General features: G+C 63.9%; 220 protein-coding genes, 2 tRNA genes, 2 pseudogenes and 1 riboswitch (2 of these 225 running past the window's edge). Of the genes and pseudogenes, 111 read left to right on the plus strand and 113 right to left on the minus strand.

Translation table 11 applies throughout. The annotated features are described in order from the left end of the window. Positions 1-751 carry the 3' end of an iron ABC transporter permease gene (locus EOD29_RS15185; RefSeq protein ID WP_127247108.1) on the plus strand. The gene continues 821 nt to the left of window position 1, outside the view, so 751 of the gene's 1,572 nt are visible here — the last part of the coding sequence; its start codon lies off the left edge, out of view; it ends in the stop codon at positions 749-751. Next, a complete protein-coding gene (locus EOD29_RS15190) occupies positions 748-1,830 on the plus strand; it encodes an ABC transporter ATP-binding protein (protein ID WP_067319100.1) in 1,083 nt (360 codons plus the stop codon). Before EOD29_RS15185 ends, EOD29_RS15190 begins: the two co-directional genes overlap by 4 nt. 7 nt (positions 1,831-1,837) lie before the next feature. On the opposite strand, the gene EOD29_RS15195 is transcribed toward EOD29_RS15190, so the two are convergent. The 4 genes from EOD29_RS15195 to ugpB form a co-directional block, all read right to left on the minus strand. Continuing rightward, positions 1,838-2,920, minus strand: coding sequence for a sn-glycerol-3-phosphate import ATP-binding protein UgpC (locus EOD29_RS15195; RefSeq protein ID WP_127247109.1), 1,083 nt, complete (start codon positions 2,918-2,920; stop codon positions 1,838-1,840). A gap of 6 nt (positions 2,921-2,926) precedes the next feature. Further along, on the minus strand, positions 2,927-3,775 hold the full coding sequence (gene ugpE, locus EOD29_RS15200; protein ID WP_067319104.1) for a sn-glycerol-3-phosphate ABC transporter permease UgpE: 849 nt from the start codon (positions 3,773-3,775) through the stop codon (positions 2,927-2,929). Positions 3,776-3,783: 8 nt separating this feature from the next. Next, a complete protein-coding gene (ugpA, locus tag EOD29_RS15205) occupies positions 3,784-4,668 on the minus strand; it encodes a sn-glycerol-3-phosphate ABC transporter permease UgpA (protein WP_067319653.1) in 885 nt (294 codons plus the stop codon). Between the two features lie 70 nt (positions 4,669-4,738). Further along, positions 4,739-6,049 carry a sn-glycerol-3-phosphate ABC transporter substrate-binding protein UgpB gene (gene ugpB, locus EOD29_RS15210; protein WP_066990210.1) on the minus strand — a complete coding sequence of 437 codons (1,311 nt, stop codon included), beginning with the start codon at positions 6,047-6,049 and terminating at the stop codon, positions 4,739-4,741. 327 nt (positions 6,050-6,376) lie between these two features. Between ugpB and EOD29_RS15215 the strand changes: the two genes are divergently transcribed. Then, positions 6,377-8,803 carry an EAL domain-containing protein gene (locus EOD29_RS15215; protein ID WP_127247110.1) on the plus strand — a complete coding sequence of 809 codons (2,427 nt, stop codon included), beginning with the start codon at positions 6,377-6,379 and terminating at the stop codon, positions 8,801-8,803. Here EOD29_RS15215 and EOD29_RS15220 read toward each other — a convergent pair. After that, entirely contained in the window at positions 8,795-9,484 is a 690-nt protein-coding gene (locus tag EOD29_RS15220; RefSeq protein WP_067319108.1) for a TlpA disulfide reductase family protein, read from the minus strand. The genes EOD29_RS15215 and EOD29_RS15220 overlap by 9 nt on opposite strands. Positions 9,485-9,520: 36 nt before the next feature. Here EOD29_RS15220 and argH point away from each other — a divergent pair, with 36 nt between their 5' ends. From argH to EOD29_RS15260, 8 genes are all read left to right on the plus strand, one after another. Continuing rightward, the gene (gene argH, locus EOD29_RS15225) at positions 9,521-10,921 is read left to right on the plus strand and encodes an argininosuccinate lyase (RefSeq protein ID WP_127247111.1); all 1,401 of its coding nucleotides are present in this window, start codon (positions 9,521-9,523) and stop codon (positions 10,919-10,921) included. Positions 10,922-10,932: 11 nt separating this feature from the next. Continuing rightward, positions 10,933-11,196, plus strand: a complete 264-nt coding sequence (locus EOD29_RS15230) for a hypothetical protein (protein ID WP_095823972.1) — start codon at positions 10,933-10,935, stop codon at positions 11,194-11,196. Positions 11,197-11,289: 93 nt separating this feature from the next. Continuing rightward, a complete protein-coding gene (locus EOD29_RS15235) occupies positions 11,290-11,496 on the plus strand; it encodes a lipoprotein (protein WP_066990222.1) in 207 nt (68 codons plus the stop codon). A gap of 52 nt (positions 11,497-11,548) precedes the next feature. Then, positions 11,549-12,817 (plus strand): diaminopimelate decarboxylase, encoded by a 1,269-nt coding sequence (gene lysA / locus EOD29_RS15240; RefSeq protein WP_127247112.1) that lies wholly within the window; start codon positions 11,549-11,551, stop codon positions 12,815-12,817. A 34-nt stretch (positions 12,818-12,851) separates the two neighbouring features. Further along, entirely contained in the window at positions 12,852-13,793 is a 942-nt protein-coding gene (locus EOD29_RS15245; protein ID WP_127247113.1) for a threonine/serine dehydratase, read from the plus strand. Positions 13,794-13,906: 113 nt separating this feature from the next. Then, entirely contained in the window at positions 13,907-16,504 is a 2,598-nt protein-coding gene (locus tag EOD29_RS15250; RefSeq protein WP_127247114.1) for a TIGR02302 family protein, read from the plus strand. A gap of 23 nt (positions 16,505-16,527) precedes the next feature. Continuing rightward, positions 16,528-16,893 carry a glyoxalase superfamily protein gene (locus EOD29_RS15255; RefSeq protein WP_127215622.1) on the plus strand — a complete coding sequence of 122 codons (366 nt, stop codon included), beginning with the start codon at positions 16,528-16,530 and terminating at the stop codon, positions 16,891-16,893. 76 nt (positions 16,894-16,969) lie between these two features. Further along, positions 16,970-17,572: a 2-hydroxychromene-2-carboxylate isomerase gene (locus EOD29_RS15260; protein WP_127215623.1), complete on the plus strand. Its 603-nt coding sequence runs from the start codon at positions 16,970-16,972 to the stop codon at positions 17,570-17,572. 17 nt (positions 17,573-17,589) lie between these two features. On the opposite strand, the gene EOD29_RS15265 is transcribed toward EOD29_RS15260, so the two are convergent. Then, positions 17,590-18,474 (minus strand): LysR substrate-binding domain-containing protein, encoded by an 885-nt coding sequence (locus tag EOD29_RS15265; protein WP_127247115.1) that lies wholly within the window; start codon positions 18,472-18,474, stop codon positions 17,590-17,592. 189 nt (positions 18,475-18,663) lie between these two features. Between EOD29_RS15265 and EOD29_RS15270 the strand changes: the two genes are divergently transcribed. Beyond that, a complete protein-coding gene (locus tag EOD29_RS15270) occupies positions 18,664-19,614 on the plus strand; it encodes a DMT family transporter (RefSeq protein WP_127247116.1) in 951 nt (316 codons plus the stop codon). A 4-nt stretch (positions 19,615-19,618) separates the two neighbouring features. On the opposite strand, the gene EOD29_RS15275 is transcribed toward EOD29_RS15270, so the two are convergent. The 3 genes from EOD29_RS15275 to EOD29_RS15285 form a co-directional block, all read right to left on the minus strand. After that, positions 19,619-19,990 carry a response regulator gene (locus EOD29_RS15275; protein ID WP_067319126.1) on the minus strand — a complete coding sequence of 124 codons (372 nt, stop codon included), beginning with the start codon at positions 19,988-19,990 and terminating at the stop codon, positions 19,619-19,621. Positions 19,991-20,066: 76 nt separating this feature from the next. After that, positions 20,067-20,609, minus strand: coding sequence for a hypoxanthine phosphoribosyltransferase (hpt, locus tag EOD29_RS15280; protein ID WP_067319657.1), 543 nt, complete (start codon positions 20,607-20,609; stop codon positions 20,067-20,069). Between the two features lie 178 nt (positions 20,610-20,787). Next, a complete protein-coding gene (locus EOD29_RS15285) occupies positions 20,788-21,429 on the minus strand; it encodes a hypothetical protein (RefSeq protein ID WP_067319128.1) in 642 nt (213 codons plus the stop codon). 181 nt (positions 21,430-21,610) lie between these two features. On the opposite strand from EOD29_RS15285, the gene ftsE reads away from it, so the two are divergent. The 3 genes from ftsE to EOD29_RS15300 all read left to right on the plus strand — a co-directional run bounded on the left by ftsE (position 21,611) and on the right by EOD29_RS15300 (position 24,165). After that, positions 21,611-22,270 carry a cell division ATP-binding protein FtsE gene (gene ftsE / locus EOD29_RS15290; RefSeq protein WP_127247117.1) on the plus strand — a complete coding sequence of 220 codons (660 nt, stop codon included), beginning with the start codon at positions 21,611-21,613 and terminating at the stop codon, positions 22,268-22,270. Then, on the plus strand, positions 22,263-23,252 hold the full coding sequence (locus tag EOD29_RS15295) for an ABC transporter permease (protein WP_127247118.1): 990 nt from the start codon (positions 22,263-22,265) through the stop codon (positions 23,250-23,252). Before ftsE ends, EOD29_RS15295 begins: the two co-directional genes overlap by 8 nt. Before the next feature lie 184 nt (positions 23,253-23,436). Continuing rightward, the gene (locus tag EOD29_RS15300; RefSeq protein ID WP_127247119.1) at positions 23,437-24,165 is read left to right on the plus strand and encodes a YdcF family protein; all 729 of its coding nucleotides are present in this window, start codon (positions 23,437-23,439) and stop codon (positions 24,163-24,165) included. Here the strand turns inward: EOD29_RS15300 and EOD29_RS15305 are convergent. Then, on the minus strand, positions 24,162-24,782 hold the full coding sequence (locus tag EOD29_RS15305) for a pyridoxamine 5'-phosphate oxidase family protein (protein WP_095823981.1): 621 nt from the start codon (positions 24,780-24,782) through the stop codon (positions 24,162-24,164). The genes EOD29_RS15300 and EOD29_RS15305 overlap by 4 nt on opposite strands. Positions 24,783-24,884: 102 nt before the next feature. On the opposite strand from EOD29_RS15305, the gene EOD29_RS15310 reads away from it, so the two are divergent. Further along, the gene (locus EOD29_RS15310; RefSeq protein WP_127247120.1) at positions 24,885-25,787 is read left to right on the plus strand and encodes a LysR family transcriptional regulator; all 903 of its coding nucleotides are present in this window, start codon (positions 24,885-24,887) and stop codon (positions 25,785-25,787) included. 81 nt (positions 25,788-25,868) lie between these two features. After that, complete coding sequence (locus EOD29_RS15315) at positions 25,869-26,663, plus strand: 1-acyl-sn-glycerol-3-phosphate acyltransferase (RefSeq protein ID WP_095779346.1); 795 nt, start codon at positions 25,869-25,871, stop codon at positions 26,661-26,663. A gap of 7 nt (positions 26,664-26,670) precedes the next feature. On the opposite strand, the gene EOD29_RS15320 is transcribed toward EOD29_RS15315, so the two are convergent. The 3 genes from EOD29_RS15320 to EOD29_RS15330 form a co-directional block, all read right to left on the minus strand. Continuing rightward, positions 26,671-27,291 carry a LysE family translocator gene (locus EOD29_RS15320; protein WP_127247121.1) on the minus strand — a complete coding sequence of 207 codons (621 nt, stop codon included), beginning with the start codon at positions 27,289-27,291 and terminating at the stop codon, positions 26,671-26,673. A 143-nt stretch (positions 27,292-27,434) separates the two neighbouring features. Continuing rightward, positions 27,435-28,382 carry an aldo/keto reductase gene (locus EOD29_RS15325; RefSeq protein WP_127247122.1) on the minus strand — a complete coding sequence of 316 codons (948 nt, stop codon included), beginning with the start codon at positions 28,380-28,382 and terminating at the stop codon, positions 27,435-27,437. A 118-nt stretch (positions 28,383-28,500) separates the two neighbouring features. Continuing rightward, a complete protein-coding gene (locus tag EOD29_RS15330; RefSeq protein ID WP_066990269.1) occupies positions 28,501-29,031 on the minus strand; it encodes a gamma-glutamylcyclotransferase in 531 nt (176 codons plus the stop codon). 125 nt (positions 29,032-29,156) lie between these two features. Here EOD29_RS15330 and EOD29_RS15335 point away from each other — a divergent pair, with 125 nt between their 5' ends. Together EOD29_RS15335 and EOD29_RS15340 are read left to right on the plus strand one after the other, a co-directional pair. Further along, complete coding sequence (locus EOD29_RS15335) at positions 29,157-30,155, plus strand: DUF2125 domain-containing protein (protein WP_127247123.1); 999 nt, start codon at positions 29,157-29,159, stop codon at positions 30,153-30,155. 7 nt (positions 30,156-30,162) lie between these two features. Then, complete coding sequence (locus tag EOD29_RS15340; RefSeq protein ID WP_127247124.1) at positions 30,163-31,110, plus strand: sugar kinase; 948 nt, start codon at positions 30,163-30,165, stop codon at positions 31,108-31,110. Here the strand turns inward: EOD29_RS15340 and EOD29_RS15345 are convergent. Further along, entirely contained in the window at positions 31,107-32,045 is a 939-nt protein-coding gene (locus EOD29_RS15345) for a prephenate/arogenate dehydrogenase family protein (protein ID WP_176477584.1), read from the minus strand. The genes EOD29_RS15340 and EOD29_RS15345 overlap by 4 nt on opposite strands. A gap of 6 nt (positions 32,046-32,051) precedes the next feature. Beyond that, positions 32,052-33,155 carry a histidinol-phosphate transaminase gene (gene hisC, locus EOD29_RS15350; protein WP_095799890.1) on the minus strand — a complete coding sequence of 368 codons (1,104 nt, stop codon included), beginning with the start codon at positions 33,153-33,155 and terminating at the stop codon, positions 32,052-32,054. A gap of 136 nt (positions 33,156-33,291) precedes the next feature. Then, positions 33,292-33,369, plus strand: a riboswitch (SAM riboswitch). A gap of 90 nt (positions 33,370-33,459) precedes the next feature. On the opposite strand from hisC, the gene EOD29_RS15355 reads away from it, so the two are divergent. The 5 genes from EOD29_RS15355 (at position 33,460) to EOD29_RS15375 (ending at position 38,341) form a co-directional block, all read left to right on the plus strand. Next, positions 33,460-34,629 (plus strand): homoserine O-acetyltransferase, encoded by a 1,170-nt coding sequence (locus EOD29_RS15355; RefSeq protein ID WP_095782441.1) that lies wholly within the window; start codon positions 33,460-33,462, stop codon positions 34,627-34,629. Between the two features lie 88 nt (positions 34,630-34,717). Next, complete coding sequence (gene metW, locus EOD29_RS15360; protein WP_066990286.1) at positions 34,718-35,332, plus strand: methionine biosynthesis protein MetW; 615 nt, start codon at positions 34,718-34,720, stop codon at positions 35,330-35,332. Continuing rightward, positions 35,281-36,099: a Stf0 family sulfotransferase gene (locus EOD29_RS15365; RefSeq protein ID WP_127247125.1), complete on the plus strand. Its 819-nt coding sequence runs from the start codon at positions 35,281-35,283 to the stop codon at positions 36,097-36,099. Before metW ends, EOD29_RS15365 begins: the two co-directional genes overlap by 52 nt. 115 nt (positions 36,100-36,214) lie before the next feature. Then, entirely contained in the window at positions 36,215-37,204 is a 990-nt protein-coding gene (locus EOD29_RS15370; protein ID WP_127247126.1) for a glycosyltransferase, read from the plus strand. A 201-nt stretch (positions 37,205-37,405) separates the two neighbouring features. Then, the gene (locus EOD29_RS15375; protein WP_095779337.1) at positions 37,406-38,341 is read left to right on the plus strand and encodes a glycosyltransferase family A protein; all 936 of its coding nucleotides are present in this window, start codon (positions 37,406-37,408) and stop codon (positions 38,339-38,341) included. A 43-nt stretch (positions 38,342-38,384) separates the two neighbouring features. On the opposite strand, the gene EOD29_RS15380 is transcribed toward EOD29_RS15375, so the two are convergent. From EOD29_RS15380 to EOD29_RS15390, 3 genes are all read right to left on the minus strand, one after another. Then, positions 38,385-39,182 (minus strand): DUF1194 domain-containing protein, encoded by a 798-nt coding sequence (locus EOD29_RS15380; RefSeq protein ID WP_127247127.1) that lies wholly within the window; start codon positions 39,180-39,182, stop codon positions 38,385-38,387. A gap of 51 nt (positions 39,183-39,233) precedes the next feature. After that, complete coding sequence (locus EOD29_RS15385; RefSeq protein ID WP_127247128.1) at positions 39,234-41,045, minus strand: ABC transporter ATP-binding protein/permease; 1,812 nt, start codon at positions 41,043-41,045, stop codon at positions 39,234-39,236. A gap of 118 nt (positions 41,046-41,163) precedes the next feature. After that, on the minus strand, positions 41,164-41,934 hold the full coding sequence (locus EOD29_RS15390; RefSeq protein ID WP_095824183.1) for a methyltransferase domain-containing protein: 771 nt from the start codon (positions 41,932-41,934) through the stop codon (positions 41,164-41,166). A 99-nt stretch (positions 41,935-42,033) separates the two neighbouring features. On the opposite strand from EOD29_RS15390, the gene gloB reads away from it, so the two are divergent. Beyond that, on the plus strand, positions 42,034-42,801 hold the full coding sequence (gene gloB / locus EOD29_RS15395; protein WP_127247259.1) for a hydroxyacylglutathione hydrolase: 768 nt from the start codon (positions 42,034-42,036) through the stop codon (positions 42,799-42,801). 10 nt (positions 42,802-42,811) lie between these two features. Further along, positions 42,812-43,243: a cupin domain-containing protein gene (locus tag EOD29_RS15400; protein WP_127247129.1), complete on the plus strand. Its 432-nt coding sequence runs from the start codon at positions 42,812-42,814 to the stop codon at positions 43,241-43,243. Here EOD29_RS15400 and EOD29_RS15405 read toward each other — a convergent pair. Together EOD29_RS15405 and EOD29_RS15410 are read right to left on the minus strand one after the other, a co-directional pair. Beyond that, positions 43,240-43,911, minus strand: a complete 672-nt coding sequence (locus EOD29_RS15405; RefSeq protein ID WP_127247130.1) for a lysoplasmalogenase — start codon at positions 43,909-43,911, stop codon at positions 43,240-43,242. The genes EOD29_RS15400 and EOD29_RS15405 overlap by 4 nt on opposite strands. Before the next feature lie 143 nt (positions 43,912-44,054). After that, positions 44,055-44,846 carry a DUF3108 domain-containing protein gene (locus tag EOD29_RS15410; protein WP_127247131.1) on the minus strand — a complete coding sequence of 264 codons (792 nt, stop codon included), beginning with the start codon at positions 44,844-44,846 and terminating at the stop codon, positions 44,055-44,057. Positions 44,847-45,100: 254 nt separating this feature from the next. Here EOD29_RS15410 and rpmB point away from each other — a divergent pair, with 254 nt between their 5' ends. The 3 genes from rpmB to EOD29_RS15425 all read left to right on the plus strand — a co-directional run bounded on the left by rpmB (position 45,101) and on the right by EOD29_RS15425 (position 48,051). Beyond that, the gene (gene rpmB, locus EOD29_RS15415) at positions 45,101-45,397 is read left to right on the plus strand and encodes a 50S ribosomal protein L28 (protein WP_066990317.1); all 297 of its coding nucleotides are present in this window, start codon (positions 45,101-45,103) and stop codon (positions 45,395-45,397) included. Positions 45,398-45,508: 111 nt separating this feature from the next. Beyond that, a complete protein-coding gene (locus EOD29_RS15420) occupies positions 45,509-46,186 on the plus strand; it encodes a queuosine precursor transporter (protein ID WP_127247132.1) in 678 nt (225 codons plus the stop codon). A gap of 86 nt (positions 46,187-46,272) precedes the next feature. Then, positions 46,273-48,051 carry a GtrA family protein gene (locus EOD29_RS15425; RefSeq protein ID WP_127247133.1) on the plus strand — a complete coding sequence of 593 codons (1,779 nt, stop codon included), beginning with the start codon at positions 46,273-46,275 and terminating at the stop codon, positions 48,049-48,051. Between the two features lie 67 nt (positions 48,052-48,118). Here EOD29_RS15425 and EOD29_RS15430 read toward each other — a convergent pair whose 3' ends face one another. The 4 genes from EOD29_RS15430 to EOD29_RS15445 all read right to left on the minus strand — a co-directional run bounded on the left by EOD29_RS15430 (position 48,119) and on the right by EOD29_RS15445 (position 52,813). Further along, the gene (locus EOD29_RS15430) at positions 48,119-49,141 is read right to left on the minus strand and encodes an esterase-like activity of phytase family protein (RefSeq protein WP_127247134.1); all 1,023 of its coding nucleotides are present in this window, start codon (positions 49,139-49,141) and stop codon (positions 48,119-48,121) included. Then, positions 49,138-51,036 carry a cobaltochelatase subunit CobT gene (gene cobT, locus EOD29_RS15435; protein ID WP_127247135.1) on the minus strand — a complete coding sequence of 633 codons (1,899 nt, stop codon included), beginning with the start codon at positions 51,034-51,036 and terminating at the stop codon, positions 49,138-49,140. The genes EOD29_RS15430 and cobT overlap by 4 nt, the downstream gene beginning before the upstream one ends. A 53-nt stretch (positions 51,037-51,089) precedes the next feature. Further along, a complete protein-coding gene (cobS, locus tag EOD29_RS15440) occupies positions 51,090-52,076 on the minus strand; it encodes a cobaltochelatase subunit CobS (protein ID WP_066990333.1) in 987 nt (328 codons plus the stop codon). A 122-nt stretch (positions 52,077-52,198) separates the two neighbouring features. Further along, positions 52,199-52,813, minus strand: coding sequence for a J domain-containing protein (locus EOD29_RS15445; RefSeq protein WP_066990335.1), 615 nt, complete (start codon positions 52,811-52,813; stop codon positions 52,199-52,201). Positions 52,814-52,958: 145 nt separating this feature from the next. On the opposite strand from EOD29_RS15445, the gene EOD29_RS15450 reads away from it, so the two are divergent. After that, positions 52,959-53,261, plus strand: coding sequence for a BolA family protein (locus tag EOD29_RS15450; protein WP_066990338.1), 303 nt, complete (start codon positions 52,959-52,961; stop codon positions 53,259-53,261). Between the two features lie 21 nt (positions 53,262-53,282). Here the strand turns inward: EOD29_RS15450 and EOD29_RS15455 are convergent. After that, a pseudogene (locus EOD29_RS15455) lies at positions 53,283-54,836 on the minus strand (acetolactate synthase large subunit). 1,020 nt (positions 54,837-55,856) lie between these two features. On the opposite strand from EOD29_RS15455, the gene EOD29_RS15460 reads away from it, so the two are divergent. The 3 genes from EOD29_RS15460 to EOD29_RS15470 are packed head-to-tail and all read left to right on the plus strand — an operon-like array spanning position 55,857 to position 60,709. Continuing rightward, the gene (locus tag EOD29_RS15460) at positions 55,857-57,806 is read left to right on the plus strand and encodes a PrkA family serine protein kinase (protein ID WP_066990342.1); all 1,950 of its coding nucleotides are present in this window, start codon (positions 55,857-55,859) and stop codon (positions 57,804-57,806) included. A 20-nt stretch (positions 57,807-57,826) separates the two neighbouring features. Further along, entirely contained in the window at positions 57,827-59,137 is a 1,311-nt protein-coding gene (locus EOD29_RS15465) for a YeaH/YhbH family protein (protein ID WP_066990345.1), read from the plus strand. Positions 59,138-59,164: 27 nt separating this feature from the next. After that, positions 59,165-60,709: a SpoVR family protein gene (locus tag EOD29_RS15470; protein ID WP_066990347.1), complete on the plus strand. Its 1,545-nt coding sequence runs from the start codon at positions 59,165-59,167 to the stop codon at positions 60,707-60,709. A gap of 53 nt (positions 60,710-60,762) precedes the next feature. Here EOD29_RS15470 and EOD29_RS15475 read toward each other — a convergent pair whose 3' ends face one another. From EOD29_RS15475 to EOD29_RS15485, 3 genes are read right to left on the minus strand one after another with little or no spacing between them, the layout of a single operon-like run. Beyond that, on the minus strand, positions 60,763-61,653 hold the full coding sequence (locus EOD29_RS15475) for a transporter associated domain-containing protein (RefSeq protein ID WP_067319184.1): 891 nt from the start codon (positions 61,651-61,653) through the stop codon (positions 60,763-60,765). Beyond that, positions 61,650-62,771, minus strand: coding sequence for a 3-dehydroquinate synthase (gene aroB / locus EOD29_RS15480; protein ID WP_127247136.1), 1,122 nt, complete (start codon positions 62,769-62,771; stop codon positions 61,650-61,652). The genes EOD29_RS15475 and aroB overlap by 4 nt, the downstream gene beginning before the upstream one ends. Beyond that, positions 62,768-63,382: a shikimate kinase gene (locus EOD29_RS15485; RefSeq protein ID WP_127217381.1), complete on the minus strand. Its 615-nt coding sequence runs from the start codon at positions 63,380-63,382 to the stop codon at positions 62,768-62,770. The genes aroB and EOD29_RS15485 overlap by 4 nt, the downstream gene beginning before the upstream one ends. 206 nt (positions 63,383-63,588) lie before the next feature. On the opposite strand from EOD29_RS15485, the gene EOD29_RS15490 reads away from it, so the two are divergent. From EOD29_RS15490 to EOD29_RS15510, 5 genes are all read left to right on the plus strand, one after another. After that, positions 63,589-63,741 (plus strand): histidine kinase, encoded by a 153-nt coding sequence (locus EOD29_RS15490; protein ID WP_066990358.1) that lies wholly within the window; start codon positions 63,589-63,591, stop codon positions 63,739-63,741. A gap of 9 nt (positions 63,742-63,750) precedes the next feature. Further along, entirely contained in the window at positions 63,751-64,665 is a 915-nt protein-coding gene (locus tag EOD29_RS15495) for a site-specific tyrosine recombinase XerD (protein WP_127247137.1), read from the plus strand. Between the two features lie 99 nt (positions 64,666-64,764). Continuing rightward, positions 64,765-65,715, plus strand: a complete 951-nt coding sequence (locus tag EOD29_RS15500; protein WP_067319192.1) for an acetyl-CoA carboxylase carboxyltransferase subunit alpha — start codon at positions 64,765-64,767, stop codon at positions 65,713-65,715. A gap of 300 nt (positions 65,716-66,015) precedes the next feature. After that, entirely contained in the window at positions 66,016-67,335 is a 1,320-nt protein-coding gene (locus EOD29_RS15505; protein WP_127247138.1) for a murein L,D-transpeptidase family protein, read from the plus strand. A 12-nt stretch (positions 67,336-67,347) separates the two neighbouring features. Next, a complete protein-coding gene (locus tag EOD29_RS15510; protein ID WP_066990371.1) occupies positions 67,348-67,587 on the plus strand; it encodes a sulfurtransferase TusA family protein in 240 nt (79 codons plus the stop codon). Between the two features lie 19 nt (positions 67,588-67,606). On the opposite strand, the gene EOD29_RS15515 is transcribed toward EOD29_RS15510, so the two are convergent. Both EOD29_RS15515 and EOD29_RS15520 read right to left on the minus strand, forming a co-directional pair. Then, positions 67,607-68,719: a GTP-binding protein gene (locus EOD29_RS15515; protein WP_127247139.1), complete on the minus strand. Its 1,113-nt coding sequence runs from the start codon at positions 68,717-68,719 to the stop codon at positions 67,607-67,609. Continuing rightward, complete coding sequence (locus EOD29_RS15520; RefSeq protein WP_095779385.1) at positions 68,716-69,888, minus strand: D-alanyl-D-alanine carboxypeptidase family protein; 1,173 nt, start codon at positions 69,886-69,888, stop codon at positions 68,716-68,718. The genes EOD29_RS15515 and EOD29_RS15520 overlap by 4 nt, the downstream gene beginning before the upstream one ends. Positions 69,889-70,103: 215 nt before the next feature. On the opposite strand from EOD29_RS15520, the gene EOD29_RS15525 reads away from it, so the two are divergent. Next, complete coding sequence (locus EOD29_RS15525; RefSeq protein WP_127241630.1) at positions 70,104-71,267, plus strand: M20 aminoacylase family protein; 1,164 nt, start codon at positions 70,104-70,106, stop codon at positions 71,265-71,267. A gap of 99 nt (positions 71,268-71,366) precedes the next feature. Next, positions 71,367-71,443, plus strand: a tRNA-Arg gene (locus tag EOD29_RS15530). Between the two features lie 134 nt (positions 71,444-71,577). Here EOD29_RS15530 and ugpC read toward each other — a convergent pair. The 10 genes from ugpC to EOD29_RS15580 form a co-directional block, all read right to left on the minus strand. Next, positions 71,578-72,636, minus strand: coding sequence for a sn-glycerol-3-phosphate ABC transporter ATP-binding protein UgpC (gene ugpC, locus EOD29_RS15535; RefSeq protein ID WP_066990385.1), 1,059 nt, complete (start codon positions 72,634-72,636; stop codon positions 71,578-71,580). A 36-nt stretch (positions 72,637-72,672) separates the two neighbouring features. Then, positions 72,673-73,494, minus strand: coding sequence for a carbohydrate ABC transporter permease (locus EOD29_RS15540; RefSeq protein WP_127247140.1), 822 nt, complete (start codon positions 73,492-73,494; stop codon positions 72,673-72,675). Further along, positions 73,495-74,433 carry a sugar ABC transporter permease gene (locus EOD29_RS15545; RefSeq protein WP_095799868.1) on the minus strand — a complete coding sequence of 313 codons (939 nt, stop codon included), beginning with the start codon at positions 74,431-74,433 and terminating at the stop codon, positions 73,495-73,497. Then, on the minus strand, positions 74,433-75,770 hold the full coding sequence (locus EOD29_RS15550) for a sugar ABC transporter substrate-binding protein (RefSeq protein WP_127247141.1): 1,338 nt from the start codon (positions 75,768-75,770) through the stop codon (positions 74,433-74,435). The genes EOD29_RS15545 and EOD29_RS15550 overlap by 1 nt, the downstream gene beginning before the upstream one ends. Before the next feature lie 61 nt (positions 75,771-75,831). Further along, positions 75,832-76,491, minus strand: coding sequence for a GntR family transcriptional regulator (locus tag EOD29_RS15555; protein ID WP_127247142.1), 660 nt, complete (start codon positions 76,489-76,491; stop codon positions 75,832-75,834). Positions 76,492-76,513: 22 nt separating this feature from the next. Further along, positions 76,514-77,398 carry a dihydrodipicolinate synthase family protein gene (locus tag EOD29_RS15560; protein ID WP_127247143.1) on the minus strand — a complete coding sequence of 295 codons (885 nt, stop codon included), beginning with the start codon at positions 77,396-77,398 and terminating at the stop codon, positions 76,514-76,516. A 100-nt stretch (positions 77,399-77,498) separates the two neighbouring features. Further along, complete coding sequence (chrA, locus tag EOD29_RS15565; protein ID WP_127247144.1) at positions 77,499-78,887, minus strand: chromate efflux transporter; 1,389 nt, start codon at positions 78,885-78,887, stop codon at positions 77,499-77,501. Then, a complete protein-coding gene (locus EOD29_RS15570) occupies positions 78,884-79,702 on the minus strand; it encodes a sulfurtransferase/chromate resistance protein (RefSeq protein WP_095799864.1) in 819 nt (272 codons plus the stop codon). Before EOD29_RS15570 ends, chrA begins: the two co-directional genes overlap by 4 nt. Before the next feature lie 165 nt (positions 79,703-79,867). After that, positions 79,868-80,656, minus strand: coding sequence for a 3-hydroxybutyrate dehydrogenase (locus EOD29_RS15575; RefSeq protein ID WP_095799863.1), 789 nt, complete (start codon positions 80,654-80,656; stop codon positions 79,868-79,870). A 171-nt stretch (positions 80,657-80,827) separates the two neighbouring features. Continuing rightward, positions 80,828-81,361, minus strand: coding sequence for a TetR/AcrR family transcriptional regulator (locus EOD29_RS15580; RefSeq protein ID WP_127247145.1), 534 nt, complete (start codon positions 81,359-81,361; stop codon positions 80,828-80,830). 140 nt (positions 81,362-81,501) lie between these two features. Between EOD29_RS15580 and EOD29_RS15585 the strand changes: the two genes are divergently transcribed. Both EOD29_RS15585 and EOD29_RS15590 read left to right on the plus strand, forming a co-directional pair. Beyond that, positions 81,502-82,803, plus strand: a complete 1,302-nt coding sequence (locus EOD29_RS15585; protein WP_095824013.1) for an efflux RND transporter periplasmic adaptor subunit — start codon at positions 81,502-81,504, stop codon at positions 82,801-82,803. Beyond that, a complete protein-coding gene (locus EOD29_RS15590) occupies positions 82,800-85,883 on the plus strand; it encodes an efflux RND transporter permease subunit (protein ID WP_127241069.1) in 3,084 nt (1,027 codons plus the stop codon). Before EOD29_RS15585 ends, EOD29_RS15590 begins: the two co-directional genes overlap by 4 nt. Before the next feature lie 199 nt (positions 85,884-86,082). Here the strand turns inward: EOD29_RS15590 and EOD29_RS15595 are convergent, their stop codons facing one another. Continuing rightward, complete coding sequence (locus EOD29_RS15595; protein ID WP_066990426.1) at positions 86,083-86,535, minus strand: L,D-transpeptidase; 453 nt, start codon at positions 86,533-86,535, stop codon at positions 86,083-86,085. A 397-nt stretch (positions 86,536-86,932) separates the two neighbouring features. Between EOD29_RS15595 and EOD29_RS15600 the strand changes: the two genes are divergently transcribed. Then, positions 86,933-87,154, plus strand: a complete 222-nt coding sequence (locus tag EOD29_RS15600; protein ID WP_066990429.1) for a hypothetical protein — start codon at positions 86,933-86,935, stop codon at positions 87,152-87,154. A 33-nt stretch (positions 87,155-87,187) separates the two neighbouring features. Beyond that, positions 87,188-87,352, plus strand: a complete 165-nt coding sequence (locus EOD29_RS15605) for a hypothetical protein (protein WP_082953640.1) — start codon at positions 87,188-87,190, stop codon at positions 87,350-87,352. An 80-nt stretch (positions 87,353-87,432) separates the two neighbouring features. Here EOD29_RS15605 and EOD29_RS15610 read toward each other — a convergent pair whose 3' ends face one another. Further along, on the minus strand, positions 87,433-88,134 hold the full coding sequence (locus tag EOD29_RS15610) for a response regulator transcription factor (RefSeq protein WP_066990432.1): 702 nt from the start codon (positions 88,132-88,134) through the stop codon (positions 87,433-87,435). A gap of 93 nt (positions 88,135-88,227) precedes the next feature. Between EOD29_RS15610 and EOD29_RS15615 the strand changes: the two genes are divergently transcribed. Continuing rightward, a complete protein-coding gene (locus tag EOD29_RS15615; RefSeq protein WP_067319230.1) occupies positions 88,228-88,956 on the plus strand; it encodes a response regulator transcription factor in 729 nt (242 codons plus the stop codon). Between the two features lie 146 nt (positions 88,957-89,102). Continuing rightward, positions 89,103-91,202 carry an ATP-binding protein gene (locus EOD29_RS15620; RefSeq protein ID WP_164763769.1) on the plus strand — a complete coding sequence of 700 codons (2,100 nt, stop codon included), beginning with the start codon at positions 89,103-89,105 and terminating at the stop codon, positions 91,200-91,202. 112 nt (positions 91,203-91,314) lie between these two features. Here EOD29_RS15620 and EOD29_RS15625 read toward each other — a convergent pair whose 3' ends face one another. After that, positions 91,315-91,725 carry a hypothetical protein gene (locus EOD29_RS15625; protein WP_095799859.1) on the minus strand — a complete coding sequence of 137 codons (411 nt, stop codon included), beginning with the start codon at positions 91,723-91,725 and terminating at the stop codon, positions 91,315-91,317. A 421-nt stretch (positions 91,726-92,146) separates the two neighbouring features. Here EOD29_RS15625 and EOD29_RS15630 point away from each other — a divergent pair, with 421 nt between their 5' ends. Then, the gene (locus EOD29_RS15630) at positions 92,147-93,349 is read left to right on the plus strand and encodes an aromatic ring-hydroxylating dioxygenase subunit alpha (protein WP_066990508.1); all 1,203 of its coding nucleotides are present in this window, start codon (positions 92,147-92,149) and stop codon (positions 93,347-93,349) included. A 180-nt stretch (positions 93,350-93,529) separates the two neighbouring features. Here EOD29_RS15630 and EOD29_RS15635 read toward each other — a convergent pair whose 3' ends face one another. Continuing rightward, complete coding sequence (locus tag EOD29_RS15635) at positions 93,530-94,948, minus strand: aminotransferase (RefSeq protein ID WP_127247147.1); 1,419 nt, start codon at positions 94,946-94,948, stop codon at positions 93,530-93,532. 290 nt (positions 94,949-95,238) lie between these two features. Here EOD29_RS15635 and EOD29_RS15640 point away from each other — a divergent pair, with 290 nt between their 5' ends. Genes EOD29_RS15640 through EOD29_RS15650 form a run of 3 tightly spaced genes read left to right on the plus strand, consistent with a single transcriptional unit; the run spans position 95,239 to position 98,085 of the window. Beyond that, positions 95,239-96,156 (plus strand): ABC transporter permease, encoded by a 918-nt coding sequence (locus EOD29_RS15640; RefSeq protein WP_127247148.1) that lies wholly within the window; start codon positions 95,239-95,241, stop codon positions 96,154-96,156. Continuing rightward, positions 96,153-96,974: an ABC transporter permease gene (locus EOD29_RS15645; RefSeq protein WP_127247149.1), complete on the plus strand. Its 822-nt coding sequence runs from the start codon at positions 96,153-96,155 to the stop codon at positions 96,972-96,974. Before EOD29_RS15640 ends, EOD29_RS15645 begins: the two co-directional genes overlap by 4 nt. 37 nt (positions 96,975-97,011) lie before the next feature. Next, entirely contained in the window at positions 97,012-98,085 is a 1,074-nt protein-coding gene (locus tag EOD29_RS15650) for an ABC transporter ATP-binding protein (protein WP_127247261.1), read from the plus strand. Here EOD29_RS15650 and EOD29_RS15655 read toward each other — a convergent pair. From EOD29_RS15655 to EOD29_RS15670, 4 genes are all read right to left on the minus strand, one after another. Beyond that, complete coding sequence (locus EOD29_RS15655) at positions 98,049-99,359, minus strand: flavin monoamine oxidase family protein (RefSeq protein WP_245475352.1); 1,311 nt, start codon at positions 99,357-99,359, stop codon at positions 98,049-98,051. The two genes, EOD29_RS15650 and EOD29_RS15655, sit on opposite strands and share 37 nt — an antisense overlap. Then, entirely contained in the window at positions 99,356-100,438 is a 1,083-nt protein-coding gene (locus tag EOD29_RS15660) for an ABC transporter substrate-binding protein (RefSeq protein WP_127247151.1), read from the minus strand. Before EOD29_RS15660 ends, EOD29_RS15655 begins: the two co-directional genes overlap by 4 nt. 65 nt (positions 100,439-100,503) lie before the next feature. Further along, a complete protein-coding gene (betI, locus tag EOD29_RS15665) occupies positions 100,504-101,190 on the minus strand; it encodes a transcriptional regulator BetI (protein ID WP_095824018.1) in 687 nt (228 codons plus the stop codon). Positions 101,191-101,196: 6 nt separating this feature from the next. Beyond that, positions 101,197-101,991, minus strand: coding sequence for a class I SAM-dependent methyltransferase (locus EOD29_RS15670; RefSeq protein WP_127247152.1), 795 nt, complete (start codon positions 101,989-101,991; stop codon positions 101,197-101,199). A gap of 212 nt (positions 101,992-102,203) precedes the next feature. Here EOD29_RS15670 and EOD29_RS15675 point away from each other — a divergent pair, with 212 nt between their 5' ends. The 4 genes from EOD29_RS15675 to EOD29_RS15690 are packed head-to-tail and all read left to right on the plus strand — an operon-like array spanning position 102,204 to position 106,916. Beyond that, on the plus strand, positions 102,204-103,823 hold the full coding sequence (locus EOD29_RS15675; RefSeq protein WP_127247153.1) for an NAD(P)/FAD-dependent oxidoreductase: 1,620 nt from the start codon (positions 102,204-102,206) through the stop codon (positions 103,821-103,823). After that, positions 103,810-105,384, plus strand: a complete 1,575-nt coding sequence (locus tag EOD29_RS15680) for an NAD(P)/FAD-dependent oxidoreductase (RefSeq protein ID WP_127247154.1) — start codon at positions 103,810-103,812, stop codon at positions 105,382-105,384. Before EOD29_RS15675 ends, EOD29_RS15680 begins: the two co-directional genes overlap by 14 nt. 43 nt (positions 105,385-105,427) lie before the next feature. Continuing rightward, positions 105,428-106,657 (plus strand): aminomethyltransferase family protein, encoded by a 1,230-nt coding sequence (locus EOD29_RS15685; protein ID WP_127247262.1) that lies wholly within the window; start codon positions 105,428-105,430, stop codon positions 106,655-106,657. A gap of 1 nt (position 106,658) precedes the next feature. Continuing rightward, positions 106,659-106,916 carry a hypothetical protein gene (locus EOD29_RS15690; RefSeq protein ID WP_095831049.1) on the plus strand — a complete coding sequence of 86 codons (258 nt, stop codon included), beginning with the start codon at positions 106,659-106,661 and terminating at the stop codon, positions 106,914-106,916. Positions 106,917-107,013: 97 nt separating this feature from the next. Here EOD29_RS15690 and EOD29_RS15695 read toward each other — a convergent pair whose 3' ends face one another. The 4 genes from EOD29_RS15695 to EOD29_RS15710 all read right to left on the minus strand — a co-directional run bounded on the left by EOD29_RS15695 (position 107,014) and on the right by EOD29_RS15710 (position 110,211). Beyond that, complete coding sequence (locus EOD29_RS15695) at positions 107,014-108,072, minus strand: dipeptidase (protein WP_127247155.1); 1,059 nt, start codon at positions 108,070-108,072, stop codon at positions 107,014-107,016. A gap of 274 nt (positions 108,073-108,346) precedes the next feature. Next, on the minus strand, positions 108,347-108,643 hold the full coding sequence (locus EOD29_RS15700; RefSeq protein WP_127247156.1) for a GNAT family N-acetyltransferase: 297 nt from the start codon (positions 108,641-108,643) through the stop codon (positions 108,347-108,349). Then, positions 108,636-109,274 carry an alpha/beta hydrolase gene (locus EOD29_RS15705; RefSeq protein WP_127247157.1) on the minus strand — a complete coding sequence of 213 codons (639 nt, stop codon included), beginning with the start codon at positions 109,272-109,274 and terminating at the stop codon, positions 108,636-108,638. The genes EOD29_RS15700 and EOD29_RS15705 overlap by 8 nt, the downstream gene beginning before the upstream one ends. 4 nt (positions 109,275-109,278) lie before the next feature. Next, a complete protein-coding gene (locus tag EOD29_RS15710) occupies positions 109,279-110,211 on the minus strand; it encodes a VOC family protein (protein ID WP_127247158.1) in 933 nt (310 codons plus the stop codon). 218 nt (positions 110,212-110,429) lie between these two features. Between EOD29_RS15710 and EOD29_RS15715 the strand changes: the two are divergent. Then, positions 110,430-112,003: pseudogene (locus EOD29_RS15715) on the plus strand (alkaline phosphatase family protein). A 43-nt stretch (positions 112,004-112,046) separates the two neighbouring features. On the opposite strand, the gene EOD29_RS15720 reads toward EOD29_RS15715, so the two are convergent. Continuing rightward, on the minus strand, positions 112,047-113,435 hold the full coding sequence (locus tag EOD29_RS15720) for a PRC-barrel domain-containing protein (RefSeq protein WP_127247159.1): 1,389 nt from the start codon (positions 113,433-113,435) through the stop codon (positions 112,047-112,049). Positions 113,436-113,674: 239 nt separating this feature from the next. Here EOD29_RS15720 and EOD29_RS15725 point away from each other — a divergent pair, with 239 nt between their 5' ends. Further along, positions 113,675-114,595 (plus strand): diacylglycerol kinase family protein, encoded by a 921-nt coding sequence (locus EOD29_RS15725; protein ID WP_127247160.1) that lies wholly within the window; start codon positions 113,675-113,677, stop codon positions 114,593-114,595. A 20-nt stretch (positions 114,596-114,615) separates the two neighbouring features. Here EOD29_RS15725 and EOD29_RS15730 read toward each other — a convergent pair whose 3' ends face one another. The 4 genes from EOD29_RS15730 to EOD29_RS15745 form a co-directional block, all read right to left on the minus strand. Further along, positions 114,616-114,831 (minus strand): hypothetical protein, encoded by a 216-nt coding sequence (locus tag EOD29_RS15730; protein ID WP_067002134.1) that lies wholly within the window; start codon positions 114,829-114,831, stop codon positions 114,616-114,618. A gap of 120 nt (positions 114,832-114,951) precedes the next feature. Then, a complete protein-coding gene (locus tag EOD29_RS15735; protein WP_095782492.1) occupies positions 114,952-115,416 on the minus strand; it encodes a phage holin family protein in 465 nt (154 codons plus the stop codon). A gap of 10 nt (positions 115,417-115,426) precedes the next feature. Beyond that, a complete protein-coding gene (locus EOD29_RS15740; RefSeq protein ID WP_095778215.1) occupies positions 115,427-115,753 on the minus strand; it encodes a DUF883 family protein in 327 nt (108 codons plus the stop codon). Between the two features lie 77 nt (positions 115,754-115,830). Beyond that, positions 115,831-116,568 (minus strand): Crp/Fnr family transcriptional regulator, encoded by a 738-nt coding sequence (locus tag EOD29_RS15745; protein WP_127247263.1) that lies wholly within the window; start codon positions 116,566-116,568, stop codon positions 115,831-115,833. A gap of 198 nt (positions 116,569-116,766) precedes the next feature. On the opposite strand from EOD29_RS15745, the gene EOD29_RS15750 reads away from it, so the two are divergent. Beyond that, a complete protein-coding gene (locus EOD29_RS15750; protein WP_336618911.1) occupies positions 116,767-117,111 on the plus strand; it encodes a response regulator in 345 nt (114 codons plus the stop codon). Between the two features lie 31 nt (positions 117,112-117,142). Here EOD29_RS15750 and EOD29_RS15755 read toward each other — a convergent pair whose 3' ends face one another. Continuing rightward, on the minus strand, positions 117,143-117,694 hold the full coding sequence (locus EOD29_RS15755) for an RNA polymerase sigma factor (protein ID WP_040973662.1): 552 nt from the start codon (positions 117,692-117,694) through the stop codon (positions 117,143-117,145). 3 nt (positions 117,695-117,697) lie between these two features. Beyond that, a complete protein-coding gene (locus EOD29_RS15760) occupies positions 117,698-117,901 on the minus strand; it encodes a NepR family anti-sigma factor (RefSeq protein WP_067002232.1) in 204 nt (67 codons plus the stop codon). A 222-nt stretch (positions 117,902-118,123) separates the two neighbouring features. Between EOD29_RS15760 and EOD29_RS15765 the strand changes: the two genes are divergently transcribed. The 6 genes from EOD29_RS15765 (at position 118,124) to EOD29_RS15785 (ending at position 121,624) form a co-directional block, all read left to right on the plus strand. Beyond that, a complete protein-coding gene (locus tag EOD29_RS15765; RefSeq protein ID WP_067002122.1) occupies positions 118,124-118,918 on the plus strand; it encodes a response regulator in 795 nt (264 codons plus the stop codon). Between the two features lie 165 nt (positions 118,919-119,083). Then, positions 119,084-119,248: a DUF1328 domain-containing protein gene (locus EOD29_RS15770; RefSeq protein WP_067002119.1), complete on the plus strand. Its 165-nt coding sequence runs from the start codon at positions 119,084-119,086 to the stop codon at positions 119,246-119,248. A gap of 180 nt (positions 119,249-119,428) precedes the next feature. After that, positions 119,429-120,460, plus strand: a complete 1,032-nt coding sequence (locus EOD29_RS15775; protein WP_127247161.1) for a sensor histidine kinase — start codon at positions 119,429-119,431, stop codon at positions 120,458-120,460. Positions 120,461-120,684: 224 nt separating this feature from the next. Further along, positions 120,685-120,855, plus strand: a complete 171-nt coding sequence (locus EOD29_RS35960; RefSeq protein WP_164747034.1) for a hypothetical protein — start codon at positions 120,685-120,687, stop codon at positions 120,853-120,855. Positions 120,856-120,971: 116 nt separating this feature from the next. Then, complete coding sequence (locus tag EOD29_RS15780; protein WP_127242101.1) at positions 120,972-121,274, plus strand: hypothetical protein; 303 nt, start codon at positions 120,972-120,974, stop codon at positions 121,272-121,274. A 104-nt stretch (positions 121,275-121,378) separates the two neighbouring features. Beyond that, a complete protein-coding gene (locus tag EOD29_RS15785) occupies positions 121,379-121,624 on the plus strand; it encodes a YMGG-like glycine zipper-containing protein (protein ID WP_067002111.1) in 246 nt (81 codons plus the stop codon). An 83-nt stretch (positions 121,625-121,707) separates the two neighbouring features. Here the strand turns inward: EOD29_RS15785 and EOD29_RS15790 are convergent, their stop codons facing one another. The 4 genes from EOD29_RS15790 to xylF form a co-directional block, all read right to left on the minus strand. Further along, positions 121,708-123,333, minus strand: coding sequence for a CHASE domain-containing protein (locus EOD29_RS15790; protein ID WP_127247162.1), 1,626 nt, complete (start codon positions 123,331-123,333; stop codon positions 121,708-121,710). Positions 123,334-123,464: 131 nt separating this feature from the next. Next, positions 123,465-124,265 (minus strand): ATP-binding cassette domain-containing protein, encoded by an 801-nt coding sequence (locus EOD29_RS15795; RefSeq protein ID WP_067002105.1) that lies wholly within the window; start codon positions 124,263-124,265, stop codon positions 123,465-123,467. A 13-nt stretch (positions 124,266-124,278) separates the two neighbouring features. Continuing rightward, on the minus strand, positions 124,279-125,643 hold the full coding sequence (locus EOD29_RS15800; protein ID WP_127247163.1) for a sugar ABC transporter permease: 1,365 nt from the start codon (positions 125,641-125,643) through the stop codon (positions 124,279-124,281). 237 nt (positions 125,644-125,880) lie between these two features. Then, complete coding sequence (gene xylF, locus EOD29_RS15805) at positions 125,881-126,921, minus strand: D-xylose ABC transporter substrate-binding protein (protein ID WP_127247164.1); 1,041 nt, start codon at positions 126,919-126,921, stop codon at positions 125,881-125,883. 349 nt (positions 126,922-127,270) lie between these two features. Between xylF and EOD29_RS15810 the strand changes: the two genes are divergently transcribed. Next, positions 127,271-128,506, plus strand: a complete 1,236-nt coding sequence (locus EOD29_RS15810) for an ROK family transcriptional regulator (protein ID WP_127247165.1) — start codon at positions 127,271-127,273, stop codon at positions 128,504-128,506. Positions 128,507-128,822: 316 nt separating this feature from the next. On the opposite strand, the gene phoB is transcribed toward EOD29_RS15810, so the two are convergent. The 7 genes from phoB to EOD29_RS15845 form a co-directional block, all read right to left on the minus strand. Further along, complete coding sequence (gene phoB, locus EOD29_RS15815) at positions 128,823-129,512, minus strand: phosphate regulon transcriptional regulator PhoB (protein ID WP_127247166.1); 690 nt, start codon at positions 129,510-129,512, stop codon at positions 128,823-128,825. Positions 129,513-129,531: 19 nt separating this feature from the next. Continuing rightward, positions 129,532-130,236 (minus strand): phosphate signaling complex protein PhoU, encoded by a 705-nt coding sequence (gene phoU, locus EOD29_RS15820; protein ID WP_095799839.1) that lies wholly within the window; start codon positions 130,234-130,236, stop codon positions 129,532-129,534. A 20-nt stretch (positions 130,237-130,256) separates the two neighbouring features. Then, entirely contained in the window at positions 130,257-131,060 is an 804-nt protein-coding gene (gene pstB / locus EOD29_RS15825; protein WP_281059217.1) for a phosphate ABC transporter ATP-binding protein PstB, read from the minus strand. Next, entirely contained in the window at positions 131,057-131,908 is an 852-nt protein-coding gene (gene pstA / locus EOD29_RS15830) for a phosphate ABC transporter permease PstA (protein ID WP_127215255.1), read from the minus strand. Before pstA ends, pstB begins: the two co-directional genes overlap by 4 nt. 3 nt (positions 131,909-131,911) lie before the next feature. Further along, positions 131,912-132,898 carry a phosphate ABC transporter permease subunit PstC gene (pstC, locus tag EOD29_RS15835; RefSeq protein WP_095824035.1) on the minus strand — a complete coding sequence of 329 codons (987 nt, stop codon included), beginning with the start codon at positions 132,896-132,898 and terminating at the stop codon, positions 131,912-131,914. Positions 132,899-132,960: 62 nt separating this feature from the next. Further along, positions 132,961-134,019 (minus strand): phosphate ABC transporter substrate-binding protein PstS, encoded by a 1,059-nt coding sequence (gene pstS, locus EOD29_RS15840; protein ID WP_095799836.1) that lies wholly within the window; start codon positions 134,017-134,019, stop codon positions 132,961-132,963. A 519-nt stretch (positions 134,020-134,538) separates the two neighbouring features. Beyond that, entirely contained in the window at positions 134,539-137,916 is a 3,378-nt protein-coding gene (locus tag EOD29_RS15845) for a response regulator (RefSeq protein ID WP_245475353.1), read from the minus strand. Positions 137,917-138,556: 640 nt separating this feature from the next. Between EOD29_RS15845 and EOD29_RS15855 the strand changes: the two genes are divergently transcribed. Then, a complete protein-coding gene (locus tag EOD29_RS15855; RefSeq protein WP_067319298.1) occupies positions 138,557-138,778 on the plus strand; it encodes a hypothetical protein in 222 nt (73 codons plus the stop codon). 87 nt (positions 138,779-138,865) lie between these two features. On the opposite strand, the gene EOD29_RS15860 is transcribed toward EOD29_RS15855, so the two are convergent. The 3 genes from EOD29_RS15860 to EOD29_RS15870 all read right to left on the minus strand — a co-directional run bounded on the left by EOD29_RS15860 (position 138,866) and on the right by EOD29_RS15870 (position 141,016). Continuing rightward, a complete protein-coding gene (locus EOD29_RS15860) occupies positions 138,866-139,255 on the minus strand; it encodes a hypothetical protein (protein ID WP_067002225.1) in 390 nt (129 codons plus the stop codon). A 255-nt stretch (positions 139,256-139,510) separates the two neighbouring features. After that, on the minus strand, positions 139,511-140,413 hold the full coding sequence (locus EOD29_RS15865; RefSeq protein WP_127247167.1) for a glutathione S-transferase family protein: 903 nt from the start codon (positions 140,411-140,413) through the stop codon (positions 139,511-139,513). A 21-nt stretch (positions 140,414-140,434) separates the two neighbouring features. Further along, positions 140,435-141,016, minus strand: coding sequence for a VOC family protein (locus EOD29_RS15870; protein ID WP_067319302.1), 582 nt, complete (start codon positions 141,014-141,016; stop codon positions 140,435-140,437). A 307-nt stretch (positions 141,017-141,323) separates the two neighbouring features. On the opposite strand from EOD29_RS15870, the gene EOD29_RS15875 reads away from it, so the two are divergent. After that, positions 141,324-141,725, plus strand: coding sequence for a hypothetical protein (locus tag EOD29_RS15875; RefSeq protein ID WP_127247168.1), 402 nt, complete (start codon positions 141,324-141,326; stop codon positions 141,723-141,725). Positions 141,726-141,790: 65 nt separating this feature from the next. Here the strand turns inward: EOD29_RS15875 and EOD29_RS15880 are convergent, their stop codons facing one another. The 3 genes from EOD29_RS15880 to EOD29_RS15890 form a co-directional block, all read right to left on the minus strand. Next, on the minus strand, positions 141,791-141,973 hold the full coding sequence (locus EOD29_RS15880) for a hypothetical protein (RefSeq protein WP_127247169.1): 183 nt from the start codon (positions 141,971-141,973) through the stop codon (positions 141,791-141,793). Positions 141,974-142,175: 202 nt separating this feature from the next. Further along, on the minus strand, positions 142,176-142,778 hold the full coding sequence (locus EOD29_RS15885) for a hypothetical protein (RefSeq protein WP_067002074.1): 603 nt from the start codon (positions 142,776-142,778) through the stop codon (positions 142,176-142,178). A gap of 20 nt (positions 142,779-142,798) precedes the next feature. Next, positions 142,799-143,557: a DUF4142 domain-containing protein gene (locus tag EOD29_RS15890; RefSeq protein ID WP_095828391.1), complete on the minus strand. Its 759-nt coding sequence runs from the start codon at positions 143,555-143,557 to the stop codon at positions 142,799-142,801. A 415-nt stretch (positions 143,558-143,972) separates the two neighbouring features. Here EOD29_RS15890 and EOD29_RS15895 point away from each other — a divergent pair, with 415 nt between their 5' ends. Beyond that, positions 143,973-144,425 (plus strand): YidB family protein, encoded by a 453-nt coding sequence (locus EOD29_RS15895; RefSeq protein WP_067319306.1) that lies wholly within the window; start codon positions 143,973-143,975, stop codon positions 144,423-144,425. Positions 144,426-145,036: 611 nt separating this feature from the next. After that, positions 145,037-145,324, plus strand: a complete 288-nt coding sequence (locus tag EOD29_RS15900; protein WP_245307357.1) for a hypothetical protein — start codon at positions 145,037-145,039, stop codon at positions 145,322-145,324. A gap of 358 nt (positions 145,325-145,682) precedes the next feature. On the opposite strand, the gene EOD29_RS15905 is transcribed toward EOD29_RS15900, so the two are convergent. The 4 genes from EOD29_RS15905 to EOD29_RS15920 form a co-directional block, all read right to left on the minus strand. Then, positions 145,683-146,165, minus strand: a complete 483-nt coding sequence (locus tag EOD29_RS15905; RefSeq protein WP_127215032.1) for a pyridoxamine 5'-phosphate oxidase family protein — start codon at positions 146,163-146,165, stop codon at positions 145,683-145,685. Positions 146,166-146,321: 156 nt separating this feature from the next. Continuing rightward, a tRNA-Glu gene (locus EOD29_RS15910) sits at positions 146,322-146,396 on the minus strand. An 85-nt stretch (positions 146,397-146,481) separates the two neighbouring features. Next, positions 146,482-146,895 (minus strand): VOC family protein, encoded by a 414-nt coding sequence (locus tag EOD29_RS15915; protein WP_067002062.1) that lies wholly within the window; start codon positions 146,893-146,895, stop codon positions 146,482-146,484. Next, positions 146,892-147,275, minus strand: a complete 384-nt coding sequence (locus EOD29_RS15920; protein ID WP_067002059.1) for a fimbrial protein — start codon at positions 147,273-147,275, stop codon at positions 146,892-146,894. The genes EOD29_RS15915 and EOD29_RS15920 overlap by 4 nt, the downstream gene beginning before the upstream one ends. A gap of 114 nt (positions 147,276-147,389) precedes the next feature. On the opposite strand from EOD29_RS15920, the gene EOD29_RS15925 reads away from it, so the two are divergent. Together EOD29_RS15925 and rpoH are read left to right on the plus strand one after the other, a co-directional pair. Further along, positions 147,390-148,382, plus strand: a complete 993-nt coding sequence (locus EOD29_RS15925; RefSeq protein ID WP_245475354.1) for an RluA family pseudouridine synthase — start codon at positions 147,390-147,392, stop codon at positions 148,380-148,382. Between the two features lie 210 nt (positions 148,383-148,592). Then, complete coding sequence (gene rpoH, locus EOD29_RS15930; protein ID WP_067002056.1) at positions 148,593-149,504, plus strand: RNA polymerase sigma factor RpoH; 912 nt, start codon at positions 148,593-148,595, stop codon at positions 149,502-149,504. A 276-nt stretch (positions 149,505-149,780) separates the two neighbouring features. On the opposite strand, the gene EOD29_RS15935 is transcribed toward rpoH, so the two are convergent. The 3 genes from EOD29_RS15935 to EOD29_RS15945 form a co-directional block, all read right to left on the minus strand. Beyond that, entirely contained in the window at positions 149,781-150,440 is a 660-nt protein-coding gene (locus EOD29_RS15935) for a peroxiredoxin (RefSeq protein WP_067319311.1), read from the minus strand. A 190-nt stretch (positions 150,441-150,630) separates the two neighbouring features. Further along, positions 150,631-150,996, minus strand: coding sequence for a cell division protein ZapA (locus tag EOD29_RS15940; protein ID WP_067002048.1), 366 nt, complete (start codon positions 150,994-150,996; stop codon positions 150,631-150,633). A gap of 4 nt (positions 150,997-151,000) precedes the next feature. Continuing rightward, entirely contained in the window at positions 151,001-151,273 is a 273-nt protein-coding gene (locus tag EOD29_RS15945; protein ID WP_040973690.1) for a DUF4164 domain-containing protein, read from the minus strand. Positions 151,274-151,533: 260 nt separating this feature from the next. Between EOD29_RS15945 and tkt the strand changes: the two genes are divergently transcribed. The 5 genes from tkt to EOD29_RS15970 all read left to right on the plus strand — a co-directional run bounded on the left by tkt (position 151,534) and on the right by EOD29_RS15970 (position 159,245). Beyond that, positions 151,534-153,525, plus strand: a complete 1,992-nt coding sequence (gene tkt, locus EOD29_RS15950) for a transketolase (protein ID WP_127247171.1) — start codon at positions 151,534-151,536, stop codon at positions 153,523-153,525. 200 nt (positions 153,526-153,725) lie between these two features. Further along, positions 153,726-154,736, plus strand: coding sequence for a type I glyceraldehyde-3-phosphate dehydrogenase (gap, locus tag EOD29_RS15955; protein ID WP_127247172.1), 1,011 nt, complete (start codon positions 153,726-153,728; stop codon positions 154,734-154,736). Between the two features lie 168 nt (positions 154,737-154,904). Beyond that, positions 154,905-156,794: a potassium/proton antiporter gene (locus EOD29_RS15960; protein WP_095799825.1), complete on the plus strand. Its 1,890-nt coding sequence runs from the start codon at positions 154,905-154,907 to the stop codon at positions 156,792-156,794. A 104-nt stretch (positions 156,795-156,898) separates the two neighbouring features. Further along, complete coding sequence (locus tag EOD29_RS15965) at positions 156,899-158,095, plus strand: phosphoglycerate kinase (protein WP_127247173.1); 1,197 nt, start codon at positions 156,899-156,901, stop codon at positions 158,093-158,095. A 124-nt stretch (positions 158,096-158,219) separates the two neighbouring features. Then, complete coding sequence (locus EOD29_RS15970) at positions 158,220-159,245, plus strand: class I fructose-bisphosphate aldolase (RefSeq protein ID WP_127247174.1); 1,026 nt, start codon at positions 158,220-158,222, stop codon at positions 159,243-159,245. A 239-nt stretch (positions 159,246-159,484) separates the two neighbouring features. On the opposite strand, the gene EOD29_RS15975 is transcribed toward EOD29_RS15970, so the two are convergent. Continuing rightward, positions 159,485-159,664, minus strand: a complete 180-nt coding sequence (locus EOD29_RS15975; protein ID WP_067002035.1) for a hypothetical protein — start codon at positions 159,662-159,664, stop codon at positions 159,485-159,487. Positions 159,665-159,849: 185 nt separating this feature from the next. Between EOD29_RS15975 and EOD29_RS15980 the strand changes: the two genes are divergently transcribed. Further along, the gene (locus tag EOD29_RS15980) at positions 159,850-160,014 is read left to right on the plus strand and encodes a hypothetical protein (protein WP_082953649.1); all 165 of its coding nucleotides are present in this window, start codon (positions 159,850-159,852) and stop codon (positions 160,012-160,014) included. 222 nt (positions 160,015-160,236) lie between these two features. Continuing rightward, positions 160,237-160,956 carry a YafY family protein gene (locus EOD29_RS15985; protein WP_059189944.1) on the plus strand — a complete coding sequence of 240 codons (720 nt, stop codon included), beginning with the start codon at positions 160,237-160,239 and terminating at the stop codon, positions 160,954-160,956. Between the two features lie 65 nt (positions 160,957-161,021). Here the strand turns inward: EOD29_RS15985 and EOD29_RS15990 are convergent, their stop codons facing one another. The 3 genes from EOD29_RS15990 to EOD29_RS16000 all read right to left on the minus strand — a co-directional run bounded on the left by EOD29_RS15990 (position 161,022) and on the right by EOD29_RS16000 (position 163,426). Next, on the minus strand, positions 161,022-161,723 hold the full coding sequence (locus tag EOD29_RS15990; protein WP_067319324.1) for a DUF1013 domain-containing protein: 702 nt from the start codon (positions 161,721-161,723) through the stop codon (positions 161,022-161,024). 255 nt (positions 161,724-161,978) lie between these two features. Further along, positions 161,979-162,119 carry a DUF1127 domain-containing protein gene (locus EOD29_RS15995; RefSeq protein ID WP_095778147.1) on the minus strand — a complete coding sequence of 47 codons (141 nt, stop codon included), beginning with the start codon at positions 162,117-162,119 and terminating at the stop codon, positions 161,979-161,981. 296 nt (positions 162,120-162,415) lie between these two features. Further along, positions 162,416-163,426: an NAD(P)H-quinone oxidoreductase gene (locus EOD29_RS16000; protein ID WP_127247175.1), complete on the minus strand. Its 1,011-nt coding sequence runs from the start codon at positions 163,424-163,426 to the stop codon at positions 162,416-162,418. 109 nt (positions 163,427-163,535) lie between these two features. On the opposite strand from EOD29_RS16000, the gene EOD29_RS16005 reads away from it, so the two are divergent. The 3 genes from EOD29_RS16005 (at position 163,536) to EOD29_RS16015 (ending at position 165,387) form a co-directional block, all read left to right on the plus strand. Continuing rightward, positions 163,536-163,730, plus strand: a complete 195-nt coding sequence (locus EOD29_RS16005) for a DUF1192 domain-containing protein (RefSeq protein ID WP_067002029.1) — start codon at positions 163,536-163,538, stop codon at positions 163,728-163,730. 102 nt (positions 163,731-163,832) lie between these two features. Next, positions 163,833-165,080, plus strand: coding sequence for an MFS transporter (locus EOD29_RS16010; RefSeq protein WP_067002026.1), 1,248 nt, complete (start codon positions 163,833-163,835; stop codon positions 165,078-165,080). 31 nt (positions 165,081-165,111) lie between these two features. Beyond that, positions 165,112-165,387 carry a metalloregulator ArsR/SmtB family transcription factor gene (locus EOD29_RS16015; RefSeq protein WP_067319326.1) on the plus strand — a complete coding sequence of 92 codons (276 nt, stop codon included), beginning with the start codon at positions 165,112-165,114 and terminating at the stop codon, positions 165,385-165,387. A gap of 23 nt (positions 165,388-165,410) precedes the next feature. Here EOD29_RS16015 and EOD29_RS16020 read toward each other — a convergent pair whose 3' ends face one another. From EOD29_RS16020 to EOD29_RS16035, 4 genes are all read right to left on the minus strand, one after another. Continuing rightward, complete coding sequence (locus EOD29_RS16020; RefSeq protein WP_127247176.1) at positions 165,411-165,875, minus strand: SRPBCC family protein; 465 nt, start codon at positions 165,873-165,875, stop codon at positions 165,411-165,413. 11 nt (positions 165,876-165,886) lie between these two features. After that, entirely contained in the window at positions 165,887-166,222 is a 336-nt protein-coding gene (locus EOD29_RS16025) for a metalloregulator ArsR/SmtB family transcription factor (protein ID WP_127247177.1), read from the minus strand. Positions 166,223-166,227: 5 nt separating this feature from the next. Then, positions 166,228-166,884, minus strand: a complete 657-nt coding sequence (locus tag EOD29_RS16030; RefSeq protein ID WP_127247178.1) for a glutathione S-transferase family protein — start codon at positions 166,882-166,884, stop codon at positions 166,228-166,230. A 91-nt stretch (positions 166,885-166,975) separates the two neighbouring features. After that, positions 166,976-167,800: an alpha/beta hydrolase gene (locus EOD29_RS16035; RefSeq protein ID WP_127247179.1), complete on the minus strand. Its 825-nt coding sequence runs from the start codon at positions 167,798-167,800 to the stop codon at positions 166,976-166,978. A gap of 97 nt (positions 167,801-167,897) precedes the next feature. Here EOD29_RS16035 and EOD29_RS16040 point away from each other — a divergent pair, with 97 nt between their 5' ends. Beyond that, positions 167,898-168,419 carry a helix-turn-helix domain-containing protein gene (locus tag EOD29_RS16040; RefSeq protein ID WP_127247180.1) on the plus strand — a complete coding sequence of 174 codons (522 nt, stop codon included), beginning with the start codon at positions 167,898-167,900 and terminating at the stop codon, positions 168,417-168,419. 34 nt (positions 168,420-168,453) lie between these two features. Here EOD29_RS16040 and EOD29_RS16045 read toward each other — a convergent pair whose 3' ends face one another. The 3 genes from EOD29_RS16045 to EOD29_RS16055 all read right to left on the minus strand — a co-directional run bounded on the left by EOD29_RS16045 (position 168,454) and on the right by EOD29_RS16055 (position 170,159). Continuing rightward, entirely contained in the window at positions 168,454-168,855 is a 402-nt protein-coding gene (locus EOD29_RS16045; RefSeq protein WP_095782517.1) for a hypothetical protein, read from the minus strand. 260 nt (positions 168,856-169,115) lie between these two features. Beyond that, positions 169,116-169,298 (minus strand): 50S ribosomal protein L32, encoded by a 183-nt coding sequence (gene rpmF / locus EOD29_RS16050; RefSeq protein ID WP_006203806.1) that lies wholly within the window; start codon positions 169,296-169,298, stop codon positions 169,116-169,118. 153 nt (positions 169,299-169,451) lie between these two features. Next, a complete protein-coding gene (locus EOD29_RS16055) occupies positions 169,452-170,159 on the minus strand; it encodes a transglycosylase domain-containing protein (protein WP_127247266.1) in 708 nt (235 codons plus the stop codon). Positions 170,160-170,288: 129 nt separating this feature from the next. On the opposite strand from EOD29_RS16055, the gene EOD29_RS16060 reads away from it, so the two are divergent. Beyond that, the gene (locus tag EOD29_RS16060) at positions 170,289-171,206 is read left to right on the plus strand and encodes a polyprenyl synthetase family protein (RefSeq protein WP_095799817.1); all 918 of its coding nucleotides are present in this window, start codon (positions 170,289-170,291) and stop codon (positions 171,204-171,206) included. Positions 171,207-171,243: 37 nt separating this feature from the next. Here EOD29_RS16060 and EOD29_RS16065 read toward each other — a convergent pair whose 3' ends face one another. After that, positions 171,244-172,167 carry an SMP-30/gluconolactonase/LRE family protein gene (locus tag EOD29_RS16065; RefSeq protein WP_127247181.1) on the minus strand — a complete coding sequence of 308 codons (924 nt, stop codon included), beginning with the start codon at positions 172,165-172,167 and terminating at the stop codon, positions 171,244-171,246. Positions 172,168-172,300: 133 nt separating this feature from the next. On the opposite strand from EOD29_RS16065, the gene EOD29_RS16070 reads away from it, so the two are divergent. Genes EOD29_RS16070 through EOD29_RS16080 form a run of 3 tightly spaced genes read left to right on the plus strand, consistent with a single transcriptional unit; the run spans position 172,301 to position 175,997 of the window. Then, positions 172,301-173,794 (plus strand): sugar ABC transporter ATP-binding protein, encoded by a 1,494-nt coding sequence (locus tag EOD29_RS16070; RefSeq protein ID WP_095799815.1) that lies wholly within the window; start codon positions 172,301-172,303, stop codon positions 173,792-173,794. 9 nt (positions 173,795-173,803) lie between these two features. Continuing rightward, positions 173,804-174,886, plus strand: a complete 1,083-nt coding sequence (locus EOD29_RS16075; RefSeq protein ID WP_095799814.1) for an ABC transporter permease — start codon at positions 173,804-173,806, stop codon at positions 174,884-174,886. A gap of 13 nt (positions 174,887-174,899) precedes the next feature. Then, a complete protein-coding gene (locus EOD29_RS16080) occupies positions 174,900-175,997 on the plus strand; it encodes a substrate-binding domain-containing protein (protein WP_127247182.1) in 1,098 nt (365 codons plus the stop codon). 66 nt (positions 175,998-176,063) lie between these two features. Here the strand turns inward: EOD29_RS16080 and EOD29_RS16085 are convergent, their stop codons facing one another. The 3 genes from EOD29_RS16085 to EOD29_RS16095 form a co-directional block, all read right to left on the minus strand. After that, complete coding sequence (locus tag EOD29_RS16085; RefSeq protein ID WP_082953666.1) at positions 176,064-177,056, minus strand: LacI family DNA-binding transcriptional regulator; 993 nt, start codon at positions 177,054-177,056, stop codon at positions 176,064-176,066. A 75-nt stretch (positions 177,057-177,131) separates the two neighbouring features. After that, positions 177,132-178,166 carry an L-idonate 5-dehydrogenase gene (locus EOD29_RS16090; RefSeq protein WP_127247183.1) on the minus strand — a complete coding sequence of 345 codons (1,035 nt, stop codon included), beginning with the start codon at positions 178,164-178,166 and terminating at the stop codon, positions 177,132-177,134. Between the two features lie 61 nt (positions 178,167-178,227). After that, positions 178,228-179,175, minus strand: coding sequence for a 2-hydroxyacid dehydrogenase (locus EOD29_RS16095; RefSeq protein ID WP_127247184.1), 948 nt, complete (start codon positions 179,173-179,175; stop codon positions 178,228-178,230). Between the two features lie 78 nt (positions 179,176-179,253). Here EOD29_RS16095 and EOD29_RS16100 point away from each other — a divergent pair, with 78 nt between their 5' ends. From EOD29_RS16100 to EOD29_RS16120, 5 genes are all read left to right on the plus strand, one after another. After that, a complete protein-coding gene (locus EOD29_RS16100; protein ID WP_127247185.1) occupies positions 179,254-180,009 on the plus strand; it encodes an SDR family oxidoreductase in 756 nt (251 codons plus the stop codon). Beyond that, positions 179,978-180,514, plus strand: coding sequence for a gluconokinase (locus EOD29_RS16105; protein WP_095799811.1), 537 nt, complete (start codon positions 179,978-179,980; stop codon positions 180,512-180,514). The genes EOD29_RS16100 and EOD29_RS16105 overlap by 32 nt, the downstream gene beginning before the upstream one ends. Then, positions 180,511-181,398 (plus strand): NAD(P)-dependent oxidoreductase, encoded by an 888-nt coding sequence (locus EOD29_RS16110; protein ID WP_127247186.1) that lies wholly within the window; start codon positions 180,511-180,513, stop codon positions 181,396-181,398. Before EOD29_RS16105 ends, EOD29_RS16110 begins: the two co-directional genes overlap by 4 nt. Beyond that, positions 181,395-181,736 carry a hypothetical protein gene (locus tag EOD29_RS16115; RefSeq protein WP_127241079.1) on the plus strand — a complete coding sequence of 114 codons (342 nt, stop codon included), beginning with the start codon at positions 181,395-181,397 and terminating at the stop codon, positions 181,734-181,736. The genes EOD29_RS16110 and EOD29_RS16115 overlap by 4 nt, the downstream gene beginning before the upstream one ends. 125 nt (positions 181,737-181,861) lie before the next feature. Continuing rightward, positions 181,862-184,192 carry a response regulator gene (locus EOD29_RS16120; RefSeq protein ID WP_127247187.1) on the plus strand — a complete coding sequence of 777 codons (2,331 nt, stop codon included), beginning with the start codon at positions 181,862-181,864 and terminating at the stop codon, positions 184,190-184,192. Between the two features lies 1 nt (position 184,193). Here the strand turns inward: EOD29_RS16120 and EOD29_RS16125 are convergent, their stop codons facing one another. The 3 genes from EOD29_RS16125 to EOD29_RS16135 form a co-directional block, all read right to left on the minus strand. Further along, on the minus strand, positions 184,194-185,054 hold the full coding sequence (locus EOD29_RS16125) for a lytic transglycosylase domain-containing protein (protein ID WP_095799807.1): 861 nt from the start codon (positions 185,052-185,054) through the stop codon (positions 184,194-184,196). 3 nt (positions 185,055-185,057) lie between these two features. After that, a complete protein-coding gene (gene ispG / locus EOD29_RS16130) occupies positions 185,058-186,308 on the minus strand; it encodes a flavodoxin-dependent (E)-4-hydroxy-3-methylbut-2-enyl-diphosphate synthase (protein ID WP_127215242.1) in 1,251 nt (416 codons plus the stop codon). 254 nt (positions 186,309-186,562) lie between these two features. Next, positions 186,563-186,742 (minus strand): YdcH family protein, encoded by a 180-nt coding sequence (locus tag EOD29_RS16135; protein ID WP_040998838.1) that lies wholly within the window; start codon positions 186,740-186,742, stop codon positions 186,563-186,565. Positions 186,743-186,976: 234 nt separating this feature from the next. On the opposite strand from EOD29_RS16135, the gene EOD29_RS16140 reads away from it, so the two are divergent. Continuing rightward, entirely contained in the window at positions 186,977-187,180 is a 204-nt protein-coding gene (locus tag EOD29_RS16140) for a DUF465 domain-containing protein (RefSeq protein WP_067001951.1), read from the plus strand. A 24-nt stretch (positions 187,181-187,204) separates the two neighbouring features. Here the strand turns inward: EOD29_RS16140 and EOD29_RS16145 are convergent, their stop codons facing one another. After that, on the minus strand, positions 187,205-188,005 hold the full coding sequence (locus tag EOD29_RS16145) for an IclR family transcriptional regulator (RefSeq protein ID WP_127247188.1): 801 nt from the start codon (positions 188,003-188,005) through the stop codon (positions 187,205-187,207). A gap of 163 nt (positions 188,006-188,168) precedes the next feature. On the opposite strand from EOD29_RS16145, the gene EOD29_RS16150 reads away from it, so the two are divergent. The 8 genes from EOD29_RS16150 (at position 188,169) to EOD29_RS16185 (ending at position 194,621) form a co-directional block, all read left to right on the plus strand. Beyond that, positions 188,169-188,999, plus strand: a complete 831-nt coding sequence (locus EOD29_RS16150; protein WP_206520471.1) for a transporter substrate-binding domain-containing protein — start codon at positions 188,169-188,171, stop codon at positions 188,997-188,999. A 123-nt stretch (positions 189,000-189,122) separates the two neighbouring features. Continuing rightward, positions 189,123-189,788, plus strand: coding sequence for an amino acid ABC transporter permease (locus EOD29_RS16155; protein WP_067319366.1), 666 nt, complete (start codon positions 189,123-189,125; stop codon positions 189,786-189,788). Next, entirely contained in the window at positions 189,788-190,438 is a 651-nt protein-coding gene (locus tag EOD29_RS16160) for an amino acid ABC transporter permease (RefSeq protein ID WP_067001941.1), read from the plus strand. The genes EOD29_RS16155 and EOD29_RS16160 overlap by 1 nt, the downstream gene beginning before the upstream one ends. A 4-nt stretch (positions 190,439-190,442) precedes the next feature. After that, positions 190,443-191,237 (plus strand): amino acid ABC transporter ATP-binding protein, encoded by a 795-nt coding sequence (locus EOD29_RS16165; RefSeq protein ID WP_067319368.1) that lies wholly within the window; start codon positions 190,443-190,445, stop codon positions 191,235-191,237. 37 nt (positions 191,238-191,274) lie between these two features. Then, the gene (locus tag EOD29_RS16170; protein ID WP_067001934.1) at positions 191,275-191,736 is read left to right on the plus strand and encodes a RidA family protein; all 462 of its coding nucleotides are present in this window, start codon (positions 191,275-191,277) and stop codon (positions 191,734-191,736) included. Positions 191,737-191,753: 17 nt separating this feature from the next. After that, positions 191,754-192,959, plus strand: coding sequence for an aminotransferase class V-fold PLP-dependent enzyme (locus EOD29_RS16175; protein WP_127247190.1), 1,206 nt, complete (start codon positions 191,754-191,756; stop codon positions 192,957-192,959). A 91-nt stretch (positions 192,960-193,050) separates the two neighbouring features. Further along, entirely contained in the window at positions 193,051-193,548 is a 498-nt protein-coding gene (purE, locus tag EOD29_RS16180) for a 5-(carboxyamino)imidazole ribonucleotide mutase (protein ID WP_095778130.1), read from the plus strand. Next, a complete protein-coding gene (locus EOD29_RS16185; protein ID WP_127247191.1) occupies positions 193,545-194,621 on the plus strand; it encodes a 5-(carboxyamino)imidazole ribonucleotide synthase in 1,077 nt (358 codons plus the stop codon). The genes purE and EOD29_RS16185 overlap by 4 nt, the downstream gene beginning before the upstream one ends. A 6-nt stretch (positions 194,622-194,627) precedes the next feature. On the opposite strand, the gene EOD29_RS16190 is transcribed toward EOD29_RS16185, so the two are convergent. Beyond that, positions 194,628-195,044, minus strand: a complete 417-nt coding sequence (locus tag EOD29_RS16190) for a lysozyme inhibitor LprI family protein (protein WP_067319373.1) — start codon at positions 195,042-195,044, stop codon at positions 194,628-194,630. Between the two features lie 335 nt (positions 195,045-195,379). Here EOD29_RS16190 and ykgO point away from each other — a divergent pair, with 335 nt between their 5' ends. The 3 genes from ykgO to EOD29_RS16205 all read left to right on the plus strand — a co-directional run bounded on the left by ykgO (position 195,380) and on the right by EOD29_RS16205 (position 197,567). Continuing rightward, positions 195,380-195,505: a type B 50S ribosomal protein L36 gene (gene ykgO, locus EOD29_RS16195; RefSeq protein ID WP_040974291.1), complete on the plus strand. Its 126-nt coding sequence runs from the start codon at positions 195,380-195,382 to the stop codon at positions 195,503-195,505. Between the two features lie 109 nt (positions 195,506-195,614). Beyond that, positions 195,615-196,232, plus strand: a complete 618-nt coding sequence (locus EOD29_RS16200; protein WP_067001924.1) for a hypothetical protein — start codon at positions 195,615-195,617, stop codon at positions 196,230-196,232. 276 nt (positions 196,233-196,508) lie between these two features. Beyond that, positions 196,509-197,567 (plus strand): alpha/beta hydrolase, encoded by a 1,059-nt coding sequence (locus EOD29_RS16205; RefSeq protein ID WP_127247192.1) that lies wholly within the window; start codon positions 196,509-196,511, stop codon positions 197,565-197,567. A 151-nt stretch (positions 197,568-197,718) separates the two neighbouring features. Here EOD29_RS16205 and pyk read toward each other — a convergent pair whose 3' ends face one another. Further along, the gene (gene pyk, locus EOD29_RS16210; RefSeq protein ID WP_067319379.1) at positions 197,719-199,146 is read right to left on the minus strand and encodes a pyruvate kinase; all 1,428 of its coding nucleotides are present in this window, start codon (positions 199,144-199,146) and stop codon (positions 197,719-197,721) included. After that, positions 199,143-199,661 (minus strand): DUF1036 domain-containing protein, encoded by a 519-nt coding sequence (locus EOD29_RS16215; protein ID WP_170950279.1) that lies wholly within the window; start codon positions 199,659-199,661, stop codon positions 199,143-199,145. The genes pyk and EOD29_RS16215 overlap by 4 nt, the downstream gene beginning before the upstream one ends. 214 nt (positions 199,662-199,875) lie before the next feature. Between EOD29_RS16215 and EOD29_RS16220 the strand changes: the two genes are divergently transcribed. The 3 genes from EOD29_RS16220 (at position 199,876) to EOD29_RS16230 (ending at position 202,422) form a co-directional block, all read left to right on the plus strand. Next, complete coding sequence (locus EOD29_RS16220) at positions 199,876-200,673, plus strand: N-formylglutamate amidohydrolase (RefSeq protein ID WP_095799796.1); 798 nt, start codon at positions 199,876-199,878, stop codon at positions 200,671-200,673. A gap of 29 nt (positions 200,674-200,702) precedes the next feature. Beyond that, positions 200,703-201,011, plus strand: coding sequence for a DUF1244 domain-containing protein (locus EOD29_RS16225; protein WP_067319384.1), 309 nt, complete (start codon positions 200,703-200,705; stop codon positions 201,009-201,011). 229 nt (positions 201,012-201,240) lie between these two features. Further along, a complete protein-coding gene (locus tag EOD29_RS16230) occupies positions 201,241-202,422 on the plus strand; it encodes an MFS transporter (protein ID WP_127247193.1) in 1,182 nt (393 codons plus the stop codon). Here EOD29_RS16230 and EOD29_RS16235 read toward each other — a convergent pair. Next, on the minus strand, positions 202,380-203,294 hold the full coding sequence (locus tag EOD29_RS16235) for a LysR family transcriptional regulator (protein ID WP_127247194.1): 915 nt from the start codon (positions 203,292-203,294) through the stop codon (positions 202,380-202,382). The two genes, EOD29_RS16230 and EOD29_RS16235, sit on opposite strands and share 43 nt — an antisense overlap. Before the next feature lie 96 nt (positions 203,295-203,390). On the opposite strand from EOD29_RS16235, the gene EOD29_RS16240 reads away from it, so the two are divergent. Then, the gene (locus EOD29_RS16240; RefSeq protein WP_127247195.1) at positions 203,391-204,347 is read left to right on the plus strand and encodes an SDR family oxidoreductase; all 957 of its coding nucleotides are present in this window, start codon (positions 203,391-203,393) and stop codon (positions 204,345-204,347) included. Positions 204,348-204,411: 64 nt separating this feature from the next. Here the strand turns inward: EOD29_RS16240 and EOD29_RS16245 are convergent, their stop codons facing one another. From EOD29_RS16245 to EOD29_RS16255, 3 genes are all read right to left on the minus strand, one after another. Next, positions 204,412-204,570 carry a DUF3309 family protein gene (locus EOD29_RS16245; protein ID WP_040991775.1) on the minus strand — a complete coding sequence of 53 codons (159 nt, stop codon included), beginning with the start codon at positions 204,568-204,570 and terminating at the stop codon, positions 204,412-204,414. Positions 204,571-204,669: 99 nt separating this feature from the next. Next, positions 204,670-207,846, minus strand: a complete 3,177-nt coding sequence (locus EOD29_RS16250) for an efflux RND transporter permease subunit (RefSeq protein WP_127247196.1) — start codon at positions 207,844-207,846, stop codon at positions 204,670-204,672. Between the two features lie 74 nt (positions 207,847-207,920). After that, positions 207,921-209,093: an efflux RND transporter periplasmic adaptor subunit gene (locus EOD29_RS16255; protein ID WP_095824193.1), complete on the minus strand. Its 1,173-nt coding sequence runs from the start codon at positions 209,091-209,093 to the stop codon at positions 207,921-207,923. A gap of 22 nt (positions 209,094-209,115) precedes the next feature. Between EOD29_RS16255 and EOD29_RS37870 the strand changes: the two genes are divergently transcribed. Continuing rightward, complete coding sequence (locus tag EOD29_RS37870; protein ID WP_275955525.1) at positions 209,116-209,250, plus strand: hypothetical protein; 135 nt, start codon at positions 209,116-209,118, stop codon at positions 209,248-209,250. A gap of 211 nt (positions 209,251-209,461) precedes the next feature. Here the strand turns inward: EOD29_RS37870 and EOD29_RS16260 are convergent, their stop codons facing one another. The 3 genes from EOD29_RS16260 to EOD29_RS16270 form a co-directional block, all read right to left on the minus strand. Further along, complete coding sequence (locus tag EOD29_RS16260) at positions 209,462-210,883, minus strand: coniferyl aldehyde dehydrogenase (RefSeq protein WP_127247197.1); 1,422 nt, start codon at positions 210,881-210,883, stop codon at positions 209,462-209,464. A 118-nt stretch (positions 210,884-211,001) separates the two neighbouring features. Then, on the minus strand, positions 211,002-212,132 hold the full coding sequence (locus tag EOD29_RS16265) for a patatin-like phospholipase family protein (protein WP_127216389.1): 1,131 nt from the start codon (positions 212,130-212,132) through the stop codon (positions 211,002-211,004). Between the two features lie 201 nt (positions 212,133-212,333). After that, positions 212,334-213,419, minus strand: a complete 1,086-nt coding sequence (locus tag EOD29_RS16270; RefSeq protein WP_127247198.1) for a citrate synthase/methylcitrate synthase — start codon at positions 213,417-213,419, stop codon at positions 212,334-212,336. A gap of 93 nt (positions 213,420-213,512) precedes the next feature. On the opposite strand from EOD29_RS16270, the gene EOD29_RS16275 reads away from it, so the two are divergent. Next, positions 213,513-214,664 (plus strand): citrate/2-methylcitrate synthase, encoded by a 1,152-nt coding sequence (locus EOD29_RS16275; protein ID WP_127247199.1) that lies wholly within the window; start codon positions 213,513-213,515, stop codon positions 214,662-214,664. A gap of 3 nt (positions 214,665-214,667) precedes the next feature. On the opposite strand, the gene phaR is transcribed toward EOD29_RS16275, so the two are convergent. Next, positions 214,668-215,261, minus strand: a complete 594-nt coding sequence (phaR, locus tag EOD29_RS16280; protein WP_067319402.1) for a polyhydroxyalkanoate synthesis repressor PhaR — start codon at positions 215,259-215,261, stop codon at positions 214,668-214,670. Positions 215,262-215,561: 300 nt separating this feature from the next. Here phaR and EOD29_RS16285 point away from each other — a divergent pair, with 300 nt between their 5' ends. From EOD29_RS16285 to EOD29_RS16295, 3 genes are all read left to right on the plus strand, one after another. Beyond that, positions 215,562-216,749, plus strand: coding sequence for an acetyl-CoA C-acetyltransferase (locus tag EOD29_RS16285; protein ID WP_067319404.1), 1,188 nt, complete (start codon positions 215,562-215,564; stop codon positions 216,747-216,749). A 133-nt stretch (positions 216,750-216,882) separates the two neighbouring features. Continuing rightward, positions 216,883-217,605: a beta-ketoacyl-ACP reductase gene (locus tag EOD29_RS16290; RefSeq protein ID WP_067319406.1), complete on the plus strand. Its 723-nt coding sequence runs from the start codon at positions 216,883-216,885 to the stop codon at positions 217,603-217,605. A gap of 747 nt (positions 217,606-218,352) precedes the next feature. After that, on the plus strand, positions 218,353-219,591 hold the 5' portion of the coding sequence (locus EOD29_RS16295; protein ID WP_127247200.1) for a helicase-related protein. The gene runs 2,181 nt beyond the window's last position; only the first 1,239 of its 3,420 coding nucleotides appear in the window; the start codon lies at positions 218,353-218,355; its stop codon lies off the right edge, out of view.

Raw genomic sequence — 219,591 nt, forward strand, 5'->3', positions numbered from 1 at the left:
CGCCCTCGGCCGCGCCACGCTGCCTTGCTTGCTGCTGCCCGCCGGGACTGCGCTGCTCACGCTCGGCGTGCCCTTTGTGACCGTCGGCCGCTGGCTGCTTGCCGGTGGCGCCGACGTCTGGCGTTGGGACGAGATCAGCCTGGCGCTCGGCCAGACGCTGGTCCTCGCCGTCGCCGGCGCGCTGCTTGCCACGGTCGCCGCAATGCCCATGGCCTGGATCTCGATCCGTGCGCCCGGCCGCTTGCAGCGCCTGCTCGAGAGCTGCAACTACATCGTCGGCTCGCTGCCGGGTGTGGTCGTCGCGCTGGCGCTGGTGACCATCACCGTACGCATCGCCTTGCCGCTCTATCAGACGCTCTTCACCATCCTTTTCGGCTATGCGCTGATGTTCCTGCCGCGCGCGCTGGTCAGCCTGCGCGCCTCGATCGCCCAGGCGCCGGTGGAACTCGAACGCGCGGCTTCGAGCCTCGGCCGCCCGCCGCTCAGGGCGCTATGGTCGACCACGATCCGGCTGTCGGCGCCGGGCGCGGCGGCCGGGATGGCGATGGTGGCACTCGGCATCACCAATGAATTGACCGCCACGCAGATGCTGGCGCCGAACGGCACCCGCACCCTTGCGATGGCGTTCTGGTCCTACAGCGGCGAGATCGACTACGCCTCGGCCGCCCCTTACGCCTTGATCATGGTGGCGATGTCGCTGCCCATGACCTGGGTGCTCTACGTCCAGTCAAAGCGGATGGCCGGCCGATGAGCTTCCTCGAGCTCCGCGACGTAGCAAAACATTATGGCCCGGTGGCAGCACTTGCCGGCGTCGACCTCACCGTCGAAAGCGGCAGCCGCACCGCGATCGTCGGACCCTCCGGCTGCGGCAAGACCACCTTGCTGAGGCTGATCGCCGGCTTCGAGGCGCCAGACCGCGGCCGCATCGCGCTCGACGGCAAGCTGCTCGCCAATGGCGGGGCCGCGGTGCCGGCGCATCGCCGCGGCATCGGCGTGGTGGCGCAGGACGGCGCCCTCTTCCCGCATCTCACCATCGCCGACAATATCGGCTTCGGCATGCCCCGAAGCGCCGAGAAGCGCGCCGAGCACATTGTCGAGCTCGCCTATATCGTCGGGCTTGACAAGGCGATCCTGAAGCGCCGTCCGCACGAGCTTTCCGGCGGCCAGCAGCAGCGTGTCGCGCTTGCCCGTGCCATGGCGATGAAACCCCGGCTGATGCTGCTCGACGAGCCGTTCTCGGCGCTCGACACCGGCCTCCGGGCCTCGATGCGCAAGGCTGTGGCCGAGCTTCTGGAGGATGCGGGCATCACCACCATCCTGGTCACCCACGATCAGGCCGAGGCGCTGTCCTTCGCCAGCCAGGTGGCCGTCATGCGCGACGGCTTGTTCTCGCAAGTCGGCACGCCGCGCGAGCTCTACTTCCAGCCCAGGGACAGGATGGTTGCCGAGTTCCTCGGCGACGCCATCATCGTGCCGGCCAAGATCGCCGACGGCTTTGCCATATCGCCGCTCGGCCGCATCGCGGTCGACATCACCGAGCGGCGCGACGTCGCCCGTATCATGCTCAGGCCCGAGCAGGTGGTGCTTAAACGAACCTCCCGCGAAGGCATGTCGGGGACGCCGGACATGCTGTTCGGCGAGGTGACGGACTCCGAATTCGCCGGCTCGGTCTGCACCATCGCCGTGCGGCTGCTCAATAGCCCGGATCCGCCGGATGCGGCCGCGATCGGCAACACACCGCTCGTCCTGCGCAAGACCGGCATGGACGTGCCGGAGGTCGGCGAGATCGTGCGCCTCACGGTGACCGGCAAGGCGCATGTGTTTGCCTGAAGCTGAGTCAAGAGGAGGGGCTTACGCTGCCGAGGCGCCTGCCGCCCCGATCGAACCAGTGCAACTTCTCGGCTGTGGCGGTGATGCGCAACTTGTCGCCGGGCTTTGCCGCCGTGCGGCCGCCGACCCGTACCACGATATTATTGCCGGCAGCCGAGCAGTGCAGGAAGGTTTCCGCGCCGACCGGCTCCACGGCCTCGACCGTTGCGGGCAGCATCAGCGCCCCGGATCGGTCCTCGGCATCGGCGACGAGTTCGGCGTCCTCGGGCCTGAAGCCTAGCATTGCCGCCTGCCCGCCGGGCGGGGCAAGCCCAAGCAACTTTCCTTCCAGCTCAGTTGCAGAACTTTCTGTGCTCAGTGAGAGCAGGTTCATCGGCGGCGCGCCAATGAAGGACGCGACGAATGTCGAGGCCGGCTTCTCGTAAATGTCGAGAGGAGCGCCGATCTGCTCGACCAGCCCCGCATTCATGACGACAAGCATGTCGGCTAGCGTCATCGCCTCGAGCTGGTCGTGGGTGACATAGACCGAAGTGACGCCGAGCCTGCGCTGCAGGCTCTTGATCTCGACCCGCATCTGGCCGCGCAGCTTGGCGTCGAGGTTGGAGAGCGGTTCGTCGAACAGGAAGACTTTCGGATTGCGCACGATCGCCCGGCCCATGGCGACGCGCTGTCGCTGGCCGCCGGAAAGCTCGCGAGGGCGCCGGTCGAGCAGTCCCGACAATTCCAGCACCTTGGCAGTTGAACGCACTCTGCTGTCGATCTCGGCTTTCGGCGTGCCGCGATTACGCAGGCCATAGGCCATGTTGTCGTAGACCTTCATATGCGGGTAGAGCGCGTAATTCTGGAAGACCATGGCAATGTCGCGTTCGGTCGGACCGACGGCATTGACGATCTTGCCGTCGATCGCAACCGTTCCGGACGAGATGGTCTCGAGTCCGGCGATCATCCTGAGCAACGTCGATTTGCCGCAGCCGGAGGGACCGACCAGCACGCAAAGCTGCTTGTCCGGAATGGCGATCGAAACGCCTTTCACGGCCTCGACGCCGCCGGCATAGACCTTCCTCACATCATTGAGATCAACCGTCGCCATCGCTCCTCACTTCTCGGATTCGACCAGGCCGCGCACGAACCAGCGCTGCATCAGCACCACGACAAGGATCGGCGGCACGATGGCCAGCATCGCGGTGACCATCACAAGGTGCCACTGGGTATCGGCATCGGCGAAAGAAACCATCTTCTTCAGCGCGATGACGATGGTGTTCATGTCGTTGCTGTTGGTGACCAGCAGCGGCCACAGATATTGCGTCCAGCCATAGATGAAAAGGATGACGAACAGCGCCGCGATGTTGGTGCGCGACAGCGGCAGGAGTATATCGAAGAAGAAGCGCCACGGCCCGGCGCCATCGACGCGCGCCGCCTCGATGAGCTCGCCCGGGATGGTCATGAAGAACTGTCTGAACAACAGCGTGGCCGTGGCCGAGGCGATCAGCGGGATGATCAGACCGGCATAGGTGTCGATCATGCCGAGGTCGACCATCACCTTGTAGGTCGGCAGGATGCGGACCTCGACGGGCAGCATCAGAGTGATGAAGATCAGCCAGAAGAAGGTCATGCGCAGCGGGAAACGAAAGAACACGATGGCATAGGCCGATAGGATCGAGATGAAGATCTTCCCGACCGCGACGCCGAGCGCCATGACCGTCGTGTTGAGAAGAAGCCTGCCGACGCTGACGCCGCCGATGCGCCCGACACCGCCGAACAGGGCCTCGCTGTAATTGTTCCAGAGTTGGTCACCGGGCAGCAGCGGCAGGGGCGGCTTGAGGATCGTCTGCAGCGTCTGTGTCGAGGCCACGAATGTGTAGTAGATGGGAAATGCAACGATCAAAATGCCGAGAATGAGAGCGGCATGGGCGATCAGGACACGCAACGGGGACTGGCCGATCATCGCTTGCCTCAGCCGTAGTGGACCTTGCGTTCCACATAGCGGAACTGGATGGCGGTGAGCGCGATGACGATGACCATCAGGATCACCGACTGCGCCGCCGAGTCGCCGAGGATCAGGTTGACGAAGCCGTCATTGTAGACCTTGTAGACCAACGTCTCGGTGGTCTTGCCCGGTCCGCCGCCGGTGACGGCATGGACGATGCCGAACGTGTCGAACAGGGCATAGACAGTGTTGACGACCAGCAGGAAGAAGGTCGTCGGCGCGAGCAGCGGGAAGATGATGGTCCAGAAACGCTTGGTCTCGCGAGCGCCGTCCATCGCCGCCGCCTCGATCAGCGTCTTCGGCACCGCCTGCAGCCCGGCGACGAAGAACAGGAAATTGTAGCTGATCTGCTTCCATGCTGCGGCGGAAACCAAAAGGATCATGGCGTGACTGCCGTTGAGCAACGGATCCCAGGCTATGCCGAGACTTCTCAGCACGTAGGATAGCGAGCCGATCGAAGGGTTGAACAGGAACAGCCACAACATGCCGGCGATCGCCGGCGCCACCGCATAGGGCCAGATCATCAGTGTGCGGTAGAGCGCTTTCCCGCGCACCACTTTTTCCGCCATTACGGCAAGCAGCAACGCCACTGCCATCGCCACGATTGCGGTCGCAAGCGAAAATACCACCGTTACCTTGATCGAGTTGAGATAGGCCGGATCGGCAAGCACTTTGCGGAAATTGGCAAACCAGACGAACTTGCTCTTCAGCCCGAATGGATCCTGCCTGAGCATGGACTGGTAGAGCGCCTGCCCGGCCGGCCAATAGAAGAAAACCAGTGTTATGGCGAGTTGCGGCGCCACAAGCAGGTAAGGCAGGACTTTGTTGGGGAAAACGACGCGCGGGGTCAGCTTGGTTTCCTCGTCAAGCAAGGATCGCCCGCGCCGATCCGCGCGGGCGACGTTTCATCCTCGGCCAGGTTTAGTTGCCCAACGCGTCCTTGATCGCCGCGTTGCCGCGCGAGACGGCATTGTCGAGCGCCTGCTGGGCCGTTTCCTGGCCGGCCAGCATCTTCTCGAACTCCTCGTTCTGGATATCGCGCACCTGAGGCAGGTTGGGCAGGCGCACACCCTTCGAATTTTCGGTCGGCGCCTTGCCGGTCATCTGCAGGATCGGTGTCTCGCGGCCCGGGTTCTTGTCGTAGAAGCCGGACTTCTTGGTCGCCTCATAGGCTGCCAGCGTCACCGGCAAGTAGCCCGACTTCTGGTGCAGATATTCCTGCACCTCGGTCTTGGAGAGATAGGCGAAGAAGGCCGCGACGCCCTTGTACTCCGCATCGGATTTGCCGCTGAAAACCCAGAGGCTTGCGCCGCCGGGGGTCGTGTTCTGCGGCGCACCCTTGGCATCGCTGTCATACGGCAGTTGGCCGATGCCGTAGTTCATACCCGACTTGACGATATCGCCGAGCCCGCCCGACGACTCGGTAAAGATGCCGCATTCTCCGGCGAGGAAGATCTGCTTGGCTTCGGAGGTTCGCCCGCCATATTTGAAAGTGCCATCCTTGGCGAGGTCAGCCAGCGCCTGAAAGTGGTTGACGAAAATCGGCGCATTGATCTTGAGCTCGACGTCGCCGCCGGCCAGTCCGTTCTGCTGGGTCGCCCAGGAAACATTATTCCAGGCGGCAAAATTTTCCAGATGGATCCAAGTCAGCCAGGTCGAGGTGTAGCCGCAAGGGGCCGCGCCGCTCGCCTTGATCTTCTTCGCCGCTTCCCAGACCTCGTTCCAGGTCTTAGGCGGGTTGTTCACGTCGAGGCCGGCCTTCTGAAAGATGTCCTTGTTGTAGTAGAGGATCGGCGAGGAGGAATTGTAAGGGAAAGACAACATGGTGCCGTCCGGCTTCGAATAGTAGCCGACAATGCCGGGCAGATACTGGCTCTTATCGAACGTCATCCCCGCGCCCGTCAAAACTTCGGCCACGGGTTTGATCGCGCTCTCGGCCGCCATCATGACGCCGGTGCCGACATCGAACACCTGGATGATGTCCGGCGCCTGGCCGGCGCGGAACGCGGCGATGCCTGCATTCAGCGTCTCGGGATAGGTGCCCTTGAAGACCGGAACGATCTGGTAGTCGCTTTGGCTGGCGTTGAAGTCCTTCGAGATCTTGTCGACGACTTCCGCATTGGCGCCCGTCATCGCATGCCACCAGCTGATCTGCGTGACAGCGAAAGCGGACGTGGTGGAAAGCAGGGTCAAGGTAGCGGCAACACCTGCCGCGAAGCCGAAGAGCTTCATGTTTTCATCTCCCGTTGTGATTGGCGAAAGGGGGGCTTCCGCAGAACCAGTATGTGTTGCGCATGACAATCGGACAACGGTTTTGTTATGCGTCGATGAACATCATCTGATCCTAAATTAACGTGCATCGGTCACGGCCGGGCAGATTGCTTGCCGGCTTAGGATTTGAGCGACTCCAACCATCGTATTGCGACAGCCGGCCCAACCTTATCCGTCCTTTACAACCTGAGGCACACGCGTCGGTTGCAGGTCCACTAATCGATTCTTCAGCCGTCGGGCCTTAAGCAATCTTAACTTGATTGATGCGGGAAGATCAGGTGGGGCCAAATGTTGACCGTCTATAATTGCATCGTGCACGAGCACGATCTGAGGTTGGTCGCACTTGCGGCGCTCATCTGCGGAATTTCCTCTTTCTCGGCGGTCAATCTTCTTCGCCATGTCGAGCAATCGACCAGTCGAAATCGCTACGCATGGCTGTTGATTGCAGCCACGGCGACCGGATTCGGTATCTGGGCGACGCATTTCGTCGCCATGATCGCCTTCACGCCGGGAATACCCAACGCCTATAACGCGGAGCTTTCCGCGCTTTCGCTGGCCGCCTCCGTAGTTCTGACAGCGGCCGGAATGTGGATCGCCACCATCCGCGGCGGCATTGATCACTATCTTGTCGGCGGCGCCGTGCTCGGCGTCGGCATCGCCGTGATGCACTATACCGGCATGGCGGCGTTCGAGGTCCAGGGCAGGATCGTCTGGAACGAGCTGCTCGTCGCTCTTTCGCTGGCGGCGGGCGTCACGCTTGCCGCGCTTTCGCTGCTCGTCGTGCTTTGCCGCCCGTCGACGCTTACGACGATCGCTGCCGCCGTCTTGCTCACACTGGCCATCTGCACACTGCATTTTATCGCCATGGCGGCGGTCTCGATCTATCCGGACTCCTCGATAGAGATCTCAAAATTCACCATCGCGCCGATGTCGCAAGCCTTTGCCGCTGCGGCGGCAAGCCTGGTCATTCTGGTGCTCTCGGCCGCGGCGCTCCGCATCGACCTGCGGTTCCGCCGGCATCAGGCGGAAGCGCAGCGCATGCACGGCCTGGCCAACGCGGCGGTCGAGGGGCTGATCGTTTGCGACGGCAGCCGCATCGTCAGCGCCAACGACAGCATCGCGGCGCTGAGCGGCATCGCGCCCGGCACGCTGAACGTGATGCCGCTCAGCGACCTCTTCGGCGAACGCGTTGCCTCAGCCATCGCCGGCGGCAGCGGTCAGGCGCAGGAAGCCGAGCTGCGCAGCCAGGACGGCACTCGCATTCCGGTCGAGCTGATCGCCCGCAGCATCGACTATTGCGGCAAGCCTCACGACGTCGTCGCCGTCCGCGACATGCGCGAGCGCAAGAAGGCCGAGCAGGAGATCCTTCGCCTGGCGCATTTCGATCCGCTGACCGGGCTTGCCAATCGCCGCAGCTTCACCAGCCGGCTCGAGGCCGAGATCGCCACGGCGAGCGGCAAGGACGGGCAGCTCGCGCTGATGCTTCTCGATCTCGACCGCTTCAAGGAGGTCAACGACCTCTTCGGTCATGCGGCCGGCGATGCAGTGCTGCAGAGGGTGGCGCAATGCGCTTCGGGCGTGCTCCGCCATGGGCAGATGCTCGCCCGCCTCGGCGGCGACGAGTTCGCCATCATCGCGCCGAACCTTCCCGACCCGCAGGCCGCAGGCCGCATCGCCGAGGCGGTGCTTTCCAAGCTGCGCCAAGAGAGCCAACTGTCGCCCGGCGGCGAGCTGGTGTCGGCCAGCATCGGCATTGCTCTTTTCCCGCTGGACGCCGACGAGCAGGCGGCGCTGGTAAGCCATGCCGACACCGCGCTCTACCGCGCCAAGGCCGAGGGCAAGGACACTTATCGCTATTTCGAGGCTTCGATGGGCGCCGAGACGCGCGACAGGCGCGCCATGGAGCACGATCTGCGCCAGGCGGTTGCGCGCGGCGAGTTCCGGTTGGTCTATCAGCCGCAAAAGGAGATCAGCAGCGGCAAGATGATCGGTTTCGAGGCCTTGATCCGCTGGCATCATCCGGAGCGCGGCAACATCCCGCCGTCGGTCTTCATCCCGGTCGCGGAAGACAGCGGCACTATCGCCCAGATCGGCGAATGGGTGCTGGCGACGGCCTGCGAGGAAGCCGTGCGCTGGAAAAATCCGCTGACCATCGCCGTCAATGTCTCGGCGGTGCAGCTCCACAACCCGAATTTCAGCCGCAAAGTACACGAGATCCTGCTGCGTTCGGGACTTCCAGCCGGACGGCTGGAGCTTGAAGTGACCGAGACGGCGCTTATCAAGGATATGCCGCGGGCGCTGGCGACCCTGCGGCAGGTCAAGGCGCTTGGTATTCGCGTCGCGATGGACGATTTTGGAACCGGCTATTCATCGCTTTCCAATCTCCGCGCTTTCCCTTTCGACAAGATCAAGATCGACGGCTCCTTCATCAAGTCGGTCGACAGGAATGGTCAGGTCGCGGCCATCGTGCGCGCCGTGCTGGGGCTGGGGCGCGGCCTGGGCCTGCCTGTTCTGGCCGAAGGCGTCGAAACGCTGGACGAATTGCGCTTCCTCGATGCCGAGGACTGCGAGATCGGCCAAGGATACTATCTCGGCAGGCCAAGCCCGATCGAAACCTTCAGCGAGCTGACCGGCGTGCCGGCGGCGATGGATGCTGTCGAGGCCCGCGGCGGCCGCATCCTCATGCTCGAGCCCGCCGCCGCGCGCTCAGCTTGACGGACCGAGCGCGGCTTCCACCAGTCGCTTGGCGTCGGGACTCGACCATTCCGCCGGTCCGTTCATATGTGCGATCAGGCAGCCTTCGCCGTCGATCAGCATCGTCACCGGCAGGCCAAGCGCCAGCCCGCGCGTCTTGGCCTCGTTGAACAGGCCCATTGTCGCATCCCGGTAGTAGCCGAGCGTCTCGATGCCGATCTCCTTCAGGAACTTTTTCGGCTTGGCGTCATCGCCGGTGTCGACATTGACCGCGACGACCTCGAAAGTGTTGCCGCCTTTTTCCTTCTGCAACGCATCGAGCGCCGGCATTTCGGCGCGGCAGGGCGCGCACCATGTCGCCCACAGATTGAGCAGCACCGTCTTGCCGGCATGGCCGGCGATCGTCGTCGGCTTGCCGTCGGGTCCGTTGAAGGCGAGTCCCTTCAGCGATTGCGGCGGATCCGCCGGCTGCAGTGCCGCGACCTGACCGACCGCCTTTGCCGCAACCTGCTTGGCCCGTTCGGCCTTCGCCTTGCAAGCGACGTCGTCCTTGCCGGTGCTGGCCGCGGCAACCTGATCCGGCGCGTTGTTGCCAGAACCGCTCTCGCTGACATATACCGCGACCGCGCCGGCCAGCACGCCCGCTACAAGCGCGGCGAGGATGAGGCGCGGGGCCGGGAAGAATTTATTGCCGTCTGCCATTTTCTTAAAAACTGCTCCGGAGCACGGGTTATAGCGATGAGCGACAAGAAGGCTAGCAACCAGATGTGGGGCGGACGTTTTGCCTCGGGTCCGGCCGCGATCATGGAAGCGATCAACGCATCGATCGCCTTCGACCGCAAACTCTACGCGCAGGACATCCGCGGCTCGATCGCCCACAGCGAGATGTTGGCTGAAACGGGCATTATTTCGGCCGCCGATCAAGAAAAAATCGCTCACGGCCTGAACACGATCCTGAAAGAGATCGAGGCCGGGAAATTCGAATTCTCGACCAAGCTCGAAGACATCCATATGAATGTCGAGGCGCGTCTGGCCGATCTGATCGGGTCGGCTGCCGGCCGCCTGCATACCGCCCGCTCGCGCAACGATCAGGTGGCGGTCGATCTGAAACTCTGGGTCAAGGAGGAATGCCAGCGCATAGCCCATGCGCTGAAGGACCTCATCGGCGCCTTTCTCGAGCGCGCCGAGGAGCACGCCGCGACGGTAATGCCCGGCTTCACCCATATGCAGGCCGCGCAGCCGGTGACCTTCGGTCATCATTGCATGGCTTATGTCGAGATGTTCGGCCGCGATCTGTCACGTGTCCGCGACGCCATCGAGCGCATGGACGAAAGCCCGCTGGGCGCCGCCGCGCTGGCCGGCACGAGCTTTTCCATCGACCGCCATATGTCGGCGAAGGCGCTCGGCTTCCGCGAGCCGATGCGCAATTCCCTCGACAGCGTGTCGGACCGCGACTTCGCGCTCGAATTCCTCTCGATCGCCGCGATCTGCGGCACGCATCTGTCGCGGCTGGCCGAAGAGATCATCATCTGGTCGACGCCGCAATTCGGCTTCATCCGGCTATCGGATTCATTCTCCACCGGCTCCTCGATCATGCCGCAGAAGAAGAACCCCGACGCCGCCGAATTGGTGCGCGGCAAGACCGGCCGCATCAACGGCCATTTGGTCGGCTTGCTGACGGTGATGAAGGGCATGCCGCTGACCTATGGCAAGGACATGCAGGAGGACAAGGAATCGGTTTTCGACGTAGCCGAAACGCTCGACCTGATGCTGGCGGCGACCACCGGCATGGTGCGCGACATGACCGTGAACACGGCCGCCATGAAGAAGGCCGCCGGCGCCGGTCACGCCACCGCCACCGACCTCGCCGACTGGCTGGTGCGCAATCTCGGCCTGCCCTTCCGCGAGGCCCATCACGTCACCGGCCGCGCCGTGGCCCTTGCCGAGGAGAAGAAGGTCGGGCTGGAAAAGCTCTCGTTGGAGGACCTGCGCTCGATCCATCCCGGCATCACCGACGACATCTTCTCGGTGCTCGCCGTGCAGAATTCGGTGAAGAGCCGCGTAAGCTTCGGCGGCACCGCTCCGTCGGAAGTGAGGAAGCAAATCCGCTACTGGAAAAAGCGCTTGGCCAAGGCGTGAAAGGCTGATTGATGCAAACTGACAAGATTTTAGAACGCTACAGCCACCAGAAATCCAACCTGAGCCTGGCTCTTCTTTCCGACGAGGACGGTGGGGAGCCAACGATCCTCATACAAGGTTCAAAGCGAGCGCTGCACCTTCTCGCAGAACTTCTCCTTGCAGTCGCTGATGAGAAAGCCAACGACGGCTTCGGGATGGGACCAAGAAGCGCCGGAAGTTTCCATTTTTCCGCCACGTCCGAGTTTGGCGTTTATGTCCGTCGGCTGGACGAATAACGAATTCTTGGGGCTTGATTTTGCCGGGATGCAATGCGCCGAAAACTCGGCTAAAAGCGCGGCTGGACAAAACAGTTTCGAACGGATGGATCGATGACCCGAGGCAGGATTTTGGTGACGCTCGCGCTGCTGGCGGCGGTTGTCACCGTCACGGCCTGCGGCAGGAGAGGCGGCCTCGATACGCCTTACGAGGCTGCCGTGCAGGCGCGCAAGGATGCGGAGCGAGCCAAACAGCCGCTGCCGCCCGAGCCTGAGAAACCGGTCAAGGACAAGAAGTTCATTCTCGACCCCTTGCTCTAGAGCCGAGGAGATCATCCGATCTCATCGCGCTCCAATTTTCGGACCTCTCCCCGTGAACCATTTCGACTACCGCGACGGCGTTCTCTACGCCGAGGATGTGGCAATCCCCGATATCGCCGCCAGCGTCGGCACGCCGTTTTACTGCTATTCGACCGCGACCCTGACCAGGCATTTCCGCGTCTTCAAGGAAGCTTTTGCCGGTCTCGACGCGCTGGTCTGCTACGCCATGAAGGCGAATTCCAACCAGGCCGTGCTGAAGACCTTGGCAAGACAAGGCGCCGGCGCCGACGTGGTGTCGGAAGGTGAACTGCGGCGCGCCTTGGCCGCCGGCATCCCCGCGAGCAAGATCCTGTTTTCCGGCGTCGGCAAGACCGCGCGGGAAATGGACTTCGCCCTCAATGCCGGCATCCTCTGCTTCAACGTCGAGTCCGAACCCGAACTCGAACTGCTGTCGGCGCGCGCCACAGCGCTCGGCAAGGTGGCACCCGTCTCGCTGCGCATCAACCCGGACGTCGACGCCAGGACCCACAAGAAGATCTCCACCGGCAAGGCCGAGAACAAGTTCGGCATCCCGTGGCAGCGGGCGCGCCAGGTCTATGCCCGCGCGGCGGAGCTGCCGGGCATCAAGGTCACCGGCATCGACACCCATATCGGCAGCCAGATCACCGAGTTGCAGCCTTTCGACGACGCTTTCGCGCTGCTGGTGGAACTGGTCGGCGTGCTGCGCGCCGACGGGCATTCAATCGAGCATGTCGATCTCGGCGGCGGCCTCGGCATTCCGTACCGCGTCGACAACAGCCCGCCGCCCTTGCCCGACGCCTATGCCGAGATCGTCAGGAAGCATGTCACCCGGCTCGGCCTGAAGGTGATGTTCGAGCCTGGCCGGCTGATCGTCGGCAATGCCGGCATCCTGGTCTCGGAAGTGATCTATGTGAAGGAAGGCGACGCCAAGAACTTCCTCGTCGTCGACGCCGCCATGAACGACCTGATCCGGCCGACGCTCTACGATGCCTTCCACGACATCAAGCCGGTGGTGCAGCCGCCGGCCACCACGCCGCGCATGACGGTCGATATCGTCGGGCCGGTCTGCGAGACAGGCGATTTCCTCGGCCTCGACCGCGACCTCCCCAGGCTGAATCCTGGCGACCTCATCGCCGTCGCCACCGCTGGAGCTTACGGCGCCGTGCAGGCCGGCACCTACAACACCCGGCTCCTGGTGCCGGAAGTGCTGGTCGACGGCGACCGTTTTCACGTCGTGCGGCCGCGCCAGACCCATGAGGAGCTGATCGGGCTGGATTCATTGCCGGAGTGGCTGAAATAGAAGCACGAGGGTCCCGCGCTCAAAGGAGCAAGCCATGCTGGAGACTGGAGCTATCACGCGCGATCGCATCGCCGCGGTGGAACCGCGCATCCGCCCGTTCGTCCGCCACACGCCGGTAATGCGCGTCGACATGGCTGACTTCGGCCGGCCGGCCTTTCCGGTCGATCTGAAGCTCGAATGTCTGCAGCATTCCGGCTCGTTCAAGGCGCGCGGCGCATTCACCAACCTGCTCGAGCGGCAGGTGCCCGCAGCGGGTGTGGTCGCCGCCTCCGGCGGCAATCATGGCGCCGCCGTCGCCTATGCCGCCATGAAGCTCGGGCACAGGGCCACCATCTTCGTGCCCGAGGTCAGCCCGCCGGCAAAGCTCGAGCGCATCCGCAGCTATGGCGCCGAGCTGGTGGTCGGCGGTGCGCGCTATGCCGAGGCGCTGGCTGCCAGCGAGGATTTTGCCGAACGAACCGGCGCCCTGCGGATCCACGCCTTCAACCAGGAAGAGACGCTAATCGGCCAAGGCACTCTCGGGCTCGAGATCGAAGCCGATCTGCCGCAGATCGACACACTGCTTGTCGCGGTCGGCGGCGGCGGCCTGATCGGCGGCATCGCCGCCTGGTTCGCTGGCCGCATCCGCATCATCGCCATCGAGCCCGAGGGCGCGCCGACGCTTCACCGCGCCTTCGAAGCCGGCAAGCCGGTCGATGCACCGGCCGAGGGCATCGCCGCCGATTCGCTGGCGCCGAAGCGCGTCGGCGAAATGATGTTCCCGATCGCGAAAGCTTTCGTCGAGCGCTCGATCCTGGTCAGCGACGACGACATCGTGGCGGCGCAGAAAGCGCTCTGGGACCGGGCGCGAATCATCGCCGAGCCGGGCGGGGCCGCTGCCTTTGCCGCGATGCTTTCCGGCCGCTACGCGCCGGCTCCCGGCGAGCGCGTGGCCGTCCTGGTCTGTGGTTCCAATACGAATCCCGCGAATTTCTGATCGTAAAGGCGGCGAACCCGTCACAGATTTTGGAACCCGCCTCGCCTTCGCCGTGTTTGGTGTTATCCTCTGCTCATAAGGTCCGGGCGATCCTGCCCGGGCAGGAAGGGCCGATGACGGAACGACCCATTTCCAGCGACGAACGCGGTCTGGCCGGGCGCCTTGCCTTGACCCGGCTGGCGACGCGGGCCTCGATGATCTTCGAGCGCGGCTGGCCGTTGCTGTTGCCGCTGGCGGTGGTCGCCGGCCTGTTCCTCAGTGTCTCGTGGCTGGGCTTGTTCCAGCGCCTGCCGGATCTGGCGCGGATCGGCCTCCTGATCCTCTTCTCCATCTCGGCGCTCGCCGCGCTCTTTGCGCTGCGCCTCTTCCGCATTCCTTCCGCCGCCGAGGTCGACCGACGCATCGAGGCAGCGAACGAGCTGCTGCACAGCCCCGTGCAGGTGCAGACCGACCGCCCGAGCGGCGCGGACAGCCTCTTCTCGCAGGCGCTGTGGCGCGAGCACCAGAAGCGCATGGCCGAGCGGCTCTCCGACCTGGGCGCCGACAGGCCGCGCACAAGCGTGCCGGATTACGACCGCTGGGGCCTGCGGGCTGTGGTGGGGCTGCTGTTCGTCACCGCTTTTGCCTTCTCCTTCGGACCTTTCGGCGGCAGGATCAGCGACGGCTTCGTCGCCAGCGCCGCGCGCGATAGCGTGCCGCCCCGCATCGATGCCTGGGTGACGCCGCCTTCCTATACCGGCAAGCCGCCGCTGTTCTTGACCGCCGACGTCAACCAGGCCGCGCAGGTCTTCAGCGTCCCTGAGGGCAGCGACGTCTCGCTGCGCGTCACTGGCGGAACCGGCGAAGAAACGCTGAGCTATGCCGACGCGAACGGCAATGATCGCGCCATCGAACCGGTTGCGCCGAAGGGCGCCACGCCAGCCGCGGCACAGCCGGGGTCCCCAGCCGGGCTCAAAGTGCGCCAGTTCTCCGGCAAGCTGAACACCAACGGCACGCTGCGGCTCAAGTCCGGCGAGGACGATCTCGGCCACTGGGCCTTCGCCATCATCCCGGACAAACCGCCGACGATCCGTTTCGTCGGCGAGCCCAAGCGTGCCGTCAATGGCGCCATCGAGCTCAACTACCAGATCGACGACGACTATGGAGCGGCCTCCGCCAAGGCCGTCTTGGAGCTGTCTGAGCCGCCGCCCGCCAATGCGCATCCGCTCTATGGCCCGCCCGACATGCCGCTGACGCTGCCGCGCCGCGGCGGCAAGGCGAACGCCGCTAAGACGACCAAGGATCTGACCGAGCATGTCTGGGCCGGCAGCACCATCAAGCTGACGCTCACCGCCACCGACGATGCCGGCCATACCGCCACCAGTGAGACCAAGACGCTGGTGATGCCGGAGCGGCCCTTCTCCAATCCCCTGGCCCGCGCGGTGATCGAGCAGCGCCGCCTGTTGGCGCTCGACGCCAACGCCAAGCCGCGCGTGCTCGACCTGATGGACGCGATCACCCTGCGCCCGGAGGATACTTTCGACAACATGTCGCATTACCTCGCGATCATGAGCGCCAGGAGCCGGCTGAAGCTTGCCGAGAACGACGACCAGCTGCGCAACGAGGTGGCTTATCTGTGGGAGATCGCGCTCGGCATCGAGGAAGGCAATCTGTCGGCCGCCGAGCGTCGGCTGCGCCAGGCGCAGCAGGCGCTACAGGACGCCATCAAAAACGGCGCCAGCGACGAAGAGCTCGAAAAGGCGATGAAGGAACTTCGCGAGGCGATGAACCAGTTCCTGCAGGAATTCGCCCAGCGCGCCCAGCAGAACCCGAACGCGCCGCAGATGCAGCAGAACGGTCGGGAACTGCGCCAGAGCGACATCAACCGGATGATGGACGAGATCGAGAATCTCGCCAAATCCGGCGACCGAGACCGGGCCCAGCAGTTGTTGTCGGAACTGCAGGACATGATGAACAACCTGCAGGCCGGCCGCCAGCAGCAGGCCGGCCTGCAGGACAGCGAGATGCGCCAGCAGATGGACAAGCTGGGCGAGATCATGCGGCGCCAGCAGGAGATGATGAACGATACCTTCCGCCTCGATCAGATGCAGCGCGGCGATCGCCAGCGCGGTGCAAATCGCGACGAGCAGCTGGGCGAGGATGGCGAGCAGTCGCAGGATGGGCAGAAGCCCGGTGATGACCGCGACCCGCTCGGCCGGCCGAAGCAAATGACGCCGCAGGAATTCGCGGATGCGCTGAAGCAGCTGCAGGAAGGTCAGGGCCAGTTGCAGAGCGAGCTCGACAAGCTGAAGAAGGGCCTCGAAGGCATGGGCATGCAGCCCAATGAGGGCTTTGGCGAGGCCGGCAAATCCATGGGCGATGCCGAGCAGGCGCTGGGCGAAGGCGAAGGCGACCAGGCGGTCGGCCACCAGGGCCGCGCGCTGGAGGCGCTGCGCCGCGGCGCCAAGGAGATGATGAAGCAGATGCAGGCCATGCAGGGCGACCAGGGCGGCAGCGAACAGGGCGGACGTCGGCAGGACGCCGACCGCGACCCGCTTGGCCGGCCGCGCGCCACGAAGGGCCCCGACGACGGCAACTCCGTCAAGGTGCCCGACGAGATCGACGTGCAGCGCGCCCGCCAGATCCTCGAAGCGATCCGCAAGCGCCTCGGCAACGCGCTCAGCCCGGACATCGAGCGCAGCTACCTCGAACGCCTGCTCGAACTGAAATAGCGCCCACACCGGTCACCGCCGACATGCCGAAGCTTGGAACCGTCACGCCGATCCTGCGCATGTTCGATACCGTCAAGGCGCGAGAGTTCTATCTCAACTTCCTCGGTTTCGAGGTCCGCTTCGAGCATCGCTTCGACGACAACGCGCCGCTCTATATGGGCGTCGCCCGCGACGGCTGCGAGCTGCATTTGAGCGAGCATCATGGCGACGGCTCGCCCGGTGCCAATATACGCATCGAAGCGACCGGCATCATTGAGCTGCATCGCGAGTTCAAGGCCAAGAACTACCGCTTCAACAGGCCGAGCCTCGAGACGACGCCTTGGCAGACGAAGGAGGTCACGGTGATCGATCCGTTCGGCAATCGCCTGACCTTTTTCGAAAGAGACTGAGCCGCAGGTCGCTCTCGCCACACGCATTGCAGGCCGCGCTGCCTGCCGGTATCGTCATCGTCAAGGGAGACTGGCGATGATCGACTTCTGGTTCTCCATCGGCAGCACCTACACCTATCTTTCGGTGATGCGTCTCGCCGAGGTTGCGGCTGAGACCGGCATCGAGTTCCGCTGGCGACCCTTCAATGTGCGCGCCATCATGATCGAGATGGACAACATTCCCTTTGCCAAGAAGCCGGCGAAGGCCGCTTATATGTGGCGCGACATCGAGCGCCGAGCGGCGATGTACAGGATGGTGCCGAAACTGCCGGCCCCCTACCCGCTGGCCGAGCTCGAACGCGCCAATCGCGTGGCTCTCATCGCGGCGCGCGAGGGCTGGTGCGAAGCCTATGCCCGGGAAACGTACCGGCGCTGGTTTGAAATGGGTGAGCCGGCTGGTAGCGAGCCAAACATTTCGGCTAGCATCGAGAAAGCCGGACAGAAAGCAGAGCCGGTTCTTCGGCGGGCCGACAGCGATGACGCCAAGGCCGAGCTCGCGGCCGCGACGGAGCAGGCCAAGGCGCTCGGCATCTTCGGCTCGCCGAGCTTCGTCTTCGACGGCGAATTGTTCTGGGGCGACGATCGCCTTGAGGATGCCATGCGATGGCTCAAGCAGATGGAGAGCGGACCGCCGGATTGAGCGGACCGTTTCGTACGTCAAAGACTGGCTGTTGCCTGTGCCTGCCTGGTCAGCATGAAAGCCTCGCGGATCGCGTTTTCCATCCCGTCGATCGCTTCGCCCGTCGCCAGCGGATTGCGGTGAAGCACCACATTCGAGGAATCGATGTCGCCGAAGCCGTCGGCGGCGGTCAGTTCGCGGCAATCGGGCGGGATGTTGCTGCGCGAGATCGGTGCGATCGCCAGGCCAGAAGTGACCGCCAGCGTCAGGCCGCCATTGGTGTCGCTGGTGTAGGCGACGCGGTAGTCGAGGCCGCGCTGCTGCAGCGACTTGATCGCGAAGTCCCGACACCAGCCATTGCGGCTGTAAAGCGCGATCGGCACCGGCCGTTCCTCATGCATGTGATGCAGCGTTGACGTCACCCATACCGTGGGATCGTGCATCAGCACATCGCCGCCGGAAAAACCTTCCCACTCGAACACCACCGCAAGGTCGAGTTCGCCGGCCGCAAGCGCCCTCACCTGCGAGTCGGAATGCGCGTAACGCACCGTGACCTCCACGCGCGGGTGGCGTTTGGCGAATTCGCCAAGTGCCCGCGACAAGGTTGACCGCCCGTATTCGGCAGGAATGCCGATGCGCACTAGCCCGCCGAGCGGCGGCGCGACCAGCGATGCCGCCGTCTCGTCGAGCAGCGAGACGATGCGGCGGGCGTTGGTGATGAGCTCGCCGCCGCGGCGTGTCAGCGCCACCCCGCGAGAGCCGCGCTCGAACAGGCTGTCGCCCACCATGTCTTCCAGCTTTTTCATCTGCATGGACACCGCCGACTGGGTGCGTCCGGCCTTTTCCGCCGCCTTGGTGAAATTGCCGGTCTCGGCCACCGCCACGAAGGTGCGCAGGAGGTCGCTGTCGAGGGTGGGCTTCATCGATGCCGCCATAAGAAATTTTGATTGCTGGTATCATTCCAATTCGTTTGCAACATGTCAAACGTCGCAGGATAGTTGCTCTACCCATTGGATATGCGGCCGTGAGATTCGGCAGCGGACCAATTCGAAGAGTCCTCACTCGTGCCCGCTGCCCGAAACGGTGGCGGGCTCTTTTTCACTGGAACGAACATGCAGAACCGGATGGTGCTTGGCATTTTGAGCCTCTGCCTCGGCGTTCTTGTCTTTTCGTTGCAGGACCCGCTGGTGAAGGCGGTTTCGGGCAGCTATCCGGTGACGGAAGTGATGGCGATCCGCGCCCTCGTGGCGCTGCCGATCCTGGTCGTTATCGTCCAGGCCGATGTCGGCCTGACAGCCTTGCTGTCGAAACGAGCGGGCATGCTGACGCTGCGCGGCTTCATCCAATTCAGCTCCTACACCGTCTACTATCTGGCGATTGCCGCCCTCTCGCTGGCCGACGCGATAGCGCTCTATTTCATGGCGCCGCTCTTCATCATGTTGCTTGCCGGACCTTATCTCGGCGAGCACGTCTCCGGGCGGACGCTGACGACGGTGCTGATCGGCCTGGTGGGCGTGGTCGTGATGTTGCGTCCGGGCGCCGGATTGTTCGACTGGGCGGCACTGCTGTCGCTCGGCTCGGCATTCCTCTACGGGTTCTCGCAGCTGATGGCGCGCCGGATCGGCGAGACCGAATCCTCGACGGTGATGGCCTTCTACCAGAACGGCGCCTATCTCACCGGCGCTGTGGCGGTCGCCGCGGTGTTTCATCTTGCCGGCATCACCCATGCGGGCCACCCGAGCCTCGACTTCCTGGTGCGGCCCTGGGTCTGGCCGGCGCTGCCGGACTTCCTGAAGATGGCGGCCTGCGGCTTCGTTGCCTCCGCCGGCATGATCTTGCTGTCGCAGGCCTACCGGATGGCGCCCGCCAACCAGGTCGCAACCTTCGAATACACGGGCATCCTCTGGTCGCCGCTGTGGGGCTTCCTGTTTTTCGCCGAGGTCCCGCGGTCAACGACGGTGCTGGGCGCGGCGCTGATCATCGGCGCCGGTCTGGTTGCACTGAACGGTGAGCGCCGACGCGGCGCAGCACCTGCAATCGCAGCGACCGGCGATGCCGTCTGAACGATCAAGCGAAGCAGCTTAATGCCCGTCCGACGCGGGCGCGTATTTCGGCAAGCGTGAACGGCTTCTGCACGACGTCGAGGATGATGCCGTTCAATTCCTCGGCGCGCTCGCGCTGGTCGGCATAGCCGGTCATCAGCATGATCTTCATGGCCGGAAACTGTTTTGCCGCCGCGGTCGCCATCTCGATGCCGTCCATCTCCGGCATGCGGATATCGGATACCACGAGATCGTAGCTGCCGCGCTGCTGGCGGATCAGGGTGAGCCCCTGCGCGCCATCGGCGGCGATGGTGACACTGTGCCCATCACGCTCCAGCGCGCGGGCAGCGAGGGTGCGGACGGATTCATCGTCCTCGACGATCAAAAGCTTTGCCATGCCGAGATAGATGCCGCCGAAACGTTGACGTTTTCTGAAAATTTGAAACGTCTATGCGGCCTCTTTCGGCGCGACCTTACTTGTCGCCTTTCACGACCCCGACAAACGGCAATTCCCGGAAAGCATGCGCGACGTCCATGCCGTAGCCGACGACGAAATAATCGGGGCAGTCGAAGCCGACATAATCGGCGTTGAGCGTGGTCTGGCGGCGCATGCGCTTGTCGAGCAGCACCGCGATGGCGCAGCTCCTGGCGCCGCGCGACAGCATCAGGTCGCGGGTGAAGGAAAGCGTCTTGCCGGATTCGAGGATGTCGTCGATCAAAAGAACGTCGCGGCCGGCGACCTCGTTGTCGATGTCGCGCAGCACCTTGACCTCGCCGCTTGTGGTGCCGGCGCCGTAGCTGGAGATGAAGATGAATTCGACCTCGGGCGACAGGCCGACGTCGTGCATGGCGCGGATAAGATCGGCGGCAAAGACGAACGAGCCTTTCAGGATCGATATCACAAGCAGGTCGTGATAGTCGCGCCCGGCGATTTCCTTGGCGAGCTCGAGATTGCGCCGGGCGATCGCCGACGCCGAAAACAGGACCTCGATGTCCTTGCCGCGTACAACTGGCATAGCTTTTTCCTTCAGAATCGCCTGCAACGCCGGAAGGGCTAGGTTCATCAATATTCAGGTCAGGCCGAACCCAAAATAGCGGGTTCCGAGAACCGGTGCAGAGCGTACTCAAGCACGTGAGCACCTAAGCGCAGGAAACCACTAATTGCAGGCCGGCATCACCTGAATATCGATGCACTTACCCGGCGAAGGTGACCGATACGGCCTTCACGCCGTTTCTAGGGACATCGAACCGGCTGGAAAAGCCGAATCTTTCGCCGGGCGCCAGCGAGCGGTTGGATGTCCCCAACCTGTAGCGGATGACATTGCTGGCATTGTCGGTGACGCGGATCTCGAGCGGCGGCAGCGACTCCGCCCGTACGCCGTCATTGGCGGCCTCGCCGTCGATGAACAGGATAGGCTTCAGCCCCGAGGCATCGATTCGCGACGTCACACCGGAAATGCTGAGCGCGCTTGCCGGCTGCGCAGCCGCCCAGAAGGGGCTCTGACGCACCAGGGCATGTCCGCCCGACACCCAGAAAGCCACGAGTGCGGCGCCCACTCCGGCGGCCCAGAAGATTGGACCGCCACGCGAGGCCGGCCGCGCCGGCGCAGCCTCCGGTTTGCGCAGCATGCCCATGCCAGCGATGGATGGCGTCGAGGGCGCTTGCGGCGGCAACGGCGCCGCAATCGGTTCCGAACGGGCGGCGAATCGCGGCAGCACCACATAGTCGGCATCGACGACATCGGTGTCGAGGATGACGCGCTCCGGCGCGGCCTTTGTCGCCGTGCCGGTCATGATTTCGCCGGAAACAGAGCGCGCGGTTCTATCCTCAGCCATTACGGCCCCAGTGCAATCTTCGTTGCTTTTGGGTAAACGCAAATGGTTAACGCTTCCCCACCGGAACTGCTGTGAAACGTCGAAAGCGCGCAGAAATTAACCAACGATTAACCATGCCGGCCGATGGTCTTGGCAGAGAACAGGCTGGCGGGATGCCGCCTAAGGTTTCAGGTCGCCGAACGTGATCCGCTTCGAAAATGTCGGCCTCCGCTATGGCATGGGTCCGGAGATCCTCCGCGACATTTCCCTGCACATTCCGGAGCGCTCCTTTCAGTTCCTGAGCGGCCCCTCGGGCGCCGGCAAGACCACCTTGCTGCGCCTGCTTTTCATGTCGCTGAAGCCGACGCGCGGCCTGATCACCATTTTCGGCAAGGATCGTTCGCGCATCTCGCGCGGCGAGTTGCCGCTGCTCAGGCGCCGCATCGGCGTGGTGTTCCAGGATTTCCGCCTGCTTGACCACATGACCACTTACGAGAACGTGGCGCTGCCGTTGCGCGTGCGCGGGCGCGAGGAGGGGAGCTATCGCACCGACGTCACCGAACTCCTGAAATGGGTTGGCCTCGGGGAGCGCATGCATGTGCTGCCGCCGGTGCTGTCGGGCGGCGAGAAGCAGCGTGCTGCGATCGCTCGCGCGCTGATCGAGCAGCCGGAGATCCTGCTTGCCGACGAGCCGACCGGCAACGTCGATCCGCCGCTGGCGCGCCGGCTGCTGAGGCTCTTTATCGAGCTCAACCGGCTCGGCACCGCCGTGGTGATCGCAACCCACGACCTCGGCCTGATGGAGCAGGTCGATGCGCGGCGCATGATTCTGGCCGGCGGAAGGCTGGACGTCTATGACTGAACTTCCGGCCGATCACCTGCACGAGGAAGCCGTCGAGACGCCGGCTATCGTTCGCCGTGTCCAGCGCAAGATGGCGCCGATCGTGCCGGCGCACAACATCGCCGGCCGGGCCCTGGTGCTGGTCATCGCCATCATGACCTTCCTGTCCTGCCTGACCTTCGGCGCCGTGACGCTGGTGCGCGACACCGCCTCGGTCTGGGAGAACCAGATCTCGCGCGAGGCGACGATCCAGATCAAGCCCGTCGAGGGCCTCGACATGGAAGCAGCCCTCGCGCAGGCCTCTGAGATCGCCAGCGAGTTCCCGGGTGTGAAGGGTACGAGGATCGTCGACCGCGATGCGACGGCGCGCCTTTTGGAGCCGTGGCTGGGCACCGGCCTCAACATTGATGAACTGCCGGTGCCGCGCCTCATCGTCGTCACCATCGACGAGGCCAATCCGCCCGACTTCGCGGCCATGCGCGCCGCGATCACGCCCAAGCTGCCGAGCGCCGCGCTCGACGACCATCGCACCTGGGTCGACCGGCTGGTCGCCATGGCGCATACGACAGTGACGATCGGCTTTGCCGTTTTGGCGCTGATATTATCGGCGACGGTGCTGACGGTGGTGTTCGCCACGCGCGGCGCCATGGCCGGCAACGGCCACATCATCGAGGTCCTGCATTTTGTCGGCGCCGAGGCCCGCTTCATCGCGCGCGAATTCCGTTGGCATTTCCTGGTCACCGGCATGAAAGGCGCCGCCGCCGGAGGTGCCGCCGCTATCATGGTCTTCATCGTCTTTTCCTGGTGGTCGTCGCGCAACATGGCGACGCCTGAGGCCGACCAGGCGACCGCGCTGTTCGGCAATTTCGCGATCGGCTCCACCGGCTATCTCGGCGTCGCCCTGATGGTGCTGGTGATCGGCGCGCTGACCGCTGCCACCTCGCATGCCACGGTCGTCGCCTATCTCAGCGAGATCGACATCCGGCAGCCGGAGGCGGTCTGATCATGACGCGTAGCCAAGGGTGGCGCGAATGCAAGAGGTGGCAAGTTGGGTTTCCAATGCGATCCGGACTCCACAAGTGCATGATCACGCAAGGGAAACTGCCGTAACGCAATGTGCGCCGTGCTATCTATGAAAGGCGACGTTTCAGAGTTAACCATTGGATGTTTTCAGGATTAACCTGGGGATGATGGACGCGCGGGACTCGATCGGAACGGCTGGACGGATGCCAGCGGCGCTTACGCGGGGTGCTGCGTCTGCAAGAACCGGTCGTCTCAGATTTGCGCTTCGTCTCTGCGGTTTCTTCGTGCTTGCCCTGCTGGCGCTTTTCGCCGGCGGCTTCGGCTGGTTTGCCGACAAGGTCAGCAACATGACGACGCCGGTCAATCCGGCCAGGGCCGACGCAATCATCGTGCTCACCGGGGGCCAGTCGCGACTCGACGCCGCCATGGATCTGCTGGCATCAGGCAAGGGCGAGCGGCTCTTGATCAGCGGTGTTCACCCCACCGCCAGCCGCCGCCAATTGCAAGCGGCAATGGGCGGCGACAAGCAGCTGTTCTCCTGCTGCGTCGACATCGACCGCGCCGCGCTCGACACGATCGGCAATGCCGAGGAGAGCGCCAAATGGGTGGAAAGCCACGCCTATGGCAGCATCATCGTCGTGACCAACAACTACCACATGCCGCGCAGCCTGCTCGAGATGCGCCGGCTGCTGCATGGCGCGCGGCTTGAGCCCTATCCGGTGGTCAACAACAAGCTCGGCAATGGCAGCTGGCTGACCAAGCCGGAAGCGCTGCGCGTGCTGCTCACCGAATACAGCAAATATGTGTTGGCGCTGGCGCGCGGCATCGTCCCGCTTCGGCCGACCACCGAGGGCGTCACGCTCGCCGAAGCCTCTACGGTGAGCAAGAACTAAGCTTCGCCAGACGCGCTGTTGCGCAGGCGTGCGATCTCCTGCTCCAGACCGGCAATGCGTCTATCCCGCTCGGCAAGCGCCGCGGCCACATCCGCCGCTTCGAAGCGCTGCGGAATATGCTGCGGGCAATTTGCATCCCAGGCCGTGACGCTGAACAGGATCGCCTGCTCCGGCCGCGCCTTGTAGTTGGCCGGCATCAGCCTCGCCGTCAGCTCCGCATCGTCCTCGACGACGCGCGCTGTGCCCCAGATCTTGATGCGCTGCCGAAGCATGTAGTCGATCAGGAACAGGAAGGCCTGGGCATTGTCCGCAAGATTGCCCTGGGTGATGAACTGCCGGTTCCCCGAGAAATCGGCAAAGCCGATCGTTTGCTCGTCCAGCACCTTCAGGAAGCCGGCTGGCCCGCCGCGATGCTGAACATAGGGTTGACCTCCGCCATTGGCTGTCGCCAGGAACACACTGGTCTGCGCCTCGACGAAGGCGGCGAGGTCGGGCGTGATCGTCGCTCGCCAGCCGCCGCGCTCCTCGACCCGCGCATAAGATGCGCGCGAGCCCTTGCGGGACTGGATGGCCTTGACCGTAGGGGTAAAGGCGACGTCGCTAGTGAAGGCGTCCATGGCGGCTGTCCTCTGCCAAAGTGGAACGACATGTAGCCCCTTCCGAAATCCGGAGGTAGAAGGCATAGTTGCAATCCATCCTTCCACATTTCGGAAGAATAAATGGACCGCCTCGACGCCATGTCCTTGTTCGTAGCCACGGTGGAGGCCGGCAGCCTTTCCGCCGTCGCGCGACACGCCGGCGTACCGCTCGCCACCGTCAGCCGCAAGCTCTCCGAACTGGAGAGGCACCTCAAGACGCGTCTGCTCAACCGGTCGACGCGGCGCCTCACCTTGACGGACGCTGGTCGTTCCTATCTCGCCGCCTGCCGCCGTATCCTCGATGAGGTGGGCGAAGCCGAACGAGCCGCCGCTGGCGAATATTTGAGCCCGACCGGCGAGCTGGTGATCACTGCGCCGGTCGTCTTCGGCCGCCTGCATGTGCTGCCGGTCGTCACAGATTTTCTGGCCGCCTATCCCGACGTCGACATCCGCCTGACGCTGTCCGATCGGATCACGCAACTGATCGAGGAGCATATCGATCTTGCCGTGCGCATCGGCGAGCTGCCGGATTCGGCCATGGTCGCAGCGCCCGTCGGCCAGATCCGCCGCATCGTCTGCGCCAGCCCGGCATATCTTGCGAAGCATGGCACGCCGTTCGAACCGCGCGACCTTTCAGGCCACAACTGCATCACCTTCGAAGGGCTTGCCTCTCCCGCGACGTGGAGCTTCGGCACCGACAAGAGCGAAACCGTGGTTCCGGTCCGCTCGCGGCTGCAGCTCAACACCGCCGAGGCAGCAATCGATGCGGCGATCGCCGGCCTCGGCCTGACGAGGGTGCTCTCCTATCAGGCGGACGCCGCGGTGCGCGCCGGCGCGCTTCATGTCGTGCTCGAGCCGTTCGAGCCGCCGCCATGGCCGGTCAATCTCCTGCATGCCGGTCAGGGCCTGCTGCCGGTGAAGCTGCGCGCCTTCCTCGATTTCGCGGCGCCCCGCCTGAAGGAGCGGCTGGCGCGCTCGCTGTGATGCGCCCCACCGTCGCGCCGTTTCCTTTTTGCCCGCGCTTGGTGTAACCAACGCTCACTTCCACACCGGGCCCTTTCCCGCATGCTCATTATCCGCTCGCTGGCGTTCAACCTAGCCTTCTATCTCAGCCTGGTCGTTCAGATGATCTTCTGGACGCCCTTCTATTTCCTGTCGCCCCGCCACCGCGCCTGGTTCGTGCCGAAATTCTGGTCGCGCACCTCGATGTGGCTTTACGACAAGATCGCCGGCACCAGGAGCGAAATCACGGGCGCCGAGAACCTGCCTGAGGGGTCCTTCATCCTGGCGCCGAAGCATCAGTCGTTCTGGGACGCGATCGCCTTTTTTCCTTATCTCGACGACGCCTTGTATATCCTGAAGCGGGAACTGACCTGGATCCCCTTCTTCGGCTGGTACATCATGAAGATGCGCATGATCCCGGTCGACCGCGGCAGCCGCTCCAAGGCGCTGAAAGCGGTCGTTGCCGCGACAAGGCAGGAGATGGCGCGCAACCCGCGTCAGCTTATCATCTACCCGGAAGGCACTCGTCGCCCACCGGGCGCCGAGCCGTCCTACAAATACGGCATCGTCGAGCTCTATACCCAGCTGGGCGTTCCCGTGGTGCCGGTCGCCCATGTCGCCGGCCTCTACTGGCCGCGCCGCAAGTTCATGCGTTATCCGGGCACCATAAAGGCCCGTTTCCTGCCGCCGATTCCTCCGGGGCTCGACAAGGAGGAGTTCATGCAGCGGCTGATCGGCGAGACCGAGACCGCCTGCGACGAGCTGCTGGTCGAGGCCTCGCGCGCGCCGAACCCGCCGCCGATGCCGCCGACGGCGGTGAAGCGGCTGGCGGAGCTCGGCGCTGCGGCGAAGGCCTGAGCTCCCCTTACGGCAGCCCCGCCAGTGCAGTCGTCAGCACCAGCGTCGCCGCGAAGACGAGATTGATGATCCGCGACGCCAATGGATCGCGCAGCAGCCTCGCGAAAATCGTCCCAGCGAGAAGCCAGAGCACATGAATGGCGACGATCATCGCTGCCAGCACCAAAAGCTTGGTCGAAATCCCGAGCCCGTCGACCGTGGATGAAGCTCCCGCGAAGACCGCGCCGATCGCCACATAGGCTTTCGGGTTGGCGACGGCGAGCATGAAGCCGCCGAAGAAGGTGGGACGCGCCGCCGCATTGCCGCCTTGGGCAAGCGGCGGCGCTGTCGCGATCCTGAAGGCAAGGTAGAGGATGTAGAGGGCCGAAGCGACAGTCAGCAACGGCGCCAGCCCCGGCACCGAGGCGAGCATGCCGAATATCCCGGCGGCCACAACCAGGAGCACGGCCGTCGTTCCAAGCACGATGCCGGACGTATAACCCAGCGAAGGCCGCAGCCCGAAAGCGGCGCCGACGGCGGTGACGCTGATCGTCGCCGGACCTGGGCTACCCATGACAACGGTCGCCGCCATGACCAGCGCCAGCACCTGCTGCCAGGGCTGCGCTTCGGACAAAACTTCTCCGACCATGCCGAACCTCAATTCCTGCCGCGATCGGGTAGGAATTGTCGCGAGGCTATCTGCAAGGTCTTGGACGATCGTGCGGGGGACCTGCTGCACTAACGCATGTTGGATCCAGGTAGGGCCGGCATCCGCCTGAATATCGACACGCCTTAAGCGCTGGCGCGATCGAGCGCTGCGATGTCGTCGGCGGAAAGCTTGAGCGATGCGGCGCGGATCAGGCTTTCCATCTGTGCGGGCGTCGTGGCGCTGGCAATCGGCGCGGTGATGCCCGGCCGCGCCATGATCCAGGCGAGCGCCACTTCGGCCTGCTTGGCCGAATGGCGCCCGGCCGCGGCATCGAGCGCGGAGAGAATGCGCATGCCGCGTTCGTTGAGATACTCGGCCACGTCTTCGCCACGCTCGCTCCGGCCAAGGTCGGCCTTGCTGCGGTATTTCCCGCTGAGGAACCCCTTGGCCAGGCCGAAATAGGTGATGACGCCGAGGCTTTCCGCCTTGCACAGGTCGAGCAGCGGGCCGTCCAGCGAAGAGCGATCGTACAGATTGTATTCGGGCTGCAGAACCTCGTAACGCGGCAGGCCCCGCAGGCTGGCGACATCCAGGGCCGCGCGCAATTGCCCCGCATCGAGATTGGAGCAGCCCGGATAGCGGATCTTGCCCTTCTCGAGCAGGCGCTGATAGGCGCCGAGCGTTTCCTCGTAAGGCGTGGCCGGGTCCGGCCAGTGCGACAGATAGAGGTCGATGACGTCGGTCTGCAGCCGCTTGAGCGATTGGTCGACCGCCTTTTCGATATAGGCTGCGGAGAGGTCCCGCCTGCCCTGTCCCATGTCGGAGCCGACCTTGGTGATGACGACGATGCTGTCCCGGTTGCCGCGGCTCTTCATCCAGTTGCCGATGATGGTTTCGGATTCGCCGCCTTTGTTGCCCGGCGCCCAGCGCGAATAGGCGTCCGCCGTGTCGACTGCGTTGAAGCCGGCCTCGGCAAAGCGGTCGAGCAGGTCGAACGAGGTCTTCTCGTCGGCGGTCCAGCCGAAGACGCTGCCTCCAAGGACCAGCGGCGCGATGAAAAGGTCGGTGCGACCGAGACGGCGTTTCTGCAAGACTGATCTCCGTGATGCTGGGAAGGGCCTGGGTGCCCAGAGGATGGATTGCGGCTAAGCTAGGTCGTGCCTTGCCCAGGTCAAAGGCATGGTTTTGCTTTTTGATCGGGCCAGATCTTCACGAAGGCGCGACCTGCCGCCCCACCTCTTCCAGCCAGTGGTCGCGGATGCCGAGCGCCCTCAGATGCTCCACCGTGCTCAGGACATAGTCTTCGTTCCTGCCCGATTGGCCCACGGCGCCGCGCACGACTTTTGCCGCATGGTCGGCGTCGAGCCCGCCGGCATATTGCTCATGCGCGCGGTCGACGATGTAGGCGACCGCTTCGACCGTTCCGCCTTGTCCCGCCCCATCCAGCCGGACATCGAGAGTGCGTTCGAGATAGACGCTGGTCACCAGCTCGCGCTCGCGCAGATAGGAAAGCACTTCGTCTCGCAAATCGCCGGGCACGCGGAAGGCGAGCCCGACGCAGGAGCCGCCGCGGTCGAGGCCGAGCACCAGGCCCGGCCGCTCACGCGTACCGCGATGGACGAAGGAATAGACGCAGAGCGACCGGCGGAAGCCGTAAAGACGGGCGCGCCGCGTCTCGACATGTGCGAAACCGGGCCGCCAGATCAGCGACCCGTAGCCAAAAACCCAAAAATCGCCCATATCGCCAAGCCTGATTGCATTCGAGTGACGACACCACACCGGTAAGGTGCTTCTTCTGTCCCCGCTTGTCGTGCGTAAGAACAACCACCCGCTCGCCGCATGAGCGGGTTAACGAGAGCCGCAGCATGACGTCAAGTGACGAGCGATCGCGCAAACCTCGCCGCCGGCTGTTCTGGCTTGCGGCGTTCATCTTGGTGCTGTTCGCGCTCTACAGCGGCGGATGGTTCTATCTCGCCGGCAAGGTCAAGACCGAGGCCGAGCGGGCCGTGGCCGAGCTTGGAGGCAAGGGCATCAAGGCCGACTGCGCCAATCTCACGGTCAGCGGTTATCCACTGGACTTCACGGTCGCCTGCGACAGCCTGGCCTATCAGGACGATGCCAGGAATGTAGCGGCCTCGACCGGCGATATGAACGTCGTCGCTCGCATCACCCAGCCTCTGTCGCCCGTGGCGAACCTGCGCGGACCGTTGCGGACTGTGGCGCCGGGCATGCCGCCGCTTTGGCTCGACTGGGACAAGCTGCACGCCACGGTCAAGCTGTCATGGCCGCTTCCGCGCCGCATTTCGCTTCAGGCGGAAGGCTTGTCTGGACAGACCGATCCGGCCGACGACACCGATCCCGTGCAGCTGTTCAGCGCCGGCCAGGCGGCCGGCCAGCTGCAGCCGAACGGCCAGGACCTCGTCTATACCGGCAGCTTTGGCGACCTGAAGATCGACGCGGAAGCTGTCGGCGGACGCGTGCTGCCGGAACTCGACGGCGCCGGCGAAGCGACAGTGAAGAACGGCGTCGGGCTGATTAAGGCGCCGCCGAAAAGCCTGCGCGGCCAGTCGGTCGACATCGCAAGCCTCGACGTGTCATCGGGCACGGCGCGCGTAACCGTATCCGGGCCGATCTCGATCGACGCCGACGGCCTGATCGATGCAAATCTGTCGATCAAGCTAAAGGACCCAAAGGCCGTAGCGGCGATCCTCGCCGGCGCCATTCCCGAGCACAAGAGCGAGATCGAGCAGGGTTTTGCCGGCATTGCCATGCTCGGCAACCAACCGTCCATGCCGCTCAAGATCGTGAAGGGCAAGGCTTCGCTTGGCTTCATCCCGCTCGGCAAGATCAAGCCGGTCGATTGAGACTGCGATGGCCGGACCGATCAAACTGCTCAGCGTCGGCGCGTTCACCCTCGACACGATCCTGCGTCTCGAGACGCTGCCCGCGCATCAGGGCAAGTTCATCGCCAGCGACGGTGTCCAGATCGCCTCCGGCATGGCGACGAGTGCGGCGTGCGCCGCGCATCGCCTCGGCGCCGATGTGTCGCTTTGGGCGAGCGCGGGAGACGATGCGGTCGGCGACCGGCTGATCGCCGAGATCGAGGCGGAAGGCGTCGATTGCAGCTTGGTCCGCCGCGTCGCCGGCGCGCGCTCGGCGCTGGCCGCGATCCTGGTGGACGCCCATGGCGAGCGCATCATCGTGCCCTTCTATGACAGCAGGGCGCAAGCCGATCCCGACACGCTGCCGCTTGCCGAACTTTCCGCCTTCGACGCCGTGCTGGTGGACGTCCGCTGGCCGGGCGCCGCTGCACTTGCCTTGGCGGCCACGCGGGACGCCGGCCGTCCGGCGATCCTCGACGCCGACACCGCGCCGGTCGACGTGCTCGAGCGGCTTTTGCCGTTGGCCTCGCACATCGTCGCCTCGGAGCCGGCGGCGCGGATCGTCTGCGGCCATGCGCTCGATCCGGAAAGCGCATGCGCCGATCTCGCCTCGCGCACCGACGCCTTCGTCGCGGTGACGGGCGGCGCTGCCGGAACCTGGTGGCATGATCGGGGAACCGGTCGCGTCCGGCATGTCGAGGCGCCGAAGGTCAAGGCGGTCGACACGCTCGCCGCCGGCGACGTCTTCCACGGCGCCTTCGCCGTCGGCCTTGCCGAAGCCATGCCGCCCGAGCAGGCGCTGCGCTTTGCCAGCGCCGCCGCCGCGCTTAAATGCCTGCGCTTCGGCGGCCGGCTCGGCGCTCCGGACAGAGCCGAGACAATGGCCATGATGGCGGCGCACTGGCCCGCATCGGGACAGATCGAGCAGAAGGCCTAGGGCTTGGCCCCCGGGTGCTCCACGGCCTGACGGCCGAAATCCGGCACATCGATATCCTGGCCGGCCTCAATGATCGAGCGGCGGATGGCGCGCGTGCGGGTGAACAGGTCGAACAGCTTTTCGCCGTCGCCCCAGCGGATCGCTCGCTGCAACGAGGCCAGATCCTCCGAGAAGCGCGCCAGCATTTCCAGGATCGCGTCCTTGTTGTGCAGGCACACGTCCCGCCACATGGTCGGGTCGGAAGCGGCCAGTCGGGTAAAGTCGCGAAAACCGGAAGCGGAGTATTTGATGACTTCCGTCTTGGTCACCGATTCCAGGTCGTCGGCGGTGCCGACGATGTTGTAGGCGATGATATGCGGCAGATGCGAGACGATGGCCAAGGTCATGTCGTGATGCTGCGGGTCCATCGTGTCGATGTTGGAGCCGCAGCGCCGCCAGAATTCGGAGAGCTTTTCCAGCGCCTCCGGATCCGTGCCCGGCAGCGGCGTGAAGATGCACCAGCGGTTGTCGAAGAGATCGGCGAAGCCGGCATCCGGCCCGGACTTTTCCGTGCCCGCCAGCGGGTGCCCGGGGATGAAATGCACACCGACGGGCACATGCGGCTGCATTTGCGCGATCACCGAAGCTTTGGTCGAGCCGACATCGGTGAGGATCGCGCCTTTCTTCAGCGCCGGCGCGATCTCGGCCGCGACCTCGCCGGACGAGCCGACCGGAACCGAGACGATGACGAGATCCGCGTCGCGCACCGCGTCTTCGGCCTCGGTCGTGTAGGAATCGCCGAGACCCAGTTCCTCGGCGCGCTTGAGCGTCGATTGGCTGCGCGTCGCGACAGCGATGTGGCGCGCCAGGCCTTCCCGGCGGATGACGCGGGCCAGCGACGAACCGATCAGGCCGATGCCGACCAGCGCTATTCTTCCGAACATCGGTGCTGTCATGGTGCTTCAGCTTTTCAGAAATGTCTTGAGCGCCTCGACGACGCCGCGATTGGCCTCCTCGATGCCGATGCTCATGCGCAGCGCGTTGGGAAAGCCGTAGCCGGTGACGCGCCGCAGGATGTAGCCGCGCGCGCTGAGATAGTCGTCCGCGGCCGCTGCCGAATGCTTTTTGTTGTCGGGGAAGTGGATCAGCAGGAAATTGCCGACGCTGGGCGTCACGCGCAGCCCGAGCCCGGTCAGCTCCTCGCTGACCCAGGCAAGCCACTTCTCGTTATGCGCCACGCTGCGCTCGACATGGGCGCGGTCGCGGATGGCCGCGATGCCGGCCTCGATCGCGGTTGCATTGACGTTGAAGGGCCCGCGCACCCGGTTGATGGCATCGACGATATGCGCCGGTCCGTACATCCAGCCGATGCGTGCGCCGCCGAGGCCGAGCTTGGAGAAGGTGCGGGTCATGACCACGTTCTCCGAGCTCCCGGCCAGCTCGATGCCGGCTTCATAGTCGTTGCGCCGCACATATTCGGCATAGGCCGCGTCGAGCACCAGGAGCACGCTCTTGGGCAGTCCGGCATGCAGCCGGCGCACCTCCTGGAACGGCACATAAGTGCCGGTCGGATTGTTGGGGTTGGCGAGGAACACGATCCGCGTCGCCGGCGTCACCGCGGCGAGGATTGCGTCGATGTCGGCGCGCTCGTCCGTCTCCTTGACCGCCACCGGCTTGGCGCCGGCGGCTTGGATATAGATCTTGTAAACCATGAAGGCGTGTTCGGTGAACACGGCCTCGTCTCCCGGCGCGAGATAGGTCTGCGCCAGCAGCCCCAGGATCTCGTCGGAGCCATTGGAGCAGACGATGTTTGCCGGATTGAGGCCGTGCACATCGGCGATCGCCTCGCGCAGCCGGCGGGCGGAGCCGTCGGGATAAACGTCCAATTTGGCAGCCACCTCCCGGGCGGCCTCGATCGCCTTCGGCGAGGGCCCGAGCGGATTCTCATTGGACGACAGCTTGTAGACCTTCGTCACGCCGGCCGGCGCGGTGCTTTTTCCCGGCACATAGGCCTCGATGTCCATGATGCCCGCGCGGGGCGTCGGACGTGGCTGATCCTGCTTCATGTCACAAATCCGTCGAGAGGCCCTGGTTCGAGGCCGCAGCGGAAATACAGGCGGTGGCCCCGAATGTCGAGGGGCCGGCGCGCTCGCGCGTAGGCAGACCGTTGACGAAGCGCGGCGCTGGCCCTAGAAGAACAGCCGGATCTCCCGTGGTGATTTGGCCGGTCGGCTTGCAGCCACGTTAAACAATTCGCTAAAGGGCCGTTTGCAACCTGTAACCGGCTTTGCGAAGGCAGGCCGGTTTTTTGTTGTCCGTTGCCGGCCGGACGCCGTATCGCGAGATCGATGCGACTGGATGGGGAATGCAATGGCCGCTCAGCGCGCTCCAAGGACCAACCACGAGGCCGACCAACCGTCGAGCCCGGTGTTGCAGTTCGGTCCCGACAAGCCGCTAAAACTCGATGCGGGCACCGTGCTGTCGCCGTTCCAGGTCGCTTACCAGACCTACGGCGCCCTCAACGACGCCCGCTCCAACGCCATCCTCGTCTGCCACGCGCTGACCGGCGACCAGCATGTCGCCAGCACCAACCCGGTGACCGGCAAGCCGGGCTGGTGGGAGGTGCTGATCGGCCCCGGCAGGATCATCGACACCAGCCGCTTTTTTGTCATTTGCGCCAACGTCATCGGCGGCTGCCTCGGCTCCACCGGCCCGGCCTCGACCGATCCGGCGACAGGCAGGCCCTATGGGCTCGACCTGCCGATCATCACCATCCGCGACATGGTGCGGGCGCAGCTGATGCTGGTCGATCATTTCGGCATCGAGAAGCTGTTCTGCGTGCTCGGCGGCTCGATGGGCGGCATGCAGGTGCTGCAATGGGCCGCAAGCTACCCGGAACGCGTCTTCTCCGCGTTGCCGATCGCCACCGGCGCCCGCCATTCCTCGCAGAACATCGCCTTCCACGAGGTCGGGCGGCAGGCTGTCATGGCCGATCCGGACTGGCACGGCGGCAAATATCTCGATTTCGGCAGGCGGCCGGAAAAGGGGCTCGCCGTGGCGCGCATGGCCGCGCACATCACTTACCTCTCGGAAGCAGCGCTGCACCGCAAGTTCGGCCGCAACCTGCAGGATCGCGAGGCGCTGACCTTCGGCTTCGACGCCGATTTCCAGATCGAAAGCTATCTGCGCCATCAGGGCATGACCTTCGTCGACCGTTTCGACGCCAACTCCTACCTCTATCTGACCCGCGCTATGGACTATTTCGACCTCGCCGCCGACCACGGCGGACGGCTGGCCGATGCCTTCGCGGGCACTAAGACACGCTTCTGTCTCGTGTCGTTCACAAGCGACTGGCTGTTTCCGACCGAGGAAAGCCGCTCGATCGTGCATGCATTGAACGCCGCCGGCGCGTCCGTCTCCTTCGTCGAGATCGAGACCGACCGCGGCCACGACGCTTTCCTGCTCGACGAACCGGAATTGTTCGCGGCCATCAACGGCTTCATAGCCTCGGCGGCGCGCGCAAGGGGGCTCAGCCTATGAGTGGCGCGCGATCTCTGTGTCCTGGCCGCATTTCTGAGGCGCCGAGATTCCGACTGGCTGGAAATGCTCAAAGGCCGGAGGTGTGCCCATGAGCGTCAATCGCGCCCAGCGTGTCGACCTCGAAGTCGTCACCGATCTCATCCCGCCGCATTCGCGCGTGCTCGATGTCGGCTCCGGCGACGGCGTGCTTCTGGAGGTTCTGCAGGCGACCAAGCAGGTCGATGGCCGCGGCCTGGAGCTGTCGCAGCGCGGCGTCAACGAATGCGTGGCGCGCGGCCTTTCCGTCGTCCAGGGCGATGCCGACAAGGACCTCGAATTCTACCCCGACAAAGGTTTTGATTTCGTCGTCCTATCGCAAACGCTGCAGGCGACCCGCAACCCGAAACTTGTGCTCGACGAGCTGCTTCGGATCGGCAACCGCGCGATCGTCTCCTTCCCCAATTTCGGCCATTGGCGCGTGCGCTTCTCGCTGCTGATCAAGGGCAGGATGCCGGTCACCAAGGACCTGCCCTATTCCTGGTACGACACGCCGAACATCCACTTCTGCACCATTCGCGACTTCGTCAATCTGTGCGAAGAGCTCGGCGCGACGGTCGAGAAGGCGACCGCGCTCGACGCCAACGGCCAGAAGATCGGCCTGTCGATGCCCTGGTGGTTCTGGAACTTCTTCGGCCAGCAGGCGGTGTTCTTGCTGAAACGATGATCTCGCTCGATCTCTTTCGACGCCGGCCGGCCGTGGTTCAAATCCCGTCGGAAATTCTGTCGGAGATAAGCACAGGGATTCTTGTGTGCACTTCGCCGCGTACCGGCAGCAATCATCTTGCAGGACTGATGGCTTCCGCCGGGCTGGGCAATCCACTGGAGTGGTTTGGCGGGCGCCGGCTGCTCGAACAGCCAGGCTATCCGCGCGATGCCAGAGGGCAGCTTCTGAGGGCGCTTACGGAAGGACGGTCCTCTTCCGGAATCTACGCGATCAAGCTTTTTGCGAGTCAATTCGCTCAAGTTGCCAAGAAGGTGAACCTCCCCGCCAGTCTTCCCAACCTTCACTATGTGCGCCTGACGCGCAGCGATTTGCTGGGTCAGGCGATCTCATGGGCGCGTGCGCGCCAAACCCGCAGATTCCGCTCTAGCGAGGTCAATCGCGCATCCCCACGCTATGACGGCGAGGCTATCGCCGAATCGCTCGAAAAGATTCTGATGGAAAATCTGGCCTGGGACGGGTGGTTCGCGAAAAACGGGCTGTCCTTTCTTGCGCTAACTTACGAGCAGGTCCAGCAAAACCCGAGAGGAAGCCTCGAGAAAATTGCCCAGTTGGCCGGGGTCGAGCCTGTCTGGGGAACGAATCTCGGATCAGGTCTCGAAATCCAGCGCGACGCGACCAATGACGAATGGAGAAAACGTTTCCTGTCTGAATATGCCGACCCGTCGAGCTTCCCGCACAGAAAAAAGCGCGGGTTCCTGAAGATCTAGAAAGAATCATGCGATTGAAGCGCAAACTTGCAAATAGAATGGCACCGAGAATCGTTTGACGGCATACCCCGCAGGGCTATAGCGACTGTACCGGCAAAACTGGTGGTGATTATCTATGGCTGAACACCCGATCTATTCGATCGTCATGGAGATGGAGAACGCCAAATCCATCGACTGGAACGAGATCGGCCTGGGGCTGAAGTCACTGGCGCGCGAAATCGCGGCTGTTTCCGCTACGGGTTTTGCAAGGCCAAAAGTTGTCGTGTCGCATGGCGGGCCCGATTCGGACGGCAGCGCGCTGCAAGCGAGCATTGAAGCTGAAGCGCCTGAATTGATGCAGGTTGCCGACCTGACAATCACAGCTTGCCCCGACGGTCGGTATTACGAACTCAAGAACAACGGCGTGCTTTTGACCGAAGGAGACATCGTTGTTTTCCTAGATTCGGACACGGTCCCTCAGCCAGGTTGGCTTTCAAATCTGCTGCAGCCGTTTCAACAGCCGCAAACCGTCTGCGTGAACGGCCATACCTATCTGTCCTATGACGACTTCTTCTCGAGAACCTTCGCCTTGATCTGGTTCTTCCCGATGGCCCGCGGAGATGAAAGATTCGCCTCGAAGCGGGCGATCAATGCCAACAATGTCGCCTTCCGGCGCCATTGGATCGTCAACCACCCTTTCCCGGCACATAACGGCTTCAAGGTGTCCTGCACGCTGCTGATGCACCAGCTTCGGCGCGAGGGCCACAAGATCGTCAACGTCGATGCGCGCGTTTACCACTACTCTCCGCGTGGCTGGCGGTTCTTCTATTGGCGCGCGTTGGTGACCGGCAGGGACGCCGACCGCAAGTTCGTCGCGCTTCATGCCCCCAGTCGCAGCCAGCGGATCGTCAAGTCGTTCAGTCGCTGGTGGACCATGTCGTGGCGCACGACGCGACGCGTGCTCAGCCACGCGCCGCAAACGGGTATGCCTCTTTGGCAGATCCCGTTTTCACTGGTGGTAGGCCTGGCTTTTTATACCCTGGCATTTCTTGGTCATTTCAGCCTCGCTGCCGGTCTCGTAAGCGACGAAATCGAAACCGTGCCTGACTATGTCGGGCATAGTTGAAGGATAAACCGCCGCGAAGTGTTGCTTTCAAACCGCATGACTTTGAGGAAACACGCTCTGAACTTGACCCCGATGCGACACCTCAGGTGACATAGGCGGCTCTTTTCTGTAGCGTTTGCCGAATCCATCCGGGGGCGGACATGGAGGCAGGTTGTGCGAGTATCTTACGGTCATCGTTTATCTGCCCATAACGAAAGTTAGATGCCGACTGCCTCCGACCCAGCTCCGCTGATCACCGTGATCACGCCGACGCACAACCGGCGAAGCCAGGTCGTGCGCGCGGTGGAAAGTGTTCTTGCCCAGACACTTACCCGCTTCGAGCACATTGTTGTCGACGACGGTTCGACCGACGGAACGGCCTTGGCGCTGGCCGAGATTCGCGATCCCAGACTGATCTATGTCGGCGCGAAATGGCGCGGCGCCAATGCCGCGCGCAACGCGGGCATCGAGCGCGCGCGGGCGCCGGTCGTGACCTTCCTTGATTCGGACGATGTGTATCTGCCGGACCGCCTGGACCGGACGCTGTCGCACTTCGACAGGAACCCCTCGCTCGAAGTGCTGATCAGTTCCTTCATCTCGGTCAAGGGCGGCCGCAGCACCAAATGCATCAATCGTCAGGCCTTGCTCGACAAGAGCAGGCTGCAGCGCGCCCTGGTCTCGCAGACGATCTTCATCGCTGGCTCGGCGATCACCGCCCGGCACGAATCGCTGCTTGCGATCGGCGGCTTTGACAGCGATATCACGCGCATGCAGGACCGCGAATTGCTGCTGCGTTTTGCCAACCGCAGCGGCGCCTTGCTGTCGGATGATATCGACTGGAAGAAATACAATTCGGAAAATTCGATCTCCGGCCGGCGCGACGGCTATGTCGAGGCCTACGCCAACCTGATCGGCAAACATCCTTATATTGCCGACCGCTATCCCGACGTGCCGCCCTATATGATCGCGCGGCAGATCATCGCCGACATATTGAAGGGGAGGCTGCCACAGGCCTTTTCGGGCTATCTCGCCAATCGGTCGTCAAAGGCGCTCGGCTACTCGCCGACCGAACTGCTGCGCGGCTATGTCGTCGGCCGGCGCTGGCGCCGCGATTGCTATGACGAGTTCCGCGCCAGATACGGCGCCAGAGCGGCCTGAGGCACAGCGCGGCGCTCTGGCCGAAACAGTGCAAATTGGGACCTCACCGATCCAGCTCCGGAAAATACGGATCGGAAAACCGCTGCCGCAGCCGTTCGCCAAGCAGGCAGTCGGTCGGCGCCTCCGCGTCGACGCGGATGCTTCCGGCGTCGCCGATCCCGCTCACCTCCTGGATCAGCTTGCGGCGGATAGCCGTCGAGAATTCCGACGCCGCATAGATCGGCAACACGAACGAACCGGGGCCGCCGGTGACGCAATCGGCATAGTAGCGGTCGAGACGAATGACGCTCGGCGACGGACTGATCAGGATCGGCAGGCCGTTGACCACGATGCCTTTGGCCAAAGCCGCATCACGGATCATCGCGACGGGCAGCCCGGCATTGTTGGGCCCGTCTCCCGATATGTCGATGACCCGGCGCGGCGCCGAGTAGCTGTTTTTCTCCAGAAGTCCGGCGCCGAATCCGAGAGCGCCTGAAATCGACGTGCCGCGAAAGCTCCGGAACGGACGACCCGCGATGGTGTCGGCGAAGGCGTTGGCGCTGTCCGCGCCGTCGATCACTTGCCAGCCGATCACGCCGTCGTCGCGCACGACGCCCGCCCATTCGAAATAGGCGAGCGCGATGCGGCCCCTCGGGCCCGAGCGCGCGGCGCTGATGAAGTCGGGATGGCGCAGCGCCTCGACATAGCCGGCGCGCTGCAGGGCGAACTCTTCTTCGTCCATCGATTGCGAGATGTCGACGGCCAGCACGAGTTCCACATCGACGGCAGTGCCTCCGATGGCAGGCATTGGCGCTGCCTCGGCGCAGGCAAGGCATGCAAGCAGGCTGAACAGCTTGAGCATGGCAGGCTCCACCACGCCGGGATTCTTCCCGGCGATCGCGGCGAAATAAAGCTATTTCTTGGCGCGCGCGGCAACAGGCGGGGGTTCGATCGCCCCGGCGCGGAGACGGGCCGGCTTCAGCGCCGATCCGCTGCTGTCCTTGACGATGGTGAGCGCGCGCGGGAAGAACTGGTTGTTGTGCAGACCGCGCCCGATATTGAGGATAGCGGCGTGCGGCAGTCTGGCCTGCAGCATCGCCAGCACGCGCCGAAGCGTGGCGCCGTCGAACGTATCCAGCGCTTCGTCGATGATCACCCATTTCGGCTTCCTCAGCGCCAGCCGGGCGAAGGCGAGTAGCCGCTGCTCATCGTCGGCCAGCTCATGCTCCCAGCGCGCCGAGCGGTCGAGCTGGAACGAGAGGCGCTCGAGGCCGACTTCACCGAGCACGGCGGAAATCTCGTCGTCGTCGATCTTGGTGCCTTCGGAATGGTTGAGCACGTCGCGCAGCGTGCCGAGCGGGAAATAGGGGGTGCGCGGCACGAAGAACGGTGTCTCTCCGGCCGGCATGCCAATGCGGCCGCCGCCCCATGGCCAGAGGCCGGCGATCGCGCGGAAGAACAGCGTCTTGCCGGCGCGCGGATCGCCGGTGATCATGACGCGCTCGCCGGCCTTTATCTCGACCTCCGTCTCCGCAAGCCTGGTGCAGCCGTCGGGCGAGGCGACTTCGAGCTTGTCGAATGTCAGTGTGCCATTTGCGTTTTCGCCGAACGCGATGCGCTTTTCCTTGGCATGCAGGATGTCCGTTTCGCCGAGCGCGATGCGAAAGTCGGCAACGCGCATCAGCGTTGCCCGCCAATCGGCGATGGCGCCGATGTTGTTGATGAACCAGCGCAGCGAGGAATTCACCTGGTTGAAGGCGCCGACGGCCATCATCAAACCGCCGAAGCTGATGTCGCCCGCGAAATAGACCGGTGCGGCGACCAGAATCGGCGCCACCACGGTGATCCAGCCATAGGCGTCGGTAACCCAGGACAGGTTGATCTGGGCGCTGTAGATGCGCCGCATGGCGTCGAGCACGCCGCCGAGGTCGAGCTCGAGCTGCCGCCTGGCGTCCGCCTCGCCATGGGCGAGCGCGATGGCGTCGACATTCTCGTTGACGCGGACCACGGAGGAGCGCAGCACGGCCTCGCGCGTGTAGCGATCGCTGTTGAAGCGGATCAGCGGCCGGCCTACCAGCCAGCTCAGCCAGGAGGCGATGCCGGCATAAAGGATCGCCGCCCAGACCATGTAGCCCGGTATTTCCAGCGAATGGCCGCCGACATGGAAGACGAAGCCGGAAGAGAGCTCCCACAGCACGCCGATGAAGGATACAAGCAGGATGAAGGATTGCAGCAGGCCGACGCCGAGATCGGTCGACAGGTCGGAGAGATGCCCCGCGTCCTGCTGCATGCGCTGATCGGGATTGACGCCGATCGCACCCGCATGGGTGAGCCGGAACGCACGCGCCGGCCGCATCCATTCATCGATCAGGTCGAGCGTCAGCGCCTCGCGCAACTTCAGCCGGATCGTCTGGTTGAGCCAGGTCTGGCCGACATTGAGCACCAGGAGGCTGCCGGCAATTGCGGCAAATACCATCAGCTGATGCAGGAAGCCCGGCAGGTCGCGCCGCGCCAGGGCATCATAGAAAGGCTGGTTCCAGCGATTGAGCAGCACTTGCCCGATCGAGGTCGCGACGATGACGCCGACAATGCCGATCGAGGCCCACAGGAGCCGCCTGCGCACCGGCGATGCCTTCAGCGCCAGCCTGATCGCCGCCAGCTGGTCTGAGAGGCGGCTCGTCTCGACTGAGAACGCGGCCTGTTCGATACTGGGCGTGTGGTCCATATGCGAGATCCCTGCTGCCAGGAACGGTCATTGGCGGCGATGCCGCACCCCGAACCCGCCTCTGAGATAGGGTGACGATTGCCGTATGACGCAAGGCTTGGCCCCGATCACGAACGCGTCATCCGCCCGCCCGCGGCACCGGGTCGTCGGCCCGACGTCCGAGCGTCGTTGCGCCCTGCGGCGAGAACACCGGCACGAAGACGCGGCGCGACGCGCGCTGCGCGACAGGCACGCCCTGGTAGAGCCGCTTCTGCGCCTCGACGACGATGACCCCGGAAAAGATCGGCCAGAGCCGCCGGCCGGCTCGCTCCAGCACGTTGTGGAACTGCATCATGGAGCGCCGCGGCGATGGCGGGAAGAACAGCGCGTCTGACCATGCGGCCGGCGTGAAATTGGCCTCGCGTAGCAATTCGGTGAGCTGGCCGCGCGAGAACGGCCGGCCGTTGCCGAAGGGCGTGTGCTCGAAACGCGCCCAGACGCCGCGCCGGTTGGGCACGACGATGACGACCCTGCCCGCCGGCGACAGCACGCGCCAGATCTCGTTCAGCGTCTCGCGCGGATTTTCGACATGTTCGAGCGAGTGGACGAGCAGCATGCGGTCGATGCAGGAATCGACCAGCGGCAGCTCCTCGTCGAAGACCAGCGCCGTCGCCGTCGGCCCCGTCGCCGGCCAGACCACCGCCCCTTGCGTCGCCGGCATGAAGGCAAAGACGCGCTCGGCATCGGCGCCGAACCGCTCCAGCCACGGCAGCGTGTAGCCGAGACCGACTAGGCGCTCGTTCGGAACGGGCGCCCATATCGACGACAGCGACATGGTGATCGCGCGCTCGGCGAGGCGCCCGAGCGTGGTCGAATAGAAGGACCGGAGATCGACGATATCGGAATGCATGCGCCGGACGGTAGCCGCGATATCCGGCGAGTTCAACAAAGGCGGATGACATCGGCGGCCGGGCGCCCTATGTCTGCGGCCATAACGGAGAGCGACGTGATGCCGGTCGAAATCGAACAGTTCATGTGCCGCACCGACAATTTCGGCGTTCTGGTGCATGACCCCAGAAGCGGGCAGACGGCGATCATCGATGCCCCGGAAGAAGCGCCGATCCTCGCCGCGATCAAGCGCACCGGCTGGACCCCGACGATGATCCTGACCACGCATCATCATGGCGACCATGTCGAGGCCAACCTGGCCCTGAAGGAGCGTTTCAAGCTCACCATCGTCGGACCGGAAGCGGAACAGGCGAAGATCCCCGGCATCGACGAGACGGTCAGCCAGGGTTCCGTCATGCGCCTCGGCGAGGAAAAGATCGAGGTCATCGAGACGCCCGGCCATACCGCCGGCCATGTCTCTTACCATTTGCCGGCCTCGAAAGTGGCCTTCACCGCCGACACGCTGTTTGCGCTGGGCTGCGGTCGGCTCTTCGAATGCAAGCCGCCGGTTATGCACGATTCGCTGAAGAAACTTGCCGCCCTTCCGGCCGAGACCGTCATCTATTGCGGCCACGAATACACATTGGCCAACGCGCGCTTCGCCCTGACCGTCGACCCCAGCAATTCAGCATTGAAAGAGCGCGCCGCCAGGATCGAGAAGCTGCGCGCCGACAATAAGCCGACCCTGCCGACGACGATCGGCGAGGAACTGTCGACCAATCCGTTCCTGCGCTGGCACGACCCGGCGATCCGCAGACATCTCGGCATGGAGAGGGCGAGCGATACGGACGTGTTCGCCGAGATCCGCAAGCGCAAGGATAACTTCTGAGCGCTCCTTTATGACCAGCGCCGCCGAAATCATCGCCGCGCTCGGCCTCGAGCCGCACCCCGAGGGCGGCTGGTATGCCGAGACGTTTCGCGACGCGGAGGGTGGCACGCGCGGCCATTCGACCGCGATCTATTTCCTTTTGGAGCAAGGCCAGCGTTCGGCCTGGCACCGGGTCAAGGACGCGGCCGAGGTCTGGCATTTCTATGCCGGCGCGCCGCTGGCTCTCGCCACGCACCAAGAAGGCTCCGGCACCGTCGTCGAACATCTATTGGGCGCGGCACTTTCCGCCGGCGAGCGGCCGCAGATCGTGGTCCCGGCCGGCTGTTGGCAGTCGGCGCGCAGCCTCGGCGGATGGACGCTGGTCGGCTGCACGGTGGCACCGGGCTTCGATTTCGCCGCCTTCGAGCTGGCCGAGCCGGACTGGCAGCCGAAAACAGCCTAGGCCAGCAGGAAACCAAGCGTGATCGCCAACTGGGCCGCATAATAGAGCACCCAGACCGCGTAGCGCATCCAGACGCGATGCGGCGAGCTCGCGGCCAGCAGGAAGCGCTCTGCCGCCAGCAGCCCGTCCGATATGATGAACAGCACGGCTCCGGCGATGACCCAGGGATGAAAGGTCGTGAGCGCCGAAACACCCATGGCGAGGATCGCCCCGGCATAGACGGCGACCGGAACGCGCAGGGCAGCTCCGACGCGCCGCCAAAGCGCGGCGAGCATCGTGATAACGAAAACCGCCAGCGCCAGCGCAATGGCGCCGCGACAGGACTCGGCGGTGAGCAGGCCGATTCCGCCACCGGCGTTCAGGAACAAGGCGACATAGGCGACATGTGCGGCAAGAAAGCTCGCCAGCCCTGCAAGAAAGGCTTTTTCACCGTCTTGGGAGAGGAACGCGTCGCCGGCGGCGCTGAGCGCCAGCGCTGCGACGAGCAGCGGCGGACTGCCCTGCATGACGGCGAGCGCCGCCAGCAAGGCCACGGCCAGCGTCTTGGCGGCGGAACGGGCGAGGCGTGGCGGCAGCTCGAGCGCAAGGACGTCAATCGCGGCGGCGGCGATCGAGAACAAAAGCGTCGCATTGGGATTGGCGTCGATGCCGCCCGGAAACGGCATCATGCGCGCGCTCCGCCGGTCGCCGGCTTGCGCAGCCCCGAGGCTTTGGTGAGCAGTGCAAACAGCGCCCACAGGGCGTCCGCCGAGAAACCGATCAGTGTTGCGCGCCCCATGCCCCATCCCCGGCGGCGCGCCGTGGCGCCTAACTATTCGGCTGCTTCGAACCGTCTTGCGCTGATGGTCAGCGGGCCGATCTGGGTCCCGACCGTGGCGCGGATCGGCGCATATACGCCGGATTGGCCGACGGGTGCAAATGTCACCATCATGCGGCTTTTGTTCTTCAGGAAGTCCAGCGCCTTGCGGCCCTTGCGATAGCCCGCCACCGGCTCGAAGCCCATCTTGCAGGTCACGGTGTCGCCCTTGTAGCCCGGCACCGAGATCGAGCCTTTCGAGGCATAGGTCAGCGACAGGTTGGCGCGCATCTCGCCATCGTAGAATTTGATGGTCCGCCCGCAGACCTTGTCCAGGCTGTCGGCATGGACGACGGTCGCGGCCATCGGATCGACCACCGATTTCAGGTCGCCGGAGCCGACCGGCACCCAATTCTTGGGATCGCGCTTGCCGGGCTCCGGAACGACCTTCGTCGAGGAGACGTCGCCATCGGCGAAGCGTATGTCGACCACCGATGCCTTCTTGCCGGAAGTATAGTCGGCCCGGAAGGCCCGCGGCCGCATCTGCTGGCCCGAAATCGTACCCTTCGACGAGATCGTGCCTTTCGTATCGTCGAACAGCTTGGCGATGCCGGCGGCCGAGACGGTGCCATTGATGGCATAGGTGTCGCCGTCGTAACGGCTGGAAAACGTCGCCCTGGCGACCGAAAGGCCCAGGAACGACACGGTGTATTCGCCCTTGAAGGACTGCGGCGAGGCAGCAGCGAAGGCGGTTGTAGGCACAGCGACGGCGAGCAGCGCGGCAAGGGCTTGGGATGGGCGAAGCATGGCGGCGGCAGGTCCTTGATACTGGCGGAAACGCAACGGTTCCAGCCTGGCAATCCCTTCGCGCAGGGCTTATACGACGAATTCCGGCCTTTATATGGAGCGAGCTTGGCCGCCGCGTAGGTGCCGGGAGCTTGACGTAGTGGCGAAATGCAACTATGGAACGCCAACTTTTCCAAAGGCCGCCTGACCGAGACCGCGCGCCGCCTGGCGCGGGCAGAATGGTTTGGCAGGTTTAGAACTGAAGGTTAGACAAGATGTCCCGCACCTGCGAGCTCACTGCCAAGGCAGTCCAGACCGGCCACAATGTGAGCCATGCCAACAACAAGACCAAGCGTCGCTTCCTGCCCAACCTGGTCAATGTGACGCTGATTTCCGAAGTGCTGAACCAGAACGTTCGCCTGCGCATTTCGGCCAACGCGCTGCGTTCGGTCGAGCATCGCGGCGGCCTCGACGCGTTCCTGGCCAAGGCCGACGCCAAGGAGCTGTCGCAGCGCGCTCGCCTGCTGAAGAAGCAGATCGCGAAAAAGCTCGCCGAGCAGTCGGCCGCCTAAAGCTCTCTTTTCAGGCGGGGGACGACCGCCTCGAGCACCGGCTCCAAACTGGTGCTCGGACAGTGAGCGCCGTCATGACGCTCGGCTGGTTCCATTACCCAGGATAAAAAAATGAACTTCCTTTCACGATACCTGCCTTTCGTGGCCGCCATGGCGCTTGTCGTCGTGGCGTCCAACATCCTTGTCCAGTTCCCGATGCAGGGCCAGATCGGCGGCCTGTCGCTGGCCGACCTGCTCACCTGGGGCGCCTTCACCTATCCTTTCTCCTTCCTGGTCACCGATCTTGCCAATCGTCGCTACGGCCCCGCTGTGGCGCGCAAAGTGGTCTTCGTCGGCTTCATGACGGCGGTCGTCTGCTCGATCCTCGTTCCGCCCTTCCTGTTCCGCCACGGTCTGATCGCGTTCGAGACCGCCGCTGACCGGCTGGTGCGAATCGCGGCCGCGTCCGGCGCCGCCTTCGTCGCCGCACAACTGCTCGACGTGACCGTGTTCAATCGTCTGCGCCGGCAAAGCTGGTGGCGCGCGCCGATCGTCGGCACGCTGGTCGGCTCTGTCTTCGACACGGTGGTGTTCTTCGGCGTCGGCTTCTCCGCCGCCTTCGCCTTTGTCGGGCCGAACGACGGCTTCGCGCTGGAGACGGCACCGCTGATGGGCGTGCTGCCTGTCGAAACCATGCGCTGGGTGTCCTGGGCGCTGGGCGATCTCTCGGTCAAGCTGATCATCGCGGTGGTGGCGCTGATCCCCTACCGGCTGCTTGCCGCCCGCTGGAGCCAGCCGGCCATCGCCTGACCCTTGAAGCGGCCCTTCGCGGCTTTACGCTTTGTTACGGCCATTGGTGCAGGATCGCCAAAACGATCCAGGACATTGCCATCAACATGACCATCCAGGGCACCGGTTGGAAACATGACCTTCTGCTTGCCCTCTGCGCGACGCTGCTCGTGCTGGGGATCAACGCGATCTCCGGCTTCCCAACGATCGCGGACCTTGGCGCCGACAATGACAGCATGCTGAGGCTGGTCGAAGTTCGCGACCTCTTGGCTGGACAGGGCTGGTTCGATCTTCATCAATACAGGATGGGCCTGACCGGCGGCTTCGTCATGCACTGGTCGCGGCTGGTCGACACCCCGATCGCGCTGATCATCTTCACCTTCCAGGCCCTAGGCGCCAGCACGGCTGCCGCTGAAAAGGCAGCGCAGATCATCTGGCCGCTTTCCCTATATGGGCTCACCATATTCGTCATCCTGCGCGCTTCCCGGCGTTTCGCCGGTACGGACGTGGCGATGCCTGCGCTGGTGCTGTCCACTGCGGCGCTGTTCTTTATCGGCATTTTCCACCCTGGCACCCTTGACCACCACAACGTCCAGCTCCTGCTCACGGCAGCCAGTCTCTGGCTTATGACGGAGGCTCCCTTCCGGCGGTCAGCCGCTCTTCTGTCCGGCCTGTGTGCAGGCCTCACCCTTGCCGTCGGCATGGAGACGGCGCCTTATGTGGCCACACTTGGCGCCTGCGCCGCCGTGCTCTTCATCTTCGATGAAAGCGAGCGCCAGACCGTGCGCGGCTTCGGCATCGGATTTGCCGCGATAGCTTTGGTGGTTCTCGTTGCCACCATACCGCCGTCGGCCTGGGGCGTGGCCGAGTGCGACGCCTTCTCGGCTTTCCAATTCGTCATCGCGGCGCTGTCGGGCTTTGCACTCGCGGCGATTGCGGGTCTACCCGGACAGTCGACGGCTAAGAGGCGGTTCCTCTCAATGTCCGCGTTGGCCGTTGCAATTGCGGCCGTTGCGCTCCTGTTCTTCCCGCAATGCCTGGCATCGCCCTATGCCGGCATGGATGAGCGCATTCGCACCTATTGGCTGAACGACGTCGTTGAGGCGCAGCCCTTCCTCAGCGTAGCCGTCAACGAGCCGAAGCTGATGGCGGCGCGTTATGTGACGCCCTTCATCGCAATCCTGTTGATTGGCCTTCAGCTGCGCAGCCGCCGCCTGCGCCGCGAGGAAGCCCTTACCGCCGTGCTGCTGATCGTCGCTTTCGCCGTCAGCCTATGGCAGGTGCGCGGCTCGACCTTCTCGGTTGCCTTCGCGGTGCTGCCGCTCTCGACCTGGATCGCCGGGGTTCGCCTGCAGGCAAGCGCCGCGCAGCCGTGGCGCGTCTCCACCCGCATCGCGGCGGCATGGCTGGTGTCGCTCAATGCGACCTGGGCCGGCGTCGCCGTCGCCGCGCAGTCCGTGGTCCAAAAGGCACCCGCAAAGATCAATTCCGATGCCGATCATGCGCTGACCTGCGGCAAGGCCTCGGACTTCAGCGACCTGGCCGGCATGCCGGCAACGACGGTGCTTGCGTCCTCCAATCTCGGCTCCCCCATCTTGATGTTTACCGGCCATAGGGCGTTGGCCGGCCCCTATCATCGCAATGTCGGCGGCAATCTCGCCATGCTCGACGCCTTCATGGGAACGCCGGATGCCGCCCGCGCCATCATTGAGCGCGAGCATGTCGGGCTGGTCGCCATATGCCGCGGCAATTCGGAAGAGCTTTCGCTCGCCGCCCAAGCTCCCAAGGGCCTGGCCGCGAGGCTGCTGAAGCGGGACGTTCCCGATTGGCTGGAACTGGACAGGGCGACGGCGAGCAAGCCGGTCGAGATCTATAAAGTCCGCTGAGGGCGGGCAACTTCGGGACAAATGCGCAGCGGTTTTCCGTCCCGAATTGAACGAAACCAAGCACCGCTCAATCCTGGTGCAGGATGAATTCCAGGTAGAGGTTCCGCTGCAGGATCGATTGATTGTCGTCCGACACCAGCGACACCATCAGCGCGCCGTCGTCGCGGGTCCAGACGTCGAGCCCTTCCATATTGTCGATCTGGTAACCCATATCGGCGTCGATCAGCACCGGGCCGTCGGCGACCGCGCCCTTCTCGATGCTCTCGCCATAGATACGCCTCAGCCGCATCTTCACCCCGCGCGCCATCGAGAAGCTGCGTTCGAGCAGAAGCAGGTCGCCATCGGGCAGGAAGGCGCCGTCAGTGATGTCGAAATTGCCGTTGCGCTTGACGGTGAAGACGCCCTTCCTCGGTCCCTCGATGATGGCGGCATAGATGTTGCCGGCCTTGTCGAGGCTCTTTTCCGACACCACGACCAGGCCGCCCTCGTGCTGGCCGTAAGGGTTGGCGTGTGTGACCGTCTCGAAGCCGCGGTTCTGGCGCAGCTCCCGCGCCGGGACCAGATAGTCGAGCGTCTTGAACGGCGCCTTCATATTGTCCGGCTCGACCTTGAACTGGACGACGCGCTGGTCGCGCTCGAAACCGACGGTGGCGATACCGTCCTTGACCGCGAGGCCTTCGGCGTCGACCTCCCACTTCTTCTCGATCGGCTGGCCCGAGGCGTCGACCATCTGCTGCATGCGGAAATTCGACACGCCCGAGGGGCGCTTGTCGGCATCGTGGGTGATGGTGCCGAAGAACCACAAGCCGGTATCGGTGACGCCGATGAAATCGCTGCCTGATTTGAGGAAGCGGAAAGCCGAAAGTGCGCCGAAATCGCGCGACGGCGAGGTCATCTCCAGCCCGCCGACGAACTCGAGCGACCCGAACTGTTTCCGGTCGCGGCCGATATGTAACTCGGTGATCGGCCGCGCTGAAACTTCGATCGTCTCGACCGCAGCGCCTCCCTCGGCGAAGACCGGAGAGGCGGCCGAACAGACCAGCGCGCAAACAAAAGCCGTCCGCCGGAATCCGCCCCGCGAAAGGATCATCCGGCGCGCCTCAAGCCACCGCGCCGCGTGTCGCGCGCGCTCTCCTCGCCGAACAGCGATGCCAATTGCTCCGTCATGGCGCCGGCCAGCTCTTCGGCATCGACGATGGTGACGGCGCGGCGATAGTAGCGCGTGACATCGTGGCCGATGCCGATGGCTAGAAGCTCCACCGGCGAGCGCGTCTCGATGAGATCGATCACCGCGCGCAAATGGCGCTCCAGATAGTTGCCGGGGTTGACCGAGAGCGTGGAATCGTCGACCGGCGCGCCGTCCGAGATCATCATCAGGATCTTGCGCTGTTCCGGCCGGCCGATCAGCCGGTTGTGCGCCCAAAGCAGCGCCTCGCCGTCGATGTTTTCCTTGAGCAGGCCCTCGCGCATCATCAGGCCGAGATTGCGGCGCGCGCGCCGCCACGGATGGTCGGCGGACTTGTAGATGATGTGGCGCAGATCGTTGAGCCGGCCCGGATTCGGCGGCTTGCCGTCCTTCAGCCACTTCTCGCGTGCCTGCCCACCTTTCCACGCGCGTGTGGTGAAGCCGAGGATTTCCACCGAAACCCCGCAGCGCTCCAGGGTGCGCGCCAGGATGTCGGCGCAAGTCGCGGCAACCGTGATCGGCCGCCCGCGCATCGAGCCCGAATTGTCGAGCACCAGCGACACCACCGTGTCGCGGAACTTGGTGTCGCGCTCCTGCTTGAAGGACAGCGGCTGCATCGGATCGATAACGACGCGCACCAGCCTGGATGGATCGAGATAACCCTCCTCCAGATCGAAATCCCAGGAGCGGTTCTGCTGCGCCATCAGCCGCCGCTGCAGCCGGTTTGCCAGGCGGCCGACGACGCCGGAGAGATTGGCGAGCTGCTTGTCGAGGAAGGCGCGCAGCCGGTCGAGCTCCTCTTCCTCGCAAAGGTCCTCGGCCCCGACCGTCTCGTCGAAGGCGGTGGTGAAGACCTTGTAGTCGATTTCCTTAGGCAGGTTGAGGAAGGGATTGTCGTTGCGGCGCGCCTCGCCTGGCGTCTCGGCGTCGGAATCATCCTCGTCCGAAAGGTCGTCCGATGTGGCGTCGGTCGCCTCCGTTTCGGCCGACTCTTCCTCGTCGGCGGAAGCCTCCGCGTCCTCGGACTGCGACTGTTCGGAGCCGGAATCGTCCTCGCCGCCTTCCTCGCTCTGCTCCTCGCCCTGCTGCTCGTTTTCCTCGTTGTCCTCCGAGTCTTCCGTCTCCTGGTCGTCGCCGAGTTCCTCGGCCATCTCCATGGAGACGAGCATGTCGCGCACGATGCGGGCGAAGGCTTGCTGGTCATCGAGCCTGGACGACAGGCCGTCGAGGTCGCTGCTGGCCTTTTCCTCGACCCAGGGCCGCCACAGATCGACCAGTCGCTCGCCGCTCTTCGGCACGGTGCGGCCGGTAAGCTTTTCGCGCACCATCAGCGCCACCGCCTCCTCGAGCGGGGCGTCGGCCTTGTCCTTGACGTCGACGAGGTTTGCCCTGGCGTATTTGTCCTCGAGCATCGAGCCGATATTGTCGGCCACGCCCTGCATGGCGCGGCTGCCGATCGCCTCGACGCGGGCCTGCTCGACGGCATCGAAAATAGCCCGCGCGAGCTTGCCTTCCGGCGCCAGCTTGCTGTGGATACGCTGATCGTGGCAGGCGCGCTTCAGCGCCATGGAATCGCCGATGCCGCGGGTGATCGCGATGTCGGTGCGGGAGGCCTTCTTCGGCAGCTCGGGCAGCCTGGCGCGGTTGCCGGCCAGCGCCGGCCGGTCCTTGGCGAAGCCGACCTCGAGATCCTTGTCGCCGGCGACGGCGCGCATGCAGACGGTGACGGCGCGCTTGAAGCTGTCCGCTTCAGACCCGTTCTTCGCCTTGTTGCGCGTGTTGTCGCCCGGACCCGCCATCGATCATTCCCTGCGCGTTGTGGTCCGAAAGGCCAAGCCTTCCGGCACGCGCCTTACCCCAGCACCACGTTGGCGGCGCTCTCCGGCAGATCCTCGCCGAAGGCGCGCTGGTAGAATTCGGCGACCACCGAACGCTCCAGCTCGTCGCATTTGTTGAGGAAGGTGAGCCGAAACGCCATGCCGATATCGCCGAAGATCTCGGCGTTCTCGGCCCAGGTGATGACCGTGCGCGGGCTCATCACCGTCGACAGGTCGCCATTGATGAAGGCCGAGCGCGTCATGTCGGCGACGCGCACCATCTTGTTGACGATCTCTTTGCCCTTGCTGTCGCGATAGTGCTTGGCCTTGGCCAGCACGATCGACACCTCGTTGTCGTGCGGCAGGTAGTTGAGCGTGGTGACGATCGACCAGCGGTCCATCTGCGCCTGGTTGATCTGCTGCGTGCCGTGATAGAGGCCGGTGGTGTCGCCGAGACCCACCGTGTTGGCGGTGGCGAACAGCCGGAAGGCCGGATGCGGGCGTATGACGCGGCTCTGGTCGAGCAGCGTCAGCCGGCCCGACGATTCCAGCACGCGCTGGATGACGAACATCACGTCCGGGCGTCCGGCATCGTACTCGTCGAAGCAGAGCGCGACGTTGTGCTGATAGGCCCAGGGCAGGATGCCGTCGCGAAATTCCGTGACCTGCAGGCCTTCCTTGACGACGATGGCGTCCTTGCCGACGAGATCGATGCGGCTGACATGACTGTCGAGATTGACGCGCACGCAGGGCCAGTTCAGGCGCGCGGCGACCTGCTCGATATGGGTGGACTTGCCGGTGCCGTGATAGCCCGACACCATGACGCGGCGGTTGTAGGCGAAGCCGGCGAGGATCGCCAAAGTCGTTGCCTTGTCGAACAGATAGTCCGGGTCGATGTCGGGCACGTGCTCGGTCGCCGCCGAATAGGCCGGAACCACCATCTTGGAGTCGAAGCCGAATTTCTCCTTCACCGGCACCGTCGTATCGGGCAGGTTGGCGATGTCGCGATCGACCTTGTTCATCTCTATCAACGTCTCCACGGGCGAAACGCCGCGTTTCGCCGGCAATCGATTTGTTCGGGGGCGGTCTTAGAGCCTTTTCCAACCTTATGAAAGTTGGAAAACGACATGGACCGTAGGGTCGCTCAGCACAACCCTGCTTGCTTGAGCACGCGATAGGCCTGCAGCACATCGCGGAACCGGTCTTCCGAACCTCTGTCGCCGCCATTCGCATCCGGATGGTGGCGCTTTACGAGTTCCTTATAGCGTGCCTTGATATCCTTGCCAGTCGCCTTTGTATCAAGGCCAAGCGTTTCCAGCGCCTTGGCCTCAAGCGGCTTTGCCTTGCGCTCGCGCACTTCGCGCGTTCCGCCGCCGAACAGATTGAAGGGATCGCGCATGCGGTTGTAGTAGCCTGCACGCCCGGAGCGCTGCTGCGCGAAGTCGGGTGCCGAACGCATGCCGCCGCCATTGGCGCCCATGCGCCAGGTTGGCCGGTGTCCAGTCAGCGCCTCTTTCTGGAAGCGGGCGATCTCGCTGTCCGACACGCCCGAGAAGTAGTTGAAGCTCTTGTTGTATTCGCGCACATGCTCAAAGCAGAAGCGGAAATACTCGCCCTCCTTCAGGCGCCCGACCGGCGCGCGATGCGTACCGGCCTCGCTGCAACCGTCCCACTGGCAGATCGGCGCGCGCGACTTCAGCTCCGCGTCCTTTTCCGGCCGGATGCGAATTTTCTCGAAATATTTGGGATACGGTTTCATCCTCACCCATTTATGGGCTGTTCGCTACCGCGAAACAAGAATTGACATTTCGCCGATGATCGCCCTAACCGCTGAATCGCGGCCTAAAGCGGTCGAAAGCACAGATTTTGCGGCGGTACCGCAGATGTGGTGAAGGGAAGCCCCGATGTCCATACAGTCGACGATGGAAAACAAGCTGAAGGCGGCATTTTCGCCGGAAAGGCTCACCGTCATCAACGAAAGCCATCTTCACGCCGGCCATCACCACGTCGAGCACGGCCACGAGGCCGTTTTCGACGGCACGGGCGAGACCCATTTCCGCGTCCGTATCGTCTCGCAGGATTTTGCCGGCATGAACCGCATCGAGCGCCACCGCGCCGTCAATCGCCTCCTTGCCGACGAATTGAAGGCCGGCGTGCACGCGCTGGCGATTGAGCCTGCAGCACCTGGTGAGAAGACACGCTGGTAAGCGCGGCGGGCCGGGGGCCGCTCAGATCACCGCTTCGATGAGGAACGGCCCCGGACGCGACAGCGCGCTGTCGAGCAGCGCGTCGAAGCGCTCGCATGTGTCAGCGCGGGCTGCTTCCACCCCCATGCCGCTTGCCAGCGAAACCCAGTCCAGAGCCGGCTGATCAAGGTCGAGCATTCGCCTGGCATTCTCGCCGATCGCGTTCACCCCGACATTGCGCATCTCGCCGTGCAGGATGGCGTAGGTCCGGTTGGAAAAGACGATCGTCACCACGTCGAGCTTTTCCCGCGACTGGGTCCATAATCCCTGCACCGTGTACATGCCGCTGCCGTCCGCCTCCAGATTCAGCACCTTGCGGCCAGGACAGGCGATGGCCGCGCCAGTCGCCATTGGAATGCCGCCGCCGATCGATCCGCCTGTGCCCATCATGTAATCGTGCGGGGCGGCAAAGGCCGAGAGCGCAAAATAGCGCCGCGCCTAGGTGACGGCCTCGTCGCAGACGATCGCATTCTCCGGCAGCTTCCGGGCTACCGAAAGTGCAACCGCGTCGTCCGTCAGCTTGCCGCGCGGGGCCGGCTCATTGGGAAAGGCCGTGGCGACGGGCACCGGCTGCGACGGTTTGATGCCCAGTTCGTCGCGAAGCGCAGCGAGTGCCGCCTTCAAATTCTCGCCATGCTCGGCCAACGACATCACTTCACAGCCTTCGCTCACAAGCCGGCCCGGCTTTCCGGGATAGGCAAAGAACGCCACCGGTTCACTGGCTCCGACGAGGATCAGGAGATCGATGTCGGCAAGGAGGGTGCGCGCGGAGTCGATCGGATATGGAACGCGGGTAGGCGCAACGCGGCCCCGGCCGCGCTGCATCCGGGCGATCAGAACGTCGCTGAACAGCCGGACATCCGAAACCGCCGATATCTGTCCGGCGATTTCCAAGGCATCCTCACGCGCGGCCGGCCCACGCAGGATCATGCCGACGCGACCGGGCGCGACGCGAATGGCTCCGGCAATCTTGCGCACGATAGCTGCATCGACCGAAGGCGGCGCCGCAAGCTCTACCTTGGCCGACAGGAGCGGACTGGCCTCTCCCCACGCCGCATCCGCCGGCAGGATCAGCGTAGCGATGCCGGGAGGCGTCAGCGAAGCGCGAAAAGCCGCCTGCGCGGCCGGCGCGACGTCGGCCGGACCGGCGATGCGGCGGACCCAGTTCGACATCGGCGCGGCGAGACCTTCAATGTCGCTGGTGAGCGGCGCGTCGAGCGGCAGGTGATAGGAGGCATGGTCGCCGACGATGTTGATCATCGGCACGCGGGCGCGCCGGGCATTGTGGATGTTGGCCAGGCCATTGGCCAATCCGGGGCCGGTGTGGAGCAGCGTCGCGGCCGGGCGGTCGGTCATCCTGGCGTAGCCGTCGGCGGCACCCGTCACCACACCCTCGGCAAGACCGAGCACGCAGCGCATCTCCGGCTTGCGGTCGAGCGCGGCGACGAAGTGCATTTCCGAGGTACCGGGATTGGCAAAGCAGACATTCACGCCATTCGCCAGCAGCACATCGCAAAGCACATCGGCGCCATTCATCGCGTTCCCTCTCGTCCGATTGTCCCCGGACAATTGAGCCGACAAGTGTTCATGCCGCAATGTCCGGTCAACGACTTTGACGTGATCCAGTTTCAGGAGTGCCGGCGCGTTCAGGCGACCCTCGCCTTCAGGAAAGCCATGACGGCGGCAGTCAGCGCATCGCCGTTCTCCCCGAAGCGGTGGTTGAATCGCCATATGCCAATAGGCGCCGCCGTCGAATAGGGCGACTTTGGTTCCCCTGCCCGTAGCCGGGCCGCGCGATCGTGGGCCGCGGTTGCATGGGCCGGCGCGCTCCGCCGCCCGGGGAAGCACCATGGAACATTTGCCTGATCTGGCGGTTTGATGCAGGCCCGGCCCTGGCCTCGTCCATGCTGGGCGGATTGCTAGTCGGACCGAAGGACCGATGCCCTCGGCCGACGCTTCCGAACGGTGACCACCAATGAGGAAGACGTATCGACCTCCATCCGCGCCGCCCAATCGGCGCACAAGCCGTTCGGAACCTCTGCGCCTGTTTCCGGCAATTGCGCTGGCGCTATTCCTTTCGGCTCCGGCGGCTGCGCATCAGGCGCCCACGGGCTGGCAGTATGACAGCTCATGCTGCTCGGGAATGGACTGCTACCAAGCACCCGCGGCCGACGTGAAGGAAACGAAATATGGGTACCAGCTCTCCACCGGAGAGCTCATTCCCTACTCCGATCGTCGGATCAGGCGTTCGCGTGACGAGTTCTTTCACGAGTGTAAGCCCGGAGGCGACGCGAATTCTCAGCATTCCTTCTGCCTCTACGTTCCCGACCACGACATGTGAGTGGAAAACCTAAGATTTTCCTTGAAGCTCTCCCGGCCATCACCACCTAATCATCATGGGTGAGCATTCCGTCCGCATCGGGTGCTGTGAGTCGTCAATGCCCGATTGCAGGCGCTCTCTCTCATATGAGGGAACCACAATGCTTTCCGGCAGTTGAATACGAGACGAGCCGACTGGCCGACTGGCAACCAGAGCGGCTCTGAGGGCAGAATATCATGCGAGAGAACCAATCCGACGTCTTCGATCTGTTTTCGGAGATATATTCCAACGCGGCCCAGGAAGAGATGAGCCTCCAGCAGTATCTGCTTGGCTGCCGCGAAGACAAATCCATGTATGCCTCGGCGCCCGAACGAATGGTCGAGGCCATCGGCGAGCCCAATCTGGTCGACACCAGCAAGGATGAGCGGCTCGGGCGCATCTTCTCGAACCGGACCATCAAGGTGTACCCCTCCTTCTCCGATTTCTACGGAATGGAGGATACGATCGAGCGCATCGCCGGATATTTCCGTTATGCCTCGCAGGGTCTCGAGGAGCGCAAGCAGATCCTTTACCTGCTCGGGCCGGTCGGCGGCGGCAAGTCCTCGCTTGCCGAACGGCTGAAGAAGCTTATGGAACAGCGCCCGATCTACACGCTAAAGGTTGGCAACCAGATCAGCCCTATATTCGAATCGCCGCTTGGCCTTTTCCATCCCGATCGGATGGGCGATCTGCTGGAAGACAAATACGGGATAGCCCGCCGCCGCCTGAATGGGCTCATCTCGCCGTGGGCGGCCAAACGGCTCGACGAACTGTCCGGCGACATTTCCAAATTCAGCGTGGTCAAGCTGTCGCCATCGCGTCTGCGTCAGATCGCCATCGCCAAGACCGAGCCCGGCGACGAGAACAACCAGGATGTCTCGGCTCTGGTCGGCAAGGTCGACATCAGGCAGTTGGAACATTTCAGCCAATCCGATCCGGATGCCTACTCCTACAGCGGCGGCTTGAACCGGACGACGCAGGGCCTGCTCGAGTTCGTCGAGATGTTCAAGGCGCCAATCAAGGTCCTGCACCCGTTGCTGACGGCAACCCAGGAAGGCAGCTACAACGGCACCGAGAATTTCGGCTCCTTCCCCTATCAGGGCATCGTCGTTGCCCATTCCAACGAATCGGAATGGCAGCAATTCAAGAACAACAAGAACAATGAGGCCTTCCTCGACCGCATCCTCGTGGTCAAGGTTCCGTACTGCCTTCGCATCACCGAAGAGAGGCAGATTTACGAGAAACTTTTGCGCGAGAGCGATCTGGCGAACAGTCCCTGCGCGCCCGAAGTGCTGGACATCCTCAGCCGTTTCACCGTCTCGACCCGGCTTGCCGAGCACGAGAACTCGCCGCTCTACACCAAGATGCGCGCCTATGACGGCGAGAACCTCAAGGAGATCGACCCGAAGGCGAAGTCGGTCCAGGAATATCGCGATGCCGCCGGCGTCGACGAAGGCATGACCGGGGTCAGCACGCGCTTCGCCTTCAAGATTCTGTCGCAGACTTTCAACTACGACACCAAGGAGGTCGCAGCCGATCCCGTGCACTTGATGTACATCCTCGAGGAGGCGATCAAACGCGAGCAATTCCCGAAGGAAACCGAAGCCGCGTACCTTGAGTTCATCAAATCGGAACTTGCAGCGCGCTACGCCGAGTTCATCGGCCACGAGATCCAGAAGGCTTACCTGGAATCGTATAGCGAGTACGGCCAGAACCTTTTCGATCGCTACATCGCCTATGCCGATGCCTGGATCGAGGATCAGGACTACAAGGATCCCGATACCGGCCAGATCCTCAATCGCGAGGTCCTGGACAAGGAATTGTCGCAGGTCGAAAAGCCGGCCGGCATCGCCAATCCCAAGGACTTCCGCAACGAGGTGGTCAAGTTCACCTTGCGCGCCCGGGCGCGCAACCATGGCCGCAATCCGTCCTGGACGAGCTATGAAAAGCTTCGCGAAGTGATCGAGAAGCGCATGTTCGGTCAGGTCGAGGATTTGTTGCCGGTGATCAGCTTCGGCTCCAAGCAGGACAGCGTCACCGAGAAGCGGCACAACGAATTCGTGCAGCGGATGGTGGAGCGCGGCTACACTCAGCGGCAGGTGCGCCGGCTGGTCGACTGGTACATGCGCGTGAACAAGGCTGGCTGACCAAAGCCCGAAGGGTTCGCATGCCGATCTTCATCGACCGCCGCCTGAATCCGAAGGACAAGAGCCTGAGCAATCGCCAGCGCTTCCTCAAGCGCGCTCGGGAAGAGCTCAAGCGCAGCATCCGCGACCATGTCCGGACAGGCCGTATCGCCGAGGTCGACCGCGAGCATGCCGTGCCGATGCCCCGCAAAGGCACCAGCGAACCGACCTTCAGCGACGCCAGGGACAGTGGGCAGCGCCAGCACATACTGCCCGGCAACAAATCGTTCAGTCCCGGTGATCTGATACCCAAGCCTGGCGGCGGCGGCACTGGCTCTTCGGCGCCGGGAACCAAGCAATCCGAGGATGACTTTCGCTTCGTGCTGTCGCGCGAGGAAGTGCTCGACCTCTTCTTCGAAGATCTCGAACTGCCCGATCTGGTCAAGCTCAATCTCAAGCAGATACTGAGCTTCAAGCCAAGACGGGCGGGCTTCACGGCAAGCGGGGCGCCGACCAACGTCAATGTCGGACGCACCATGCGAAACAGCCACGGCCGCCGCATCGCGCTCAGGCGTCCCAAGCAGGCGGAGCTGGACGCCATCTCAACGCAGATCGCCGAGTTGGAAGCGAAGCCGCCAACCGAGGCAACGCGCGAACGCATCGCTGCTCTGCGCGAGGAAGTTGATCGGCTTGAACGCCGGCGCAGGCGGATCGCCTATGTCGATCCGGTCGACATTCGGTTCAACCGCTTCGACCCCCAGCCGGTGCCGAATGCCAGCGCCGTCATGTTTTGCCTGATGGACGTGTCAGGATCGATGGGAGAGCGCGAGAAGGATCTGGCCAAACGGTTTTTCGTGCTGCTGCATCTGTTCCTGACGCGGCGCTACGAAAGGACGGACATCGTTTTCATCCGCCACACCCATGAGGCCAAGGAGGTGGATGAGCACACCTTCTTCTACCACACCGAGAGCGGCGGTACCGTCGTCTCGACGGCGCTCGAGGAAATGCACCGCATCATAGAGCAGCGCTATCCGGTCGCGGAATGGAATATCTATGCCGCTCAGGCTTCCGACGGCGACAACTTCGCCACCGATTCCGAGCGCTGCATAGAACTCCTCGACCGCAAGCTCATGCGCCTGTGCCAGTATTTCGCCTATGTGGAAATCATCGACGAACGCGAAAGCCACATTTTCGGCTCCACCGAGAACGGAACGTCGCTCTGGCGCGCCTACAACGCGGTCGACGGAAAGTGGCCGAATTTCCAGATGAGGCGCATCGCGGCTCCCGCCGATATCTATCCGGTTTTTCGCGAGCTCTTCGCAAGGCAGCCTAGTCTGCGCAAGAGCGCGTGAGAACGCGGGCGGATGGGACATAGGCCGATGGTCAATCAGGCGCGCAAATCCGAACTGTTATTTTCCGGGTCGGACTGGGATTTTGCGAAACTGTCTCGGGTTTACGACGAGATCGAGGCGATCGGGGTCGAAGAGCTTCACCTCGACATCTATCCGGTGCAGATGGAGGTCATTTCCTCCGAACAGATGCTCGACGCTTATTCCTCGGTCGGCATGCCGCTGATGTATCGGCATTGGTCGTTCGGCAAGCATTTCCTCTACAACGAGCTTCTCTACCGCAAGGGCGCGCGCGGTCTGGCCTATGAACTGGTCATCAACTCCAACCCTTGCATCGTCTACCTCATGGAAGAAAACACCATGGCCTTGCAGGCCCTGGTGACCGCCCATGCCGCGCTTGGCCACAACCATTTCTTCAAAAACAATCATCTCTTCCGGCAATGGACGGACGCCGGAGGCATCCTTAGCTATCTGGACTTCGCCAAGGGCTACATCGCCCGATGCGAGGAACGGCACGGACTGCAGGCCGTCGAGGCGGTGCTCGATGCCGCCCACGCGCTGATGGAGCAAGGGGTGTTCCGCTACCATCGGCCGCCGAAGCTGTCGTCGGAACAGCAGCGCGAAGGCCTTCGCGAGCGCCTCGAATATGAGGAGCGTTCCTACAATGATCTGTGGCGCACACTGCCGACCGCGCAGGACAAGAACAAGCCGGAGGCAGGGGATGAAAGCTTGGCCGAGCGGAAGAAATCGCTCAATCTGCCCGAGGAGAACCTGCTCTACTTCCTCGAGAAGAACAGCCTGGTGCTTGAGCCCTGGCAGCGCGAGATCATCAGGATCGTACGGGTGATTGCGCAATATTTTTACCCGCAGCGGCAAACCCAGGTGATGAACGAAGGCTGCGCCACCTTTGTGCACTACACGCTGATGAACATGCTTTTCGATCGCGGCCGCATCAGCGAAGGCGCCATGCTCGAGATCTTGCGAAACCATTCGAACGTGGTTTTTCAGCCGGCCTATGACGACCCGCGTTATTCCGGCATCAATCCCTATGCGCTGGGCCTCGGCATGATGCAGGACATCCAGCGCATCTCGACCGAGCCGACCGCAGAGGACCGAGATTGGTTTCCGGACATCGCCGGCCGTGGCGACTGGCGCGACACCTTGCTCGATGCCTGGGCCAACCACCGTGACGAATCCTTCATCCGCCAGTATCTGAGCCCCGCTCTGATCCGGAAATGGCGGCTCTTCGTGCTGGCCGACGGCGCCGACGAGCCGCATTACGAGGTCGCCTCGATCCATAATGAGCGCGGCTACAGCAAGATACGGTCCGCGCTGGCCCGAAGCTACGATGTAGGGGCGAGCCGGCCCGACATCCAGGTGGTCGACGTGGATCTTCTGGGAGACCGGCATTTGCGGCTGCAGCACAAGGTCAAGGACGGCATCCAGCTAGAGGACGAAAGCCGCGACGCGACCTTGCGCCACATCCGGAGCCTATGGGGTTATGACGTTAGCCTGGCGGCAATGGATGCCGAAACCGGCGCCGTGCTCAGCGAGCGCTCGACGAAGGAACTTTGACCTCCGAGACGCAGGAAGCCGCCGTCTGCAGGCGGGTCTGACCTCGGCACACCCTAACCCTCGCCGGCGGGCCGGATCCTCAACCTTGCTATGCGGTTCTTGTCGCGCTTCATCACCACGAAACGCTTGCCGTGAAAGGTGAAGGCCTGCTTCTCGTCTGGGATCGTCTGCGTCTCGTGAATGACCAGACCGGCGATCGTCGTCGCCTCCTCGTCCGGCAGATCCCAGTCGAGCGCCCGATTGAGGTCGCGAATCGCCACCGTGCCGTCGACGACGACCGAGCCGTCGGCCTCCTGCTTGACGCCTTGCATGTCGACATCGTGCTCGTCCGCGATCTCGCCGACGATCTCCTCGATGATGTCTTCCAGCGTCACCAGCCCTTCCATCTCGCCATACTCGTCGACGACGATGGCGAAATGCGCCTTGCGCCGCAGGAAGGCGTTGAGCTGATCCTGCAAGGTGGTGGTGTCGGGCACGAACCATGGCTTCGACGCGATCTTTGTCACGTCGATCTTGGAAAAGTCGTTGCCGACCTCGTTGAGCGCCCGCAGCAGATCCTTGGCATGCAGCACGCCGACGATGTTGTCGAGCGAGCCTTTCCAGAGCGGCATGCGGGTATGCGGGCTCTGCAGAATCTCGCGCACCACCATTTCCGGCGGATCGTCGGCGTTGACCGAGCGCATGTTGGTGCGGTGGACCATCACGTCCGAAACCTCGAGCTCCTCGAGTTCGAAAAGCGCGCCCAGCCGGTTGCGATCCTCGCGCGCCTGCCCGCTGCGGCGGGTCTCGTCGCCGTTCTCGTCCGGCTCATCCTGCTCGGGCTCCGTCGGTTCGATCGGCCGCAGACTGTAGCCGAGCGCCGCGAAGAGCCGCGTGCGCAAGAGAAACGCCAGCACGATCACGGCGGCAAGGACGGCTGCGGCGATCCAGCCGAAGTCGATCATCCGGGATGGCTCGCCTTGAGGAAGGACAGCACTTCGGAGGGCGGCACGTCCTTGGCGATAAAGGCCTGGCCGACGCCGCGCGTCAGGATGAAGGTAAGCGCGCCGCGCGACACCTTCTTGTCCTGGGTGATGAAGCCAAGCAGCGTCTCGGCATCCGGCAGTTGGCCCGCTATGTCGGCCATCCGCCAGGGCAGGCCGACGGCGCGAAGGTGCGCCTCGACGCGCTCCGCGTCGTCCGGGCTCGCTAGATTGAGACGCGCCGAGAAGCGGTGCGCCAGCGCCATGCCGATGGCGACCCCCTCCCCATGGACGAGACGGGCACCGTCATAATTCGTGGCGGCTTCGAGCGCATGGCCGAATGTGTGGCCGAGATTGAGCAGCGCGCGGTCGCCGGTCTCGAACTCGTCGCGGGCGACCACATCGGCCTTGGCGCGGCAAGCCTCGGCGATGGCTTCGGTCCGTTCCGGGCCGCCGGCGAACACCTTTTGCCAGTTCTCCTCCAGCCAGGCGAAGAAGCCGGGACGGTCGATCAGCCCGTATTTGGCGAGCTCGGCATAGCCGGCGCGGAATTCGCGGATCGGCAAAGTGTCGAGCACGCCGGTATCGGCAAGCACCAGTTTTGGCTGGTTGAAGACCCCGACAAGGTTCTTGCCGCGCGCGCTGTTGATACCGGTCTTGCCGCCGACGGAAGAATCGACCTGCGCCAGCAGCGATGTCGGCACCTGCACGAAGTTCATCCCGCGCCGCACGATGCCGGCGGCGAAGCCGGCAAGGTCGCCGATGACGCCGCCGCCAAGTGCCACGACGACATCGCGCCGTTCGAGCTTGGCGGCGAGCACGCCGTCGACGACCTCTTCGAGGTGGGTGAAGCTCTTGGTCTTTTCACCGGCCGGCAGGGTGATGACGGCGGCCTCGATGCCGCCTTTTTCCAGGCCGGCCTGCAGCGTTTCGAGATGCGCTGCGGCGACGTTCTCGTCGGTGACGATGGCCGCACGCGTGGCGGGAAGGCGGCCTGCGATTTCGGTTCCTGAGCCGGAAAGCAGGCCGGGCCCGATAAGTATGTCATAGGCACGGTCGCCGAGTCCGACCTCGACCTTCACCGGTTCGCTATGGCTCAAGGCTCCACCTCGTCGTCACTGGTGGCGATTGGCGCGATCCCAAGGTAAGCGCAAAGCGCGCATACCACCTCGCTGGCGATGACTTCCTTGCGGTCGTCGCGGGTCGAAACCGTGAGGTCGGCGGTGGCATAGACCGGGTAGCGCTCGCCCATCAGCTTCTCCAGCACGCCGCGCGGATCCGGATTCTTCAACAGCGGCCGGTTCTGCTTCTTCGAAACCCGCTCCATCAGGAGATCGAGATCGGCCTTCAGCCAGACCGAGACGCCATGCGCATCGATCGCCTCGCGCGTCTGCGCGTTCATGAAGGCGCCGCCGCCGGTCGAAAGCACCTGCGGGCCGTTTTCGAGCAGACGCAAGATGACCCGCTGCTCCAGCGCCCGGAACTCAGGTTCGCCGTAACGCTCGAACAGCTCCGGCACGGTCATGCGCGATACGCTCTCGATCTCCTGGTCGCTGTCGATGAAGGGCAGGGAAAGCATTGTCGCCACCTTGCGGCCGATTGCGGTCTTGCCGGCGCCCATCAGGCCGACGAAGACGATCGAGCGGCTGCCGAGCCGCTCGAGCAGCGCGACACGGCCTTCGTCCGGCGGATTTGCTGGCAGCGCGTTCATGCGGAACCCTCTTTGCGCCGTATCGACATCAAAAGCCCGTTTGCGTCAAGCAGGCCGCCGCAGGCGGGCCAGATCGCCCCTCTTCCGTCGAGAAGCTTCCTCGACAAATCCTCTGCCCGAGCCCTTCGTCCTTGAATTGGCCGGAATGGCGTCCCATAAGGGCACAGGGTTTGGAATCGCAGAACAAGAAGACGGGCGAAGACTGAATGCCGACATTGTTTCGCTTTGTCGTGACGCTAGCGGTTCTTGCAGGCGTCGCTTATGGCGCGATGTTCGCGCTGGCGATGTTCGTGGAGCCGAAAAAGGCCGAAATGAGCGTGCGCATTCCCGCGGAAAAGCTCAATCCGAAGAAGAACTGACCCGGCCAAATGAACAGCGCGGCCCGCATCGAAGCCTTTCTGGAGATGATGAGCGCCGAGCGGGGTGCGGCCGAGAACACGCTTTCTTCCTACCGACGCGACCTCGAAGACGCCTCCGAAGCTATCGGTGGCGGCCTGGCCGGAGCGGCAGCCGCCGACATCCGCGCCTATCTGGACGACATCGCGGCGCGTGGCTTCGCGCCGACCTCGCAGGCGCGCAAATTGTCGGCGATCCGCCAATTCTTCAAATTCCTCTATGCCGAGGGCCTGCGCGGCGACGACCCGACCGGCACCCTGGACAGCCCGAAGAAGGGCCGGCCGCTGCCGAAGACCATGACCGAGGCTGAGACGGGCCGCCTGGTCGACCGCGCGGCCGAGGAGGCGGGCGGGGCCGCGCCCGACGGCGACCGGTTGGCGACGCTGCGCCTGCACGCGCTGGTCGAGGTGCTCTATGCCACGGGCCTGCGCGTTTCCGAGCTTGTCGGTCTGCCGGTGACGGTGGCGCTGCGCGACGACCGTTTCTTCATGGTGCGCGGCAAGGGCGACAAGGAGCGCATGGTGCCGCTGTCGGCCAAGGCGCGCGCCGCGATGCGGGCGTGGCTTGCCGCCAGGGCGGAGGTGCCGGCCTACGCCGATAGCCCGTTCCTGTTCCCAGCCTCTTCCGACAGCGGTCATCTCTCCCGGCAGGTTTTCGCACGCGATCTCAAAGGCTTGGCGGCGCGGGCCGGCATCGCCTCGACCAAGATCTCGCCGCATGTCCTGCGCCACGCCTTCGCCAGCCACCTCCTGCAGAACGGTGCGGATCTCAGGGCCGTGCAGCAACTGCTTGGCCACGCCGATATCTCCACCACGCAGATCTACACTCATGTGCTGGAGGAGCGGCTGGTGCGGCTGGTCAACGATCATCATCCGCTTGCCGACTAGGCTTCATACCGCTATGTGAGGGCGACGTTCCACCGCCCGGAGCCAGCATTTCCAGGGTTCCGCCAGCCATTGCCTTCCGACGGATCGGTCCGCCCCAGCATGTATAATTACCTCGATTTCGAAAAGCCGGTGCAGGATCTGGAACTCAAGATCCTTGAGCTGAAGAAGCTCGCGGAGAACGGCGAGGCGGTCGATGTCGCCGACGAGATCGGCAGGCTGGAGAAGCGTTCGCGCGATGCGCTGCGCGATCTCTACAAGGCGCTCACCCCTTGGCAGAAGGTCCAGGTGGCCCGCCATCCGGACCGGCCGCACTGCCTCGACTACATCAAGGGCTTGTTCAGCGATTTCACGCCGTTGGCCGGTGACCGCAATTTCGGCGACGACCAGGCGATCGTCGGCGGTTTTGCCCGTTTCCGCGGCGAGCCGGTGGCGGTGATCGGCCAGGAGAAGGGCTCCGACACGGCAAGCCGCATCAAGCACAATTTCGGTTCGGTACGGCCCGAGGGATACCGCAAGGCGGTTCGGCTGATGGAGCTTGCCGACCGCTTCAAGATCCCGCTTTTGACGCTGGTCGACACCGCCGGCGCCTATCCCGGCGTCGGCGCCGAGGAACGCGGTCAGGCCGAGGCCATTGCGCGCTCGACCTCAGCCTGCCTAGCGCTCAAAGTGCCGTCGATCTCAGTGGTCATCGGCGAAGGCGGCTCCGGCGGCGCCATCGCGATCGCCACCGCCAACCGCGTCTACATGCTTGAGCATGCCATCTATTCGGTGATCTCGCCCGAGGGCGCGGCCTCTATTCTTTGGCGCGACACCACCCGTTCCAAGGACGCGGCGACCAACATGAAGATCACCGCCCAGGATCTTCTCGAAATGAAGATCATCGATGCCATCGTTCCCGAGCCGATGGGCGGCGCCCAGCGTGCGCCGGAAACGGTGATTGCCGCCACCGGCGATCTGATCGCCAAGACGATGAAGGACTTTGCCGGCGCCAACACCGATTTCCGCGAGCAGCGCCGCGAGAAATATTTAGCGATGGGCCGCAGCCTTTAATGCATGTCGCGCAAAACTGTCCAGTGGTTTTGCGAAAACGACATGCATGAAAACAAAGCACGTGAGTCTGCCCCAGCGCCACCCGTTTAATTCGGCCGTTCGCCGCAACTATGGCGGCGATTAACAATTTCGCCACAAAAATGCCGCCGCATTCGGCTCAATGAAAATATCCGCGAGGGGTTGGCTATTGCTTGCGGTAAGGAATTTTCAAGGTTAACGGGCTTACGGTCCATTGGTGTTGAGCCTGCGGGCCGGCCATGCCGAGGCCGTTGGCCTGAGAGAAAAGACAAAGCCGTATCGATGTTTGCCAAGCTTGCCCGCACCGGAGTCCTTGTCGCCGCGATAGGCATCGCCGGCTGCAATGATTCGTCGATGAAGGATTTTGCGCCGGAGGCCAACAAGCCCCTGCCGGATAAGATCCTCGCCGACATGAAGGCCAAGGGCATGGTGCGCACCTCCTCGGTGATGGCGCGCATCTTCAAGGAAGAAGGCAAGCTGGAGATCTGGAAAGCCAAGACCAACGGCCGCTACGATCTCGTCGCCAGCTACGACATCTGCAAATGGTCGGGCAAGCTCGGCCCCAAATACACCGAGGGCGACCGCCAGGCGCCGGAAGGCTTCTACACGGTGCGTCCGTCGCAGATGAATCCGCGCTCGAACTACCATCTGTCCTTCAACATCGGCTATCCCAACGCCTATGACAGGGCCAACGGCCGCACCGGCTCCAATTTGATGGTGCACGGCGCCTGCTCCTCGTCCGGCTGCTATTCGATGACCGATGCCCAGATCGAGCAGATCTATGCTTTCGGCCGCGATGCCTTCCAGGGTGGCCAGACCGAGTTCCAGATCCAAGCCTTCCCGTTCCGCATGACCGCCGCCAACATGGCGCGCTACCGCAACGACCCGAACTACGAGTTCTGGAAGATGCTGAAGGTCGGCTACGACAATTTCGAGATCACCAAGGTGCCGCCGAAAGTCGACGTCTGCGATAAGCGCTACGTCTTCAATCAAGTAGCGCCAGAAGGCACCACTTTCGACCCGACAGGCGCCTGCCCGGCAATGACACAGCCTGATTCGTTGAAAACGGCCTACGCCGACTACGAAAAGCGCTACGACGCTGCCTTTAACTCCGCGGTCAAGGGAAGCATACTGCCGCCTAAGCCGGCCATCGCCGGCATCAAGGAAGCCAGCATCGTTTCCGACTGGTCCAAGCGCCGCGCCCGCGGCGAGCGCGTGCCGATCGACCCGCCGTCGATGAATGCCGACGGCTCGGTAACCGAGACGACGCGGATGGGCCGCATCGATTCCCCGCTCGGCCGCAAGATGGCCGCGCTCGACGCGGAGAAGGAGGCCAAGCGCAAGGCCGAGGAGCAGCGGCTGGCGGCGATCGAGGCGGCCAAGGCCGCCAAGGCGCAAGCGCAGGCTGAAAAGGCAGCTGCCAAGGCGCAGGCCCTGGCCGAAAAGGAAGCCGCCAAGCAGGCGGCCCAGCAGCCGGTGGTCACCGCAGGCGTCGAGGCGGCTTCCGCGCAACCGGCGCCGGAAACGCAGCAGGCGGCAAGTGCCGACGAAGGCACGGTCTCGAAGCTGAAGAAGAAACTGCTCGGCATGTTCGGCGGCTGAGATTTCTCGATCTTGGCCGGATCCGCCGCTACCTACGATCTGAAGGGGCTGAACTGCCCGCTGCCGGTGCTGAAGGCGCGCAAGCGCCTGGCCGCGATGCGGCCTGGCAGCCGTCTGTGGCTGGAAACCACCGACCCGTTGGCCGTGATCGACATTCCAGCGTTCTGCGCCGATGCCGGCCACCAATTGATCGAGACCGCGGCGGTCGACGGCGGCCATCGCTTCCTGGTCGAGCGCGGCGGCGCGGCATAGGTCAATCGGATCTCTGCAGCTACAGCCCGGCGATCACCAGCGGATTTGCCTCGAGCGCCGCCCGGTCGGGCGTGTCGATCGACGGCTTGTTGGTGAAGGCGGAAAACAGCCGCTGGACATAATCTTCCGGCATGTCGAGCGTGATCAGCACCAGCCGCGTGCCGCGCCGTCCGTCCGGCCACGACGGCAGCCTGGCCGGCGGATGCAGGATCTTCTGCACGCCGTGAATCACCAGCGGGCGTGACGGATCCTCCTGAACTTCGATGACGCCCTTCATGCGCAGCAGTTTCTCGCCATGCGTCGAGCGCAATAAATCGAGGAACATCTCGATCGCCGAGAACGGCACCGGCCCGTCATGGACGAGCGAGTGGGAGCGCACGCGGCCGTCGTGGCGGTGATCATGATGATGGGGGGCGTGATCATGACCATCGTCGTGGTGATGATGATCATGCGCCGCCTCCTCTCCGAGCCAGCGCCGCACGTCGGCGCTCTTGGTCTCGGGATTGTAGAGGCCGCAATCGAAAAGCGACGCTGCCCCGGTAGCGGGACCATTGAGGTCGAGCAGGACCGCGCTCGGATTTATCTGATGAAGTCGCGCCCGCAGGGCCTCGACGTCGCTTGCCTCGGCGAGATCGGTCTTGGTCAGCACGATGCGGTCGGCGACGGCCGCCTGCTTCACCGCTTCGACATGGTTATCGAGCGTGGCCGCCCCGTTGACGCCGTCGACCAGCGTGATGACGCCGTCGAGCCGGAAAGCCTGCACCAGCGCCGGATGCGCCATGATCGACTGCAGCACCGGTGCAGGATCGGCAAGGCCGGTGGTTTCGACCACGACGCGCGCCAGCCTGGCGATGCGTCCGGTCTGCAGCCGGTCGACGAGGTCGGCCAGCGTATCGACGAGTTCGCCGCGCACCGTGCAGCAAAGGCAGCCGTCGGAAAGCTGGATGATGCCGTCTGAGGCTTGCTCGACGAGCAGATGGTCGATCGCCACCTCGCCGAACTCGTTGATGATGACGGCTGTGTCGGCAAGCGCCGGATCCTTGAGCAACCGGTTGAGCAGCGTCGTCTTGCCGGCCCCGAGAAAGCCGGTGAGCACCGAGACGGGTATGGGAAAGCCGCTGCGCCCGGTCACGGCGAGTTTGCCGCCTTGGCCGGCTGATCCCCCTGCGCTGCAGCGGCAGCGGTTGCGGCGGGTGTGGCGCCGGCCGGCAGAGGCTTGTCGGGCCGCCAACTGGGCAGCGGCACATCGGCATAGTTCTGATCGGTCTGGTCGACGAAAGCCTTGGGCGCCGGCCCGGTGGCCCCGCCAAGGCCGACCGCGATCAGCGTCGGGTGATCGAGTTTCACCTGATAGGGCGATTTGGCCTTGTCCTTGGCGGCGACGGCAGGCGCTGCCTCCGACTGCTGTTCCTTCGGCTTCTTCTTGCAGATCTCGTCCTGCAGGTCGTTGGGCGACAGCGTGTCGCCATAGGGCTTGAGCGCCGCGAGCGTCGTCGACCCGGCCGCCGGAGCGTCAAAACCCTGGTCGAGCAGCTTCGCCGCCGCTTCGGCGCGGCTGATGGCGGATTTTTCGCCGAGCACCACGGCAACCAGTGTGCGGCCATCGCGCGTCGCCGAGCCGATCATGTTGAAGCCCGAGGAGCAGACGAAGCCGGTTTTCATCCCGTCGGCGCCGGGATAGCGCCCGATCAGCAGATTGTAGTTCGGGATCGCCTTCTTACCGACGGCAAGACCCTCGATGGAGAACCACGGCGCATATTGCGGGAAGTCGTTGCGAAGCGCCGTCACCAGGACGGCGAGGTCGCGCGCGGTCGTGTACTGGTCCGGCGAGAACAGCCCATTCGGGTTGACGAAATGCGTTCCGACCATGCCGAGCCTGGCGGCCTCGGCATTCATGCGGTCGGCGAAGGCGGCCTGCGATCCGCCGATGTTCTCGCCGACGGCCATCGCGATGTCGTTGGCCGACTTGACCAGCATCATCTTCAGCGCATTGTCGAGCCGCATGACCGATCCGGGCTTGAAGCCCATCTTGCTCGGCGGCTCGCCGGCCGAATGTTTCGTCACCTTGATCGGTGAATCGAGCGCCACCTCGCCGGCGGCGATCGCTCGGAACGCCACATAGGCCGTCATCAGCTTGCTCAGCGAGGCCGGATACCAGCGCTTGAAGGCGTCCTGATGCTCCAGCACCTTGCCGCTATTCAGGTCGAACAGCACCACCGGATTGGCGCGCGCAGTGCCGGAAAGCATCGGCAGCGCCAGCGCCCCCGCAAGCAATAGGTTGAGGAAATGCCTTTGCCGCATGATCAATTCCGAAATCGCCTCTTGCCGTAGTTGCCGCTGGCTCCGTAAGATTTCGCTGCGCGATGGCCAGCATACTGCGGACCGACCCTCGACTCCGGGCCGCATTATGCGGTGCTATTTACCCTATGTGACGTCAAAATGGCAAAGCGCCAGACGATCACACTTGCCGGGCAGCGGCCCTGAATTGCCTGCCCCAACAAAGAAATGGAACGATTATGCCAATTCTCAACCGTGCCGCGGAAATGCAGGAAGAAGTCGCGGGCTGGCGGCGCCATCTGCACCAGACGCCGGAACTGAACTTCGACGTTTTCCAGACCGCCGCCTTCGTCACCGACAAGCTGCAGGCTTTCGGTTGCGACGAGGTTGTGACCGGCCTCGGCAAAACCGGCGTCGTCGGCATCATCCGCGGCCGTAAGGGCGAGGGTCCGGCCATCGGCCTGCGCGCCGACATGGACGCTTTGCCGATCAACGAGATCACCGGCAAGCCTTACGCGTCGAGCGTTCCCGGCAAAATGCATGCCTGCGGCCATGACGGCCACACCGCCATGCTGCTCGGCGCAGCCAAATACCTCGCAGAAACGCGCAATTTCGTCGGCTCCGTGGCGGTGATCTTCCAGCCCGCCGAGGAAGGCGGCGGCGGCGGCAACGAAATGGTCAAGGACGGCATGATGGAACGCTTCGGCATCTCGAAGGTGTTCGGCATGCATAACATGCCCGGCCTGCCCGTGGGCGAGTTCGCCATCAAGCCCGGCCCGATCATGGCGGCGACCGCCGAATTCACCATCACCGTCAAGGGGCATGGCGGCCATGCGGCGATGCCGCATGCCACGATCGACCCGATCGTAATTACCAGCCACTTGGTGAGCGCTTTGCAAACCATTGCTTCACGCAGCACCGATCCGGTCGAGGCCGTCGTCGTGTCGGTGACCAAATTCCATGCCGGCGATGCCTACAACGTCATACCGGAAAAAGCCGAGATCGCGGGCACGGTGCGCACGCTGAAAAAGGAAGTGGCCAGGAAAGCGGAAGAGAAAATCCGCGCCATTTGCGCTGGCCTGGCATCAGCCTTCGGCGCGACGATCGAGGTCGACTACGACCCCAACTATCCCGTCACTTTCAACCATCCGGAAGAGACGGCCTTCGCCAGCGATATTGCCGCCGGCGTCGCCGGCGACGCGAATGTCCACCGCGCCATTCAGCCGGTGATGGGCGGTGAGGATTTTTCCTACATGCTGGAAGCGCGCCCCGGCGCCTTCATCTTCATCGGCAACGGCGACACCGCCGGCCTTCACCATCCGGCCTATGACTTCAACGACGAGGTCATCCCGCACGGCATGAGCTATTGGGTGAGGTTGGCGGAGACGGCGCTGGCCGCCTGACCGCTTTGCACGGAGGCGACCTTCCCGGCCGATTGCCGCCGATCGGCCGGTAACGCCTCTTGGCGAACCGGCCCGAAGCGTTTATGTGTCGGGCCGCGTGGTCCCGTAGCTCAGTAGGATAGAGCGGCAGATTCCTAATCTGTAGGTCACAGGTTCGATTCCTGTCGGGATCACCAACTAAATCAAATGGTTGGCTGACTTTTGCAATGCTCCCATGTTGCATTTTCTTGCAACTGGGCTCCCGTTGCTTTCCGTTCGCTCGAATCTCAAGCACTCCCTGGCCGCCGCGGTGAGAGCGCGGGCAGGGCAATCAGATGCGCCGGCCGGTTTTGGCGTCGAACAGATGCGCCGAGGCGCGGTCGATCTCGATCCGCACGCTCTCGCCTTGCTTCAGCGCCAGCCGCTCGCGGAAAAGGCAGGAGATCACCTCTCCGCCGCAGTCGACCGTGGCGAAGATTTCCGAGCCGGTCGCCTCCATGAGCGTGACTGTGCCGGAGAGACCCTGGCCGGTCGCCCGGATATGCTCGGGACGAATGCCGTAGACCAGTTCCCTTCCCGCGGCTTCGCTCGGCCGGATGCCTTGCGGTAGCGGCAACGTCAGCCCACCGGCACTGCGGAAGATGCCCTCCTCGATGTGGCCGTGGATGAAGTTCATGGCCGGCGAGCCGATGAAGCCGGCAACGAACAGATTGGCCGGCCGGTCGTAGAGATCGAGCGGCGCGCCGATCTGCTCGACCAGACCGTCGTGCAGCACGACGATCTTATCGGCCATGGTCATCGCCTCTATCTGGTCGTGCGTGACATAGATGGTGGTGGTGCCGAGCCGCTGATGCAGCGCCTTGATCTCGCCGCGCATCTGCACGCGCAATTTGGCGTCGAGATTGGAGAGCGGCTCGTCGAACAGAAACACCTGCGGGTCGCGCACGATGGCGCGGCCCATGGCGACGCGCTGGCGCTGGCCGCCGGAAAGCTGGCGCGGATAGCGGTCGAGCAGCTTCTCGAGGCCGAGAATACCGGCTGCCCGCTTCACCCGGCTCGCGGTATCGGCCGGATCGGCTTTCTTGATCTTGAGCGCGAAGCCCATATTGTCCGCCACCGTCATGTGCGGGTAGAGCGCGTAGTTCTGGAACACCATCGCGATGTTGCGGTCCCGTGCCCTGAGGTTGTTCACGGTGCGCTCGCCGATTGCGATCTTTCCGGCCGAGATCGTTTCCAGCCCCGCGATCATGCGCAGCAGCGTCGACTTTCCGCAGCCCGACGGTCCGACCAGGATGACGAACTCGCCATCGGCGATATCGACGCTGACATCGTGGATGATCCGAGTGGCTCCGAAAGCCTTCTGCACGTTGTTGATGCTTACCGATGCCATTGCGTATCTCCGAAAGAATGAGGGCGGATCAGGCGCTCAGCCACCCTTGACCGCGCCGGCGGTCAGCCCGGCGACGATCTGCCGTTGCGCGAACATGGTCAGCACCAGCACCGGCAGCGTCACCACCAGCGCGGCGGCGGCGAGCGGCCCCCAGCTCACCTGCTCGTAGGACAGCATGTTGTAGACCGCGACCGGCAATGTCCGCGTCTCGCGGCTGGCGAGCACCACGCCGAAGACGAAGTTGTTCCACGAGAAGATGATCGACAGGATGAAGGCGACGACGATGCCGGGCTTGGCGATCGGCAGCGCGACCAGGCGAAACACCTGCCACGAACTGGCGCCGTCGATGTTGGCGGCCTCCTCCAATTCCATCGGCGTCGTCTCGAAATAGCCGATCATCACCCAGACCACGATCGGCACCGTCACCACCAGATGGATGATGATCTGCGGCCAGAGCGTGCCGAGGATGCCCAGCCACTGAAACAGGAGGAACAGCGGGATGAGATAGGAAAGCCCGGGCGTCATGCGGGCGATCATGATGACGATCGCCGAGCGTTCCGCCTTGAGCCTGGCGATGCCATAGCCGGCCGGCACTCCGATCAGCAGCGCCAGCAGCGTCGCCGTGCCGGTCACCAGCACCGAGTTCCACAGATAGAGCAGGAAATTGTTCTCCTCGAGCACCTTTGCGTAGTTCGACCAAGCGAAGCGCTCCGGGATCAGGATCGGCGGATAAGCGCCGTTGTCGATCTCGAACTTCAGCGACAGCGAGATCATCCAGAGGAAGAACAGGATCGCCGGCGAGACCAGCACCAGCGCCGCGAAGAACAGGCCTATCTTGTTGAGCAGCCGCGAGCTCACCTATTTGCCCTCCGTGTCGACCCATTGCGAGCGCTGGCGCAGCATCAGGAGGATGAAGGACAGGGCCACGATGACGATGAAGAACACCACCGCCATGGCCGAGCCGTAGCCCATGTCGTAATAGGAGAAGGCGGTGTTGTAGAGATAGATGTTGATTGTTTCCGATGCCGTGCCCGGCCCACCTTGGGTCATCGCGTAGATGATATCGAAGCTCTTGAGCGCATCGATCGTGCGGATGATGACCGCGATCATCAGAAACGGCGCGATCATCGGCAAGGTGAGGTAGCGGAACTGCTGCCAGGCATTGGCGCCGTCGATCTCGGCGCTTTCGAACGGCTCGCGCGGCACGGATGCCAGCCCACCCAGCACGATCAGCATCACCAGCGGCGTCCACTGCCAGGTCTCCACCGCGACCAGCGAAGGAATGACGGTGTTGGCGTTGAAGATCCACTCCTGCGCCGGAATGCCGACCAGCGACAGGAGATAGTTGAGCACGCCGAGCTGCGGATGGAACATCATGGTCCAGACCAATGCCACGGCGACGGGTGTGGCCATCATCGGCATCACGAAGACGCCGCGCAGCAGACCGCGCAAGGCAAACCTGGCGTCGAAGATGAGCGCGGCGACGGTACCGAAAAACATCGGCGCGACCACCGACAGGAAAGTATAGATCAAGGTATGCCAAAGCGATTCCCAGAACCGCGGATCGCTCGCCAGGCGCAGATAATTTTCCATCCCGGCAAAGCTTCGCGACTGGCCGAGCGTCCAGCTGTTGACGCTCATCCACAACGTGAAGGCCCAGGGAAAGACGATCACGGCGCCGACGACGACGAGCGCAGGAATGACGAAAGGCCAGTAGTTTGGAGCCAGCCGGATCGGCTGGCTCTCTTCGACGGCTTGCGTCGTCACCCCTGCGCGTTCCGGGGCGATGGCGGACATCAGCCTTGCTCGCTCCTGTCGAGAACCGGCTGGAACTGATCGGTGGCCTTCTTCAGTTCGTCGGCGGGATCGGCGCCGGCGATCATGTTGGTCAGCGCCACGCCATAGATGTCCCGGAACTCGGTGACCGGGATGATGACCGGCAGCGCCAGCCGGCTGATATTGCCTGAGCCGACCACGGCATCCAGCCAGCTCGGCGGCATGGTGACGCCTTCGCGCACCTTGGGGTCTTCCAGCACCGACTTGCGGAACGGCACGCCGGCGCCGGCCTGCAGCAGGCGCGCGCCCATGGCCGGAGAGACCGCCCACTGGCAGAACAGATAGGCCGCTTCCTTCTTCGCGCTGGCGGACGTGACACCGATGCCGTCGCCGAACGTGCCTGCGGCATGCGCCTTGGGTCCCTTCGGCATGACGCCATAGCCGACCTTGCCGACCACCCGCGACTTCTCCGGATTTTCCATCGGCGGTGCGAAGCCCACGCCATCGAACCACATGCCGATCTTGCCCTGCAGGAAGGCGGATTGCGCCTCGGCCCAGTTGAAGCCGGTGACGCCGGTAGGCGCGGCCTTGGTCATCAGCCGCTGGTAGAGGGCGGCAGCCTCGATCGCCTCCGGCGAGGTGGTGCGCAGCTTGCCGTCGCTGCCGAGCGGCGTCATGTCGTAGCCGAGCATCAGAGACGTCCACACCGGCGTGTTGGCGTTCTTGAGACCGCGTGCGACGAAACCGAAGGTGTTGCTTGAGGGATCCGTCAGCGCTTCAGCGGCGGCCACCAGCTGCTCGAAGCTCTCGGGATATTTTATACCTTTGGCGTCGAACAGCTCCTTGTTCCAGTAGAGGATCCAGTAGTCGACCGAGAACGGCAGCGAGCGCAGCACGCCCTGGCCGTCCTTGGCGAACTGGATGCCCGCCTCGGCGAAGTCGCTTTCGGTCAGCCCTGGATCGGTGAGGGCCGGATCGGCAACGAAGCCGGAAATGTCGGCCAGCCAGCCGCCCTTCTCGAACTGGCGCTTCTGCACATGGTAGCTCAGATGCACGACGTCGAAGCTCGGCTTGCCGGAGCTGAGCTCGATCACCGTCTTCTGGCGCTGCTGCTGTTCGGGTGTCGCCTCGGCATTGACCTTGATGCCGGTCAGCTTCTCGAACTCCGCGAGATTCTTCAGGATGGTGTCGCTGCGCGGGCTCTTGACTAGGTTGACGTCGAGCGTCGTGCCGGCAAAGCGCTTCCAGTCGACGCCCGCGGCGAAGCTCGGACGAAGACCGACGAGGCCGGTGGCGGCGAGAGCCGCGGTTCCCTGGAGCAGCTGCCTTCTGGTTGGACTGAATGGATTGGACGACATTTCTTCCTCCCGGTTGTCGTTGTCGATTACGCCACCACGATTGCGGCGCGGTTTTGCTTCCTCAAATCTGCAGCGCCAGCCGGCGCGCATTGTCGATGTGCTGGCTGATCGCCTCAACCGCCATCTCCGGATCGCGTTTCTCCAGGGCCTCGATCACCGCAAGATGCTCGCGCATGACCGGCACGACGCGACCGTCGATGCGGAACCGCTCCTGATGGATGAGCCGGATCTTCACCGAATTGACCAGATAGGCCTTGGCGATGATCTCGTTGCCCAGCGCGCTGATGAAGGTGTCATGCATGGCCCAGTCGATGTTCTGGGCCTTGGCTTCCATTTCGGGGGTCGGGGTCTGCGCCAGCGCTTGGGCGAGCATGTCCTCGTGCTCGCGCCTCAGACCCGCAATCTCGGCGTCGGACGCGTTGACGGCAAACAGCGCGACAGCCTCGCGCTCCATGAACAGGCGGAACTGGAAAGCCTCGCGGATCAGGCTGATGTCGATATGCGCGATCTGCATGCCGCGTTGCGGTATCGTGGTCAGCAGCCCCTCGGCCTCGAGCCGCGGCACGATCTCGCGGATGGCTCCGAGCGGCAGGCCGGTGAAGGCGACCAGCTCGCGCTGCGAAACGAACTGGCCGGGCCTGAGGTCGCGGGCCAGCAGATGCCGCGTGAAGCTGGCATAGGCCTTCTCCCTGAGGGTTGCCGGTTCGCTCGTGTCGTCCATGCCGATCAGCGCCCTCGCCGGTTCAGGCTGCCTGTGTCGCAAACAGCCTGTCGTAAGCGGCGCCAAGCTGCTGCCGTTCCTGCAAGGCTACCGGCTCGAGCGGCGGCCGAACCGTCAGCCAGCGTTCGTCGCCGGTCTGGCGCGCCACCATGGCCTTCACCGCCGGGATGACCGGATGCCGGAGCAGTTCGAGGACGAAGCTTTCCACGCGGGAGTCGTCGCGTCCGCTCTCGATCATGGCGCGCAGTTCGCCGGCGGCGAAATTGGCCATGCCGGAAATCGCGCCCTGGCCGCCGATCCGCACCGCCGGAGCCAGATGCCGTTCGTCGCCGATGAGGATGATCAGGTCGCCATGCGCCTTGAGCAGCGCTTCGCTGTAGCCCCAGTCTCCACCGGAATCCTTGACCCCGGCGACCACGCCCGGATACGCCTCGCGAAGCCGGCCGATCAGGTCGAGCGACAGCTGCACCGTCGTGACCGAGGGGATGTTGTAGAGCAGCATGCCGCGGGCCAGCGGACCGAGCGCGGCGAACACGGCGCCGAACCAGCCGAACAGCCCATCGTCACCGACATTCTTGAAATAGCTCGGCGGCGCCAGAAGGATGTTGCGGGCGCCGCGCTGCAACGCCTGGCGGCACTGCTCGGCAGCGTCCTCCGCCGCATCGACCAGCACGCCTGCAACGAGTTGGTCCGCGGGTATTCCCGCCGCAAGCATGGCATCGATGACCGCCTGCCGCTCCGCCGTACCGACGGAAGCGCCTTCGCCGGTGGTGCCGAACAGCGTTACGCTGCTGCAGCCAGCATCGAGACAGGCCTTAGCATGCTCGGTCATCAGCGGAACGGCGATCCGCCCGGCTGCATCAAAGGGCGTTGTGAGCGCAACCGACAGACCAAAGCGCGAACCCACCTGCAATTCTCCATTCATCAATCCGCGAGCAGGCGTAGCATACTGACATGTTAGTTGTAAACATAGCTCTCGGTCACGCTTGGCTGCGGCTGGAAACAATTCACAATGCCTGTAGAGCCAGTCCCGCCAGCGCGGATGCCGCGAGCGTCGGCAGCATGCCGGCCTTCAGCCTGAGCATGGCGACCATCGCCGCCGCCGACAGCAGCGCCGCGCGCCAGTCGAGCGAGGAAACGACCGGAACCTCGACGCCCCAGCCGACGCTCTCGACTTTGCCGAAGACGACATGCAGCGCGAACCACAGCGCAAGGTTCATCACCACGCCGACGACCGCTGCCGTTATCGCACCGAGCGCCGCCGACAACGCCTTGTTCTGCCGCAGCTGCTCGATGTAGGGCGCGCCGAGGAATATCCAGAAGAAGCAGGGCGCAAAGGTAGCCCAGAGCGTCAGCGCCGCCCCCAGCGACCCTGCAAGCAGAGGGCTGAGCGTACCCGCATGGCGATAGGCGGCGGCGAAGCCGACGAATTGCAGCACCAGGATCAGCGGTCCGGGCGTCGTCTCGGCAAGTCCGAGCCCGTCGACCATTTCTCCGGGCGAAAGCCAGCCGAACGAGGTCACCGCGGCTTGCGCGACATAGGCAAGAACCGCATAGGCGCCGCCGAAGGTGACGACCGCCATCAGGCTGAAGAAGCCGCCGATCTGCGCCCATACGCTCCCCGGCCCTGCCAGCACGGCGATCAGCGCCACCGGTCCGAGCCAGATCGGCAGCCAGATGGCGATGGTCCGGGCTGCGTGCCATTTGGTCGGCACGGTGTGGCCGAGCTCGCCGCGCTCGAACATCAGGTCGACCACGCCGCCTCTGTCGGCGGCGGCGTTGCCCTTGCCATGCGCCGAACCCGAAAACAGCCCGGGTGCAAAGTGATTGCCGACCCAGCCAATGAGTCCCGCCGCAAGCACGATCAGTGGAAACGGCAGCTTGAGGACATAGATGGCAAGAAAGGCCGCCACCGCGATGGCCACCATGACCCGGTTCTTCAGCGCCCTCTTGCCGATGCGGATCACCGCTTCGACGACGACCGCCAGCACCGCCGCCTTGATGCCGAAGAACAGCGCCTCGATGACCGGCGCGTCGTTGTAGAGCATGTAGAAACTGCTCAGGGCAAGCATGACCAGTGCGCCCGGGAGCACGAACAATGTCCCGGCGACGAGGCCGCCGGCCGTCCGGTGCAGCAGCCAGCCGATATAGACGGCAAGCTGCTGCGCCTCGGGACCCGGAAGAAGCATGCAGTAGTTCAGAGCATGCAGGAACCGCTCCTCGCCGATCCAGCGGCGCTCCTCGACCAGTTCCTTGTGCATCAGGGCGATCTGCCCGGCCGGCCCGCCGAAAGAGAGCAGGCCGATCTTGGCCCACAGCCGCGTCGCATCACTGAAGGTCGGCACAGCCGGGACATCGGCCGGCTGCTCGGCGCTGTCCTTGGCAAGCACGGTCATTGTTGCTTACCCCCGGCCGGCCAGTTATGCGTCTCGTCCGTGGCGTCGCGGCACCAGCGGAAGAAAGCGTCATAGAGCAGCATGCCGGCTTCGAGCTGTTCCAGGTCGTCGCGGAACATGCGCGACAGGCCGAGCGACGCGGCGAGGAACCCGGCAGCCTGCGGCACCAGGTCGAGACGCGCTGTATCCGCGCCGCGCACGATCAGCGCCAGACGATCGAGCGCCTCGGTGCGCAGGCCGAACTCCTCAATCATCGTGTCGAAGGTGCAATGATCCCCGCGATGGCTCCAGAACACGCCTTCGATGTCGAAGGGCACCGCGGCGAAGCGATCCGCCACCAGGGGCACCTCGGCCGGGTCGACGAACAGGAACACGGCGCCAGGATCGACAAATCGTCGGATCAGCCAGGGGCAGGCGATGCGATCGACCTTCGGCCGGGAACGCGTGACCCATACGGTGCGACCCTTCCCATCGCGAGGCGGAATTGCGTCGGCCGCGACTAACGGCGCCTTGACGGCGGCCCACGCCGCGAAACCGCCTTCCAACGATTCCGCCGGAATGCCCTCGTGGCGCAGCCACGCGGCAACGCCTTGCGAGAGCTTCTCTCCGCGCTGGCAGATGACCACGACCTTGGATCCGGAGAAGTCGGCCGCCCAGGTCGAGACGGTTCTGAAGTCGCGTCGGTAAGAAGCCGGCAGCAGCCGCGGATCGGCTTGAAAGTCGTCGTCGATGCGTACGTCGACGAGACGAGGTGCATCCGGCAGGCCGACCAGTCGGGCAAGCTGTGGCACTGTGATCTGAGTTGTTGACGGCATGGCGTCCACCTCCTGAACGAAGAGAGTTTGGACGCGATCGTTGGGCTGACGCCTCACGGGGTCGTCGCGGGGAACCCCTTAGCCAGGATGCTGGAACGCTCCCCTACGATTGTCAAGAATTCTTGTCGAGGAAGGCGCGGCCCGCACCTTCTTTGGAAGCTGCACTTACTGCGCCGTCCAACCGCCATCCATCGGCAGGGTCGTGCCGGTCATCTGCTTGGCCGCATCCGAGCACAGGAACAGCGCCAGTGCCGCCAATTCCTCAACGCTGACGAACTCTTTGGTCGGCTGCGCGGCAAGCAGCACATCGTGCTTGACCTGTTCCTCGGTCATGCCGCGCGCCTTCATCGTGTCGGGGATCTGCTTCTCGACCAGCGGCGTCCAGACATAACCGGGCGCGATCGCATTGACGGTGATGCCATCCTGCGCGACTTCCAGCGCCACCGTCTTGGTCAGACCTGCAATCCCGTGCTTGGCAGAGACATAGGCCGACTTGAACGGCGAGGCGACCAACGCATGGGCCGAAGCCGTGTTGATGATGCGGCCCCATTTGCGGCTCTTCATGCCCGGCAGCGCCGCCTTGATGGCATAGAAGGCGGCAAGCAGGTTGATGCGGATGATTGCTTCCCACTTGTCGTCGGGGAATTCGTCGATCGGCGCGACATGCTGGATGCCGGCATTGTTGACCAGGATGTCGAGGCTGCCGAACGCCTCCTCGGCCTCGCGGATCATGGCGGTGACCGCCCCGCCGTCCATCATGTTGGCGCCGGAATAGCGGCACTTGACGCCGAAATCCCTCTCGATGCCGGCGCGCTCCTTTTCGATCGCCGCGGCATCGCCCAGGCCGTTGATGGTTACGTTGGCGCCCTCGGCGGCAAAGGCGCGGGCGATTGCAAGGCCGATGCCGCTGGTCGAGCCAGTGACGAGCGCATTCTTGGAAGACAGGGAACCCATGGCAGATCTCGCACGTGGAGGGAGGGACTGTTGAAGCACATAGTTTGTGCGTCGCAACATAACAATGCCATGCCCGTATTTCGGTGCGATACAATGTTGTGATGCAGTTCGAGCGACAGGAAGCTGGCGGTCCTAGGGCGGTCTTTGCCGCCGCTGATGTGAGCCTGCGACCTATCCGGCTATCTTGAGCAGCGAGGAAACCAGGAGCTTGTGCTCCTGCTGCGACAGCACGTCTGAATCGAAAAGATTCATACTGCGCAGCCCCTCGATGGCGAGGAAACAAACCAGCAGCGAGCCGAGGTCGTCCGTTTCCCCCTTCAGCCGTTCGAACAGCTGCCGCTTGAAGGCTTTGATCGGCGTCAGGAATTCCGGATCCTCGGCGATCGCGGAGAACATCCAGGAGGCCGAAGGTTTCGGCTTCTCGCAATCATCGGCCGAGAGCCGTATGTAGGCCGCGAGCGCGCTTTCATCGCTTGCCTCGGCCGTGCGTTCTTCGAGCGCCTGCTCGAAAGCATTGAGGTAATTCTCGACCAGCCCCTGCATCAGCTTGGCCTTGGTCGGGAAATTGTAGAGCAGACCGCCCTTCGACACGCCGGCCCGATTCGCGATGGCGTCGAGCGACAGGCTTCCCGGGCCCGCCTCGCGCGCCACGTCGGCTGCCGCTGCAAGTATCCTGTCGCGCGAGTTTGCCTTGCGAGCTTTCATCACGCCTTCCCTTACATTAGGCCTTGTGGAATTGACAAGACCGTCCAGACGGTACAGTAAGGCGCCCGCAATTTGAAATCGGGATTTATCGTAGATATGTGTCCCGGCAATTGACGTTGCCGGCTCGAGGGGAACTATCCGTGAAGCGCTTCTTCATCATCACCGGAATTCTGCTGCTGCTCGCCGTGGTGTGCGCCGGCATCGTCGGCTTCAACCTGTTTCGCGACAATGCGATCAAGCAGTTTTTCGCCACCATGAAACCGCCGGCGGCGACAGTGTCGACCATCGTGGCGAAGCCTTCGAACTGGACGCCCGGCGTCGAGGCGATCGGCACCGTCAACGCCGTGCGCGGCGTCGACCTGACCGTCGAGACGGCCGGGATCGTCAAGGACATCCTCTTCCACGCCAACCAGAAGGTCGCGGCCGACGCTGTGCTTCTGCAGCTCGACGATGCCGTCGAGAAGGCCGATCTGGTGGCGCAGAAGGCTCAGGCAGCATCCGACCAGGCGGCGCTGACCCGCGCGCTGGAATTGCAGCGGCGTGGCGTCGGCACCGACGCTACGCTTGATGCCGCGCGCGCGGCGGCGACCGCATCGGCCGCGCAAGTGAACAAGCTGCAAGCCGTGCTCGACCAAAAGCAACTCGCAGCTCCCTTCACCGGGACGGTCGGCATTCCAAAGATCGACATTGGCCAGTATCTGGCGCCCGGCAACTCAGTCGTCACGATCCAGGATCTGGACACGATGCGGGTCGACTTCACCGTGCCCGAACAGCAGCTGCCGCTGCTGAAGATCGGCCAGACGGTGCGGATCGGCAGCAATGCTGCCGACATGTCCTTTGCCGGCTCGATCCGCGGCATCGATCCCAAGATCGACCCGGCAAGCCGGCTGGTGTCGATCCGCGGCGAGGTCGCCAACCCGGAGGGCAAGCTGACCCCGGGCCAGTTCGTGCAGATCCGCGTCGAGTTGCCGGAGGAAAGCAACGTCATCTCGGTGCCGCAGACGGCGGTGACCTCGAGCCTCTACGGCGACTATGTCTTCGTGGTGGTGCCGCCCAAGCCCGCTGAGGCCGGCGCTGCCGCGCCAGCAAAACCGGAAGACCAGAAGGCCGGGGCGGAGAAGCCTGCCGGCGATGCAGCCAAGCCGCAAGCCGATGCCTCGAAGCCGGCCTCCGATACGGCAAACGCCGCCGACAGCGCCGCGAAGCCGCCTGAGAACGCTCAAAAGCCGGCCGAAACCGGGCAGCAACCGGCGCTCGTTCTATCGCAGGTCTTCGTCAAGCTCGGCCGCCGCAACAACGGCATGGTCGAGATCGTCGAAGGCCTGAAGGCCGGCGACCAGGTCGTGACCGCCGGTCAGAACCGGCTCTTCAACGGCATGTCCGTTGCGGTCGACAACACCGTTGATCCCAGCAAATCGGCAAACAAGCAGGTTCAGCAATGAGCTTTTCCGATATCTTCATTCGCCGCCCCGTCCTCTCGACGGTGCTGGCCTGCATGATCCTGCTCCTGGGCTTCCAGGCCATCTTCAACCTGTCGATCCGCCAGTATCCGAAGGTTGACGAGACGGCGATCACCATCACCACGGCCTATCCCGGAGCCAGCGCCGACCTGATTCAGGGCTTCATCTCTGCGCCGATCGCGCGCGCCGTCGCCTCGACGGAAAACATCGACTACGTCACCTCGTCGAGCCGCCCGTCTTCGAGCACGGTGACCGTGCAGATGAAGCTCGGCTCCAACCCCGATGTTGCGTTGACCGAGGTGCTGTCCAAGGTTCAAGGCGTGCGCGGCACCTTGCCGGATGCCGCCAAGGATCCGGTGATCGTCAAGGGCACCGGCCAGCAGTTCGCGATGATGTATATCTCGATGCAGAATCCGAACATGACGAAGGAGCAGTTGACCGAGTACATCGAGCGCGTCGTGCGGCCGCGCATCTCGACGGTGGAAGGCGTCGCCGACGTCCAGATCTTCGGCGCCGAGGAATATTCGATGCGGGTCTGGATCGACCCGGTCAGGCTCGCCGCCCGCGGCGCCACGGCCGCCGACGTGCTGACTGCGATCAACAATTCCAATTTCCTGTCCGCGCCCGGCAACACACAGAACGAGTATGTGGTTTCCTCGATCGCGGTTCACTCGACCCTGCAGACGCCGGAAGCCTTCGCGCAGCTCCCTATCCGCTCGACCGACGGCCAGGTGGTGCGGCTGCGCGATGTGGCTCGGGTCGAGCTTGGCGCCGCCAGCACCGACACGAGGGTGAGCTTCAACGGCAAGCCGGGCACTTTCCTGGCCATCTTCCCGACGCCTGCCGCCAATCCGCTGACGACTGCCGAGGCGATCCACAAGATCGTGCCGGTGATCCAGGATACGTTGCCGAAGGGCATGACGATCGAGATCGTCTACGATTCCACCGAGCAGATCAGCGCCTCGATCGAGGAGGTGTTCAAGACCATCGGTGAGGCTGTCGCCATCGTCATTCTCGTCATCCTGCTCTTCCTCGGATCCTTCCGCTCGGTGATGATGCCGATCGTGACCATCCCTCTGTCGCTGATCGGCGTCTGTTTCATTCTGTTTGCGGTAGGCTATTCGATCAACCTTCTGTCGCTGCTTGCCATGGTGCTGGCGATCGGCCTTGTCGTCGACGACGCCATTGTCGTGGTGGAGAACATCCACCGCCATATGGAGGAAGACGGCATGTCGCCGATGCAGGCGGCCTTCAACGGCATGCGCGAGATCTTCTCGGCAATCGTCGCCATGACCATTACGCTGGCCGCCGTGTTTGCGCCGCTTGCCTTCACCGGCGGTCTGACCGGCGCGCTGTTCCGCGAGTTCGCGGTCACGTTGGCCGGCTCCGTGGTCCTGTCCGGCCTGATTGCGGTGACCATCACGCCGATGATGTCGGCTCGCCTCTTGAAGGCCGGCGCGCACGGCCGCTTCCAGCGCATCGTCGACGGCACCTTCAGCCGTGTCGAGCGCGTCTACGAGCGGGCGGTGACCGCTTCGCTCAGAAACAGGCCGGTTACCTTTATCATCGTCGTCGCGCTGGTTGCGCTCACCGGCTTCATGTTCACCAAGACCTCGACCGAACTAGCGCCGGAAGAAGACCAGGGCTTCCTGCTTTCGATCGTAACCGCCCCGCGCTACGCTACCTCGGACTACACCGAGACCTACGTCAACCAGATCCTCGGTCTTGTTAAGGACATTCCGGAAACGCGGGCGCAGTTCTCGGCGGTCGCCTTCGGCGGCGCCACCAACGGCGCTTTTGTCGGCTTTGCCTTCAAGGATTGGGCCGAACGGCAGCGCAGTTCGAAGGAGATCCAGACCGACATCACCGGTCGCTTGGCCAAGGTCGCCGGCGTCGAGGCTTTCGTCTTCGCGCCGCCGACGCTCCCCGGCTCGGGCGGCGGCCTGCCGATCTCGATGGTGGTTCGCTCGACCGGCGATCCCTCGGAAGTTTTCGACCAGGCCGAGAAGATCAAGAACAAGGCGCAGGCTTCCGGCCGCTTCATCGTCGTGCAGAACTCGATGTCCTATGACGCCCCGCAGGTGACCGTCACCATCGACCGCGAGCGCGCGGCGGCACTGAACCTGCCCATCGCCGACATCGGCAACACGCTGACGCTGCTGGTCGGCGGCGCCGAAGTGGCGCAGTTCGATCGCGACTCCAACAGCTATGACATCATCCCACAGGTGCCGCAGGAGTTCCGCGACAATCCGGCGAAGCTCGGCGAGTATTTCGTGCGCAGCGTCGACGGCAAGATGGTGCCGCTGTCGGCGGTGGTGCATATCTCGACCAACGCCTCGCCGGCAGCGATCGAGCAGTTCAACCAGCTGAACTCGGCCACGATCTCCGCCCTGCCCTTGCCCGGCGTGACCACCGGCGACGGATTGAAAGTGCTGGAGGATCTCGCCAGGGAAACGCTGCCCGACACGTTCTTCATCGACTATTCCGGCCAATCGCGGCAGGAAAAGGAGCAGGGCAACACCATCCTGATCGCCTTCGCGGCCGCCGTGATCGTGATCTACTTGGTTCTGGCCGCTCAGTTCGAGAGCTTCCGCGATCCGCTGATCATCATGATGGCGGTGCCGCTTTCGATCTTCGGTGCCATCGTGCCGCTCAATATCGGCCTCGGAACGCTCAACATCTACACGCAGGTCGGACTGATCACCCTGATCGGCCTCATCACCAAGCACGGCATCCTTTTGGTGGAATTCGCCAACCAGCAGCGCGAAATCCATGGCATGCGGCGCCGCGATGCCATCATCGCCTCGGCCAAGGTGCGCCTGCGGCCGATCCTGATGACGACGGCCGCGATGGCGCTCGGCGTCGTGCCGCTGATCATCTCCAGCGGCGCCGGCGCCGCGGCGCGCTACTCGATGGGCCTCGTCATCTTCACCGGCATTCTGGTCGGCACGATGTTCACGCTGTTCGTCGTGCCCATGTTCTACACCTTCATCGCCAGCAAGGATCTGCCGCATCTCGCCGAGAAGCCCGATCCGAAGCTGATGCCGGCGCTGCCCACCTGAAGCAATCCAGGACTGCTCCAAAAACAAAAAGAGGCCGGAAAATCCCGGCCTCTTTTTTAGGCGGTCGCCCCACGGCTTCGGCGCCAGAGCAATTCCAGGAAAAGTGTGGAACGGTTGCTCGGCGACTTCGCCGTGGCCTTCCGTCCGGAATTGCGTCGAACCTGGCTTGAAGGCGGCAATCCGCCCGCTACTTGACCCGTTACTTTACGATGAGGATGCTGGTGTTGCCCGGGCCGAAGGCCTCGACGAGCTGATAGAAGTCGGCCGCGGCATCGGGATGCAGGCGCACGCAGCCATGCGAGGCTGGCCGGCCAAGATGCTTGATGGCATAGGTCGCATGCACCGCATAGCCGCCGCTGAAGAAGACCGAATGCGGCATCGGCGCATTGTCGTATTTCTTCGAATACCACATCTCATGCATGCGGGTCGGCTTGAATGACCCTGTCGGCGTTATGTGCCCCCTGTCGCCCGTCGACACTTTCCAGGTGAACGTCGGCCGGCCGTCGACCGTGACTTCCATGATCTGCTGCGACAGCGAAACCCGGGCGACGAGCTGGTTGGCATGAGCGGCGTTGCTGCCGAAGAGCAGAGCCGCGCCGGTGAGCGCGGCGGCGGTGACGTGGATGAGCTTGGCTGAAATGGCGGTATGCATGACGATCCCTCTCTCTTTTGCCGGTCGGGCCGGCTGCAATTTCGATGGATCGTCTTATCGGGATCGCCTGTTTCAGGCCTATTTCGCTTAATATGCGTTAATGTTTCGAATTCGTTTCTCTAAGTTAACGGCCTAATTCCAGAGAACACGCTCCCTTAGACCGGCTGCCGGCAATACCAAGCAGGCCGAAAGCGGCGGAGAAAGCGTATATGGCTTTGATATGAAAGCCTTTCTCCCAATCTCGAAACCGAATTGCAACAAAACGCGACTTGCGCGGCATGATGCGGATACAGGCCCGCAGCAATGTCGAGGTCACGGGAACAGACATCAGCAAACGAAAATGGGCAGGAAATCGAAAGTTCGCACCTGGTTTTCTCAGGGTCGGGGTCTAGGCGCCATGAATTCCGGCGAGGTTTCGACACTGCACACTGCACTGTTCATCGCCACGGTCTGGATCATCTCCAGCCTGCGCGTCAACCGGCTGAGGGCCCTCTGGCGGGTCGGTCTTCGGCTGATAGGGATGCGCGGCCCCTCCGGCTACTTGCTGCCGAGAGGACCGAAGGCCCGCGCCGCAGCGGGGGGCTCCGTAAGCGGCGCGGGCGCTTCGGGAGTTTCCTGAAGCATCGACGACTATCGAATTGGGGATTGAGTTATGAAGACGAAATTTGCCGCTTCGGTGCTGTCCGCACTGCTTTATGCCCAGGGGCTGCTTGGCTTTGCCGCGCTTGCAACGGTGCTGCTCAAGGAGCGCGCCCACGCCGAGATCGCCGCCAGCGCCGAATTGCCGTCCGGCCCCTCGATCCTCGTGGTGCGCTAGGCGCCGGCGTCGGATCCAAAGTGCGAAGCGATTTTGGAAATCCGATGCAAGATCGAGGAAAAGACCTGGTGGCCCTCGCCTCAGTCGGTGCGCGGCGTCGGCGGATCGAACCGGTAACCGGCACCCCTGATCGTGGTGATGGTCTCCGTATCGAGCTTACGGCGCAGCCTCACGATGCGCGAATCGATCGAGCGGTCGAAAGCGTCGGCATTCTCGGCGGGCGCGGCGGCAATGATGTCGTCGCGCGTCAGCACCTTTCGCGGGCTCGCCAGAAACAATCTCAACAGCGCCACCTGCCCCGGCGACAGCTGATCCTCGGCGCCGGAACGATGCATGACCATGGCCGACCTCAAGTCGACGGTCGCATTCTCGAGCACGATCAGTTCCTGGGGGTTGCGGCCGCGCCGCGTCAGCAGGCGGCCGATGCGCGCCGCCAGCTCGCGCACGTTGAGCGGGCTTTCGATCACGTCGGCAGCGCCGAGCTCCAGCGCCAGCACCTTGTCGACGAGATCGGCGGGCCGGCAGATCAGGATGAAGTCGCAGCCACCCTCGCCGCCCCCGCCTTGGCTACTATAGCGCTTGAGCAGTTCGCGCCCCTCCGCCTGGGTCACGTCGTCACCGACGACCACGACGTCGATGCCGCCTGCCGAAAGCAGCGACTCCGCCTCCCAGGGCTGGCGCGCCTGACGCACATCGTGCCCGCGCCGCTCGAGATGGTCGGCCAGGTCGCCGGCCACCACTTCGGCAACGGACACAAGCGCGACGACGGATCGTGCTGCCATTTTCTCCACTCCGCCACGGACAACTCGAGATGAGCGCTGGACATCATGTTTATACCCAATCTACTTTCCGCTGAAAGCGGGAGCGAGACCATTGTGAAGGCGCGCATCATTGTCGTCGAGGACGAGCCGGATCTGAGGGAAGCGGTCGCCGAGTATCTCGGCGCCAGCGGCTATGACGTTGCCACGGCCGAGAATGCCGCGGCGGCGCGCAGCCTGCTCGAGGCGCAACCCTTCCACCTCGCCATCCTCGACATCGCCATGCCCGGCGAGGACGGCCTGTCGCTCGGCCGCTGGCTGCGTTCCAAGACGCAGATCGGCATCATCTACGCCACCGCCGCCGGCACCGCGCTCGACCGCATCGTCGGCCTGGAACTCGGCGCCGACGACTACATCGTCAAGCCCTATGAGTTGCGCGAAGTGCTGGCGAGGGTCCGCAGTGTGCTGCGCCGCGTGCCGCAGCCGGTTGCCCCCCAGGCCGCGAAGACCGAGGCCGGCACGCGCCGCTTCATGAATTTCGGCAGCTTCCAGGCCGATTTCGACGGCAGGCTGGTGACCGGCGCCAATGGCGCGGTCATCGAGATGGCCAAGAGCGAGTTCGACGTGCTGGAAGTTTTCCTCACCCGCGCCAACCGGCTTCTGACGCGGGCGGCGATCTCGGAGGCGATCGGCTTCGTGGAAGACCCGGAATCGTCGCGCGCTGTCGACATCCGCATCATGCGTCTGAGAAAGAAGATCGAGGCGGACCCCGCCAATCCGAAATTCCTGCGCACGGTGCGCGGCGAAGGCTACATCTTCTCGCTGCCGGCTGGCGACGGCAACTGACTCCGGCGCCGCGCACCTTCCGGATACGCAATCGACGCTGTAGCATTCCGGTCCGGCGGCATGCCCCCAGAAAACCGTTGTCGATTTTCGGGCTTGTGTGCTGGATTTCATGGTTTACCGATATGGCCCGGAGATGACGTTCGACGATGACAGCTGAGGCCGCACGGACAGAGATGCACGGCTCCCGCCAGGGCGCCGCGATGGCGGCCGTCCATGTCGTTCGCCGCTTGCGCGAAGCGGGCGACTGGCAGCGCGAGATGGACAGCATACTGGAGGCACTGTGCCGTTCGTTGGACTGTCAGCGCGGCATTCTCTTCCGTTTGCGCGAGTTGCCGGGCGAGGGCTTTGCCCAGTCCGTGGCCTCCTATTGGATCGACCCTGCTTTTGGCGGCGAGCTCGCATCGCCTACCGTGATCATGCAGTCGATCATCAACTCCGATCCGCTGCTGGAGCAGTTGCAGGAGGATGAGCGCCAGGGCAAGGTCTTCGCTGGCCACACGCGCGACCTCGATGGTTTCCTGCGGGCCGACTTCGAGAAGCAGAACATAAAATCCTTCATTTCGGTGTCGGTCTTCGCCCACGGCCATCTCTGGGGCACTCTGGCGGTCAATGACTGCGCGGCCGAACGCGAATGGACGGATGAAGAGGAGGCGACGCTTCACATCATCGCGCTCGCCATCGGCGACGCCATCGAGCGCTCGCCCTCAGAGGCGCATGCCAGCGAGGTTATCCGCCGCACCATGCTGCAGGCTTCGCTCGACGCCATCATCGTCATCGACGAGGCCGGCTCCATCATCGAATTCAATCCGGCCGCCGAGAAGATGTTCGGCTTCAAGCGCAGCGACATCCTCGGCAAGGATCTGATCGACACGATCGTGCCGCATTATTACCGCAAGGGTTATTCGTCGGGCGCCGAGTACATGGCCGGACGGGGCGCGCCGATGGTTGGCCAGCGGCTTGAGACAGTGACCCAGAACGCGGCCGGCGAGATCTTTCCGATCGAGCTGACCGCGACGGAGATGAGGGTTGCCGACCGCCGGCTCATCTTCGGCTCGATCCGCGACCTGCGCGAGAAGCTGCACGCCGAAGAAGAGATCAACCGCCAGCGCGAGAAGCTGCACCAGAATGAAAAGATGGCGGCAATGGGCTCGCTGCTCGCCGGCGTCTCGCATGAGCTCAACAACCCGCTGGCGGTTGTGGTCGCGCAATCGACCCTGCTGCATGAATTCGCGGCCGACCCGCAGACCAAGGTGCGCGCCGAAAAGGTGCGCGCGGCCGCCGAACGCTGCGGGCGCATCGTCAAGAGCTTCCTGTCGATGGTGCGCCTGCATCCGACCGAGCAGGCCGAAACCGACCTCAACCAGGTGATGCGCTCGGCGCTCGAAGTGACCGCCTATGGTGCGCGCTCCAGCGGCATCATCATCGACACCGACTTCGCCAACGGCCCGCTGCTCGCCATGGCCGACGCCGACCATGTCACGCAGGTCGCGGCCAACTTCCTCATCAACAGCCAGCATGCGCTTGCCGGCTTCACCGGCGAGCGGCGCATCAAGGTGCGGACCTTTCGCAGCGAGCGCGGCAATCCGGGCTTCTCGGTCGAAGACAACGGACCCGGCATTCCCGATGCGATCCGCTCACGCATCTTCGAATCCTACTTCACCACCAAGCCGGTCGGCGTCGGTACCGGCATCGGCCTGTCGATCTCGAAATCGATCGTCGAGCGCCACAACGGCAACATCTGGTTCGAAGAGGTGCAGCCGCACGGCGCGCGCTTCGTCGTCCAGTTGCCGGCGATTGCCGGCAATGCGGCAAAGGACGGCGAGGGTCCGGCGCGGTCGAGCGGGTTGCGCCATGCGCTGATCATCGACGACGAGCCCGACGTCGCCGCTTCGCTGTCCGACCTATTGGAGCTCATGGGGCTCAAGTCGCGTCTCGTGCCAAGCTGGACGTCCGCCGGCGAGGTTCTGAGCGGGCACATGCCGCCGGACATCGTGTTTTCCGACCTGCGCATGCCGGGCACCAGCGGCATCTCGATCTACCGTGAATTGCTGGCCGAACGGCCGGGGCTGGCGCAGCGTTTCGTGCTGGTCACCGGCGACCTCATCGGCGCCAAGGCCGAGATTGAGGCACTGCCGCCGCAGCAGCGGCCGCAGATCCTGGAGAAGCCCTTCTCGACGCTCGACGTCCGCGGCATCCTTGCGACCGTTGCCGATGTCGCGGCGGCCGACAACGGCGCCGACATCTGAAATTGCTCCCTCTGCGGCTTCACCTGGATATCGTCGGAGTCGAAAAAAGAGGCTCCCGACCGACTTTGCGGCGGGAGCCTGACTGGAGCGCGGAGGGTGCGCTCAGGGGAGCCTAAAACACGTTCGGGGTGTCGGTCAGCGGCGCGGCATTGGCGATCATACGCACAGCTCGGGCCCGGTGCTGACCGGACTGCTCGGCAATGGCACGCAGGCATTCGGCGTTCTCGGCGCCCCAGCTCTGCCCTTTGCAGGCGAATTCGACTTGCGACTGCGGCAGGCGCGCGGTTTTGAGCGTCGTCGGCGCGCCCTCCACGACATTGGCCGGAGGATTGATCGAGGCGAAAGCGGGACCCGCGGCTGGCGCAAGCACCATGCTGGCGAAGGCGGCAACGCCCAGCAGCATGAACATCGTCATCGGATGGTCGCTGGCGCGTTGGCGCAACGCCAGCTTCGGACGGCGATCATTGCGCTCGGGACCATAAGAGCGGCGGCTGGCATCGGCGATCCGGACTTTGGCAAACATCGGCTGTTCCCTTCGTTATCTTTCTTTTTTCCTTGAAACGAACTTAACCGCACCACGTAACAGCCGGATGATAGGGCGGGATGGCCCATGTAACAGGACTGAAACGGGGATCGCTTCTGTTCCTTTTGCTCCTGTCGGATGCGGCGGACTGTAAGCGACCTCACACAGGCGCAGAATTGGCATGGCTGTCGCGATCGTCCGATACGCGAAGCGCGTCGAAACGGTGCCCTCACAAACTGCGGATCCGAAGCTGGAACCGCCGTTTTGCACTCCTGGTTAAGGCTCGGATTTTCCGGGATTTTCTCGGCTCGGATGGCTGCAAGCCGGTCGGCATGAAATTTCCATACTTTCACAAGCCATTGCATTTTAACGCAAAATGTGTTTTTATTGAACGAGCATTCAACAAAACGAGAGCATTTTCATGAACCCGCACCTGCGTGACGTGGCGATCCCCAACGATTGGGACCGGCGGGGTTTGCCGGGGTGGAGTTACCACTCCAACGCCCTTCTCGAGCTTGAGAAGGAATACGTCTTCCGCAATCACTGGCAGATCGCCGGCCATGTCTCCGACGTGCCAAATCCGGGCGACTATCTGACGATGGACGTCATCGGCGAGCGGGCGCTGATCGTGCGCGGCAAGGACGGCGTCGTGCGTGCCTTCAACAACATGTGCCGTCATCGGGGCAGCCGCGTCGTCGCCGACAGCCAGGGCACCTGCAAGAACGCGCTGATCTGCCCGTTCCACGGCTGGGTCTACAATCTCGACGGCACGCTGCGGGGGGCTGCCCGTCCGCGCTCCTTCCCGGAACTCGACAAGACCGAGTTCGGGCTGATGCCGCTCGATCTCGAAGTCTGGATGGGCTTCATCTTCATCCGCTTCCGTAACGGTGGCCCGCAGCCTTCCGTGGCTGAACTCTTGAAGCCGATCGAGGCGGAGATCGCCCATTACAATGTTGCCGACATGGTGCCGTGCCTGGGCATTTGGACCCAGAAATCACCGGTCAACTGGAAATCGGTGCGCGACGTCGACAATGAGGGCTATCACGTCGCCATGGCGCATCCGGCGCTGCAGGACCTCTACGGCGCGACCTATTTCGACGAACCCTTCGTCAACGGCGTGTCGCGGTCCTTCGCCACCTACAACCCGCATGCCGGGCGGCGCTGGAGCGTCAACCAGTACATCAAAATAGCGCCCGAGCCGACGCACCTGCCGGAGCATCTGCGCAAAGCCTGGATCTATTACGGCATCTTCCCCAACAACGCGCTGTCGATCATGCCGGAATCGGTGCAGTTCTATCAGGAGTTCCCGCTGTCCACCGGCGAGACGCTGCTGCGCGGCGCGATCTATCGCTACAAGGACGAGACGCGGGAGCAGGCGGCGGCGCGCTACCTTGCCTACCGCATCGACCGCGACACCATGAACGAGGATGTCCAGCTCTCCGTCTGGTCGAACGAATCCATGCTCTCCGAGGCGTTCGGGGGCTTCTACCTCTCCGACCTCGAATATGGCGTGCGCACCCACCACGACCATCTGCGCAGGCAGGTGCCGGTGCTGAACTTGGAGACCGCACCGGAGGAAAAGGACATGTGGGGATTGAACGACGCGCTGCGGTCGAAGGGGTGAGCGTCTTCCCTTCTCCCTGTTACACGGGGAGAAGGTGCCCGAAGGGCGGGGCAGGGCAAGCGCCTCACAATTGGCTCTGGCTCCCGAACCTCAGGGAGCGTCTGAACTAAATCTCGCAAGCTGGCGCTGCCCCTCACCCGCCGGCTACACTCCCCGTAGAACGGGGAGAGGGGCGCTCTCTCACCCCCGCCAGACGCCTTCCTTCCTCAGATCATCCATCGTGCGCGAGATGCCTTCGCGCAGGATCGCGACCATGTCGTCGATCTGCTCGCGGCTGATGATGAGCGGCGGCGACATCACGCACATGTTGATCAGCGGCCGCACCAACAGACCGAGCTCATGGCAATGCGCGTCGATACGCTTTCCCACATCCTTGTCGAGCTGCAGCGGATCCTTGCTCTCGCGGTCGGCGACGCATTCGACGCAAGCCATCAGGCCGGCGCCGCGTACCTCGCCGACCAGCGGCAGTTCCTCGAGCGTTTTCAGGCGCGCCTGGAAATAGGGCGCGATCTCGCGCGCATGCTGAAGCACGCCCTCTTCCAAAAGATCGAGGTTCTTCAGCGCGACGGCGCAGCCGATCGGATGGCTGGTGTAGGTGAGGCCATGGCCAAACAGCGCATCGGGATGGTTGGAGCGGCGCAGTTCCTCCAGCAGCCGCTCCGAGATGATCACGCCGCCAAGCGGGAAATAGCCCGAGGTCACCCCCTTGGCGAAGGTGATCATGTCCGGATCGAGGCCGAACACGTCGCCAGAGGCAAAGACATGGCCGAGCCGTCCGAAGCCGGTCACCACCTCGTCCGAGACATAGAGTATCTCGTTCTCGCGGCAGATCTCACGGATGCGCTTCAGGTATCCATCCGGCGGCACGACGACGCCGCCCGAAGCTTGCACCGGTTCGCCGACAAAGGCGCCGATGCGACCGGCGCCGACGCGCGCGACCGTGTCGCGGAATTGGTCGACGAGGAAATCGGTGAAGACGTGGATGCTCATCTCCTTCGGCCGTCGGAACGGATCGGGCGAGGAGAGCTTGATCACCAGCTCGTCGGGACCATCCATCCAGTGCCGGTCGCGCGGGCGGCCGTTGAGCGAAGCCGACAGGTAGGTCGAGCCGTGATAGGCGCCGCCGCGGCTGAGGATCAGCTTCTTCTCCGGCCTGCCGCGCACATTGTTGTAGAATTGCATGAAGCGCAGTGCGGTCTCCACCGCCGACGAGCCGCCGGTGGTGAAGAAGGTGTGACTGAGATCGCCGGGAGCGGCATCGGCGATGCGTCTCGCAAGCTCGGCTGAGGGCGCATTCATTGTATACCAAGGCGTGTTGTAGGACAGCGCCATCGCCTGGTCGTACATCACCCTTGCCAGTTCCTCGCGGCGGTGCCCGACATTGATGCACCACATGCCGGCCGGACCGTCGATCAGCCGCTTGCCGGATGCGTCGGTGATGTAGATGTCCTCGCCCTCGCCGATCAGCGCCCGTGCCTCGGCGCCGACCGAACCGGCATAGGGCCAGGGCTGGACCAGATGGCGCTTGGCCAGCTCGACCGCATCGTCGTCCCCGGGCTCGACAACTTCCCTCGCCTTGATCTCTCGTGCAGCCGCCATCTTAGCCTCGCATGGTCCGTTGCGGTGATTTCCAGAGACATGAAACGAAGCGGAAAGCCATGGAAATTCGGCTTTTCGTCACTTCATTTTGAATGTCCATTCAATCAATATTGCAGAAATAGCGCTTGATTTCAATCGGCGGATGCGCTCATGATGAAAGAAAGCCGGCAAGTCTGGAGTGATCGCTCCGGGCACATAAATTGGGACCAGGCAGTCGGCGCCGATCAATGGGAAGGCCGTATGGCGGGACAGTCCGAGCCGGCAACTGCAATCACGCCCGGAGCGCTGCAATGACCGCCGCCGCGGAAGGGTCGCCCCCGCTGCGCATGGCGAGAGCCAGACGAGGTGCCCTTCTGCAATCGGAAGCCGTCCAGGGCATTGCGCTGATCAGCCCGACCTTCCTTTACGCGCTCATCCTTCTCGTCCTGCCGATCCTGGTTGTTATAGCCCATTCCTTCTGGACGCAGGACTACCTGACCATCGACCACACATTCACGCTGGAGAATTATCGGATCGCGCTGACCGAGCCGATCTACCGCGACCTGCTCTGGCGCTCGCTCTACATCTCGCTGACGGTCAGCCTGTTCACCGTGCTGCTCGCCTATCCGATCGCCTATTTCATTTCCTTCCATGGCGGCCGCCAGAAGAGCCTCTGGCTGTTCCTCATCACCATCCCGTTCTGGACCAGCTACCTGCTGCGCGTGATGTCGTGGAAGGTGATCCTCGGCTACAACGGCGTGCTCAATTCCGGCCTGATGGGCCTCGGTCTCATCGACGAGCCGTCGACTGCGCTGCTCTACAATTCCAACGCGGTCATCATCACGCTGACCCACGCCTGGGCGACCTTCGCCATCCTGCCGATCTTCGTTTCGCTGGAGAAGGTCGACCGCACCCTGGTCGAAGCGGCGACCGATCTCGGCGACGGGCCGCTGCGCTCCTTTCTGCGCGTGACCTTGCCGCTGTCGGCGCCAGGCGTCATCTCAGCGGCGCTGATCGTCATGATCCCGACCGTCGGCGACTACGTCACGCCGAAGCTGGTCGGCGGCAAAGACGGCGTCATGATCGCCAACGCCATCCAGGCGCAATTCGGCAAGGCGTCGAACTGGCCGCTCGGCGCAGCACTCTCCGTCACCACCATGGTCATCGTCTCGCTGATGGCCGGCGCCGCGGTGCTGGTCATCCGCGCGCTGCAGAGGCTGGCGCGATGACGGCGATCAGACGTTACCTGCCAAGCTGGCTGTCGAGCTACGCCGCGCTCTACATCCTCTTCCTCTATCTGCCGGTGATCTTCCTGCCGATCTTCTCGATCAACACCGCGGCGACGCCGAAATTCCCGCTCTCAGGCGTCACGCTGCATTGGTACCAGGACCTGCCGCGCACGCCGGCACTGATCGACGCCACCTGGAACAGCTTGGTTGTCGGCGTCTCGGCGGCTATCCTGTCGACCGTGTTCGGCATTCTCGCCGCCCGTTCGATCACCCGCTACCGCTATCCCGGCCGCCGCACCGTCAACGGGCTGATCATGGCCCCGCTGGTGCTGCCCGAGGTCATCGTTGCCATCTCGATGCTCCTGGTGATGCTGCAACTGGGCTTGAGCCTGTCGCTGTTCACGGTCGTGCTTGGGCATGTGCTGGTCTGCATTCCCTATTCGATGACGGTGCTGACCTCCGGCTTCGAAGGTTTCGACCGCAGCCTCGAGGAAGCCTCCGCCGATCTCGGCGAAAGCGCCTTCGGCACCTTCCGGCGGGTGACGCTGCCGATGGTGGCGCCGGCGATCATCTCCAGCCTGCTGGTCTGCTTCACCATCTCGCTCGACGAGTTCATCATCGCCTTCTTCCTCACCGGCACCGAGGCGACGCTGCCGATCTACATCTGGGGACAGCTGCGCTTCGCGGCCAAGCTCCCCGGCGTGCTGGCGCTCGGTACCTTGTTGTTGGCGGCGTCCTTCGTGCTGATGACCGTTGCCGAGATCCTGCGCCGCCGCGCGGCGAGACGCACCCAGAACGAGGGAGGCCTCTATGCTTGAGCAGGTCCAGTCCGAGCGAACGATTTCCGATCGCGCCATGATCGAGATCCGCGACGTCACGCGCAGCTACGGCGCGTTCAAGGCGTTGGATAATGCATCGCTCGTGATCAGGGAGGGCGAGTTCTTCTCGCTGCTCGGGCCGTCCGGCTGCGGCAAGACCACGCTTTTGCGCATGATCGCCGGCTTCGACACGCCGACCAGCGGCTCGATCGCGGTCGACGGCCAGCCGATGGACGGCATTCCCGCCAACCGGCGGCCGACCAACATGGTCTTCCAGAGCTACGCGATCTTCCCGCATCTCAATGTCGAGCAGAACGTCGCCTACGGGCTGAAGCGGCTGAAACTGCAGGGCGGCGAAGAACAGCGCCGCGTCGAGGAGGCGCTGGCGCAGGTGTCGCTGACCGGCCTTGGCAAGCGCCGCGCCACCGAACTCTCCGGCGGCCAGCGTCAGCGCGTGGCGCTGGCCCGCGCGCTGGTCATGCGTCCCAAGGTGCTGCTGCTCGACGAGCCGCTATCGGCTCTCGACAAGAAGCTGCGCGAGCAGATGCAGGTCGAGTTGCGCCGGCTGCAGCAGGCGGTAGGCATCACCTTCGTGCTGGTCACGCACGACCAGTACGAGGCTTTGGCCATGTCGGACCGCATCGCCGTGATGTTCGGCGGCCGTGTCGCGCAGGTCGCCTCGCCCAAGGAAATCTACCAGCGCCCGGTCAACCGCCAGGTCGCCGACTTCCTCGGCGGCATGAATTTCGTCAAGGCCGAGATCGTCGAGGAGAACGGCGTGTCCTTGGTTGTCGACACGCTTGGCTTTGGGCGTGTGAGGACCGACAAGCCGAAGACCTTCGTGCGCAACGCCGGCGCGGCGACGCTTGGCATCCGGCCGGAGCGGCTGCGCGTGCTCTGGGACAATGCGACGGCCAAGTTCGAGGTCGCCGGCAAGGTGGTCGAGCGCCACTATTTCGGCGAGATCACGCATCTGATCGTCGAGATCCCGGGGCTGGAAAAGCCGCTCTCGGTGACCGAGACCAATGATTTCGGCGCCGACGACATTCCGGTCGGCGCGCCGATCCGTCTCGCCTACGACCCAGAGGCCCTGGGGGCGATGGCGGACTGAAGCCGCGCCAAAATCTTCCCGGCGGCGATGTGCCCGGCCACGATCGCGCCCTCGACATAGGCGGGGAAGGACGGCGACACTTCCGACGACGCAAAATGGATCGGCGGCGCGCCGGCAAGAATCGTGCGCTCGGCATCTCTTGCCGTCACGTCGACGATGAGATCGCTATAGGCGCCGCCGCTCCAGCGGTCATGCGTCCAGTCGCGCTGGCTGAAATCGAGAATATCGGCCGCGTCCGGACCGAGCGCATCCGCGAGCTTCGCAATGACCTCGGCGCGCAACGCCGCAGCACCCAGCTTGCGGCAGCGCAGCGCCAGCGGCCCACCGATGAAGACGACGAGCGCTGCATGCTCCGCGTCCCTGCTGGCATCGCAGGCAAACAGGCCCGGCATGTCGCGCCACATCACCATGCCGCTCAGATCGCGCTCGCGCCAGAACGGCCTGGCATAGCGGACGAGGATCTTGACCACCGCGCCGCTTTCCCAGACGCCAAGCGCCTTCTTTAAGGCCGTTGACAAGGCAGGCCGAAAGTCGAGCCTGTTGGCCGTCGCTGGCGGCAGGGCGAGCAGGACCTCGCGCGCCTCGACGGCGCCGCTGCCGGCAACGACACGAACGCCTGACGGCCCGCGCTCGATGCGAATGGCCGGCTCGTTCAGCCGCAGCCGGTCACCGAGATCGCCCGCCAGGTCCGCGGCCAGCGACTGCATGGTCTCGCGCAGAGAATATTGCAGTTCCGGCACTTCGTTGGTGATGCGGCGATCATTGTCGATCAGGTACCAGAGCGGCACCTTTTCCAGCGCCAGGCACCACAGTCCCTCGATCATCGAGCGGAAGGCGGCTTTGGCATCTACCGGATCGGTCTGGCGTTCGAGCCAGGAGGCGACTGTCAGCCTGGCGATCGCGGGATCGTCAGGCTCGATCCAGTTCATGCGGTCGCGGATCGCCATCGCGGTCACATAGGTCTGTCCGGCCTGGTCGACCGACATCGGTGGATGGGTGATGAAATCGCCATCGACAAAGGTTTTGACGAAGGTCTTGCCGCGCGCCCTGGCCAGCGCCATCAGCTCCGGCATGTCCTCGCACAGGAACTGGCCGCCGCTGTCGATCAGCTCGCCAAGCCCGTTTCGCATACCTTCCACACGACCGCCGACGCGGTCGCGTGCTTCCAGGACAAGGAAATCGACGCCGGCACGCTTCAATTCGAGCGCGGCCAACAGGCCGGTGAAGCCGGCGCCGACGATTGCAACGTCGGTTCTTTCGATCTTGCTGTTCAATAGCCGGCCTTGATCTTCTCGAACTCGGCGATCATCTTCAGCTTGAGCTCGGAAGGCAGCGGCTGCTGGAACAGCGTCTTGTCGACCCATTTTTCCACGTTGTCGTAGCCCTTTTCCTTGAGCACCGCCTGGTCGACACCGGCCATGCCCTTGGCGTTGGCTTGGCCGTAGCCCCAGTCCTTGACCAGCACCTTGGCGACTTCCGGATCGTTGACGGCATTGAGATAGTCATAGGCCTTGTCAATGTTGCCGTGCGCGTCCTTGAACAGCACATAGCCGCACACCCAGGTCGAGATGCCCTCGTCGGTATCCTTCTTGGACTTGATCGGCACGCCGGCGGCCTGCGATTGCACCGCCGCGTCGTTCCAGGCCCAGGCGAGATCGACCTCGCCGCCTGAGAGCAGCTGCACGATGTCGGTGGTGTCGGTCCAGTAGGAGCGCACGTTCTTGTGCACCTGGCGCAGGAAATCGGACGCCTGCTTGAACTGCTCGTCCGTCATCTTTGTCCAGTCCTTCAGCCCGATGGCGAGGCTGGCCAGCGCATAGGCGTCGTCGACATTGTCGCCGATCGAGACGCGTCCCTTATACTTGGGATCGGCGAAGGCCTTCAGCGACTGCACGTCCTTCTCGGCGATCTTGTCGGAGTTGAAGGTGAGCTGCGTGTCACCCCAGTCCCAAGGCATGAACCAGGCTTTGCCGTCGGGGGTGGTGGCAAGGTCCTTCATCGCCATGATGCCGGGGTTGAGATCCTTCCAGCCGGCGATCTTGGAGGTGTCGAGCGGCTGCAACAGCCCCGCCTCGCGCCACTTCACCACGCTTTGCGAACACGGATGGCCGAGGTCGGCCTTGAAGCCGGAGCGGATCTTCTCGAATGCCTCGTCCTCATCGCCGAAGAAAGCGAAGGTCGGCGAGTCGCCGTCCTTCTCGACATATTTGCCGTGGAAGCTGGGGTCCTCATAGCCGGACCAGTCGAACACGATGAGGTCCTTGTCGGCGGCAACGGCGAACGCTGCCGCCGAAGATGCCAGCGCGCCGGCGAGCGCCAAAGTAAGTGTCAAGCGTCGGCTGAGTTTCTTCATGCTGTTCCATCCTCTTTTGGTCTTGCCGGTCTTGCTGGCCGGCTGTTGCTAACCCCGGGCCGTCGTTAACCGTAGTGTTTCGGAAAGGCCGCGGCCAGGAACGCGTTGGCGGCCTGCAGCGCGGTCTCGCGCGTGGTGTCCTGGGTGCCCATCATCAACCGCAGCCACAGGCCCTCGAGCATGGCCGATAGCGCCAGCGCCATGACCTGCGGCTCATAGGCATAGCCGCCGCTTTGCTTGAGCGTCGCGCAGAGATCGATGAACACCTGCTGGTAGTAAGCGTCGCGCGAGCTGCTCAGCGCCTGGTAGGTCGGCCGCGATTTGGCCTCGCCCCAGAAGGCGCACCAGGCGGCGAGCTTGCGCTTGTTGCAGATCGAGCGATCGAAGTCGGCCCACACCAGCGCCTGCAGCTGCCGCGCCGGATCGTCGCCTGCCTTCTGCAAGGCCGCGCGCCAATGCGCCGAATACTCGTCATACATATATTGCAGCGTGGCTACGAGCAGCTTCTCCTTGCTTTCGAAATGGAAGTTGACGATGCCGCGGGACAGGCCCGCGCCGTCGGCCACATCGGCCATCGTCGTTTCCGCATAGCCGCGCTTGGCCAGTGAATCGATCGTCGCCTCGATCAACTGGAGCTGCCTGACTTCTTTCGAAGCCTTGCGGCCGCGCTTCTCGGCCTCTCCTTTTCGTGCCGGTTCGGGCAAGGCATCCCTGGCCTCTGCATTCTTCATGAGCGTGACGGTCTCCAGCATTGCCGGCTATCCGACCGGCTTCCAACCGCGCAGATGAGTGGGGCGGTGCTCACCACTGTCAAGCACCTTCTGCATCGCCTCCCAGGTCCGGATGTTCTTGTCGACATAGCCCCCGCCGACCGCGGCGGCGAGCGCTTGATAGAGTGGCCCCTTCAGGCGCGCCAGTTCCTCCCGCGCCACCTCGCGGTACCATGCGTTGCGGTCGCGGACGCTGATGTCGCGGAAGCCAGCACGACGCATCGCTTCGGCGTAGCGCGCCGGCGAAGCCATGGCAAAGGACAAGCCTTCCGTCGCGAGATAGGCCTTCATGTCCGCAGACGGCTCGCCGTCATGCGAGATCATCCAGTTCGACGCGGCGAAGACGCCGCCGGGCTTCAGCACGCGGAAGATCTCGGCGAACAGGGCATCCTTGTCCCGGACATGCAACAGTGCGTCCTTGGAGAAGACGACGTCGAAGGAAGCATCGGTGAAAGGCAGCGGTCCCGGCGGCGCCTGGACGAAGCTCACGCGGTCCTGGAGACCCTGCGCAGCCGCCTTTCGCTTTGCCGTCTCGATCACCGGCCTCTCGACATCGAAACCGGTCGCATGCGCCGCACCATGGCGCGCGACCAGATCCAGCGTGACGCCGCCGGCGCCGCAGCCGAGATCGAGGATCGTCTTGACCTTGAGCGAGAGGCCTTCGACCACGCGGTCCACTTCGTCCGGGCCGCCCGGGGAGAGGTAGCCATCGCCCCAGAGCGCCTCGAGGAAGCGAATGGCCGCGTCGTCATATTCCGGCTCTGCGTTAGCCGTTTCGATCATCGGACTGAGCCTCAAATGCCGAAGTCACCTTCGCGCTAGCGGAACACCAGAAATGCGGGGCAAAGCCTAGCGCATCAACGCAGAAACGCAACACCATTTGTTGAACATTCATTCAAAATGGCTGGACAAAAAACCGTGACCCGTGCCAAATTCGGCTGATCAGGGAACAAATCGCACCCAACAACGGACGGCCGGAGGGAGGTTGAGCGCACATGAAGGCATGGGACGCGATCGTCATCGGCGGCGGCCACAACGGGCTGGTCAACGCCGGCTATCTGCAACGCGCCGGGCTCGACGTGCTGGTGGTCGAGAAGAACGACTGGGTCGGCGGTGCGGCCACCAGCCGCGAGCTGACGCCGGGTTTTCTCTACTCCAACTGCTCCTATGTCTGCTCGCTGTTCCGGCCCGAGATCATGCGCGATCTGGAGCTGCCGCGCTTCGGCCTGCAGGTGATCTCCTATGAAGGCGGCGCGGTGTTCACGCGCGACGGCGACTATCTCGCCAACTACCGCGACCACGACGCGCATCGCCGCGAATTCGCCCGCTTCTCCAAGCGCGACGCCGAGGCCTACGACCGCTATTCGCGCGACGTCACAAGGCAGTGCCGCTTCATCCAGCCGCTGTTGATGCGCACCGCGCCCGATCCCACCAGCTTCAAGCCGCGCGATCTTGGCGAGCTGCTCTATCTCGGCAAGAAATTCGCCGGTCTCACTGCTGAGGAAATGGCGCTGACCTTGCGCTTCTGGACGATGTCGATCTCCGACTTCCTCGACGAGTATTTCGAGACCGACGTCACCAAGGCGAACTTTGCGCTCTCCGGCATCATCGGCACGGCGCTTGGGCCCATGTCGCCCGGCACGGCCTATGTCCTGCTCCACCACTATATGGGCGAGGTCGATGGCTCGGTGGGCGCCTGGGGCTATGCGCGTGGCGGCATGGGTGCCGTGACCAAGGCGCTCGCCGCCTCATTCAAGGCCTCCGGCGGCACGATCCGCACCGGCGCCGAGGTCGAGCGCGTGCTGATCAGGAACGGCAGGGCCAACGGCGTCGTGCTGGCAGGCGGCGAAGAGATCCACGGCAAGCTCGTCGTCTCAAACGCCGACGTGAAGCGCACCTTCCTGAAGCTGGTCGAGGAGAAGGAGCTGCCCGACATCTTCCTTCGGCGGGTCAGGAACTTCAAGATCCGCGGCTCGTCCGGCAAGGTCAACATCGCGCTGGATTCACTTCCCCAATTCCCGGCTCTGCCGAAGGATTCGCCGGTCTATCGCGCCGACATGCACTTCACCGATTCAATCGAGCGCATGGAGCGCGCCTATGACGACTGGAAGGCCGGGCGCTGGTCGGCCGATCCCTTCCTCGACATGGTGATCCCGACCACACTCGACCCGACCATGGCGCCGCCGGGAAAACATTTCATGAGCTGCTTCGTGCAATACGCGCCGCCCAAAATTGGCGGCCGAGACTGGACGGACGCCGACCGCGACGGCTTCGCCGAGAGCGTGGTTGCGCAGATCGCCGAATATTCGCCCGGCTTCCGCGACCGCATCGTCCATATGGAGGTGCGCACGCCGCGCGAGATCGAGGCCGAGGTCGGGCTCACCGAAGGCAACATCTTCCAAGGCGAACTGACCTTCGACCAGCTGCTGTTCAATCGCCCGGTGCCGGGCTACGCGCAATACCGTTCGCCGGTCGGCGGGCTCTATATGTGCGGTTCCTCCGCGCATCCGGGCGGCGGCGTCATGGGCGCGCCCGGACGCAACGCCGCCGCCGAGATCCTGCGCGATCTCGCCAAGCCAACCCTGCATATGAGCCCGGCCCATGACGTCATCTGAAACGAATTGGGACGCGATCGTCATCGGCGGCGGCCACAACGGCCTGGTCGCCGCCGCCACGCTGGCGAAATCGGGACGCAAGGTGCTGCTGCTCGAGGCCGGCAAGGAGGTCGGCGGCGCGGCGCGCACCGAGGAATTCGCGCCGGGGTTTCGCGTCTCCTCGGTCGCTCATCTGCTCAACCGCCTGCATCCCGATGTGGTGAAGACGCTGGAGCTCGAGCGCCACGGGCTGAAGATCGAGCGCGGCGATTTGGTGCCGTCGATCGCATTGTCGAAAGACGGCCCGCTGGTGCTGCACGGCGCCTATGGCGAGGCGCTGACGGGCGCCAGCCCGTCGGAGCAGTCGGCTTGGCGCGACCTGCGCGCGCAGCTGTTGCGCTACGCCGGCGTGCTGAAACCCTTCCTGTCGCGCCGCCCGCCGGACCTCGCCGGCATGTCGCTCGCCGAAATGACCGGGCTCGGCCAGACGGCGCTGGCGCTGAAAAAGCTCGGCAAGGAGGATATGCGCGACTTCCTGCGCGTGCTCTTGATGAACGTCTACGACCTGCTCGACGAGCAGCTTTCCGACGACAGGCTGAAAGGCCTGCTCGCTTTCGACGCGACACTGGGCAGCCATCTCGGTCCGCGCTCGCCGACATCGCTGCTCGGCCTCTACTATCGGCTCGCTGGCGAGATCGGCGGGCTCGCCGGCGCGCAGATACAGCCCAAGGGTGGCATGGGCGCGGTCGTTGCCGCCATCCGCTCGGCGGCCGAGCAAGCGGGTGTTTCGATCCGTCTGGCTTCGCCGGTCGCCAAGGTCGTCGTCGAGAAGGGCCGTGCCGTCGGTGTCGTCACGCAGGGCGGCGAAGCGCTGCGCGCAAAAGCGGTCGTCTCGGCCATCAATCCCGCAACCACGATCCTCGATCTGGCCGGGCCGCGCGAGGTCGACACCGGTTTCGTGCGCAAGGTGAAGAACATTCGCATGAAGGGCGATGCGGCGAAGCTCCATCTCGCGCTCGACCGGCCGCCGCAATTTGCCGGCGTCGACGCCGCTGGCCACAAGGGCCGCCTCGTCATCGCGCCTTCGCCGGACCATGTCGAGGGCGCCTTCAACCCGTCGAAATATGGCGAGTTCTCGCCCGAGCCGGTGATGGAGATCACGCTGCCCAGCCTGGTCGATCCTTCGCTGGCACCCTCCGGCGCCTGCGTGCTCTCGACCGTGGTGCAATACGCGCCCTATGCATTGAAACAGGGCTGGACCGCCGGCAAGCCGCAGTTCCTCAAGGCGATCATGGCGCAGCTCGAAGCCTATGCGCCTGGCATCGGCGCCACGTTGCGTCATGCCGAGTTGCTGACTCCGGCCGACATCGAGGCACGCTACCGCATGCCCGGCGGCCACTGGCACCACGGCGAATTGCAGGCCGACCAGATGCTGATGTCGCGGCCGGTCTCCGGCTGGTCGGGCTACGACACGCCGCTCGAAGGGCTGTTCCTTGCCGGCGCCGGCTCGCATCCCGGCGGCGGCATCTCCGGCGCCCCCGGCCTCAACGCCGCACGCCGCATCATCGCGATGAGGGCATGAGATGATTTCGCCATTCACAAACGCAGCACTCTACGACGCCAATATGAACCCTCATGTGAAAATCAATTCCGCCTGCACTCTTGCGCAATCCCACTTCCGCACGCTTCGGCTCGACACACCTTTGCAGCCGCGCATTGACGCGCTGGCGCTGACAAACGACTGGTACAATTGGGCCGGCTACCGCGCGCCGCATTCGCTCTGGGACGAGGAGCTGGAATATTTTGCCATTCGCAGCCAGGCGGCACTCTTCGACATCTCGCCGATGACGAAATACCGGATCGAGGGTCCGGACGCCGAAGCCTATCTCGACCGTGTCACGCTGCGCGACGCGACCAGGCTGAAGCCGGGCCGCGTCCACTACACCGCCTGGTGCGACGACGAGGGTTTCGTCCTCGATGACGGCACGTTGTTCCGGCTGTCGCCGACGCGCTTTCGGCTGTGCTCGCAGGAGCGGCATCTGCCCTGGCTGCTCGACAGCGCCATCGGCTATGAGGTCAGCGTCGAGGAAGAAACCGAAGCGATCGCCGGGCTCGCGCTGCAAGGCCCAACCTCCTTCGCCATCCTGCGCGACGCCGGCTTTGCCGGCATCGAGCGGCTGAGGGTTTTCGACCTCGCCGACTTCGCGCATGACGGCGCTGCCGTCACCATCTCGCGCACCGGCTTCACCGGCGATCTCGGCTACGAGCTGTTCGTGCCGGCGGACAAGGCGTTGAGCCTATGGGACCGGCTGATGGCGGCGGGCGGGCTGCGCGGCATCCGCGCCATCGGCTACACGGCGCTGAACCGGGCGCGGCTAGAAGCCGGGCTGATCGTCGCCAATGCCGACTTCACCACTGCCGGGCATGCCATCAGTGCCGACCGCCTGCGCATGCCGGACGAGATCGGCCTCAGCTTCATGGTCGATCCGGACAAAGGCCACTTCAACGGCCGCCGCCCCATCTTCGAAGCGCGGGCGAAAAAGCAGCTGCGCCATGTGCTGGTCGGGCTGGAGATCGAAGGCAACACCCCGGCCGAGCACGCCATCGTCTACTACAAGAAGACCCAGGAGGTCGGGCTGGTCAGCGCAGCAATGTGGTCGCCCATGGCCAAGCGCAACATCGCCATCGCCTCCTTGCAACGGCCTTACGGCGATAGGGTCGTCGACGACCTCTGGGTCGAGATCTACGCCTTTCGCGAGCTGCGATACCAGAAGCTGATGAAGCGGGCGAAAGTAGTGCCGCGGCCGTTCATCAAGCTCGATCGCCGCACCGCCAACCCGCCGGCGGACTCTTGACGTGGAAGGGGATGCGGACAGGCTGGACGCGGAGGCGGAAGCGGCCGAGCAGTGGCAGCTGGTCAACACGCCGCTCGGCGAGATGTGGTCCGGCCGCACCCGCTATGCGGCGGCGATGTTCTTCTTCAAGCGCGGCGAGATGGATGCCGAGACGCTGGAGGTCTACCGCATCTGCGCCCGGCTCGACCATGAAGACCCCTTGCCGATCATCCGCGACCGCGGTGTCGGCAAGGAATGGCTGAAGCGCATGGGTGCGTGAGCCCGCAGCGCGACGGAGCTGCGCTCCTGCTTTGTCCTAGGATGACGACGTCTGGGGGAGCGTTCTGGCCCAATCCCGAACGTCCAAGATTGTCACTTTATCCGATGGTCCTTTCAAGGACACGCAGCCAATTCCGATAAGCGATCTTCTCGATCAGCGCGCGCCCGAAGCCGCGAGCGGCGAGCGCGTCGAGGAGCTTCGGCAGGCCTGCCACGTCGCCGATCACCGCCGGGATCGTGGCACCGTCGAAATCGGATCCGAGGCCGACACCGTCCTCGCCCAGCGCCTGCAACAGCGACTCGATGTGGCGCAGCATGATGTCGAGGCTGGTGTCGGCATTCATGCGGCCGTTCTCGCGCAGGAAGCCGGTGGCGAAGTTCAGGCCCACCATGCCGCCCGTTTCGCGGATCGCGCCGAGCTGCCAGCCGGTGAGGTTGCGCGAATGGCCGCAGATCGCATGCACGTTGGAGTGGGTCGCGACCAGCGGCGCGTCGCTGAGCGCGGCGACATCGCGAAAGCCCTTCTCGTTGAGATGCGAGAGGTCGATCATGATCCTGAGCTGGTTGCACGCCTTGACCAGCGCCTTGCCGGCGTCGGTCAGGCCCGGCCCGGTATCGGGTGACGAGGGAAAGCGGAACGGGACGCCGTTGCCGAAGGCATTCGGCCGGCTCCAGACGATCCCCAGCGAGCGGAGCCCCGCGGCATGGAGCAGGTCGAGCATGGCAAGCTCGGGATCGATCGCCTCGACGCCTTCGATATGGAACACCGCGGCGATCGAGCCATTCGCCATCGCCTCGCGCACATCGCCGGCGCTGCGGCAGACGGTGAGCGCGCCGGCGCGCTCGAGCCTGAACAGGATCGAGGCCATGCCGATGGTCGAAGTGACCGCCTCGGCGCGCGGCAGTTCCGGCGGCAGTGGTTCGTTGTCGCTCGGCGCCGGCGGCACGGCGCTACGCTTGGTCTTTTCGATCGGCGGCGGAAAGATCGCGAACATGCCGCCGGCAAAACCGCCCTTTTTGGCGCGCGGCATGTCGATGTGACCGCCCGGCGTGCCCTCGATGAACAGCTTTTCGACATCCGCTTCGTTCGACTGGTAGAGCCTGAGCAGCGTGTCGTTGTGGCCGTCGAAAACGGGAATGAGGTCGGATTCGGTCATCAGGCCATTCGCTTTTTGAGGTGGCGGATCGGGGCGGGAGAATCCCAGGTGATCTGTCTAATTAGGCAAGATGGCCGAACTGCGCAAATGCCAGACGCGTGTTCGCATTTATGGCTGGGCGGCTGCGTCGCTCGCCCCGGTGGATCGGCGCGCAGCGCCGAGACGGTTTAGGGCGCTGCAGCGGAGTAAGACGTCGGTTTTTCCCTGGAACTCCCCTCAGCCGGCCGCTTCGCGGCCCCCTTCTCCCCGGGGGAGAAGGGGAAGACGGGTGCTACTATTTCAGCACGTCGGCCCATTCCGGATGGCGGCGGAACTGGGCGTTGGCGAAGGGGCAGAGCGGGATTATCTTCTTGCCCGCCGCGCGCGCGTCCTCGACGGCGCGGGCTACCAGGCGAAGCCCGGCGCCATGGCCGCGAAAGACATCCGGCACCTCGGTGTGATCGATGATGAGCTGGTGCTCGCCGACCTTGGTGAAGGTCATTTCGGCCTCGGCGCCGCCCGGTCCGCGCAGCAGGTAGCGACCCTTGGAGCCGCGATCTTCCAGTTCGATCTCGGGCAGCTGGTCAGCCATTTTTCTTCACTCCTTCGCCGACGAGCGAGAGGGCGAAGAGCCGCCGCGCCGCTTCGATTTCATTCGGCCGCACCTCGTGCCCGCCGTCGTGCCATTCCAGTGTGACATCGGCCCCGTCGGCGCGCAAATAGGCCTCCAGCCGCGTTGTCAGGTTCGGCGGGCAGATCGGGTCGCGCCTGCCGGCCGTGATCAGGATGCGGCGCCCGGCAAGGCTGCCCTGCACCTGCGGCTCGAACGGGATCAGCGGATGCATCAGCGCCGCGGCATCGAACAGTCCTGGCTCGGCGAACACCACCGAGGCCAGGATGTTGGCGCCGTTGGAATAGCCGAGGCCGAACACCGCCGAGGGCTTTGCCGCCTCGACATGCGCCTTGACGAAGCCGGCCATCTTGGCCGTCGCCCGCGCGAGGTCGTCCGTGTCGTAGACGCCTTCGCCGGTGCGGCGGAAGAAACGGGCGGCACCTTGCTCCGACACATCGCCGCGCGGCGAGACTATCGTCGCCGAAGGCGCGACCCCGCGACCGAAGGACAGAAGCTGGTTCTCGTCGGCTCCGGTGCCGTGGAAGACGAACAGCAGCGCGCTGCCCGGCGAACCGGGCAGCACTTTGTGGATGTAGGCGTCCTTGCTCATGGCGTCAGTCTTCCAGCTTCTGCAGATGCTGTTCGAGATAGGGTCTCAGATGCTGATGCTGCGTCGGCAGCTTCAACGCCTCGCCGAGATGCGCGGTGTCCTCGTCGCGGTTGAAGCCCGGCTCGTTGGTCGACACCTCGAACAGCACGCCGCCCGGCGTGCGGAAATAGATCGCCCAGAAATAGTCGCGATCGATGACCGGCGTCACGCCGTAACCCGTGTCGACAAGCGCCTTGCGCACTTCGAGCTGCCTAGCGCGATCCTCGACCGCGAAGGCGACATGGTGCACAGAGCCGGCGCCGAGATTGGCAAAGCCTGCGCCCGGCAGCGATTCGATGTCGACGACGTCGGCGCCGTTGCCGTTCTTGATCGCCATCCGGCGGATGTTGCCGGACTTGTCGACCTCTTCATAGCCCATGAACTTCAGCAGCTCCTCGGTGGCGCCGCCGTCCTTCAGTCTCAGCGCGACCGAGTGGAAGCCGCGGATCGCCTCATCGGCGGGGACGCCGCCCTTCACCCAGGGCGCTCTGCCGTCGGCCTTGTCTTCGACCAGCGCAAAACTGTCGCCGTCGGGGCCGGTGAAGGCAAGCCGCTTCTCGCCAAAGCTTTCGCTGCGGCCACCACCGCTGACGCCCTCGTCGGCGAAGCGCTTTTCCCAATAGCCGAGCGTGCCTTCCGGCACTGAGAAGACGGTGGTGCCGACCTCACCCACCCCATGCCGGCCCTTGCCGATGTCGGGGAACGGGAAATAGGTCATCACCGAGCCCGGCGTGCCGAACGCGTCGGCATAGTAGAGGTGATAGACGTCCGGTGCGTCGAAATTGACGGTCTTCTTCACCCGACGCAGGCCGAGCTTCTTGGTAAAGAATTCATTGTTGCGGCGCGCATCGCTTGCCATCGAGGTAACGTGATGCAGGCCCTTGATCTGATTGAGCATGGTCTTGCTCCTTCCCTATCCTTGCTGCGGCCCTTGCCGCTGTCCACCGCAATATGAGGATAGCGCCGGGCCCGGCAAAGCGACCAAACTCAGAATGGACTGTATCACAAAAGTGAACGGCCATAAGACCGATGTTCACCAATTGATGAAACTGCCTCCTTGCGCCGATCGGGATATTTCGGCTCCATGAGCGGGCGCACCGTCTTGAGGAGAAGAGTTTGGAGAACCGAGTGAGCCGCCCGAATGTTCTTCTCATCACCTGCGACCAGTGGCGCGGCGATTGTCTGTCGGCGGCGGGACATCCGGTGGTGAAAACGCCGAATGTGGATGCGCTCGTGGCCGAGGGCGTGCTGTTCCGGCGCCACTACGCTGGAGCGGCGCCCTGCTCGCCGGCGCGCGCCTGCCTCTACACCGGCCTCTATCAGATGAACAACCGGGTCTGCCGCAACGGCACGCCGCTCGACGCCCGCCATGGTAACATCGCGCTTTCCGCACGCGCGGTGGGTTATGACCCCACGCTGTTCGGTTATACCGATGTGGCGCCGGACCCGCGCCGGCTTGCGGCCGGCGATCCGCGGCTGAGGAGTTATGAAGGCGTGCTGCCCGGCTTCAGCGTCCGGCAGTTGCTGCCCGAACATCAGAAGCAGTGGCTGTCCTGGCTGCGGACGCAAGGCATCGACACGAGCGCCGGGGCACCGGGCATCCATCGTCCGGCTGGCAAGCAGGGCAAGGTCGGCGATGATGTAAGCAACGCGCCGCCGGTCTATTCGAAGGACCAGACGCCGGCGGCTTTCCTAGCCGGCGAATTCATCCGCTGGCTTGGCGAACAGGAGCAGGCGGCGCCGTGGTTCGGGCACATCTCCTTCATCAGCCCGCACCCGCCTTTCATCGTGCCGCAGCCTACAACACCATGTACGACCCGGCCGACGGCCCCGCTTTCCGGCGCGCGGCGAACTGGCAGGCCGAGGCGCAAAGCCACCCCTACCTCGCATACGATCTTGGCCTGCAGAAGCGGACGAAGTTCGTTCCCGGCGCCGAGGGCAAGGTGCGGGATTGGAGCGAGGAGAATTTCCGCCGGATCCGTGTGCTTTACTACGGCATGATCTCCGAGCTCGACGCGCAGCTCGGCCGCATCTGGGAAGCGCTGAAGGCGGCCGGCAGTTGGGATGACACTGTGGTTGTGCTCACCTCCGACCATGCCGAGATGATGGGCGACCACTTCATGCTTGGCAAAGGCGGCTTCTTCGACGCCAGCTACCACATTCCGCTGATCGTGCGCGATCCGCGCCGGACAGAAGCGGCCGGCGCTTCCATCGATCGTTTCACCGAGGCGGTGGACGTCTTCCCGACCTTGCTCGACCTGATCGGCGCAGCACCCGAACCGCACCTCGACGGCAGGTCGCTGGCGTCCTGGCTCGACGGCGAGGAGCCGGCCGACTGGCGCGACGCGGCGCACTGGGAATTCGATTTCCGCTCGGTCGCCGACGGCGAAGCCGAGCGGCATTTCGGCATCGGCTCACGCGACTGCAACCTTGCCGTCCTTCGCACCGAGGCTTTCAAATATGTCCATTTCGGCGGCGGCCTGCCGCCGCTTCTCTTCGACCTGTCTAAGGATCCGGACGAGTTGAGCAACGTCGCGCACGACCCCGCCTATCTGCCGGTGCGCGTGGAACTCGCCGAGAAGATGCTCACCTGGCGCGCCAACCATCTCGACCAATCACTCGCGCTGGCGGAGCTGACAAAGGACGGAGTGGTCGGCCACGTGAGCAAGACAGCAGGCAGCAGGGAATAGCGAAACGCGTATTCCCTGCTGCCTGCTGCTGCTGCCTGGTCCCTTACTGCAGGACCATCCTCTGCTTGTCGCGGTTTGCGGCATAGGAGCTCTTGTCGTAGGCTGCCTGCGCCTCCAACTGCTCCTTGGTGAAGTTGGTGTAGAGATACTTGTTGCCGTCCTTGTCGGTCATGAACTTCAGCTTATCCATGCCGAGGGCGACTTCCTTCTCGCCGATGCCGAGGAAACCGCCGACATCGATAACCACCGCATCCGGCTTGTTGTCGGGCGTCAGCACGACGTCGCCAATCTCGCCGATCTCGACATCGTTGGCGCCGTATACCGTGGTGCCCTTCAGATCGTCGACTCTGATGTTGCCCATCGGCATTTCGTTCAACGTCGATTTGTCGATCGAGGCTGTCTTGGTCGTGTCGGTGGCGGCTGTGCCGGTATCGGCTGGCTTGTTCTCAGCCGTCGTATTCGCAGCCGGCGCCGCGGGCTTGGTCTCAGCCGTCGTCTGGGCCGGCTGAGCCGGTTTGGCCTCCTTGTCGGCCGTGGTGTCGGACGAGGTCACGGCAGGGGTGGTCGTTGCCGGAGCAGTGTTCGAAGCCGTGGTGGCTGCGGCCGGCGCCGGATCATAAGCCTTGCGGTTGAAGTCCGGCTGGGCCTCCAGTTCTTCCTTCGTCGTCTCGGCGATCAACCAGCGATCGCCATTCTTCTCCGCCCATTTGGCCTTGGCGAAGTCGAAGGTAACGTTCTTCTCGCCAATGCCCAGGAAGCCGCCGACGCCGATCACGAGGGATTCGGCCTTGCCGTCCTTGGCAAGAACGATGTCGTTGACGTCGCCGATCTTTTGGGCGTCGTCGGCGGTGCCGTTATAGACCGACTCGCCCATGATGTTGGTGGCGAGATTGCCTTCAGCCTTCTCTACCGGCTGGGCCGGCTGAGCGGGCGCTTGCGCCGTTCCGCTGTCGGTGGTCGCTGGCTGCGTGGCATCGGTCGTTTGCGCCGGGGCCGGATCATAGGCCTTGCGATCGAAGGCCGCCTGCGCGTTCAGCTCGTCTTTGGTCGTCTTCGCTACGAGCCAGCGGTCGCCGTTCTTCTCGGCCCATTCCAGCTTGTTGTAATCGAAGGCGACATCCTTGGTGCCGACGCCAAGAAAGCCGCCGACGCCGATGATGACGGATTTTACGTTGCCGCTTGCATCGAAAACGACGTCGTCGACCTTGCCGATGTCTTCGGCATCGTCGCCGGTCCCATTATAGACGGATTCACCGATGATATTGGTCATCAGCGCCCCGTCTGCACGTACTACTGGAGCTTGGATCTCGGCGGCGGGCGCGGGGGTTTCGGTGGCGGGCGCCTGCGCCGGTGCAGGCGTTGTGTTCTGCGCAAAGGCCCCGGTTGCTAGGAGGGTTGCAAGCGCGGTCGTTGCAAAAAGAGTGCGGATCATGATCGTCTCTCCTCGTGCCTGATTTCCTACGCGCCGCGTTCGCGGCCTCGCACAAGGCAAGGGCGAGCGCGGCAATATTCCACGATTTCACAACGTCGTGAGGGGAGCCTTGTTCCAAACGGCGCCGGTCCACGGCGCTTGACTTGCTCCCTGACGCGGAACCTTCGGCGGCCCCTTTCCGTTTCAGCCTCCGGCTGAGAGCTCGTTTTTGGCCTAACAATAGCAGGACGGAGAGGGGCATGCGGTTTGCTGCGGTGCTGAACAAGGACGGGGGCACCCTGCGCACGACCGATGTTGCAGCCTTTGCCGACCGGGTCCGCGAGCTTCTGGAAGCGGCTGGCCATTCGGTTCAGATCGACATCGTTGCGGGCGGCGAAATCGCTACGGCTTTGGAAAAGGCCATAGCCAGGCGCAACGTCGATGTCGTGCTCGCCGGAGGCGGCGACGGAACGGTGTCCACCGCCGCCTCGCTTCTGATGAACAAGAAGAACGCGTTGGCCATATTGCCGGCTGGTACGATGAACCTTTTCGCGCGCAGCCTTGGCATCCCCCAGACACTGGAAGCCGCCTTGAAGGCCTTTACCGACGGCGAGGTCAAGGCGGTCGATATGGCGACCGCGAATGGCCGTCCCTTCGTGCATCAATTTTCAATCGGCATGCATGCCAGAATGGTCCAGCTCCGCGAGAAGATGGATTTTGGCTCGCGGCTGGGAAAGATGCGGGCGTCGGTTCGCGCCGCATGGGCAACGATCAAGAACCCGCGCACCCTCAAGGTGACCTTGACCATCGGCAAGACCGACATCATCACCCGCGCGACCGGAATTGGCATCAGCAACAACCTGTTCGGCGAGGGTCATCTGCCTTATGCGGACAATCCGGCCGGCGGCGTGCTTGGCATCTATGTCAGCGTTGCGCGCCGGCGCCGTGACTTGGTAAAATTGCTGCTTGCCATGCTGCGCGGCCGGTGGCGCCAAAGCGAACATGTCGAGATCCACCAGGCTGACAAGGCCGTGCTGAAAATTCATTCCTCGCCGACAAAGTTCAAGGCGGTGATGGACGGAGAGTTGGTCAAGCTGGAACGCGAAACCACGGTCGAAATCCATCCAGCGACCCTTAACGTGCTGGTCCCTAGAAGCAGCGCGCAGGCAAAGGCAGCATGAATGGAGCCAAGACTCCAAAACTACTGCGTTTGACCGCTGGGAGCAGGCGCCTGCTCGGTCCCTGGAGGTTGTGGGACGTGCTGCTGCTCGGTGCTCGGCTCTTTGATCAGCACGCCATAAATCTCGGCTACGCCCCAGGCGATGAATACCAGCAGCAGCCCGGCGACGAGAATCCTGAGCGCATGCCAGCCCCAATGCCCCTGGCGGGCTTCGTTTTCAGGAACGGTCTTGGGCATGGTCGGTCTCCAGGTGTGGGGGCGGGCACGCCGAGCACGGCATGGTCGGGTAACGGACCCTTTCCGCGAAAGTTCCCAATCATCCGGCAACGGTCGGCCGCCTCGACCGGCTTGCCGCGCCTATGGCGTTTCGCTGCGATCCTTTTCTCGAGGCCCAGCCTTCACGTTCTCGCGGTAGATGGCGTAGGCGGCGAGCGCGATCGCGGGCGCGAGAAGCGTGCCCAGGCCGCCCTTGCTTTTCGCGAGCGCCGGGAGCAACGCGAGCGCCGCGGTTACGCCAACCGCCGTCATGTCGGCCTTTCGCCTTCGCGCGCGCCGCCGCGCCCGCATGCTGGTTGTCAACTTGTGGATCACGACAATCAGCCCGGCGATCACCAGGAAGCCGATGCCGAAGCCGAGGCTGGTCGCTAGCGGCCCGTAGCGCGCCGCCAGCCAGATATAGGCCGCGCCGATGAGGAAACCGACGCCGCACAGGGCAAAAACACCGGCAAGTCCGTAGAGGATTGCGGTCAGCCGCGCTCTTTGCAAGGCCGCCACCGCCTCGCCGGAAGCAAGGCCGGAAATAAGCGAAACCAGCGTCCCCATATGAGGGCTGCTAGCGGCGCGACAGCAGCGCGAACAGGAAACCTACTCCCGCCGCAATCGCCAGCGACGTCACCGGCTTTTCGCGAACGCTGGCTATCAACTGCGCTTCCAAATCCTGAGCGCTTCCGCGCATGCTTTCGAACGCTGCCTCGCCGTGCGCGCGCAGCTGCTCGACGCCTTCGGCGGCCGCGCGGCGCGCTGCCCCGTAACTGTCGTCCCGGGTCTTGGCCAATTGCCTGGTGAGCTCTTCGATATCGGCCTTCAACTGCCGGATGTCGGCTTCGAGGTCGGCGCTGGGGGGAGTGTCTGTTGCGGATCTGCCTGCGGCGGTCGCCATTGCGTAACTCCTTATGTTTGCTTCCATTTCAACGCTTGGCCGAGACCGGGGTTCCGTTCTGCCGGTCCGGCTCGTCGTCAGATCAGCGGTCTGCGCTCCTCACCCAAACCTTGCCAGCCGGCCAACTCCGTCAGCCCCTCATGGCTGAGAACCTCGCAACCACCGTCACGCCAAATGATCAGCTTACGGTCCATCAGCTTGCGGATCGTCTTGTTGGTATGCACCAGCGAAAGGCCGAGCGTATCGGCGATATGCTGCTGCGTGATCGGGATCTGCACCGGCCGCTTGCCGTTCAGGCCCGCCCCCCGGGCACGGCTGGAGATGAAGGCGACAAGATAGGCGGTGCGCTCAAGCGCGGAACGGCGACCGATGCTCAGCAAGTTTTCATCGAGCATGCGCTCCTCGCGCGACGCCATCCAGGTGATGTCATAGGCCAGGCCCGGGTAGTTGCGGTAAAGCTCGTGCAATTGGTCGCGCTCGAAGACGCACAGCAGCATCGGCGACAAGGCCTCGACGGAATGCTGCATCTCGCCCATCAGGCTGCCTTGCAGGCCGATGAGATCGCCGGGCATGGAATAATTGAGGATTTGCCGCCGCCCGTCGGGCAACAGCTTGTAGCGGAATGCCCAGCCTGAAAGTATGGTGTAGAGATGCGCGCTGTGGCTGCCTTCGACCAGCACGGTCGCCCCCTTGTCGACGCTGACGAACAACAGCTCCTGGCTCTCGAATTCGCGAAAGACTGGCAACGGCCGCAACGGGCATTTGCCGCAAGGATATTGGCGGGTGGCAAGGGAATATGCGCTCTGGCCGGACATTTCGACCCCTCTTCGAAACCCCTGCCCCGATCGGGCGAATACAAACGCTTCACCCGGACCGAGGTTCCGCCGCTCACGCAATGCATCGCCGGTCATGTCTTTTTTAAATGACAGAGCGCCGAATACCGCGCATGACTGCAGCCTTATAGGAGTCGCCGCCACGTGCCCCCATTGCTAGACGGATTGCGTATCCTGGTCTTGGAAGACGAATTCCTGATAGCGATGGATGTCGAGCAACTATGCCGCGACCAAGGGGCCGCCGAGGTCACGATTGTTGGCGACCTGGCTGAAATCGACCTGCGGGATGGGTTTTCCTGGTTCGACGCCGCTATCGTCGACCTGATGCTCGGCGGCACCTCGACACTCGACTTCGCCGAGCGGCTGCGCAGCGCAGGCATTCCATTCGTCTTCGCGTCCGGCTACTCCGACGCCGAGGATCTCGAAGGCTCTTTTCCCGAGATTAAGCTGGTCACCAAGCCCTACTCGGGAGACGATCTGATCCAGGCCCTGGCGCTCGCCTGCAGGCGCGCGAAAGCGGCGTGACGACGTAGCGTCGAAGAGCCGGAGGTCCGTGTCAGGCGGCGTTTGATCCTGTCACCTGCGCCGAGATCGCGTCGGGGCCGTATTCGTCCTCGCCAGAAATCTTCAGGATGTCCTGCAGCCGGGCGCGCGCGCGGCTGACCCGGCTCTTGATCGTGCCCACCGCGCAGCCGCAGATCTCCGCCGCCTCTTCGTAGGAAAAGCCGGACGCGCCGATCAGGATGATCGCTTCGCGCTGATCCTCCGGCAGCTGCTCCAGCGCGCCGCGAAAATCCTTGAGATCGAGCTGGCCATGCTGGGCCGGGTGGACGGCGAGCCTGGCGGTCATGATGCCGTCGCTGTCCTGCACCTCGCGACCGCGCTTGCGCATCTGCGAATAGAATTCGTTGCGCAGGATGGTGAACAGCCAGGCCTTGAGGTTGGTGCCCGGCTGGAAACTCTCATGTTTGTCCCACGCCTTGACCAGGGTTTCCTGGACAAGGTCGTCCGCCTTGTCGGCATTCTGCGTCAGCGACACCGCAAAGGCGCGCAGGCTTGGGATCGCGCCGAGCAGCTCGGTCTTGAAGCTCTGGGAGACCGCCGCCATGTCTCAGTCCTTTTTCTCGGCGGGTTCGGCCTTTTCCAGCTGGCTGAGCAACTGAGCGAATCGATCCGGCACCTGATCGGAGACCAGCTCGTCGTAATATTGCTTGAGTTTGCGGGCGATTTCGGAGTTCGGTCCGAGCGGACTGCTACCCCCGTTCCGGTGCCTGCTCGGGGCGCCAGTTATTGAATTCTTTGACATTTCTTTCATGTTTGCCCTAAGTCCCAGCACCTGAAACCGCTTTAAAACCATATGTCACGACGCAAGCGGCACCCTTGTCTGGTTGCCCATCCCACAGCCGGAAACGCCCGCTTCCTAATTTAGTTCCCTGCCCGGCGGAACTTTTTCAGAAAGCCGACGTTGGTTTTGCCGGGACTTCCAGTGAGTCTAGCCTTTGCAATGAAACAACGTCATCTGAGGGAGACGTCAAATATGAGCCTGTCCGCAACCATCGCTCCTCACCTGCCTTTCCTCCGCCGTTTCTCGCGCGCCGTGTCGGGATCGCAAGAAAGCGGTGACGCCCTGGTTGCTGCGATGCTGGAGGCCATCATCGCCGACACCGAAGTTTTCCCCAAGGCATCGAGCGATCGCATTGCGCTGTACAAGGTCTTTGCCAGGCTTTTCACTTCGATTGCGATCCGCGTGCCGCAAGAGCATGCGCAGACAGCTTGGGAGCAGCGGGCGGCCGCCAATCTGAACGCAATCGCGCCGCGGCCGAGGCAAGCTTTCCTGCTGGTCGCCGTAGAGGGTTTCAGCGAGGATGAAGCGGCGGAAATCCTCGATGCCGACGAACAGGAGTTCTCCGAATTGCTTGCCCAGGCAAGCAGCGAGATTTCCCGCCAGGTCGCCACCGACGTGCTGATCATCGAGGACGAGCCGCTGATCGCCATGGACATCGAGGAGATGGTCGAAAGCCTCGGCCATCGCGTTGTCGGCACCGCCCGCACGCACGCCGAGGCGGTCGCCGTTTTCGGCAAGACGCGTCCGAAAATGGTGCTGGCCGACATCCAGCTCGCCGATGGCAGCTCGGGCATAGAGGCGGTCAACGAGATCTTGTCCTCGACGCCGGTGCCGGTGATCTTCATCACCGCTTTCCCTGAGCGCCTGTTGACCGGCGAGCGTCCCGAACCGGCGTTTCTGGTGACCAAGCCCTTCAATCCAGACATGGTGAAGGCCCTGATCAGTCAGGCGCTGTTCTTCGACCGGCAGGCGAAAGCCGCGGCCTGACCGCATGTCCGATCATTGAGGTCTCATGCGAGGCGCCCGCGCCTCGCACGATGCGGCGCGGAGTCCCATCCGTGAAGCGTTTTCAGGGGATCGTCTTTTTCCGCAAATGGTGGAACAAACGCCATCCAGCCACGTTTTTTCCAGGACGTTAGAAGGAGAGATATCATGCTGTACTGGGCGCTCGTTTTTCTTGTGGTCGCGATCATCGCCGGCGCGCTTGGGTTCGGCGGCATCGCCGGCACGTCGGCTGGCATCGCGCAGATATTGTTCTTCGTCTTCCTTGCTTTCCTGGTGATCTCACTCATCGCCGGCCTCGTCAGGAGAACCTGACCAGGGGGAGTGCCGAACACTGGAAGCCGCACCCCTCAAACGGTTTCCAGCCACCGCCGGGCGATGTCCCCAAAAGGATGTCGTCCGGCGGACCGCTTTTGGGCAGCATAAGCATCAGTAGGTCAAGACCGGGGCAGCAATCCTCGTAAGCCGTTCGCGCCTGGATGCGGGAAGTATCGAATGCGTTCCAAGGCCTCAGAGAAGGACTATACGCAAGAGCGCAGCGACGAAGTGATCGCGATGCATCCGGCGGAAAGCGGGATGCAGGTGGGTCGCGCGCTACTCCACGCGCTCCACAATGCTGGAATTTCGGTCCTCTACCAGGATCGTGAAATGAAGACCGTCTGGGCGCGCAACATGCGCGCCCCGTGGGCCTGCGAGACGGCCGAGGGCAAGGATGCGCTTTCCCCCGCGCAGTCCGAGCGCATAGGCGCAGCCAAGCGCAAGGTGATTGAAACCGGCAACCCGGATCGCCTCGAGCTCGGCATTTCCGACAGTGACGGCGTGCGCTGGTTCCATGTCTGGATCGATGCCGATCGCAGCGACTCCGGCGAGGTTCAGGGCGTCGTCACCACCATGGTCGAGACGACGGAGCAGAAGCGCCGCGAGCAGACGCTGAAAACGCTGCTGCGAGAGGTCAGCCATCGCTCGAAGAATCTTCTGGCCATCATCCAGAGCATAGCCACCCAGACCGGACGCTACTCGGAGACGCTCGGCGATTTTCTGACGCACTTTCGCGGCCGTATCCAGTCGCTCGCCTCGTCTCAGGATCTGGTGACATCCTCCAACTGGCGGGGAGCGGCGCTTCGTGAGCTCGTGTCCGGCCAGGTCGGCCGCTATAGCGCCGATCCAAGTCGCAGCCTGCGTTTCGATGGGGAGAACCCTTACCTCAATCCGAACGCTGCCCTTCATATCGGACTGGCCATGCACGAGCTGGCCGTGAATTCGGTAAGCTACGGCGCCCTGTCGCAGCCTGACGGACGGATCAGGGTAAGCGCCAGGATCGCGGCCGGCAGCGAGACTTCGCCTGGCCTTTTGCTGATTTGGACAGAAAGGATCGGCGCCGGTCGGCGCACCGAAAATCGTTTTGGCAGCGTCGCCCTCGAACGCGTCGTGCCGACGTCGCTGAACGGCTCCGCCAGTCTCGATATCGACGACGATCGTCTCGAATATCGCCTGACCATCCCGCGCGGCAATTTCGAGATAGAATGAACAACCACGTCTTGGGCAACAGACAGCCGCCGGAGAGGCGTTAACCTGCCATTCACCATAAAATCCGATTATGTTCCCCGGCAGAAGCAACTCCAGGATAGCGCGCAATGCCCTTCCGAGTTGCGTAAAACCTTGGAGCGGATCGGCGATCCCGTCAGGCGCTGAACCACTCGCGACGGAGCAAACCCAGCCGCGCAATCACACCGCGATTTGGGAGGAACCGAATGATGATTGCCGATATGAACAGGCTGGAGCAGGCCGCCCGCGTCTCGATGAGCGGCTTCCAGGACACCGAAGCACGGCCCTCGCCCCGTTCCTCCCATCCATCGCTTCGCCTCGGCGCCGTCGCGCTTGTTGCTGCTCTCGTGCTGGCGGTGGCCTGGCAACTGGCCTGATCTTTCCAATCGAGCAGCCGGCCGGCGCCAAGGGCACGCGCCATTGCGCGCCGACTCCGCCGAGCAGGAACTTTTGAGCGGCAACAATCGTTCTTTGCGGCGGGAGGATTCGACCCGTGGAACACATCGCCGCCTTGCTCCTCGTCATTGGCTGCTCGGACACCATGACCGATTGCCGCGAATTGTCAGTGCCGGTCAGCGTCTTCGAGACTTTCGAGGCCTGCATCGCCGAACGGCCGTTTGCGCTGGGCGACCTGCAGGGGCGCACGCCGCGTGTCATGGGCGAGTGCCTTGCCGTCGATCCGGCACTTGAAGACGACTACGATCAACTGCTGTGGACCGTGCGTCCCGACGGCAGGCTCGTCGCGTCGCTGGAAACTTCCGGCGCGCTTGTCGCGTCAAACGGCGCACGCCCGTAAGACACTCTCTTCAGCAATAACAAGATCGGGCAGGCAAAGCCCGTTTTTTCGTGCTAAACGGCGGTTGGCACTGCCAAAGTGAGGACAAAAGCGAGGAGCTATTTATGCGGAAAATGATCATTGCCATGGTTGCCGTGGTCGCCGTCAGCGGCTGCACCACGACCGAGCAGGATGTCGTCGGGGGCGGCTTGATCGGCGCCGGCGTCGGCGGCCTGGTCGGCGGCGGCAGGGGCGCGCTGATCGGCGCGGCTGTGGGCGCCGGGTCCGGCCTGTTGGTTCGCAACCTGCGTAATGGCTATTGCATATATCGCCACGCTGACGGCACGAGATACAAGGCCCGCTGCAACTGATTTTCCGCGAGACACAGTCATCTACCCGGGGGCCGACCAGCGGTCCCCGGATAGATCGTTGTTAGACCCTGACTGACAGGCGCTCAGCCTGGCAGGGGTATTCGGATTTCCACCTTAAGCCCGTCGGCCCGGTAGTCGCGCTTGATCCTACCGCGCAATTCGCGCGTGACATTGAGATCGATCAGCTTGGTGCCGAAACCGGTCTTTGCCGGCGGCTCCAGTTTCTTCTGCCCGGCCTCGCGCCAATCGAGCACCAGCGTCCGCTCCCGGCCACGTCCTTCGACCCGCCACTCGACCTTCAGGGCGCCCACCGAGTTGCCGGCCTCGCCATATTTCAGCGCGTTGGTGGCAAGCTCGTGGAAGGTCAGGCCGAGCGCCTGCGTCGTCGTCTCGTCAAGCAGCACTTCCGGCCCCGACAATATGCCTTCGGAAAGCTCTTTGCCGAACACCTGCCCAAGCTCCGTGCGCAGCAGGTCGCCGAGGTCCGCCTTCTGCCAGCGCGAGCGTGTCAGCATGTCCTGCGACGCGGCCATCGCCTGCAGCCGCGCCGAGAATGATGCCGAGAACTCCTTGACGTCGGTGGCCTGCGAAGCAGTCTGCCGTGCGATCGCCAGCACCCTGGTGATCGAGTTCTTGATGCGGTGCTTCATCTCCTGCAGGATCAGCTCCTTTTCCAGCAGGCTCTTCTCCGTGGCCTCATGCAGCAGCGACTTCGCCTCGTAGGCGCGCTCCTGATAGCGGGCCACCAAGGCGATCGCCCCGGCGAGCAGCAGGCCGAACAGACCGAGCATCACCGGGATGGCGCGCGAGGACGGCAGCGCGAAAGCGCTCGTCGGCCGAAACAGGACGGTCCAGGGCCGGCCGGCCACGACGATATCCCGGCGCGCCAGCAGCTTTCCGCCGAGCGATTCGGCCGGCGGCGCCTCCGATCGGAACAGGAGATTGTCGGCACCCGGCTGGCCGTCGAAGATTTCGACGTTGACCGGCAGCAGCGGAGCCTTGCTGAGCGCCACCTGGAACAGATCGCGTGCGCGGAAGGAGGCGTAGAGGAAGCCGGCGGTCGAGGAGCGGCTGGCATCGATGACGTCCGGGGCCGTTTCCACGTTCAGCCGCACGAAGACCAGAAATCCGGGGAAGGTCTGCTCCAGCCCTTGTCCCTGGCCAAGTTGAACGAGCCCGCTGGCATGCTGCTGGTCGTCGGCCATGGCCTTCTCGATTGCAGCCCGCCGTGCCGGGTCGCTGAACATGTCGAAGCCGATGATCGACTGGTTGGAGGTATCGAGCGGCTCGAAAAGCACGATGGGCGTGCGCCATTGCTGCTGCGTGATTGCCGGATAGACCGGGTGGGCCGAACCGCGAGCGCGCAGGATGTCGCGCTCGAGCGTGGCCTCGTCGCCGGCCTTGGCCAGCCTCAGGAAGCCGATGCCGCGCAGTCCGGCGAAATTGTCGTCGATGTCGAGCGCGGTGAGGAAGGCCTTGAACTCGCCGCGCGTAATATCGCCGTTACGAGCATCGAACAGCGCCTGGGTCGAGCGCAGCAGCGACAGATGCAGGTCGATGCGGCTCTCGATGCGGTTGAGCGCATCGTCGGCGGTTCCCTCGAACTTGATGCGTGCCGCCTCCTGAGTCGCGAAATAGGCGAACCCCGCCATCGTCAGGCTGATCAGCGCGACGGCGATGAAGGCGACGATCGGGAAAAGCTTTTTCAATGCAGGGTGCGGCCCATGGATGGTTGGCCACCTTTATGGGCAAGTCTCCGCGCCAATACAATGGCAAGGCCAACCCAACGCCGCGATTGGCTCATCAAACAAGTCGCAAATTAGCCAACCAATCTATGGTCTTAGGCCGCGATTTTCAGCGCTCCCGGGCCTGGCATGGCGCCCGGCGGGCACTTGCCCAGAATGATCATGCCGAGCACCTCGTCCTGGGTCACGTCGCTGGTGCGCGCCGTACCGACGACCTGGCCGTTCTTCATGACGCAGACCCTGTCCGCCAGCTCGAACACGTCATGGATGTCGTGGCTGATCAGGAAGATGCCGATTCCGTCGGCCTTGAGTTGCCGCACCAGTTCGCCGACCTGGGCCGTCTCCTGGGGGCCGAGCGCTGCCGTCGGCTCGTCCATGATCAGGATTCGCGCGTTGAACAGGATCGCGCGCGCGATCGCCACCGACTGTCTCTGTCCGCCGGACAGCTTGATCACCGGCTCCTTGAAGCGCTGGAAGCGCGGATTGAGCCGGCCCATCACCTTGCGCGCTTCGGCCTCCATGGCGACGTCGTCCAGCGTGCCCCAGGCGGTCATCAGCTCGCGGCCGAGGAAAAGATTGGCGGCGGCGTCGACGTTGTCGGCAAGCGCCAGCGTCTGATAGATCGTCTCGATGCCGTATTTCTTGGCGTCGCGCGGGTTGGAGATTGCTGCCTCCTCGCCGTTGACGAAGATCTGCCCGGCATCGCGCTTGTAGGCGCCGGACAGTATCTTGATCAGCGTCGACTTGCCGGCGCCGTTGTGGCCGAGCAGCGCCACCACTTCGCCGGGGAAGAGATCGATGGAGGCATCGTCGACGGCGCGAATGCCGCCGAAGGCGATCGAGATGTTGCGCATGTCGACCAGCGGGGCGCCGGCGGGAGCGTTCTTGTCTGCCATGATGCTGCCTCCTTCACACCCGCTTGCGGTAGATGGTGTCGAGCCAGACCGCGATGACTAGCACGGCGCCGACGACGATGCTTTGCAGCGGCGAATCGACGCCGAGGAGCACCATGCCGGACTGCAGTGACTGCATCAGCAGCGCCCCAAGCATAGCGCCGAGCACGGTTCCCGAGCCGCCGGCGAGCGAGGTGCCGCCGATGACCGCCGCGGCGATGACCAGGAGCTCGTCCAGCGTGCCGAGCGCATTGGTCGATGAATTCTGCCGCGCCGACGATATCGCCGCGGCGATCGTCGCCAGCACACCCATGATCATGAACACCTTCATGGTGATCCAGCGCGTGTTGATGCCGGCAAGGTTGGCCGCCTCCGGATTGCCGCCGATGGCAAAGACATAGCGGCCGAAGCGAGTGCGCTTGGTAATGAAGGTCATGACGAGACCGACGGCGATCGCCATCAGCACCGGAATGGCGATGCCGTGGGCGATGAACAGGCCGGCTTCGGGGACCGTGAGGTTGTTGGCGGCGGCGTAGCGGTTCACGATGCCGACCGGCCAGGGATAGGAATTGGCCAGCCACACCGCGCCCATGATGACAGCGCAGGTGACCGCGCCGAGCAGCGTCTCGGCCCAGATCGGACGCAGCGGAAAACGGAAGCGCTTGCGCTGCACCCTGCCGTTGAACAGCGCAAACACCACGGCAACACAGGCGACGGCGCCGACGATCCAGCTCCATTTGGCGCCGATCGAGCCGGCCGGTCCGCCGCCCATCAGTTGGAAGGTGGCGTCGAGCGGCGCCACCGTCTGGCCGCTGGTGACCCACCAGGCAGCACCGCGCCAGACCAGCAGCCCGCCAAGCGTCACGATGAAGGCCGGCACTTCGAGATAGGCGATGACGAAGCCCTGGAAGGCGCCGATCAGCAGGCCGAGCGCCAGGCCGATCAACAGTGCCAGCACCCAGATCCAGGGATTGCCAAGCTCGAGCCCAACCATTCGCACCAGGAAATGCACTTGGGCAAAGCCCATCACCATGCCGATCAAACCCTCGGCCGATCCGACGGAGAGGTCGATGTTGCGAATGACGATGACCAGCACCATGCCGGAAGCCATGATGGCCACGGCCGAGGTCTGCACCGACAGGTTCCACAGGTTGCGCGGCGTCAGGAACGTTCGGCTATCGAAATCGAGCGGATTGACGCCGAGCCGCAGGCTCGAGATGACATGCAGGCCAATCCAAATGATCAGCAGCGCGCCGACCATGCCGAGCATGCGTGTGTCGAGCTCAGTCGCCTTGAGGAAGCGCCCGACGGTGCTCAGTTCGGAAGCCCGCGCGCGATCCGCCGCCGGGTTGGCCGGCGTATCAGAGGTCGTATCGGTCATGATCTCCTCCCGCCGGCTTGCCGTCTGGCGCGGATGCCGGACCACGATGCTAGAGCAATTCCGGGAAAAAGTGCGTAGCCGCCTGGAATTGCGCGGAAACAAACGGCTGGAGCAGTTCGGCGATCCTGCCGGACAGTGACCTGCCCCCAATGGTCTCCGGCTTCAGTACTCCCGAAAGCCCTTGGGATACACCGCGGCCGTTGGGCCGCGGCGCTGCGTTTGAACCTGACGGCCAGCTTAGTTGCAGACCGCGACGCTGCCGGCGGCAACGCCCGCGCAGACTTCATCCTTCTTGATCCAACCCGCGTCGATGACGAGGTTGAGATTATCCTTGGTGATTGCGACCGGGGTCAGGAACAGCGACTTGACGGTGTTGCCGCCAGGCGTCGTGAAGTCCTTGGCGCCCGCGATGTCGGTCATCTTCTTGCCGTCGGCGAGCTGCGAGGCGATCTCGGCGGCGTGCTTGCCGAGCTCGCGCGCGTCCTTCCACACCGACACCGTCTGGGTGCCGAGCGCGATGCGGTTGAGCGCGGCATGGTCGCCGTCCTGGCCCGAGACCGGAACGGTGCCGGCCAGGCCTTGCGCCGTCAGCGCCGCGACGACGCCGCCGGCGGTGCCGTCATTGGCCGCCACCACCGCGTCGACCTTGTTGTCGTTGGCGGTCAGGAACTGCTCCATGTTCTTCTGCGCGTTGGCGGGCAGCCAGCCGTCGGTATAGGCTTCGCCGACATTCTTGATCTTGCCGCTGTCGATGGCTTCTTTCAGCACTTCCATCGAGCCGGAGAACAGGAAATCGGCGTTCGGGTCGGCGCCCGAGCCCTTGATGAAGACGTAATTGCCCTCGGGCTTGGCCTTGAACACCTCGCGGGCCTGCATGCGGCCGACTTCCTTGTTGTCGAAGGTCAGATAAAACACGTCCTTGTTCTCGATCAGGCGGTCGTAGCCGACGACCGGAATGCCTTCGTCGAGTGCCTTCTGCACCGCCGGTCCGATCGCCGAGGCGTCCTGCGCCAGGATGATCAGCGCATTGGCGCCCTGCGAGATCAGGCTTTCGACGTCGGTCAGCTGCTTGCCTGGATTGGACTGTGCGTCGGCGGATATATACTTGTCGCCGGCGGCCTCGATCGCCTTCTTCATCGCCGCTTCGTCGGTCTTCCAGCGCTCTTCCTGGAAATTGGACCACGAAACGCCGATCACCTTGTCCTTCGCCTCGGCGACCGACGCCAACGTCAACGACATGGCGACGCCCGCCAGCATGGCGGCTGCGAATCTCTTCATGATATCCTCCCTGCGCCCCTCGCGGCGCGACCCAGACTGGCCCGAAGGCCATGTAGAGGCTTTTTTTCGAGCCTCGAAAAAATACTGATCGAACGCCAAAGCGCTGTCAACTGCAATTCTGACGGTTTTTGAGGTGTCGCGTTCTTTTTTTCGAGACCCGCAATAAATAATGACAGTGCCGACCGCTTCTGCCACTATCGCGGAACAGTTCGGAGGAAGCGCAGACCGCGTCCACCGAAAATTTTAAAAAACCAGGACGGTTCGGGTGCCGGCGTCCGGGTGAATCGATCTGGCGCGTCGCCGGGTCCTGTGCATGATCGAGAGGCCGCGCTGACTGGGAGGAGAAAAAATGTCGGTCGGAATCCGCCACGACGATCTGCGCCGGCGCAACCGCGCCATGGTGCTCTCGGCCGTGCGCCGGGCCGGCCAACCGTCGCGCACGGAAATCGCCGCGACCACCGGGCTCAGCCATTCGACCATTTCGGCGATCTCTTCCGATCTGATCCAGGAAGGCATCCTGGCCGAGAGCAAGCCGAGCGAGACCGCGTCTCTGAAGCGCGGCCGGCCACAGGTGGGCCTCGCGCTCAAGCCGGAGGCGGCGGCGGTGGTAACGGTGGTGCTGTCGCTCAATTTCCTCTCGGTCGCCGTTATTGATTATGCGGGTCAGGTCATCGCCGAGGAGCAGCGCCGCCTCGATACGCTCACCATGCCGCGCAACGAGCTGATCGGCGAATGCTTGGCGATCGTGCGGCGCCGGCTGGACGATCCGGACCTCGACGTCGGCAGCGTCGCCCGCATCGCCATGGGCATCCAGGGCATCACCGATTCCCATGCCCGCGCCATGCTGTGGTCGCCGATCACGCCGCTGACCGACATTCCCTTCGCCGACATCCTGGAAAAGGAATTCGGCATTCCGGCCACCATGGAAAACGACTGTAACATGATGGCGGTGGCGCTGCAGTGGCGCGATCCCGACCGCTATCGCGACAATTTCATCGCCATCCTGCTCTCGCACGGCATCGGCATGGGCCTGGTGCTGAAGGGCGAGCTGTTCACCGGCACGCATTCTTCCGGCGGCGAGTTCGGCCACATGATCCATCGCCCGGGCGGCGCGCTTTGCCGTTGCGGACGCCGCGGCTGCGTCGAGGCCTATGCCGGCAACTACGCCATCTGGCGCAGCGCCATGAAGATGAGTGAGGACGCCGAGCCGATCGATGTCGGCGACGCCGACATGCGGGCGCTCGCCGCCAAGGCGCGCGAGAGGGATGGCTCGGAGCGCGAGGCCTATCGCCGGGCCGGCGAGGCGCTGGGCTTCGGCCTCGGCAGCCTGTTCGCGCTGATCGACCCGGCGCCGGTCGCCATGGTCGGCGTCAGCGCCGCCGCCTTCGACCTGATCGAGCCGGCTCTGCGCGAGGCCATCGCCCAGACCGCCGGCGGCCAGCATTCGAAGTCGATCTCCTTCGATACCGAGCCGAACGAATTGCCGCTGATCCGCGAGGGCTGCGCCGTGCGCGCGCTGACCTTCGTCGACCAGGAGATTTTTGCGCCGGGCGTGAAGGCAAGAGCGGGCAAGAACGTGGCCTGAGCAGCTTCGATAGCGATCGTTGGCTTCTGTGCGTCCTGCAGACGCCGGAGATTAGCGAAGGCCCCGCAGCTTCGTCATTCCAGGGCGGAGCAGGAGCGAAGCTCCGTCGCGGAGACCCTGGAATCCATGCCATTACCTCAATCGTCGGATGAGCGGAGCAGAATTTCTGCACCGCCGCGGCGCGTGGAAGTCGCGTGGATCGTCGGGTCTGCGCCGCGTCGCGACGCTTCGTGCTCCGCCCGTGGACGGCGAAGCACCAGCGTCTCGATAACCCGCCAGCGCAGATAGAACCCGTCAGACCTTCGGTGCCCTGGATCTAATCTTCCCTGATCGCGTAGCCCGCCCCACGGATGGTACGTATGACGTCCGGCATCCGGCCGTTGTTGACCGCCTTGCGCAGGCGTCCGACATGCACGTCCACGGTGCGCTCGTCGATATAGATCGTCTCGCCCCAGACATTGTCGAGCAGCTGGCTGCGCGAGAACACCCGGCCGGGATGCCGCATCATGAATTCCAGCAGCCTGAACTCGGTCGGGCCGAGCCGGATCTCGCTCTTCTTGCGGTAGACGCGATGCGATTCGCGATCGAGCACGATGTCGCCGACCTTGAGCACGCTGGACAGCACCTCCGGCTTGGCGCGGCGCAGCAGCGCCTTGACCCTGGCCATGAATTCCGGCGTCGAGAACGGCTTGACCAGATAGTCGTCGGCGCCGGTCGAGAGGCCGCGCACCCGGTCGCTTTCCTCGCCGCGCGCGGTCAGCATGATGATCGGCAGGCGTTCGGTCTCGGGCCGCATCCTGAGGCGCCGGCAAAGCTCGATGCCGGACACCGCCGGCACCATCCAGTCGAGCACCAGAAGGTCGGGCAAATTCTCCTGCAGGCGGATCTCGGCCTCGTCGCCGCGGGTCACCACCTCGACCTGATAGCCCTCGGATTCGAGGTTGTAGCGGAGCAGCACCCCCAGCGGTTCCTCGTCCTCCACCACCATGATGCGTGGCGCGATCATATAGCAGGCACCTTCGCGGTCAGGCCGCCGGCGCCGACATCGTCGTCTCGTCCTGCTTAGGACGATTCGCGGGCAATTGCGTGCCGGTCAGCACATAGTAGGCGTTCTCGGCGATGTTGGTGACGTGGTCGCCGATGCGCTCCAGATTCTTGGCGCAGAACAACAGATGCGTGCAAGCCGTGATGTTGCGCGGATCCTCCATCATGTAGGTCAGGAGCTCGCGGAAGACGGCGGTGTATTTGACGTCGATGCGCTCGTCGTCGTTGCGGAGCTTGGCGAGCGCCGTGGCGTCGCCGGCCGCGTATTCCTCGATCACGCCCTGCACCTGGATCAGCACCAGCTGCGCCATCGAATCGATGGAGTGCGAAAGGTCGCGCGGCGCGGCGCTGACGCCGACCGAGCCGACGCGCTTAGCGATGTTCTTGGCAAGGTCGCCAATGCGCTCGAGATCGCCGGCCATGCGGATGGCGCCAACGACGCTGCGCAGGTCGTCGGCCATCGGCTGGCGTTTGGCAATCAGCGTGATGGCGCGATCGTCGAGCTCGCGTTGGCGCGCGTCCATGATGGCATCGTCGGAGACCACGCGCTGCGCCAGCGCGTTGTCGGAATTCAGCAGAGCCTTGGTCGACGCGCCGACCATCGAGCCGGCAAGATCGCCCATGTCGCGGATGAGCTGGCTGATCTGCCTCAGATCCTCGTCGAAGGAAGCGACCGTATGGGCCATGGTTATGTCCTCGTATGAACTCAGCCGAAGCGGCCGGTGATGTAGTCCTGCGTGCGCTTCTCGCGGGGCGAGGTGAAAATCTTTTCGGTCCGGTCGAATTCGATCAGCTCGCCGAGATACATGAACGCCGTCTGCCGCGAGACGCGCGCCGCCTGCTGCATGTTGTGGGTGACGATCACGATCGTGTAGTCGGCCTGCAGCTCGTCGATCAGCTCCTCGATCTTGGCGGTCGAGAGCGGATCGAGCGCCGATGCCGGCTCGTCGAGCAGGATGACCGCCGGCTTCACCGCCACCGTGCGGGCGATGCAGAGCCGCTGCTGCTGGCCGCCCGAAAGGCTCTGGCCACTGGCGTTGAGCTTGTCCTTGACCTCGTTCCACAGCGCGGCGCGCTTCAGCGCCTGTTCGACGCGATTGTCCATCTCGGCCTTGCTGATCTTCTCATACAGCCTGACGCCGAAGGCGATGTTCTCGTAGATCGACATCGGGAACGGCGTCGGCTTCTGGAACACCATGCCGATCTTGGTCCTGAGCAGGTTGAGGTCCTGCGAACGGTCGAGGATGTTCTTGCCGTCGAGCAGCACCTGGCCTTCGGCGCTCTGCTTCGGGTAGAGCTCGTAGATGCGGTTGAGCACGCGCAGCAGCGTCGACTTTCCGCAGCCCGAAGGTCCGATGAAGGCGGTGACGCTGCGCTCGGGCAGCGACAGGTTGATGTCCTTCAGCGCCTTCGACTGGCCATAGTAGAAGTTGAGGTTCTTGACTTCGATCTTGGCCTTCTCGGCGGTCGTCTCGGCTACGTTCAGGTCGGTGGACAACATCGGTTTCATCTGTCCTCTCTGCGTCCGGTAAGGCTGCGGGCGAAGATGCTCAGCCCGAGAACCGTCAGGGTGATTATCAGTGCGCCCGTCCAGGCCAGTTGCTGCCATTCCTCATAAGGGCTCAGCGCAAACTGGAAGATGGTCACCGGCAGGCTGGCCATCGGCGCGTTGAGATTGCTCGACCAGAACTGGTTGTTGAGCGCGGTGAAGAGCAGCGGCGCCGTCTCGCCCGAAATCCGGGCGATCGCCAGCAATATACCGGTGACGATGCCGGACAGTGCGGCGCGATAGGCGACCGAGCGGATCACCACCCAGCGCGGCGCGCCGATGGCGGTGCCGGCCTCGCGCAGCGCGTTGGGCACAAGGTTCAGCATGTCCTCGGTGGTGCGCACGACGACGGGGATCACCAGGATCGACAGCGCCACCGCGCCGGCGATCGCCGAGAAATGACCCAACGGCCGCACCATCAGCTCGTAGACGAACAGGCCGACAATGATCGATGGCGCCGACAACAGGATGTCGTTGATGAAGCGCACCACCGTCGTGAGGCGCGAGAAGCGCCCGTACTCGGCCATATAGGTGCCGGCGAGCACGCCGATCGGCGTGCCGACGACGATGCCGATCACGGTCATCACGATGCTGCCGTAGATGGCGTTGAGCAGGCCGCCGGCGTCGCCGGGCGGCGGTGTCATTTCCGTGAACACCGAAAGCGAGACACCCGAGAGCCCCTTATAGAGAAGGGCGCCGAGGATCAGCGCCAGCCAGACGAGGCCGATGCCCGCCGCTATGGTGCACAGTGCCATCATCACGGCGTTCTTGCGCTTCCGGCTTCGGTGGAGCGATGCGGCTGTCGACATCGGTCAGGCTCCCGTGCGGCTATCGATGCGCAACAGCATGTAGCGTGCGAGCGCGAGGATGATGAAGGTGATGATGAACAGGATCAGTCCGAGCGCCACCAGTGAGGACGTGTAAAGCTCGCCGTCGGCTTCGGTGAATTCGTTGGCGATGGTCGCCGAGATCGTCGTACCGGGCGCAAACAGCGAGGCGCTGATGCGGTGCGCATTGCCGATGACGAAGGTGACGGCCATCGTCTCGCCGAGCGCGCGGCCAAGACCGAGCATGACGCCGCCCATGATGCCGACCCGCGTATAGGGGATGACCACGCGCCGGGTCACTTCCCAGGTCGTGCAGCCGATGCCGTAGGCCGATTCCTTCAGCACCGCTGGCACCGTGTCGAACACGTCCTTGGTGATCGAGGTGATGAAGGGCAGCACCATGATGGCGAGGATCAGCGACGACGTCAGGAGGCCGATGCCGTAGGGCGGACCGGCAAACAGGCTGGCGAGACCCGGTATGCCGTGGAAAAGATTGATGATGAATGGCTGTACCGTCGTCTGCAGGAATGGCGCGAAGACGAACAGGCCCCAGATGCCGTAAATGATCGAGGGAATGCCGGCGAGCAGCTCGACCGCGATGCCGATCGGGCGCCTGAGCGGGCGCGGGCAGAGCTCGGTCAGGAAGACGGCGATGCCGATGCCGATCGGCACGGCAATGAGGATGGCGATGGCCGAGGTGACGACGGTGCCGTAGATGGGCGCGAGCGCGCCGAAATTCTCGGTGACCGGATTCCAGGATTCAGTCGTCAGGAAGGAGAAGCCGAACTTCGACAGCGCCTCCCACGAGCCGGCGATCAGCGAGACCGCGACGCCGCCGAGAAGAAGCAGCACGAGTATGGCGGAGAGGCGCGTGACCGTTCGGAAGATCGTGTCCGTCAGGGCGAAGCGGCGCACCGTCGCTTCCCTGGTCCGTATGGCGGACGATGTCACGGCTTCGGAAACGGCTGTCATTTGCCCTCGCATTTCGAAAGAGACAGGAGGGCGCCCGAGGCGCCCTCCTTATTCCGGAGGAATTACATGCCGGAGTAGAGCGGCTTGCCGTTGCTGTCGACGATGTCCTTGCTCCACATTTCCTCGACGCTCTTCACGACCGCGTCGGGCATCGGAACATAGTCCAGCTCGGCGGCCATGTCGTCGCCCTTGGCGTAGGACCAGGCGAAGAACTTGAGCGCTTCGGTGGTGGCCGACGCATCGTCGGGCTTCTGGTAGACGAGGATCCAGGTCGCGGAGGTCATCGGCCAGCTTTCAGCACCAGCCTGGTTGGCCAGGATGACGCCGTAGCCAGGCTTGGAGCTCCAGTCGGCATTGGCTGCAGCGGCCGAGAACGCGGCAGCGGTCGGCTCTACCTTCTTGCCATCCTTATTGATCAGGTCGGTATAGGTGAGCTTGTTCTGCTTAGCATAGGCATACTCGACATAACCGATCGCGCCACCGGTCTGCGCGACGTTGTTGGCGACGCCCTCGTTGCCCTTGGCGCCGATGCCCACCGGCCACTCGAGCGCGGTATTGACGCCGACCTTCGACTTCCAGTCGGCGCTGACTTCGGCCAGATAGTAGCTGAAGTTGAACGTGGTGCCCGAGCCGTCGGAACGGTGCACGACCGCGATCGCCTGGTCGGGCAGCTTGACGTCGGGGTTGAGCTTCTTGATCGCCTCGTCATTCCAGTTGGTGATCTTGCCGACGAAGATGTCGGCCAGCGTCGGGCCGTCGAGCACCAGTTCGCCCGGCTTGACACCTTCGAGGTTGACGACCGGAACGATGCCGCCCATCACCATCGGGAACTGCGCGAGCCCGGTCGACTTGAGATCCTCGCCCTTGAGCGGCGCGTCCGAGGCGCCGAAGGTCACGGTCTTGGCCTTGATCTGCTTGATGCCGCCACCGGAGCCGATCGACTGATAGTTGAGACCGATGCCGGTCTCCTTTTTGTAGACGTCGGCCCACTTGGCGTAGATCGGATAGGGGAAGGTAGCGCCGGCACCGGAGATGTCGGCCGCCATAGCGGCGGAGAGGGAAAGCGTGGATGCCGCAGCCATTGCAATCGCAACGGCCGCCGAGCGGATGAAATGTCTCATGTGGCCTGCTCCTGTTCGGAATATGGTCTTTCGGCAACCCTTTTCTGTCGGCGCCTGACGAGCGCAATAGACGTCGATTATTACAGTCGCATGACAGTTTCGTGTCAGCCCGGTAACGCCTGAACGGGGATGCCTTGGGGGGGCCTGCGGCCGCCATTTGCGGACCCAGCCGAAGTTTGCCGCGGGAATCAGTAGCTTGTCCGACTTTTGAATCAAAAATTATCCCGGCGGCCGGATCTCCGGCCGCCGGGAAATAAAATCCGGACGAGAGCGCGTTGCCTGTGCGCCAGAGCGGATCATGGCCTGGCCATCGCCGAAAACAGGTCCGTTGGGGTAGAGTCGACGCTGTTCCTTGCCGGCGGTCGCTGCTCCCGCCCGTAACCGAAGGGCGGAATCGACAGCAGCCATTGTCCTGACCTGGCCTTCGTTTTGTATGGTGCGATCACACCATATGTCTGCGTTGGACGCCCGCCGACGGACCTCGTCGATGACGCCGTGAACGGCCGCGCAGAAAGGCTGTTATCCGGCGCTGCGGCGGACTTCCGCGTCCGACCCGAGCCATCTTTCAAGCTTCTCGAGCAGCGCCTTCGGGCTGATCGGCTTCGGCAGGTAATCGTCCATGCCGGCTTCCAGGCAGCGCTCGCGGTCGCCCTTCAGTGCATGCGCGGTGACGCCGACGATCGGCACATGCGTGCCCATCTCGGCTTCGAGCCGGCGGATGGCCGCGGTCGCCTCCAGGCCGCTCATCTCGGGCATCGACACATCCATCAGGATCATGCGCGGGTTAAGCCTGCCGAAGGCGTCCAGCGCCTTGCGGCCGTTGCCGACGATTTCGAACTGGTATCCGGTCTCGCCCAGGATTTGCGTGAACACCATCTGGTTCACCTCGTTGTCCTCGGCGACGAGAATGTCGAGCCCGGCCTCCGCGCCGGCCAGGCGTGCACGGGCACGCGCCGGCGGCGGCTGCAGCAGGACGCGATCCGCCGCGGTCGCCTGCGCCGTGGACGCCTGCGGCGCGCCGGCCCCGGTCTCGACGTCGCCGGTCAAGGCCGGATGGATGGCCGCCGTGCTGTGGCGATGACGCTGGATGGTGGCGACCAGCGTCTCCAGCAAGATCGAGGAACGCGCCGGCTTGATCAGCTGCGCATCGATGCCGAGATCGCGGTAGGCGGCGCTGGCGAGCGACTGGTCGACCGAGGTCAGCATGATGATCGGCGTGTGCGCGAGGCCGGCGGTGTTGCGCACGATGCGCGCCATTTCGGCGCCGGTCATGCCCGGCATCTGGTAGTCGAGCACGACGCAGTCGACAGGCACGCCGTAGGCGGCAGCCGCAATCAGCACCTTCAGTCCCTCGGCGCCGCTTTCGGCCGCGCAGGAATCGAAGGTCCACGAAGCCATCTGCTCGCTGAGGATCGCGCGGTTGACGGCATTGTCGTCGACGATCAGCACGCGCGCGCCGGTCACGTCGACCGGCATGATCCGCTGCCCGCCTCGCTCGGCCCGCGGCAGCGTGACGGTGAACCAGAAGGTCGAGCCCTTGCCCTCGGCGCTGTCGACGCCGATCTCGCCGCCCATCAGCTCGACCAGCCGCGAGGTGATGGCAAGGCCGAGCCCGGTGCCCTCGTGCCGTCTAGTCGAGGAGGTGTCGACCTGGCTGAATTTCTCGAACACCAGCTTCAGCTTGTCTTCGGGAATGCCGATGCCGGTATCGGTGACCGAGATGGCGAGCTTCGTCCCCGACGGAACGCGCTCGCCGGTCACGTCGACCAGCACATGGCCCTTGTCGGTGAACTTCACCGCATTGCCGAGCAGGTTGGTGACGATCTGTCGGATCCGGCCGACGTCGCCGACGAACTGCCCGTCGAGCCCGGGCTGGACGCGAACGATGAGCTCGAGGTCCTTTTCCTTGGCGCGGGTCGACACCAGCGTCGCCACATCCTCGATCGCCTCGGCAAGGTTGAAGGGCGCCGGGTCGAGCACGAGCTGGCCGGCGTCGATCTTGGAGAAGTCGAGGATGTCGTTGATGATGGTGAGCAACGCGTTGCCCGATTTGACGATGATGTCGGTGAACGTCCTCTGCTTTGGGTCGAGGTCCGACTTTGCGAGCAACTCGGCCATGCCGAGCACGCCGTTCATCGGCGTACGGATCTCGTGGCTCATATTGGCGAGGAACTCCGACTTGGCGCGGTCGGCAAGCACGGCACGCCGGCGCGCCTCGCTGAGCTCGGCCTCGCGCTGTTTCAGTTCCGTAATGTCCGTGGTCGACCCGATCAGATAGAGCGAACCGTCGGACGCGATCATCGCGCCCTTGCGCGCGAACTGGTGACGCACGCTGCCGTCCGGCAGCGTCACCTGTTCTTCGATCTCCTGCGTCTCGCCGGTGCGCAGCACCGCCAGGTCGCCGGCGACGAAAGCTTCGCCGTCCGCGCCGAAGATCTCGACGTCGGTCTTGCCGATCGCCTCTTCCTTGCTGAAGCCGGTGAGATCGCACCAGCCCTTGTTGACGTAGAATTGCCTTAGATCCGAACGCTTCGCGTAGATCGACACCGGCACGTTGTCGATCAGGTTGCGGAACACCTCGTTCTCGCTCATGCTTTCCTTGAGCGCCCGCTCGCGCGCCTTGACCTCGGTGATGTCGGTGCTGGAACCGACCAGATGCACCGATCCGTCGGTCGCGATGAGGCGGCTCTTGCGCGTCATCAGCTGCCGCACCGTGCCGTCGCGATGGGTGACAGGCTCCTCGACTTCGCGCCCCTTGCCGGTCGCGATGACCTCGGCATCGTCATGGCTGTAGCTTTCGGCGTCCTCGGCGCCGAAAAGCTGCCGGTCCGTCTTGCCGATGACGTCTTCCTTGGCAATGCCGGTCAGCGCGCACCAGGCCTTGTTGACGAACTCGATTGTAAGATCCTCGGCCTTGATGAACGCCGCCACCGGCAATTCGTCCATGACATGCCGGTAAAGGTCGATCTGCCGCATCGAGTCGCGCAGCGCCTTCTCGCGGGCCTTGATGTCGGAAATGTCGACGCGCACCCCTATGAACGTGCCGTCGTCCGCTCTCATGTCGTAGACCTGGAACCAACGACCGTCGGGATTGAGCCGTTCATAGGACGAATTGGGCAGGTGGTAACGCTTCAGCATGGCGTCGAGCCAGCGTTCTTTGTCGACACCATAGAGATTGTCGATCTCGACGTCGCCGCTCGACCGGAAATAGCCGGCGGAATGACCGAGAGCGAGCGCCTCGCGTAAGGTGCGGCCCGGCTGCCAGGCCGGCTTCAGCGCCGGCAAACTGTCATGCAGCTTGCGGTTGGCGAAGACGAATTCATCGTAGCGGTCATAGATGATGACGCCGGCCGGCAGCGACTCCAGCACCGTGGCGAGATTCTTGCGCGCATCCTCTGCCTCGGTCTCGCGATGCTTCATGTCGGTGATGTCGACATAGGAGATCAGACGCTTGCCGCCGGCAAGCGGTGCCAGCGAGGCGATCAGCACGCGGCCGTCATTGCGCGGCAACTGCCTGGAACCGGCAACGCCTGCCCGGATTTCGGCCTCGCGCTCGGCGATGTGGCGTTGCCAGCCCACCTCGTCGGCACCATAGGGGTCGGCGTCGCGGCTGGCCTCCATCAGCTCGCGGAAGCCGCAGCCGGCAGTGGCGCGAAGCGGATCGATCTTCCAGAAGTCGTAGAAGGCGCGGTTGATGATCTCCGCCCTGAGGTCGGCATCGAGGACAATGACGCCGATCGGCATCGAATCGACCATCAGGCGAAGATTGGCAAGCGCTTCCGAGGTCGCGGCCGCATGCTGATCGGGGGCGCGGGGGACCGCCGCCTCGCCGCGCTCGACCGCGCCTTCGAAAGAACGGGCGGCGCCCATCTCGAAAGTACCGTCCCTATCCGCCATCCCTACCCCCAGGCCGAACCCTCCCGGTTCGTCGGCGGAATGTGCCCGACAAGCATTAACGATCGGCTAACCTTAACGATTCGCAACCGAACACGCCCGTTGCCGTTAACGGGTTTTAGGCGGACGCCGGTCCGACCTCGCTGCGGTAATCCGTCCGTTGGCGAACCCACCGCTGCCGGGCTATAAAATCGGTGGGGGTATAGCTGATGCTTGGTCGAATGCTGACTTTTGTTCTCTGTCCGGCGCTGCTCGCGGCAAGCGGCTGCACGCGCAGCGACGACGGAACCGTCATCATTCCAAGCCGGATGGACGTCAGGCGCATTTGGGACAAGGCCCCGCCAGGAACAACAGCCTCGAGGCAGATCGCGACGGACGTGTTTCCTCAGCCGCCGATCGCCCCGGTGAGTTCCCCCAGTCGAAGACGTGTTTCGACGGCCCCTTCCTTTCAGCCGGATTTGGCTGATGCGTCCTCCCAGCCACAGAAGGCGCTCGCCTGCCGGAATGTCAGCGAACCCGGCAAGCGCTATCGCGTCGTCTGCGAGTAGCGTAGCAGCTACGATAAGATCGCGTGTTTCCTCACTGCGCGTGAAACCTTTGTGTGGCGTCTGGCGTTATCGGCGCAGCACGAAGGGGAGCGAAGATGTCTGTTCATTTCACCGTCTCAGGCCTGACCAGAAACCTGATCCATTCGCTTGGACTGGATCACGAGCGGGCCCCGAGGCGTCTGACACCCGAGCAAAATCTATTGTTGGAATGCTATCTGGCCGGCCAAATTCCGGAATCGGCCTGGAGCGACTACGTCTTCGAAATGCCGCAACTGGAAAAACACGCCAATGCCCGCCGCAGGCGCAATCCGGCGTAGCGCTGTCCAGCAACAAAGCGCCACCTAGAAAGCATAGCCGTTTTCTGTTGGAAATCGGCGAAGGCGAAACTGAGCAACTTGGCAGTTCTACTGCTGTATTGCTTTGGCGTTGTCCTTCGGCGAATTGAATTGAAGCGTAAAGATCTTCCCGGGAATTCCTTTTGCGAGGTCCGGCGAAAAGCTGAGCGGCAGGCAATTTCGCAGGGCGGCGGTCGCCGCGTCGACATAGGCCTGACGCGCCTTGTCATCCCCGTTGACCTTGATGGCCGTTGGCTTCGGCGGGCCGATCAGCGTGCCGTCGCGCTTGAAGCTGAAGCTCAAGGTGACCGAGGCAGTTCCGGCTTCGGCCGGCGGCGTCCAGCACGCCTGCAGCGCCGCGCCGACCTCGTTCATCGTGTTGAGCGATGCGGCATCTGCCGGAAAAGGCATCGCCAGCAGCGCGCCTGCGATCGCTGAAAGTCTAGCCGTGCTTCTCATGGCTTTGTCCTCGCCGCTTTCGCCCGTTCGCATGGTACGATCAACGACGCGGATGACAATAGAATTTCAACCGCGCCGGCACCCGATAAAATCATGCTGCCGTGACGCTGGCGCGCCGGCGGAAAAGCAAAAAGGCCGGCGCTGAGCCGACCTTTCCTTCTCCTCGGCAATCGCGCCAGTACATCCGTGGTCGCAGCGAGGACCGAGACACTAGACAAGGGTTTGGTTAACGAAACCCTAAACCTCGCGCATTTCTTAAGCCGTGGCCTGGGCCTTCACATGGGCGATGTAGCCGCGCACGTCGCCGGCCGGCTCAGCATAGGCCTTGCCGAGCTTCTTCTCGATCGCAGCCATATAGTCCTTCGCCCAGCTCGGCAGCGCATAGTCGATGACCGCCAGGAACTCCAGTGTCGCCGCCAGACGGATGTCGGCGATCGACGGGTTGTTGCCGCCGATGAAAGGCTTGCCGTCCCTGAAGAAGCTATGAAAGACCTCCAGCGGCTCGGCGATTGCGGCGATGGCAGCCTTTTGCGCCTCCGATTTCTTGTCGGGATGGGCATCGCTGTGGCCGACCTCGCCGGCATATTGCGGAAAGCCAAGTGCCGGATAAGTGGCCCTGGCCACATAGGGATAGAGCGTTCCGACCAGGTAGAACATGGCGCTGTCGACCATCGCCCGCTTGGCCGGCGCCTTCGGATAGAACTTGTCCAGCCCGTGCTTGTTGGCGAGGTACTGCATGATTGCGCAGCTTTCCCAAAGCACGCCTCTGGGAAGTCCTTTGTCCTCGATCATCGGAGTCAGATGCGCCGGGTTCCGCGCCAGGAATTCCGGCGTGCGCGTCAGGCCCCAGGCGTCGGTCTCGGCATGGTCGAGCCCGGCCGCTCGCGTGAACACCCGGACCGTCATGTTGTTGACGCTGGGCCTTAGCATGCTGAGCTTGACCGCGGGCTTCTTCGCCGGCTGCGCCTTGGCTTTAAGCGCTGCCTTTGCTGTTGCTTTAGGCGCGGCTTTTGCCGTCGCTTTAGGCGCGGCTTTTGCGGCCGGCCTGACTGCTTTGGCCGACATCTTGGCGGCAGTCACCTTTGCCGCCGGCTTTGCCATCTTCGCTGCCGGCTTGGCGGCGGCTTTCTTCGTTCCCTTCGTTGCAGCCTTTGCCATCTGGTCCTCCCTCTGACCTGTTCAGTATGGATTTTTCGCCGCCCGGTTCTCGGACAATGTTTCGCGCGATCGCTCGACCAGCGCCTGGATGGCGTCGGCAAGGTGCGCCTCGGCGATATTGTAGTCGCCGCGCGCAACGCGGATCTTGTGCGCCGCCATCAGCACGTCGGCATGGCTGAAGCCCGCGGGCGGCTCGAACCGGTAGGAGGCAAGCTCGATCAGCAGCCCAAGCGGATCCTCGAAATAGATCGAATCCATGAAGCCGCGATCCTTGACGCCGCTGTGCTTGATGGCGCGCTCGTCGAGCCGGCCGACTGCCTGCAGGAACGTCACGCGCGACACCGAGAACGCGATGTGGTGGACACAGCCGGTATCGGTCGGCGTGCGCCGCTTGACCGGGCTGCGGCTCTCGTCGGTGAAGACCGTGATCAGCCGGCCATCGCCCGGGTCGAAATAGAGGTGGCTTTCGCTCGCTTTGTCGAGATTGGGCTGCTCGAAGATGAATGGCATGCCGAGCACGCCTTCCCAGAAATCGATGGAGGTCTGGCGATCGGCGCCGACCAGCGTGATGTGATGGACGCCTTGCGACTGCAGTTTTTGCATCGGCTCCTCCCGGCGCCGCCGCGCCTGCCGCCGGACGATGTGGTCAGGCAGCCTTTAAATCGGCGCCCGGCAGGCGACCGCCGCACGGCTTCCCCTTGGTTCCGCAATCCGCATCCTGCTGGATCGCGGCCGAAACTTTGATTATCGGATGCTAATTCAATCCGAGGCGTTGCGCCAGAAGCGGCGCGCAGCATCGCACCAGCACGTCATCGCCGGCCGCAAGGAGGATGCGCAAGGCTCTGCTGCACCATGATCGAGGGCCGGCCGGGCCAGCGGAACCGCCTGCCCGACACCGCCGTTTACAACCATGGCATTGGCCGACGACATCCAAATGGCGGAACGCCATGTTCTGCAGGCCGAGCAGCACATCAAGCGCCAGCGCGCGCGCATCGCTGCGCTAAAGCGCCGTCGGTGGCCGCGAGGCAAGGCGTCCAGCTTTCTGCAGTTGCTTGAAGACGCCCAATCGATCCACCTGAATCAGCTGTCGCTGTTGTTGGAGAGGGCGTCTCGTGAACGGACCCGAGCCGGCATTTTAGACTTGGCCGCTTGGTTCAGTGTCGGCAGCCTGCGGAAGCCTTATTTGTGGACCGTCCTTGAGGGCGCCCGAAATGGCGCCACCGCTACGCTTTCACGTCGCCGATCAGCGAAGCTTCTCAGCGATAGCGGCGACACTCACGCCGTCCTCGCGCCGCATGGCTCCTCATGGTAGCCCGCTCTCGGGTGTTACTACCCGCAGCGCGGACACTCTCTCAATCTACCTTCGAAGAAGAAGCACTACTCCGACTTCGCCGGGGTTTGTTTCTTGATTTCCGTCGATGTTGACGTGTCGGACTTGTCAACACTCGCCGTCTGCTGCGCGTCGACTGAGGCTTGATCCTTCGCGTGTGCCGGGCAATTGGCTGATGCTGCAGAGACGGACAGGCCCAGCGCTAAGATCGTTCCGAGGAAGGCTTTCATCATCATCCTCCTTTTGGCAAGTGACATAGCGTAACCCGCGCGTTGCGCGCCGCAAAATCACTTTTCACTCCCCGCATCACAGCTGGCTCGCGCGTCGAGGCCGCAGAGAACTTTATTGAGCGGATAGTTGCTCCGGGCATGGAGGCGCTGTCTACGCGCCAGAGCGTGAAGCCCCCAAGCCCTTCGCGTGGGGGCGATATGGTCAAACGCGATTTGCGTAGCGCGCCCGATCGCGTTCGATCTCGTCGGCGGTGTAGTTTTCGGCGCCAGCGTCAAAACTCGTCCAACCGTCCGCTTCGTAGGCACTGCGGCGATCTTCCAAGTTCACCGATCTTGATTGACCGAGGATGCTCTCGGCTTCGCCGGCCAACGCGTCGCTAACCTTGGCCGTGACCAACGTCCCGCCGCGGCGCACACCTTCGGCGTAGACATGAGCATCCCTTTCCGGGACCCCGGAGTCGGTAAGGGCTCCGACGATGCCACCGGCAGCCCCGCCGACAACTGCGCCTCCCAATGCGCCTGCAGCGGTAGCGGCGAGCCACCCTGCGGCGACAACAGGGCCCACGCCTGGGATAGCCATGATCCCTAGCCCCGTCAGCAACCCGCCGGCGCCGCCAATGAGGGCACCCACACCGGCACCGCCAGCCGCATCTTCGGCGGCATTCGAGCGATCATCTTGGTACCAGCCGGTCGAATTATTGGCGACGATGCTGATGTCGGAATGCGGAACGCCGATTGCTTCGAGTTCACCGACGGCATCGGAAGCGTCGTCATAATTGTCAAATAGTCCGGTCACGGTTCTCATGGTTGAACTCCAATCCGTTCTCAGTTGCTGCCGGCAACGACGTTGCCTTGATAATCGAGCGCCACGGTTGTCTTCTTTCCGTCCTTGGTGGCCTGACCGCGCCAGATGCCTTGATCGTCCTTGGTTAGCGCTGAGACATCCGAGAAGCCGGCATCCTGGATCCGGCTCTTGGCCTGGTCTTCGGTGAAGCTATTGGCGCCTGGCACCGGAGCAGCCGGATTTTTTGTGTCGGTCGTGGTGACGGCGGGAGTTGTCGAACTCGTCGTCGTGCCGGTCTCATCGTCCATGGTGGAAGCGATCTTCTCGATCATTTCCTTATGCATTTTGAGTGTGGGCAAGGTCTCCGAAGCGAACGCCTTGAGCTGGGGATTGTCGCCATCCTTGGCGTAGTTCTCGAACAGCTCCACGGCATCCGCGTGCGCATCACGCTGCATCTGCACATAGGTCTTTTCGACCGGATCCTTGCCGTTCTGAAGGGCGTCGAGGTCGCTCTTGTGCTTGGCATCCGTCTCGGCGGGCACTTTGAGCTTCTGCTCGCCGGCAATCGTTTCGAGTTTTGCATTGGCCGCCCCATGATCGTCGATCATCTTTTGGGCGAAGTCTTTGACCGCCTGATCCTGGGCTTTGGCTTGGGCGATCTTACTCGACTCGACCTCGAACATGCCCCCATTGGCAGCCTTGTCGACGAACCCCTGGGCATCGTCGGCGGCAAGGACAGGCACTGCAAATGTGATGGCGGCGGCTGTGGTCAGCGCAACCAGTAGATGGCGATTTTTCATGGAGAAGTTCCTAGTTGGGCAGATGTGCTGCAAACCCAACAAGCGTCCGACACCTTTGTTCCGAGCGCGGTTTGATTTAGCGAGGAGTACCGGCATTCTTTTCACTAGGACCCGGCTGCCGGTTTTCGGTCCCGCCACGCTCCTGAACAAAAGCCAATAGGTATCGCGGCCAGCAGGATTCTTTCAGTATGGCTTGTCGCCAGTGGCAAGCAGGTTGAAGGGGGTGCCACCGGAGATTTTTGCGGCCTTCCGAGCGGCCTTCGTCCAGGACTTTATGCGTCTAAATCAAGCGGCTCGTGATCCAGCCTGTTGATTGCAAGATGACCTCGCTTGCTGGCCTCTCGGCAAACTTTTCACGTTAGACGGAACCTTTGTGATCACCGGCTCTTCCCTTGTAATTGCTGGGAGGCAATCAATGGCAAACCTGGGAAGACTGGCTGTCGCCATATTGGGCATTCTCGCCTACCAAAATCGCGACAAGATCGGAGAGCTGCTCCGTGGCGCGGGAAATCGCGATCCAAACAGTCTGCAGGGAGGGATCTTGGATCAGCTGTCCAAAGGCGTATCGGGGACGGCGCTTGGGGATATTGTCGACCGCTTCAGAAATGCGGGAGCCGGTTCCAAGGTGGATTCTTGGGTTAGTAGCGGACCCAACCAGCCGATCGAGCCGAAAGAGGTCGAGGCGGCAATAGACGACGAAACGCTCGCTTCTCTTTCAATGCAGACCGGCTTGTCCCGCGATGAGCTGATAGCCAGGATAACCAGGGACTTGCCCGAGGCGGTCAACAAGCTGACGCCCAATGGCGAACTGCCACCCGCGGGGCCCGACGATGTCACCCTGCTCGATCCGGTGCCACCACAGCGTTGATGGCGCGGCAAGGTCACACTCCAAGTCCGTCAGCGTTTGCGAAAAGCCTGTCTTGAGAAGCGCGAGGACTTGCAACGGTCATGGCGCAACTCATCCCGCTTTCGCAGGTGAGCGGTTTGCCGCTTCCGTTTGGGAGCGTGCTGACTATGAGCGGTCAATCCCATCAGGGGTGTAGCCGCAGAGCCAACCAAAGGTCCCTCGCTTGCGCTCATTAATCGCGACGGCGTTTATTAGCTACGCCTAAAGTTCTGATGTCAGCCGTCGAAAGGTGGCGCATAGTACAGACTTGCCCCTTGCCCACATGGGGTAAAAGGCCCGGCCTGTCTGCCCTAGGTCCCCCGATATGCCACAGGCCGGGCGCCCCCATCTTTAGGCTGCACTGTTCCGCGCCGCCTTTTTCAGCAAGCGCGATAGATGCACGTCGTGAAGCTCCTGAACGCTTTGAAGAAGTTCGGAATTCAAGCGCCTTGGTGGTGGGCAATTCGAGGCGTTGTAGTTCGGCTGGGAAACAAAGAAGCGTTAGCCTGCATGGTGGAGGCCACTGAACAGGCGGGGGCTAATCCGTCTTTGCGCCTACGGCAGATAGATGAGCCGCTTCTCCAATCGATACGATGAATCCCATCATTGCCCGATGCTACTTTGAGGAGGCAACCGGTTTTGCAGCCCTGGCAGCTAGTAGGCTTGAGGGGTTGGATATGAGCAGAACGACTCTCGTTGCGATTGCTTTCCTCGTCATCAGCATCGGCCCGACCGAAGCCAATGGCCATAAAGTTTTGCCGGTTTGCACCGCGTCGAGCTCACTGTCCGAGGTCTTGCATGGCAAGTGTTTTCTCGTCAAAGGCTCGATGATCTATGGCGACATCGCCGATCTTTCCCAGATAATCCAATTGGGATGGTAGCCAAGGCCGAATCGGTGCCTAGACGCTATCGCATGACTGAGCCACGCCGTTTCTTACCGGGAAATAGCGCAGCGCCTTCCTCTCCTGGGACAGCGGGGAAACAGGGGCTTCAAAGCCCAGGGGCAAAAAAGCGCCGCTCCGATAATGTCGAGTATAACGCCAGGCGCGCCAGTGGCGGATTCGTGCGCCTATCTTCCATCCCGGCGCGTAACGCATTGCCGCCGCAAACTGGCGCGGTTCATTCTGGTCGCGAGCCCATGGAGTGGATGCGTGGTTGCATTCCAGGCTGGAGGCCTTTGCCGCATCAACCGAGAATCAAGCAGAAATTACGCGGCCGACAGCCTGTCGCGACCGGCCCCTAAAGGTCGACCTTGGCGACATTATCCTTGTATTCCTGCTTCGGGTCATATCCGAGCAGCATCTTGATGCCCGAAACCACGCTCGACGCATCGAGCCAGATTTCGGCTCGGTCCGGATCGAAGCGCAACAGCGTGAGTTTCGGATCGTCTTTGCCGCCCTCGAACCAGGCTTCGACATAGGGGCTCCAGAGCCGATCGATCACAGCCCGATCATTGTCGACGCGAAGCTTGCCCTGCACCGTTGCGAAGAGGTCATGTCCCTTGGAGACGAACGTGGCCGTTGCCTGGTCGCCGCCGGAAAGGCCCATCGGAAGCTCCGTATCTTTCGCCGTGAAAAACCAGATCGGACCGGTATCGTCCTTCTCCAGTTGTGCCGTCATGGGCCGAGGGATGATGTTGGAGCCGTCGAGGCCGATCATCATCGTCATGTCAGATTTCAGTGCTTTCCAGAATTTCGCTTCGAGCTCAGCGGGTGTCGGCATGTCTCATCCTTTCACTGAAAGAAAGGCAAACGGCCGACGGTGCTGTGTGTTCCTTCGCGCGAGTTCACACCCCGCGACGGACGACTTGCCTGGCCAAGGGTTCTCGATCGCTATTCGACGCGTCGTCGTTCAAAGCAGCGAAATTATTGGAATCTTTGGTACGCCCAAGGGGAATCGAACCCCTGTTCCCGCCGTGAGAGGGCGGTGTCCTGACCGCTAGACGATGGGCGCGCTCAAGAACCGGCTACATAGGATGAAGGCCGGAAAAAAGCAACTGGGGTTTCGGACTGTTCGCGGACTTTGCGGACTGCCCTCGTCAACCCTGCCGTTTCGGCTCGATCAGATCCCAGAGATTGCCGTAGAGATCGGCAAACACCGCCACCGTGCCATAGGGCTCGAAGCGCGGCGCCTCGCGGAATTCGACGCCCCTGCCAAGCATCGCCTGATGGTCGCGGGCGAAGTCGTCCGTTTCGAGAAAAAGAAACACCCGGCCGCCGGTCTGGTCACCGATGCGGCTTGCCTGCCTCTCGCCGGAGGCCGCCGCCAAGAGCAGCCGCGCGCCCTGCCTGTTTGCCGGCGTGACCGTCACCCAGCGCTTGCCGCCGCCGAGGTCGACATCCTCGCTCAGCACGAAGCCAAGCCGCTCGACATACCAGGCTATCGCCTCGTCATAGTTTTCGACGACGAGCGCCACGGTCGCAATGCTGCGGTTATCGGCAAAGCCGCTCATTTGTTGCGAATCGCGAACTGGCCGATCACGCGGCGCTCGGCAATGTCGTAGAGAAAGATGGAACGGCTGCCGTCGGCGAGCTCGGCATCGATCGACAGGCGGTTGCCGGACAGTGCCTGGCTGACGACCTTGGCGCCGACCGGCAGCACGATATCGCCGGAGAGGGGCGCGCCGGCCGGAGCCTGGACATCGCCGGCATGCACCGATCCGGCGCCGGGCGCATTGCGGGCTTTGTAGACAAGGGCTCCGATCACCACCATAAGGGCGAGGAACAGAAGACCGAGATTGACGATCATGAAGCGGATGAGCTTCCGGCGCACTTTTTCGGCCGCAGGGTCGAGCGGCTTCTCCTCATCTTCTTCGGCGATCGGCCGGGCCATGACTAAACAATCCGCAACGGTTTCGATGAGCGCTCATAGCGAAGAGACCTCGATTTTGATAGGGCCCCGATTTTGAGACAGGATGAATTGCCGGGCGATGAGTTGGATGGAGCGGTGGAGCTGGAAGCCGGTGCCGATGCCGCAGGCGAGCGCCTCGACCAGTGGCTCACCGCCCAGCTCGGCCCGGAGATCTCACGCAGCCGCGTGCAGGCCCTCATCAAGCAGGGTGCGGTTACGATCGCCGGCAAGCCGGTCGAGGAGGCAAAGCGCAAGATGGCGCCGGGCGAGCGTGTCGCGGTCATCATGCCGGAGCCGGAGCCTGCCGAGCCACAAGGCGAGGCCATTCCTCTCGACATCCTTTACGAGGACGACGAGCTGATCGTCGTCAACAAGCCGGCGGGGCTGGTTGTGCATCCCGGCGCCGGCAACTGGACCGGCACACTGGTCAACGCGCTGATCCATCATTGCGGCGACAGTCTTTCCGGCATCGGCGGCGTCAAGCGACCGGGCATCGTCCACCGGCTGGACAAGGAAACCAGCGGCGTCATGGTGGTGGCCAAGACCGACCGCGCCCACAAGGCACTGTCTGAGGCCTTCGCCGATCATGGCCGGACGGGCGACCTCGAACGCGCCTATCTGGCGCTGGTCTGGGGCATTCCGCAGCGGCCGACCGGCACCGTCGAGGCCGCGCTCGGCCGCGCCGCCGATCGGGTACGGCGCGCGGTGGTTCCCGAAGACCGGGACGACGCCCGGCATGCCGTTACCCATTTCACCGTCGTCGAGCGTTTCGGCGGGCGGCAGAAGGAATTCACCACCGCAAGTCTGATCGAATGCCGCCTCGAGACCGGCCGGACGCACCAGATCAGGGTGCATATGGCGCATATCGGTCATCCCGTGGTCGGCGATCCGGAGTACGGCCAGGCCTTCCGCACGAAGGCCAACCGGCTGCCGGAACCGCTGAAAGGCGAGGTCAAGGCATTTTCCAGACAGGCGCTCCATGCCTGGCTCCTTGAATTCCGACACCCGACTTCCCATCTGCCGATGCGGTTCGAGGCGCCGATGCCGAGGGACATGGAGGAACTTGTCGGCGGCTTTCGAATGCTCTGAACTGCCATCAAGACGCTTCAAACCAGCCATCAAAAAACGTGACTGGCGTTGTTCACTTCAGCGTGACACACTGTTTCGTGTTGAACAAATGCCTGTCCTTTCTGGTTTTGTTCCTATATACAGCAGTTGCCGCGAGTGAGCCGATTGGCATTCGCGTCACATGCCCGCCGCGTTACGGGGGCATCACTCCAATAGAGAGGGGGCGCTATCATGGCCCAGTCACTACCCAGTATCGTTTCCGGTGAAGGCGGTCTCGCCCGCTACCTGGAAGAAATCCGTCGCTTTCCGATGCTTCAGCCCCAGGAAGAGTACATGCTCGCCAAGCGTTATGCCGAGCATCAGGACACTTCCGCCGCGCACAAGCTCGTCACCAGCCATTTGCGGCTCGTCGCCAAGATCGCCATGGGCTATCGCGGCTACGGCCTGCCGATCGGCGAGGTGATCTCGGAAGGCAATGTCGGCCTCATGCAGGCTGTCAAGAAATTCGAACCGGAGCGCGGCTTCCGGCTCGCCACCTACGCTATGTGGTGGATCAAGGCCTCGATCCAGGAATACATCCTGCGCTCGTGGAGCCTGGTCAAGATGGGCACCACCGCCAACCAGAAGCGCCTGTTCTTCAACCTGCGCAAGGTGAAGGGCCGGATCCAGGCGCTCGACGACGGCGACCTCAAGCCCGACCAGATTGCCGAGATCGCCACGCGTCTCAACGTTTCCGAGGCCGAAGTGGTGTCGATGAACCGTCGCCTGTCGGGCGACGCTTCGCTCAACGCCCCGATCAGGGCGAGCGAAGGTGAGTCCGGTGAATGGCAGGACTGGCTGGTCGACGATCACGAAAGCCAGGAAGAGATGCTGATCGAGCAGGACGAGCTGGAAAACCGGCGCTCGATGCTGTCGGGCGCGCTGTCGGTGCTCAACGACCGCGAGCGGCGCATCTTCGAGGCGCGTCGTCTGGCCGAAGAGCCGCTGACGCTGGAAGAGTTGTCGGCCGAGTTCGACATCAGCCGCGAGCGCGTGCGCCAGATCGAGGTGCGCGCCTTCGAGAAGGTGCAGGACGCGGTCAAGGCCGCGGCCAAGCGTCAAAATCAGGCGCTGCGCACCATCGAAGCGCAGCCGGCGGCGTAAAAGCTCGAGGCATTACGCTAAGACAAAACGGCGGCGCCGGGATCTGGCGCCGCCGTTTTTATTTGGCCCTACAACGCCCGCGATTGGCGAAAGCTGTGGTTCGCCCCTTTCTCCCCGTCACTATACGGGGAGAAATGTCCGGCAGGACAATAAGGGGCAGCGCCGAGATTACGAGCTTATCACGTCAGGACAACGTCCGTTGACGCGGTAATCACCGAACGCCGCGCCGCCCCTCATTCGCCTTCGGGCACCTTCTCCCCGTGGCACGGGGAAAGCTCACGCTGAAGGCTGCTTGGTCTTGCGCAGATACGGCAACACCGTCTCGTAGGCGCCGAAGCGCTTGATCGCGTCCTCGTTGGAGACGGCGGCGGTGATGATCACGTCCTCGCCCTGCTTCCAGTTTGCCGGCGTCGCCACCTGGTGCTTGGCCGTCAGCTGGATGGAATCGATGACGCGCAGGATCTCATCGAAGTTGCGGCCGGTGGTCATCGGATAGGTCAGCACCAGCTTGATCTTCTTGTCCGGGCCGATGACGTAGACCGAGCGCACCGTGGCGTTGTCGGCCGGCGTGCGCCCTTCAGAGCTCTCGCCGGCGCCCGCCGGCAGCATCTCGTAAAGCTTGGCGACGGCGAGATCCTTGTCGCCGATCAGCGGATAGTTCACCGTCTGGCCGGTAGCTGTCTTAATGTCGGCCTGCCATTTGTCGTGGCTCGACACCGGATCGACGGAAATGCCGATGATCTTGACGTTTCGCTTTTTGAATTCGCCCTCGAGCCCGGCCATCGTGCCGAGCTCGGTCGTGCAAACCGGCGTGAAGTTCTTCGGATGGCTGAAGAGCACTGCCCAGCCGTCACCGATCCATTGATGGAAATTGATCGTCCCTTGCGTAGTCTCGGCCGTGAAATCCGGCGCGATATCGTTGATACGAAGGCTCATCGCGTGCTCCCTACCCTGTGACATGGCGCCGGCCTGGGCTAACCCCATCGGCGCGTGTCAGCTTCTATACCGCCGGAAGGAACGGTTCAAAAGGCTTGTGTCTGCAAGCGTGATCGGAACGATGGAAAAATTTCTGCTTTTCCTGGAAAAGACAGCAGAATTTCCATAGCGGACGCAGGGGATTGGCGGCTTAAGCCTTCTTCACCGCCAGCGTCGTCGCAAGGTCTTCCATGCGCTGCGCAAGTGCCGCGAGCGCGGTCGTCAGCACGCTGTCGCTCTTGTCGGCCTTGGTCAGCGCCTCGTCGCGCGTCTTGCGCAGCGTCAGCACCTCGCTCTCCATGCCCTTGACCCGCTTGTTGAGCTCCGAAAGCTCATCCATCACCATGATGCCGGCCATGACGGTCAGCCGCTGGTCGCCGATCTCGCCGAACGAATCCTTCAAATGCATGACATACCGGTCGAAGCGCTCGGCGAGGTCGATCAGATGCTCTTCTTGGCCCTCGTCGCAAGCCATCCGGTACTGCTTGCCGTCGATGGAAACGGTGACCTGTGCCATTGGCTTACCTGTCCAGTACCGCGCGAATGGTTTCCATGGCGGTCACCAGCCGGCGCGACACTTCCTTGTTGGCATCTTCCAGCCGTTCGGCGCGGGCCTCGGAATTGTCGAGCTCCTGCGCCAGCCGCGAGCGGTCGGCGTTCATGCGCTGCACCTCGGCCTCGGCCTCGGAATAGTCGCGCTCATGCTCGAGCCGCGCCGCCACGGCGTTTTCCAGTCCCTCCATGGCTTTGCCGAGCCTGGCGATGACTTCCTTGAGGGTCGTTTCCCCGGTCATGGCCTTCGTCCTATGCCCTGCCCGTCACCGAATCGCTCGCGTTCAGAACGCGTTATCTCGGAAAGATTAGGCGCCGGGTGAAGCGCGCGTCAATAAAGCTCTCGCGACTGTCCCCCGCTAACGCTAATGTAGCGTCGCCGCCGCCTTCACAAGGCCGGCAAAAAAGCACCGATTTGTTGACTCAAAGGCCGCGCCTGCTATGTGTCGCGCACCCTTTCCACGGGCTCTCCCAAAGCTCCAACCCCTATTCCGGAGGAAGCATGACCTCGCGTGAACAACATGATCGGATGGCCAATGCGATCCGTTTTCTTTCCATGGACGCCGTCGAGAAGGCCAATTCCGGCCACCCCGGCCTGCCCATGGGCTGCGCCGACATCGCTACGGTGCTGTTCACCCGCTTCCTGAAATTCGACGCCAAGGCCCCGCACTGGGCAGACCGCGACCGTTTCATCCTGTCGGCCGGCCACGGCTCGATGCTGCTCTATTCGCTCCTGTACCTCACCGGCTACGAGGACATGACGATCGACCAGATTAAGAATTTCCGCCAACTCGGATCTAGGACCGCCGGCCATCCCGAATACGGCCATGCCGCCGGCATCGAGACCACCACCGGTCCGCTCGGCCAGGGCCTCGCCAACTCGGTCGGCTTCGCGCTCGGCGAGCGCATCATGAATGCCGCCTTCGGCAACGACCTTGTCGACCACTACACCTATGTGCTGGCCGGTGACGGCTGCTTGATGGAAGGCGTCTCCCAGGAAGCCATCGCGCTCGCGGGCCATCTCAAGCTCAACAAGCTGATCGTCTTCTGGGACAACAACAACATCTCGATCGACGGCCCGGTCTCGCTCGCCGACAACACCGACCAGGTCGCCCGCTTCCAGGCCAGCGGCTGGAACGCCAGCCACATCGACGGCACCGATCCGGAAGCCATCGCCTATGCCATCGAAGCCGCCCGCCATTCCGACAAGCCGACGATGGTCGCCTGCAAGACGACCATCGGCTTCGGCGCCCCGACCAAGGCCGGCACCAACAAGGCGCATGGCTCGCCGCTCGGCGCCGACGAAATCGCCGGCGCCCGCAAATTCTTCAACTGGGAATCGCCGCCCTTCGAGATTCCGGCCGACATCCTCGACGCCTGGCGCGGCGTCGGCACCGCCGGCGCCAAGGCGCGCGCCGATTGGGAAGGCCGCCTTGCCAAGGCCGACGCCAAGCTGAAGGGCGAATTCGAGCGCCGCCTCGCCGGCAAGCTGCCGGACAATTTCGACGCCGTCATCACCGAGTACAAGAAGAAGCTCTCGGCCGACAAGCCGAAGGTGGCCACCCGTAAGTCCTCGGAAATGGCGCTGGAAGTGATCAACGGCGCTGTTCCCGAAACCATCGGCGGCTCGGCCGACCTCACCGGCTCCAACAACACCAAGACCAGCCAGACCAAGAACATCACTCCGGACGACTACGGCCAGCGCTATGTTCATTACGGCATCCGCGAGCACGGCATGGCGGCGGCCATCAACGGGTTGACGCTGCATGGCGGCCTGATCGCCTATGGCGGCACCTTCTTGTGTTTCTCCGACTATGCCCGGCCCTCGATGCGCCTTGCCTCGCTGATGGGCATCCGCTCGATCTTCGTCATGACCCATGACTCGATCGGCCTCGGCGAGGACGGCCCGACCCACCAGCCGGTCGAGCATCTGGCCGCACTGCGCGCCATTCCGAACCACAACGTCTTCCGCCCGGCCGACGCGGTCGAGACGGCGGAATGTTGGCAGCTGGCGTTGGAGTCCGAAAAGACGCCTTCGACGCTCGCGCTGACCCGCCAGAACCTGCCGACCGTGCGCAGCGAACACAGCGAGAAGAACCTCAGCGCCTCGGGCGCTTATGAGCTTGCCGCGGCAAACGGCGAGGCGGCCGTGACGATCTTCGCCACGGGCTCGGAGGTCGAGGTCGCCCTCGGCGCCCGCGAGTTGCTCGAAAAACACGGCCATCCGACCCGCGTCGTATCGGTGCCCTGCTTCGAGCTGTTCGACCAGCAGGACGAGGACTATCGCAGGAAGACCATCGGCAACGCCAAGGTGAAGGTCGCTATCGAGGCCGGCATCCGCCAGGGCTGGGACCACCTGATCGGTATCGACGGCATCTTCGTCGGCATGACCGGCTTCGGCGCCTCCGGCTCGATCGAGCAGCTCTATCCGCATTTCGGCATCACCGCCGAGGCCGCGGCGAAGGCCGTGGAGGCGCGCCTGCACGGCAAGTGAGCCATCGCATGTCGCTCAAAAGCGCGCAGCGATCTCGAGCGGCATGCACAAAAAGCAACGCCCCGTAGCCCTTCAAAGGATGTCGCCGGACTGGACCAACCTAATCGATTTAAATTCCGGCTTCTGCGGCTGGATTCTTTGCACGCCCGCCGCTATGAAGCAGCGGACCCATCCACTTTCCAGTCCCCAGGGAGAGAAACATGACCGTCAGAGTTGCCATCAACGGATTTGGCCGCATCGGCCGCAACATCCTGCGCGCCATTCATGAATCCGGCCGCAAGGACATCGATGTCGTCGCCGTCAACGACCTCGGGCCGGTAGAGACCAACGCGCATCTGCTCCGCTACGACAGCGTGCATGGCCGCTTCCCGCATGAAGTGACGGTCGACGGCGACCAGATCTCCGTCGGCAAGGACAAGTTCAAGGTCACCGCCATCAAGGATCCGACCCAGCTGCCCTGGAAAGATCTCGGCATCGACATCGCGCTCGAATGCACCGGTATCTTCACTGCGCGCGACAAGGCTGCCGCGCATCTGACCGCCGGCGCCAAGCGCGTCATCGTCTCGGCCCCGGCCGAAGGCGCCGATCTCACGGTCGTCTACGGCATCAACCACGACAAGCTGACCAAGGACCACGTCGTCATCTCCAACGCGTCCTGCACCACCAACTGCCTGGCCCCGCTTGCCGCCGTGCTGCACGAGACCGTCGGCATCGAGAAGGGCATGATGACGACGATCCATTCCTACACCGGCGACCAGCCGACGCTGGACACCATGCACAAGGACCTTTACCGGGCCCGCGCCGCGGCGCTGTCGCAGATCCCGACCTCGACCGGTGCCGCCAAGGCGATCGGTCTGGTGCTGCCCGACCTCAAGGGCAAGCTCGACGGCATCTCCATCCGCGTGCCGACCCCGAACGTCTCGGTCGTCGATTTCAAATTCATCGCGAAGCGCTCGACCACCGCGCAGGAGATCAACGAAGCGCTGATCGCCGCCTCCAAGGGCAAGCTGAAGGGCGTGCTCTCGGTCACCCATCACCCGAACGTCTCGATCGATTTCAACCACGATCCGCACTCCTCGATCGCGGCGCTCGACCAGACCAAGGTCATGGACGGCAACTTCGTCTCGGTACTCTCCTGGTACGACAACGAATGGGGCTTCTCGAACCGCATGGGCGACACGGCTGTCGCCTTCGGCAAGACCATCGCCTGACCTCAGGCTTCCTTTTTGATCGTGTGAAACGCCCGGCTTCGGCCGGGCGTTTTTCGTTCGACGCAGCGGCATGGGGCAAAAAAGCCACGCTGCCGCCTTGCACTGGTCATGTCTTCGCCCCACTCTGCCGTAAAGCGGGAGGGACGCGGATTTGAGGGGCAATTCCGGATGGAGCATGCGATCTATCTCGTGACGCTGGTCGGCACAGCGCTTGTTGTCGCCGCCGCCTTTTCGAGCCTGATCGCCTTTCGCTTCGGCGCACCCCTGCTGCTCCTCTTCCTCTGCATTGGCCTTGCCACCGGCGTCGACGGCCTTGGCATCGAATTCGACAATGCGCGGCTGGCTTATTTCGCCGGCTCGTTGGCTTTGGCCATTATCCTGTTCGATTCCGGTTTCGGCACGCCGCTCAACGCCTTGCGCCAGGCGGCCGGGCCGGCGCTGTCGCTGGCCACCGTCGGCGTCCTCCTGACCACCGGCATTTTCGGCGTCGCCGCCTACTACCTCCTCAATCTCAGCTGGCTGGAATCCTCGCTGCTGGGCGCCGCCGTCGCTTCGACCGACGCAGCGGCGGTGTTCTTCCTGCTGCGCGCCGGGGAGATCCATTTGCGCGAGCGCGTCCGCTCGACGCTCGAGGTTGAATCCGGCACCAATGATCCGATCGCCATCTTCCTCACCATCTCTTTGGTCGAGATCATCGCCGCGCATGCCAACCCGGAGGCAAACGTTCTCGCCACCAGTTTGGTGATCGGCTTCTTCATCAACATGGGACTTGGCGCGGTCATCGGCGTGCTCGGCGGCTTGGCGATCGTGCGCCTCGTTGAGCGGCTGAACCTCGACCATGGCCTGCTGCCGATCTTCGTGCTGACGCTGTCGCTGATGGTGTTCGCCGCGGCGGGCGCCATCGGCGGCTCGGGCTTCCTTGCGGTGTATCTCGCCGGCCTCGTCGCCGGCAATTCCGACATTCGCGCCGTCACCATCCTGAAGCGCTTCCAGGACGGTATGTCGTGGCTGGCGCAGATCATCATGTTTTTGATCCTCGGCCTGTTTGCCACGCCCTCGCAATTCCCAGCGATCCTGCTGCCGGCGATCCTGCTCGGCCTGTTCCTGATCTTCGTGGCGCGGCCCTTGGCCGTCTGGCTCTGCCTGATGCCGTTCCGCCTGCCACGTCCGGAGGTCGCCTTCGTCTCCTGGGTCGGGTTGCGCGGCGCCGTTTCGATCCTGCTTGCCATCACGCCACTGCTCGGGGGCCTCGCCAACGGTCGCCTCATCTTCAATGTCGCCTTCATCATCGTGCTGGTCTCGCTGGTGGTGCAGGGCTGGACCGTCGGTCCGCTGGCGCGCCGCCTCGGCCTCATCGTGCCGGCACGGCTTGGACCGCTCGACAAGGTCGAGCTCGAGCTGCCGGGCTCCGCCCATCACGAGCTGCTCGCCTATCGCGTCGCTCCCGGTAGTCCGGTGGCGCGCGGCGAGCGCATCCCGCGCTGGGCAAGGCCTTCGCTGGTGCTGCGCGACGGCCGCTCCATGCGATTCCAGGACATGGGCCGGCTCGCCGCCGGCGATCAGGTCTACATCTTCGTGCCGGACCGCTATCCGCGCCTGCTCGACAAGCTCTTCGCCAGCCGCGCCGTCGTCGACCCCGAGGATGCCGACTTCTTTGGCGCCTTTGCCGTCGATCCGGCCCGCTCCGCCGCCGAGCTCGAAGCCGCCTACGGGCCCGGCCTCACCGAGGCCGAACAGAAGCTCACCGTCGCGGCGCTAGTCACCGAGCGGCTCGGCGGCCAGGCCGAATATGCCGACCGCGTGATGATCGGCCCGATCGAGCTGATCGTACGCGATGTCGACGAGAAGGGCCGGATCACCGGGCTTGGCCTGTCCTTCGAGCCGACCGCGCCGGTGGCGCGCGTGCCGGTTTTCCTGAGCGCCGGCGAGATCGCCGACCGCATCGCCGCCTTTATCCGCGGCTGGCGCAAACCAGCGCCAAGCAAGGTTCCTCAAAGCGAGCCGGACGAAATGACGACGTCCAAGCCCATAGCGCCAAAATCAGCCAGCGAGAGCTGACGTCACACAACGACATCATTTTTGCACGCGCTGTGCGGCCCAGGCCTTGCATCGTGCCCGGTGGCGGGTAAGGTCGCCGCGTTTTTTGGCGGAAAGGAACGACCATGGCCGGCTTCAAGACACTCGACGATATCGGCGCCGTCGGCGGCAAGCGCGTCCTGGTGCGCGTCGACCTCAACGTTCCCGTCGCCGACGGCAAGGTGACGGACGCCACCCGCATCGAGCGCATCGCGCCGACCATTTCCGAGCTCTCCGGCAAAGGCGCCAGGGTGATACTGCTCGCGCATTTCGGTCGTCCGAAGGACGGCCCGTCGGCCGAATTCTCGCTGGAGCCGATCGCTCGCGCCACGGCGGAAGTGCTCGGCCGCCCGGTCGGCTTCGCCTCCGACTGCATCGGCGACAAGGCCGCCGACGCGGTTGCCGCCATGAATGATGGCGACGTCCTGCTTTTGGAAAACACCCGCTTCCACAAGGCCGAGGAGAAGAACGATCAGGCCTTCACCGAAAAGCTCGCCGCCAATGGCGACATCTACGTCAACGACGCATTTTCCGCCGCGCACCGCGCGCATGCGTCGACCGAAGGCCTGGCGCACCGCCTGCCGGCCTATGCCGGCCGCACCATGCAGGCCGAGCTCGACGCGTTGGAACAAGGTCTCGGCAATCCGGTGCGGCCCGTCGTGGCCATCGTCGGCGGCGCCAAGGTCTCGACCAAGATCGATCTTTTGATGAACCTGGTGAAGAAGGTCGACGCGCTGGTCATCGGCGGCGGCATGGCCAACACCTTCCTCGCCGCGCGGGGTACCGATGTCGGCAAATCGCTCTGCGAGCATGACCTGGCCTCCACCGCCAAGCAGATCATGATCGAGGCGGCCGAAGCCGGCTGCGCCATCATTCTGCCCGCCGACGGCGTCGTGGCGAAGGAATTCAAGGCGGGTGCCGCCAGCCAAACCGTCGCCATCTCCGACGTGCCCGCAGACGGCATGATCCTCGATGTCGGCGAGAAAACCGTGAAGAGCGTCACCGATTGGATCGACCGCGCTGCCACGCTGGTCTGGAACGGCCCGCTCGGTGCATTCGAGATCGAACCCTTCGACCGCGCCACGGTGGCTGCGGCAAAGCATGCGGCAGCCCGCACAAAGGAAGGCAAGCTGGTCTCGGTCGCCGGCGGCGGCGACACGGTGGCCGCGCTCAACCATGCCGGCGTCGCCGACGACTTCACCTATGTCTCCACCGCCGGCGGCGCCTTCCTCGAATGGATGGAAGGCAAGCCTCTGCCGGGCGTCGAGGTGCTGAAGCGCTGAGTCATTCAAGACTTTCCGAACGGACGCCGCTATCGAGACTTTCAATCGATTCGAGCTTTTCGGCGTCATTCCTTTGGCGGTAGTGTTCTGCTAGCGCGGAATAAACGCACCTTAGGAGAGCACCATGAGCGAACGTCTCGAAGACATTGCCGCCGCGATCGTGGCGGATGGCAAGGGCCTTTTGGCCGCCGATGAGAGCTCCGGCACCATCAAGAAGCGCTTCGACGTCATCGGCGTCGAATCGACCGCCGACAATCGGCGCGACTATCGCGAGATGATGTTCCGCGCCAAGGAGGCGATGACCAAGTATATTTCCGGCGTCATCCTCTATGACGAGACCATTCGCCAGAAGGCTGCCGACGGCACGCCGCTGGTCGACATCATCAAGGCCGCCGGCGCCATTCCGGGCATCAAGGTCGATGTCGGCGCCAAGCCTCTCGCCGGCTTTCCCGGCGACACCATCACCGAGGGTCTCGATGGCCTGCGCGAGCGGCTGGCGGACTACTATAAGCTCGGCGCCCGGTTCGCCAAATGGCGCGCGGTGATCGACATCGACACCGCCAAGGGCGTGCCGTCAGCCACCTCGATCGCCTCCAACGCGCATGCGCTGGCACGCTACGCCGCGCTCTGCCAGGAGGCAGGCATCGTGCCGATCGTCGAGCCGGAAGTGCTGATGGACGGCGCCCACTCGATCGACACCTGCTACGAGGTGAGCAAGGCGACCCTGCTGAAGCTCTATGGCGAGCTTTATGCCGCACGCGTGGTGCTCGAAGGCACCATCCTCAAGCCGAACATGGTCATCTCCGGCAAGAAATCGGGCAAGAAGGACAGTCCCGAAGCGGTCGCCCAGAAGACGATCAAGCTGTTTCGCGAAGCCGTGCCCGTGGCGGTGCCCGGCATTGCCTTCCTGTCGGGCGGCCAGGACGACGAGGAAGCGACGGCCAACCTTAACGCCATCAACGTCATCGGCCCACATCCGTGGAAGCTCTCCTTCTCCTACGGCCGCGCCCTGCAGGCGGCCGCGCAGAAGGCCTGGAGCGGCAAGGCGTCGAACGTCGCCGCCGGCCAGGCTGCCTTCATCCATCGCGCCCGCATGAATCATCTGGCGGCGCTCGGACAATGGCAGCCGGCGCTGGAAAAGGCCGCCTGATAGCAATGCATGTCGCCCAGAAGTGTGCAGCGGTTCTGGGGCAACGATATGCATCAATAACGGCTTGAAGCGCGTCGACGCGCTTTGAGCTTTCCCTAAAGCGCTGAAAACCCGGGCCAAGGCCCGGGTGCCAAGGCCCGGGTTTTGTTTTTGCCGGCCGCACTCCTAGCTGAGGCATCGAAACAGCGGGGGGCCAGCGCCGCCTTTCGCAGGCCGTCCCCACCTGATATCGACGTGCCTCAAGCCCAATGACCAAGCACGGCCGCCAGCGAGATCGCGGCCATTGCAAGCAGCGCCAGCTTCCAGAAATCGCTGCGGCGCTTCAGCCCCGGCCAGCCGAGCGGCTTGATGATTTGGATGAGCATGATGCCGATGATGACAAGGGCGAGCAGTTTCGTCATGCCGCCTTTGACCAGCATCTTCGGCGGCTGTCAAAGCGGTTCTTGGGCGCTTTCGCCATCGTATCGCTCCTGACAAACAAAGGGGCCCCCTGGGACCGCGCTGATCGGTCTGGCGCCGGCTTCGGCTACCTCGCACCCCTGCTGACAGACTGCTGTCAGCAGGGGTGTGAGATACTCCTCTCGTCAAAAAGAGGAGCTCGGTCATGAACGGTTTTACCATCCTGCGTAGCGTGCAGCACTATGTCGGCAAGATCCGCACCGTGCGGAACGAGATCCGGACCCAGCGTTTCCTGAACACTTTGCCGGCGGACATTCGCAAGGACATCGGTTGGCCGGACCTTTATAACGGCCGCGTGCGTGAGAACTGAAATTTTTCGGCGCATGACTTGGATAGCGGCCATGGCGCGCCCAGATGTAATGTCGGTTGAAACGCTGGGTTTCAGGAAAGACGCCGTTGTCCGGTGGTGGAGTGGCTGCAGCCTCCTGACACTATGTTGTCAGGAGGCTTGCGTTATTGAAGCAGCCTCGAACCTGCGGGAACCGGTTTTGGGACCGCGGCATGCGTAGAACCGAAGCCAAGGGGTCAAACGATGCGCCGCGCCGACAGGCTTTTCCAGATCGTGCAGCATCTGCGCGGAGGCAGACTGGTCACCGCGCAGAAGCTCGGGACGTGGCTCGAGGTGTCCGAGCGGACCATCTACCGCGATATAGCCGACTTGCAGTCGACCGGCGTGCCGATCGACGGCGAGGCGGGTGTCGGCTACATGATGAGGGAAGGTTTCGACCTTCCGCCGCTGATGTTCACGCGTGACGAGATCGTGGCGCTCGTTGCCGGCGCCCGCATGGTGCGCGCCTTTGGCGGCGCGGCGATGGCAAGGGCCGCCGACGAGGCGCTGGTCAAGATCGGCGCGGTGCTGCCCGACACGGAAAAGGATCGCATCGCGCGCACCGAGATCCACACGCCGATGTGGGTGGTGAGCGATGCCGCGCGCGAGGCGATCGACCTCATCGAGCGCGCCATCGAGAAGCGCCAGGTGCTCACCATCGACTACTCGGACGAAGCCGGGCGCGGCACGGCGCGCGACATCCGGCCCCTGGGCCTCTGGTTCTGGGGCAAGGTATGGACTCTGGTCGCCTGGTGCGAGATGCGCGACGATTTTCGCGCCTTCCGCATCGACCGCATCGCCTCGGTGGTGATTGCCGGGCGTATCTACAAGCCGGAGCGCGGCAAGCAACTCGCCGACTTCTACCGCGCCGTGGAACGCAGCGAGGATTACGGCATGGCGCCCGATCGAGCGGCGCGGACCTGACCTCCCCAGGCACCGCCGACAAAAAAGCCCGCGCGAAGCGGGCTTTTTTGTCGGGCTGGGAGACCTTACTCCTCTTCCCCGTCTTCTTTCTTGTCCTTCGACTTCAGCGCCGAAAGCTTGGCGAACACGGCGTTGGCGTCGAGCTCCTGATCCTCGTCCTTCGGCTTCTCCGGAGCCGGCGTCAGCCTTTCGGTCAGCGCCGCCGGCAGCAGCGTGTCGCCGGCCACCGGCTGTGCCTGCTCGCGGCCGCGCGAGGCGCGGTTGACTTCCATGTCGAGGTCGATCTGCGAGGTCAGGCCCAGCGTCACCGGATCCATCGGCTGCAGATTGGCCGAGTTCCAATGCCGGCGCTCCCGAATCTGCTCGATCGTCGACTTGGTCGTGCCGACCAGCCGCGCGATCTGCGCGTCCTTGAGCTCGGGATGGTTGCGTACCAGCCAGAGGATGGCGTTCGGCCGGTCCTGGCGCTTCGACAGCGGCGTGTAGCGCGGGCCCTTGCGCTTCGATTCCGGCACCCGCACCTTGGGGTCCGACAGCTTCAGCCGGTGGTTCGGATCCTTCTCGCCGCGCGCGATCTCGTCGCGGGTGAGCTGGCCGGTCATGATCGGGTCCATGCCCTTGATGCCCTGCGCCGACTCGCCGTCCGCGATCGCCTTGACCTCCAGCGGATGCAGCCCGCAGAACTGCGCGATCTGCTCGAAGGAGAGCGCGGTGTTGTCGACCAGCCAGACGGCGGTGGCCTTGGGCATCAGCAGCGTATTGGCCATGTCAAAAATCCTTCTCGTTCGCCCGCGTTCCCGCGCGGGCGGTGGTTTTAGAGCCACCAAAATGGGAAATTCGCGGCCTGTATAAACGCTCCGTCACGATTTCGCAATGTTTTTGGGAGGGGAGCAGCTGGGACCCAAAAAGACAAAACCCGCCGGACGGAGTCCAGCGGGTTCGGAACCGGAGACGAGCAAGCGTCTGCGACGGCTCTGGCTTCGAGACTACGGCCCAGCCTCGCGGCCGGGTCGCGCTTCAAATCAAAGAGCCTGGCGAGCGATACGCTCGATGTCGGCGCGGTTGATGCCGAGGTCGTTCAGCTGGCGGGCGTTCAGCTTGTTCAGCTCACGCACCGTCTCATTGTAGAGGCGCCAGTTGCGGAAAGCGCGGATCGGGTTCATTTCAGTCCTCCATTCCATTGGATCAGTTGTTCGATGCCGCGTAAATAGGCACCCTTGCCTACGAATTGAACGGACTCTTTTGCATGGCGGCAATGCATTTTGTGCATTGCAGCATTAGGCCTTTGTTCAGTCTCTCGTCAGGGATCAGAACGCCCAGGATGCGTCGCGGATTCAGGTCAGGCCAAGCCCAAAACGGTTGGTCCGCAAACCGGAGCGGAACGTACTTAAAGTACGTGAGCAGCGGAAGCGCAGGACACAATTGCTTGCAGGCCGGCCTCACCTATATCGGGCGCATCCTAGCCGACGTCGAGGACGATCTTGCCGATATGCTCGCCCTCCTCCATCCGCTCATGCGCCCGCCATGCCTCCGTCAGCGGGAAGATCATGTCCATGACCGGAGCGACCTTGCGGGTGCCGAGCAGCGGCCAGACCTGAGCCTCGAGCGCCGCCGCGATGGCTGCCTTGAATTCGACGGTGCGCGGCCGAAGCGTCGAGCCGGTATGGACAAGGCGCTTGACCATGAGCTTTGCGAAGTCGGTGCTGGCGACCGCACCGCCCTGTACGGCGATTTGGACGATGCGTCCTTCGACGGCCGCGGCGTCGTAGTTGCGCGCCACATAGTCGCCGCCCACCATGTCGAGGATGACGTCGGCGCCCCGGCCGCCGGTTGCGTCCTTGACCTCGGCAACGAAGTCCTGCTGGCGATAATTGATCGCCCGGTCGGCGCCGAGCCCAAGACAGGCGTCGCACTTCTCCTTGCTGCCGGCCGTGGTGACGACATAGGCACCGAATGCCGAGGCGAGCTGTATGGCCGTCGTGCCGATGCCGGACGAGCCGCCATGGACAAGCAGCGTCTCGCCTTTCTTCAGCCCGCCGCGCTCGAACACGTTGTGCCAGACGGTGAAGTAGTTCTCCGGCACGGCCGCGGCCTCGGAATAGGTAAAGCCCGCCGGGATCGGCAGCACGCTGCCGGCGTGGACCTTGACATATTCGGCATAGCCGCCGCCCGGCGTCAGCGCGCAGACCCGGTCGCCGGTGCGCCAGCGCGATATCTCGTCGCCGAGCGCCGCGATCTCACCGGCCGCCTCGAGCCCGGGCAGGTCCGAGGCGCCGGGCGGCGGCGGATAGGCGCCTTTGCGCTGCTGCACGTCGGGCCTGTTCACGCCGGCCGCGTGCACGCGGATGAGGACCTCGCCGGGGCCGGGCGTGGGCACGTCGCGCGTCTCCGGCTTCAGCACCCTGGGACCGCCAGGCTGCGAGATTGCGATCGCCGTCATCTTTGCCGGAATATGCTGTCCGCTTGCCATGAATTGTCCCGTTTCCTCATGCCGCTGGCCGGCTGTTTGCATCGGCATCCCTGCCCTATGTATGCTCATTACCAAATCAGGCAAATGGTGAAATCAGGGAGAAGCGACGATGGCGATCTTCGACGACGAACCCAGGAAGAAGCCCCGCCCACACGAGATCGGACAGGATCTGTCGCTGCTGTCTGTCGATGATTTGTCCGAGCGCATTGACCTGCTGCGCGAAGAGATCGCGAGGCTGGAAGCTGAGCGGGCCGCCAGGGGCGCCACCAAATCCGCCGCCGAGGCACTGTTTCGCCGCGGATAATCCTGGCTGCATGGCCAGCCGCCCCGGAAAAGCCTGAAAGCGACTGCCAGAGCTGCACCCTCAAACAGACCTGCGCTTCGAAATTACCAGCCGGATCAGCCTATGTTCGCAACCTACCGACCGATCCTCTCGCTGCTGCGCGGCACCGCGTTCCTGCTGGCGGCCTCCGGCCTGCATGGCCTGCTTTTGCCGCTGCGCGGCCAGCTTGAGGGGTTCTCGACCGCCTCGCTCGGCCTGATGGGCACGGCATGGGCGGGCGGCTTCGTCACTGGCTGTTTCTTCGCGCCGCGGCTGGTGCGCCGTGCCGGTCATGTCAGGGCGTTCGGCGCCTTCGCCGCCTCCGGCGCAATCATTGCGCTCCTCACCGGCCTCATCATCGACGAGTATTTCTGGATCCTGCTGCGCGCCTTCACCGGCTTCACCATGGCCGGCGCCTTCATGGTCATCGAAAGCTGGCTGAATGAGAAGGCCACCAACGAGAATCGCGGCACCGTCTTCGGCCTCTATATGATGGTCACCTATGCTTCGATCATGGGCGGCCAGATGATCGTCGCCGGCGGCGATGTGAAATCGGCCTCGCTGTTCATGATCACCGGCATCCTGTTCTGCCTGTCGCTCCTTCCGACTGCGGTGTCGACCCAGTCGCATCCGAAGCCGCTGCAGGATGTCAAGCTCGACGTCAAAGGCCTCTACGCCAATTCGCCCGTGTCGGCGGTTGCCTGCCTTCTGATCGGCATAGCCAATGGCGCCTGGGGCACGCTCGGCGCCGTCTATGGCGCCCGCATCGGCATCTCTACCGCCGAGATCGCGCTCATGATGAGCCTGGTGGTCATCGCCGGCGCGGCCATGCAGCTTCCCGCGGGCCGGCTATCCGACACCACGGACCGCCGTTTCGTGCTGGCGGGCGCAGCCTTCGGCGCGGCACTGTTTGCCGTGCTGGTCTTTCTGGTCGAGCCGCGTTCCGGCGTTTTCGTGATCTTGCTGACGGCCGCCTACGGCGCCTTCGCATACACGCTCTATTCGATCGCCGTCGCGCATGCCAACGACCACGCGCGGGCGGAGGATTTCGTCAAGGTTTCCGGCGGCCTGCTGTTGCTCTATGGCTTCGGCACCATGATCGGACCGCTCCTGGCCGCCGCTTTGATGGGCTGGCTGCGCCCCGAAGCGCTCTTCCTTGCGACCGCGCTCGCGCATCTCTGCCTTGCCGGTTACACCCTGCTCCGCATCCGCGCCCGCGCGCCGGTTCCGATCGAGAACCGCGATGCCTTCAAGACGCAGCCGGCCGACCGCGCCGTCACGCCGGAAGCCTTGCGGCTCGACCCGCGCACAAAGGTTGAAACCGATGGTTGAGATTTGGGGAACTTTGCCCCACAAATGAGGCATGATGTTTTCCGACGCTTTCGTGGCGATAGCCGATCCCAACCGGCGCTATCTCTTGGAAGAGCTCCGGCGCGGTCCCAAGACGGTGAATGAGTTGGCGGCCGGTTTGCCGGTTTCGCGCCCGGCCGTTTCCCAGCATCTGAAAGTCCTGCTCGACGCCGGTCTGGTCAAAGCCAGGGCCGAGGGCACCAGACGCGTCTACGCCGTCAGCACCGCCGGCTTCCTCAGGCTGAATGTCTGGCTGGATCAATTTTGGGAACTCTCCCCTGGAGAGTGACCGCTGGCCACCAGCCGGAGGCCTCAGTTCGCTGCCTGCAGCGCCGCGCCAAGCGCGTCGAGCAGTTCGCCCGTTCCATGCTGGCGCGTGGCCGGCGAGTCGATGCCGTCGAAGAAGGCCCCTTGCTCCGTAAGAATCAGTCGCGTTCCCTTGCCTTCCGCGATGAGCTCGATCGTCGCCAGCGAAACCGAGACTCGGGTTTCGCCGAACAGCAGCTCATAGCTGTAGACGACGCGTTTGTTCGGTACGATGTCTTGGTAGACGGCGTTGAAGAAATGCGTCTGCCCGTCGCTCGGGCAGCCGGCATTCACCTCCTTGCCGCCGATGCGAAAATCCATTTCATGCCGGCTCGGCATCGGGCTGTCGGGATCGAAAAACCAGCATTTCTTGGCCGCCGGATCGCTGAGCGCGAAATAGACCCTTTCGGGCGGCGCCGGATAGAGACGTTCGATGACGAAGGTGGAATGGACGACGGATCGTTCGGTCATGACGGATCCCTTCAGGTTTGGTCGTTGATGTCCGTGAGAAAATCGCCGAGCCGGTCGAGCCGGCGTTCCCAGGCCAGTCGCCGCTCGTTGATCCAATGCTCGGCTGCCCGCAATGCGTTTGGCTCGATCCGGCAGGTTCGCACCCGGCCAAGCTTCTCGGTCCTCACCAACCCGCTCGTCTCAAGAACGGCGAGATGCTGGACGACGGCCGACAGCGACATCGCCAGCGGCTCGGCGAGCTCACTGACCGATGCCGGTCCGCGCGACAGACGTTCCACCATCTGGCGCCGGGCGGGATCGGCAAGCGCCTGGAACATCAGATCGAGCTGGGCGGGATCATGCAGCATCGAGCTTAGCCATTGTTGTAGGGGAAGAACTTGAAATAGGGCTGCGCCTCCTCAATCACGCGGGCGAAGCTCGGCCGTTCGAGCAGACGGTCGTGATAGCGTTTCATGGCGGGGAATTTGTCGCCGAACGGCTCGACCTTGTTGGCGTAAAACAGCGCCGGCGAGGCGGCGCAGTCGGCCAAAGTGAAGTGGTCGCCGACTGACCACGTTTTTGACTGCATCTCCCGTTCGATGATGGCGTAGGAATTGCGCAGCTGCTCGCGCGCCTGCTCGACTCCGAACGGATCGGTCTTGTCTTGCGGCCGCAGCCGGTCGCCGACGATCTTCTGCATCGGCTCCTGCACGTAGAAGTCGTAGAAGCGGTCTGCCTGGCGCACCTTGATGGCGAGGTCGACGTCGGCGGGAATGAGCTCGACCGGCCCGGGATAATAGGCGGTGAGATATTCGATTACGATGGTCGATTCCATAACCGTGCGGCCCCGCGCGTCATCGCGCAGGGCCGGCATCTTGCCCGTCGGCGAAACCTTCAGGAAAGCCGCGCGTGACTGCGCATCGCCGAGATCGACGATCTGAGGCGCAAACCGCGTGTTGTTTTCGTAGAACGCGATCAGCGGCTTCCAGCAGAAGGACGCGAGCGGATGGAAATACAGCGTCAGGGACATTTTTTCTCCTGTCGGCGGAGATCGAGGCAATACTGAAGTGATCACTTAACTATTTTCGCAGACCGCTGGTGTCAATCCTAATCCCGCCGGGCTAGGCAAATGCGGCGATGGCTTCGAGGATTTGCGGCCAATCGTTGCGGTGCAGTTCGTGGCCGCCGCCTTCGATCCGCACCAGCCTGCCGCCGGCAACCGCGCCGGCGAGCGCCTCGCCGTGCTCGATCGGGAAGAGCGGATCCGTAGTGCCGTGGATGACGAGCAGCGGCACGGTCAAATCCCTTATTCGCCGCTCCGGGCCGCCGCTCTTCAGCAGGAAGTGGTTGGTGGCGCTGGCGAGACCGCCGGACCGATCGTAGTCCTCCTCGATCATCGCACGTGTCCGTTCGCTGTCGAACGAATGCAGGGTGCTGGCGATTGCGCGAGCGTCCCTGACCATGAAGTTGATCACTTGTTCCCGATTCGACCAATCGACATCCGCACCTTCGGCGGAATGCTCTCGGTAGGCCTCGCTCGTCCCCGGCAAACCGGACGTATCGACACCGAGCGGTGAGCCGGAGATCACGGTGAGCGCGCTGACCCGTTCGGGATATTTCAGCGCCACGACCTGCGCGATCATCCCGCCCATCGACATGCCGACGACCTGCGCCTTGGCGATATTGTGATCGTCGAGCACACGGACGGCATCATCGACCATGTCCTCGAACCTGTAGGGCGGCGCGCCCGGCGTATACTTGGTCGAGAGACCAGTGTCGCGATTGTCGTAGCCGATGACGAAACGGCCGCGCTCGGCAAGCGCCCGGCAAAAGGCTTCCGGCCACCAGAGCATCGAGGCCATGGCGCCCATGATCAGAAGGATCGCCGGGTCGGCCGGGTCGCCGAAGCTTTCCGAATGGATCTCAGGGCGAGGCAAGACGGTCATCCTTCCCTCCTCTATCTCTCAATCTGCTTGCATATTGCAATCAGTTGCACGATAAGCAGGCTGATATCATAGTGCAACCGGTTTTTTGGAGACTGGCATGAACACCGAGCACCGCTCCGGCTGCCCGATCAATCTGTCGCTGGAAGTTTTCGGCGACCGCTGGAGCCTGATCATCCTGCGCGACATTATCTTCGGCGGCAGGCGTCATTTTCGGGAATTGCTCAACGGCTCGATCGAAGGCATTGCCTCCAACATCCTGGCCGATCGCCTGAAGCGGCTGATGGAGCTCGGCCTCCTGACCAAGGCGGACGATCCCAGCCACAAGCAGAAGGCGATCTACAGCCTGACCGAGATGGCAATCACGCTTGTGCCGATCATGGCGCATCTCGGCGCCTGGGGCCGCGTCTGGCTGCCGGTCAGCGAGGAGCTGTCGATCCGAGCCGAACTGCTCGAAAAAGGCGGCCCGCCGTTGTGGGATCGGTTCATGGACGAATTGCGCCACGAACATCTTGGAGCGCCGGTGAACATGCCGCCCGGCACGCCGACCGTGCGCCGGCAGTTGCAGACCGCCTATGAGGCGGTTGTCGCCCGTAAGCCTCAGGCCGCCGCCGCAGGCTGACGGCGTTTTGGACCGCGGGTCGCCGGGTGCAATCCTAGTTTAAGTTGATATCCCGGCTTGCCGACCGCATCGACACGGAGAAGCCGGCCAGCACATCAAACAGCGCGATGATCATCAGCGAAAAGAAGACCGAATGCGCGGCGCCCTTCACCAGCAGGAACTCGACCAGGAAGGCGATGAAGACCAGCGTCGACAACAGATGATCCAGGATCGACGCATTGGTGGTGCGCACCGATTTCGATATCTCGACGAAGAGGAAGATCAGCCCGATCAGCACCATCAGGTCGCCGAGCGTCATCGAGAAGACGCCGCCTGACATCATCCGGAACGAGAACATTTCGATCGTCCACGGATCGTCGCCGCCGCCGAACAGGCCGAGCAGTCCGAGGTTGTAGAGGACGAAGGGCACGATCAGCAGCGGGATGGCACCGAACATCTGGGCGTCTCCAATGAGGCACCCTTTTGTAAAAGGCGCGGCGGGCACGCCGTCAAGGCTTTTCGGCGACGGCGCCGAACACGCTCTAAATCCTAATGAAATAACGATGTCAGCCGTTTTCCCGCTGCCTTTTCGGCGGCTCGTGCCCAGCCAGCGCGAGGACCTTCATCCGGTCGCCAGAATCAAAAAGACCGGCCAGCGGCCGGTCCTCTGAAAACGTCACAACCATGGAAGCTTCTCAGCTTTCCCGTGCAAGCTTCTCAGCTTTCCTTCGGCTCCAGCACCTGGCGGCCGCGATACATGCCGGTCTTCAGGTCGATGTGATGCGGCCGGCGCATTTCGCCGGAATTCTTGTCCTCGACATAGGTCGGGGCCTTGAGGGCGTCGGCCGAGCGGCGCATGCCGCGCTTCGACGGAGAAGTTTTTCTTTTTGGAACGGCCATGGATATGCTCCACTACATGGTCAAAATGCCCCGGCAACCCTCGCGAAAGGGCCGCATCGAGGCCATAATCTGAGAAAGTCGGGTGCCTATACACGCCTTGCGCCGTTTTGGCCAGCACTGGCACGAATTTTTTTGAGCCGGCGCCGCTTCATCTTATTCGAGGCAACCGACATAGGCGCCCGAACGCCCGGCGCGCCGCTCGATCAGATTGGCGAGACGCCTCAAACCCGGGCCTGGCCTGGCCGGATTGCGTGCGATCGGGTTGGGCAGGCTGACGGCAAGCAACGCTGCCTGCCGGCGCGACAATTGCCTGGCCGAGACGCCGAAATGATGCTGCGCGGCCGCCTCGATGCCGTATATGCTTGGCCCCCATTCCGCGATGTTAAGATAGATCTCCATGATGCGGCGCTTCGACATCACCGCATCGAAATAGACGGCCAGTGGCAACTCGACCACCTTGCGCACGCTGCCCAGCGGCCGCGACCACAAAAACAGGTTCTTCACCGTCTGCATGGTGATGGTGGAGGCGCCGCGCGTCGCCTCGCCGGCAAGCGCATCGTCGACCACGCCGCGCAATTCGCCGAGGTCGACGCCGCGATGGAAGCAGAACTGCCCGTCTTCCGACATGATCACCGAATGCATGAGCACCGGCGCCACATCGTCGATCGAAACCCAGCGCCGGTCGTAGCCGGAGAAGGTGACAAGATCCTTCAGCATCAGCGTCGAAACCGGATGCACGACGGGCGGCAGATAGAGGAAGGTGAGCGCGACCGGCATCGCGGCCAGCACGATCGCCGCGACCAGGCAGCGCCGGCCAAGGCGCTTGAGACCGGCGCGGTTCAGGCGCCGCGGCCGTGCCATGTCCAGCCCTTCGCTTTCATGTTCGACGATCGGTTCCGTCAAGTCGCCCCACCCGTGCCACCCGCTACTTCGGCATAATGGCGCGAGGCTGCTTGCGCAACGTCTGAGTGTCGGCTACCGGTCCCGGCCATGTTGAAAGACGACCAGGTGGCCTTCGAATCCGCGCTTTTTACGCGCGCCGCAGCAGTCGAGGTCCTGCTGCGGCAGGTCTTCGACGCGCCTCTGCTCTCCGGCGAGATCGCACGGCCGGAACGCCTGATGGCGGCGATGCGCCACGGCGTGCTCAACGGCGGCAAGCGGCTCCGACCTTTTCTGGTGGTGGAAAGCGCGGCGCTGTTTTCGGCAAATGACGAGGCGGCGCTGCGCGTCGCCGCCGCGCTCGAATGCGTGCATTGCTATTCGCTGATCCATGACGATCTTCCTGCCATGGACGACGACGATCTGCGCCGCGGCCAGCCGACGGTGCACAAAGCTTTCGACGAGGCAACCGCGATCCTTGCCGGCGACGCGCTCTTGACTTTGGCCTTCGACATCATCGCCGACGAGGCGACCGCGTTGCCGGCCGAGCGGCGGGCGGCGCTGGTGCTGGCGCTCGCCCGCGCCGCCGGAACCGGCGGCATGGTCGGCGGCCAGACGCTCGACCTCGAGGCCGAGCGCAAGCGGCCGGACGAGGCCGGCATCATCCGTCTGCAGGCGATGAAGACAGGCGCGCTGATCCGTTTTGCCTGCGAAGCAGGCGCCATCATCGCCGGCGCATCCGCCGTCGACCGTGAAAGGCTGGCGGAGTTCGGCTCGGCGATCGGTCTTGCCTTCCAGCTAGCCGACGACCTGCTCGATCTCACCGCCGACGCAAAGCAGATGGGCAAGGCGACCAAGAAGGACGCCGCTGCCGGCAAGGCCACACTTGCCGCGCTGCACGGCGCCGATTGGGCACGCGAGCAGCTTCACGGCCTCATCGACCAGGCTCATGCACTGCTGGAGCCCTATGGCGAGCAGGCGGATTTGCTGAAGGCGGCGGCAACGTTTGTCGCCACGCGGAGCAGCTGAGACCGCAGCCGACGTCGCGGAGCTCAGGTCGCGGCTTTCACCCCCGCCCCGCGGCGTTCGCCACCACGAAAGCCGCGTAAAGCGACTGCCGCGCCGTGATGAACAAGCGATTGCGCTTGGGACCGCCGAAAGTCAGGTTGGCCACCGTCTCCGGGATGCGGATCTTGCCGATCAGCGTGCCGTCTGGATCGAAGCAGTGGACGCCGTCGCCGGCCCCTGCCCAGACGCGGCCGGTCGTGTCCACCCTGAACCCGTCGAACAGACCGGCCGTGCAGGTGGTGAAAACGCCGAGTTCGCGCAGATTGTTGCCCTCGACAGCGAACTTGCGGATGTGCCTTGGCCCGTCCTTCTGATGCGTGACGCCTGTGTCGCCGACATAGAGGATCGTCTCATCCGGGGAGAAGGCGAGGCCGTTGGGTTTTGCCATAGTCGAGACAACTCGCGTTACCTCACCGGTTGCAGGATCGGCACGATAGACATGACATCCCTCGATCTCTTGCTCGGCGCGGTCGCCCTCGTAGTCGGTGGCGATGCCGTAGGGCGGGTCGGAAAACCATACCGTGCCATCCGAGCGCACCACCACATCGTTGGGCGAGTTCAAGCGCCTGCCTTCGAAGCGGTCGGCGATCACCGATATCGAGCCGTCATGCTCGGTGCGGGTGACGCGCCGCGCGCGGTGCTCGCAGGTGACAAGCCGCCCTTGGAAATCGACGGTGTTGCCGTTGGCGTTGTTTGAGGGCGAGCGGAAGACCGAGACCGCGCCGCTGGTGTCGTCGTAGCGCATGATGCGGTCATTCGGGATGTCGGAGAAAAGAAGATACCGGCCGGCGGCGAACCACGCCGGGCCCTCGAGCCAGCGCCCGCCGGTCCACAGCCGCTCGACCGCAACGTGACCGACGAAACACCGCTCGAACCGCTCGTCGAGAACTTCGAACCCGGCGCCTTCAATGTCTCCGAACATGGTACTTCTCCGCGAAAACCGCCTCATCGATAGCCGGCGCGTTGACCCATTTTCAAGACTTGACCTGCACAAATGTTAGCGATAACATCCGTCCCAATTCAGTCATTTGCTTGGCTTGGGAGGAGGCCAAAAAATGCGGCCCAGGCTCATCGAATTCATCGACATCTCCAAGCGCTTTGGCGGCACCCTGGCGCTGAAGTCGGTCTCGCTCGACATCCATGAGGGCGAGATCGTCGCGCTCCTGGGCGAGAACGGCGCCGGCAAATCCACGCTGATCAAGACGCTCGCCGGCATCCACAAGCGCGACCAGGGCACGATCCGCTTTCGCGGCGAGGATTATCACCATCGCCCGCCCCGCCCCAATCAGCCGCAGAAGGTCGCCTTCATCCATCAGGACCTCGGCTTGATCGAATGGATGACCGTGGCCGAGAATGTCGGCATGGCGCAGGGTTTTTCGCGCCGCATCAGCCTTATCGACTGGCAAGACACCGAGCGCCGCGCCGAGCGCGCGCTGGCGCTGGTCGGCTGTGCCTTCGATCCGGCGACGCGAGTGCAGGACCTCTCCCGCACCGAAAAGTCTCTGGTGGCGATTGCCCGGGCTTTGGCCACCGAGGCCGACGTCTTGGTTCTCGACGAGCCGACGGCGAGCCTGCCGGCGGACGAGGTCGAGCGCCTGTTCGAGGCGCTGCGGCCGCTGCGCGAGCGCGGCGTCGGCATGATCTATGTCTCGCACCGGCTGGACGAGGTGTTCCGCATCGCCGACCGCGTCGCCGTCATGCGCGACGGCCGCATGGTCGCGGTCAAGCCGGTGGCCGAGACCACGCCGCAGGAACTGGTCGATCTCATCGTCGGCCGGCCGGCGCACCAGATGTTTGCCAAGTCGCATTGGCAGGACGGTCCGGAGCGGCTCAGGGTGGAAAACCTCACCTGCGGCAGTGTCGGTCCGGTTCGCTTCGAGGCACGGTCCGGCGAGTTGCTTGGCCTGGTCGGCCTGCGCGGCGCCGGGCAGGAAGCCGTCGGCCGCGCGCTGTTTGGGGCCGAAGCTTTCGACGGCTCGGTCTGGCTCGATGGCAAGCGCCTCGACCTGTCCTCGGTCGGCGCCGCTCTTGCCGCCGGCGTCGGACTGATTGCGCGTGACCGCACCGAGGAATCCGTGGCGCTGTCGCTCTCAGTGCGCGAGAACATGTATCTCAACCCCTCGGCCGTCGGCCGCGGGCTCTTCTCCTTTATGAAGCCGGCCCGGGAAAGCGAGCTGACGCGGGAGCTCGGCGCACGGCTAGGGCTGCGGCCCAATGACCCGCACCTGCCGATCGAGGCGCTCTCTGGCGGCAACCAGCAGAAGGTGGTCGTCGGCCGCTGGCTGGCGACGGGCCGTAAGCTTCTGATCGCCGAGGATCCGACTGCGGGCGTCGATGTCGGCGCCAAGGCCGAGATCTATCGGCTGATCGCCGCCGCGGTCGAAGCCGGGCTGGCAGTGATCGTCGTCTCCACCGATTTCGAGGAAGTCGCCCACATCTGTCACCGCGCGCTCGTCTTCTCGCACAATCGCATCGTGCGCGAGCTCGCCGGCGATGCCTTGACGACGGCGGCGCTCATCAGCGCCGCTTCCGTGTCCGAAGCCGCCTGAGGAGGATCCATGAACTCGATCAAATCGACGGCGCTGGAGCCGACCCGTTCGGAGCTCGCCGGACTGAGCTACGGCCAGAAGGCGGCGCGCTATCTGCCGGTCTACGGCCTGCCGATCCTGACGCTGCTCCTGATCCTGCTCTTCTCGCTGCTCCTGCCGCGGACGTTCCCGACGCTGCTCAATTTGCGCTCGATCGTTTCCGACAAGGCGATCATCGCGCTCTTGTCGCTGGCGGCGATGATTCCGATGGCTTCGGGCCGCATCGACCTCACCGTCGGCTACGGCATCGTGCTCTGGCACATCCTTGCCATCAGCCTGCAAACCGCATTCGGCGTGCCCTGGCCGCTCGCGGTGCTCATCGTCATCCTGCTCGGCGTGCTCACCGGCTTCATCAACGGCCTGCTGGTCGAGGTGGCGCGCATCGATTCCTTCATCGCCACACTCGGCACCGGCACGGTGCTCTACGCTTTGGCAATGTGGTACACGGGCGGCCGCCAGGTCGTCGGCGTGCTTCCCGACGGTTTCCTTTCCCTCAACGGCACCATGCTGTTCGGCCTGCCGATCACCGGCTACTACGTGGTCGTGCTGGCGCTGGTGATGTGGCTGGTGCTCGAATATATGCCGCTTGGCCGCTACCTCTACGCCATCGGCGCCAATCCGAAGGCGGCCGCGCTCAACGGCATTCCGGTGCAGAAATTCGTCATGGGGGCCTTCGTCGCCTCCGGCGCGCTCACCGCCTTGGGCGGCGTGCTGCTGGCCTCGAAGCTCAGGATCGGCCAGGCCAGTGTTGGCCTCGAATACCTGCTGCCGGCCCTGGTCGGCGCATTCCTCGGATCGACCACCATCAAGCCGGGCCGCGTCAATGTCTGGGGCACGATCGTCGGCGTCGTTATCCTCGCCGTAGGCATTTCCGGCATCCAGCAGTTCGGCGGGTCGTTCTGGGTAGAGCCGTTGTTCAACGGCGTCACCCTGCTCGTCGCGATCGGCATTGCCGGCTACGCGCAGCGGCGCCGCGGCGCGGTGGTGCCGGCATCCGCGCCCACCAGCCGACCAGCCACCAGCCAATCAACAAATACAACCGACAATGCTTAATGGGAGAAACGATATGCAGCGCAGAACAGTCCTACAGCTCGGAATTGCCTGCCTGGCGCTTGGCATCGCCTCGCCGGCGCTGGCCGACCCGATGGCCGACGCCAAAGCGGTGGTGGATAAATATGCCAGCAAGGTCGAGAAGTGGGACGGACCGACCACGGGACCGAAAGGGGCAGCCGGCAAGACCATCGTGGTGCTCGGCGCCGACATGAAGAACGGCGGCATCCTCGGCGTCACCAAGGGTGTCGAGGAAGCCGCTGCCGCCCTGGGGTGGACGGTCAAGACGCTTGACGGGGCCGGCTCCATCGGCGGCCGCACCGCTGCCTTCGGCCAGGCGCTGGCGCTCAATCCCGATGGCATCATCATCAACGGCTTCGACGCCGTCGAGCAGAAGCCGGCGATGGAGCAGGCCAATGCGGCCAAGATCCCGATGGTGGCCTGGCACGCCGCGCCGACCGTCGGCCCGATCGACGATCTCGGCATCGTCGCCAACGTCTCGACCGATCCAATGCAAGTTTCGAAGGCGGCGGCCGACTGGGCCTTTGTCGACGCCAAGGGCAAGCCCGGCGTCATCATCTTCACCGATTCCACCTACCAGATCGCTATCGCCAAGGCGGACCGGATGAAGAAGGAGATCGAGGATCTCGGCGGGAAGGTGCTCGAATATGTCGACACGCCGATCGCCGAGACCTCGCAGCGCATGCCGCAGCTCACCACCTCGCTGCTGCAGAAATACGGCGATCAATGGACCCATTCGCTGGCGATCAACGACCTCTATTTCGACTTTATGGGGCCGTCGCTCGCGGCGGCCGGCAAGTCCGGCACCGATGCGCCGATCAACGTCGCGGCGGGCGACGGTTCGGAATCGGCCTACCAGCGCATCCGCTCCGGCCAGTTCCAGAAGGTGACGGTGGCCGAGCCGCTGAACCTGCAGGGCTGGCAGCTTGTCGACGAGCTCAACCGCGCCATGGCCGGCGAGAAATGGTCGGGCTACATCTCGCCGCTGCATGTGGTGACTTCCGACAATGTCGAGTTCGACGGCGGCCCGGACAACCGTTTCGACCCGGGCAACGGCTACCGCGACCAATACAAGAAGATCTGGGGCAAATAGACGCCATCCAGAACGATCAGCGAGCGGTCGGCGATCATCCGCCGGCCGTTCGTTTTTTCCGATGCTTCAGGCCGTGTGTCGCACAACAACCCTGGGCGTCATGCCGACTACGACGCGGTCATCGAGCGCTCGCCGCCCGTTGAGCAGGTCGAGCACCAGCTCGGCGACGCGGATGCCGATCTCATGCGCGCCGACGTCGATCGTGGTGATCGAAGGCACCGACTGCTCGGCGAGATCATAGGCGCCGAAGCCGGCAATCGCCACGTCGTCCGGCACGCGGATGCCGCGTCGAACGCATTCCATCAGGGCGCCGAAGGCGGAGAGGTCGGACACGCACATCACCGCTTGTGTGTCCGGCCAGCGCGAGATCATCTCGACCATGGCGGTCGCGCCCTCGCGCATCGAGATCGGCGGCACGCCGGAGGCAATCACGCGCGAAGCGTCGAGGCCGCGGTCCTCCAGCGCCGCGACGAAGCCGCGCCGGCGGTCCAGGCCGCGGGTGTCCCGCGAGGTGTCGCCACCGATAAAGCCCAGCCTCGAATAGCCGCGCTGGACGAAATGATCGACCATCAGCCGCCCGGCATCGGCATTGGAAAAGCCGACGACGTGGCCGATGGGATCGGCTGGCAAATCCCAGGTCTCCACGACCGGAACGCCGGCATTTGCCAGCAGCTTGCGGCAGCGCGGCGTGTGCCGGCCGCCGGTGACGATGATCGCCTCCGGGCGACGCTGCAGCAATTGCCCGACCAGGCGTTCCTCCTCCTCGACATTATAGTCGGTGAAGCCGAGCAGGATCTCCAGCCCGCTGTCGCGCAGGCCCTCGGTCATGCCGCGCACCGTGTCGGCGAAGTTGGCGTTGTTGATCGAGGGGATCGTCGCGGCGACGAAGCCGGAGCGCCGCGACGACAGATTGGCGGCGATGCTGTCGAAGACATAGCCGAGCTCTTCAGCCGCCTTGAGGATGCGGTCGCGCGTATCGGCGCTGACCGAAGCGTCGCGCTTGAAAGCGCGCGACACGGTCATCGTCGAGACGTTGGCGCGATGCGCTACATCGGCCATGGTCGGCCTTTTGGGCGAAGATTGCATGGCCGTACGTTATCGATATCACGGCGGAATGCAACGCGCCGTTGCCGCTCACGCAAACGCGATCTGGACCTTCATCGCCTGGCCGCGGTCGTTGGCGAGCTCGAAGCCGGAAAGTGCTTCGTCGACCGGCACCGAGTGGGTGATCAGCGGCTTCACGTCAATCAGCCCCTTGCGCATCAGCTCGACGCCGACGGCGAATTCGGGATGGAAGCGGAACGAGCCGTTGATCGACAGTTCCTTGGCGGTCACCGTCGACATCGGCAGTGCCATCTCGGCGCCGCCGAGGCCGAGCTGGACGATGGTGCCGCGCGGACGCAGCGCCGCGATGCCATGCGCCAGCGCCGACGCCGCGCCCGAACATTCGTAGAGGATGTCGAAGGTCCCCTTGTCGGCAAGGTAGGGCGCCAAACCTTCCGGCTCGCTTCGGGTGTTGATGGTCTTGTCGGCGCCGGCGCGCATGGCCATCGACAGCGTGAAATCGGCGATGTCGACGGCGACGATCTCGGCCGCACCCGCGCGGCGCGCGCTGATGATCGACAGCAGGCCGATCGGCCCGCAGCCTGTGACCAGCACGCGCTTGCCCAGCATCTCTCCGGCCCGGCGCGTCGCGTGCAGACAGACGGCCAGCGGTTCGGCCATCGCCGCCTCGCCGGCGGTCAGCCCATCGGCCGGGACGCACTGAATCGCGTCCGCCACCAGCATTTCACGAAACGCGCCCTGGATATGCGGGAACGGCATGGCGCTGCCGTAGAAGCGCATGTTGAGGCACTGGTTGTGCATGCCCTCGCGGCAATAGCGGCAGCTGTAGCAGGGCCGCGACGGAGACACGGCGACGAGCTGTCCCGTCTGCAGTCCACTCACTCCCGGCCCGAGGCTCTCGATCACGCCGGAGACTTCGTGGCCGAGGATCATCGGCTCCTTCAGGCGCACTGTTCCGAAACCGCCGTGATTGTAGTAGTGCAGGTCGCTGCCGCAGATGCCGCCGGCGGCAAGACGCAACAGCACCTGGCCAGGCCCCGGCTTCTCGACCGGGCGGTCCTCGATGCGCAGGTCCTTGGCGGCGTGGATGACGATCGACTTCATGGCAGGCGAACTCCTCGGACTGTGCAGGCAGGCTTTGCGTGAAAACTTGCGTAAAACAATTTCACAGCACCGGCGTCAGCAACGGCTGGCCAGCAAAATGGGCGGCAAGGTTGTCGCGTACCAGCTTGCCCATCGCCTTGCGTGTCTCGATAGTGCCCGACGCATGGTGCGGCTGCAAAAGGACGTTGTCGAGCGCCAGGAACCGCGGATTGAGCTTCGGCTCGCCCTCGAAAACGTCGAGCGCGGCAGACCCGAGCGCCTTCTTCTCGAGCGCATCGAGCAGCGCCTCCTCGTCGATATTGGAGGCGCGCGAAATGTTGATCAGCATGCCGTCCTCGCCAAGCGCCGCGATCACCTCGCCATTGACGATGTGGCGCGTCGCGGCCGACGCCGCGAGCGTCACGAACAGGAAATCCGAACGGCCGGCCAGGGCGACGGGATCGGCGACGAACTCCCAGTCCGCGGCGAAATCCTTGGGCGCGACGTCGCTGTAGGCGATGTCCATGCCGAAGCCGGCCAGACGCTTGGCCACCTCATAGCCGATGCGGCCGAGGCCGAGCACGCCGGCCCGCCGGCCCCAGACTCGGCGCTTCAGCGGGTAAAGGCCTTTAGAGGCCCAACTGCCGTCGCGCACCCAGCGCTCGGCGCCGATCATGCCGCGCGACAGGCACAGCATCATGGCGATGCCGAGATCGGCGACGTCGTTGGTCAACACATCAGGCGTATTGGTGACCCGCACGCCGCGCTCTCGGCACGCCGACAGATCGACCGCGTCGAAGCCGACGCCGTAGACCGAGACGACCTCGAGTGCCGGGCAGGCCTCGATCATGGCGCGGTTCGCGCCGAGTTCGCCGCGGGTGGCGATGGCGCGGACCTGCGGCCCGACGTCGGCGAGGAAGGACGGCTTGTCCTCGGCCGCAAAATAACGATGCACCACGAAGGCTTCGTTGAGCGGCACCTCGTCCCATGCGGGATAAGGTCCAACCTGAAGGATATGGGGCCGCTGCATCGGTTTTCGCTCCACTGGACTTGACAGCTGATGTTATCGATAACATAAAGCGGATAGCGACGAGAGGCAATCGAGAAAATGTCGTCCACCTTGTTCGATCTCACCGGGCGCACCGCGCTCATCACCGGCTCCTCGCAAGGCATCGGCCTTGCATTGGCAAAGGGGCTCGCCGGCGCCGGGGCCAAAGTGGTCCTCAACGGCCGCGACGAGGCAAAACTCGCCGTTGCGGCCGCGCAAATCCCCGGCGCTGCGACGCTCGCTTTCGATGCGACCGACCATGATGCGGTACGCGCCGCCATCGATGCGTTCGAGCAGGCTCAAGGAGCGATCGACGTCCTCGTCAACAATGCCGGCATGCAGTTCCGTACGCCGCTCGAGGACTTTCCCGCCGACGCGTTCGAGCGCCTGCTGCAGACCAATGTCGCCAGCGTCTTCCATGTCGGCCAGGCTGTGGCGCGCCACATGATCCGGCGCGGCCGCGGCAAGATCATCAACATCGCCAGCGTGCAGACCGCGCTCGCCCGGCCGGGGATCGCGCCCTACACGGCGACCAAGGGCGCGGTCGGCAATCTCACCAAGGGCATGGCGACCGACTGGGCCAGGCACGGCCTGCAATGCAACGCCATCGCGCCCGGTTATTTCGACACGCCGCTCAATGCGGCCCTTGTCGCCGACCCGGCCTTCAGCGCCTGGCTTGAAAAGCGCACGCCGGCTGGCCGCTGGGGCAAGGTCGAAGAACTGGTCGGCGCCTGCGTCTTCCTGGCGTCCGACGCCTCTTCCTTTGTCAACGGACATGTCCTCTATGTCGATGGCGGCATCACAGCTTCGATCTGACCTGCCGCCGCGCATGGTCGTCATGGGCGTCACCGGTTCGGGCAAGACGACGGTGGGCGAGGCGCTGGCCCGTGCGATCCACGCGACGTATGTGGATGGCGACAAGCTGCACCCTGAAGCCAACATCGCCAAGATGAGCGCAGGCATTCCGCTTGACGACGCTGACAGGTGGCCATGGCTTGCGAAAGTCGGCGGAACGCTGAGGCTGCAGCCCGCACCGGTCATCGTCGGTTGTTCGGCGCTGAAGCGCGCCTATCGCGATTTCATCACCGAGCAGGCCCGCGCGCCGGTGCTGTTCATCTATCTCGATGGTTCGCGTGAACTGATTTCCCGGCGCATGAGCGAGCGCACCGGCCATTTCATGCCGACCAGCCTGCTCGACAGCCAGTTCGCGACGTTGGAAGTGCCAGGCAAGGACGAGAATGCCATCGCGGTGGCGATCGACGCACCGCTCGAAAAGATTGTCGCGGACATAACGTCCAGATTTGAGGAGCGACCGTCATGACCAACACAGTCGCGCTAATCGGTGCCGGTGCCATGGGCGGAGCGATCGGCGATCGCCTGCTCGCTACCGGCAACCGGCTCTTCGTGTTTGATCTCGACACGACCAAGGTGGAAACGCTGGTTGCGAAGGGCGCCAGCGCCGCGGCCAGCGCGGCCGCGGCCGCCGCAGCGGCCGACTTCGTCATCCTCAGCCTCAATTCCGCGGCAATCGTGCGCCGCGCCGTGTTCGGAGATGGCGGCGTCGCCGCCGGCGCGAAGCCCGGCACGCTGATCATCGACATGTCGTCTATCGACCCCGACGCGACGCGCCAGCTGGCGGCGGACGCCGGCGAAAGGAGTCTGCGCTGGGTCGACTCTCCGCTCTCGGGCGGCGCGCCGAAGGCATTGGTCGGCGAATTGACGCTGATGGCGGGCGGCGCGGCACAGGATGTCGCCGACGCCCATAAGCTGCTGCGCGACGTCGCCACCAACTATACCCATATGGGTCCGGCTGGCGCGGGCCAGACGACCAAGCTGATCAACCAGGTGCTGTGCGCCTTGAATTTCATGGCTGTGGCGGAAGCGACGCGGCTGGCGCTGGACGCCGGTGTCGACGCGCTCAAGATTCCGCAGGCGCTGAAGGGCGGCCGCGCCGACAGCGCCATCCTGCAGGAATACCTGCCGCGCTTCGCCACCCGCGACTACCGCCGCACCGGCCGCATCGACAACATGGTGAAGGACCTCAACGCTGCGCAGGACCTGGCGCGGCGCACGCACACCGCAATGCCGCTGACGGCCGTCTGCGCCGAAGTGCACCGGCTGTTGACGGCCGCCGGACTGGGTGGCGAGGACCAGGCCGCTTTGATGGAATTTTTCCGACGCAAGGATGAGGAGCCCGCAGCATGATCACACGCTATGCGCTGTTTGAAGGCAAGGTGAAGGACGGCCAAACCGAAGCCTTCCGCGAGGATGTGATCAGAACCGTCCTGCCGAAGTGGAAGGCTTTCCCGGGCGCGCTAGACGTACGCGTCAGCTTTGCCGAGAAGCGCGACGACGGCGCGCCGGAATTCCCGATGATCCTGGCAATCAACTATCGCGACATGGCCGCGGTCGAGGCCGCGCTCGCGAGCCCCGCCCGCTCGGAATCTCGCGCCGCGACCGAGGCGGTGTTGGCCAAGTATTTCGAGGGACGCATTCACCACCACGTCACCATCGCCAACGAGTTTTCCCTGTCGACGGATTGACGTGCTTAAATCTGCCCCTGAGCCCTAAATGCGCAGGCAAGACAGGCAGCCGCACCAACGAAATCTTAATGTAAATCAAGCGTAATCCCGACCGTTAAAATTGTGCGTTTGGGTTGGGGTTACGCATGCCGGAGTATTCCTCCTTCATCCGGTCGATCCGGGTCCGCTATATTTCGGGATTGCTCGTCTTTGCCCTGGCCTCGGCGGCCGTCATGTTCGCGCTCAACCGCGTGAACTCATACCGCCACGAAGTCGATGCCTTGAGCGCCAATTTCGTCATCTTCTCGCGCGACCTGCGCAACGCCACCAATTTCGCCGAGACGACCGGAACCGTGTGGCGGGCTGAGACCCGCGATGGGCTGACCGCAGCCGCGCGCGGCCATTCCGAACGGCTGATGGGCGAGATCGAAATCCTGAACGCGCAGCTCGCGGCGATCAGGCCGCGGCTGTCGAAGAATACGCTCAATGCGCTCGAATCCGCTTCGGTGAACGACGATCTGTTCTGGTCGGCGCGCGACATGGTGCGCAATTTCAACCTGATGTCGGTGGCCCAGACAGTCGACGAATGGAGCTACCGCGAGATCCGCAACCAGAACGATCTTTTCGCCCAGCCGATGCTGGTTCGCGTGCGCACCGCGCTCGATGACGAGCGGCGCCTCGCCGATGCCGCCAGCGACCGGCTGCTCCTATGGGCGAGCGGTCTGCTGATCGCCGTCATCGCCATCGCCGCGGTTCTGATCTTCCGGCCGATGGAGAACGCGATCCGCCGCGCCTTCGCCGAAACCGCCGCATCGTTGTTCAAGGCCGAGGCGGCCGACCGGGCGAAATCGGAATTCCTCGCCAATATGAGCCATGAGATCCGCACGCCGATGAACGGCGTGCTCGGCATGGCCGAGCTTCTCGCCAAGACCGAGCTGACGCCGCGCCAGAAGACCTTCACCGACGTCATCGTCAAATCCGGCAACGCGCTGCTCACCATCATCAACGACATTCTCGATTTCTCGAAGATCAATGCCGGCCAGCTGACGCTCGACCCCGCCCCGTTCCGCCTGGCCGAAGCGGTCGAGGACGTGGCCACGCTGGTCTCGGCCCGCGTTGCCGAAAAGAACCTCGAGCTCATCGTGCGCGTCGACCCGCGCCTGCCTGGCTTCGTCGTCGGCGACGCCGGCCGTTTCCGCCAGATCGTTACCAACCTGCTCGGCAATGCGGTGAAGTTCACCGAGAAGGGGCATGTGCTGATCGATGTCGGCGGCGATGTGGTCGATGGGACCGTCCAGCTCAAGGTCCGCGTCGAGGACACCGGCATCGGAATCCCCGCCGAAAAGCTGCAGAGCGTGTTCGAGAAATTCGCCCAGGTCGACGGCTCGTCCACCCGTCGTCACGAAGGCACCGGGCTCGGCCTTGCCATCTCCGCCCGCCTCGTCGACCTGATGGGCGGCAAGATCGGCGTTGAAAGCGAGATCGGCCGCGGCTCGGTCTTCTGGTTCGCCGTACCGCTGCCGGCACACAAACAGCAGGCGCGCGACGAGATCGTGCCGGTCGACGTAACCGGCGCCCGCGTCCTGGTCATCGACGACAACCCGGTCAATCGCGAGATCCTGCTCGAGCAGCTGCGCAGCTGGAGCTTCGACTGCGCCGCGGCCGAAAGCGGCGCCGTCGGCCTCGCCTTTCTCGACCGCGCCTGCCAGCTCGGCGCTTCGGTCGACTGCATCATCCTTGACTACCAGATGCCCGGCATGAACGGCGCCGATGTCGCCAAGGCGATCGCCGCCGACAGCCGCCTGTCTTCCATTCCGGTCGTGCTGCTCACTTCGGTCGACCAGGTCGATTTCGGCCGACTGGTGATCGATTTCGGCATCGTCGCGCATCTCACCAAGCCGGCGCGTTCGGCGGTGCTGCTCGGCACCGTGATCTCCGCCATCCAGAAGGCGCGCACGCAAGGCGGCAAGGCGCATTTCGTGCGCGAGCCGGTCGTCGTCCAGTCGGCTCCGCCGCCCTTCACCGTCATCCGTGGTCCAGCCGTTCCGGTCCTCTCGCCCGAACCGGCGGCGGCGCCGAGCGGTCCGATCGATATCCTGATCGCCGAGGACAATGACGTGAACCAATTGGTCTTCGGCCAGATCCTCAACGGCCTCGGCCTCAGCTATCGCATTGCCGGCAATGGCCGCACCGCGGTTGAGATGTACCGCTCGCTGCGCCCGAGGCTGGTGCTGATGGACGTCTCCATGCCGGAGATGAACGGTTACGAGGCGACGCGCGCCATCCGCGCCATCGAAGGGCAGAACGGCAGCCATACGCCGATCATCGGCGTCACCGCGCATGCGCTGAAGGGCGACCGCGAAAAATGCATGGAGGCCGGCATGGATGACTACCTGCCGAAGCCGGTCTCCCCGGACCGCCTCGGCGCCAAGATCGGCACCTGGCTCAGCGAGACGGTGGCGGCGAAGACGGCTTGAGCTACCGGTTTCGCATAACCAGGCACGCCCCGCCGACGCTTTGCAGCTTATTGCAGATGCCGTTGGCCTCGGCGCGCGAGTCGGCACCGATCCTGACCGCATAGATGCCGCGCCGGCCGATCGGCGTGCGCACGCGGCTGACCACAGGATCATGGCTGCCAAGCAGGGAAGGGAATCGGCCGCGAACCCGCAACCACTGACTGATTGCGGCGGAGCGGCGGAAATTGCCGGCCACCTGGACGCCCCACGGCTTGACGTTGATCGAGGCCATGGCGACGGTCCGCGACATGATCACCGGCAGCCTGCGGCAGGCGACCGCGAAGCTCATCTTCGGATCGAGCGGCCGGATAGTGCCGGCATAGGCGGTGTCCGAGAACTTGTCGACCGGCTCGCCCATGATGTCGAAGACATAGCTTTCGGTCTCCATCGGCAGGAAGCCGCCGGAGGAGAGCCAGCGCGACACGCGGTTCTCGCCCGCATTGTAGGCGGCAGCCGCGAGGCCGAGATTGCCGTAGCCCGCCTTCATCTCGGCAAGATACTTGGCCGAGGCGGGGATCGCCTGTCCGATGTCGAACGGATCGGCAAGCCCGCGCAGCTTGGCGGTGCCCGGCATGAACTGGGCGATGCCCTCGGCGCCCACGGGGCTCACTGCATTGGGATCGAAGCGGCTCTCCTTCCAGATCAGCCGGGCGAAGAAATCCTTGGGTAGGCCATTTTGCTCGGCCTGGGTCTCGATCAGGTCACAGACGCGATTGATCAGCCGCTTTGCGGCCGATCGCGACTGCGGCGGATCGGCGAATGCCTGACCGGCAGGGATCAGCGCGCAAATCAGGATCAGTGCCGTCCTGAGCAAGCGCTGCATGGCTCATTCCGCGGCGGCTTTGCCGTGTCCGTACCGCTGCTCGATATAGTCGGCGACCATCTTTTCGAAATCCTGCGCGATCGAGGGGCCACGCAGCGTCGCCGCCTTCTTGCCGTCGATGAACACCGGCGCCGTCGGCGTCTCGCCGGTTCCGGGCAAAGATATGCCGATATCGGCGTGCTTGGATTCGCCGGGGCCGTTGACGATACAGCCCATCACCGCGACCTTGAGGTTCTCGACGCCCGGATATTTCTCGCGCCACACCGGCATGTTCTTGCGGATGTCGGCCTGGATGCTCTGGGCCAGCTCCTGGAAGACGGTGGAGGTCGTGCGGCCGCAGCCGGGGCAGGCCGCGACGATCGGCACGAACTGCCGGAAGCCCATCGTCTGCAAAAGTTCCTGCGACACCTGCACCTCGCGCGTGCGGTCGCCGTTCGGCTCCGGCGTCAGCGAGATGCGGATCGTGTCGCCGATGCCCTGCTGCAGGAGGATACCCATGGCAGCCGAGGAAGCGACGATGCCCTTGGTGCCCATGCCAGCCTCGGTCAGCCCGAGATGCAGCGCATGGTTGGAGCGGGTCGCAAGCTCGGTATAGACGGCGATCAGATCCTGGACGCCGCTCACCTTGGCCGACAGGATGATCTTGTCGCGGCCTAGCCCGATCTCTTCCGCCATCTCCGCCGACAGGATCGCCGACTGCACGATCGCCTCGCGGGTGACTTCCTGGGCGGTGAGCGGCGAGCCCCGGCCCTGGTTGTCATCCATCAGCCGGGTCAAGAGCTCCTGGTCGAGCGAGCCCCAGTTGACGCCGATGCGCACCGGCTTGTCGTATCTGATCGCCATCTCGACGATCGCGGCGAACTGGCGGTCCTTCTTTTCCTTGAAGCCGACATTGCCGGGGTTGATGCGGTATTTCGCCAGCGCCTCGGCGCAGGCCGGGTGATCGGCGAGCAGTTTGTGACCGATATAGTGGAAGTCGCCGACCAGCGGCACGTTGACGCCGAGCCATGCCAGCCGATCACGGATGCGCGGCACGGCGGCGGCGCTCTCGTCGCGGTCGACAGTGATGCGCACGATCTCCGAGCCGGCGCGATGCAGCGCCGCCACCTGGGCAACGGTTTGATCGATGTCGGCGGTATCGGTGTTGGTCATCGACTGCACGACGACCGGCGCGCCGCCGCCGACCATCACGCCGCCGACATCGACGCCGACCGATGCGCGCCGCGGGAAAGGAGAAGAAAAATATCCGGTCATGCCGGCCGCCTTCATCTGGAAGTTCCGGGCATGAGGTGGCGGAGCAAAGATGGCTTGTCAATGGCCGGTGACAGCCACGGTCCGCAAATCGGCTGCGCTTGGTTGGCGGCCGCGCGGTTCAGCAGCCCACATCGGGCTGCGGTTGCATTCCGGGAAGACTCGGGAAATTCAGCGTAAACTCACCGTACCGGCGGCATTCTTGCCACCGGTTGGGTTGCACCCGACGGGTGCGGTTTATGCTGCCTAGAGGAGTTTCAGTGTGCCGTCGGTTTCGCCTTCAGCTTTTCAATCTCGTCCTTGATTGCCAGCTTGCGCCGCTTCAGAGTGGCGATCTCGAGGTCGTCTACCGAAGGATGATTCATCGCGTCGATAAGCTCGCGCTCGATGTCGCCGTGCTTCCGCTGCAGCTCATCAAGATGGGATGCAAGAGACATGATTGGTTCTCCCTTTCATGGATTCCTCGATTGCAGCCGTCTCAGGCACGTCCACCGCAGGTCGCAACTGTGACGGCACGATGACAGTTTGCCACCAACCAATCTCGATGTCGAATGCCGCGTGGTAGCATTCCACGACAATGTGAAATGTGATATCAGCGGCGCGCCGGTCACAAACCCACCGGCCCCGCCCAAAGGCCCATCCCTGGGCGACGCATACGCAGACGGTAGATAATGTCCGAACAGGAACAGGCTGAGATACGCCTCGAATATTCCCGGCTCAAACAGGAACACGCCGATTTCGACGCCGCCATCAATGCGATGATCGCCATGGGTTGCGACCCGCTGCAGATCCAGCGCATGAAGAAGAAGAAGCTGATGCTGAAGGACCGGCTGATGGCGCTGGAAGACCGCATCATCCCCGACATCATCGCCTGACCGGCAGCTTCCTTCGCTCGACGACTACGGGATCGAAACCCGCGCGGCGCGGTCACGCAGCAGCGCGACCAGCTCGCCTGTCCGTTCTTCCGACGTGTCGATCGGAACCACCAGGCACATCGTCGCCTCGATCTTCCCGGGCGCTGAAAAGACCGGCGCCGCCAGGCATTTGGTATAGGCGTCGACAAGGCCCGACGTCACGCAGTAGCCGGTGACGCGGGCTTTCGCGATGTCGTCGATGAAGTCGTCGAGCTCGATCTTGCGGCCGTCCGGCAGCACGAGGTCGTCCCGCGAGATCATCGCCTCGATCCGGCTGCGTTCCAGGCCGGCGAGCAGCAGCCGGCCCGACGCGGTCCAAGGCAGCGGGATCTGCAGACCGGTCGCCGAGCTGATGCGGAACGGCCTGGTGCCCGGGCTCGAATGGACGATCGTGTAGCGGCCGCTCTGCAGCATGCACAGCTCCGAGGTCTCGCCCGTCTCGCGCGACAGCGTGTCGACCTCCTGCCGCCCGCGTCTGAGCAGGTCGTTGCCACGCATATAGGCCATTCCGTAGAGGTAAAGCTTCTTGCCGAAATAGACGCGGTTGCCGTCGCCGGCCATCTCCAGGAGACCGGCACCGACCAGTTCCCGAACCAGCGTGTAGGTCGTCGAGCGGGGGGCGTTGAGCCCCTTGGCCAGCTCGCCGATGCCGATCTCACGCTGCGTGGCATGCAGGAACTCCAGAATGTGCAGCGCGCGGTTGAGACCCTTTTCGCGAGAGTTCGCGGGCCTCTCTTCCTCAGAACCTGCGGCCTGCCACTCGGTCAGCGCTTCGCCATCTTGCATTGTCGATTCCCGGTGTTAGTATCTGTCTTGTACAGGATACATACGTCTCTTGTAAGAGACAATCGTATATCGATTGCTGACGCGTGTATTCATGGGGAACACACCACCAAAGGAGGTCGCCGTGAACGACACATCCGGAAGACGTGATTTTCTGAAATTGGGAATGGCCGGACTTGCTACCGCCGGCGCGCTCACCGCGATCAGCGCCGAGAAGGCCGCCGCGCAAGCCGCGTCCGACAGCGTGCTGCGGACCGCGCTCGATCGCGGCAAGCTGATCGTCGGCACCGGCAGCACCAACGCGCCGTGGCATTTCGAGAACGATGCCGGCGAGCTGGTCGGCATGGACATCACCATGGGGCGCATCCTCGCCAAGGGCCTTTTCGATGACCCGACCAAGGTCGAATTCGTCATGCAGGATCCGGCGCAGCGCATTCCGAACGTGACCACCAATAAGGTCGATATCACCATCCAGTTCATGACCATGACGGGGCAGCGCTCGCAGCTGATCCACTTCTCGCGCCCCTACTATGTCGAAGGCGTCGCGCTGCTGACGCTGCCCGGCTCCGAGAACAAGACTTTCGACAAGCTGCTGGCGAACGGCTCCGCCACGCGCATCTCGATCCTGCAGAATGTCGATGCCGAAAACTCGGTGCACTTTGCCCTGCCGCAGGCGCAAGTGATGCAGATCGACACCCAGGCCAACGTGCTGCAGGCGCTGGAATCCAAGCGTGTCGACGCCGCCGCGGTCGACCTCTCCACCGTGCGCTGGCTCGCCTCGCGCAACCCGGACAAATACTTCGACGCCGGCAAGAGCTGGTATTCGATGCTTTACGGCGCGGCCATCAGGCAGGGCGACCTCGACTGGCTGACCTACGTCAACCAGACCTTCACCATCGCCATGTTCGGCCACGAGACGGCGCTCTACGACGCTGCCTTCAAGGAATATTTCGGCCAGGAGCCGCCGCCGCGCCACCCGGGCTTCCCGGTCATCTGACGAAGCCTTCTGACTTTAGCCGGCGGAGGGACGCAACACGCGCCCTTCCGCCTGTTCTCCTCGACACGGGGTTCCTGCAGTGGCGATTTCTTTATCGTCACCACAGGCCATTGAGACGGACGCATGGGCTATACGCTCAATTTCAACCTGATCTGGCGCCATTTCGACAAGCTCTGGGGCGGACTGCTGCTCAGCCTCGAGCTTGCCGTGATCTCGATCGCCATCGGCATTGTCATCGGACTGGTACTGGCCGTCTGGTATGTCTCGGCCGGGCGTGTCGTGCGCGGCATTATCGCCTCTTACGTCGAATTCATCCGCAACGTGCCGCTGATCCTGCTGGTCTATCTGGTGTTCTACGGTCTGCCGACCGTCATCGACCTGGCCTACAGCGCGCAGACGTCCTTCGTCGCCACGCTTGCCGTCTACAGCGGCGCCTATCTCGTCGAAGTGTTCCGATCCGGCCTCGAAGCCGTGCCGCGCGGCCAGATCGATGCCGGCAAGGCGATCGGCCTTACGCCATGGCAGCGGCTTGTCCATGTGCGGCTGCCGACGATGATGCGCATCACCCTGCCGGCGCTTTCCAACACCTTCATCTCGCTGTTCAAGGACACGTCTGTCGCTTCCGTCATCTCCGTGCCCGAACTGACCTACGGCGCGCAGTGGATCAACTTCAACACCTTCCGCATCGTCGAGGTCTATCTGGTGGTGACGGCGATGTATCTGGTGACGGGTTACGCCCTGCTCTTCGCGCTCCGGCTGGTCGAGCGCTGGTATAGGACGGCGCGCTGATGCTTGGCCAGATCGCTTACGCCCTGCCGTTCCTCGCCGAAGGCTTCGCGCTGACGCTTTGGGTATCGCTGCTGGTCGTGGTGCTGTCGCTGATCGCCGGCGTTGTCCTCGGCGTTGGCCTCGTCTACGGGCCCGCACCCTTGCGCTGGGCGGTGCGGATCTTCAGCGACACCGTCCGCGGCATCCCGATCCTGGTGCTGATCTTCTTCGTCTATTACGGCCTGCCGGCCGTCGGCGTGCATCTCCAGTCCTTCTGGGCGGCGGTGCTGGCGTTGACCTTGTTCAAGACCGCGCAGGTCGTCGAATATCTGCGCGGTGCCGTCGCCTCGATCCCGAAAGGCCAATCGGAAGCGGCGATGGCGATTGGCCTGACCTTTCGCCAGCGCCTTACCTACGTGATTTTCCCGCAGGCCTTCCGCCGCTTCCTGCCGCCTTGGATCAACGGCGTCACCGACGCGGTCAAGGGCAGCGCGCTGGTCTCGCTGCTCGGCATCACCGATCTGATGCAGGCCATCAACCAGGTCATTGGCCGCACCTATGAGGCGATGCCGCTCTATATCCTCGGCGCCCTTCTCTATTTCGGCGTCAACTACGCGCTTTCGCTTGCCAGCCGACGGCTGGAGCAGCGCTTTGCCTTCATCCGGGAATAGCACAATGGCCACCACTTCCGATAACAGCCCTGCGCTTCTCGATATCGCCGAGGTCTCGAAATCCTTTGGCTCGGTCGAGGTACTGCGCTCGGTCAGCCTCAAGGTGGCGAAGGGCGAGGTGGTCGCCATCATCGGACCGTCCGGCAGCGGCAAGACCACGCTGCTGCGCTGCGTCAACTTCCTCGAAAGCTACGACAGCGGCTCGATCCGCATCGACGGCAAGGAGGTCGGTTTTCGCGACGGCGGCGCGCGCCAGCGCCGCAGCGAGCGCGACTTGGCCGCCATGCGCGCCGAGACCGGCATGGTGTTCCAGGGCTTCAACCTGTTCCCGCATCTGACGGCGGCCGGCAACATCATGCTCGGCCTCACCAAGGTACGCGGCAAGAGCAGCGCCGAGGCGCGCTCGATCGCCGAGCACTGGTTGGGTCGTGTCGGTCTCGCCCACAAGGCCGACAGCCTGCCCGCCGAGCTTTCCGGCGGCCAGCAGCAGCGTGTCGGCATCGCCCGCGCCGTCGCCATGGAGCCGAAGATCCTGCTGCTCGACGAGATCACCTCGGCCCTCGATCCGGAACTCGTCGGCGAGGTTCTGGCCGTGGTGAAAAGCCTCGCCGAGGACGGCATGACCATGGTGATGGTGACGCATGAGATGGCTTTCGCCCGCGACGCCTCAAGCCGCATCGTCTTCATGGCCGACGGCGGCGTCAGTGCCGTCGGGCCGCCGAAGGAGGTGCTTGCCGCGGAGACCACGAACGAGCGCCTGCGGACTTTTTTGGCGCGCTTCCGCGCCTCGCAATTCTGACATCGGATGGCAAATGCCATCCAAGGAGCATTCTTCCATGACGCCTTACACCCGGCTCGCCGAACTCGGCCTGACGCTGCCCGAGCCGCCAACGCCCATCGCCAACTTCGTCACTCATGCCGAGAGCGGCCGGCTGATCTTCCTCTCGGGCCAGGGGCCGCTGCGCGCCGATGGCACGCTTTGCACCGGCAAGGTCGGCGAGGACGTCACCGTCGAACAGGCCTATGAGCATGCCCGGCTCACCGGCCTCAACCTGCTTGCCGTCATGCACGCGGCGGCGGGCGACCTCGGGCGCATCGTGCGCGTCGTCAAGCTGCTCGGCTTCGTCAATGCGACGCCGACCTTCAGCGATCACCCGAAGGTGGTCAATGGCTGCTCCGATCTCTTCGCCGATGTCTTCGACAAGATCGGCGGCCACGCGCGCTCGGCGATCGGTGTCGGCTCGCTGCCTGGAAACATCACCGTCGAAATCGAAGCGGTCGTCGAGATCGCCGCCTGACACTGGGATCTGCTGCCATGAAAACCTATTCCGAGAACGGCTCCAACACCACGATCCGCGAGCGGCTGGGACTCCGTCCGATCATCAACGTCTCGGGCACGATGACGACGCTCGGCGCTTCCATCATCGTCCCGGAAGCGATCAGCGCCATGGCCGAGATCGCCTCGCAATGGGTGGAGATGGACGATTTGCAGCGCGCCGCGAGCGCAGTCGTCGCCCGTCTCACCGGCAGCGAGGCCGGCTTCATCACCGCCTGCTGCGCCTCAGGCATCACAATGGCGATCGCCGGCGCGATGACCGGCACCAACCTGCTGGCCATCGAACGGCTGCCCGACGACACCGAAGGGCTGAAATCGGAGGTCGTCATCCAGCTCGGCCATATCGTCAATTACGGCGCGCCGATCGATCAGTCGATCCGCGTGGCCGGCGCCAAGGTCATTCCGGCGGGCACCGTCAGCGTCACGCAGGATTACCACGTGCGCGAGGCGATCAACGAGCGCACGGCGGCCGCGCTTTACGTCGTCGCCCACCACACGGTGCAGTACGGCATGCTTTCGCTGGAGGAGTTCTGCGAGATCTGCCACGCCAAGAATGTGCCGGTGATCGTCGATGCCGCTTCGGAATACGATCTGCGGACCTTCCTCGCGCGCGGCGCCGACATCGTCGTCTACAGCGGCCACAAATTCCTGAGTGGCCCGACCAGCGGCATCGTCACCGGCCGCAAGGACCTGGTGCGCGCCGCCTATCTGCAGAATCGCGGCGTCGCGCGGGCCATGAAGGTCGGCAAGGAAAGCATCGCCGGCACCATGGCGGCGCTCGACGCTTGGGAAAAGCGCGACCATGCCGGCATTCGCCGGCGCGAAGAGGCGGCGCTCGATCTGTGGAAGGATGCGCTGCAAGGCATTCCGGGCATCGGCGCTGAGATCGTGCCCGACCCAACCGCCAACCCGCTCGACCGCCTGCAGGTCTTCGTCCGTCCGGAGAGCCGCTTCACCGCCGCGGGCCTAGCCTCGGCTTTGGCCGCCGGCTCACCGCCCGTCATCGTGCGCAACCATGAGGTCGAGCGCGGACACTTCTTCCTCGACCCGTGCAACCTGCATCCCGGCGAGGCCGAGATCGTCGCCGAGCGGCTGCGCGCGGTTCTGACCGCGAAGGAGCGTCCCGCGGATGCGATGAAAGCGGCGCGCAAGGATTCATCCGGGGCGCTGCGCTGGCCGGACTAGACCTCGCCACCGTCGGCCCACAGCCGCGACAATCCTTGCGGCTGCCGGCGAATTCCGCTAAGGCGCGCCTTTGCCGCCGGGAGCGAAAACCTTGACCGATCAGCGTGCCGACGTCGCCATCATCATGGGCAGCCAGTCCGACTGGGCGACGATGCGCCAGGCGGCGGAAACGCTGGATGCGCTGGGCATCCCGCACAAAAAACTGATCGTCTCGGCACACCGCACGCCGGACCGCCTCTATGAATTCGCCAAGGGCGCCAAGGCGGCCGGCTACAAGGTCATTATCGCCGGCGCCGGCGGCGCGGCGCACCTGCCCGGCATGACGGCGGCGATGACGCCGCTGCCCGTCTTCGGCGTGCCGGTGGAATCCAAGGCGTTGTCCGGCCAGGATTCCCTGCTCTCCATCGTGCAGATGCCGGCCGGCATTCCGGTCGGCACGTTAGCGATCGGCAAGGCCGGTGCCGCCAACGCCGCCCTTCTGGCCGCGGCCGTCCTGGCGCTGAGCGATGAAAAACTCGCCGCCCGCCTCGATGCCTGGCGCACCGCACAGACCGCCAAGGTCGCCACCGAACCGGCAGATACCCCGTGAGTCTGGCCCCGGGATCGACCATCGGCATCATCGGCGGCGGCCAGCTTGGCCGCATGCTGGCTATGGCAGCCGCTCGCCTTGGCTACCGCACGGTCGTGCTGGAGCCGGAGGCCGATTGCCCGGCGGCGCAGGTCGCCAACCGGCAGATCGTCGCCGCCTATGACGATCCGGCGGCCCTTGCCGAACTGGCCGGCGCCAGCGCTGTCGTCACTTACGAATTCGAGAACGTCCCGGTTCAAGCGGCGCAGACACTCGCGGCGCGCGTTCCCGTCTGTCCGCCGGCCCGCGCGCTGGAAATCGCGCAGGATCGCGTGACCGAAAAAAGCTTCCTGAACGGCATCGGCGTTCCCACAGCCGAATTCTGCCCAGTGGACAATGACGAGCAGCTGACGGCCGCGCTGAAGAAATTCAGCGGCAGCGGCGTGCTGAAGACGCGCCGCATGGGCTATGACGGCAAAGGCCAGCGCGTCTTCCGCAACATGGAGACCGGCGGCTTTGCCGGCACCTGCGAGGCGATGGGCAATGTGCCGCTGATCCTCGAATCGCTGGTCGCTTTCGAGCGCGAGATTTCGGTGATTGCCGCGCGCGGGCAGGACGGCTCGGTTGCAGCCTACGATCCAGCCGAGAATATCCATCGCGAAGGCATATTGCGAACGTCGACATTGCCGGCCGCCATCGCACCGGACACCGCATCGGCGGCGAAGCAAGCGGCAGCAAAAATCCTTGCGGCGCTCGACTATGTCGGCGTCATCGGCGTCGAGTTCTTCGTCCTCGCCGACGGTTCGCTTTTAGCCAATGAGCTCGCGCCGCGTGTCCACAATTCCGGCCACTGGACGGAAGCCGCCTGCATCGTTTCGCAGTTCGAACAGCATATCCGCGCCGTCGCCGGCCTGCCGCTGGGCTCGCCTGCACGGCATTCCGACTGTGTCATGGAAAACCTGATCGGCGATGACATGCTGAAGGTTCCGGCGCTGCTCGCCGAGCCCGGCCTGATGCTGCATCTCTACGGCAAGGCCGAGTCGCGGTCCGGCCGCAAGATGGGCCATTTCACGCGCATTGAGCGTCGGCGCTAACGCCGGCTACTGCACGTCTTCGTCCTCGTCCGGGCTGGCGCAGCTCGGATCGCCTTCCTGGCAGTTGGGGCCAAAGGTGAGTTGCTTGGTGCGCTCCGTGGTCAGCTCCGTCAGGCATTGCGAAACCTCCATCGGGTGGATGGAACCGCCCTCGCTGTCGGCGGTCGAATAGGCGCATTCGGCGTCGCGGAAGGCGATCCAGGCGCGCTGTGCGGTCTGCAGCAACTTGTTGGCCTTCTCGTCATTGCGGCCGACAATATCCTTGTAGGCGGCGTTGAGCTTGGCATCGGCCGCCTGATAATCGGCATTGGCGCAGATATTCATCATCGACTGGCTGTCGTCGCTGCGATCGCAGTCCTCGGCCCATGCAGCCGGAACCGTCGCGATGAGGACAAGGCATGCGGGCAGAAAGAGACGGCGCATGATAAGACTCCGTTTCGCTGAGAGCATCTGCAACCTAGAGGAATCGCTTGGCGTCGCAGAAATGCGGCTAAACAAATAGACATAACCGGAGGGGACCTATGTCCCGCTCTGGCGTGGCCCGCAACATTCCAGCCGCCTCTGAGTCGCGCAATGCCGCGCGTTACCTATGGCGAATATTTGATCAGCGCACCATTTGCGGCATAAGAGCCGCCCGCTTGCGGTTGACACGGGCAAGGCTCCTCGTTTATGAGCCACGCAAGTTCAAGGCGCGCTTTTTTCGGGCGCGCCTTTAAAATTCGGCCCGGGACCGGGCCCCCGACCGAACAGGCAAGACCATGAAGATCAAGAACTCGCTCAAGGCGCTCAAGGCGCGTCACCGCGACAACCGGCTGGTTCGCCGCAAGGGACGCATCTACATCATCAACAAGACCGCTCCGCGCTACAAGGCGCGCCAGGGCTGAGACTTGCGCGCGGCGCTAAGCGCCGCGCCGCTGATGTCGACTGCCGGTTCGCCGGACCCTCACGCTAAAATCATTTTGACGATCCGCCGTCCGGGACTAGATTCCGGACATGCGGATTCTTTTTGCATTCTTCATTGCCCTCGTCCTTTCCGGAACGACCTTGCCCGCTTCGGCGCAGGATGAGGCCACGCCGCCCGCCGCTTCGCCGCCGCCCGCCATCACGCCTCCGCCGGTCGCCTCGACTAGGCAGGGACGGCTCGACCAGCTCTTTGCCGATCTCAGACGCGAGCGCAACGAGAAGGCCGCCGAACGCATCGCCGGCCGCATCTGGAATGAGTGGAACCAGTCCGGCAGCGCCTCGATCGACCTGATGATGCGATGGGCGCAAAGGGCGGCGGAAGACCAGAAATTCGACGTCGCGCTCGATTTCCTCGATCAGGTGGTGACCTTGCAGCCCGATTATGCCGAAGGCTGGAACCGCCGCGCTACCGTGCATTTCCTGATGAAGAACTATGGAAAGTCGATGTCGGACATCGACCACACGCTGCGGCTCGAACCGCGCCATTTCGGCGCGCTGTCCGGTCTCGCGCAGATCATGGCCGAGACCGGCCACAAGCAGTCGGCGCTGGAAGCCTGGCAGAAGGTGCTCACCATCTATCCGATGATGCGCAGCGCCCAGGGCCAGGTCTCGACGCTGTCGGAAGACCTGGCCGGCGAGGGCATTTGAGGGGCAGCTCTTCGTCATCCTCGGGCTTGACCCAACGACCATGCCGTGACTTTCCGCGCCGCGACGGTGGTGCAGACCTCTGCTCCCCTGCAGCCGTCGCGCAAGGTGACGGCGTGGATGCCAGCGGCTTCGCGACGGAGCTTCGCTCCTGCTTCGTCCTGACGTTGACAGGCCGGCCAAGCTGAAGCGGGCAATAATTTGGGCTGGCAGCAGGCCGCCAGCTCGCCAAACTCGCCGTGCTCCTAAACTAAATCCACTCGCCCTCGTACTTTCCGCATGTATCTCATCTGCGTCGCGCTCCTCCTCCTCGTTGCCTTCCTCATCGCCCTTGCCGGCATTACCCGCGCCGGCGTCTGGCTGATCGAGCGCCGCAATCCGCCGATCGGCGCATTCGCCGACATCGATGGTGCCCGCATCCATTATGTCCACGTCCCCGCCGCCGGCGCCGATCTGCCGCCTGTCGTCTTCATCCATGGCGCCAGTGCCAATCTCAAGGACCAGATGCTGCCGCTGAGGCCTTTGCTCGAGGGCCGCGCCGAGCTGCTGTTCCTCGACCGACCGGGCTTCGGCTGGTCGGAGCGCGGCGACAACGAAACGCTGGCGGCGCAGGCCGACACTGTCGCCGCGTTGATGGATCGGCTCGGCATCGCAAGGGCGATCATCATAGGCCATTCCTTCGGCGGCGCGGTCACAACTGCCTTCGCGCGCCAGCATCCGCAAAAGACGCTCGGCCTCGTCTTCCTGGCGCCCGTGAGCCATCCGTGGCCGGGCGGCGCGACCGCCTGGTATTACAAATTGACGGCTGTTCCGGTGGTCGGCTGGCTGTTTTCCGAGACCATTGCTTACGCGGCGGGCATGCTGCGGATCGGCAATGCCACGGCCTGCGTGTTTTCACCGAACAATGTGCCGAAGGGCTATATCGGCAAGGCTTCCATTCCGCTTGTTCTGAGGCCGCCTGCCTTCCGCGCCAACGCCCGCGATGTGGCCCGACTTTACGATTATGTGCGCGCTGCCTCGCCTGGCTACCGTGAGATCAAGGCGCCGACCTTGGTCATCTCCGGCGATCGCGACAAGGTGGTCTATGCCACGGTCCATTCCGTCGGCCTCGAACGCGACATTCCCGGCGCCGAGCTGGTCTGGGTCGCGAATCTCGGCCACAAGCCCGACTGGATCGCCCCCGACCTCGTCGTCGGCGCCATCGAAAGGGCGGCCGGCGCGCCGGTCGACTTGCAGTCGATGGCGAGTGTTGTGGAAAGCCGGATCGCCGGCGACGCGCAAGGCGCTGACAGGTACCCGGAACTGAAGGTGCCGGACGCCGAGCTGGCGCCGGGCTAAGCTCGGGACCGGAAGGTGTCGAGATTCAAATTAGGCCGAGCCGAGCAGAGCGGATTCCCAGAACCGGAGCGGAGCGACTTGACCACATGAGCCCCGGAAGCGCAGGAAAGGCGCGCCTCACAGGCCGGTCCCACCTGAATACGGGCATACCTTAGTGCGTCTCTGAGCCGACATAGGCGATGCGCAGCATGTTGGTGGAGCCGGGCGTCCTCAGCGGCACGCCCGCCGTGATGATGACGCGGTCGCCCGGCTTGCCGAAGCCTTCCTCGAGGGCAATGCGGCAGGCGCGGTCGACCATATCGTCGAGGTCGATAGCGTCCTCCGAGACCACGCAATGCGTACCCCACAGAAGCGAGAGCCGGCGCGCCGTGTTGACGATCGGCGACAGCGCCACGATCGGCACTTGCGGCCGTTCGCGCGCGGCGCGCAGACCAGTTGTTCCAGAGGCGGTGTAGGAAATGATCGCCGACAGTTTCAGCGTCTCCGCGATCTCGCGCGCAGCGAGCGAAATGGCGTCGGCCCCGGTCGCTTCCGGTTCCGAGCGCTGGGCGTTGATGATGCCGGCATAAGTCGGGTCGGCTTCGACCTTGGTGGCGATGCGGTTCATCATCGCGACCGCCTCGACCGGGTAGGCGCCGGCGGCGGATTCGGCCGAAAGCATGATCGCGTCCGCGCCTTCGAAGACGGCGATCGACACATCCGAGACCTCCGCGCGGGTCGGCACGGGTGCGGTGATCATCGATTCCAGCATCTGGGTCGCGATCACCACCGGTTTGCCGGCGCGGCGGGCGGCTCGCGTGATCTGCTTCTGGATGCCGGGCACGGCCTCGAGCGGCATCTCGACGCCGAGATCGCCGCGCGCGACCATCAGCGCGTCGGAGAGTTCGATGATCTCGGCCAGGCGCGCCACCGCCTGCGGCTTTTCGATCTTGGCCATGATGAGGGCCCGGCCGCGCGCGATCTTGCGCGCTTCGGCCAGATCCTCCGGCCGCTGCACGAACGACAGCGCCACCCAGTCGACGCTTGCCGCCAGCACCGCGTCGAGATCGGCGCGGTCCTTCTCGGTCAGCGCGCCGACCGGCAGATCGGTGTCGGGCAGGCTGACGCCCTTCTTGTCGGAGATGCCGGTGCCGGCGACCACCGTGCAGGCGATCGACTTGCCGTCGCTCTTGACCGCCTTGAGCTCCAGCTTGCCGTCATCGATCAAAAGACGGTGACCGGCCTCGACCGAGTTCAGGATTTCCGGATGCGGCAGGTAGACGCGCTTCGACGTGCCGGGTTCCGGACTGTCATCCAGCGTGAAGGTCTGGCCGACGGTCAGTGCTTCCTTGCCATTGGCGAACTTGCCGACCCTGAGCTTTGGCCCCTGAAGATCGGCGAGAATGCCGATCGGCCGCCCGACCGCCGCCTCGACGGCCCGGATGCGGCCGACAAGCGTGCGCATCAGCTCGTGGTCGGTATGGCTCATATTGATGCGGAAGACGTCGGCGCCTGCCTCGAAGAGCTTTCGCAGCATCTCCTCGGAGGAGGAAGCCGGACCGATGGTGGCGAGGATCTTGACCTTGCGGTTACGTCTCATTGATTGTTCGTTCCCGGAGCGGGGGCCGCTGGCGCGCCGCCCGTTGCGGGCTCGTCAGTCAGCTGGACCATCCAGCTTGCCTGCTCGCCCGTGTCATATTCCTGAAATCCGGCGCGCTGAAAGCCCCGGGCGACGCAATCATTCACGCCGGCAATCTTGAACTCTTTTTCGGCGACGCACATGTTGATCGGGCCGTCCCAACGCCCGCCGCGCTCGGCGTCTTCTGCATAAAGATAGTAAAACCTTGATGACAGCGGCCCCTCGATCAGCGTCTTGCAGGTCGACCCCTCGATGTGCCACCAGCCCTCTGTGATCCAGCCGGCCTTCGCCCGATAGCCGATGCCGACGCCGACCAGGTTCTGCGTCGCGTTGCAGACGCGGAAGTCGGCGCGCGCCGGCGAGGTCGCGGCGAGCGCGCACAGGCCCGCGCCAAAGATCAGGAGCGGCAGGCTCAGGCGCTTGCGCAGCCTGCCGGCGCAACCCAATCCAAAACCCTTGGCGAACCACATCTGCATCGTCGAAGCACCTTTTCAGCAAACTCCGGGCGCATGTCAACGCGCCGTTTTATGCAATTCCAATCGATTTAGAAGGGTCCGGTGAACGATTTGGCGTCCCATCCGGGATTCTTTGCAGAAACCGTGGCCAAACAACGGCATTGCGCCTCAGTCCTCTTCGTGGAATGACGATACCACCCCGCCCGGACGCCAGCGAACAGACCGTTTTCAGCCGATGACCCGATCCACAGCTTTCGCGCCCTTCGACATCGTCGAGGGCGACCGCAAGAAGGGCATCGTGCTTCTGGCCGATCACGCCCGTCGCGACCTGCCGGAAGAATATGGCAGCCTCGGCCTGCCGGCTGCCGAGTTCGAGCGCCACATCGCCTATGACATCGGCGTCGAGACGGTGACGCGCGAGTTGGCGGCGGCGCTCAATGCGCCGGCCGTGCTGGCCGGCTTCTCCCGCCTTCTGATCGACCCCAACCGGGGCGAGGACGACCCGACGCTGATCCGCCAGCTCTATGACGGTACCGTCGTGCCGGGAAACTATCCCATGGCCGCCGAAGAGCGGGAGAGACGGCTCGACCGCTTCTACCGCCCCTATCACGACGCGGTCGGGGCGATGATTTCCTCGGTGGCGCAGGCCTCCGGCAAAGCGCCGTTCATCTTCTCGGTGCATTCCTTCACCCCTCGCATGCAAGGCTTCATCCGCCCCTGGCATGTCGGCATCTTGTGGGACCGCGACGACCGCGTTGCGCGGCCGCTGATCGACATGCTGGCCGAAGACAAGGCGCTGATCGTCGGCGACAACGAGCCCTATGACGGCGCGCTGCGCGGCGACACCATGTTCCGCCATGCCATTGTCAACGGCTATGCCCATGCCCTGCTCGAGATCCGTCAGGACCTGATCGCCGACCGCGCTGGCGCTGTTCAATGGGCGGAGCGATTGGCTCCGATCGTTGACGCCGTCGACCGCCGTGCCGATATACACGAGGTGAAGATGTTCGGCTCGCGCACCGGGCCGGCCTAAAAAACGGCCGAGAGGCCGGGGACCACGAAATGACCGAACTCAGCGAAGAACGGAAACGCGATTTCGAGGCCGCCGCCTTCCGCCGGCTGGTCGAGCATCTGCGCGCACGCGGTGACGTCCAGAACATCGACCTGATGAACCTGGCCGGCTTCTGCCGCAACTGCCTGTCGAACTGGTATCGCGAGGCGGCCGAGGCCGACGGCATTGCGCTGACAAAGGACGAATCGCGCGAGATCATCTATGGCATGCCCTATGCCGAATGGCAGGCGCTCAACCAGACCGAAGCCTCCGAGGCCAAGAAGGCTGAGTTCGAGGCCAGGCGGCCGAAGGATCATTGAACGGTCCTATTTGGCTCGCCCCTGCTGCTTTGTCATCCCAGGGTCTGCGCGCGTCGCTTCGCTCCTGCTTCGCCCATGGATGGCGAAGGAGGCGTTTCGGCCAAATCTCCAAAGTAGAGCCCATTCCTCACAGGTCCGCGCCTCTTGGTCCAACGCTTCTGCCATAGCGCTTCTTGACTACAAATTGAATCGATCTAATTTGCCGCGCAAAGCATTCGGACTTCAAACCATGAGCGTGCAAACCACAAGGCAAGCCGCGACGCGCGGCCGCTGGGCCGTTGCCGGCATTTTCCTGGCCAATGGCTTTCTCACCGGCAGCTGGGCGCCGCAGATCCCGGTGTTTCTGACCCGGCTGGACATCTCGAAATTCACCCTCGGCCTGCTGATCCTGTTGTTTGGTGTCGGCGCGGTGATGGCGATGACCTGGTGCGGCCATCTCATTTCCAGGCACGGCTCGCGCCCCGTGCTGCGCTGGTTCGGCATCTGCGGCAGTTTCGGCCTGCTGGTCGTGGCACTTGCGCCCAACGTGCCGCTCGCGGCCCTCGCGATGCTCGTCTTCGGCGGCTCGATCGGCGGCATGGACGTCGCCATGAATTCCAACGCGGTGATCGTCGAACGACGGCTCTCCCGCGCCATCATGTCGTCCTCGCATGGCTTCTGGAGCCTCGGCGGCTTCGCCGGCGGCGCGCTTGGTGGCTATTCCATTCAGAACTACGGCTATCTCGCGCATGCGATTGCGGTGACGGCGCTCGCCTTTTTGGTCATCGCCTTTGCTGTTCGCTACCTCATCGCCGACGACAGGCCGCAGGCCGCCGAGCATCAGAAATTTACGCTGCCGCGGCACACAATTGTCTATCTGGTCGGGTTGATGGCGCTGCTCACCATGGTCTCAGAGGGCGCCGTGCTCGACTGGGCCGCGCTCTACCTCCAGCAGGAGCTCGGCGCCGACCTTGCGATTGCCGGCCTCGCCTATGCTGCCTTCTCCGGCGTCATGGCGCTCATGCGCTTTCTCGGCGACGGCGTGCGCAACCGCTTCGGCGCGGTGGCGACGCTGCGCGGCTCGGCGCTTGTCGCTGCCGCCGGCATGTTGGTGGCCGGCCTCTCCCCCTCGCCTTATCTTGCCATTGCCGCTTTCGCCTTCTGCGGTTTCGGCATCGCCAATATGGTGCCGATCCTGTTTTCGGCCGGCGGCAACCAGGAAGGCTTGTCTTCCGGCACCGGCATGAGCGTCGTCACCACGATGGGCTATTCAGGAATCCTGGTGGCGCCGTCGGCGATCGGCTTCGTCGCCGAGCATTCGAGCTTCGGCCCGATCTTCGTAGCGCTTTCCGGCCTGCTGGTCATCGTGCTGTTGATGGCGAACCTCGCTTACCGCGCGGAATTTGCCGCCGAGCCTGCGCCGGCGGAGTAGCGCTTCAGCTCTTCATGCATGAAATCCGCGACGCGGCGGATGCGCATGCTGGTGCGCACGTCACGGTGCATTGCAAGCCACACCGGCAGCTCGGGCAAGGGAACCTCCGGCAACAGCTTCTCCAGTCGAGGATCGCGGCTAGCGAGCGGCTCCTGGCCGATGCCGATGCCATTGCCGGCCCGCACCGCCTCCCACAGCACGATCTGGTTGTCGGTCCTGAAGCGGAAGTTGCTGCGGCTGACCGGGATGCCAAACGCGGTGAGGCCGCGAACGATCTCATCGCTGCGGTCGAAACCGACCAAAGGATGGTCGACGAGATCGCTCGGCTTCTGCGGGCGTCCATGTCGGTCGAGATAGGATTTCGCAGCACATATGCAGAGCGCGATATCGGTGACCTTGCGCGCCATCAGCTCGTTCTGCGCCGGCCTGACCATGCGGATGGCGATGTCGGCGTCGCGCCGCAGCAGGTTCTCGACCTGGTTGGAAGCGACGATCTCGACCTCGATGCCCGGCTCTTCCTCGCCAAGGCGCGCCGTGATCTGCGGCAGCACGCAGGCCGCAACCACCTCCGAGGCAGCGATGCGCACCGTACCCTCGATCGCCTCGACCGAGCCCAGCGCAAGCAATGAGAATGCATTGGCCTGCTCGCTGACTGCCTTTCCGCGCTCGTAGAGTGCGCTGCCTGCCTCCGTCAGTTCGTAGCCGCGCCGCCCGCGCCGGAACAGCGTGACGCCGAGCGCCTGCTCCAGCTCGGCGATGTGGCGGCCGAGCGTCGGCTGGCTTGATGCGAGCTTGCGCGCGGCGGCCGAAAGGCTGCCGGTCTCGGCCACCACGACGAAGCTCTTGATCAGATTCCAGTCGAATTCATTCATTCGTTTTTGAATAACAGAGTGCCGATCTTAGTCAATTTCCATTCGACTTTGAAGACGTCAGATTAAGCGGGCAAACGCAAGCAACGGAGACGAACAATGACCAAGATCGCAATTCTGGGCGCCAATGGCCGGCTCGGACGCGTGGTTGCCAAGGCCTTCATCGACGCCGGTTTCGACGTCCGCGCCGTCACCCGCACCGGCAAGGTGCCGGCCGAGCTCAAGGGCGCTATTGCCGTCGCCGGCGATGCTCTGGACCGCCAGTCGCTGATCCGCGCCACGCAAGGCGTCGACATCATCTTCAATGGCTTGAACCCGATCTATACCGACTGGGGCAAATGCCTGCCGATGACCGAGAACGTCATGGCAGCCTGTCGGGCCAACGGCGCGCTGCATCTCTTCCCGGGCACTGTCTATAATTACGGCTCGCCGATGCCGCAGGTGATCACCGAGGAGACCCCGTGCCTTCCTACCACCGAGAAGGGCCGCATCCGTGTCGCCATGGAGGAGCTTTTCCGTCGCGAAGCCGATGCGGGCCGTGTGCGCACCATTCTGCTTAGGGCCGGCGACTTCTTCGGCGGCACCGGCAGCGGCGGCTGGTTCGACCTCGTCGTCGCCGCCAAGATGGAAAAGGGGGTCTACACCGCCGCCGGCCCGGCCAAGCTCGTGCACGAATGGGCCTATCTGCCCGACTTCGCGGTGGCTTTTGTCGCACTGGCGCGCAATCTCGATAAGCTCGGCTTTTACGAGGCCATCAATTTCCCCGGCCACGCCGTCACCGATCTCGACATCAAGGCCGCCGCCGAAAAGGCGCTCGGCCGCAAGCTGAAACTCACCTTCATGCCCTGGTGGGTGCTGCGCGCCGGCAGCCCGCTCGTAACCATGTGGCGCGAGATCGTCTCGATGTCCTACCTGCGGTTCGAGCCGCACCGGCTGGCGTCAGCGCGCCTGGAAAAGGTCATCGGCGAAATCCCGCACACCCCGCTCGACCGAGCAGTGGCGGAAGCCATGCAAGACATCGGCATAGCCGTCGCGCCCATGCGTCAGGCCGCCTGAGCAAAGAACAACCTCAAGATGAAAACGGCCGGACTTCAAGGCCCGGCCGCAAATCGTCGTCGGTTCAGATCCTGCCCATCAAAAGCAGGATCAGCAACACTACCAGAATGACTCCCACAATCCCCGAAGGCCCATAGCCCCAAGACCGCGAGTGCGGCCATGCCGGCACGGCGCCGATTAGGATCAGGATCAGGATTATTACGAGAATTGTACCGATCGTCATTGAAAACCCTCGCCGTCTGGTTGAACTTCGAGGGAACAATGCAAAAAGCCGCCCGGTAGTTCCCGAGCGGCTTCCATGTACCTGAGTTGCGAAGTCGCCCTACTCGGCGGCTTTCGGGAAGGCGACCGCCGGCTCGGCATTGGCTTGCGCTACCGGCTCGCCTGTCGAGAGCTCGCCCTTGCCGCGGCGGAACAGGCGGCCGAACCAGCCACGCCGGGCGCCGGGCTTCACCTTGGCGCGGGTGAACACCATCAGCATCGAGGGCGTCACCACCAGCGTCAGCAAGGTGGCGAAGGACAGGCCGAAGACGATCGCCGACGACAGCGAAATCCACCATTGCGTCGATGGCGCGTTGATCGTCGTCTCGTGATGGAAGATTTCGAGACCGAGGCCGAAGGCGATCGGCAGCACGCCGAGGATCGCCGAGACCGCCGTCAACACCACGGGCCTGGCGCGTTCGCGGCAGGTCTGCAGCACGGCATCCATCTTGTCCCAGCCTTCCTCGCGCAGCCGGTCATAGGTGTCGATGAGCACGATGTTGTTGTTCACCACCACGCCGGCAAGCGCAATGACGCCGATGCCCGACATGACGATGCCGAAGGCCTCCCCTGTCAGAAGCAGCCCGAGGAACACGCCGATCGTCGCCATGACGACGCAGGAGAGAACAAGCCACACGCTGGTGAACTTGTTGAACTGCGCGAGCAGCACCAGGAAGATCAGGAAGATCGCCGCGCCGAAGGCTTTGCTGAGGAAGGCGCTGGCTTCCGCGCTGTCCTCGTTGGAGCCAGCGAGCTTCCAGCGTATGCCGCTGCCGAGATCCATGTCGGCCACGGCCTTGGTGGCTTCCGCCTGCACCGCTGCCACTTGCGCGCCGGCGCTGACATTGGCTTGCACCACCACGGTGCGCGCGCCGTCGATGCGGTTGAGGACGCCGACTGTCGGCTCGGGCTTCCTGACCACGAAGTTCGAGATCGGCACCGAGCCTTGCGAGGTCTGCACCCTGAGCTCGTCGAGCGTCGAGAGCGTGCGCCGGTCTTCCGGCAGGCGCAGGCGAATGTCGACGGCGTCGTCGGCGCCGGCCGGCCGGTACTCCGACAGCTTGAGACCGTTCGTCACCAGCTGCACCACAGTGCCCACCGAGGTCGGGCTGATGCCGTATTGCGCCGCCTTGGCGCGATCAACCTCAAGCGCCCAGTCGACGCCGGGCGGCGGCAGGCCGTCGGAAACATCGATCACGTTGGGGATCTTGGCGATGCGCGCGGCGACGGCGCGCGCCTTGTCGTCGAGCCCGGCCGGGTCGGCGGCCGAAAGCCTGATCTGGATCGGCTTGCCGGTCGGCGGGCCGGCCTCGGGCACGCGCACTTCGACATCGACCCCGGGAATGCCGGCCATGACGCCACGCAAATCATCGAGGATTTGGTTGGCGGACTTGCGCTCGCGCCAGTCGACGAATTCGTACTGGATCACCCCGACCACGTCTTCCGGGATGTCCTGGCCGCCGCCTTGCGTCTTGCCGACGCGCGTGTAGACCGATTTCACGCCCGGCCAGCCGAGCAGGCGGCTTTCCGCCGTCTTGGTTGCGGCGTCCATTTCGGCCAGCGAAAGGTTGCCGCGGGCATGCACATAGAGCAGGCCGTAATCCGGCTCGACGCTGGGGAAGAACTCGACGCCGGCGCCGTATTTCGAATAGGCGAAACCGACGCCGACCAGCAGGCCGACGGTGAGCAGGATGACGGTCATCGGGAAACGCACCGCCTGCTTGACCAGAGCCATATACCAGCCGTCGCGATCGCTGTCCTCGTGATGCGCCGGCGCCTTGGCGAAGATGGCGCCGAGCGTCGGCGCGAAGACCAGCGCATAGAGCATCGAGGCCGACAGCGTCACGATCAGCGTGATCGGCATGTACTTCATGAAGTCGCCGATGATGCCGGGCCAGAAGAGCAGCGGCGAGAACGCGGCGATGCGCGTCATTGTCGCTGCGATGACCGGGCCGGCCATGCGCTTGGCGGCTAGCGCGAAGGCATCGGCCTTCGGCATGCCCTCGTTCATGCGCCGCTCCGCGAATTCGGTGACGATGATGGCATCGTCGACCAGCATGCCGACCGCCAGGATGAGGCTGAACAGCACGATCATGTTGATCGTGTAGCCCATCATCGCAAGCAGCAGGATGCCGATCAGGAAGGACGACGGAATGGCGAGGCCGATGAGCAGCGAGGCGCGTCCCGACAGCGCGTATAGGATCACGATAAACACCAGGATGACCGCGATCATCACATGGTTCTGCAGGTCGCCCAAAAGCTGGTTGACGAAGACCGACTTGTCCTGCGTGTAGGTGACGTGCATGCCTTCCGGCATCGTCTTGATGAAGGTGTCCGACACCTCCCGGACATGGTTCAGCGTGTCGATCAGGTTGGCGCCGATGCGCTTCTTCACCTCGATGGCGATCGCCGGCTTGCCGTCGAGGCGGGTCACTGTCTCGGCGTCCTTGAAGGTGGAGCGGATGGTGGCGACGTCCTTGGCCTGCACCACGGCATTGGGCGTGGCGACGACCGGCAGTTTGGCGACGTCTTCGGGCGTCTCGATCAGCGACGGCACCTTGACCGCGTATTTGCCCTCGGAGCCTTCGAGATTGCCGGCCGCGACCAGGCTGTTGGAGGCGCCGACGCCCTGGATCACCTGATCGAGCTGGAGTCCGTAGGAGGAGAGCTTCACCGGATCGATGACGACTTCGACCAGATCGTCGCGCGCGCCCTGCAGCGAGCCTTCGAGCACGCCTGGCACCTCCTCGATGCGGTCGCGCAATTCGCGCGCCGCCGACGTCAGCACGCGCTCCGGCACGTCGCCGGAAAGCGTGACGACGAGAACCGGGAATTCCGAGACGTTGACTTCAGTGACGGTCGGCTCCTCCGCCGCCTGCGGCAGGTCGGCCTTGGCGTCCTGCACCTTGCTGCGCGTGTCCTGCAGCGCGGTGGCCAGATTGGTCTGCGGCTGGAACTCGACCAGCACGTAGCCGCCGCCCTGGAAGGCGGCCGAGCGCATCTCCTTGAGCCCCTTCAGGCTCTTGAGCTTGCTTTCCATCGGCCTGAGCAGCAGCCGTTCGGAGTCCTCCGGCGATATGCCCTGGTAGATCAGGCTGACATACATCATCGGAATCGGAACGTCCGGCTCCGCTTCCTTCGGCGTCGACTGATAGGCGACCCAGCCCGCGACGAGCAGGAACATCAGCGCCGATATTGTGAGGCGGGCGTTGTGAATGGCGAGTCTGACGATGTCCATGACTTATGCCTGCTGTTTCCCTGGAAGCCGCGACATTGGCCAGCGGCGCCGGTCGAGCCGGCACGGCGGCCGCGCTATTGCGTGCCGGCGGAGGCTTCGCTGATCAGCTTGTTGATGGTTGCCTGGTCGGCCTCGACCGGCTTCACCAGATCGCCTTCCTTCACCAGTTCCTGGCCGGCGACGATGATGCGCGCGTCCTGCGGGATGCCGCCAAGCACCAGTCCCTTCGGCGTGTCGTCGACGAGGTCGATCGGGAAGAACGCCACCTTGTCGTCCTTGCCGACGGCGCGGATGCCGAGGTCGCCCTTGTCGCCCAGCGTCACCACCGAGCGCGGCAGCATGACCGCATCGGTCGGCTGGGCGCTGAGCGTGATCTCGGCCGTCATGCCGGCGGGGATGGAGCCGTCGGCATTGGGGATGGCCACCTCGACACGGAAGGTGCGGGTCTGCGAGGAGGCGTCACGGCTGATGTAGCGCACCGTGCCGGTGACTTTCTGGTCGTTGACAAGGCGCACATTGGCCTGGTCGCCGATCTTGATGTAGCGCAGGTCGCGCTCGCTGATCTCGCCGCGCGCGATCACCGGGTCGAGCTTGAGGATGGTGGCCACCTCGCCGCCCTGCATCACCGAGCTGCCGAGCTCGACGGGCACGCGGTCGATGACGCCGTCGAAAGGCGCCTTCACTTCGTTGCGGTCGAGTTCGGCCTGCGCCGTCTCCAGCATGGACTGCGCCGCCGTCAGGTTCGACCGAGCAGTGTCGAGCTGCAGCTTGGGCAGGTTGCCGGTCTTGGCCAGCCGCTCGGCTGCGTCGAGCTCGGCCTTGCGCTGCGCCAGCAGCTGCCTGGCATTGTCGACATTCGAGAGCTTCTCCTCGGCGGCAAGCATCAGCACGAGGTCGCCGGTCTTGACGTGATCGCCCTGCTTGACCGGGAGCTTATCGATGACACCGGCGACGCGGACAGCAAGCACAGCGCGCTTGTCGGCTTCGGTCAGGCCCGAGATCCGTATCGCCCGCGCGAAGGTTTTGCGCGGCGGCGTCACCACCGCGACGGTGCGCAATGCTGCCTTCGGCTCGGCCTCCGCCGTCTTCGGCTTTTCGGCGCCGGACTGCGCGGCTTTGCCTGCTTCTCCCTCCTTCTGGTGATCGGCGGCGCTGCCCACGGACGAGAACTCGCCCGTTGCCATCCAGGCAGCGAATCCGATGAGCACAGCAATGGCTGCAAGCTTGTGAAACCTGATTTTCGGCATCGTCATTTTTTCCGTTGCAGGCTTGGGCGAGGTCGACGGTTTCGATCCCCGGGCGCGCGGCCGATATGGGGGCGCGCAGAGCCATCTTCAATTTGCCGTGATCGGCGAAGCGCGCTTCTACCGCAAAGCCGTTGCGCAAAACAGTCAGAAACTTTGATGGATTATTGCGCCGCCGAGCTTGAGGCGCTGGTTTTTTCCGCGTTTTACATGCTGGACTGCTTGACTTTTCTCAATCGGGGCCGGTTTTTCAGCCGATCGGACACTCAATGGCAGCAGGCGTCAGTATGATGAAGAATTTTTTTGCGAAATGACATGTCGCATTGGCATGGGGCAGTCAGAGGACGCGCCCAATCCGAAAATATATCCGATCAGGTGATCAGGTTAAGCAAGCGGAACAGCCGCTCGAATGTGCGGCCATAAGGCGGCCTGAGCAGGGCCCCGGCACTCAGCCTGGATTGGACGAAGATCGGCTTTTCCTTGCTGAAGGTGCGGAAACCCCATTCGCCGTGATAGGCGCCCATGCCGCTCTCGCCGGCGCCGCCGAATGGCTGCCGTTCCTGCACCAGATGCATCATGCAGTCGTTGACCGTCACGCCGCCGGCAACGGTTTCTTGCATGATCCTTTGGCGATTGGCGCTGTTCTTGCCGAACCAATAGAGGGCGAGCGGACGCTCGCCGCGGTTCACGTGACCGATCGCCTCATCGATCGTGCCGTATTCGAGGATCGGCAGCACCGGCCCGAAGATTTCCTCGCGCATCAGCCGCAAACTCTCGCCGGCGTTCCTGACCAGGACAGGCGCCATCTTGCGGTCGCACCAGCCGAGCTTTTCATTTGCCGGGTTGACCTCGGTGACATCGGCACCGCTTTCGCGCGCCTCGGCGACCATGTCGCTCAGCCGCCGCTGGTGCCGTTCGCTGACGATGGCCGTGTAGTCGGGATTGTCGCCCAGGCGCGGATAGAGCTGCGCCATCGCGCCGGCAAGTTTTGCGGCGATCGCCGCGCCTTGCCCTTGCGGGACCATCAGATAGTCGGGTGCGATGCAGGTCTGGCCCGCATTCAAGAGCTTGCCGTAGGCGACGCTCGCGACCGCAGCGTCGAGATCGCACGACGCATCGAAGATCGCCGGCGACTTGCCGCCAAGTTCGAGCGTCACCGGCGTCAGATTGGCGGCCGCGGCTAGCGCCACCTGCCGGCCGACCGCGGTGGAGCCGGTGAACAGGAGATGATCGAAAGGCATGGACACGAATGTCTTGCCGACTTCGGCATCGCCGACCACAACGCTCATCTCGTCGGAAGAAAAATGCTCTTCGACCAACCGGGCGAGCAGGTCCGAAAAGTTCGGCGTCAGCTCGGACGGCTTGAGCAGCACCCGGTTGCCGGCGGCTAGAGCGGCAGTTGCCGGCGCGATGGCAAGCTGGAACGGATAGTTCCAGGGCGAGACGATGCCGACGACCCCGAGCGGCTGCGGCAGAAGGCGGTTGCGCCCCGGCAGGAACGGCAGGCTGGTGGCGACGCGGCGCTCGCGCATCCAGCCGCGCAGATGCCGGATGGCGTGCTTGATGCCGGCGCGAACGACGAACAGTTCCGCAAGCCGCGTTTCCTGCGCCGCCCGTCCAGTGAAATCGCTGTCGATCGCCGTGCAGATCTCGGCTTCATGCTTTTCGGTCAGCGCCAGCAGCCGCTTCAGCCGATCCTTGCGCACTGCGAGGCCAGGAAAGGGGTCCTTCTCGAAGGCCCTGCACTGCGCCTCAAACTTGACCCCGAGAGAGTTCTGTCTGGTCTGCAGCATCGCTACCTCCCGTTTACGCCGAGGTAAACTACTCGCGCGACGGAGGTGAATCCAGCATATCGGCGGTTCCGCAAGGGAAACCTCAGCGCCTGCTGAAACGTGCGAGAGGGTTGGGCAACTAGGCTCGCCGGCGCGCTGACTCTGGCTTGATGCGCGCGGCGAGGAATTCCTTGACCCGCCGGCCCGGGGCCGGGCCGCGCATCGGCTTGAAGCCGTCGTCGAGCTCGCCCGAGAGGTCGAGCGTCGCTCGGCTGCCGACCGCGTCGTAGTTCTCCTCCAGCCAGTCGCTGGCCGCACTGCGGCCAAGGTCGCGCAGATAGGCGAGGAAGGCCCATTCGGCGTTGACCTTGGACGAGGCCGACAGATCCTTGAAAGCCTCGTCGGCATCGATGCGGTGCATGCGGATGTCGCGGTATTCGCCATGCGGCAGCCGTCCCGCCGCGATCAGTTCCTTGACGAAGGCGATCGAGCGGAATTCGCGCAGCAGCCCGGCATTGAAGGTGATCTCGTCGATGCGGTTCTGGATCTCGTTGGCGCTCTTCGGCGTGCCTTCGCGCACCACCGGATTGATCTGCACGAGAAGCACGTCCTCGGTCGCCGCGGTCTTGAAGAAGGGATAGAGCGCCGGATTGCCGCCATAGCCGCCATCCCAATAGGGCACGCCCTTGATCTCGACGGCACGGAACAATTGCGGCAGGCAGGCCGACGCCATCACCGTGTCGAGGTCGATCTCGCCATCCGAGAAGACGCGCAGCTGCCCGGTCTCGACATTGGTCGCTGAAATGAAGAGCTCCATCGACTTGCAGGCGTGCACGTTGCCGAAGTCGATCTCCTTCTTGACCACATCGCGCAGCGGGTTGAGGCCGAGCGGATTGGCGACGTAAGGCGAGAAGACCCGCGACATGGTGTCGAAGAAGAAATAGCCGGGCGTGTTCTCGATCGACCAGTTCCCCCAGACGACGTCCCACGGCATGCGTTGCACCGGGCTGAACCGCCCCTTCGAGGCCACAGCACGCCAGAAATCGTCGAGCTTCTTGCGCGCGCCCTCAACGCCGCCGCGTACGAAGCCGTCGGCCAGCGCCACCGCGTTCATCGCGCCGGCGCTGGTGCCTGACACGGCAGCGATCTCAAGCCGCCCGTCTTCGAGCAGACGATCGAGCACGCCCCAGGAGAAGGCTCCGTGCGAGCCGCCGCCCTGAAGCGCGATGTTGATCTTCTTCTTGTCCCCCGCCTTGCCGTTCTTCGCCATGGCGTTCCTTGTCTCGATGTGCCGGCCTGCCCCTGCGTCATTGGAGCAGGACCGCTGCCGTCAGCCTATGTTGCAGCGCAGCATATAAGGACGGACCAAGGCAAGAACACGAGCACACAAGCGTGATCGGGTGAAATTTCGCTCATGAAAAAACTGTCCGCTGCCGGACGCGGAGTATTGCATTAGGGTTTGCTCGCGGCGTCAGGCGACGAGATCGGGCACCGGCCCGACATAGCGCGACTGCGGCCGGATCAGGCGTCCGGTCGCCTGCTGCTCGCGCGCATGCGCAATCCAGCCGGCGACGCGGCCGGCGGCAAAGACGTTGGAGAACGCCTCCTTCGGGAAGCCCGCGGCTTCGAGCAGGAGCGCGGTATAGAATTCGACATTGGTCTGGATCGAGCGTTGCGGCTTGAGGACCTTGAGCACGTCGAGTGCCGCCTGCTCCACCGTCTCGGCGAAGGCCAGCCGGCGGCCGGACTCATTTCGTGTGCCCAGCCGCCGCACGACGGCTTTCAGCACGTCGGCACGCGGGTCGCGTACGCGGTAGATGCGATGGCCGAAGCCCATGATGCGCTCGCCGCGCGCTATCTCGTTTCGCAGCCAGGCGGCCGCGTCGCCGCTCGCCTCGATCGCGTCGAGCATCTCGATCACCGGCCCCGGCGCGCCGCCATGCAGCGGGCCTTTGAGCGCGCCGAGCCCGGCCAGGATCGCCGAGGTCAAGCCCGCCTGCGTCGACGCCACCACCCGCGTTGCGAAGGTCGAGGCATTGAGCCCATGGTCGCAGACCGTCACCAGATACGTATCGAGCGCCTTGGCAAGCGCCGGCGAGGCCGTACCGGAGAGCATTCGCAGCATGTCGTTGGCATGATCGGCGCGTGCGTCCGGAGGAACAGGCTTCTCGCCGCGTCCGAGCCGCAGCAGGGCCGGCGTTAGCACCGCCGGCGCCGCGATCAGCCGGAGCGCGTCGGCGAGCGAGTCGCCGTCGGGCAGAAGAGCGATGCCGGTGCGCATGCCGCTGTAGACATCGAGCGCTGGAAGTTCAGCGAGCATCGACTGCAGCCGTTCGAAAACCTCGACACGCGCATTGCCGATCGCCTTCTCCAGCTCGTCGTCGCCGGGAAGCTCGTCAAAGAACCCGTCGAACAAGAGGCGGACCACCTGCCCGTAGCGCCAGTGCCCGGCGAGTTCCGTCAACGAATGGCCTCGGATGGTGAGATGGCCGCCCGCGCCGTCGACATCGGAAAGAACCGTCTCCGCCGCCACAACATCATCGAGCCCATTTGCCATGACTGTCTCCTTGACCCTTTGTGCACTGCAGTTAATGCTCTACAATCAACGCATCAATCTTGATCAACTGAATCAATATGAGGGGGTGCGAACTTGTCCGAATGGCTGACGCGGGAGGAAGCGCTGGCGCGGCTCAAGGTCCGGCCGCAGACCCTTTACGCCTATGTCAGCCGCGGCCGCATCGGCATGCGGCCCGACGGGGCCGATCCGCGCCGCAGCCAGTATCGAGCCGACGACATAGCCGCGCTCGCCACCCGTCGGGCGCGCGGGCGCAGCCCCCAGGCGATCGCCGAAAGCGCCATCGCCTGGGGCGAGCCAGCGATCACCACTGCCATCTCGACCGTGCTGCACGGCCGCCTCGTTTATCGCGGCAAGGATGCCGTTGCGCTTGCCGCGACAGCGACGCTGGAGGAGGCAGCAAGCCTGCTTTGGGCATCCGGCGCCGCGATATCCTTCGCATCGCTGACGCCTTCGATCGTTCGCGAGAGCGGCACCCCGACGGCCTTTGCAAGATTGTCGGCGCTTGCCGCGGCTGGCCGGCCTTCGCTCGGCCGCAGGCCGGGCATGCTGCAGCAGGATGGCGCCAGCGCCACCAGCGTGCTCGCGACGTCACTCGGTGCAAGCCCGGGGGCGGAGCCGGTGCATGAAAGGCTGGCGCGCGGCTGGTCGGTCGACGCTGCCGGTGCCGATCTCATCCGCAAGGCGCTGGTGCTTTTGGCCGATCACGAGCTCAACGCCTCGACCTTCGCCGCACGCGTCGCCGCTTCGACCGGCGCGCCGATCGTGGCCTGCCTGCTTGCCGGGCTCGCTGCCCTTACCGGCCCGCGTCATGGCGGCGCCGGCGCCGCGGCCATCGCGCTGGTCGAGGATGCCGAGCGGCTCGGGCCGGACGAGACGATCGCGCGCTGGCTGGCCCACGACCGGCCGCTGCCCGGCTTCGGCCATCAGCTCTATCCCGAAGGCGATCCGCGCGCCGAGGCTCTGCTGCCCGACCTCGACATCGCTGACAATCTGCTTCAGCTGCGCGACGCCGTCCTTGCCGCGACCGGCATGCGCCCGAATGTCGACTTCGCGCTGGCCGCGCTGACGCGCAGCCTCAATCTCCCCGCCGACGCGCCCTTTCGCCTGTTCGCGCTCGGTCGCAGCATCGGCTGGACGGCGCATGCCATCGAGCAGGTGACGAGCAACAGGCCGATCAGGCCGCGAGCCCGCTATGACGGCCCTGCAGGAACACCTGACGGCTAGCCATCACGACATGGTGTCGAGCTTGCGCTGCATGGCGGCGATCTGCGCCTTCAATTCCTGCAGGTCGTCGGATTTCTCGTCCTTCTTCGGCGGCTCGGCGGGCGCAGCGGAATTGGGGCCGCCGGACGGGAACGGCGTGAACATGCGCATCGCGTTCTGGAACATCTCGACGTTGCGCCGCGTCTGTTCCTCCAGCGCCTTCATCGGCGTCTTCATCATGTCGATCGGCGTCTTGCCGAAGGCGCCCTTCAGCTGCTCGCGGAAACGCTCCTGCTCCTTGGAGAAGGCGATCATCGACTGTTCGAGGAAGCTCGGCACGATCATCTGCATCTGGTCGCCGTAGAAGGAGATCAGCTGGCGCAGAAACGGGATCGGCAGCATGTTCTGCCCGTCCTTGTTCTCCAGCTCGAAGATGATCTGGGTCAGCACCGGATGCGTGATGTCGTCGCCGGTCTTGGCGTCCTGCACGGTGAATTCTTCGCCCTTCTTGACCATCTCGGCCAGATCTTCGAGCGTCACATAGGTGCTGGTGCCGGTGTTGTAGAGCCGGCGGTTGGCGTACTTCTTGATGACGATCGGGTCGTCTTTTGCGGCCATCCGTATCCTCCCCAGGATACCGGCGCGTTCACAGTAAGCGGCCGGTAACGATTGCGCCATTTGTCGAGGATATGCGCAAAAGCGTCACAATTCCAAGCGGTTTGTGCAGTGCGGCATCAATTAATGCCGAAAGGGCGGGCCAAATTGTGCTGCAGCGCGATGGCCACGCCGTCACGATAAGCGCTCGACTTGCTTGCCGCGCATGGCGGCCATGCCGATTTCCGGTTTGACTCAGGTGCTTGAACGGGCAAGAAAGTCTCCAAGGATAGCCTAACGACACCTCGAAGCCTGGAGAAGAAAATGTCCGCTTCCAATTCAATCGTCGTCGCCAGCGCAGCCCGCACAGCAGTCGGCTCCTTCAACGGCAGTTTCGCCGCCACGCCCGCGCACGAGCTCGGCGCGGTCGTCATCAAGGAATTGCTCGCGCGTGCCAAGGTCGACCCGGCGGAGGTGGACGAAGTCATCCTCGGTCAGGTGCTGACCGCCGCTCAGGGCCAGAACCCGGCCCGCCAGGCTTCCATCAATGCCGGTCTGCCCAAGGAGACGACTGCTTGGGGCCTCAACCAGGTTTGCGGCTCGGGCTTGAGGGCCATTGCGCTCGGCATGCAGCAGATCGCCACCGGCGACGCCAAGGTGATCGTCGCCGGCGGCCAGGAATCGATGTCGCTGTCGCCGCACGCCCAGCACCTGCGCGCCGGCGTCAAGATGGGCGACTACAAGATGATCGATACCATGATCAAGGACGGCCTATGGGATGCCTTCAACGGCTACCATATGGGCAACACCGCCGAGAACGTCGCTCGTCAGTTCCAGATCACCCGCGAAGTCCAGGACGAGTTCGCGCTGGCCTCGCAAAACAAGGCCGAGGCGGCGCAGAAGGCCGGTAAGTTCAAGGACGAGATCGTCGCCGTCACCATCAAGGGCAAGAAGGGCGACACCATCGTCGACCAGGACGAATATATCCGCCACGGCGCTACGCTGGATGCCATGACCAAGCTGAAGCCGGCCTTCGACAAGGACGGCACCGTCACCGCCGCCAATGCTTCGGGCATCAATGACGGAGCCGCCGGCGCGCTGCTGATGAGCGAGGCCGAGGCTGCCAGGCGCGGCATCACCCCACTGGTCCGCATCGCCTCCTGGGCGACCGCCGGCGTCGATCCGGCGATCATGGGCACCGGCCCGATCCCGGCCTCGAAGCGGGCGCTGGAGAAGGCCGGCTGGTCGGCCAAGGACCTCGATCTCGTCGAGGCCAACGAGGCCTTCGCCGCGCAGGCCTGCGCCGTCAACAAGGGCATGGGCTGGGATCCCTCGATCGTCAACGTCAATGGCGGCGCCATCGCCATCGGCCATCCGATCGGCGCCTCGGGCGCCCGCGTGTTCAACACGCTGGTCTACGAGATGCGCCGCCGCGGCGCAAAGAAGGGCCTCGCGACGCTTTGCATCGGCGGCGGCATGGGCGTTGCGATGTGTGTGGAAGCCTTGAACTGAGCGAATGGCGAACTGAGCGAATAGCGAATGGGGAGTAGCGAATAGGGGGAAATGGCGTTGCACGACGGGCTATCGATCCCTACTCGCTATTCGCCACTCCCTATTCGCTCTTCCGACCAAAGGGAGGAAATGCATGAGCAAGGTAGCAATCGTCACGGGCGGATCGCGCGGCATCGGTGCGGCGATATCGGTGGCCCTGAAGAATGCCGGCTATTCGGTCGCCGCGAACTATGCCGGCAATGACGAGGCGGCCCAGAAATTCAAGGCCGAGACCGGCATCCCCGTCTACAAATGGTCGGTCGCCGATTATGACGCTTGCGCCGCCGGCATCGCCCAAGTCGAGGCTGATCTCGGTCCGGTCTCGGTGCTGGTCAACAATGCCGGCATCACCCGCGACACCATGTTCCACAAGATGACCCGCGAGCAGTGGAAGGAGGTCATCGACACCAACCTTTCCGGCGTCTTCAACATGACGCATCCGCTATGGAACGGCATGCGCGATAGGAAGTTCGGCCGCGTCATCACCATCTCCTCGATCAACGGCCAGAAAGGCCAGATGGGCCAGGTCAATTATTCGGCCTCGAAAGCCGGCGATATCGGCTTTACCAAGGCGCTTGCCCAGGAAGGCGCCCGCGCCGGCATCACCGTCAACGTTGTTTGCCCCGGCTACATCGCCACCGACATGGTCATGGCCGTGCCGGAAAAAGTGCGGGAATCGATCATCGCTCAGATCCCGGTCGGCCGTCTCGGCGAGCCGGAGGAGATTGCGCGCTGCGTTGTCTTCCTCGCCTCCGAAGACGCAGGCTTCATCACCGGCTCGACCATAAGCGCCAATGGCGGCCAGTATTTCGCCTGAGATCTTGTTCGGCTGAACTCTTCTGACACCGATGGCAGGCGGCCCGCCGCAAACGGGCCGCCTGTTTTTGTCTGCGCTCCGGCAGCACCGGGTGGGCATGCCTCAATTTGGCACGCAAAAGTTAACGGCCTCCCCGCGCCCTGTGGGAAACCCGGTTCACAAGCTGTGGATTTTCGGTGCACAAGCTTTGGACAACACCATATCTAGAGGTGAACAAAACAGGAAGCTTTGCAGATCGCTGATTCGTCGCCGATTCGTTCCGGCTTTGGCCGAAAAGTTAACACGCCACGCCGCAAATAGCGCGAACAAGATTAACGCCGGTTAGGAAAGATCAACCATTTCACAATGTTGGCGGCCGCGCTCGAGTCCGTCGCAGTCGCTCCCCCGCAAAGGTTAACGACGCTCCGGAACCAGCGCGAGCTAAGCACGAAACGGGCCAATTCACAGATTCAGCATCTGGTGAGACTCATGGCCAAAAAATCCATATGTAGCCGTGAACAAAACCTGAATCAGAGTGAGTCAGTGATTCGTCGCCGATTCGTTCCAGACTCGTTCCAACGGTTAATCGACCGCGGATTTTGACCTTGCCTGTCGTCGCGCCATCTCTTGATGGGAACATTCCGCTTTCCCTTGATGGGAACATTCCGCTTTCGCTTCGCGTCTGAAATCCCTATGTGTGCCCTGTCACACGCGACGGAACCGCCGCGTCCCCGACAACAAGCGGCAGAAAGCCTCATTTCCGAGCCGATGAATATCCAGCCGAAACCCTCCCAGCCGCTGATCCTTTCCGGCCGCGACGTGACGGCCGTGCTCGGCCCCACCAACACCGGCAAGACCCATCTCGCCATCGAGCGCATGGTGGCGCACGACACCGGCATCATCGGTCTGCCGCTGAGGCTCCTTGCCCGCGAGGTCTATACACGCGTCTGCGAGAAGGTCGGCGCCAGCAAGGTGGCGCTGGTCACCGGCGAAGAGAAGATCGTGCCGGCGAGCGCGAGATATTCCGTCTGCACCGTGGAGGCGATGCCGCGAGAGACCGATGCCGCCTTCGTCGCCATCGACGAGGTGCAGCTCGCCGGCGACCTCGAACGCGGCCACATCTTCACCGACCGCATCCTGCATCTGCGCGGCCGCCAGGAGACGCTGCTTCTGGGCTCCGCCACCATGCACGGCATCCTGCAACGCCTGCTGAAGGGCGTCTCGGTGGTGACGCGGCCGCGGCTGTCGCATCTTGCCTATGCCGGCTCGAAGAAGCTCACCCGCCTGCCGCGGCGCACGGCGATCGTCGCCTTCTCCGCCGACGAGGTCTATGGCATCGCCGAATTGATCCGCCGCCAGCAGGGCGGTGCTGCCGTCGTTCTCGGCGCGCTCAGTCCCCGCACCCGCAATGCCCAGGTGGAGATCTTCCAGTCGGGCGACGTCGACTATCTCGTCGCCACCGACGCCATCGGCATGGGCCTGAACCTCGACCTCGAGCACGTTGCCTTCGCCCAGAACCGCAAGTTCGACGGTTACCAATACCGCAACCTGACCGCCGCCGAGCTAGGCCAGATCGCGGGGCGTGCCGGCCGACACCTGCGCGACGGCACCTTCGGCGTCACCGGCCAGGTCGATCCGTTCGACGAGGATCTGGTCAAGAAGATCGAGGGGCACGATTTCGACCCGGTGAAGGTGCTGCAGTGGCGCACCGCCGATTTCGATTTTGCCAGCCTCGATGCCCTGAAACGCTCGATCGAGACCAACGCGCCGGTCGAAGGGCTGACCCGGGCATTGCCGGCGGTCGACGCCCAGGCGCTGGAACATTTGTCGCGCGACGCGGACATCAGGACGCTAGCCACCGGCAGGGAGCGCGTGGCGCTGCTGTGGGAGGCCTGCGCGCTGCCGGACTACCGCAAGATCGCGCCCGCCCAGCATGCCGACCTCATCGCCTCGATCTACATGGACCTTGCACGCCATGGCCATGTCGATGAGAATTACATGGCCGAG

Source organism: Mesorhizobium sp. M1A.T.Ca.IN.004.03.1.1, from assembly GCF_003997555.1.
Taxonomy (GTDB): domain Bacteria; phylum Pseudomonadota; class Alphaproteobacteria; order Rhizobiales; family Rhizobiaceae; genus Mesorhizobium.

What these genes read in the sequence shown, in the direction of transcription:
- EOD29_RS15190 (WP_067319100.1), top strand. Translation starts at nt 748, where the DNA reads ATGAGCTTCCTCGAGCTCCGCGACGTAGCAAAACATTATGGCCCGGTG.
- EOD29_RS15195 (WP_127247109.1), bottom strand. Translation starts at nt 2,920, where the DNA reads ATGGCGACGGTTGATCTCAATGATGTGAGGAAGGTCTATGCCGGCGGC.
- ugpE (WP_067319104.1), bottom strand. Translation starts at nt 3,775, where the DNA reads ATGATCGGCCAGTCCCCGTTGCGTGTCCTGATCGCCCATGCCGCTCTC.
- ugpB (WP_066990210.1), bottom strand. Translation starts at nt 6,049, where the DNA reads ATGAAGCTCTTCGGCTTCGCGGCAGGTGTTGCCGCTACCTTGACCCTG.
- EOD29_RS15215 (WP_127247110.1), top strand. Translation starts at nt 6,377, where the DNA reads ATGTTGACCGTCTATAATTGCATCGTGCACGAGCACGATCTGAGGTTG.
- EOD29_RS15220 (WP_067319108.1), bottom strand. Translation starts at nt 9,484, where the DNA reads ATGGCAGACGGCAATAAATTCTTCCCGGCCCCGCGCCTCATCCTCGCC.
- argH (WP_127247111.1), top strand. Translation starts at nt 9,521, where the DNA reads ATGAGCGACAAGAAGGCTAGCAACCAGATGTGGGGCGGACGTTTTGCC.
- EOD29_RS15230 (WP_095823972.1), top strand. Translation starts at nt 10,933, where the DNA reads ATGCAAACTGACAAGATTTTAGAACGCTACAGCCACCAGAAATCCAAC.
- EOD29_RS15235 (WP_066990222.1), top strand. Translation starts at nt 11,290, where the DNA reads ATGACCCGAGGCAGGATTTTGGTGACGCTCGCGCTGCTGGCGGCGGTT.
- EOD29_RS15245 (WP_127247113.1), top strand. Translation starts at nt 12,852, where the DNA reads ATGCTGGAGACTGGAGCTATCACGCGCGATCGCATCGCCGCGGTGGAA.
- EOD29_RS15250 (WP_127247114.1), top strand. Translation starts at nt 13,907, where the DNA reads ATGACGGAACGACCCATTTCCAGCGACGAACGCGGTCTGGCCGGGCGC.
- EOD29_RS15255 (WP_127215622.1), top strand. Translation starts at nt 16,528, where the DNA reads ATGCCGAAGCTTGGAACCGTCACGCCGATCCTGCGCATGTTCGATACC.
- EOD29_RS15260 (WP_127215623.1), top strand. Translation starts at nt 16,970, where the DNA reads ATGATCGACTTCTGGTTCTCCATCGGCAGCACCTACACCTATCTTTCG.
- EOD29_RS15265 (WP_127247115.1), bottom strand. Translation starts at nt 18,474, where the DNA reads ATGAAGCCCACCCTCGACAGCGACCTCCTGCGCACCTTCGTGGCGGTG.
- EOD29_RS15270 (WP_127247116.1), top strand. Translation starts at nt 18,664, where the DNA reads ATGCAGAACCGGATGGTGCTTGGCATTTTGAGCCTCTGCCTCGGCGTT.
- EOD29_RS15275 (WP_067319126.1), bottom strand. Translation starts at nt 19,990, where the DNA reads ATGGCAAAGCTTTTGATCGTCGAGGACGATGAATCCGTCCGCACCCTC.
- hpt (WP_067319657.1), bottom strand. Translation starts at nt 20,609, where the DNA reads ATGCCAGTTGTACGCGGCAAGGACATCGAGGTCCTGTTTTCGGCGTCG.
- EOD29_RS15285 (WP_067319128.1), bottom strand. Translation starts at nt 21,429, where the DNA reads ATGGCTGAGGATAGAACCGCGCGCTCTGTTTCCGGCGAAATCATGACC.
- EOD29_RS15295 (WP_127247118.1), top strand. Translation starts at nt 22,263, where the DNA reads ATGACTGAACTTCCGGCCGATCACCTGCACGAGGAAGCCGTCGAGACG.
- EOD29_RS15300 (WP_127247119.1), top strand. Translation starts at nt 23,437, where the DNA reads ATGATGGACGCGCGGGACTCGATCGGAACGGCTGGACGGATGCCAGCG.
- EOD29_RS15305 (WP_095823981.1), bottom strand. Translation starts at nt 24,782, where the DNA reads ATGGACGCCTTCACTAGCGACGTCGCCTTTACCCCTACGGTCAAGGCC.
- EOD29_RS15310 (WP_127247120.1), top strand. Translation starts at nt 24,885, where the DNA reads ATGGACCGCCTCGACGCCATGTCCTTGTTCGTAGCCACGGTGGAGGCC.
- EOD29_RS15315 (WP_095779346.1), top strand. Translation starts at nt 25,869, where the DNA reads ATGCTCATTATCCGCTCGCTGGCGTTCAACCTAGCCTTCTATCTCAGC.
- EOD29_RS15320 (WP_127247121.1), bottom strand. Translation starts at nt 27,291, where the DNA reads ATGGTCGGAGAAGTTTTGTCCGAAGCGCAGCCCTGGCAGCAGGTGCTG.
- EOD29_RS15330 (WP_066990269.1), bottom strand. Translation starts at nt 29,031, where the DNA reads ATGGGCGATTTTTGGGTTTTTGGCTACGGGTCGCTGATCTGGCGGCCC.
- EOD29_RS15335 (WP_127247123.1), top strand. Translation starts at nt 29,157, where the DNA reads ATGACGTCAAGTGACGAGCGATCGCGCAAACCTCGCCGCCGGCTGTTC.
- EOD29_RS15340 (WP_127247124.1), top strand. Translation starts at nt 30,163, where the DNA reads ATGGCCGGACCGATCAAACTGCTCAGCGTCGGCGCGTTCACCCTCGAC.
- EOD29_RS15345 (WP_176477584.1), bottom strand. Translation starts at nt 32,045, where the DNA reads ATGACAGCACCGATGTTCGGAAGAATAGCGCTGGTCGGCATCGGCCTG.
- hisC (WP_095799890.1), bottom strand. Translation starts at nt 33,155, where the DNA reads ATGAAGCAGGATCAGCCACGTCCGACGCCCCGCGCGGGCATCATGGAC.
- EOD29_RS15355 (WP_095782441.1), top strand. Translation starts at nt 33,460, where the DNA reads ATGGCCGCTCAGCGCGCTCCAAGGACCAACCACGAGGCCGACCAACCG.
- metW (WP_066990286.1), top strand. Translation starts at nt 34,718, where the DNA reads ATGAGCGTCAATCGCGCCCAGCGTGTCGACCTCGAAGTCGTCACCGAT.
- EOD29_RS15370 (WP_127247126.1), top strand. Translation starts at nt 36,215, where the DNA reads ATGGCTGAACACCCGATCTATTCGATCGTCATGGAGATGGAGAACGCC.
- EOD29_RS15375 (WP_095779337.1), top strand. Translation starts at nt 37,406, where the DNA reads ATGCCGACTGCCTCCGACCCAGCTCCGCTGATCACCGTGATCACGCCG.
- EOD29_RS15380 (WP_127247127.1), bottom strand. Translation starts at nt 39,182, where the DNA reads ATGCTCAAGCTGTTCAGCCTGCTTGCATGCCTTGCCTGCGCCGAGGCA.
- EOD29_RS15385 (WP_127247128.1), bottom strand. Translation starts at nt 41,045, where the DNA reads ATGGACCACACGCCCAGTATCGAACAGGCCGCGTTCTCAGTCGAGACG.
- EOD29_RS15390 (WP_095824183.1), bottom strand. Translation starts at nt 41,934, where the DNA reads ATGCATTCCGATATCGTCGATCTCCGGTCCTTCTATTCGACCACGCTC.
- gloB (WP_127247259.1), top strand. Translation starts at nt 42,034, where the DNA reads ATGCCGGTCGAAATCGAACAGTTCATGTGCCGCACCGACAATTTCGGC.
- EOD29_RS15400 (WP_127247129.1), top strand. Translation starts at nt 42,812, where the DNA reads ATGACCAGCGCCGCCGAAATCATCGCCGCGCTCGGCCTCGAGCCGCAC.
- EOD29_RS15405 (WP_127247130.1), bottom strand. Translation starts at nt 43,911, where the DNA reads ATGATGCCGTTTCCGGGCGGCATCGACGCCAATCCCAATGCGACGCTT.
- EOD29_RS15410 (WP_127247131.1), bottom strand. Translation starts at nt 44,846, where the DNA reads ATGCTTCGCCCATCCCAAGCCCTTGCCGCGCTGCTCGCCGTCGCTGTG.
- rpmB (WP_066990317.1), top strand. Translation starts at nt 45,101, where the DNA reads ATGTCCCGCACCTGCGAGCTCACTGCCAAGGCAGTCCAGACCGGCCAC.
- EOD29_RS15420 (WP_127247132.1), top strand. Translation starts at nt 45,509, where the DNA reads ATGAACTTCCTTTCACGATACCTGCCTTTCGTGGCCGCCATGGCGCTT.
- EOD29_RS15425 (WP_127247133.1), top strand. Translation starts at nt 46,273, where the DNA reads ATGACCATCCAGGGCACCGGTTGGAAACATGACCTTCTGCTTGCCCTC.
- EOD29_RS15430 (WP_127247134.1), bottom strand. Translation starts at nt 49,141, where the DNA reads ATGATCCTTTCGCGGGGCGGATTCCGGCGGACGGCTTTTGTTTGCGCG.
- cobT (WP_127247135.1), bottom strand. Translation starts at nt 51,036, where the DNA reads ATGGCGGGTCCGGGCGACAACACGCGCAACAAGGCGAAGAACGGGTCT.
- cobS (WP_066990333.1), bottom strand. Translation starts at nt 52,076, where the DNA reads ATGAACAAGGTCGATCGCGACATCGCCAACCTGCCCGATACGACGGTG.
- EOD29_RS15445 (WP_066990335.1), bottom strand. Translation starts at nt 52,813, where the DNA reads ATGAAACCGTATCCCAAATATTTCGAGAAAATTCGCATCCGGCCGGAA.
- EOD29_RS15450 (WP_066990338.1), top strand. Translation starts at nt 52,959, where the DNA reads ATGTCCATACAGTCGACGATGGAAAACAAGCTGAAGGCGGCATTTTCG.
- EOD29_RS15460 (WP_066990342.1), top strand. Translation starts at nt 55,857, where the DNA reads ATGCGAGAGAACCAATCCGACGTCTTCGATCTGTTTTCGGAGATATAT.
- EOD29_RS15465 (WP_066990345.1), top strand. Translation starts at nt 57,827, where the DNA reads ATGCCGATCTTCATCGACCGCCGCCTGAATCCGAAGGACAAGAGCCTG.
- EOD29_RS15470 (WP_066990347.1), top strand. Translation starts at nt 59,165, where the DNA reads ATGGTCAATCAGGCGCGCAAATCCGAACTGTTATTTTCCGGGTCGGAC.
- EOD29_RS15475 (WP_067319184.1), bottom strand. Translation starts at nt 61,653, where the DNA reads ATGATCGACTTCGGCTGGATCGCCGCAGCCGTCCTTGCCGCCGTGATC.
- EOD29_RS15485 (WP_127217381.1), bottom strand. Translation starts at nt 63,382, where the DNA reads ATGAACGCGCTGCCAGCAAATCCGCCGGACGAAGGCCGTGTCGCGCTG.
- EOD29_RS15490 (WP_066990358.1), top strand. Translation starts at nt 63,589, where the DNA reads ATGCCGACATTGTTTCGCTTTGTCGTGACGCTAGCGGTTCTTGCAGGC.
- EOD29_RS15495 (WP_127247137.1), top strand. Translation starts at nt 63,751, where the DNA reads ATGAACAGCGCGGCCCGCATCGAAGCCTTTCTGGAGATGATGAGCGCC.
- EOD29_RS15500 (WP_067319192.1), top strand. Translation starts at nt 64,765, where the DNA reads ATGTATAATTACCTCGATTTCGAAAAGCCGGTGCAGGATCTGGAACTC.
- EOD29_RS15505 (WP_127247138.1), top strand. Translation starts at nt 66,016, where the DNA reads ATGTTTGCCAAGCTTGCCCGCACCGGAGTCCTTGTCGCCGCGATAGGC.
- EOD29_RS15520 (WP_095779385.1), bottom strand. Translation starts at nt 69,888, where the DNA reads ATGCGGCAAAGGCATTTCCTCAACCTATTGCTTGCGGGGGCGCTGGCG.
- EOD29_RS15525 (WP_127241630.1), top strand. Translation starts at nt 70,104, where the DNA reads ATGCCAATTCTCAACCGTGCCGCGGAAATGCAGGAAGAAGTCGCGGGC.
- ugpC (WP_066990385.1), bottom strand. Translation starts at nt 72,636, where the DNA reads ATGGCATCGGTAAGCATCAACAACGTGCAGAAGGCTTTCGGAGCCACT.
- EOD29_RS15545 (WP_095799868.1), bottom strand. Translation starts at nt 74,433, where the DNA reads ATGTCCGCCATCGCCCCGGAACGCGCAGGGGTGACGACGCAAGCCGTC.
- EOD29_RS15550 (WP_127247141.1), bottom strand. Translation starts at nt 75,770, where the DNA reads ATGTCGTCCAATCCATTCAGTCCAACCAGAAGGCAGCTGCTCCAGGGA.
- EOD29_RS15555 (WP_127247142.1), bottom strand. Translation starts at nt 76,491, where the DNA reads ATGGACGACACGAGCGAACCGGCAACCCTCAGGGAGAAGGCCTATGCC.
- chrA (WP_127247144.1), bottom strand. Translation starts at nt 78,887, where the DNA reads ATGACCGTGCTTGCCAAGGACAGCGCCGAGCAGCCGGCCGATGTCCCG.
- EOD29_RS15570 (WP_095799864.1), bottom strand. Translation starts at nt 79,702, where the DNA reads ATGCCGTCAACAACTCAGATCACAGTGCCACAGCTTGCCCGACTGGTC.
- EOD29_RS15575 (WP_095799863.1), bottom strand. Translation starts at nt 80,656, where the DNA reads ATGGGTTCCCTGTCTTCCAAGAATGCGCTCGTCACTGGCTCGACCAGC.
- EOD29_RS15580 (WP_127247145.1), bottom strand. Translation starts at nt 81,361, where the DNA reads ATGAAAGCTCGCAAGGCAAACTCGCGCGACAGGATACTTGCAGCGGCA.
- EOD29_RS15590 (WP_127241069.1), top strand. Translation starts at nt 82,800, where the DNA reads ATGAGCTTTTCCGATATCTTCATTCGCCGCCCCGTCCTCTCGACGGTG.
- EOD29_RS15595 (WP_066990426.1), bottom strand. Translation starts at nt 86,535, where the DNA reads ATGCATACCGCCATTTCAGCCAAGCTCATCCACGTCACCGCCGCCGCG.
- EOD29_RS15600 (WP_066990429.1), top strand. Translation starts at nt 86,933, where the DNA reads ATGAATTCCGGCGAGGTTTCGACACTGCACACTGCACTGTTCATCGCC.
- EOD29_RS15605 (WP_082953640.1), top strand. Translation starts at nt 87,188, where the DNA reads ATGAAGACGAAATTTGCCGCTTCGGTGCTGTCCGCACTGCTTTATGCC.
- EOD29_RS15610 (WP_066990432.1), bottom strand. Translation starts at nt 88,134, where the DNA reads ATGGCAGCACGATCCGTCGTCGCGCTTGTGTCCGTTGCCGAAGTGGTG.
- EOD29_RS15620 (WP_164763769.1), top strand. Translation starts at nt 89,103, where the DNA reads ATGACAGCTGAGGCCGCACGGACAGAGATGCACGGCTCCCGCCAGGGC.
- EOD29_RS15625 (WP_095799859.1), bottom strand. Translation starts at nt 91,725, where the DNA reads ATGTTTGCCAAAGTCCGGATCGCCGATGCCAGCCGCCGCTCTTATGGT.
- EOD29_RS15630 (WP_066990508.1), top strand. Translation starts at nt 92,147, where the DNA reads ATGAACCCGCACCTGCGTGACGTGGCGATCCCCAACGATTGGGACCGG.
- EOD29_RS15635 (WP_127247147.1), bottom strand. Translation starts at nt 94,948, where the DNA reads ATGGCGGCTGCACGAGAGATCAAGGCGAGGGAAGTTGTCGAGCCCGGG.
- EOD29_RS15640 (WP_127247148.1), top strand. Translation starts at nt 95,239, where the DNA reads ATGACCGCCGCCGCGGAAGGGTCGCCCCCGCTGCGCATGGCGAGAGCC.
- EOD29_RS15645 (WP_127247149.1), top strand. Translation starts at nt 96,153, where the DNA reads ATGACGGCGATCAGACGTTACCTGCCAAGCTGGCTGTCGAGCTACGCC.
- EOD29_RS15650 (WP_127247261.1), top strand. Translation starts at nt 97,012, where the DNA reads ATGATCGAGATCCGCGACGTCACGCGCAGCTACGGCGCGTTCAAGGCG.
- EOD29_RS15660 (WP_127247151.1), bottom strand. Translation starts at nt 100,438, where the DNA reads ATGAAGAAACTCAGCCGACGCTTGACACTTACTTTGGCGCTCGCCGGC.
- betI (WP_095824018.1), bottom strand. Translation starts at nt 101,190, where the DNA reads ATGCTGGAGACCGTCACGCTCATGAAGAATGCAGAGGCCAGGGATGCC.
- EOD29_RS15670 (WP_127247152.1), bottom strand. Translation starts at nt 101,991, where the DNA reads ATGATCGAAACGGCTAACGCAGAGCCGGAATATGACGACGCGGCCATT.
- EOD29_RS15675 (WP_127247153.1), top strand. Translation starts at nt 102,204, where the DNA reads ATGAAGGCATGGGACGCGATCGTCATCGGCGGCGGCCACAACGGGCTG.
- EOD29_RS15680 (WP_127247154.1), top strand. Translation starts at nt 103,810, where the DNA reads ATGACGTCATCTGAAACGAATTGGGACGCGATCGTCATCGGCGGCGGC.
- EOD29_RS15685 (WP_127247262.1), top strand. Translation starts at nt 105,428, where the DNA reads ATGAACCCTCATGTGAAAATCAATTCCGCCTGCACTCTTGCGCAATCC.
- EOD29_RS15695 (WP_127247155.1), bottom strand. Translation starts at nt 108,072, where the DNA reads ATGACCGAATCCGACCTCATTCCCGTTTTCGACGGCCACAACGACACG.
- EOD29_RS15700 (WP_127247156.1), bottom strand. Translation starts at nt 108,643, where the DNA reads ATGGCTGACCAGCTGCCCGAGATCGAACTGGAAGATCGCGGCTCCAAG.
- EOD29_RS15705 (WP_127247157.1), bottom strand. Translation starts at nt 109,274, where the DNA reads ATGAGCAAGGACGCCTACATCCACAAAGTGCTGCCCGGTTCGCCGGGC.
- EOD29_RS15710 (WP_127247158.1), bottom strand. Translation starts at nt 110,211, where the DNA reads ATGCTCAATCAGATCAAGGGCCTGCATCACGTTACCTCGATGGCAAGC.
- EOD29_RS15720 (WP_127247159.1), bottom strand. Translation starts at nt 113,435, where the DNA reads ATGATCCGCACTCTTTTTGCAACGACCGCGCTTGCAACCCTCCTAGCA.
- EOD29_RS15725 (WP_127247160.1), top strand. Translation starts at nt 113,675, where the DNA reads ATGCGGTTTGCTGCGGTGCTGAACAAGGACGGGGGCACCCTGCGCACG.
- EOD29_RS15730 (WP_067002134.1), bottom strand. Translation starts at nt 114,831, where the DNA reads ATGCCCAAGACCGTTCCTGAAAACGAAGCCCGCCAGGGGCATTGGGGC.
- EOD29_RS15735 (WP_095782492.1), bottom strand. Translation starts at nt 115,416, where the DNA reads ATGGGGACGCTGGTTTCGCTTATTTCCGGCCTTGCTTCCGGCGAGGCG.
- EOD29_RS15740 (WP_095778215.1), bottom strand. Translation starts at nt 115,753, where the DNA reads ATGGCGACCGCCGCAGGCAGATCCGCAACAGACACTCCCCCCAGCGCC.
- EOD29_RS15745 (WP_127247263.1), bottom strand. Translation starts at nt 116,568, where the DNA reads ATGTCCGGCCAGAGCGCATATTCCCTTGCCACCCGCCAATATCCTTGC.
- EOD29_RS15755 (WP_040973662.1), bottom strand. Translation starts at nt 117,694, where the DNA reads ATGGCGGCGGTCTCCCAGAGCTTCAAGACCGAGCTGCTCGGCGCGATC.
- EOD29_RS15760 (WP_067002232.1), bottom strand. Translation starts at nt 117,901, where the DNA reads ATGAAAGAAATGTCAAAGAATTCAATAACTGGCGCCCCGAGCAGGCAC.
- EOD29_RS15765 (WP_067002122.1), top strand. Translation starts at nt 118,124, where the DNA reads ATGAGCCTGTCCGCAACCATCGCTCCTCACCTGCCTTTCCTCCGCCGT.
- EOD29_RS15770 (WP_067002119.1), top strand. Translation starts at nt 119,084, where the DNA reads ATGCTGTACTGGGCGCTCGTTTTTCTTGTGGTCGCGATCATCGCCGGC.
- EOD29_RS15775 (WP_127247161.1), top strand. Translation starts at nt 119,429, where the DNA reads ATGCGTTCCAAGGCCTCAGAGAAGGACTATACGCAAGAGCGCAGCGAC.
- EOD29_RS35960 (WP_164747034.1), top strand. Translation starts at nt 120,685, where the DNA reads ATGATGATTGCCGATATGAACAGGCTGGAGCAGGCCGCCCGCGTCTCG.
- EOD29_RS15785 (WP_067002111.1), top strand. Translation starts at nt 121,379, where the DNA reads ATGCGGAAAATGATCATTGCCATGGTTGCCGTGGTCGCCGTCAGCGGC.
- EOD29_RS15795 (WP_067002105.1), bottom strand. Translation starts at nt 124,265, where the DNA reads ATGGCAGACAAGAACGCTCCCGCCGGCGCCCCGCTGGTCGACATGCGC.
- EOD29_RS15800 (WP_127247163.1), bottom strand. Translation starts at nt 125,643, where the DNA reads ATGACCGATACGACCTCTGATACGCCGGCCAACCCGGCGGCGGATCGC.
- xylF (WP_127247164.1), bottom strand. Translation starts at nt 126,921, where the DNA reads ATGAAGAGATTCGCAGCCGCCATGCTGGCGGGCGTCGCCATGTCGTTG.
- EOD29_RS15810 (WP_127247165.1), top strand. Translation starts at nt 127,271, where the DNA reads ATGTCGGTCGGAATCCGCCACGACGATCTGCGCCGGCGCAACCGCGCC.
- phoB (WP_127247166.1), bottom strand. Translation starts at nt 129,512, where the DNA reads ATGATCGCGCCACGCATCATGGTGGTGGAGGACGAGGAACCGCTGGGG.
- phoU (WP_095799839.1), bottom strand. Translation starts at nt 130,236, where the DNA reads ATGGCCCATACGGTCGCTTCCTTCGACGAGGATCTGAGGCAGATCAGC.
- pstB (WP_281059217.1), bottom strand. Translation starts at nt 131,060, where the DNA reads ATGAAACCGATGTTGTCCACCGACCTGAACGTAGCCGAGACGACCGCC.
- pstA (WP_127215255.1), bottom strand. Translation starts at nt 131,908, where the DNA reads ATGTCGACAGCCGCATCGCTCCACCGAAGCCGGAAGCGCAAGAACGCC.
- pstC (WP_095824035.1), bottom strand. Translation starts at nt 132,898, where the DNA reads ATGACAGCCGTTTCCGAAGCCGTGACATCGTCCGCCATACGGACCAGG.
- pstS (WP_095799836.1), bottom strand. Translation starts at nt 134,019, where the DNA reads ATGAGACATTTCATCCGCTCGGCGGCCGTTGCGATTGCAATGGCTGCG.
- EOD29_RS15845 (WP_245475353.1), bottom strand. Translation starts at nt 137,916, where the DNA reads ATGGCGGATAGGGACGGTACTTTCGAGATGGGCGCCGCCCGTTCTTTC.
- EOD29_RS15855 (WP_067319298.1), top strand. Translation starts at nt 138,557, where the DNA reads ATGTCTGTTCATTTCACCGTCTCAGGCCTGACCAGAAACCTGATCCAT.
- EOD29_RS15860 (WP_067002225.1), bottom strand. Translation starts at nt 139,255, where the DNA reads ATGAGAAGCACGGCTAGACTTTCAGCGATCGCAGGCGCGCTGCTGGCG.
- EOD29_RS15865 (WP_127247167.1), bottom strand. Translation starts at nt 140,413, where the DNA reads ATGGCAAAGGCTGCAACGAAGGGAACGAAGAAAGCCGCCGCCAAGCCG.
- EOD29_RS15870 (WP_067319302.1), bottom strand. Translation starts at nt 141,016, where the DNA reads ATGCAAAAACTGCAGTCGCAAGGCGTCCATCACATCACGCTGGTCGGC.
- EOD29_RS15875 (WP_127247168.1), top strand. Translation starts at nt 141,324, where the DNA reads ATGGCATTGGCCGACGACATCCAAATGGCGGAACGCCATGTTCTGCAG.
- EOD29_RS15880 (WP_127247169.1), bottom strand. Translation starts at nt 141,973, where the DNA reads ATGAAAGCCTTCCTCGGAACGATCTTAGCGCTGGGCCTGTCCGTCTCT.
- EOD29_RS15885 (WP_067002074.1), bottom strand. Translation starts at nt 142,778, where the DNA reads ATGAGAACCGTGACCGGACTATTTGACAATTATGACGACGCTTCCGAT.
- EOD29_RS15890 (WP_095828391.1), bottom strand. Translation starts at nt 143,557, where the DNA reads ATGAAAAATCGCCATCTACTGGTTGCGCTGACCACAGCCGCCGCCATC.
- EOD29_RS15895 (WP_067319306.1), top strand. Translation starts at nt 143,973, where the DNA reads ATGGCAAACCTGGGAAGACTGGCTGTCGCCATATTGGGCATTCTCGCC.
- EOD29_RS15900 (WP_245307357.1), top strand. Translation starts at nt 145,037, where the DNA reads ATGAATCCCATCATTGCCCGATGCTACTTTGAGGAGGCAACCGGTTTT.
- EOD29_RS15905 (WP_127215032.1), bottom strand. Translation starts at nt 146,165, where the DNA reads ATGCCGACACCCGCTGAGCTCGAAGCGAAATTCTGGAAAGCACTGAAA.
- EOD29_RS15915 (WP_067002062.1), bottom strand. Translation starts at nt 146,895, where the DNA reads ATGAGCGGCTTTGCCGATAACCGCAGCATTGCGACCGTGGCGCTCGTC.
- EOD29_RS15920 (WP_067002059.1), bottom strand. Translation starts at nt 147,275, where the DNA reads ATGGCCCGGCCGATCGCCGAAGAAGATGAGGAGAAGCCGCTCGACCCT.
- rpoH (WP_067002056.1), top strand. Translation starts at nt 148,593, where the DNA reads ATGGCCCAGTCACTACCCAGTATCGTTTCCGGTGAAGGCGGTCTCGCC.
- EOD29_RS15935 (WP_067319311.1), bottom strand. Translation starts at nt 150,440, where the DNA reads ATGAGCCTTCGTATCAACGATATCGCGCCGGATTTCACGGCCGAGACT.
- EOD29_RS15940 (WP_067002048.1), bottom strand. Translation starts at nt 150,996, where the DNA reads ATGGCACAGGTCACCGTTTCCATCGACGGCAAGCAGTACCGGATGGCT.
- EOD29_RS15945 (WP_040973690.1), bottom strand. Translation starts at nt 151,273, where the DNA reads ATGACCGGGGAAACGACCCTCAAGGAAGTCATCGCCAGGCTCGGCAAA.
- tkt (WP_127247171.1), top strand. Translation starts at nt 151,534, where the DNA reads ATGACCTCGCGTGAACAACATGATCGGATGGCCAATGCGATCCGTTTT.
- gap (WP_127247172.1), top strand. Translation starts at nt 153,726, where the DNA reads ATGACCGTCAGAGTTGCCATCAACGGATTTGGCCGCATCGGCCGCAAC.
- EOD29_RS15960 (WP_095799825.1), top strand. Translation starts at nt 154,905, where the DNA reads ATGGAGCATGCGATCTATCTCGTGACGCTGGTCGGCACAGCGCTTGTT.
- EOD29_RS15965 (WP_127247173.1), top strand. Translation starts at nt 156,899, where the DNA reads ATGGCCGGCTTCAAGACACTCGACGATATCGGCGCCGTCGGCGGCAAG.
- EOD29_RS15970 (WP_127247174.1), top strand. Translation starts at nt 158,220, where the DNA reads ATGAGCGAACGTCTCGAAGACATTGCCGCCGCGATCGTGGCGGATGGC.
- EOD29_RS15975 (WP_067002035.1), bottom strand. Translation starts at nt 159,664, where the DNA reads ATGCTGGTCAAAGGCGGCATGACGAAACTGCTCGCCCTTGTCATCATC.
- EOD29_RS15980 (WP_082953649.1), top strand. Translation starts at nt 159,850, where the DNA reads ATGAACGGTTTTACCATCCTGCGTAGCGTGCAGCACTATGTCGGCAAG.
- EOD29_RS15985 (WP_059189944.1), top strand. Translation starts at nt 160,237, where the DNA reads ATGCGCCGCGCCGACAGGCTTTTCCAGATCGTGCAGCATCTGCGCGGA.
- EOD29_RS15990 (WP_067319324.1), bottom strand. Translation starts at nt 161,723, where the DNA reads ATGGCCAATACGCTGCTGATGCCCAAGGCCACCGCCGTCTGGCTGGTC.
- EOD29_RS15995 (WP_095778147.1), bottom strand. Translation starts at nt 162,119, where the DNA reads ATGAACCCGATCCGCGCTTTCCGCAACTGGCGCCTCTACAATGAGACG.
- EOD29_RS16000 (WP_127247175.1), bottom strand. Translation starts at nt 163,426, where the DNA reads ATGGCAAGCGGACAGCATATTCCGGCAAAGATGACGGCGATCGCAATC.
- EOD29_RS16005 (WP_067002029.1), top strand. Translation starts at nt 163,536, where the DNA reads ATGGCGATCTTCGACGACGAACCCAGGAAGAAGCCCCGCCCACACGAG.
- EOD29_RS16010 (WP_067002026.1), top strand. Translation starts at nt 163,833, where the DNA reads ATGTTCGCAACCTACCGACCGATCCTCTCGCTGCTGCGCGGCACCGCG.
- EOD29_RS16015 (WP_067319326.1), top strand. Translation starts at nt 165,112, where the DNA reads ATGATGTTTTCCGACGCTTTCGTGGCGATAGCCGATCCCAACCGGCGC.
- EOD29_RS16020 (WP_127247176.1), bottom strand. Translation starts at nt 165,875, where the DNA reads ATGACCGAACGATCCGTCGTCCATTCCACCTTCGTCATCGAACGTCTC.
- EOD29_RS16025 (WP_127247177.1), bottom strand. Translation starts at nt 166,222, where the DNA reads ATGCTGCATGATCCCGCCCAGCTCGATCTGATGTTCCAGGCGCTTGCC.
- EOD29_RS16030 (WP_127247178.1), bottom strand. Translation starts at nt 166,884, where the DNA reads ATGTCCCTGACGCTGTATTTCCATCCGCTCGCGTCCTTCTGCTGGAAG.
- EOD29_RS16035 (WP_127247179.1), bottom strand. Translation starts at nt 167,800, where the DNA reads ATGACCGTCTTGCCTCGCCCTGAGATCCATTCGGAAAGCTTCGGCGAC.
- EOD29_RS16040 (WP_127247180.1), top strand. Translation starts at nt 167,898, where the DNA reads ATGAACACCGAGCACCGCTCCGGCTGCCCGATCAATCTGTCGCTGGAA.
- EOD29_RS16045 (WP_095782517.1), bottom strand. Translation starts at nt 168,855, where the DNA reads ATGTTCGGTGCCATCCCGCTGCTGATCGTGCCCTTCGTCCTCTACAAC.
- rpmF (WP_006203806.1), bottom strand. Translation starts at nt 169,298, where the DNA reads ATGGCCGTTCCAAAAAGAAAAACTTCTCCGTCGAAGCGCGGCATGCGC.
- EOD29_RS16055 (WP_127247266.1), bottom strand. Translation starts at nt 170,159, where the DNA reads ATGGCACGGCCGCGGCGCCTGAACCGCGCCGGTCTCAAGCGCCTTGGC.
- EOD29_RS16060 (WP_095799817.1), top strand. Translation starts at nt 170,289, where the DNA reads ATGTTGAAAGACGACCAGGTGGCCTTCGAATCCGCGCTTTTTACGCGC.
- EOD29_RS16065 (WP_127247181.1), bottom strand. Translation starts at nt 172,167, where the DNA reads ATGTTCGGAGACATTGAAGGCGCCGGGTTCGAAGTTCTCGACGAGCGG.
- EOD29_RS16070 (WP_095799815.1), top strand. Translation starts at nt 172,301, where the DNA reads ATGCGGCCCAGGCTCATCGAATTCATCGACATCTCCAAGCGCTTTGGC.
- EOD29_RS16075 (WP_095799814.1), top strand. Translation starts at nt 173,804, where the DNA reads ATGAACTCGATCAAATCGACGGCGCTGGAGCCGACCCGTTCGGAGCTC.
- EOD29_RS16080 (WP_127247182.1), top strand. Translation starts at nt 174,900, where the DNA reads ATGCAGCGCAGAACAGTCCTACAGCTCGGAATTGCCTGCCTGGCGCTT.
- EOD29_RS16085 (WP_082953666.1), bottom strand. Translation starts at nt 177,056, where the DNA reads ATGGCCGATGTAGCGCATCGCGCCAACGTCTCGACGATGACCGTGTCG.
- EOD29_RS16090 (WP_127247183.1), bottom strand. Translation starts at nt 178,166, where the DNA reads ATGAAGTCGATCGTCATCCACGCCGCCAAGGACCTGCGCATCGAGGAC.
- EOD29_RS16095 (WP_127247184.1), bottom strand. Translation starts at nt 179,175, where the DNA reads ATGCAGCGGCCCCATATCCTTCAGGTTGGACCTTATCCCGCATGGGAC.
- EOD29_RS16100 (WP_127247185.1), top strand. Translation starts at nt 179,254, where the DNA reads ATGTCGTCCACCTTGTTCGATCTCACCGGGCGCACCGCGCTCATCACC.
- EOD29_RS16105 (WP_095799811.1), top strand. Translation starts at nt 179,978, where the DNA reads ATGTCGATGGCGGCATCACAGCTTCGATCTGACCTGCCGCCGCGCATG.
- EOD29_RS16110 (WP_127247186.1), top strand. Translation starts at nt 180,511, where the DNA reads ATGACCAACACAGTCGCGCTAATCGGTGCCGGTGCCATGGGCGGAGCG.
- EOD29_RS16115 (WP_127241079.1), top strand. Translation starts at nt 181,395, where the DNA reads ATGATCACACGCTATGCGCTGTTTGAAGGCAAGGTGAAGGACGGCCAA.
- EOD29_RS16120 (WP_127247187.1), top strand. Translation starts at nt 181,862, where the DNA reads ATGCCGGAGTATTCCTCCTTCATCCGGTCGATCCGGGTCCGCTATATT.
- EOD29_RS16125 (WP_095799807.1), bottom strand. Translation starts at nt 185,054, where the DNA reads ATGCAGCGCTTGCTCAGGACGGCACTGATCCTGATTTGCGCGCTGATC.
- ispG (WP_127215242.1), bottom strand. Translation starts at nt 186,308, where the DNA reads ATGACCGGATATTTTTCTTCTCCTTTCCCGCGGCGCGCATCGGTCGGC.
- EOD29_RS16135 (WP_040998838.1), bottom strand. Translation starts at nt 186,742, where the DNA reads ATGTCTCTTGCATCCCATCTTGATGAGCTGCAGCGGAAGCACGGCGAC.
- EOD29_RS16140 (WP_067001951.1), top strand. Translation starts at nt 186,977, where the DNA reads ATGTCCGAACAGGAACAGGCTGAGATACGCCTCGAATATTCCCGGCTC.
- EOD29_RS16145 (WP_127247188.1), bottom strand. Translation starts at nt 188,005, where the DNA reads ATGCAAGATGGCGAAGCGCTGACCGAGTGGCAGGCCGCAGGTTCTGAG.
- EOD29_RS16150 (WP_206520471.1), top strand. Translation starts at nt 188,169, where the DNA reads ATGGCCGGACTTGCTACCGCCGGCGCGCTCACCGCGATCAGCGCCGAG.
- EOD29_RS16155 (WP_067319366.1), top strand. Translation starts at nt 189,123, where the DNA reads ATGGGCTATACGCTCAATTTCAACCTGATCTGGCGCCATTTCGACAAG.
- EOD29_RS16160 (WP_067001941.1), top strand. Translation starts at nt 189,788, where the DNA reads ATGCTTGGCCAGATCGCTTACGCCCTGCCGTTCCTCGCCGAAGGCTTC.
- EOD29_RS16165 (WP_067319368.1), top strand. Translation starts at nt 190,443, where the DNA reads ATGGCCACCACTTCCGATAACAGCCCTGCGCTTCTCGATATCGCCGAG.
- EOD29_RS16170 (WP_067001934.1), top strand. Translation starts at nt 191,275, where the DNA reads ATGACGCCTTACACCCGGCTCGCCGAACTCGGCCTGACGCTGCCCGAG.
- EOD29_RS16175 (WP_127247190.1), top strand. Translation starts at nt 191,754, where the DNA reads ATGAAAACCTATTCCGAGAACGGCTCCAACACCACGATCCGCGAGCGG.
- EOD29_RS16190 (WP_067319373.1), bottom strand. Translation starts at nt 195,044, where the DNA reads ATGCGCCGTCTCTTTCTGCCCGCATGCCTTGTCCTCATCGCGACGGTT.
- ykgO (WP_040974291.1), top strand. Translation starts at nt 195,380, where the DNA reads ATGAAGATCAAGAACTCGCTCAAGGCGCTCAAGGCGCGTCACCGCGAC.
- EOD29_RS16200 (WP_067001924.1), top strand. Translation starts at nt 195,615, where the DNA reads ATGCGGATTCTTTTTGCATTCTTCATTGCCCTCGTCCTTTCCGGAACG.
- EOD29_RS16205 (WP_127247192.1), top strand. Translation starts at nt 196,509, where the DNA reads ATGTATCTCATCTGCGTCGCGCTCCTCCTCCTCGTTGCCTTCCTCATC.
- pyk (WP_067319379.1), bottom strand. Translation starts at nt 199,146, where the DNA reads ATGAGACGTAACCGCAAGGTCAAGATCCTCGCCACCATCGGTCCGGCT.
- EOD29_RS16215 (WP_170950279.1), bottom strand. Translation starts at nt 199,661, where the DNA reads ATGCAGATGTGGTTCGCCAAGGGTTTTGGATTGGGTTGCGCCGGCAGG.
- EOD29_RS16220 (WP_095799796.1), top strand. Translation starts at nt 199,876, where the DNA reads ATGACCCGATCCACAGCTTTCGCGCCCTTCGACATCGTCGAGGGCGAC.
- EOD29_RS16225 (WP_067319384.1), top strand. Translation starts at nt 200,703, where the DNA reads ATGACCGAACTCAGCGAAGAACGGAAACGCGATTTCGAGGCCGCCGCC.
- EOD29_RS16230 (WP_127247193.1), top strand. Translation starts at nt 201,241, where the DNA reads ATGAGCGTGCAAACCACAAGGCAAGCCGCGACGCGCGGCCGCTGGGCC.
- EOD29_RS16235 (WP_127247194.1), bottom strand. Translation starts at nt 203,294, where the DNA reads ATGAATGAATTCGACTGGAATCTGATCAAGAGCTTCGTCGTGGTGGCC.
- EOD29_RS16240 (WP_127247195.1), top strand. Translation starts at nt 203,391, where the DNA reads ATGACCAAGATCGCAATTCTGGGCGCCAATGGCCGGCTCGGACGCGTG.
- EOD29_RS16245 (WP_040991775.1), bottom strand. Translation starts at nt 204,570, where the DNA reads ATGACGATCGGTACAATTCTCGTAATAATCCTGATCCTGATCCTAATC.
- EOD29_RS16250 (WP_127247196.1), bottom strand. Translation starts at nt 207,846, where the DNA reads ATGGACATCGTCAGACTCGCCATTCACAACGCCCGCCTCACAATATCG.
- EOD29_RS16255 (WP_095824193.1), bottom strand. Translation starts at nt 209,093, where the DNA reads ATGCCGAAAATCAGGTTTCACAAGCTTGCAGCCATTGCTGTGCTCATC.
- EOD29_RS16260 (WP_127247197.1), bottom strand. Translation starts at nt 210,883, where the DNA reads ATGCTGCAGACCAGACAGAACTCTCTCGGGGTCAAGTTTGAGGCGCAG.
- EOD29_RS16265 (WP_127216389.1), bottom strand. Translation starts at nt 212,132, where the DNA reads ATGGCGAAGAACGGCAAGGCGGGGGACAAGAAGAAGATCAACATCGCG.
- EOD29_RS16270 (WP_127247198.1), bottom strand. Translation starts at nt 213,419, where the DNA reads ATGGCAAATGGGCTCGATGATGTTGTGGCGGCGGAGACGGTTCTTTCC.
- phaR (WP_067319402.1), bottom strand. Translation starts at nt 215,261, where the DNA reads ATGGCCGCAAAAGACGACCCGATCGTCATCAAGAAGTACGCCAACCGC.
- EOD29_RS16285 (WP_067319404.1), top strand. Translation starts at nt 215,562, where the DNA reads ATGTCCGCTTCCAATTCAATCGTCGTCGCCAGCGCAGCCCGCACAGCA.
- EOD29_RS16290 (WP_067319406.1), top strand. Translation starts at nt 216,883, where the DNA reads ATGAGCAAGGTAGCAATCGTCACGGGCGGATCGCGCGGCATCGGTGCG.